The sequence below is a fragment of the Pseudomonas sp. H1_G08 genome (assembly GCF_054681355.1).
The window spans coordinates 5665172-5895857 of sequence record NZ_CP162822.1; the positions used below are offsets into that span (position 1 = coordinate 5665172).

Annotated in this window: 197 protein-coding genes, 3 tRNA genes and 4 pseudogenes (2 of these 204 cut by a window edge); 114 read left to right on the top strand and 90 right to left on the bottom strand. The window is 60.1% G+C overall.

The window, feature by feature from the left end; all coding sequences use genetic code 11:
* The 7 genes from dnaK to AB4N85_RS25565 all read left to right on the top strand — a co-directional run.
* A protein-coding gene (gene dnaK / locus AB4N85_RS25535) for a molecular chaperone DnaK (RefSeq protein ID WP_024011565.1) crosses the window boundary here: on the top strand, positions 1–782 show its 3' end. The gene continues 1135 nt to the left of window position 1, outside the view; the window shows 782 of its 1917 coding nt (coding positions 1136–1917); the start codon falls outside the window, past its left edge; its stop codon occupies positions 780–782.
* 297 nt (positions 783–1079) lie between these two features.
* Entirely contained in the window at positions 1080–2204 is a 1125-nt protein-coding gene (gene dnaJ / locus AB4N85_RS25540) for a molecular chaperone DnaJ (protein ID WP_016771767.1), read from the top strand.
* 9 nt (positions 2205–2213) lie between these two features.
* Complete coding sequence (dapB, locus tag AB4N85_RS25545; protein WP_041477928.1) at positions 2214–3017, top strand: 4-hydroxy-tetrahydrodipicolinate reductase; 804 nt, start codon at positions 2214–2216, stop codon at positions 3015–3017.
* A 258-nt stretch (positions 3018–3275) separates the two neighbouring features.
* Complete coding sequence (carA, locus tag AB4N85_RS25550) at positions 3276–4412, top strand: glutamine-hydrolyzing carbamoyl-phosphate synthase small subunit (protein WP_016771765.1); 1137 nt, start codon at positions 3276–3278, stop codon at positions 4410–4412.
* Positions 4413–4536: 124 nt separating this feature from the next.
* Positions 4537–7758: a carbamoyl-phosphate synthase large subunit gene (carB, locus tag AB4N85_RS25555; RefSeq protein ID WP_016771764.1), complete on the top strand. Its 3222-nt coding sequence runs from the start codon at positions 4537–4539 to the stop codon at positions 7756–7758.
* Positions 7759–7760: 2 nt separating this feature from the next.
* A complete protein-coding gene (greA, locus tag AB4N85_RS25560) occupies positions 7761–8237 on the top strand; it encodes a transcription elongation factor GreA (RefSeq protein ID WP_038861135.1) in 477 nt (158 codons plus the stop codon).
* 28 nt (positions 8238–8265) lie between these two features.
* A complete protein-coding gene (locus AB4N85_RS25565) occupies positions 8266–8670 on the top strand; it encodes an MFS transporter (protein WP_150636055.1) in 405 nt (134 codons plus the stop codon).
* A gap of 9 nt (positions 8671–8679) precedes the next feature.
* Here AB4N85_RS25565 and AB4N85_RS25570 read toward each other — a convergent pair whose 3' ends face one another.
* On the bottom strand, positions 8680–8988 hold the full coding sequence (locus AB4N85_RS25570) for a YhbY family RNA-binding protein (protein ID WP_003221534.1): 309 nt from the start codon (positions 8986–8988) through the stop codon (positions 8680–8682).
* A 101-nt stretch (positions 8989–9089) separates the two neighbouring features.
* Here AB4N85_RS25570 and rlmE point away from each other — a divergent pair, with 101 nt between their 5' ends.
* The 16 genes from rlmE to AB4N85_RS25650 all read left to right on the top strand — a co-directional run bounded on the left by rlmE (position 9090) and on the right by AB4N85_RS25650 (position 24682).
* Positions 9090–9719: a 23S rRNA (uridine(2552)-2'-O)-methyltransferase RlmE gene (gene rlmE, locus AB4N85_RS25575; RefSeq protein WP_056782866.1), complete on the top strand. Its 630-nt coding sequence runs from the start codon at positions 9090–9092 to the stop codon at positions 9717–9719.
* 202 nt (positions 9720–9921) lie between these two features.
* Positions 9922–11829: an ATP-dependent zinc metalloprotease FtsH gene (gene ftsH, locus AB4N85_RS25580; protein WP_016771759.1), complete on the top strand. Its 1908-nt coding sequence runs from the start codon at positions 9922–9924 to the stop codon at positions 11827–11829.
* A gap of 8 nt (positions 11830–11837) precedes the next feature.
* Positions 11838–12689, top strand: a complete 852-nt coding sequence (folP, locus tag AB4N85_RS25585; protein ID WP_056782869.1) for a dihydropteroate synthase — start codon at positions 11838–11840, stop codon at positions 12687–12689.
* Positions 12690–12705: 16 nt separating this feature from the next.
* Positions 12706–14043 carry a phosphoglucosamine mutase gene (gene glmM, locus AB4N85_RS25590; protein ID WP_041477931.1) on the top strand — a complete coding sequence of 446 codons (1338 nt, stop codon included), beginning with the start codon at positions 12706–12708 and terminating at the stop codon, positions 14041–14043.
* Positions 14044–14108: 65 nt separating this feature from the next.
* Positions 14109–14864, top strand: a complete 756-nt coding sequence (tpiA, locus tag AB4N85_RS25595; protein WP_056782873.1) for a triose-phosphate isomerase — start codon at positions 14109–14111, stop codon at positions 14862–14864.
* A 4-nt stretch (positions 14865–14868) separates the two neighbouring features.
* Entirely contained in the window at positions 14869–15252 is a 384-nt protein-coding gene (secG, locus tag AB4N85_RS25600; protein WP_016771756.1) for a preprotein translocase subunit SecG, read from the top strand.
* A 22-nt stretch (positions 15253–15274) separates the two neighbouring features.
* Positions 15275–15360, top strand: a tRNA-Leu gene (locus AB4N85_RS25605).
* A gap of 97 nt (positions 15361–15457) precedes the next feature.
* A tRNA-Met gene (locus AB4N85_RS25610) sits at positions 15458–15534 on the top strand.
* A 139-nt stretch (positions 15535–15673) separates the two neighbouring features.
* Entirely contained in the window at positions 15674–16132 is a 459-nt protein-coding gene (gene rimP, locus AB4N85_RS25615; RefSeq protein ID WP_007973115.1) for a ribosome maturation factor RimP, read from the top strand.
* A gap of 47 nt (positions 16133–16179) precedes the next feature.
* On the top strand, positions 16180–17661 hold the full coding sequence (gene nusA / locus AB4N85_RS25620; protein ID WP_024011569.1) for a transcription termination factor NusA: 1482 nt from the start codon (positions 16180–16182) through the stop codon (positions 17659–17661).
* Positions 17662–17688: 27 nt separating this feature from the next.
* Positions 17689–20214: a translation initiation factor IF-2 gene (gene infB, locus AB4N85_RS25625; RefSeq protein WP_041477933.1), complete on the top strand. Its 2526-nt coding sequence runs from the start codon at positions 17689–17691 to the stop codon at positions 20212–20214.
* Positions 20215–20373: 159 nt separating this feature from the next.
* Positions 20374–20775, top strand: a complete 402-nt coding sequence (gene rbfA, locus AB4N85_RS25630; RefSeq protein WP_016771753.1) for a 30S ribosome-binding factor RbfA — start codon at positions 20374–20376, stop codon at positions 20773–20775.
* Positions 20776–20779: 4 nt separating this feature from the next.
* Positions 20780–21697 (top strand): tRNA pseudouridine(55) synthase TruB, encoded by a 918-nt coding sequence (truB, locus tag AB4N85_RS25635; RefSeq protein WP_150636060.1) that lies wholly within the window; start codon positions 20780–20782, stop codon positions 21695–21697.
* A gap of 143 nt (positions 21698–21840) precedes the next feature.
* Positions 21841–22110, top strand: coding sequence for a 30S ribosomal protein S15 (gene rpsO / locus AB4N85_RS25640; RefSeq protein ID WP_016771751.1), 270 nt, complete (start codon positions 21841–21843; stop codon positions 22108–22110).
* A gap of 204 nt (positions 22111–22314) precedes the next feature.
* Complete coding sequence (pnp, locus tag AB4N85_RS25645) at positions 22315–24420, top strand: polyribonucleotide nucleotidyltransferase (RefSeq protein WP_024011572.1); 2106 nt, start codon at positions 22315–22317, stop codon at positions 24418–24420.
* A gap of 189 nt (positions 24421–24609) precedes the next feature.
* A tRNA-Thr gene (locus AB4N85_RS25650) sits at positions 24610–24682 on the top strand.
* Positions 24683–24702: 20 nt separating this feature from the next.
* Here the strand turns inward: AB4N85_RS25650 and AB4N85_RS25655 are convergent.
* Positions 24703–25044 (bottom strand): type II toxin-antitoxin system HicB family antitoxin, encoded by a 342-nt coding sequence (locus AB4N85_RS25655; protein ID WP_056782875.1) that lies wholly within the window; start codon positions 25042–25044, stop codon positions 24703–24705.
* Positions 25041–25292, bottom strand: coding sequence for a type II toxin-antitoxin system HicA family toxin (locus tag AB4N85_RS25660; RefSeq protein ID WP_252868787.1), 252 nt, complete (start codon positions 25290–25292; stop codon positions 25041–25043). The genes AB4N85_RS25655 and AB4N85_RS25660 overlap by 4 nt, the downstream gene beginning before the upstream one ends.
* Positions 25293–25646: 354 nt before the next feature.
* On the opposite strand from AB4N85_RS25660, the gene AB4N85_RS25665 reads away from it, so the two are divergent.
* Positions 25647–25946 (top strand): DUF6388 family protein, encoded by a 300-nt coding sequence (locus AB4N85_RS25665; RefSeq protein ID WP_041477935.1) that lies wholly within the window; start codon positions 25647–25649, stop codon positions 25944–25946.
* Positions 25947–26035: 89 nt separating this feature from the next.
* On the opposite strand, the gene nadC is transcribed toward AB4N85_RS25665, so the two are convergent.
* Positions 26036–26884, bottom strand: a complete 849-nt coding sequence (gene nadC, locus AB4N85_RS25670) for a carboxylating nicotinate-nucleotide diphosphorylase (RefSeq protein WP_016771747.1) — start codon at positions 26882–26884, stop codon at positions 26036–26038.
* Positions 26885–27148: 264 nt separating this feature from the next.
* On the opposite strand from nadC, the gene AB4N85_RS25675 reads away from it, so the two are divergent.
* The 3 genes from AB4N85_RS25675 to ampE all read left to right on the top strand — a co-directional run bounded on the left by AB4N85_RS25675 (position 27149) and on the right by ampE (position 30787).
* On the top strand, positions 27149–29326 hold the full coding sequence (locus tag AB4N85_RS25675) for a DUF1631 domain-containing protein (RefSeq protein WP_236169290.1): 2178 nt from the start codon (positions 27149–27151) through the stop codon (positions 29324–29326).
* A 64-nt stretch (positions 29327–29390) separates the two neighbouring features.
* Positions 29391–29951, top strand: coding sequence for a 1,6-anhydro-N-acetylmuramyl-L-alanine amidase AmpD (gene ampD / locus AB4N85_RS25680; protein WP_122747368.1), 561 nt, complete (start codon positions 29391–29393; stop codon positions 29949–29951).
* Positions 29948–30787: a regulatory signaling modulator protein AmpE gene (gene ampE, locus AB4N85_RS25685; RefSeq protein ID WP_150636065.1), complete on the top strand. Its 840-nt coding sequence runs from the start codon at positions 29948–29950 to the stop codon at positions 30785–30787. The genes ampD and ampE overlap by 4 nt, the downstream gene beginning before the upstream one ends.
* Positions 30788–30875: 88 nt before the next feature.
* On the opposite strand, the gene AB4N85_RS25690 is transcribed toward ampE, so the two are convergent.
* Positions 30876–31847 (bottom strand): IS110 family RNA-guided transposase, encoded by a 972-nt coding sequence (locus AB4N85_RS25690; protein ID WP_056786210.1) that lies wholly within the window; start codon positions 31845–31847, stop codon positions 30876–30878.
* A 1774-nt stretch (positions 31848–33621) separates the two neighbouring features.
* On the opposite strand from AB4N85_RS25690, the gene AB4N85_RS25695 reads away from it, so the two are divergent.
* Positions 33622–34311: a methyl-accepting chemotaxis protein gene (locus AB4N85_RS25695; protein WP_370695133.1), complete on the top strand. Its 690-nt coding sequence runs from the start codon at positions 33622–33624 to the stop codon at positions 34309–34311.
* A gap of 45 nt (positions 34312–34356) precedes the next feature.
* Here AB4N85_RS25695 and AB4N85_RS25700 read toward each other — a convergent pair whose 3' ends face one another.
* Together AB4N85_RS25700 and cra are read right to left on the bottom strand one after the other, a co-directional pair.
* A complete protein-coding gene (locus AB4N85_RS25700) occupies positions 34357–35133 on the bottom strand; it encodes a TatD family hydrolase (RefSeq protein WP_252868789.1) in 777 nt (258 codons plus the stop codon).
* A 3-nt stretch (positions 35134–35136) separates the two neighbouring features.
* Positions 35137–36132, bottom strand: coding sequence for a catabolite repressor/activator (gene cra, locus AB4N85_RS25705; RefSeq protein ID WP_110646628.1), 996 nt, complete (start codon positions 36130–36132; stop codon positions 35137–35139).
* Between the two features lie 305 nt (positions 36133–36437).
* Here cra and ptsP point away from each other — a divergent pair, with 305 nt between their 5' ends.
* The 4 genes from ptsP to AB4N85_RS25725 all read left to right on the top strand — a co-directional run bounded on the left by ptsP (position 36438) and on the right by AB4N85_RS25725 (position 43617).
* The gene (gene ptsP / locus AB4N85_RS25710) at positions 36438–39299 is read left to right on the top strand and encodes a phosphoenolpyruvate--protein phosphotransferase (RefSeq protein WP_460066393.1); all 2862 of its coding nucleotides are present in this window, start codon (positions 36438–36440) and stop codon (positions 39297–39299) included.
* Positions 39299–40240, top strand: coding sequence for a 1-phosphofructokinase (pfkB, locus tag AB4N85_RS25715; RefSeq protein WP_252868790.1), 942 nt, complete (start codon positions 39299–39301; stop codon positions 40238–40240). The genes ptsP and pfkB overlap by 1 nt, the downstream gene beginning before the upstream one ends.
* Positions 40241–40251: 11 nt before the next feature.
* Positions 40252–41985, top strand: a complete 1734-nt coding sequence (locus AB4N85_RS25720) for a PTS fructose-like transporter subunit IIB (RefSeq protein WP_095180358.1) — start codon at positions 40252–40254, stop codon at positions 41983–41985.
* Between the two features lie 90 nt (positions 41986–42075).
* Positions 42076–43617 carry an alkaline phosphatase D family protein gene (locus tag AB4N85_RS25725; protein ID WP_460066395.1) on the top strand — a complete coding sequence of 514 codons (1542 nt, stop codon included), beginning with the start codon at positions 42076–42078 and terminating at the stop codon, positions 43615–43617.
* Between the two features lie 466 nt (positions 43618–44083).
* Here the strand turns inward: AB4N85_RS25725 and AB4N85_RS25730 are convergent, their stop codons facing one another.
* The 3 genes from AB4N85_RS25730 to AB4N85_RS25740 form a co-directional block, all read right to left on the bottom strand.
* Complete coding sequence (locus AB4N85_RS25730; RefSeq protein WP_056782898.1) at positions 44084–44452, bottom strand: endonuclease domain-containing protein; 369 nt, start codon at positions 44450–44452, stop codon at positions 44084–44086.
* A gap of 225 nt (positions 44453–44677) precedes the next feature.
* Positions 44678–47206 carry a PepSY domain-containing protein gene (locus tag AB4N85_RS25735; protein ID WP_460068394.1) on the bottom strand — a complete coding sequence of 843 codons (2529 nt, stop codon included), beginning with the start codon at positions 47204–47206 and terminating at the stop codon, positions 44678–44680.
* Positions 47207–47441: 235 nt separating this feature from the next.
* Positions 47442–49757, bottom strand: coding sequence for a TonB-dependent receptor (locus tag AB4N85_RS25740; protein WP_252868792.1), 2316 nt, complete (start codon positions 49755–49757; stop codon positions 47442–47444).
* Between the two features lie 207 nt (positions 49758–49964).
* Between AB4N85_RS25740 and AB4N85_RS25745 the strand changes: the two genes are divergently transcribed.
* Positions 49965–50645 carry a Fe2+-dependent dioxygenase gene (locus AB4N85_RS25745; protein ID WP_252868793.1) on the top strand — a complete coding sequence of 227 codons (681 nt, stop codon included), beginning with the start codon at positions 49965–49967 and terminating at the stop codon, positions 50643–50645.
* Entirely contained in the window at positions 50642–51397 is a 756-nt protein-coding gene (locus tag AB4N85_RS25750; RefSeq protein ID WP_252868794.1) for a tetratricopeptide repeat protein, read from the top strand. The genes AB4N85_RS25745 and AB4N85_RS25750 overlap by 4 nt, the downstream gene beginning before the upstream one ends.
* A 294-nt stretch (positions 51398–51691) precedes the next feature.
* Here the strand turns inward: AB4N85_RS25750 and AB4N85_RS25755 are convergent, their stop codons facing one another.
* The 5 genes from AB4N85_RS25755 to AB4N85_RS25775 all read right to left on the bottom strand — a co-directional run bounded on the left by AB4N85_RS25755 (position 51692) and on the right by AB4N85_RS25775 (position 56934).
* Positions 51692–52855, bottom strand: a complete 1164-nt coding sequence (locus tag AB4N85_RS25755; protein WP_016771733.1) for a type III PLP-dependent enzyme — start codon at positions 52853–52855, stop codon at positions 51692–51694.
* Between the two features lie 654 nt (positions 52856–53509).
* Positions 53510–54667, bottom strand: coding sequence for an osmoprotectant ABC transporter ATP-binding protein OsmV (locus AB4N85_RS25760; RefSeq protein ID WP_016771732.1), 1158 nt, complete (start codon positions 54665–54667; stop codon positions 53510–53512).
* The gene (locus tag AB4N85_RS25765) at positions 54664–55317 is read right to left on the bottom strand and encodes an ABC transporter permease (RefSeq protein ID WP_039759484.1); all 654 of its coding nucleotides are present in this window, start codon (positions 55315–55317) and stop codon (positions 54664–54666) included. The genes AB4N85_RS25760 and AB4N85_RS25765 overlap by 4 nt, the downstream gene beginning before the upstream one ends.
* 13 nt (positions 55318–55330) lie before the next feature.
* Complete coding sequence (locus AB4N85_RS25770; protein ID WP_095180363.1) at positions 55331–56224, bottom strand: glycine betaine ABC transporter substrate-binding protein; 894 nt, start codon at positions 56222–56224, stop codon at positions 55331–55333.
* A 20-nt stretch (positions 56225–56244) separates the two neighbouring features.
* A complete protein-coding gene (locus AB4N85_RS25775) occupies positions 56245–56934 on the bottom strand; it encodes an ABC transporter permease (protein ID WP_172667905.1) in 690 nt (229 codons plus the stop codon).
* Between the two features lie 450 nt (positions 56935–57384).
* Here AB4N85_RS25775 and AB4N85_RS25780 point away from each other — a divergent pair, with 450 nt between their 5' ends.
* The 5 genes and pseudogenes from AB4N85_RS25780 to AB4N85_RS25800 all read left to right on the top strand — a co-directional run bounded on the left by AB4N85_RS25780 (position 57385) and on the right by AB4N85_RS25800 (position 63156).
* Complete coding sequence (locus tag AB4N85_RS25780) at positions 57385–58968, top strand: peptide chain release factor 3 (RefSeq protein ID WP_016771727.1); 1584 nt, start codon at positions 57385–57387, stop codon at positions 58966–58968.
* A gap of 322 nt (positions 58969–59290) precedes the next feature.
* Positions 59291–60415 carry a protein adenylyltransferase Fic gene (gene fic, locus AB4N85_RS25785; RefSeq protein WP_252868795.1) on the top strand — a complete coding sequence of 375 codons (1125 nt, stop codon included), beginning with the start codon at positions 59291–59293 and terminating at the stop codon, positions 60413–60415.
* Positions 60416–60427: 12 nt separating this feature from the next.
* Positions 60428–60616 (top strand): annotated as a pseudogene (gene prfC, locus AB4N85_RS25790) (peptide chain release factor 3); the annotation flags it as partial.
* Positions 60617–61602: 986 nt separating this feature from the next.
* Complete coding sequence (locus tag AB4N85_RS25795) at positions 61603–62733, top strand: MFS transporter (RefSeq protein WP_252868796.1); 1131 nt, start codon at positions 61603–61605, stop codon at positions 62731–62733.
* Positions 62734–62892: 159 nt separating this feature from the next.
* Complete coding sequence (locus tag AB4N85_RS25800) at positions 62893–63156, top strand: hypothetical protein (protein WP_236169301.1); 264 nt, start codon at positions 62893–62895, stop codon at positions 63154–63156.
* A gap of 207 nt (positions 63157–63363) precedes the next feature.
* On the opposite strand, the gene AB4N85_RS25805 is transcribed toward AB4N85_RS25800, so the two are convergent.
* From AB4N85_RS25805 to AB4N85_RS25840, 8 genes are all read right to left on the bottom strand, one after another.
* Positions 63364–64344 (bottom strand): peptide ABC transporter ATP-binding protein, encoded by a 981-nt coding sequence (locus tag AB4N85_RS25805; protein ID WP_041477953.1) that lies wholly within the window; start codon positions 64342–64344, stop codon positions 63364–63366.
* Positions 64344–65312, bottom strand: a complete 969-nt coding sequence (locus AB4N85_RS25810; protein ID WP_016771722.1) for an ABC transporter ATP-binding protein — start codon at positions 65310–65312, stop codon at positions 64344–64346. Before AB4N85_RS25810 ends, AB4N85_RS25805 begins: the two co-directional genes overlap by 1 nt.
* A gap of 10 nt (positions 65313–65322) precedes the next feature.
* Positions 65323–66249 carry an ABC transporter permease subunit gene (locus AB4N85_RS25815; RefSeq protein WP_016771721.1) on the bottom strand — a complete coding sequence of 309 codons (927 nt, stop codon included), beginning with the start codon at positions 66247–66249 and terminating at the stop codon, positions 65323–65325.
* A gap of 11 nt (positions 66250–66260) precedes the next feature.
* Complete coding sequence (locus AB4N85_RS25820) at positions 66261–67271, bottom strand: ABC transporter permease subunit (protein ID WP_016771720.1); 1011 nt, start codon at positions 67269–67271, stop codon at positions 66261–66263.
* Positions 67272–67344: 73 nt separating this feature from the next.
* Positions 67345–68940, bottom strand: coding sequence for an ABC transporter substrate-binding protein (locus AB4N85_RS25825; protein WP_024011590.1), 1596 nt, complete (start codon positions 68938–68940; stop codon positions 67345–67347).
* Positions 68941–69017: 77 nt separating this feature from the next.
* Entirely contained in the window at positions 69018–70454 is a 1437-nt protein-coding gene (locus AB4N85_RS25830; protein ID WP_056782911.1) for an OprD family porin, read from the bottom strand.
* 176 nt (positions 70455–70630) lie between these two features.
* Positions 70631–72229, bottom strand: coding sequence for an ABC transporter substrate-binding protein (locus AB4N85_RS25835; protein WP_041477956.1), 1599 nt, complete (start codon positions 72227–72229; stop codon positions 70631–70633).
* A 303-nt stretch (positions 72230–72532) separates the two neighbouring features.
* Positions 72533–74158 (bottom strand): ABC transporter substrate-binding protein, encoded by a 1626-nt coding sequence (locus AB4N85_RS25840; protein ID WP_252868797.1) that lies wholly within the window; start codon positions 74156–74158, stop codon positions 72533–72535.
* 1265 nt (positions 74159–75423) lie between these two features.
* Here AB4N85_RS25840 and AB4N85_RS25845 point away from each other — a divergent pair.
* Positions 75424–75785, top strand: a pseudogene (locus tag AB4N85_RS25845) (DUF6124 family protein).
* A 169-nt stretch (positions 75786–75954) separates the two neighbouring features.
* Here AB4N85_RS25845 and AB4N85_RS25850 read toward each other — a convergent pair.
* Positions 75955–76671: an SIMPL domain-containing protein gene (locus tag AB4N85_RS25850; RefSeq protein WP_076565834.1), complete on the bottom strand. Its 717-nt coding sequence runs from the start codon at positions 76669–76671 to the stop codon at positions 75955–75957.
* A 409-nt stretch (positions 76672–77080) separates the two neighbouring features.
* Between AB4N85_RS25850 and AB4N85_RS25855 the strand changes: the two genes are divergently transcribed.
* The 4 genes from AB4N85_RS25855 (at position 77081) to AB4N85_RS25870 (ending at position 81656) form a co-directional block, all read left to right on the top strand.
* On the top strand, positions 77081–78343 hold the full coding sequence (locus AB4N85_RS25855; protein WP_016771713.1) for an ATP-binding protein: 1263 nt from the start codon (positions 77081–77083) through the stop codon (positions 78341–78343).
* On the top strand, positions 78336–78896 hold the full coding sequence (locus tag AB4N85_RS25860) for a response regulator transcription factor (protein ID WP_003221630.1): 561 nt from the start codon (positions 78336–78338) through the stop codon (positions 78894–78896). The genes AB4N85_RS25855 and AB4N85_RS25860 overlap by 8 nt, the downstream gene beginning before the upstream one ends.
* 96 nt (positions 78897–78992) lie before the next feature.
* Positions 78993–80720 (top strand): ABC transporter ATP-binding protein/permease, encoded by a 1728-nt coding sequence (locus AB4N85_RS25865; RefSeq protein ID WP_056782917.1) that lies wholly within the window; start codon positions 78993–78995, stop codon positions 80718–80720.
* 186 nt (positions 80721–80906) lie between these two features.
* Positions 80907–81656: a FadR/GntR family transcriptional regulator gene (locus AB4N85_RS25870; protein ID WP_177327011.1), complete on the top strand. Its 750-nt coding sequence runs from the start codon at positions 80907–80909 to the stop codon at positions 81654–81656.
* Between the two features lie 3 nt (positions 81657–81659).
* Here AB4N85_RS25870 and AB4N85_RS25875 read toward each other — a convergent pair whose 3' ends face one another.
* Positions 81660–82040 carry a hypothetical protein gene (locus tag AB4N85_RS25875; protein ID WP_150636096.1) on the bottom strand — a complete coding sequence of 127 codons (381 nt, stop codon included), beginning with the start codon at positions 82038–82040 and terminating at the stop codon, positions 81660–81662.
* 298 nt (positions 82041–82338) lie between these two features.
* On the opposite strand from AB4N85_RS25875, the gene kdgD reads away from it, so the two are divergent.
* From kdgD to AB4N85_RS25900, 5 genes are all read left to right on the top strand, one after another.
* Positions 82339–83250, top strand: a complete 912-nt coding sequence (gene kdgD / locus AB4N85_RS25880; protein WP_039759443.1) for a 5-dehydro-4-deoxyglucarate dehydratase — start codon at positions 82339–82341, stop codon at positions 83248–83250.
* 71 nt (positions 83251–83321) lie between these two features.
* The gene (locus AB4N85_RS25885) at positions 83322–84767 is read left to right on the top strand and encodes an aldehyde dehydrogenase family protein (RefSeq protein ID WP_016771707.1); all 1446 of its coding nucleotides are present in this window, start codon (positions 83322–83324) and stop codon (positions 84765–84767) included.
* 100 nt (positions 84768–84867) lie between these two features.
* A complete protein-coding gene (locus AB4N85_RS25890) occupies positions 84868–86229 on the top strand; it encodes an MFS transporter (protein WP_041477964.1) in 1362 nt (453 codons plus the stop codon).
* 11 nt (positions 86230–86240) lie between these two features.
* Complete coding sequence (gene garD / locus AB4N85_RS25895) at positions 86241–87794, top strand: galactarate dehydratase (protein WP_016771706.1); 1554 nt, start codon at positions 86241–86243, stop codon at positions 87792–87794.
* Positions 87795–88045: 251 nt separating this feature from the next.
* Positions 88046–88987, top strand: coding sequence for an AEC family transporter (locus AB4N85_RS25900; protein ID WP_460066411.1), 942 nt, complete (start codon positions 88046–88048; stop codon positions 88985–88987).
* 100 nt (positions 88988–89087) lie between these two features.
* On the opposite strand, the gene AB4N85_RS25905 is transcribed toward AB4N85_RS25900, so the two are convergent.
* From AB4N85_RS25905 to gatC, 6 genes are all read right to left on the bottom strand, one after another.
* A complete protein-coding gene (locus AB4N85_RS25905; RefSeq protein WP_123443389.1) occupies positions 89088–89468 on the bottom strand; it encodes a carboxymuconolactone decarboxylase family protein in 381 nt (126 codons plus the stop codon).
* Positions 89465–90475 (bottom strand): calcium/sodium antiporter, encoded by a 1011-nt coding sequence (locus tag AB4N85_RS25910; protein ID WP_460068396.1) that lies wholly within the window; start codon positions 90473–90475, stop codon positions 89465–89467. The genes AB4N85_RS25905 and AB4N85_RS25910 overlap by 4 nt, the downstream gene beginning before the upstream one ends.
* A gap of 97 nt (positions 90476–90572) precedes the next feature.
* Entirely contained in the window at positions 90573–90944 is a 372-nt protein-coding gene (locus AB4N85_RS25915; RefSeq protein ID WP_056782925.1) for a septal ring lytic transglycosylase RlpA family protein, read from the bottom strand.
* A gap of 218 nt (positions 90945–91162) precedes the next feature.
* Positions 91163–92608: an Asp-tRNA(Asn)/Glu-tRNA(Gln) amidotransferase subunit GatB gene (gatB, locus tag AB4N85_RS25920; protein WP_016771702.1), complete on the bottom strand. Its 1446-nt coding sequence runs from the start codon at positions 92606–92608 to the stop codon at positions 91163–91165.
* 10 nt (positions 92609–92618) lie between these two features.
* Entirely contained in the window at positions 92619–94070 is a 1452-nt protein-coding gene (gatA, locus tag AB4N85_RS25925) for an Asp-tRNA(Asn)/Glu-tRNA(Gln) amidotransferase subunit GatA (protein WP_252868802.1), read from the bottom strand.
* Positions 94071–94086: 16 nt separating this feature from the next.
* Positions 94087–94374 carry an Asp-tRNA(Asn)/Glu-tRNA(Gln) amidotransferase subunit GatC gene (gene gatC / locus AB4N85_RS25930; protein ID WP_024011606.1) on the bottom strand — a complete coding sequence of 96 codons (288 nt, stop codon included), beginning with the start codon at positions 94372–94374 and terminating at the stop codon, positions 94087–94089.
* Between the two features lie 211 nt (positions 94375–94585).
* Between gatC and mreB the strand changes: the two genes are divergently transcribed.
* The 8 genes from mreB to tldD all read left to right on the top strand — a co-directional run bounded on the left by mreB (position 94586) and on the right by tldD (position 105823).
* Positions 94586–95623 carry a rod shape-determining protein MreB gene (gene mreB / locus AB4N85_RS25935; RefSeq protein ID WP_002555108.1) on the top strand — a complete coding sequence of 346 codons (1038 nt, stop codon included), beginning with the start codon at positions 94586–94588 and terminating at the stop codon, positions 95621–95623.
* A gap of 140 nt (positions 95624–95763) precedes the next feature.
* Complete coding sequence (gene mreC, locus AB4N85_RS25940) at positions 95764–96867, top strand: rod shape-determining protein MreC (protein ID WP_076565845.1); 1104 nt, start codon at positions 95764–95766, stop codon at positions 96865–96867.
* On the top strand, positions 96867–97358 hold the full coding sequence (gene mreD, locus AB4N85_RS25945) for a rod shape-determining protein MreD (RefSeq protein WP_056782930.1): 492 nt from the start codon (positions 96867–96869) through the stop codon (positions 97356–97358). The genes mreC and mreD overlap by 1 nt, the downstream gene beginning before the upstream one ends.
* A gap of 37 nt (positions 97359–97395) precedes the next feature.
* Positions 97396–97992 carry a Maf family protein gene (locus AB4N85_RS25950; protein ID WP_150636098.1) on the top strand — a complete coding sequence of 199 codons (597 nt, stop codon included), beginning with the start codon at positions 97396–97398 and terminating at the stop codon, positions 97990–97992.
* A gap of 58 nt (positions 97993–98050) precedes the next feature.
* Positions 98051–99508: a ribonuclease G gene (gene rng, locus AB4N85_RS25955; protein ID WP_016771696.1), complete on the top strand. Its 1458-nt coding sequence runs from the start codon at positions 98051–98053 to the stop codon at positions 99506–99508.
* Between the two features lie 75 nt (positions 99509–99583).
* Positions 99584–103387 (top strand): YhdP family protein, encoded by a 3804-nt coding sequence (locus tag AB4N85_RS25960; RefSeq protein WP_252868804.1) that lies wholly within the window; start codon positions 99584–99586, stop codon positions 103385–103387.
* Between the two features lie 128 nt (positions 103388–103515).
* Positions 103516–104376 carry a carbon-nitrogen hydrolase family protein gene (locus tag AB4N85_RS25965; protein WP_056782936.1) on the top strand — a complete coding sequence of 287 codons (861 nt, stop codon included), beginning with the start codon at positions 103516–103518 and terminating at the stop codon, positions 104374–104376.
* A 4-nt stretch (positions 104377–104380) separates the two neighbouring features.
* On the top strand, positions 104381–105823 hold the full coding sequence (gene tldD / locus AB4N85_RS25970) for a metalloprotease TldD (RefSeq protein WP_016771693.1): 1443 nt from the start codon (positions 104381–104383) through the stop codon (positions 105821–105823).
* Between the two features lie 51 nt (positions 105824–105874).
* On the opposite strand, the gene yjgA is transcribed toward tldD, so the two are convergent.
* Positions 105875–106399, bottom strand: a complete 525-nt coding sequence (yjgA, locus tag AB4N85_RS25975; protein WP_016771692.1) for a ribosome biogenesis factor YjgA — start codon at positions 106397–106399, stop codon at positions 105875–105877.
* 108 nt (positions 106400–106507) lie between these two features.
* Here yjgA and pmbA point away from each other — a divergent pair, with 108 nt between their 5' ends.
* The 5 genes and pseudogenes from pmbA to AB4N85_RS26000 all read left to right on the top strand — a co-directional run bounded on the left by pmbA (position 106508) and on the right by AB4N85_RS26000 (position 110301).
* Entirely contained in the window at positions 106508–107854 is a 1347-nt protein-coding gene (gene pmbA / locus AB4N85_RS25980) for a metalloprotease PmbA (protein WP_024011613.1), read from the top strand.
* A 252-nt stretch (positions 107855–108106) separates the two neighbouring features.
* A pseudogene (locus AB4N85_RS25985) lies at positions 108107–108187 on the top strand (FagA protein); the annotation flags it as partial.
* Positions 108188–108324: 137 nt separating this feature from the next.
* Complete coding sequence (locus tag AB4N85_RS25990; protein ID WP_042608764.1) at positions 108325–108765, top strand: hypothetical protein; 441 nt, start codon at positions 108325–108327, stop codon at positions 108763–108765.
* Position 108766: 1 nt separating this feature from the next.
* Positions 108767–109378, top strand: coding sequence for a superoxide dismutase (locus AB4N85_RS25995; RefSeq protein ID WP_095180375.1), 612 nt, complete (start codon positions 108767–108769; stop codon positions 109376–109378).
* Positions 109379–109407: 29 nt separating this feature from the next.
* Positions 109408–110301, top strand: coding sequence for a ZIP family metal transporter (locus AB4N85_RS26000; RefSeq protein ID WP_252868805.1), 894 nt, complete (start codon positions 109408–109410; stop codon positions 110299–110301).
* Positions 110302–110335: 34 nt separating this feature from the next.
* Here AB4N85_RS26000 and AB4N85_RS26005 read toward each other — a convergent pair whose 3' ends face one another.
* The 10 genes from AB4N85_RS26005 to AB4N85_RS26050 all read right to left on the bottom strand — a co-directional run bounded on the left by AB4N85_RS26005 (position 110336) and on the right by AB4N85_RS26050 (position 117338).
* Positions 110336–110611 (bottom strand): HPr family phosphocarrier protein, encoded by a 276-nt coding sequence (locus tag AB4N85_RS26005; protein ID WP_016771685.1) that lies wholly within the window; start codon positions 110609–110611, stop codon positions 110336–110338.
* A gap of 15 nt (positions 110612–110626) precedes the next feature.
* The gene (gene rapZ, locus AB4N85_RS26010) at positions 110627–111484 is read right to left on the bottom strand and encodes an RNase adapter RapZ (RefSeq protein WP_041477977.1); all 858 of its coding nucleotides are present in this window, start codon (positions 111482–111484) and stop codon (positions 110627–110629) included.
* A gap of 2 nt (positions 111485–111486) precedes the next feature.
* Positions 111487–111951, bottom strand: a complete 465-nt coding sequence (gene ptsN / locus AB4N85_RS26015; RefSeq protein ID WP_041477978.1) for a PTS IIA-like nitrogen regulatory protein PtsN — start codon at positions 111949–111951, stop codon at positions 111487–111489.
* 11 nt (positions 111952–111962) lie between these two features.
* Positions 111963–112271 carry a ribosome hibernation-promoting factor, HPF/YfiA family gene (gene hpf, locus AB4N85_RS26020; protein WP_007912419.1) on the bottom strand — a complete coding sequence of 103 codons (309 nt, stop codon included), beginning with the start codon at positions 112269–112271 and terminating at the stop codon, positions 111963–111965.
* Positions 112272–112344: 73 nt separating this feature from the next.
* Complete coding sequence (locus AB4N85_RS26025; protein ID WP_041477979.1) at positions 112345–113835, bottom strand: RNA polymerase factor sigma-54; 1491 nt, start codon at positions 113833–113835, stop codon at positions 112345–112347.
* 166 nt (positions 113836–114001) lie between these two features.
* Entirely contained in the window at positions 114002–114727 is a 726-nt protein-coding gene (gene lptB / locus AB4N85_RS26030) for an LPS export ABC transporter ATP-binding protein (RefSeq protein ID WP_024011621.1), read from the bottom strand.
* The gene (lptA, locus tag AB4N85_RS26035; RefSeq protein WP_016771679.1) at positions 114727–115272 is read right to left on the bottom strand and encodes a lipopolysaccharide transport periplasmic protein LptA; all 546 of its coding nucleotides are present in this window, start codon (positions 115270–115272) and stop codon (positions 114727–114729) included. Before lptA ends, lptB begins: the two co-directional genes overlap by 1 nt.
* Positions 115259–115831 (bottom strand): LPS export ABC transporter periplasmic protein LptC, encoded by a 573-nt coding sequence (gene lptC, locus AB4N85_RS26040; RefSeq protein WP_460066424.1) that lies wholly within the window; start codon positions 115829–115831, stop codon positions 115259–115261. The genes lptA and lptC overlap by 14 nt, the downstream gene beginning before the upstream one ends.
* Positions 115832–115839: 8 nt before the next feature.
* Positions 115840–116364, bottom strand: a complete 525-nt coding sequence (locus tag AB4N85_RS26045) for a KdsC family phosphatase (RefSeq protein WP_016771677.1) — start codon at positions 116362–116364, stop codon at positions 115840–115842.
* Positions 116364–117338, bottom strand: coding sequence for a KpsF/GutQ family sugar-phosphate isomerase (locus AB4N85_RS26050; RefSeq protein ID WP_039759372.1), 975 nt, complete (start codon positions 117336–117338; stop codon positions 116364–116366). The genes AB4N85_RS26045 and AB4N85_RS26050 overlap by 1 nt, the downstream gene beginning before the upstream one ends.
* A gap of 272 nt (positions 117339–117610) precedes the next feature.
* Between AB4N85_RS26050 and AB4N85_RS26055 the strand changes: the two genes are divergently transcribed.
* The 10 genes from AB4N85_RS26055 to hisC all read left to right on the top strand — a co-directional run bounded on the left by AB4N85_RS26055 (position 117611) and on the right by hisC (position 125578).
* Positions 117611–118420 (top strand): ATP-binding cassette domain-containing protein, encoded by an 810-nt coding sequence (locus AB4N85_RS26055; protein WP_110646355.1) that lies wholly within the window; start codon positions 117611–117613, stop codon positions 118418–118420.
* Positions 118420–119217, top strand: a complete 798-nt coding sequence (mlaE, locus tag AB4N85_RS26060) for a lipid asymmetry maintenance ABC transporter permease subunit MlaE (protein WP_016771674.1) — start codon at positions 118420–118422, stop codon at positions 119215–119217. The genes AB4N85_RS26055 and mlaE overlap by 1 nt, the downstream gene beginning before the upstream one ends.
* Positions 119217–119684, top strand: coding sequence for an outer membrane lipid asymmetry maintenance protein MlaD (gene mlaD, locus AB4N85_RS26065; RefSeq protein WP_016771673.1), 468 nt, complete (start codon positions 119217–119219; stop codon positions 119682–119684). The genes mlaE and mlaD overlap by 1 nt, the downstream gene beginning before the upstream one ends.
* A gap of 11 nt (positions 119685–119695) precedes the next feature.
* Positions 119696–120349 carry an MlaC/ttg2D family ABC transporter substrate-binding protein gene (locus tag AB4N85_RS26070; RefSeq protein WP_056782946.1) on the top strand — a complete coding sequence of 218 codons (654 nt, stop codon included), beginning with the start codon at positions 119696–119698 and terminating at the stop codon, positions 120347–120349.
* Positions 120346–120651: an STAS domain-containing protein gene (locus tag AB4N85_RS26075; RefSeq protein WP_252868806.1), complete on the top strand. Its 306-nt coding sequence runs from the start codon at positions 120346–120348 to the stop codon at positions 120649–120651. Before AB4N85_RS26070 ends, AB4N85_RS26075 begins: the two co-directional genes overlap by 4 nt.
* A gap of 115 nt (positions 120652–120766) precedes the next feature.
* Positions 120767–121006, top strand: a complete 240-nt coding sequence (locus tag AB4N85_RS26080; RefSeq protein ID WP_016771670.1) for a BolA family protein — start codon at positions 120767–120769, stop codon at positions 121004–121006.
* A 22-nt stretch (positions 121007–121028) separates the two neighbouring features.
* Positions 121029–122294 (top strand): UDP-N-acetylglucosamine 1-carboxyvinyltransferase, encoded by a 1266-nt coding sequence (gene murA, locus AB4N85_RS26085; RefSeq protein WP_016771669.1) that lies wholly within the window; start codon positions 121029–121031, stop codon positions 122292–122294.
* A 128-nt stretch (positions 122295–122422) separates the two neighbouring features.
* Positions 122423–123058 carry an ATP phosphoribosyltransferase gene (gene hisG, locus AB4N85_RS26090; protein ID WP_095180378.1) on the top strand — a complete coding sequence of 212 codons (636 nt, stop codon included), beginning with the start codon at positions 122423–122425 and terminating at the stop codon, positions 123056–123058.
* A 126-nt stretch (positions 123059–123184) separates the two neighbouring features.
* Positions 123185–124522, top strand: coding sequence for a histidinol dehydrogenase (hisD, locus tag AB4N85_RS26095; protein WP_041477986.1), 1338 nt, complete (start codon positions 123185–123187; stop codon positions 124520–124522).
* Between the two features lie 3 nt (positions 124523–124525).
* Positions 124526–125578, top strand: coding sequence for a histidinol-phosphate transaminase (hisC, locus tag AB4N85_RS26100; RefSeq protein WP_252868807.1), 1053 nt, complete (start codon positions 124526–124528; stop codon positions 125576–125578).
* 844 nt (positions 125579–126422) lie between these two features.
* Here the strand turns inward: hisC and AB4N85_RS26105 are convergent.
* The 3 genes from AB4N85_RS26105 to algW form a co-directional block, all read right to left on the bottom strand.
* A complete protein-coding gene (locus AB4N85_RS26105) occupies positions 126423–127142 on the bottom strand; it encodes a DUF4198 domain-containing protein (RefSeq protein WP_252868808.1) in 720 nt (239 codons plus the stop codon).
* A gap of 12 nt (positions 127143–127154) precedes the next feature.
* On the bottom strand, positions 127155–129260 hold the full coding sequence (locus tag AB4N85_RS26110; RefSeq protein WP_252868809.1) for a TonB-dependent siderophore receptor: 2106 nt from the start codon (positions 129258–129260) through the stop codon (positions 127155–127157).
* Between the two features lie 88 nt (positions 129261–129348).
* The gene (algW, locus tag AB4N85_RS26115) at positions 129349–130506 is read right to left on the bottom strand and encodes a Do family serine endopeptidase AlgW (protein WP_252868810.1); all 1158 of its coding nucleotides are present in this window, start codon (positions 130504–130506) and stop codon (positions 129349–129351) included.
* 104 nt (positions 130507–130610) lie between these two features.
* Here algW and AB4N85_RS26120 point away from each other — a divergent pair, with 104 nt between their 5' ends.
* The 3 genes from AB4N85_RS26120 to cysN all read left to right on the top strand — a co-directional run bounded on the left by AB4N85_RS26120 (position 130611) and on the right by cysN (position 134444).
* Positions 130611–131369, top strand: a complete 759-nt coding sequence (locus AB4N85_RS26120) for a Nif3-like dinuclear metal center hexameric protein (RefSeq protein ID WP_024011629.1) — start codon at positions 130611–130613, stop codon at positions 131367–131369.
* 249 nt (positions 131370–131618) lie between these two features.
* Positions 131619–132536 (top strand): sulfate adenylyltransferase subunit CysD, encoded by a 918-nt coding sequence (gene cysD, locus AB4N85_RS26125; RefSeq protein ID WP_016771664.1) that lies wholly within the window; start codon positions 131619–131621, stop codon positions 132534–132536.
* Positions 132537–132545: 9 nt separating this feature from the next.
* Positions 132546–134444: a sulfate adenylyltransferase subunit CysN gene (gene cysN, locus AB4N85_RS26130; RefSeq protein WP_073473760.1), complete on the top strand. Its 1899-nt coding sequence runs from the start codon at positions 132546–132548 to the stop codon at positions 134442–134444.
* 216 nt (positions 134445–134660) lie between these two features.
* On the opposite strand, the gene AB4N85_RS26135 is transcribed toward cysN, so the two are convergent.
* Genes AB4N85_RS26135 through AB4N85_RS26145 form a run of 3 tightly spaced genes read right to left on the bottom strand, consistent with a single transcriptional unit; the run spans position 134661 to position 138044 of the window.
* Positions 134661–135566 carry an acyltransferase gene (locus AB4N85_RS26135; RefSeq protein ID WP_236169719.1) on the bottom strand — a complete coding sequence of 302 codons (906 nt, stop codon included), beginning with the start codon at positions 135564–135566 and terminating at the stop codon, positions 134661–134663.
* The gene (gene pta, locus AB4N85_RS26140; RefSeq protein ID WP_024011632.1) at positions 135567–137666 is read right to left on the bottom strand and encodes a phosphate acetyltransferase; all 2100 of its coding nucleotides are present in this window, start codon (positions 137664–137666) and stop codon (positions 135567–135569) included.
* A gap of 51 nt (positions 137667–137717) precedes the next feature.
* The gene (locus AB4N85_RS26145; protein ID WP_082530248.1) at positions 137718–138044 is read right to left on the bottom strand and encodes a DUF3565 domain-containing protein; all 327 of its coding nucleotides are present in this window, start codon (positions 138042–138044) and stop codon (positions 137718–137720) included.
* Here AB4N85_RS26145 and AB4N85_RS26150 point away from each other — a divergent pair.
* The 3 genes from AB4N85_RS26150 (at position 138013) to AB4N85_RS26160 (ending at position 140420) form a co-directional block, all read left to right on the top strand.
* Positions 138013–138498 (top strand): FKBP-type peptidyl-prolyl cis-trans isomerase, encoded by a 486-nt coding sequence (locus tag AB4N85_RS26150; protein WP_056782966.1) that lies wholly within the window; start codon positions 138013–138015, stop codon positions 138496–138498. The two genes, AB4N85_RS26145 and AB4N85_RS26150, sit on opposite strands and share 32 nt — an antisense overlap.
* A 123-nt stretch (positions 138499–138621) precedes the next feature.
* Positions 138622–139104 carry a glutathione peroxidase gene (locus AB4N85_RS26155; protein ID WP_252868811.1) on the top strand — a complete coding sequence of 161 codons (483 nt, stop codon included), beginning with the start codon at positions 138622–138624 and terminating at the stop codon, positions 139102–139104.
* 212 nt (positions 139105–139316) lie between these two features.
* Positions 139317–140420, top strand: a complete 1104-nt coding sequence (locus AB4N85_RS26160; RefSeq protein WP_252868812.1) for an NADH:flavin oxidoreductase — start codon at positions 139317–139319, stop codon at positions 140418–140420.
* Between the two features lie 127 nt (positions 140421–140547).
* Here AB4N85_RS26160 and AB4N85_RS26165 read toward each other — a convergent pair whose 3' ends face one another.
* Both AB4N85_RS26165 and cysZ read right to left on the bottom strand, forming a co-directional pair.
* Positions 140548–141747: a glycosyltransferase family 4 protein gene (locus AB4N85_RS26165; protein WP_252868813.1), complete on the bottom strand. Its 1200-nt coding sequence runs from the start codon at positions 141745–141747 to the stop codon at positions 140548–140550.
* A 40-nt stretch (positions 141748–141787) separates the two neighbouring features.
* Positions 141788–142540, bottom strand: a complete 753-nt coding sequence (gene cysZ / locus AB4N85_RS26170) for a sulfate transporter CysZ (RefSeq protein ID WP_038861129.1) — start codon at positions 142538–142540, stop codon at positions 141788–141790.
* A 313-nt stretch (positions 142541–142853) separates the two neighbouring features.
* On the opposite strand from cysZ, the gene trxB reads away from it, so the two are divergent.
* Positions 142854–143816: a thioredoxin-disulfide reductase gene (trxB, locus tag AB4N85_RS26175; RefSeq protein WP_016771656.1), complete on the top strand. Its 963-nt coding sequence runs from the start codon at positions 142854–142856 to the stop codon at positions 143814–143816.
* A 189-nt stretch (positions 143817–144005) separates the two neighbouring features.
* On the opposite strand, the gene AB4N85_RS26180 is transcribed toward trxB, so the two are convergent.
* The 5 genes from AB4N85_RS26180 to AB4N85_RS26200 all read right to left on the bottom strand — a co-directional run bounded on the left by AB4N85_RS26180 (position 144006) and on the right by AB4N85_RS26200 (position 146512).
* Positions 144006–144344, bottom strand: coding sequence for a HopJ type III effector protein (locus AB4N85_RS26180; RefSeq protein ID WP_039759326.1), 339 nt, complete (start codon positions 144342–144344; stop codon positions 144006–144008).
* Positions 144337–144633 carry a DUF1244 domain-containing protein gene (locus AB4N85_RS26185; protein ID WP_056782977.1) on the bottom strand — a complete coding sequence of 99 codons (297 nt, stop codon included), beginning with the start codon at positions 144631–144633 and terminating at the stop codon, positions 144337–144339. Before AB4N85_RS26185 ends, AB4N85_RS26180 begins: the two co-directional genes overlap by 8 nt.
* A gap of 96 nt (positions 144634–144729) precedes the next feature.
* On the bottom strand, positions 144730–145101 hold the full coding sequence (gene folX, locus AB4N85_RS26190; protein ID WP_016771653.1) for a dihydroneopterin triphosphate 2'-epimerase: 372 nt from the start codon (positions 145099–145101) through the stop codon (positions 144730–144732).
* 72 nt (positions 145102–145173) lie between these two features.
* On the bottom strand, positions 145174–145884 hold the full coding sequence (gene folM, locus AB4N85_RS26195) for a dihydromonapterin reductase (RefSeq protein WP_252868814.1): 711 nt from the start codon (positions 145882–145884) through the stop codon (positions 145174–145176).
* A 58-nt stretch (positions 145885–145942) separates the two neighbouring features.
* Positions 145943–146512: an antibiotic biosynthesis monooxygenase gene (locus tag AB4N85_RS26200; protein WP_041477999.1), complete on the bottom strand. Its 570-nt coding sequence runs from the start codon at positions 146510–146512 to the stop codon at positions 145943–145945.
* 211 nt (positions 146513–146723) lie between these two features.
* Here AB4N85_RS26200 and AB4N85_RS26205 point away from each other — a divergent pair, with 211 nt between their 5' ends.
* Positions 146724–147683 carry a MerR family transcriptional regulator gene (locus tag AB4N85_RS26205; RefSeq protein ID WP_252869532.1) on the top strand — a complete coding sequence of 320 codons (960 nt, stop codon included), beginning with the start codon at positions 146724–146726 and terminating at the stop codon, positions 147681–147683.
* 3 nt (positions 147684–147686) lie between these two features.
* Here AB4N85_RS26205 and AB4N85_RS26210 read toward each other — a convergent pair whose 3' ends face one another.
* Positions 147687–148292, bottom strand: a complete 606-nt coding sequence (locus tag AB4N85_RS26210) for a hypothetical protein (RefSeq protein ID WP_024011639.1) — start codon at positions 148290–148292, stop codon at positions 147687–147689.
* 54 nt (positions 148293–148346) lie between these two features.
* Positions 148347–148823 (bottom strand): PAS domain-containing protein, encoded by a 477-nt coding sequence (locus AB4N85_RS26215; protein WP_236169714.1) that lies wholly within the window; start codon positions 148821–148823, stop codon positions 148347–148349.
* Positions 148824–148977: 154 nt separating this feature from the next.
* On the opposite strand from AB4N85_RS26215, the gene AB4N85_RS26220 reads away from it, so the two are divergent.
* The 4 genes from AB4N85_RS26220 to AB4N85_RS26235 all read left to right on the top strand — a co-directional run bounded on the left by AB4N85_RS26220 (position 148978) and on the right by AB4N85_RS26235 (position 152357).
* The gene (locus AB4N85_RS26220) at positions 148978–149433 is read left to right on the top strand and encodes a flavodoxin (protein ID WP_236169713.1); all 456 of its coding nucleotides are present in this window, start codon (positions 148978–148980) and stop codon (positions 149431–149433) included.
* Between the two features lie 175 nt (positions 149434–149608).
* Positions 149609–150391, top strand: a complete 783-nt coding sequence (locus AB4N85_RS26225) for a class II aldolase/adducin family protein (RefSeq protein ID WP_041478002.1) — start codon at positions 149609–149611, stop codon at positions 150389–150391.
* Positions 150391–151293, top strand: a complete 903-nt coding sequence (locus AB4N85_RS26230; RefSeq protein ID WP_236169712.1) for an alpha/beta fold hydrolase — start codon at positions 150391–150393, stop codon at positions 151291–151293. The genes AB4N85_RS26225 and AB4N85_RS26230 overlap by 1 nt, the downstream gene beginning before the upstream one ends.
* Before the next feature lie 152 nt (positions 151294–151445).
* Positions 151446–152357 carry an SDR family oxidoreductase gene (locus AB4N85_RS26235; RefSeq protein ID WP_041478004.1) on the top strand — a complete coding sequence of 304 codons (912 nt, stop codon included), beginning with the start codon at positions 151446–151448 and terminating at the stop codon, positions 152355–152357.
* Positions 152358–152612: 255 nt separating this feature from the next.
* Here AB4N85_RS26235 and AB4N85_RS26240 read toward each other — a convergent pair whose 3' ends face one another.
* Positions 152613–153749, bottom strand: coding sequence for an S-type pyocin domain-containing protein (locus tag AB4N85_RS26240; RefSeq protein ID WP_460066440.1), 1137 nt, complete (start codon positions 153747–153749; stop codon positions 152613–152615).
* Between the two features lie 646 nt (positions 153750–154395).
* Between AB4N85_RS26240 and AB4N85_RS26245 the strand changes: the two genes are divergently transcribed.
* The 4 genes from AB4N85_RS26245 to AB4N85_RS26260 all read left to right on the top strand — a co-directional run bounded on the left by AB4N85_RS26245 (position 154396) and on the right by AB4N85_RS26260 (position 163892).
* A complete protein-coding gene (locus AB4N85_RS26245; RefSeq protein WP_252868816.1) occupies positions 154396–156189 on the top strand; it encodes a DUF1302 domain-containing protein in 1794 nt (597 codons plus the stop codon).
* Positions 156190–156212: 23 nt separating this feature from the next.
* The gene (locus tag AB4N85_RS26250) at positions 156213–157580 is read left to right on the top strand and encodes a DUF1329 domain-containing protein (protein ID WP_016771641.1); all 1368 of its coding nucleotides are present in this window, start codon (positions 156213–156215) and stop codon (positions 157578–157580) included.
* A gap of 138 nt (positions 157581–157718) precedes the next feature.
* A complete protein-coding gene (locus AB4N85_RS26255) occupies positions 157719–160274 on the top strand; it encodes a LuxR C-terminal-related transcriptional regulator (protein ID WP_252868817.1) in 2556 nt (851 codons plus the stop codon).
* Between the two features lie 153 nt (positions 160275–160427).
* A complete protein-coding gene (locus tag AB4N85_RS26260) occupies positions 160428–163892 on the top strand; it encodes a dermonecrotic toxin domain-containing protein (protein WP_252868818.1) in 3465 nt (1154 codons plus the stop codon).
* Between the two features lie 26 nt (positions 163893–163918).
* Here AB4N85_RS26260 and AB4N85_RS26265 read toward each other — a convergent pair whose 3' ends face one another.
* On the bottom strand, positions 163919–164698 hold the full coding sequence (locus AB4N85_RS26265; RefSeq protein ID WP_056782991.1) for an IclR family transcriptional regulator: 780 nt from the start codon (positions 164696–164698) through the stop codon (positions 163919–163921).
* Between the two features lie 163 nt (positions 164699–164861).
* Here AB4N85_RS26265 and hmgA point away from each other — a divergent pair, with 163 nt between their 5' ends.
* The 3 genes from hmgA to maiA are packed head-to-tail and all read left to right on the top strand — an operon-like array spanning position 164862 to position 168122.
* Complete coding sequence (gene hmgA, locus AB4N85_RS26270) at positions 164862–166166, top strand: homogentisate 1,2-dioxygenase (protein ID WP_150636140.1); 1305 nt, start codon at positions 164862–164864, stop codon at positions 166164–166166.
* A 3-nt stretch (positions 166167–166169) separates the two neighbouring features.
* Positions 166170–167474: a fumarylacetoacetase gene (gene fahA, locus AB4N85_RS26275; protein ID WP_252868819.1), complete on the top strand. Its 1305-nt coding sequence runs from the start codon at positions 166170–166172 to the stop codon at positions 167472–167474.
* Between the two features lie 12 nt (positions 167475–167486).
* Positions 167487–168122, top strand: coding sequence for a maleylacetoacetate isomerase (maiA, locus tag AB4N85_RS26280; protein WP_252868820.1), 636 nt, complete (start codon positions 167487–167489; stop codon positions 168120–168122).
* 139 nt (positions 168123–168261) lie between these two features.
* On the opposite strand, the gene AB4N85_RS26285 is transcribed toward maiA, so the two are convergent.
* Positions 168262–169065, bottom strand: a complete 804-nt coding sequence (locus tag AB4N85_RS26285) for a SirB1 family protein (protein ID WP_056782998.1) — start codon at positions 169063–169065, stop codon at positions 168262–168264.
* Between the two features lie 184 nt (positions 169066–169249).
* Here AB4N85_RS26285 and AB4N85_RS26290 point away from each other — a divergent pair, with 184 nt between their 5' ends.
* The gene (locus AB4N85_RS26290; RefSeq protein WP_041479665.1) at positions 169250–170269 is read left to right on the top strand and encodes a Glu/Leu/Phe/Val dehydrogenase family protein; all 1020 of its coding nucleotides are present in this window, start codon (positions 169250–169252) and stop codon (positions 170267–170269) included.
* A gap of 155 nt (positions 170270–170424) precedes the next feature.
* On the opposite strand, the pseudogene AB4N85_RS26295 reads toward AB4N85_RS26290, so the two are convergent.
* Positions 170425–170679 (bottom strand): annotated as a pseudogene (locus tag AB4N85_RS26295) (YebG family protein); the annotation flags it as partial.
* 347 nt (positions 170680–171026) lie between these two features.
* Between AB4N85_RS26295 and AB4N85_RS26300 the strand changes: the two are divergent.
* Positions 171027–171527, top strand: coding sequence for a phosphate-starvation-inducible protein PsiE (locus AB4N85_RS26300; protein ID WP_039759287.1), 501 nt, complete (start codon positions 171027–171029; stop codon positions 171525–171527).
* Here AB4N85_RS26300 and AB4N85_RS26305 read toward each other — a convergent pair.
* Together AB4N85_RS26305 and AB4N85_RS26310 are read right to left on the bottom strand one after the other, a co-directional pair.
* The gene (locus AB4N85_RS26305; protein WP_016771632.1) at positions 171524–171841 is read right to left on the bottom strand and encodes a DUF3509 domain-containing protein; all 318 of its coding nucleotides are present in this window, start codon (positions 171839–171841) and stop codon (positions 171524–171526) included. The genes AB4N85_RS26300 and AB4N85_RS26305 overlap by 4 nt on opposite strands.
* A 263-nt stretch (positions 171842–172104) precedes the next feature.
* Positions 172105–173481 (bottom strand): L-serine ammonia-lyase, encoded by a 1377-nt coding sequence (locus AB4N85_RS26310; RefSeq protein WP_252868821.1) that lies wholly within the window; start codon positions 173479–173481, stop codon positions 172105–172107.
* Between the two features lie 135 nt (positions 173482–173616).
* Between AB4N85_RS26310 and AB4N85_RS26315 the strand changes: the two genes are divergently transcribed.
* The gene (locus tag AB4N85_RS26315) at positions 173617–174564 is read left to right on the top strand and encodes a LysR substrate-binding domain-containing protein (RefSeq protein ID WP_016771630.1); all 948 of its coding nucleotides are present in this window, start codon (positions 173617–173619) and stop codon (positions 174562–174564) included.
* A gap of 200 nt (positions 174565–174764) precedes the next feature.
* On the top strand, positions 174765–175172 hold the full coding sequence (locus tag AB4N85_RS26320; RefSeq protein WP_016771629.1) for an HPF/RaiA family ribosome-associated protein: 408 nt from the start codon (positions 174765–174767) through the stop codon (positions 175170–175172).
* 1089 nt (positions 175173–176261) lie between these two features.
* Here the strand turns inward: AB4N85_RS26320 and fecA are convergent.
* The 3 genes from fecA to AB4N85_RS26335 all read right to left on the bottom strand — a co-directional run bounded on the left by fecA (position 176262) and on the right by AB4N85_RS26335 (position 180233).
* The gene (gene fecA / locus AB4N85_RS26325) at positions 176262–178595 is read right to left on the bottom strand and encodes a TonB-dependent Fe(3+) dicitrate receptor FecA (protein ID WP_460066450.1); all 2334 of its coding nucleotides are present in this window, start codon (positions 178593–178595) and stop codon (positions 176262–176264) included.
* 178 nt (positions 178596–178773) lie between these two features.
* Positions 178774–179706, bottom strand: a complete 933-nt coding sequence (locus AB4N85_RS26330; RefSeq protein WP_460066452.1) for a DUF4880 domain-containing protein — start codon at positions 179704–179706, stop codon at positions 178774–178776.
* Positions 179703–180233, bottom strand: coding sequence for a sigma-70 family RNA polymerase sigma factor (locus AB4N85_RS26335; RefSeq protein ID WP_460066454.1), 531 nt, complete (start codon positions 180231–180233; stop codon positions 179703–179705). Before AB4N85_RS26335 ends, AB4N85_RS26330 begins: the two co-directional genes overlap by 4 nt.
* 146 nt (positions 180234–180379) lie before the next feature.
* Between AB4N85_RS26335 and AB4N85_RS26340 the strand changes: the two genes are divergently transcribed.
* The 6 genes from AB4N85_RS26340 (at position 180380) to AB4N85_RS26365 (ending at position 186787) form a co-directional block, all read left to right on the top strand.
* Complete coding sequence (locus AB4N85_RS26340; RefSeq protein WP_095180406.1) at positions 180380–180685, top strand: DUF3649 domain-containing protein; 306 nt, start codon at positions 180380–180382, stop codon at positions 180683–180685.
* Positions 180682–182265 (top strand): PepSY-associated TM helix domain-containing protein, encoded by a 1584-nt coding sequence (locus AB4N85_RS26345; RefSeq protein ID WP_095180407.1) that lies wholly within the window; start codon positions 180682–180684, stop codon positions 182263–182265. Before AB4N85_RS26340 ends, AB4N85_RS26345 begins: the two co-directional genes overlap by 4 nt.
* The gene (locus AB4N85_RS26350) at positions 182265–182591 is read left to right on the top strand and encodes a DUF3325 domain-containing protein (protein WP_095180408.1); all 327 of its coding nucleotides are present in this window, start codon (positions 182265–182267) and stop codon (positions 182589–182591) included. Before AB4N85_RS26345 ends, AB4N85_RS26350 begins: the two co-directional genes overlap by 1 nt.
* A gap of 1 nt (position 182592) precedes the next feature.
* A complete protein-coding gene (locus AB4N85_RS26355; RefSeq protein ID WP_071174434.1) occupies positions 182593–183159 on the top strand; it encodes an RNA polymerase sigma factor in 567 nt (188 codons plus the stop codon).
* On the top strand, positions 183156–184145 hold the full coding sequence (locus AB4N85_RS26360) for a FecR family protein (protein WP_460066457.1): 990 nt from the start codon (positions 183156–183158) through the stop codon (positions 184143–184145). Before AB4N85_RS26355 ends, AB4N85_RS26360 begins: the two co-directional genes overlap by 4 nt.
* A 212-nt stretch (positions 184146–184357) precedes the next feature.
* Positions 184358–186787, top strand: coding sequence for a TonB-dependent siderophore receptor (locus AB4N85_RS26365; protein WP_460066460.1), 2430 nt, complete (start codon positions 184358–184360; stop codon positions 186785–186787).
* A gap of 462 nt (positions 186788–187249) precedes the next feature.
* On the opposite strand, the gene AB4N85_RS26370 is transcribed toward AB4N85_RS26365, so the two are convergent.
* Positions 187250–188125 (bottom strand): helix-turn-helix domain-containing protein, encoded by an 876-nt coding sequence (locus AB4N85_RS26370; RefSeq protein WP_071174437.1) that lies wholly within the window; start codon positions 188123–188125, stop codon positions 187250–187252.
* A gap of 140 nt (positions 188126–188265) precedes the next feature.
* Here AB4N85_RS26370 and AB4N85_RS26375 point away from each other — a divergent pair, with 140 nt between their 5' ends.
* Entirely contained in the window at positions 188266–189168 is a 903-nt protein-coding gene (locus AB4N85_RS26375; protein WP_236169893.1) for a DMT family transporter, read from the top strand.
* 18 nt (positions 189169–189186) lie between these two features.
* On the opposite strand, the gene AB4N85_RS26380 is transcribed toward AB4N85_RS26375, so the two are convergent.
* The 4 genes from AB4N85_RS26380 to AB4N85_RS26395 form a co-directional block, all read right to left on the bottom strand.
* Positions 189187–189696 (bottom strand): DUF2165 domain-containing protein, encoded by a 510-nt coding sequence (locus AB4N85_RS26380; RefSeq protein WP_073473697.1) that lies wholly within the window; start codon positions 189694–189696, stop codon positions 189187–189189.
* 139 nt (positions 189697–189835) lie between these two features.
* Positions 189836–190810, bottom strand: coding sequence for a 2-hydroxyacid dehydrogenase (locus AB4N85_RS26385; protein ID WP_150636175.1), 975 nt, complete (start codon positions 190808–190810; stop codon positions 189836–189838).
* Between the two features lie 697 nt (positions 190811–191507).
* Positions 191508–191882: a DUF6124 family protein gene (locus AB4N85_RS26390; protein WP_150636177.1), complete on the bottom strand. Its 375-nt coding sequence runs from the start codon at positions 191880–191882 to the stop codon at positions 191508–191510.
* 389 nt (positions 191883–192271) lie between these two features.
* A complete protein-coding gene (locus tag AB4N85_RS26395; protein WP_024011667.1) occupies positions 192272–193240 on the bottom strand; it encodes a LysR family transcriptional regulator in 969 nt (322 codons plus the stop codon).
* Between the two features lie 276 nt (positions 193241–193516).
* Here AB4N85_RS26395 and AB4N85_RS26400 point away from each other — a divergent pair, with 276 nt between their 5' ends.
* From AB4N85_RS26400 to AB4N85_RS26415, 4 genes are all read left to right on the top strand, one after another.
* Positions 193517–195016: an efflux transporter outer membrane subunit gene (locus AB4N85_RS26400; protein ID WP_460066466.1), complete on the top strand. Its 1500-nt coding sequence runs from the start codon at positions 193517–193519 to the stop codon at positions 195014–195016.
* 139 nt (positions 195017–195155) lie between these two features.
* Positions 195156–197348, top strand: a complete 2193-nt coding sequence (locus tag AB4N85_RS26405; RefSeq protein ID WP_460066469.1) for an FUSC family protein — start codon at positions 195156–195158, stop codon at positions 197346–197348.
* Entirely contained in the window at positions 197338–197538 is a 201-nt protein-coding gene (locus tag AB4N85_RS26410; protein ID WP_016771611.1) for a DUF1656 domain-containing protein, read from the top strand. Before AB4N85_RS26405 ends, AB4N85_RS26410 begins: the two co-directional genes overlap by 11 nt.
* Positions 197539–197548: 10 nt before the next feature.
* Positions 197549–198415, top strand: coding sequence for an efflux RND transporter periplasmic adaptor subunit (locus AB4N85_RS26415; RefSeq protein WP_150636181.1), 867 nt, complete (start codon positions 197549–197551; stop codon positions 198413–198415).
* A 45-nt stretch (positions 198416–198460) separates the two neighbouring features.
* Here AB4N85_RS26415 and AB4N85_RS26420 read toward each other — a convergent pair whose 3' ends face one another.
* The 3 genes from AB4N85_RS26420 to AB4N85_RS26430 all read right to left on the bottom strand — a co-directional run bounded on the left by AB4N85_RS26420 (position 198461) and on the right by AB4N85_RS26430 (position 201242).
* Positions 198461–199756 carry a hypothetical protein gene (locus tag AB4N85_RS26420; RefSeq protein WP_252887357.1) on the bottom strand — a complete coding sequence of 432 codons (1296 nt, stop codon included), beginning with the start codon at positions 199754–199756 and terminating at the stop codon, positions 198461–198463.
* A 161-nt stretch (positions 199757–199917) separates the two neighbouring features.
* Positions 199918–200742 carry an SDR family oxidoreductase gene (locus tag AB4N85_RS26425; protein ID WP_460066475.1) on the bottom strand — a complete coding sequence of 275 codons (825 nt, stop codon included), beginning with the start codon at positions 200740–200742 and terminating at the stop codon, positions 199918–199920.
* Between the two features lie 35 nt (positions 200743–200777).
* Complete coding sequence (locus AB4N85_RS26430) at positions 200778–201242, bottom strand: hypothetical protein (protein WP_056783040.1); 465 nt, start codon at positions 201240–201242, stop codon at positions 200778–200780.
* A gap of 170 nt (positions 201243–201412) precedes the next feature.
* Between AB4N85_RS26430 and AB4N85_RS26435 the strand changes: the two genes are divergently transcribed.
* On the top strand, positions 201413–202633 hold the full coding sequence (locus AB4N85_RS26435; RefSeq protein WP_460066478.1) for an RHS repeat domain-containing protein: 1221 nt from the start codon (positions 201413–201415) through the stop codon (positions 202631–202633).
* A 10-nt stretch (positions 202634–202643) separates the two neighbouring features.
* On the top strand, positions 202644–204158 hold the full coding sequence (locus AB4N85_RS26440) for an RHS repeat-associated core domain-containing protein (protein ID WP_460066479.1): 1515 nt from the start codon (positions 202644–202646) through the stop codon (positions 204156–204158).
* 79 nt (positions 204159–204237) lie between these two features.
* Here AB4N85_RS26440 and AB4N85_RS26445 read toward each other — a convergent pair whose 3' ends face one another.
* The 13 genes from AB4N85_RS26445 to yaaA form a co-directional block, all read right to left on the bottom strand.
* Positions 204238–205689 (bottom strand): mannose-1-phosphate guanylyltransferase/mannose-6-phosphate isomerase, encoded by a 1452-nt coding sequence (locus AB4N85_RS26445; RefSeq protein WP_024011673.1) that lies wholly within the window; start codon positions 205687–205689, stop codon positions 204238–204240.
* Positions 205690–205843: 154 nt separating this feature from the next.
* A complete protein-coding gene (locus tag AB4N85_RS26450) occupies positions 205844–206500 on the bottom strand; it encodes an alginate O-acetyltransferase AlgF (protein WP_095180418.1) in 657 nt (218 codons plus the stop codon).
* Between the two features lie 14 nt (positions 206501–206514).
* The gene (locus AB4N85_RS26455) at positions 206515–207687 is read right to left on the bottom strand and encodes an alginate O-acetyltransferase (RefSeq protein WP_110646400.1); all 1173 of its coding nucleotides are present in this window, start codon (positions 207685–207687) and stop codon (positions 206515–206517) included.
* A gap of 10 nt (positions 207688–207697) precedes the next feature.
* Positions 207698–209263: an MBOAT family O-acyltransferase gene (locus AB4N85_RS26460; RefSeq protein ID WP_041479485.1), complete on the bottom strand. Its 1566-nt coding sequence runs from the start codon at positions 209261–209263 to the stop codon at positions 207698–207700.
* Between the two features lie 277 nt (positions 209264–209540).
* A complete protein-coding gene (locus AB4N85_RS26465) occupies positions 209541–210653 on the bottom strand; it encodes a mannuronate-specific alginate lyase (protein WP_056783046.1) in 1113 nt (370 codons plus the stop codon).
* Positions 210654–210661: 8 nt separating this feature from the next.
* A complete protein-coding gene (locus AB4N85_RS26470) occupies positions 210662–212128 on the bottom strand; it encodes an alginate O-acetyltransferase (protein WP_252877484.1) in 1467 nt (488 codons plus the stop codon).
* 11 nt (positions 212129–212139) lie between these two features.
* On the bottom strand, positions 212140–213711 hold the full coding sequence (algG, locus tag AB4N85_RS26475) for a mannuronan 5-epimerase AlgG (RefSeq protein WP_460066484.1): 1572 nt from the start codon (positions 213709–213711) through the stop codon (positions 212140–212142).
* Between the two features lie 26 nt (positions 213712–213737).
* The gene (locus AB4N85_RS26480; protein WP_041479487.1) at positions 213738–215219 is read right to left on the bottom strand and encodes an alginate export family protein; all 1482 of its coding nucleotides are present in this window, start codon (positions 215217–215219) and stop codon (positions 213738–213740) included.
* A complete protein-coding gene (algK, locus tag AB4N85_RS26485; RefSeq protein ID WP_177342702.1) occupies positions 215216–216724 on the bottom strand; it encodes an alginate biosynthesis TPR repeat lipoprotein AlgK in 1509 nt (502 codons plus the stop codon). Before algK ends, AB4N85_RS26480 begins: the two co-directional genes overlap by 4 nt.
* Before the next feature lie 9 nt (positions 216725–216733).
* On the bottom strand, positions 216734–217903 hold the full coding sequence (locus tag AB4N85_RS26490; protein ID WP_024011680.1) for an alginate biosynthesis protein Alg44: 1170 nt from the start codon (positions 217901–217903) through the stop codon (positions 216734–216736).
* 35 nt (positions 217904–217938) lie between these two features.
* The gene (gene alg8 / locus AB4N85_RS26495) at positions 217939–219420 is read right to left on the bottom strand and encodes a mannuronan synthase (protein ID WP_162098720.1); all 1482 of its coding nucleotides are present in this window, start codon (positions 219418–219420) and stop codon (positions 217939–217941) included.
* Positions 219421–219499: 79 nt separating this feature from the next.
* On the bottom strand, positions 219500–220816 hold the full coding sequence (locus AB4N85_RS26500) for a nucleotide sugar dehydrogenase (RefSeq protein WP_016771595.1): 1317 nt from the start codon (positions 220814–220816) through the stop codon (positions 219500–219502).
* 809 nt (positions 220817–221625) lie between these two features.
* Positions 221626–222405 carry a peroxide stress protein YaaA gene (gene yaaA, locus AB4N85_RS26505; RefSeq protein ID WP_095180422.1) on the bottom strand — a complete coding sequence of 260 codons (780 nt, stop codon included), beginning with the start codon at positions 222403–222405 and terminating at the stop codon, positions 221626–221628.
* A gap of 374 nt (positions 222406–222779) precedes the next feature.
* On the opposite strand from yaaA, the gene AB4N85_RS26510 reads away from it, so the two are divergent.
* From AB4N85_RS26510 to AB4N85_RS26535, 6 genes are all read left to right on the top strand, one after another.
* Positions 222780–223856 (top strand): polysaccharide deacetylase family protein, encoded by a 1077-nt coding sequence (locus AB4N85_RS26510; protein ID WP_370695134.1) that lies wholly within the window; start codon positions 222780–222782, stop codon positions 223854–223856.
* Between the two features lie 338 nt (positions 223857–224194).
* The gene (locus tag AB4N85_RS26515) at positions 224195–225589 is read left to right on the top strand and encodes a PhoH family protein (protein ID WP_460066490.1); all 1395 of its coding nucleotides are present in this window, start codon (positions 224195–224197) and stop codon (positions 225587–225589) included.
* A 240-nt stretch (positions 225590–225829) separates the two neighbouring features.
* Entirely contained in the window at positions 225830–226303 is a 474-nt protein-coding gene (gene moaC, locus AB4N85_RS26520; protein ID WP_252868832.1) for a cyclic pyranopterin monophosphate synthase MoaC, read from the top strand.
* On the top strand, positions 226300–226554 hold the full coding sequence (locus tag AB4N85_RS26525) for a MoaD/ThiS family protein (RefSeq protein ID WP_041479493.1): 255 nt from the start codon (positions 226300–226302) through the stop codon (positions 226552–226554). Before moaC ends, AB4N85_RS26525 begins: the two co-directional genes overlap by 4 nt.
* 2 nt (positions 226555–226556) lie before the next feature.
* Positions 226557–227009 (top strand): molybdopterin synthase catalytic subunit MoaE, encoded by a 453-nt coding sequence (gene moaE / locus AB4N85_RS26530; protein ID WP_095180425.1) that lies wholly within the window; start codon positions 226557–226559, stop codon positions 227007–227009.
* 262 nt (positions 227010–227271) lie between these two features.
* Positions 227272–228048 carry an ABC transporter substrate-binding protein gene (locus tag AB4N85_RS26535; protein WP_252868833.1) on the top strand — a complete coding sequence of 259 codons (777 nt, stop codon included), beginning with the start codon at positions 227272–227274 and terminating at the stop codon, positions 228046–228048.
* 101 nt (positions 228049–228149) lie between these two features.
* On the opposite strand, the gene AB4N85_RS26540 is transcribed toward AB4N85_RS26535, so the two are convergent.
* From AB4N85_RS26540 to AB4N85_RS26550, 3 genes are all read right to left on the bottom strand, one after another.
* Positions 228150–228776 (bottom strand): helix-turn-helix transcriptional regulator, encoded by a 627-nt coding sequence (locus AB4N85_RS26540; protein WP_016771588.1) that lies wholly within the window; start codon positions 228774–228776, stop codon positions 228150–228152.
* A gap of 84 nt (positions 228777–228860) precedes the next feature.
* Positions 228861–229988: an FAD-binding oxidoreductase gene (locus tag AB4N85_RS26545; protein ID WP_315435695.1), complete on the bottom strand. Its 1128-nt coding sequence runs from the start codon at positions 229986–229988 to the stop codon at positions 228861–228863.
* Between the two features lie 149 nt (positions 229989–230137).
* Positions 230138–230686, bottom strand: partial view of an ornithine cyclodeaminase family protein gene (locus tag AB4N85_RS26550; protein ID WP_423663170.1) — the 3' portion only. 396 nt of this gene lie beyond the right edge of the window; the window shows 549 of its 945 coding nt (coding positions 397–945); the start codon falls outside the window, past its right edge — the gene reads right to left on this strand; its stop codon occupies positions 230138–230140.

A 230686-nucleotide genomic window follows, 5' to 3' on the forward strand; every position in this document is an offset into this window, starting at 1 on the left:
GCGCTGTTCTGGCCGGTGACGTTAAAGACGTGCTGCTGCTCGACGTCAGCCCGCTGACCCTGGGTATCGAAACCATGGGTGGCGTGATGACCGCGCTGATCGAGAAAAACACCACGATTCCTACCAAGAAATCGCAAGTGTTCTCGACTGCCGACGACAACCAGGGTGCTGTGACCATTCACGTTCTGCAGGGCGAGCGCAAGCAAGCTGCACAGAACAAATCGCTGGGCAAGTTCGACCTGGCCGACATTCCACCAGCTCCACGTGGCGTGCCGCAGATCGAAGTGACCTTCGACATCGACGCCAACGGCATCCTGCACGTCGGCGCGAAAGACAAGGCTACCGGCAAGACCCAGTCGATCGTGATCAAGGCCAACTCCGGTCTGTCCGACGAAGAAATCGAGCGCATGGTGCGTGACGCCGAGGCGAATGCCGAGGAAGACCGCAAGTTCGAAGAACTGGCTGCTGCCCGTAACCAGGGTGACGCACTGGTGCACTCGACTCGCAAGATGGTCGCTGACGCGGGCGACAAGGTCACCGCCGAAGAGAAGACTGCAATCGAAGCTGCAGTGGTTGCGCTGGAAGCCGCCGTCAAAGGCGACGACAAGGCTGCCATCGAAGCCAAGGTTGAAGAGCTGTCGAAAGTCTCCGCTCCGGTTGCTCAGAAGATGTACGCCGAACAGGCTCAGCCAGCTGATGGCGCGGCCCCGCAAGGCGAATCGGCTGAGAAGGCTGACGACGTTGTCGACGCCGAGTTCGAAGAAGTCAAAGACCACAAGTAAGTTGTTGGTCGCCCGGTTGACTGCCTTGCGGCGGTGACTGGTAGGATGTCGCCGCGCGGGAGCTTGCCTCCCGCGTTGGCGTATCTGGAATACGCGAATTTTTACAGCATGCGACACCGTTCGGATGCTGGCGGTATGGCCGGGAATGCTCCTGCTTTTCGCGCCGCAGATACCGCATCAATCAAGACCAGGATCGTTGAATTGACGTGAGTTGGGTCCGGGCCTTAATGGGGGCTCAACGAGTTTGGCGAGGCTCAGGAGGGGTTTGCCGAACGTCCTTAAGAGTGCAAAGAACTTATGGCAAAGCGTGACTATTACGAAGTATTGGGTGTCGAGCGGGGCACGAGCGAAGCGGACCTGAAGAAGGCCTATCGCCGCCTGGCCATGAAGCACCACCCCGACCGTAATCCCGGCGACAAAGCTTCGGAAGAAGCATTCAAAGAGGCCAACGAGGCCTATGAAGTGTTGTCCGACGCCAGCAAGCGCGCGGCATACGACCAGTATGGTCATGCCGGCGTCGATCCGAGCATGGGTGGCGGCGGTGCCGGTTTCGGTGGCCAGAACTTCTCGGACATCTTCGGCGATGTCTTCAGTGATTTCTTCGGTGGCGGTCGCGGCGGTGCCCGTGGCGGCGCTCAGCGTGGCAGCGATCTGCGCTACACCCTGGAACTGAATCTGGAAGAAGCGGTGCGCGGCACGTCGGTGAATATCCGCGTTCCGACACTGGTCAACTGCAAGCCGTGCGATGGTTCCGGCGCCAAGAAAGGCTCTTCGCCGACGACGTGCCCGACCTGCGGCGGCATCGGTCAGGTGCGCATGCAGCAGGGCTTTTTCTCGGTGCAGCAGACCTGCCCGCGCTGCCATGGCCAGGGCAAGATCATTTCCGATCCGTGCGACTCCTGCCACGGCGACGGTCGTGTCGAAGAGTACAAAACCCTGTCGGTCAAAGTGCCTGCCGGTGTTGATACTGGCGACCGCATTCGTCTGTCCGGCGAAGGCGAGGCGGGTACCCAGGGCGGGCCGACTGGCGACCTGTACGTTGTGATCAATGTGCGCGAACACGACATCTTCCAGCGTGACGGCAAGCATCTGTTCTGCGAAGTGCCGATCAGCTTCGTCGACGCTGCACTGGGCGGCGAGTTGGAGATTCCGACCCTCGACGGTCGCGTCAAACTGAAAATCCCCGAAGGCACGCAGACCGGCAAGCAGTTCCGCGTACGCGGCAAGGGCGTTGCGCCAGTGCGTGGCGGCGGTGCCGGCGACCTGATGTGCCGTGTCGCTGTGGAAACGCCGGTCAACCTCAACCGTCGTCAGCGTGAACTGCTGGAAGAATTCCGCAGCTCCCTGGCCGACGACAACAGCCACTCGCCGAAAACCACCGGTTGGTTCGACGGTGTGAAGCGTTTCTTCGGCGATTTGTAAGGAGTCGGCATGCGACGTATTGCAGTGATGGGCGCCGCCGGGCGCATGGGCAAGACCCTGATTGAAGCGGTGCAGCAGACGCCGGGCGCCGGTCTGACGGCGGCGGTCGATCGTCCCGACAGCACGCTGGTCGGCGCGGATGCCGGTGAGCTGGCAGCGCTGGGCCGTATAGGCGTGCCGCTGTCCGGTGATCTGGATCGTGTGGTTGAAGAGTTCGATGTGTTGATCGACTTCACTCACCCGACCGTGACCCTGAAGAATCTCGCGTTCTGCCGCAAGCACGGCAAAGCGATGATCATCGGCACCACCGGTTTCAGTGTTGAAGAGAAGCAATTGCTGGCCGATGCGGGCAAGGACATTCCGATCGTCTTCGCCGCCAACTTCAGCGTCGGCGTCAACCTGTGCCTGAAGTTGCTCGACACCGCTGCGCGCGTGCTGGGCGACGATGTCGATATCGAGATCATGGAGGCCCATCACCGCCACAAGGTCGATGCTCCCTCCGGTACCGCGGTGCGCATGGGTGAAGTGATTGCCGATGCCTTGGGGCGTGATCTGAAGAAGGTCGCGGTCTACGGTCGCGAGGGCCAGACTGGTGCGCGGGAGCGTGAAACCATTGGTTTCGCCACCGTGCGCGCTGGCGATATCGTCGGTGATCACACCGTGCTGTTCGCTGCCGATGGCGAGCGCGTCGAGATTACCCACAAGGCATCGAGCCGCATGACCTTCGCCAAGGGCGCGGTGCGTGCGGCGCTGTGGCTGGATGGTCGCGAGCCGGGCCTGTACGACATGCAAGACGTGCTCGACCTGCGTTGAGTCGTTGCTGAACCCGGCGCAAACGTCCCGTTTTGCGCCGGTTTTTACCGCTTGGCGACGACCTGTCGCATTCTCCGGCCTTTAAGGCTCTTTAGCGGTGGACCAAAAACGCCCTTTTCTGTAAGCTACAGCTTTAGTGTGTCCACTAAAAGCGCGCAGAATAATTTCAGTGAAGAAGCGGGGTGACGTGTCCATACGTCACTCCGCTTTTTTACAACCTGCGATTGCCCTTTCATGCGTTATTTACGGGAGGTCTTCTTGACTAAGCCAGCCATACTCGCCCTTGCTGATGGCAGCATTTTTCGCGGCGAAGCCATTGGAGCCGACGGTCAGACCGTTGGTGAGGTGGTGTTCAACACCGCAATGACCGGCTATCAGGAAATCCTTACCGATCCTTCCTACGCCCAGCAGATCGTTACCCTGACTTACCCGCACATCGGCAACACCGGCACCACGCCGGAAGACGCCGAGTCCGACCGCGTCTGGTCCGCTGGCCTGGTCATCCGTGACCTGCCGCTGGTAGCGAGCAACTGGCGTAACACTATGTCCCTGTCCGATTACCTGAAAGCCAACAACGTGGTGGCAATCGCCGGTATCGACACCCGTCGCCTGACCCGCATTCTGCGAGAAAAAGGCGCTCAGAACGGCTGCATCATGGCCGGCGACAACATCTCCGAAGAAGCAGCCATCGCCGCTGCGCAGGGCTTCCCGGGCCTGAAGGGCATGGACCTGGCGAAAGTCGTCAGCACCAAGACCCAATACGAATGGCGCTCGACTGTCTGGGATCTGAAAACCGACAGCCACGCGACCATCGAAGCCTCCGAGTTGCCATATCACGTGGTCGCCTACGACTACGGCGTCAAGGTCAACATCCTGCGCATGCTGGTCGAGCGCGGCTGCCGCGTGACCGTTGTGCCTGCGCAGACTCCAGCCGCCGATGTGCTGGCGCTGAAGCCGGACGGCGTGTTCCTGTCCAACGGCCCGGGTGACCCGGAGCCATGCGACTACGCGATCCAGGCGATCAAGGAAGTCCTGGAAACCGAGACGCCGGTGTTCGGCATCTGCCTCGGCCACCAGTTGCTGGCTCTGGCCTCCGGCGCCAAGACCCTGAAAATGGGCCACGGCCACCACGGTGCCAACCACCCGGTGCAGGATCTGGATACAGGCGTGGTGATGATCACCAGCCAGAACCACGGTTTTGCGGTAGACGAAGCCACCCTGCCAGCCAACGTGCGCGCAATCCACAAATCGCTGTTCGACGGCACCCTGCAAGGCATCGAGCGCACCGACAAGAGCGCGTTCAGCTTCCAGGGTCACCCTGAAGCGAGCCCGGGCCCGAACGATGTCGCGCCACTGTTCGACCGCTTCATCAACGAGATGGCCAAGCGACGCTAAGCGTTCGCCTTGAGACTGTAGAGAGAAGGCCTCGAGGGCGGCCCCGGTACCGGCGGCCCCTTCGGGACTTCAGAAATCGATCAAGACGGCTTGCCGACTGACCTGCGGATTTGAGTGACAAACCATGCCAAAACGTACAGACATTAAAAGCATCCTGATTCTCGGCGCTGGCCCGATCGTGATCGGCCAGGCCTGCGAATTCGACTACTCCGGCGCCCAGGCCTGCAAGGCCCTGCGCGAAGAGGGTTACCGCGTCATCCTGGTGAACTCCAACCCGGCCACCATCATGACCGACCCGGACATGGCCGACGCCACCTACATCGAACCGATCAAGTGGCAGACCGTGGCCAAGATCATCGAAAAAGAGCGTCCGGACGCCGTGCTGCCAACCATGGGCGGCCAGACCGCCCTGAACTGCGCCCTGGACCTGGAGCGCGAAGGCGTTCTCGAGAAGTTCGGCGTAGAGATGATCGGTGCCAACGCCGACACCATCGACAAGGCTGAAGACCGTTCGCGTTTCGACAAGGCGATGAAGTCCATCGGCTTGGCCTGCCCGCGTTCCGGCATTGCCCACAGCATGGAAGAGGCCAACGCGGTCCTCGAAACCCTCGGCTTCCCGTGCATCATCCGTCCGTCCTTCACCATGGGCGGCACTGGTGGCGGTATCGCTTACAACCGTGAAGAGTTCGAAGAAATCTGCGCCCGTGGTCTGGACCTTTCGCCGACCAAAGAGCTGCTGATCGACGAATCGCTGATCGGCTGGAAAGAATATGAGATGGAAGTTGTCCGCGACAAAAAGGACAACTGCATCATCGTCTGCTCGATCGAAAACTTCGACCCGATGGGCGTGCACACCGGTGACTCGATCACCGTTGCTCCAGCACAAACCCTGACCGACAAGGAATACCAGATCCTGCGTAACGCCTCGCTGGCGGTACTGCGCGAGATCGGCGTCGAGACCGGTGGTTCCAACGTTCAATTCGGTATCTGCCCGAACACTGGCCGTATGGTCGTGATCGAAATGAACCCGCGTGTATCGCGTTCCTCGGCACTGGCTTCGAAAGCCACCGGTTTCCCGATCGCCAAGGTCGCGGCCAAACTGGCTGTGGGTTACACCCTTGATGAGCTGTCGAACGACATCACCGGCGGCAAGACCCCGGCGTCCTTCGAACCGTCGATCGACTACGTCGTCACCAAGCTGCCACGCTTCGCCTTCGAGAAATTCGCCAAGGCTGACGCACGCCTGACCACGCAAATGAAGTCGGTCGGTGAAGTCATGGCCATCGGCCGGACCTTCCAGGAATCCCTGCAGAAAGCCCTGCGCGGTCTGGAAGTCGGCGTTTGCGGTCTGGACGAGAAGCTCGATCTGAGCAACCCGGACAGCATGAGCGTGCTCAAGCGCGAACTGACCGTGCCGGGCGCCGAGCGTATCTGGTACGTGGCTGACGCCTTCCGCGCCGGTCTGTCGGTCGAAGACATCTTCGGCATGAACATGATCGACCCGTGGTTCCTGGTGCAGATCGAAGACCTGATCAAGGACGAAGAGAAGGTCAAGACCCTCGGTCTGTCCTCGATCGACCGCGACCTGATGTTCAAGCTCAAGCGCAAAGGCTTCTCTGATCAGCGTCTGGCGAAACTGCTGGGCGTCACCGAGAAAAACCTGCGTACGCATCGTCAGAAGCTGGAAGTGTTCCCGGTCTACAAGCGCGTTGACACCTGCGCCGCCGAGTTCGCTACCGACACCGCTTACCTGTACTCGACCTACGAGGAAGAGTGCGAGGCAGCACCGTCGGGTCGCGACAAGATCATGATTCTGGGTGGCGGTCCGAACCGTATCGGCCAGGGCATCGAGTTCGACTACTGCTGCGTTCACGCTGCGCTCGCCCTGCGCGAAGACGGCTACGAAACCATCATGGTCAACTGCAACCCGGAAACCGTTTCCACCGACTACGACACTTCCGACCGTCTGTACTTCGAGCCGGTAACCCTGGAAGACGTACTGGAAATCTGCCGCGTCGAGAAGCCGAAAGGCGTGATCGTCCAGTACGGCGGCCAGACTCCGCTGAAACTGGCTCGTGCTCTGGAAGCTGCTGGCGTGCCGATCATCGGCACTAGCCCTGACGCGATCGACCGCGCCGAAGATCGCGAGCGCTTCCAGCAAATGGTCGAGCGCCTGAACCTGCGTCAGCCGCCAAACGCCACTGTGCGCAGCGAAGATGAAGCCGTTCGTGCTGCGGCGAAGATCGGTTATCCGCTGGTGGTGCGCCCGTCCTACGTGTTGGGCGGCCGTGCGATGGAAATCGTATACAAGGAAGACGAACTCAAGCGCTATCTGCGTGACGCGGTGCAAGTGTCCAACGACAGCCCGGTGCTGCTCGACCACTTCCTCAACTGCGCCATCGAAATGGACGTGGATGCGGTCTGCGACGGCAAAGATGTAGTGATCGGTGCGATCATGCAGCACATCGAACAGGCGGGCGTTCACTCCGGTGACTCCGCGTGCTCGCTGCCGCCGTACTCGCTGCCAGCGCACATCCAGGACGAGATGCGCGAACAGGTCAAGAAAATGGCCCTGGAGCTGGGTGTTGTCGGCCTGATGAACGTGCAATTGGCCTTGCAGGGCGAAGACATCTACGTCATCGAAGTCAACCCGCGCGCCTCGCGTACCGTGCCGTTCGTTTCCAAGTGCATCGGTGTTTCCCTGGCCATGATCGCTGCGCGCGTGATGGCCGGTAAGACCCTGAAGGAAATCGGCTTCACCAAAGAAATCATCCCGAACTTCTACAGCGTTAAAGAAGCGGTGTTCCCGTTCGCCAAGTTCCCTGGCGTTGACCCGATCCTCGGCCCAGAGATGAAGTCGACCGGTGAAGTGATGGGTGTCGGCGATACCTTCGGCGAAGCATTCGCCAAGGCGCAGATGGGTGCCAGCGAAGTTCTGCCGACCGGCGGTACCGCGTTCATCAGCGTGCGCGATGACGACAAGCCACTGGTTGCAGGCGTGGCCCGTGATCTGATCAACTTGGGCTTCGAAGTGGTCGCCACTGCCGGCACTGCCAAGCTGATCGAAGCCGCAGGCCTGAAAGTGCGCCGCGTGAACAAGGTGACCGAGGGTCGTCCGCACGTGGTCGACATGATCAAGAATGACGAAGTCACGCTGATCATCAACACCACCGAGGGTCGTCAGTCGATCGCCGATTCGTACTCCATTCGTCGCAACGCCCTGCAGCACAAGATCTACTGCACCACCACTATTGCTGCGGGCGAAGCGATCTGCGAAGCGCTGAAGTTCGGTCCGGAAAAGACCGTGCGCCGCTTGCAGGATCTACACGCAGGATTGAAGGCATGAGCATAACCAAGTACCCAATGACTGTTCAGGGCGCTCGCGCCCTGGAAGAGGAGCATGCTCACCTGACCAAGGTCGTCCGTCCGAAGCTCAGCCAGGACATCGGTACGGCCCGCGAGTTGGGTGACTTGAAGGAAAACGCTGAATACCATGCTGCCCGCGAACAGCAAGGCATGGTCGAAGCGCGTATTCGTGATATCGAGGGCCGGATTCAGAATCAGGTCATCATCGACGTCACGACCATTCCTCACACCGGTAAAGTGATTTTCGGTACCACCGTCGAGATCGCCAACGTCGAGACTGATGAAAGCGTCACTTACCACATCGTGGGTGAGGATGAGGCTGACTTCAAACTCGGCAAGATCTCCGTCGGTTCGCCGCTGGCCCGCGCCTTGATTGGCAAGGAAGAGGGTGACGTTGTCGCCGTCAAAACGCCAAGCGGCGTGATCGAGTACGAGATTGTCGAAGTTCGTCACATCTGAAAGAAGGCGCCCGCTGCATGCGGGCGCCATGCTTTGGCAACTGACCCAGATGCTTTGGGTCGGTGGGCTATGGTTGATTCATGTCGGTTTGCAGCCGGCGCTGGGCCGGATCGGTCTGGCGCCGCTGTTGATCGACGAAGTGGCCAGTGCTTTCGAAGTGCTGGTGGTGGGATTCGCCGCTCTGTGCGTGATCTTTCAGGCTTTGGTGCTGGTACAGGCCGAGGGCCTTGCCAGTCTATGGCGGGATTTTCGCGGGCAGGTGCTGTTGATGGCGTTGTACGCGTGCGCGATGTATGTCGCCGTGCGTGTCGGCTGGCCGGATGCGCAGCGCTGGCAGGTATTCAGTTATCTGGTGCTGGGTTTTTCCGGGCTGGTGCTGGTCATGCAGCCGGTGCCGGGATGGGGTGGCAGGGTGCGCGAAGCACACCCTTGACCCTGCGCATCACTTGAAGCGATGAACGTTCGACAGCTGCTTGTTGACGCTGAAGTTCTTGCGGTAGACCAGAGCCATCTTGCCGATGACCTGAACCAGGTCCGCTTTGCCGACCTTGCACAGCTCGGCGATGTGCGCGAGGCGCGACTCGCGATCAAGGATATTGAGCTTGATCTTGATCAGCTCGTGATCGGCCAAGGCGCGTTCAAGTTCGGCTAAAACACCTTCAGTCAAACCGTTGTCCGCCACCGTCAACACTGGTTTGAGGTGGTGGCCGATGGATTTGTACTGTTTCTTCTGCTCTGGAGTGAGCGGCATAATCTGACCCTTTCGTCTGGATTCTGTAAAATGGCGGCCATTTTACCCGAGGGTTCGTGGATCCGCCCAACTAATCACGACCCTAATCATCGAGGTGCCCAATGGCGCGTTCCAAGACAAGCCTTGGTTGGCTGAAAAGACATGTCAACGATCCTTATGTGAAGCAGGCGCAGAAGGATGGCTACCGCTCGCGTGCAAGTTACAAGCTTCTGGAGATCCAGGAAAAATACAAACTCATCCGTCCGGGCATGAGCGTGGTCGACCTCGGCGCGGCGCCGGGTGGCTGGTCGCAAGTCACCAGTCGGCTGATCGGTGGTCAGGGGCGTCTGATCGCTTCGGACATTCTTGAAATGGACGGCATTCCGGACGTGACCTTCATTCAAGGTGACTTCACTGAGGACTCGGTGCTGGCTCAAATCCTTGAGGCTGTGGGTAATTCGCAGGTGGACCTTGTGATTTCCGATATGGCCCCCAATATGAGTGGTACGCCCGAAGTGGATATGCCCAAGGCCATGTTCCTGTGCGAGCTGGCGCTGGACCTGGCGGAACGGATCCTCAAGCCCGGTGGCAACTTCGTCATCAAGATTTTCCAGGGCGAAGGGTTCGACGTTTATCTGAAGGATGCTCGGAAGAAATTCGACAAGATCCAGATGATCAAGCCAGACTCTTCCCGTGGCAGCTCCCGAGAGCAGTACATGCTGGCCTGGGGTTATCGCGGTGGTGATGCCTGAAACGAGGTTTTTCGGCGGGGCGATAGGTTTTTCATATTTCGCTCTGCAGGCATAAGCGAATATTGTGTAGAAAGTGTTTCACAAAGGGTTACAGACGGCGCCTGCCAGAGTTGTAGGTAATGTAGTAAGTTAGGCCGGTGAATATCATGCGAAGCGCGCGCCAGTAGCGGAGCTTGCTTCAGAGGGTAGTTAATTGAACGATATGGCAAAGAATCTGATCCTGTGGTTGATCATCGCGGCAGTCCTGGTGACGGTGATGAACAACTTCTCCAGCCCTAACGAGCCGCAGACCCTCAACTATTCCGACTTCATCCAGCAGGTCAAGGATGGCAAGGTCGAGCGCGTAGCCGTTGACGGCTATGTGATTACCGGCAAGCGCACCGATGGCGACAGCTTCAAGACCATTCGTCCGGCAATTCAGGACAATGGCCTGATCGGCGATCTGGTCGACAATCACGTTGTGGTTGAAGGCAAGCAGCCTGAACAGCAAAGCATCTGGACTCAGCTTCTGGTAGCCAGCTTCCCGATCCTGGTGATCATCGCGGTGTTCATGTTCTTCATGCGCCAGATGCAGGGTGGTGCCGGTGGCAAGGGCGGGCCGATGAGCTTCGGCAAGAGCAAGGCGCGCCTGCTCTCTGAAGATCAGGTGAAAACCACTTTGGCTGACGTTGCCGGTTGCGACGAAGCCAAGGAAGAAGTCGGCGAGCTGGTTGAGTTCCTGCGCGATCCGGGCAAATTCCAGCGTCTGGGCGGTCGTATTCCGCGCGGCGTATTGATGGTCGGCCCACCGGGTACCGGTAAAACCTTGCTGGCCAAGGCAATTGCCGGCGAAGCGAAAGTGCCGTTCTTCACCATTTCCGGTTCTGACTTCGTTGAAATGTTCGTCGGTGTCGGCGCGAGCCGCGTCCGTGACATGTTCGAGCAGGCCAAGAAACATGCCCCTTGCATCATCTTCATCGACGAAATCGATGCCGTAGGTCGCCATCGTGGCGCCGGCATGGGTGGCGGTCACGACGAACGTGAGCAGACTCTCAACCAGTTGCTGGTAGAGATGGACGGCTTCGAAATGAATGACGGCATCATCGTGATTGCTGCGACCAACCGTCCGGACGTACTCGACCCTGCGCTGCTGCGTCCGGGCCGTTTCGACCGTCAGGTGGTGGTTGGCTTGCCAGACATTCGCGGTCGCGAGCAGATTCTCAAAGTCCACATGCGCAAAGTGCCAATGGGCGACGACGTTGCTCCGGCAGTGATCGCGCGTGGTACTCCGGGCTTCTCCGGTGCTGACCTGGCCAACCTGGTCAACGAAGCGTCGCTGTTCGCTGCCCGTAGCGGCAAGCGTATCGTCGAGATGAAAGAGTTCGAACTGGCGAAAGACAAGATCATGATGGGCGCCGAGCGCAAATCCATGGTCATGTCCGAGAAAGAAAAGCAGAACACGGCCTACCACGAAGCTGGCCATGCCATTGTCGGTCGCGTTGTTCCTGAGCATGATCCGGTCTACAAGGTATCGATCATCCCGCGCGGTCGTGCGCTGGGTGTGACCATGTTCCTGCCGGAAGAAGATCGCTACAGCCTGTCCAAACGTGCGCTGATCAGCCAGATCTGCTCGTTGTACGGTGGCCGTATCGCTGAAGAAATGACCCTGGGCTTCGATGGTGTGACTACCGGGGCCTCCAACGACATCATGCGTGCAAGTCAGATTGCCCGGAACATGGTGACGAAATGGGGTCTGTCGGAAAAACTCGGTCCGCTGATGTACGCCGAAGAAGAAGGCGAAGTGTTCCTCGGTCGCGGTGGTGGTGGTCAGGCTGCCAGCTTCTCCGGTGAGACAGCCAAACTGATCGACTCCGAAGTGCGCAGCATCATTGATCAGTGCTACGGCACCGCCAAGCAGATCCTCACGGATAACCGTGACAAGCTGGATGCCATGGCTGATGCGCTGATGAAGTACGAAACCATCGATGCCGAGCAGATTGACGACATCATGGCCGGCCGCACACCTCGCGAACCTCGCGACTGGTCGGGTGGCACCGGTACGCCTCCGCCGCCTGTCGTGCAGGATGAGCGTCCGGAAAAACCGATTGGCGGTCCGGCTGCTGACGTTTAAGGCTTGAAATGACTTCTGTACAGTCCCTGACCCGGTTGCCTTGTGGCAACCGGGTTCTTGATTTGGCCCAGACGCATGTCATGGGCATTCTCAATGTCACTCCTGATTCCTTTTCCGACGGCGGCCGCTATAGCCAGCTCGATGCGGCTTTGCGCCATGCCGAAGCGATGGTGCTGGCTGGCGCGACGTTGATTGATGTCGGCGGCGAATCGACCCGGCCAGGCGCGCGAGCGGTTTCTCCTCTGGAGGAGCTCGAGCGCGTCGCGCCGATTGTCGAGCTGATCAATCGCGAGCTGGATGTGATCATCTCGGTCGATACTTCCACCCCGGCAGTCATGCGCGAAACCGCACGGCTCGGTGCCGGCCTGATCAACGATGTGCGTTCGTTGCGTCGCGATGGTGCGCTGGATGCGGCGGCGGCTACCGGATTGCCGGTCTGCCTCATGCACATGCTCGGCGAACCGGGCGATATGCAGGATAATCCGCAGTATCAGGATGTCACCCGCGAGGTCGGCGAGTTTCTCGCCGAGCGCATGGATCAGTGCGCCCAGGCGGGCATTCCTGCCGAGCGGATCATTCTTGATCCCGGCTTCGGCTTCGCCAAGACCCTGCAGCACAATCTAAGCTTGTTCAAACACATGGAGGCCCTGCATGCGCTGGGGCGGCCATTGCTGGTAGGTGTTTCGCGCAAGAGTATGATTGGCCACGCGTTGAACCGTCCCGTGGGCGAGCGCCTGCACGGCGGACTGGCGCTGGCGGCGCTGGCGTCAGTTAAAGGCGCACGTATATTGCGCGTCCACGATGTGGCGGAAACCGTCGATGTTGTGCGAATGATTGCGGCCGTTGAATCAGCCGAATAAGAATGATGGAGCACTTATGAGCAAGAAATATTTTGGTACCGACGGCATTCGCGGTCGTGTTGGTGAATACCCGATCACGCCTGACTTCATGCTCAAGCTCGGCTGGGCGGCTGGTATGGCTTTCCGCAAGATGGGGGCCTGCAAGGTGCTGGTCGGCAAGGACACGCGGATCTCCGGTTATATGTTCGAATCGGCACTCGAGGCCGGGCTGACCTCGGCGGGCGCCGATGTGATGCTGCTCGGCCCGATGCCGACGCCTGCCATCGCTTATCTGTCGCGTACGTTCCAGGCTGAAGCCGGTATCGTGATAAGTGCCTCGCACAACCCGCATGATGACAACGGCATCAAGTTCTTCTCCGGTAAAGGCACCAAGCTGCCGGATGAGTTGGAGTTGATGATCGAAGAATTGCTCGACACGCCGATGACCGTTGTCGAGTCGAGCAAGATCGGCAAGGTGTCGCGAATCAATGACGCATCGGGTCGCTACATCGAGTTCTGCAAAAGCAGCGTTCCTACTGGCTCCAATTTCGCCGGCCTGAAGATCGTCATCGACTGCGCGCATGGTGCGACTTACAAGGTTGCACCGAGCGTCTTCCGTGAGCTGGGTGCCGAAGTTGTCGTGCTATCTGCCCAGCCGAATGGGTTGAACATCAACGATAACTGCGGTTCCACGCATATGGGCCCATTGCAGGCCGCCGTTCTGGCTGAGCATGCGGACCTGGGTATCGCCTTCGACGGTGATGGTGATCGGGTATTGATGGTCGATCACACCGGCGCCATTGTTGATGGTGACGACCTGCTGTTTATCATTGCCCGCGATCTGCATGAGCGTGGCAAGTTGCAGGGTGGCGTCGTCGGTACGTTGATGAGCAATCTTGGTCTCGAACTGGCCCTTGCGGATCTGTCGATCCCGTTCGTTCGCGCCAATGTCGGTGACCGCTACGTGATTGCCGAACTGCAAGAGCGCAACTGGCTCGTTGGTGGGGAAAACTCCGGGCATGTGGTCTGCTTCAATCACACCACCACGGGCGACGCGATCATCGCGGCCTTGCAAGTGTTGATGGCTCTGAAATCCCGCAACGAAGGCTTGGCACAAACCCGGCAGGCGTTGCGCAAGTGCCCTCAGGTGCTGATCAACGTTCGCTTTGGCGGCGGTGAAAGCCCGCTGGAGCATCCGGCTGTCAAGGAAGCCAGTGCCCGTGTAACTCAGGCGATGGCGGGGCGCGGTCGCGTGCTTCTGCGCAAGTCCGGCACAGAGCCTCTGGTGCGCGTAATGGTCGAAGGCGAGGACGAAAACCAGGTTCGCGGCTATGCCGAAGAGCTGGCAAAACTGGTAACCGAAGTTTCTGCCTGATACGGCTTGCAAGCCATGATTGTGTTGGGTAACATCTGCGCCCACTTTGACCGACGAGGTACAGCATGCGTCGCCCTATGGTAGCTGGTAACTGGAAGATGCACGGTACCCGCGCCAGCGTCGCTGAGCTGATCAACGGCCTTCGTCATCTGGCCTTGCCTAGCGGTGTTGATGTCGCGGTGTTCCCGCCTTGCTTGTATATCAATCAAGTGATTGATGGCTTGAAAGGCAAGTCGATTTCGGTCGGCGCGCAGAATTCTGCGGTGGAAGCCATGCAAGGTGCGTTGACTGGTGAGATTGCTCCCAGCCAACTGGTGGATGCAGGTTGTTCCCTGGTGCTTGTCGGGCACTCCGAACGCCGCCAGATTATGGGCGAGCGAGACGGGATGCTGAATCGCAAGTTCGCAGCGGCACAGGCATGTGGCTTGACTCCGGTGTTGTGTGTAGGGGAAACCCTCGAGCAGCGCGAAGCCGGAAAAACTCTTGAAGTTGTCGGGCGTCAGCTGGGCAGCATCATCGAGGAGCTGGGTGTCGGTGCCTTTGCCAAGGCAGTGATTGCATACGAGCCGGTCTGGGCCATTGGTACCGGGCTGACTGCAACGCCGCAACAGGCTCAGGATGTGCATAAGGCCATTCGCGAGCAGTTGGCGGCAGAGAATTCTGAAGTCGCACGAGGTGTGCGGCTTCTATACGGCGGCAGCGTGAAGGCGGCCAATGCGGTCGAACTGTTCGGCATGCCGGATATCGATGGGGGGCTCATTGGTGGAGCTTCCCTGAATGCAGATGAGTTCGGTGCGATTTGTCGCGCCGCGGGAAACTGAAAAAATGCTGGAAACAGTCGTAGTCGTTTTTCATCTGCTGGGTGCATTGGGCGTAGTTGCTCTGGTTTTGCTGCAGCAGGGTAAGGGTGCGGACGCTGGCGCGTCTTTCGGAGCAGGTGCTTCAAATACTGTGTTCGGAAGCCAAGGTTCCTCTACCTTTCTTAGTAAGTTTACTGCTATACTTGCCGCCGGTTTCTTCATAACCAGCTTGGGGTTAGGTTACTTTGCTAAAGAGAAAGCTCATCAGCTGACTCAAGCAGGTCTTCCAGATCCAGCAGTGTTGGAAGTACCTAAGCAACAACCGGCTTCTGATGATGTCCCGGTGCTTCAAGAGCAAAAGTCGGCTACTCCAGCGACTGACGTGCCTCCAGCTCAAGAGCAGAAGTAAGAAGGGTTTCAAACGTAGTATTGCCGAGGTGGTGGAATTGGTAGACACGCAACCTTGAGGTGGTTGTGCCCATAGGGTGTAGGGGTTCGAGTCCCCTTCTCGGTACCAATTAGTCAGGAGAGCCCGCTGTTGCGGGCTTTCTTGCAGGTGGAAGGTTACATTGACCCTATAAGGGATCGGTCGTATACTTCCGCCCCAGCTTTGTCGCGGGGTGGAGCAGTCTGGTAGCTCGTCGGGCTCATAACCCGAAGGTCGTCGGTTCAAATCCGGCCCCCGCAACCAGTTTAAGGAGCCCCTTTTAAGGGGCTTTTTGTTAGCTGGATACTTTCAACGCCGCTGTTCGACGGCGTTTCAAGGATGGGCGTTATGCCCATTTTTTTATTTTGCAAAGCATGCACATATCATGCACTAGGGGGTTCAGGTGTCGAGCAAGCTAGAAGAGTTGCAGGCCTTGCTGGCCCCGGTGGTCGTGGCCCTGGGCTATGAATGCTGGGGTATCGAGTTTTCGGCTCAGGGTCGGCACTCGATGTTGCGCGTTTATATCGATAAAGAGGGTGGCGTGCTGGTGGACGACTGCGCCATTGTCAGCCGTCAGATCAGCGGTGTCCTGGATGTTGAAGATCCAATCTCCGTTGAATACACCCTTGAAGTTTCCTCGCCTGGCATGGAGCGCCCGCTGTTCACTCTTGAGCAGTTTGCCAAATTTGCCGGTGAACAAGTGAAGATCAAGCTGCGCTCGCCTTTCGAAGGTCGACGCAACTTTCAGGGCCTTCTGCGCGGTGTAGAAGAGCAGGACGTCGTGGTGCAGGTAGAAGACCACGAGTTCCTGTTGCCGATCGATATGATCGACAAGGCCAACATTATTCCCAGTTTTGACTGAGACGCGGATCCCGCGGATCCAATGGCTTGCGAAAGGCGAGGCGTACGATGAGCAAAGAAGTACTGCTGGTTGTTGAGTCGGTATCCAATGAAAAGGGTGTACCGGCAAGCGTAATTTTTGAAGCGCTGGAGCTGGCTCTGGCCACTGCTACCAAAAAGCGTTTTGAAGACGAAGTGGACCTGCGTGTGGAAATCAACCGCCACACCGGTTCTTACGAAACCTTCCGTCGCTGGACGGTCGTCGAAGAGAATGATCTCGACGATCCGGCCATCGAGACCTGGCCAAGCAAGGTTGCCGAAACGCATCCTGGTGCCAAGGTCGGTGACGTCGTCGAAGAGAAAATCGAATCCATCGAGTTCGGCCGCATCGCTGCACAGACTGCCAAGCAGGTCATCGTGCAGAAAGTTCGCGAAGCCGAGCGCGCTCAAGTGGTCGACGCCTATCGCGAGCGCCTGGGAGAAATCATCTCCGGCACCGTGAAAAAAGTTACCCGCGACAACGTGATCGTCGATCTGGGCAACAATGCTGAAGCATTGCTGGCCCGTGAAGACATCATTTCTCGCGAAACCTTCCGTGTCGGCGTGCGTCTGCGTGCGCTGCTCAAGGAAATCCGCACCGAGAACCGCGGCCCGCAGCTGATCCTGTCGCGTACCGCGCCGGAAATGCTGATCGAGCTGTTCCGTATCGAAGTGCCGGAAATCGCCGAAGGCCTCATCGAGGTCATGGCCGCCTCCCGTGATCCGGGTTCGCGTGCCAAGATCGCTGTCCGCTCCAAGGACAAGCGCATCGACCCGCAAGGTGCCTGCATCGGTATGCGCGGTTCGCGCGTCCAGGCGGTATCGGGTGAGTTGGGCGGTGAGCGTGTTGATATCGTGCTGTGGGACGACAACCCGGCCCAGTTCGTTATCAACGCCATGTCCCCGGCCGAGGTTGCGGCAATTATCGTTGACGAAGATGCCCATGCCATGGACATCGCCGTTGGCGCAGACAATCTGGCTCAGGCCATCGGTCGCGGTGGTCAGAACGTGCGTCTGGCGAGCCAGTTGACTGGCTGGACCCTGAACGTGATGACCGAATCGGACATCCAGGCTAAGCAGCAAGCAGAAACCGGCGACATCCTGCGCAACTTCATCGACGAGCTGGAAGTCGACGAAGAACTGGCTCAGGTGCTGGTAGATGAAGGCTTCACCAGCCTGGAAGAGATTGCCTACGTACCGGTGGAGGAAATGCTCAACATCGACGGCTTTGACGAGGACATCGTCAACGAGCTTCGTGCTCGCGCCAAGGATCGCTTGTTGACCAAAGCCATCGCTACTGAGGAAAAGCTGGCAGACGCCCATCCGGCCGAAGACCTGCTCTCGCTTGAGGGTATGGACAAGGATTTGGCGATGGAACTGGCGGTGCGCGGCGTAATTACCCGCGAAGACCTGGCCGAGCAGTCTATTGACGACCTGCTCGACATCGACGGCATTGACGATGATCGTGCCGGCAAGTTGATCATGGCCGCCCGAGCCCACTGGTTCGAGTAATTAGGCGCGGCCTGAGGAGAGAAGTGCATGACGCAAGTCACGGTGAAACAACTGGCCGATGAGGTCAAAACACCGGTAGAGCGCCTGTTGCAGCAGATGCGTGAGGCAGGTCTGCCGCACACCGCCGCCGACGAAAATGTGACTGACAGTGAGAAGCAATCCCTGCTGACTCACTTGAAGAGCAGTCACAAGGCGAAAGTGGAAGAACCACGCAAGATCACGCTGCAGCGTAAAACCACCAGCACCCTGCGTGTGGCTGGTAGCAAGAGCATCAGCGTTGAAGTTCGCAAGAAGAAAGTTTTCGTACAGCGCAGCCCGGAAGAAATCGAAGCCGAGCGCAAGCGTGAACTGGATGAGCGTCGCGCAGTAGAAAATGCTGCCCGTCAGAAGGCTGAAGAAGAAGCCAAGCAGCGCGCCGAAGAAGAAGCGCGTCGCCAGCCTGCTGCTGCGCAAACCGCTGCCAGCGACGCCGTTGCTGCACCGGCTGCTGCCGAACCTGTTCGCGAAAGCGCACCGGTGGCTGCTGCTCCTGCTCCATCGGCTGACGTTCGCAACAAGCAGAACGAACAGCGCCGTCCGGACAAGCCACGTGCCGACGATAACAATCGTCGCAGCGGTGGCGGTGATGGCGAGCGCAAAAACGCTCCGCATCGCGCATCGGTCAAAGAAAAAGCCCCGGCACCACGTGTGGCGCCACGCACTACCGACGAAGAAAGCGATGGCTTCCGTCGTGGTGGTCGCGGCAAGGCCAAGCTGAAGAAGCGCAACGCCCACGGTTTCCAGAGCCCGACCGGCCCTGTCGTGCGTGATGTGCAGATCGGCGAGACCATCACGGTTGGCGATCTGGCCAATCAGATGTCGGTCAAAGCGGCTGAAATCATCAAGTTCATGTTCAAACTGGGTACCCCAGCGACCATCAACCAGGTGCTTGATCAGGAAACTGCTCAACTGGTAGCCGAAGAACTGGGCCACAAAGTGACCCTGGTCAGCGACACCGCTCTGGAAGATTCCCTGGCCGAGTCCCTGAAGTTTGAGGGTGAGTCGTTCTCCCGTGCACCAGTCGTGACCGTAATGGGCCACGTTGACCACGGTAAGACTTCCCTGCTCGACTACATCCGTCGTGCCAAGGTAGCTGCTGGCGAAGCCGGCGGTATCACCCAGCACATCGGTGCATACCACGTTGAGACTGATCGCGGCATGGTCACTTTCCTCGACACCCCGGGTCACGCTGCGTTTACCGCAATGCGTGCCCGTGGTGCCAAGGCGACCGACATCGTGATCCTCGTGGTTGCAGCGGACGACGGCGTGATGCCGCAAACCATCGAAGCGGTTCAGCATGCTCAGGCAGCTGGCGTGCCGCTGGTGGTAGCAGTGAACAAGATCGACAAGCCGGGCGCTGATCTCGATCGCATCCGCAGCGAACTGTCGGTTCACGGCGTGACTTCCGAAGACTGGGGTGGCGACACACCATTCGTTCCGGTTTCGGCGAAGATGGGTACTGGCGTGGACGAGCTGCTTGAAGCCGTTCTGCTGCAGGCCGAAGTTCTCGAACTGAAAGCTACACCGTCGGCTCCTGGCCGTGGTGTGGTGGTTGAATCGCGTCTCGACAAGGGTCGTGGCCCGGTGGCAACCGTGCTGGTTCAGGACGGTACGCTGCGTCAAGGCGACATGGTCCTGGTCGGTTCGAACTACGGCCGTGTACGTGCCATGCTCGACGAGAACGGCAAGCCGATCAAGGAAGCCGGTCCATCCATCCCTGTCGAGATCCTCGGCCTGGACGGTACCCCGGACGCTGGCGACGAGATGAGCGTGGTTGCCGACGAGAAGAAAGCCCGTGAAGTGGCTCTGTTCCGTCAAGGCAAGTTCCGCGAAGTCAAACTGGCTCGCGCTCACGCCGGCAAGCTGGAAAACATCTTCGAAAACATGGGTCAGGCCGAGAAGAAGACGCTCAACATCGTCCTCAAATCCGACGTCCGTGGTTCGCTGGAAGCGTTGAACGGTGCCTTGAATGGCCTGGGCAACGACGAAGTACAAGTGCGCGTCGTGGGTGGCGGTGTCGGTGGTATCACCGAATCCGACGCCAACCTGGCACTGGCTTCCAACGCTGTACTGTTCGGCTTCAACGTGCGTGCCGATGCCGGCGCTCGCAAGATCGTCGAGCAGGAAGGTCTGGATATGCGTTACTACAACGTGATCTACGACATCATCGAAGACGTCAAGAAAGCCCTGACCGGCATGCTCGGCAGCGATGTTCGCGAGAACATCCTGGGTGTCGCCGAAGTGCGTGACGTGTTCCGTTCGCCGAAGTTTGGCGCGATCGCCGGTTGCATGGTGATCGAAGGTGTCGTGCACCGTAACCGTCCGATCCGTGTACTGCGTGAAGACATCGTTATCTTCGAAGGCGAGCTGGAATCCCTGCGCCGCTTCAAGGATGACGCTTCCGAAGTACGTGCCGGCATGGAATGCGGTATCGGCGTGAAGAGCTACAACGACGTCAAAGTCGGCGACAAGATCGAAGTCTTCGAGAAGGTTCAGGTTGCTCGCAGCCTCTGACTCGCGCACTTCAAGGGCCACGATGGGCCGTAGCATGCAAATGCACGGCACAGCGTCCGGACTCTAAACGCAACGCCCGGTCTGGCTTTTGTCAGGCCGGGCGTTTGCCGCTTTCAGACCTTGCGGGTTTCACCGCTGGGCAGTAACAGGTAACAAATCATGGCAAAAGAATACAGCCGTACCCAACGTATCGGCGATCAGATGCAGCGCGAGCTGGCGCAACTGATCCGTCGCGAAGTCAAAGACCCGCGCGTCGGCCTGGTCACCATCACCGCTGTGGAAGTGTCCCGTGACGTCGGTCACGCGAAGATTTTCATTACCGTGATGGGTCAGGACAACGCTGAAGACATCGCGCAAAGCATCAAGGTGCTCAATGCCGCCGCAGGCTTCCTGCGCATGCAATTGGCCCGCGAAATGAAGCTGCGCAGCGTGCCGCAACTGCACTTCCACTACGACGAATCCGTCGTGCGTGGCGCGCACCTGTCGGCGCTGATCGAGCGCGCCGTCGCTGAAGACAATCAGCACGTTGCCGCTCCTGCACCTGAAGACACCAAGGAGTAATTCGGTGGCTCAGGTCAAACGTATCCGTCGTAACGTCAGCGGCATCATTCTGCTAGACAAGCCGTTGGGGTTCACCTCCAACGCGGCATTGCAGAAGGTACGCTGGCTGCTCAATGCCGAGAAGGCCGGGCACACCGGCAGCCTCGACCCGTTGGCCACCGGCGTGTTGCCGCTGTGCTTCGGCGAGGCGACCAAGTTCTCGCAATACCTGCTCGATTCCGACAAGGGCTACGAGACTCTGGCGCAACTGGGCAAGACCACCACCACGGCCGATGCCGAAGGCGAGGTTTTGCAGGAGCGTCCGGTGACCGTTGGTCGCGCCGATGTCGAAGCGGTTCTGCCGAAATTTCGTGGGCAAATCAGTCAGATACCGCCGATGTACTCGGCACTCAAGCGTGATGGCCAGCCGCTGTACAAACTGGCACGTGCAGGCGAAGTAGTGGAGCGCGAACCGCGTTCTGTTACTATTGCGCGCTTGGAATTGCTGGCCTTCGAAGGCGATACTGCGCGGCTTGCGGTGGACTGCAGCAAGGGCACCTATATTCGGACCCTGGTGGAGGATATCGGTGAGCAACTCGGTTGTGGTGCGTACGTCGCAGAATTGCGTCGGACCCAGGCCGGGCCTTTCACCCTGGCGCAGACTGTTACTCTCGAAGAGCTGGAAGCGGTACATGCCGAAGGCGGCAACGAAGCGATCGATCGCTTCCTGATGCCATCGGACAGCGGCCTGCAGGATTGGCCGTTGCTGCACTTCTCGGAAGCGAGCGCGTTCTACTGGCTCAACGGCCAGCCGGTACGTGCCCCGGATGCACCGAAGTTCGGCATGGTACGAGTACAGGATCACAATGGTCGCTTCATCGGTATCGGTGAAGTGAGCGAAGACGGGCGCATCGCGCCGCGTCGCTTGATTCGGTCAGAATGACCGGAACCGGTCTGCGTTAAGCGGGCCGGCGAGTGTGGCTGTTAACAGGCATGGTCACTACTCATTTATTGATACAGGGATTTGTCCCTGGCCTGTTGAAGCTGTTTCCCTGAAACAGTTTCCTGATAAGGAAGGATTGCCTCATGGCTCTCGACGTTCAAGAAAAAGCTCAAATCGTTGCTGACTACCAGCAAGCTGTTGGTGACACTGGTTCGCCAGAAGTGCAGGTTGCACTGCTGACCGCCAACATCAACAAACTGCAAGGTCACTTCAAGGCCAACGGTAAAGATCACCACTCCCGTCGTGGTCTGATCCGCATGGTTAACCAGCGTCGCAAGCTGCTGGACTACCTGAAAGGCAAGGACGTAAGCCGGTACGCCGCGCTGATCGCTCGCCTGGGTCTGCGTCGCTAATCAGCGATTGCGCTATGAGGTTGGTGGTCTGTCGGGCGTCAGCGGTTTTCCGCTGGCGTCTTGCAGGCTCCCAGCCTCAAGTTTTATCTGCAGCATGGCTTTACCTGTAGCACCCGGACAATTGCCATCGGGCCGATTCCCGAGATTGCCCAAGAATTCGCAAGAAACCGTTTCCCCCAAGAGCCACAAAGAAGGTAGGACACCGTGAACCCGGTAATCAAAAAATTCCAGTTCGGTCAATCGACCGTTACCCTCGAGACAGGCCGTATCGCCCGTCAGGCCTCCGGCGCAGTATTGGTCACCGTTGACGACGACGTCAGCGTGTTGGTGACTGTTGTCGGTGCAAAGCAAGCCGATCCGGGCAAGGGCTTCTTCCCTCTGTCCGTTCATTACCAGGAGAAGACTTACGCTGCCGGTAAGATCCCTGGCGGTTTCTTCAAGCGTGAAGGCCGTCCTTCCGAGAAAGAAACCCTGACTTCCCGACTGATCGACCGTCCGATCCGTCCGCTGTTCCCAGAAGGCTTCATGAACGAAGTGCAGGTTGTCTGCACCGTCGTTTCCACCAGCAAGAAGACCGATCCGGACATCGCTGCGATGATCGGTACCTCGGCAGCCCTGGCCATTTCCGGCATTCCGTTCGACGGCCCGATCGGCGCCGCTCGCGTGGCTTTCCACGAAAGCACCGGCTACCTGCTGAACCCGACTTACGAGCAGCAGGCCGCTTCGAGCCTGGACATGGTCGTTGCCGGTACTTCCGACGCCGTGCTGATGGTTGAATCGGAAGCCAAAGAGCTGACCGAAGACCAGATGCTGGGTGCGGTACTGTTCGCTCACGACGAATTCCAGGTTGTGATCAACGCTGTTAAAGAACTGGCTGCCGAAGCCGCCAAGCCAACCTGGAACTGGGCTCCTGCGCCAGAAGCCACCGAACTGCTGGGCGCTATCCGTGCCGAGTTCGGCGAAGCGATCTCCCAGGCTTACACCATCACCATCAAGGCCGACCGTTACGCTCGCCTGGGTGAGCTGAAGGACCAAGTGGTCGCCAAGCTGTCCGGTGAAGAAGGCCAGCCAAGCGCTGCTGAAGTCAAAGCAGCCTTCGGCGAAATCGAATACCGCACCGTTCGCGAAAACATCGTCAACGGCAAGCCACGTATCGACGGTCGCGACACCAAGACTGTACGTCCGCTGAACATCGAAGTCGGCGTTCTGCCGAAGACTCACGGTTCGGCTCTGTTCACCCGTGGCGAGACCCAGGCACTGGTTGTTGCAACACTGGGCACCGCCCGTGACGCGCAACTGCTGGACACCCTGGAAGGCGAAAAGAAAGACCCGTTCATGCTGCACTACAACTTCCCGCCGTTCTCGGTAGGCGAGTGTGGTCGCATGGGTGGCGCCGGTCGTCGCGAAATCGGTCACGGCCGTCTGGCCCGTCGTTCGGTTTCGGCCATGCTGCCAGCCGCTGACGTGTTCCCGTACACCATCCGCGTGGTGTCGGAAATCACCGAATCCAACGGTTCGAGCTCGATGGCTTCCGTGTGCGGTGCTTCCCTGGCACTGATGGACGCTGGTGTACCGATGAAGGCACCGGTGGCCGGTATCGCCATGGGTCTGGTTAAAGAAGGCGAGAAGTTCGCCGTCCTGACCGACATCCTCGGCGACGAAGATCACCTGGGCGACATGGACTTCAAGGTAGCCGGTACCGCCAAAGGCGTTACTGCGCTGCAGATGGACATCAAGATCAAGGGCATCACCGAAGAGATCATGGAAATCGCTCTGGGCCAGGCCCTTGAAGCGCGCCTGAACATCCTCGGCCAGATGAACCAGATCATTGGCCAGTCGCGTACCGAACTGTCGGCCAACGCTCCGACCATGATCGCGATGAAGATCGACACCGACAAGATCCGTGACGTTATCGGTAAAGGTGGCGCGACCATCCGTGCGATCTGCGAAGAAACCAAGGCTTCGATCGACATCGAAGACGACGGTTCGATCAAGATCTTCGGCGAAACCAAGGATGCCGCAGAAGCAGCGCGTCAGCGCGTTCTGAGCATCACGGCAGAAGCCGAGATCGGCAAGATCTACGTCGGCAAGGTTGAGCGCATCGTCGACTTCGGCGCATTCGTCAACATCCTGCCGGGCAAGGACGGTCTGGTGCACATCTCGATGCTGAGCGACGCTCGCGTTGAGAAAGTGACCGACATCCTGAAAGAAGGCCAGGAAGTGGAAGTGCTGGTACTGGACGTGGACAACCGCGGCCGTATCAAGCTGTCCATCAAAGACGTGGCAGCTGCCAAGGCTTCGGGCGTTTAATCGCCCCAACGCTTTAGCGCAATGAAGATGCCCCCGCCGTGCAAACGGCGGGGGCATTTTTTTATCTGAAATAAAGAAATTGTGGCGAGGGGATTTATCCCCTCGCCACAAATGTGGTTCTCAAAAGAAAACCATCAGACAACCCACAAATTTGCCGGAGCTCGAGACCGGTGCTAGGTTTAGCCCACCGCCCGTGTAGCTCAGCCGGTAGAGCAGCGCACTCGTAACGCGAAGGTCGCAGGTTCGATTCCTGTCTCGGGCAAAAAATTTTCGCCTTCGGTTTTATGCGTGGTGTTGGAGGTATTCGTTCAGTGCTTGACGTGTCAGATCATTCAACGACACATTTTGACGGGTTGCCGCCAGAGCCGCTGCTAAATGCAGATCGTGACCTATGCGAACATTGAACGATCCTTTGCATGGGATTTCAGGCTTCTGCCCGAGCTGCTGACAGGTTTGTAAATAGTCATCTACCGCCTCGCGAAAGGCTGCTTCCAGTTCAGCCACCGTTTGTCCTTCATAATTAACCAGCGCCCTGATGAAAAGGAGTTTTCCGAACAGGCACTTATCTTCCGTGCTCGCCTCGATAGAGCCAACATAGCCTTTGTAGTGCAGCTGGGAACTCATGGAATCAGGCCTCCTGTTTTCAGTTGCTCGATAATCTGGCGTCTTGCGTATGTTTTGATTTCATTTCCGGGATGTGGCTTGTGCAGGTTGATCATTGCGCTCGGATTCCCGTTGTCGAATTTGATCCTGCTACCGGATCCTTCCAGCTGAGAGTAACCAAGACGCGCCAACAGAGTGACAAGCTCGGACCATGTGAATGCGCTTTGGCCGTTGGCAAGTTTGGCGAGAAGTTTTTCAGTCTTTGACATGCTGGCCTATGATTGCAACTGAATATAGTTGCCTGTTTTTGGGCGGTCAATGTGAAGGTTTCGTTCGCCTTGACCTCAAAGGCGATGGCGAGGATTTATACGCAGTGAATTTCGCGCATGGAAACCGGAAACTGTAACCAAGCGCATACCACCCTTCATTTCATTCCCCCGGTTGCACTGGCTTGCGTCTCTGTTAGGATTCCTTCGTACCAGACAAGCAAGCACCGTTGTTTTCATATGATCCACGAATGGTCCTGAAGGCCAGGAAAAACCGAGCTTCCAATGGCTTCCTGCGTCAGAGAGATCCTTGATGATCCAGATCCATCCTCCATTCCTAAGATCAGCGAGAACCCCATGACTGAATTGACCCAAGAGCAACGCCACGAACAAGCGCTGGAAAAATACCTTCTGGATGTGCCGGACCTGAAGGATGAGATCAAGGACCTGAGTCCCGATGATCAAAAAGACCAGATCCAGTGGGCCTTCGAAGACGAAGCCGAAGCGCAGGGCTTGCAGCCGTGGGAGCTGACGCTCAAGTACACGAGCTCGCCGGAAGAGTTCGAGGCGCAGCGCCTCGTGCTGCACAAGGAAGCGGCGGAAGTCTTGGGTGTCGAGTGGGAAGAGTACTGCGAGATGAACAATCTCGTCGTATGACGAGAGCTTCAAGTTTCAAGCTGCAAGCTACAAGTCGAAGCAGAATCGCTCAGCTTGTAGCTTGTAGCTTGTAGCTTGCAGCTTGTAGCTCAGAGACTCAGTCGCATCGACAGATCCACCGCTTTGACATCCTTGGTCATCGCGCCGATCGAGATGTAATCCACGCCCGTTTCGGCGATCGGCAGCAGCGTGCTTTCGTTGATGCCGCCGCTGGCTTCCAGTTTTGCTTTGCCGGCCGTCAGGCGTACGGCTTCGCGCATGTCATCCAGGCTCAGTTCGTCGAGCATGATGATGTCGGCGCCGGCTTCCAGCGCTTGCTTCAATTCCTCAAGACTTTCCACTTCGATTTCCACCGGTTTGCCCGGGGCGATCTTGTGTGCGGCGGCCACGGCTTCGGCGATGCCTCCGCTGGCGGCAATGTGGTTTTCCTTGATCAGGAAGGCGTCGTACAGACCGATCCGGTGGTTGTGACAGCCGCCGCAGGTCACCGCATATTTCTGAGCCAAGCGCAGGCCGGGCAGGGTTTTACGGGTGTCGAGCAACTTGACCTGCGTTTCACCGACGAAGTCCGCCAGGTACTGCGCGCGCGTCGCCACGCCAGACAGCAACTGCAGGAAGTTCAACGCGCTGCGTTCACCGGTCAGCAGTGAGCGAGCCGGGCCTTCCAGGTGAAACAGCGGCTGATTGGCTTTGACCCGCTGGCCGTCGACCACTTGCCAATGCACCGCCACGCGCGGATCGAGCTGGCGAAACACCGCATCGACCCACGCGGTGCCGCAGATGACCGCGTCGTCACGGGTGATGATGGTGGCTTTGGCCAGGCGTTCGGCCGGGATCAGTTGCGCGGTGATGTCGCCGCTGCCGACGTCTTCGAGCAACGCACGGCGCACGTTGTTTTCGATTTCGGCGGTCAGATCGGCGAGACGTAGATTCGGCATAACGGACTCCACAAACAAAGTGGTTCGATTATAGGGGCAGGGCGCGAGCCAACCCAAGGCGAGAACGTTCGTGCCTGACGCATCTGGTCGATTTTCCTGCGCTGAGTGCGAGGTGTGGCGTATAGGGGAAACCCTGAGGCCTATAGCATCGCCGGCCTGTTTTGCCAGATAATCCGCCTTGTATTTGACGTCATGGCTTTGACGAACGAGTCCAGTTGGGCAGTGTCAAAGCGACGAACCGAATCACCGTTCCAGGAGGCTTGGATGCGCAACGACGGGAAAGTGGTGCCTTTGCACCGGGCGACTGCCGATTTGGCGGACCACTCGCCGCTTGCCCGCTTGCCGGTGATTCTGCTGCAGGTTCGCGACAAGGCTGCGCAGCAACTGCGCCACGATTTGCAGGAATTGTTCGATAACGCTGACGACACGCTGTTCGAAATGGCCGACCGGGCGCGCAACGACGTCGATCAGAACATTTTTTTCGAAGCCATGCGCGACCTGCGCCTCAAACGCAAAAACATCGAGCGCGGCTTTCTGGAACTGTTCTTTGAAGCCTTCGCCGGCCTTACCCAATACGACCCCGCCGCCAACACACTGCCACGCACGCCGGTGGTCGAAGAGTCGGCGCCGCGCACCGATGCCATGGAGCGTACCGTCGCCGTGCAGACCATGGTCAGCCGTGTGCTCAAGCGCGACGGCTTCGCTCTCGATCAACTCACCGCACGCTTCAGCTCGATGCTCGGCAAGCGTCTGGACGATCAGCACAATCCGCTGAGTCCGGCCATGCTCTGCGAATATTTCCTGCAGGCCGGACGTAACCTCGGCGTCGAGATCAAGGTCAAGCTGATCCTGCTCAAGCTGTTCGAACGCTATGTGCTGGCTGACACCGAACAGTTGTATGGCGAGGCCAATCAGTTGTTGCTCGCCACCGGCGTGTTGCCACATCTGAAACCCGCCGTGGCTCGTCGCATGGTCGAGCCTGCGGACAGCGACACATTGATTGAAGATCTCGACGAGCCGCCAGCGGACGAAGGCATCGAGGAAGTGTTCGCAGCGATGCAGCAATTGCTCGCCCAGGTCCGCGGCCGCGTCACACCGACCCTGGAGCCCGGCGCCCCGGCGCATCCGATCAACACCCGCGACCTGCTGCGGTTGTTGTCGCACTTGCAGCAATACGTACCGGCGCTGGAGGCTCAGGAAGATTTCGATCTGCGTCATCAGCTCGAACAGTTGCTGACCCGAGTCAGCGTCCGAAGTGGCCGCTCACGCATTGTCGCGACTGCCGACGAAGATGTGATCAACCTGATCGCCATGGTCTTCGACTGCATCCTCGACGATCGCAATGTGCCCGATGCGCTCAAGGCGCTGATCGGCCGATTGCAGATTCCGATGCTCAAGGTTGCGGTGTTGGACAAGAGTTTCTTCAGCCGCAGCACGCACCCGGCGCGGCGCCTGCTCAACGAAATCGCCGAGGCCGCAATGGGCTGGAGCGATTGCGACGGCGCTGAGCGCGACAACCTATACGTGCGCATCGAACAAGTGGTGCAGCGCTTGCTGAGTGATTTTGTGGATGACCCGGCGATCTTCTCCGAACTGCTCGCCGACTTCCTCGCCTTCACTCAGGAAGAGCGCCGCCGCACCGAACTGCTGGAACAACGCTTGCGGGACGCCGAGGAAGGCCGGGCGAAGGCCGAGCTGGCTCAGCGGCGTGTCGCGCAGGCGTTGCAACAGGCGCTACTGGGCAAAGTGCTGCCGGCGACGGTGGTGAGTTTCGTCCAGCAGGCCTGGAGCAAAGTGCTGTTGCTGACCTGCCTCAAGCACGGCGATCAGTCCGCCGAATGGCATGCCGATGTGCAGACCATGGAACAGTTGGTCTGGAGCGTGCAGCGCCATGACGACGGCGAATCCAGCCTGCGCCTGCTGGCACTGGTGCCGGGTTTGCTCAAGTCGCTGCGCGATGGCCTGAGCAGCACCGCGTTCGACCCGTTTGCCACCAGCGAATTTTTCAGCGAACTGGAGGCTCTGCACGTACGCGTGCTGGAACGTTCCGACGATGCCGAGCACAGCGCCATGCCGCTGATCGAAGTCACGCCCGAGGTCTTGCAGCACAGTGCCGACCAGGCAGCAGCGACCCCGGCGCCGCGCCTGGCGCAAGACGATGCCGGTCTGTCTCAGGTCGAGCAGTTGCGTGTGGGCAACTGGGTGGTGTTCGACGCAGACGAGGAACAGACCTTGCGTTGCAAACTCGCCGCGATCATCGAAGAGACCGGCAAATATGTCTTCGTCGACCGCACCGGGACGAAAGTGCTGGAGCACAGCCGCACCGACCTCGCCTTGGCTTTCAGCCGTGGCGCCGCGCGCGCACTGGATGACACCTTGCTGTTCGACCGCGCACTGGAATCGGTGCTGGGCGACCTGCGGCGACTCAATCGCGGCAAGTGATCGCGCGGTGAGGGCGGATCGCGGCATACTGGGCGCCCACATGGTTGGCGTTGAAGGAATCGGTATGCAGTTGGATCCCGCGAGCGGGTGGTGTCATGGCGTGCAGATCTGCCCGTCGCCCAACTTCAATGAGCGCCCGGCGGGCGAAGTGTCCCTGTTGGTCATCCACAACATCAGCCTGCCGCCGGCGCAATTCGCCACGGGCAAGGTGCAGGAATTTTTCCAGAATCGTCTGGATGTCACTGAACACCCGTACTTTGCAGGCATCGCTGACCTGCGTGTCTCGGCGCATTTTCTGATCGAACGTGACGGCAAGGTCACCCAGTTTGTCTCCTGTCTGGAACGGGCGTGGCATGCCGGCGTTTCGATGTTCGAAGGTCGTGAAACCTGTAACGATTTTTCCGTGGGCATCGAGCTGGAAGGCACCGATGATCTGCCGTTCACCGACGAGCAATATCGCGCGTTGACTGCGCTGACCCGGCAGTTGCAGAAACGCTTTCCAGCGATCACCGATCAGCGCATCTGCGGCCACAGCGATATCGCGCCGGGGCGCAAGACCGATCCGGGACCGGCATTCGACTGGGCACGCTACCGCGCCGCCCTGGCAAAAGAGGAAGGACAATGAGTTTTCTGGTGTTACTGCTGGCGCTGTGGATCGAGAAGTTTTCGGCCCTGCGCCATCGGCTTCAACGCGACGGCGGATGGATCCGCGAACTGCACAAACTCGAAAAAAGCAAACGGCTGGCCAGGCAACCGTGGCTGGTGCTGACGATTCTGGTGCTGTTCCCGGTGGCGTTGCTGGCGCTGTTGCTGCTGGTGCTGGAACCTGTGGCTTACGGTTTGCTGGCGCTGCCGGTGCATTTGCTGGTGGTGATCTACAGCCTCGGACGCGGCGATCTGCTCGGCGGCCTCGGCCCGTTCCGCGATGCCTGGCGCCGTGAGGATCTGCAAGCGGCGGCCCACGTGGCCAAGCGCGACCTGGACATCTGCGCCGATAACGGCGAGCAGTTGCTCGAGCGGGTGCAAGGGCATCTGCTGTGGCAGGCCTATCAGAGTTTCTTCGCGGTGATCTTCTGGTACTTCCTTCTCGGCCCCGTGGCGGCATTGGCCTATCGTTTGCTGGCGCTGGCCGAAGAGCACGGCTGCAATCCGGCGCTGGTCGAGCGTGCTGCGCAATTGCGTCACGCTTTCGATTGGGTGCCGGTTCGTTTGCTGGCGGCAAGTCTTGCGTTGGTCGGCAACTTCGTCGCGGTCAGCCGAGTGATGCTGCATGAGCTGCTGAACTGGAACATCAGCGCTGCGCAGTTGATCAACAAGGTCGGCCTGGCCGCCGGGGAAGTTCCACCGCCAGTGGTCGGCCCGGACGGCATAAACACCCTCGATTGCCTGTGGGAACTGCTGCTGCGCGCGGCGGTGCTGTGGTATGCCGGGTTTGCCTTGTGGACGGTTCTGGTTCACTGATTCGCTGATTTACAGAAAGATCAAAAGATCGCAGCCTTCGGCAGCTCCTACCTTGGAACGCATTTCCCTGTAGATACCGTCTTGAGCCTCACCGGGCAAGCGCAAGTTTCGGGTCATATGGCAGTCCTGACTTGAGCACTCCGTAAACGAAGTGCAGCAGCTTGCGCATTGCTGCGCAGATGATCTGCTTGGGGGCCTTGCCATTGGCTTCCAGGCGTTCTTTCATCGCCTTGATCGCCTTATTGTGTTTCAGCGCCACCATGCCAGGCATGTAAAGGCCTGCACGCAGCCGTGCTGACCCTACTCTTGAGATCAGGGTGTGACCTTTGAGCTTTCCTGATTCCTGCAGCTTTGGATTGAGCCCTGCAGCAGCGACCAGTTGGCGAGGATCACTGTATTTGCGCAAGTCACCCAGTTCGGCGAGCAATCGTTCAAGCGTTTTTTGTCCGATGCCGTCGATGGTTACGATGAGATCCCGCATCTGACGCATATCCGGGTCGTCATCGATGTGTTTTTTGATCGCCTTATGCGTTTCTACGATCTCTTTTTCGATATGGCGCAGAACGGAGTTGATCGAGTCTTTGACCTTTTCGTCGGAAACGTCCAGACGATTGAGCTCCATTTGTTCCATTTCCTGAAGGTCATCCAGGCGGCGCACCATTGCTTTTAACTGGCGGTATTTCAGCGGCTCAGGCGCCCATGGGTGAAGTTTTTGATCCTTTTCCCGGGCAAAGTCGGCGATCAGTTTGGCATCGCTTTTATCAGTCTTGATGCGGCGCAGTTCGCTGTCAGCGTACGCTTTGGTCGTAGCCGGGTTCACGACGCAGACCCGGAAGCCTTTGTTGTAAACGAATTCCGCGAGCTCCAAATGGTAGACGCTGGTGGCTTCCATCACGATCAGGGCCGAACGCTCGGCATTTTTTTCTAGCCACGCCTCAAACTCTTTAAAGCCCTTTGGATCGTTGGCCAGCTTGGCCTTGGTTTTGTGCTTGCCGTTGGGCTGGTGTGTAGCGATATCAAAGGTGTTCTTTGCGATGTCGACGCCAACGAAACCGGACATGATTGATTCTCCACTTGTTCCCTGTTGCGATCATCACGTCACTCTGTCCAACCTTGCGAATGCGGGCTCTCGCCGCAGGCGGGCCCAAGATACCGTGCGAACTGTACGAGTGAGTGTGGAGGGCTGGAGCACGATCTACGTCACAGGCAAAAAGCCTAAGGAGCTGCGCGGCTTCCAAGTCCCTCCCTCGATGATCAGTCGAGAACTATCGCTCCTGACGGAGCGTTAGTCGAGATACAAGGAGCTGCCGAAGGCTCGGGCCGCGATCGGACGATCTTTTTGCTTTTGATTTGGCGATCACTGCATTGCCATTAACCTTAAGTTACAAAACCTCCCGCCGATTTACGCTATACAGAGATAGCGCCCGATAGTGGCTATCTGCTGTCGTCCCGCGCCTGCCAATAAAAACAAGAAAAACCAAGGGAGACTTCCAGTGAAGAGCTTGCTCTATCCCGCCGTCTCGCTGATGAACCGTCTGAGCTTCGGCATGAAGTTCAGCTTGATCAGCGTGCTGTTCCTGGTGCCGATGCTGGTGACCAATTTCTATCTGGTACGCGATTCCTATCGCGAATTTCAGGGCACACGCGTCGAACTGCAAAGCCTCGACCTGTTGGGCAGCAGCCTGACCCTGCGCCGGGATCTGGAGACCTTGAACAATCTGGTGCAGATCGACGTCACCCTCGGCCAGTCCGGCAAGGCCGGCAATGTCGAGGCGCAGATCCAGGCGCTGGAGCAAGCCGTGCTCGCGCGGCTCGAAGGGCTGACGGCGATGACCGAAGACCCCGAGCAGATCAAGCAATTCGAGGCCAAGCGCGATGAAATGATCGCCGCGTTCAAGGCCCAGCAAGCAGAGAGCTCGCTGCAAAGCAAAAGCGCGTTGATCGGCAAGTTGCTGGCCAGTGCGCAGATTTTCAGCCAGATCATCACCAGTCAGGCCGGGTTGAGCCGCGACAACCAGAGCGACATTCGTCAGCTCAGCGAACTGGTTACGCTGATCACCCCCAGCGTCACGCAAACCCTCGGCGAAGGCCGGGCGATGGGTTCGTATTCGTTGGGCCAGGGCTTTCTCAACAGTTCCTCGAGTACGCGTTTCGACGAGTTGCTGGTGCAGATCGAAAAACTCCAGGCCGAGTACGCCCTGAAACTGCAAGACGCCCTCGGTTCCAGCAGTGCTGCGCGCGAATCCCTCAGTGCCCAGGCCGACACCAGCAAGGCTTCGCTCAAGCAGGCCAGCGAGCTGTTCGAAGAACAAGTGGTGATGGCCGATACCCTCGATGCGCCGTGGCAGGCATTTTACGATCAGGTCACCGGGCTGATGGAACACACCTACCAGCTCAATCAGGCCACGCTGAAATTTCTCGACAGCCAGTTGCAGCAGCGTCTGGCGCAGAACCGCACGCACATGATTCTGCAAGCCTCTGCGCTGTCGGTGGTGTTTGTGCTGATTTTCTATCTTTATGGCGGTTTCTACGCCTCGACCCGGACCACCCTGAAAAGCCTGGGCGCGATGATGGACAAGGTCGCGGCCGGTGACATGACCGTCAACTTCAAGGCCAGCAGCCGTGATGAACTGGGCGAGTTGGGCGAGGTGTTCAACGGTACGGTGAAGAAGATTCACGACTTGATCGAACGCGTGGGCCACACCGTGGGTGAGGTCGAGCGCCAGGCCGGGCAGGTGGAGAGCGTGTCGGCGCAGAGCAATCAGGCCGTGGCCGGGCAGCGCTCGCAGATTGAACAAGTGGCGACGGCGATGAACCAGATGTCGGCGACCTCAATGGAAGTCGCCCGCAGTGCTGCGGCCGCGGTGAGCAGCGCCCACAGCGTCAACGACGAAACCCTCAGCGGACGCGGGCTGGTGGAATCGCAGCAGGGCAGCATTGCCGCGCTGGCCAGCGAAATCGATCAGTCGGTGCTGGTGATCAATCAACTGGCCAGCGACAGCCAGTCGATCAGCCGTGTGCTTGAGGTGATCAAGAGCATCGCCGAACAGACCAACCTGCTAGCACTCAATGCGGCGATCGAAGCCGCGCGAGCCGGCGAGCAGGGGCGCGGTTTTGCCGTGGTCGCAGATGAAGTGCGCACGTTGGCCAAGCGTACCCAGCAATCGACCGAAGAAATCGAGCAGATGATCGCCAAGCTGCACGGTGGCGTCGGCGCGGCGGTGAAGGCCATGGGCGTCAGCCATCAGATGGCCAACGGCACGGTGGGCCAGTCGGAGAAGGTCCAGCAGGCGCTGGAAAACATCCTTGGCGCGGTGGGCATGATCGTCGATCAGAATCAGCAGATCGCCGCCGCCGTCGAACAGCAGACCGCCGTGGCCCACGACATCGACCAGAACATCGTCGAAATCAACCGTGCCGGCGAACGCACAGCGCAAGGCGCGCACCAGACCGAAGATGCCAGCCGCGCGCTGTCGGCGCAGGTGGTTGAGCTCAAACAACTGATCAGCGCGTTTCGCGTCTGAGCCCCAAACAATCCTTGCACTCGTCAGCTCCTACCCGGGTACGTGTTACCAGCCGAAGACTTCGCAGCAGTTGGCGGTGCTGGCGTTGGCCAGTTGTTCAGGCGTTATATTCATCAGCTCGGCCAGCGCCGCGCAAATCGCCGGCAGATGCGCCGGGCTGTTGCGCTGGCCGGGGAACATGGCGGGGGCCATGTCCGGTGAGTCGGTTTCCAGCACCACCGATTGCAGCGGCAGTTCCGGCAGGACCCGATGCATGCGCAACGCCTGCGGCCAGGTCGGAGCACCGCCGAGACCCAGTTTGAACCCGAGCTTGAGGTATTCCCGCGCTTCCTCACGGCTGCCGGCGAAGGCGTGGATGATGCCGGCGCGTTTGAGCTTGAAGCGCTTGAGCGTGGCGATCACCGCCGCGTGGCTGCGGCGTACGTGGATCAGCGCCGGCAGCTCGAAGTCCGCCGCCAGTTGCAGCTGCGCTTCGAACAACGACTGTTGCCGCTCGCGATCGAGGTCTTCGATGAAATAATCCAGACCGATCTCGCCCACCGCACACAACTGCCGATGCCCGCGCAGGCGTGTCAGCCAGTCACCCAGTGCGAGCAAATCCTCGGAGCGATGCTGATCGAGGAACACCGGATGCAGACCGAACGCGGCGTACAGGTCGGCATCGCTCTGCACCAGGTCCCACACCCGTTGCCAGTTGCCCTGATGCACGCCCAGCACGACCATGCGCCGCACCCCGAGGGCGCGGCTTTCGGCCAGCAACTCTGCGCGATCGGCGTCGAAGTCGGGGAAGTCGAGGTGGGTGTGGCTGTCGATCAGCTCCACGCTTCAGTCCCGATGAATACGCTGCTTGAAGGTCCGCGCAATGGCTTGCACGCCCGGTTGGTAGTCGTCCTGCTCGACGGCGGCCAGGGCCAGTTCCAGGGCCTTGTCGGCGATCAACTGGTGTTGCTGGGACATGGCGTTGACCGGCAGTGGCAGGAAATCCAGCAACTGCGTGTCGCCGAACGTGCCCAGGCGCAGCGGCCGCGATTTCAGCGGGAAATCATGCAGCGCATCGAACACGCCCTGCAGCAGCACGTAGGAAGTGGTCACCAGCGCGTCAGGCAAATGCCCCAGACGCTGCAGGAGTTCTTCCATCAATTGCTTGCCGCACTCACGGCTGAACGACTCGGCGTGCTCGACCAGCACCTCACCTTTGAAATCTTTGAGAGCCTCGCGGAAACCGGCGGCACGCTCCTGGCTGATGCTCAGCTCCGGCCGTGCGCCGAGCAGCACGATCTGCTTTGGCTGCGGATCGAGCAGGCTCTGGGTCAGATGCAGGCTGGCCTCGCGGTCGTCGCTGATCACCGAGCAGAAATGCTCCGGCTCCATGACCCGGTCGATGGCGATGATCGGCAGACCCTTGGCCTGCAACTGGCGATAGCTGTCATCACCGGCCGGCAGGCAACTGGCGACGATCAGCGCATCGCATCGGCGCGCGCGGAACAGTTGCAGCAACTGGCGCTCGCTGTCCGGCGCATCGTCGGAACTGGCAATCAGCAATTGATAGCCGCGAGCCCGCGCGCCTTGTTCGAGCAACTTGGCGATCCGCGCGTAACTGGGGTTTTCCAGATCCGGCAGGATAAAGCCCAAGGTGCGCGTGTGCCGACTGCGCAGGCCGGCCGCTTGCGGATTGGGCGTGAAGCCGTGCAGATCGACCACCGCGCGCACGCGCTCGACGGTCGCGTTGCTGATGCGTTGCTGTTCGGCCTTGCCGTTGATGACGTAGCTGGCGGTGGTGACGGAGACGCCGGCCAACCGCGCAATATCACTGAGTTTCAACCCGGTATTTCCTTGTTTTTTCGAGCATGCCGCGACATTTTCGCCAATCCTACCCGATAAGGGCAGTCGACTTATTGCCTGGGCAGATCCGACCAGTTGGACTTCAAGGATGAGACATTATCGAGTAACGTGCCGATCAATCTAGATTAAACGTTTCAGCAAGCGTATTTTCTACGTTTTAGACGCCTTTGGCCGGTCCTGCCGTGAAACCGCCAAAACTGCCGCTGAAAAGCGCGGCAGAGCGCCTAAGCTGTGAACCATTCAAAACAATACCTGGCGTTGAACTGCGCCAAAAAGGAGATCGCATGCTCGAGCTCACTATAGAGCAGATATCCATGGGCCAGTCGGCCGTGGATAAACCCGCTGCCCTGCAATTGCTGGCCAGTCATCTGGTCGCCGATGGTCTGGTTGCCGACGGCTACCTCGCCGGCCTGCAGGCCCGGGAAGCCCAGGGCTCGACCTTTCTCGGTCAAGGCATCGCCATTCCCCACGGTACGCCGGAAACCCGCGATCAGGTATTCGCCACCGGCGTGCGCCTGATGCAGTTCCCCGACGGCGTTGATTGGGGCGATGGCCAGATCGTTTATCTGGCGATCGGCATCGCGGCGAAATCCGATGAACACCTGCGCCTGCTGCAACTGCTGACCCGCGCCCTCGGCGAGACCGATCTGGGCCAGGCCCTGCGTCGCGCCAGCTCGCCCGAAGCGCTGCTGAAGCTGCTGCAAGGCGCGCCGCAGGAACTGGCGCTGGACGCGCAGATGATCGGCCTCGGCGTGTCGGCCGACGATTTCGAAGAACTGGTCTGGCGCGGCGCACGTCTGCTGCGTCAGGCCGAATGTGTGAGCAATGGCTTTGCCGGCGTGTTGCAGCAAGTCGAAGCGCTGCCATTGGGTGATGGCCTGTGGTGGTTGCACAGCGAGCAGACCGTGAAGCGTCCGGGGCTGGCGTTCGTCACTCCCGACAAGCCAATGCGTTATCTCGGCCAGCCGCTTAGCGGTCTCTTCTGCCTGGCGAGTCTGGGCGAAGCGCATCAGGCGCTGCTCGAGCGTTTGTGCGCGTTGCTGATCGAAGGTCGTGGCCACGAACTGGGCCGCGCCACCAGCAGCCGCAAAGTCCTCGAAGTGCTCGGCGGTGAGCTGCCGGCCGATTGGCCGAGTGCGCGTATTGCCCTGGCCAACGCCCATGGTCTGCACGCACGACCAGCGAAGATTCTTGCGCAACTGGCGAAGAGTTTTGACGGCGAAATTCGCGTGCGCATCGTCGACAGCCAGGACAGCGCCGTATCGGTGAAGAGCCTGAGCAAACTGCTCAGCCTCGGCGCCCGCCGCGGTCAGGTGCTGGAGCTGATTGCCGAACCGAGCATCGCCGCCGATGCCTTGCCGGCTCTGCTCGCGGCGATTGAAGAAGGCCTCGGTGAGGAAGTCGAGCCGCTGCCGGCCGTGAGTCAGCAGCGCGAAGTGATCGCCGACATCGCCGAAGTGCTGATCGCCCCGGCCTCCGGCAGCCTGTTGCAGGCGATTCCTGCCGCACCGGGCATCGCCATCGGCCCGGCGCACATTCAGGTCCTGCAAGCCATCGATTACCCGTTGCGCGGCGAATCTGCCGCGATCGAGCGCGAGCGCCTCAAGCAAGCGCTGAGCGACGTGCGCCGCGACATTCAGGGCTTGATCGAACGCAGCAAGGCCAAGGCAATTCGCGAGATTTTCATCACTCACCAGGAAATGCTCGACGACCCGGATCTGACCGACGAAGTCGACACCCGCCTCAAGCAAGGCGAAAGCGCCGAAGCGGCGTGGATGGCGGTGATCGAAGGCGCCGCCAAACAGCAGGAATCGCTGCAGGACGCGTTGCTCGCCGAGCGTGCCGCGGATCTGCGTGACATCGGCCGTCGAGTGCTGGCGCAATTGTGTGGCGTGCAGACCGCGAACGAACCTGAGCAACCGTACATTCTGGTGATGGACGAAGTTGGCCCGTCCGATGTCGCGCGGCTTGATCCTGCGCGAGTGGCGGGGATTCTCACCGCGCGCGGCGGCGCTACCGCGCACAGCGCCATCGTTGCCCGTGCCCTCGGGATTCCAGCGTTGGTCGGTGCGGGGGCGGCAGTGCTGTTGCTCGAACCGGGCACGCCGCTGTTGCTCGATGGTCAGCGTGGCCGTCTGCATGTCGACGCCGATGCCGCGACCCTCAAGCGTGCCGCCGAAGAACGCGACACCCGCGAGCAACGCCTGAAGATCGCCGCCGAACAGCGCCATCAACCGGCGCACACCACCGACGGCCACGCCGTTGAAGTGTTCGCCAACATCGGCGAAAGCGCAGGCGTGACCAGCGCGGTGGAGCAGGGCGCCGAAGGCATTGGTCTGCTGCGCACCGAACTGATTTTCATGGCCCACCCACAGGCACCGGACGAGGCAACCCAGGAAGCCGAATACCGTCGCGTCCTCGATGGTCTGGCCGGACGGCCGCTGGTGGTGCGCACGCTCGACGTCGGCGGCGACAAACCGCTGCCGTATTGGCCGATCGCCAAGGAAGAAAACCCGTTCCTCGGCGTGCGCGGCATTCGCCTGACCCTGCAGCGGCCGCAGATCATGGAAGCGCAACTGCGCGCCTTGCTGCGTTCGGCCGACAACCGTCCGCTGCGGATCATGTTCCCGATGGTCGGCAGCGTCGAAGAGTGGCGCCAGGCCCGCGACATGACCGAACGCTTGCGTTTGGAAATTCCAGTCGCCGACCTGCAACTGGGGATCATGATCGAGGTGCCGTCCGCCGCATTGCTTGCGCCAGTGCTGGCCAAGGAAGTCGACTTCTTCAGCGTCGGCACCAACGACCTGACCCAATACACCCTGGCCATCGACCGTGGTCATCCGACGCTGTCTGCACAAGCGGACGGCTTGCACCCGGCGGTCCTGCAACTGATCGACATCACCGTGCGCGCCGCCCATGCCCATGGCAAATGGGTGGGCGTCTGCGGCGAGCTGGCGGCGGACCCGCTGGCGGTGCCGGTGCTGGTTGGCCTCGGTGTCGACGAGCTCAGCGTGTCCGGGCGCAGCATTGCCGAAGTCAAGGCGCGCATCCGTGAACTCAGCCTGCCCCAGGCGCAAACCCTCGCTCAACAGGCCCTGGCCGTGGGCAGCGCGAATGAAGTGCGCGCATTAGTGGAGGCCCTGTAATGGCCAAGATTCTCACCCTGACCCTCAACCCGGCACTCGACCTCACCGTCGAGCTGTCACGGCTGGATGCCGGTCAGGTCAATCGCAGCGAGGAGATGCACACCCACGCTGCGGGCAAAGGCGTCAACGTCGCCCAGGTGCTGGCGGACCTCGGCCATCAGGTCACCGTCAGCGGCTTTCTCGGCGAAGACAATCTGCAAGCGTTCGAAACCCTGTTCGCCAAGCGTGGTTTTATCGACGCGTTCATCCGCGTGCCGGGCGAGACGCGCAGCAACATCAAGGTCGCCGAACAGGACGGGCGCATTACCGACATCAACGGTCCGGGGCCAATGGTCGATGCAATGGCGCAGCAAGCTTTGCTTGATCGCTTGCTGCAGATCGCACCGGGGCACGATGCGGTGGTGGTCGCCGGCAGTCTGCCGCGTGGCGTCACTGCGCAATGGTTGCGCGAGCTGATTGAAAGCTTGAACGCGCTCGGCTTGAAAGTCGCCCTCGATTCCAGTGGTGAAGCCTTGCGCGTCGCGTTGCAGGCCAGCCCCTGGCTGATCAAACCGAACACCGAAGAATTGGCCCACGCCCTCGGCTGCGAAGTGGTGTCGCCGATCGCCGAAGCACAAGCCGCCGCACGTTTGCATGCGCAAGGCATCGAGCACGTGGTGATCTCCCACGGCGCTGACGGGGTCAACTGGTTCAGTGTCGGCTCGGCCCTGCACGCCACGCCGCCGAAGGTCAGCGTGGCCAGCACGGTCGGTGCCGGCGATTCATTGCTGGCTGGCATGCTCCACGGTCTGCTCAGTGCTGATACGCCGGAGCAAACCCTGCGCACCGCCACCGCGATTGCGGCAATGGCGGTGACCCAGATCGGTTTTGGCATCAACGACGCTGCGCAACTGGCGCAGCTCGAACAGGGCGTGCGCGTGCGCCCCCTGACAGAACAATAAGAGGGTTTGTGATGAAGTTAGCCATTGTTACGGCTTGCCCGAACGGCATGGTCACCAGTGTGCTGTGCGCGCGCCTGCTCGATGCAGCGGCGCAGCGCCAGGGCTGGAGCACCAGCGTTGAAGTGGTCGATCCGGCACACCCGGAACGCGAATTGTCGGCGGCGACCATCGAAGCCGCCGAGTGGGTCTTGCTGGTCACCACTGGCGCGGTGGACATGAGTCGCTTCGTCGGCAAGCGCGTGTTCCAGATCGCTCCGGCGCAGGCGCTGCAGGATGTCGAAGCGGTACTGCGTCGCGGTGCTGAAGAAGCCGAAGTCTACGTGGCCAGCGCAGTCGAACCGGCGATTGACGCGCCACGTGCGCCGCGCATCGTCGCCATCACGGCCTGCCCGACCGGCGTCGCCCACACCTTCATGGCCGCCGAAGCGTTGCAGCAGACCGCCAAGCGTCTGGGCTATGAATTGCAGGTCGAAACCCAAGGCTCGGTCGGCGCGAAAACCCCGCTCAGCGCAACGGCCATCGCCGAGGCTGACGTGGTACTGCTGGCGGCGGATATCGACGTCGCTACCGAGCGTTTCGCTGGCAAGAAAATCTATCGCTGCGGCACGGGCGTTGCGCTGAAGCAGTCTGAAGCGACTTTGAAAAAAGCCTTGGCCGAAGGCGCTGTCGAAAGTGCGGCAAGCGACGGCAAGGCCCCGGCCAAGTCCGAGAAAACCGGCGTCTACAAGCACCTGCTCACGGGTGTGTCGTACATGCTGCCAATGGTGGTGGCGGGTGGTTTGCTGATCGCGTTGTCCTTCGTGTTCGGCATCACCGCGTACAAGGAAGAAGGCACGCTGGCGGCGGCGCTGATGCAGATCGGCGGCGACACCGCGTTCAAGCTGATGGTGCCGTTACTCGCCGGTTACATCGCCTACTCGATCGCCGATCGCCCGGGCCTTGCGCCGGGGATGATCGGCGGTTTGCTCGCAGGCACTCTGGGCGCCGGATTCATCGGCGGGATCATTGCCGGTTTCATTGCCGGTTACGCCGCCAAAGCCATCGCCCGCTATGTGAAATTGCCGCAGAGCCTGGAAGCGCTGAAGCCGATTCTGATCATCCCGTTGCTGGCCAGTCTGGTGACCGGCCTGGTGATGATTTACGTGGTCGGCAAACCGGTCGCCGGCATGCTCGCCGCGCTCACCCAGTTCCTCGACAGCATGGGCACCACCAACGCAATTCTGCTCGGCGTGCTGCTCGGCGGCATGATGTGCGTCGACCTCGGCGGGCCGATCAACAAGGCCGCCTATGCGTTTTCGGTGGGGCTGCTGGCCTCGCAGAGTTACGCACCGATGGCCGCGACCATGGCCGCCGGCATGGTGCCGCCGATCGGTCTGGGCATCGCCACCTTCATTGCCCGGCGCAAGTTTGCCCAGACTGAACGCGAGGCCGGCAAAGCGGCTTTCGTGCTGGGCCTGTGCTTTATCTCCGAAGGGGCGATTCCGTTTGCCGCGAAAGACCCGCTGCGGGTGATCCCGGCGAGCATCGCTGGCGGCGCGCTGACCGGTGCCTTGTCGATGTACTTCGGCTGCAAACTGATGGCGCCGCACGGTGGCTTGTTCGTGCTGGCGATCCCCAATGCGATCAACCATGCGCTGCTGTATCTGCTGGCGATTGTTGCGGGGAGCCTGGTCACGGCGGTGGTGTATGCGCTGCTCAAACGGCCTGAGGCTGTCGAGCTACCGCTGGAGCCCGCCAAGGCCTGACCGACAACACCAAATCCCTGTGGGAGTCTGCATTGTCATAGCGGATTCATACACCCGTGCTTAAGTTTTCCCTTTTGCAGGGAGAACACCATGAGCGATTTCAATCTCGGCCGGCGTCGCGTCATGCAAGCGGTCGGCGCCGGGCTGTTGCTGCCGGGGCTGGCGCCGGCGGTGATTGCCTCGGTCAAGGATCGTCCGCAGCTCACCGACGGCGTGCAGTCCGGCGACCTGCTCGGCGACCGCGCGATGATCTGGAGCCGCAGCGATCGGCCGGCGCGCATGGTGGTCGAGTGGGACACCGGCAGCCTGTTCGGCAACCCGCGCAAATTCGTCTCGCCACTGGCCGATGCGCGCAGCGATTTCACCGCCCGCGTCGAACTCACCGGCCTGCCGGCCAACCAGGCAATTTTCTATCGCGTGCACTTCGAAGACGCCCAGAGCGGCGTCGCCAGCGAACCGTGGTTCGGCCATCTGCGCAGCGTGCCAACGACAAAACGCGACATCCGTTTTGTCTGGAGCGGTGACACCGTAGGCCAAGGCTTCGGGATCAACCCGGACATCGGCGGCATGCGCATCTACGAAGCCATGCGCCTGCGCCTGCCGGACTTCTTTATTCACAGCGGCGACACCATCTACGCCGACGGCCCAGTGCCCGCGCAACTGACCACGGAAAGCGGGCGCATCTGGCGCAATGTCACCACTGAAGCCAAAAGCAAAGTCGCGCAGACCCTCGACGATTATCGCGGCAACTATCGCTACAACCTGATGGACGAAAACATCCGCCGCTTCAACGCCGAAGTGCCGCAGATCTGGCAGTGGGACGATCACGAAGTGGTCAACAACTGGTCACCGGGCAAGCAGCTGGATGAGCGTTATCAGGAGAAAGATATCCACAAGCTGGTCGGCCGCGCGCGGCAGGCGTGGCTGGAATATGCGCCGATGCGTTTGCAAGCGGCGGACGGCGGCGGGCGCATTTATCGCAAGCTCAGTTACGGGCCGATGCTCGACGTATTCGTGCTGGATATGCGCAGCTATCGCGAAGCCAACGACGACAACCTGGGCGCGGCAAAACCGTTTCTCGGCCGCGAGCAGCTGGACTGGCTCAAGCGTGAATTGCAGGCATCGAAGGCACAGTGGAAAGTCATCGCCGCCGATATGCCCATCGGCCTTGGCGTGCCGGACGGCGAGGTCAGTCCGGGCGTTGCGCGTTGGGAAGCCGTGGCCAACGGCGACCCCGGCCCGGCGCAGGGGCGAGAGCTGGAAATCGCCGAGCTGCTCGGATTCCTGCGCGCGCAGCAGGTGCGCAATTTCGTGTTTCTGACGGCGGACGTGCACTACTGCGCGGCGCATCACTATCATCCGGACCGCGCGGCGTTTCAGGATTTCGAACCGTTCTGGGAATTTGTTGCCGGACCGTTGAACGCCGGCAGTTTCGGGCCGAATCCGTTGGACAAGACGTTTGGCCCAGAGGTGGTGTTCGAGAAAGCACCGCCCGCACAGAACACTTCGCCGTTTGCCGGGTTTCAGTTTTTTGGTGAGGTGAATATCGAAGGGCAGAGCGGCGAGATGAGCGTGGTGTTGCGGGATCTGGATGGTGTAGCAGTGTTTGAGCAGAAGTTGCAGCCTGTTTAATCACGCTGGATCAAAAGCCCCTCACCCCAGCCCTCTCCCGGAGGGAGAGGGAGCCGACCGAGGTGTCTCGCGTTAAGCATCGACCTCGAAGACCGAGGTGATTGTGGCTTTGGATTCAGTGAAGAACGCTCAGGTCGGCGTCGATTTCAAGCATCACCCAATCAGTCACCTCGCCCTCTGGGAGGGAGAGGGCCGACCGAAGTGTCTTGCGTCATGCATCGACCTGGAAGACCGAGGTGATTGTGGCTTTGGATTCAGTGAAGAATGCTCAGGTCGGCGTCGATCTCAAGCATCACCCAATCAGTCACCTCGCCCTCTGGGAGGGAGAGGGCCGACCGAAGTGTCTTGCGTCATGCATCGACCTGGAAGACCGAGGTGATTGTGGCTTTGGATTCAGTGAAGAACGCTCAGGTCGGCGTCGATCTCGAGCATCCCCCAATCAGTCCCCTCTCCCTCTGGGAGAGGGCTAGGGTGAGGGCATTTTCCGCTCTGCCGCAATTCTGATGATCTGCTCCAACACGTCATCCATCTGCTGAAGCACCTCAAGATTGCTGAATCGCACGACGTCGATGCCTTGTTGAGACAGGAAGTTCGACCGGCGCCGATCGTGAACCACCCCGGCCGTCTCATAATGCTGGCCACCATCCAGCTCAATCGCCAATCTCAACTCCACACAATAGAAATCCAGCACAAACGGCGGACATGGAAACTGTCGGCGAAATTTCAGGTTGGCTATCTGCCGGGAACGCAGGCGCTGCCAGAGCAGGTGTTCGCAATCTGTCTGGTTGGTGCGCAAGTGGCGGGCGAATTGGGCGAGGGTAGGGCGGCTTGGCATGGCTTCACGGTCCTTGTGAAGTTGAGTGGAGATTTAACAGTAGCCCATTTCCCTCATCGGAACGCCGCCCGCCCAGCCCTCTCCCAGAGGGAGAGGGAGCCGACCGAGGTGATTATGGCTATGGATTCAGTGAAGAACGCTCAGGTCGGCGTCGATCTCGAGCATCCCCCAATCGGTCCCCTCTCCCATTGGGAGAGGGCTAGGGTGAGGGGCTTTTCGCAGGCGTTAGTAAACATCCCGGCGATAGCGGCCCTGTTCGATCAGGCGTTCGACTTCGGCGCTGCCGAGGATATCGTTGAGCGCCTGGTCTACGCCTGAGGCCATCCCTTGAAGGCTGCCGCAGATATAAATGACGGCACCATCAGCCAACCACTTCTTCAGTTCATCCGCCGACTCACGCAAGCGATCCTGCACATAAACCTTCTCAGCCTGATCCCGCGAAAACGCCAGATCCAGCCGCGCCAGATCACCATTGACCAACCACTCCTCGAGCTCGGCGCGGCAGAGGAAGTCGTGCTCGCGGTTGCGCTCGCCGAACAGCAGCCACTGCCGTTGCTGACCATCGGCAATGCGTGCCTTGAGCAAACTGCGCAGGCCGGCGAGGCCTGTGCCGTTGCCCAGCAGGATCATCGGCACGGGCTCGTTCGGCAGGTGGAAACCGCTGTTGCGCCGCACGCGCAGGCTGATGCTGCCGCCCACAGGCGCATGCTCGGTGAGCCAGCCGGAGCCGATGCCGAGGCTGCCGTCGTTGTGCTGTTCCTGACGCACGATCAGCTCCAGCACGCCGTCAGCGGCAATCGAGGCGATGGAGTATTCGCGCATGGCCAGCGGCACCATCGCGTCGACCAGCGACTGCGCATGCAGGCCGACCAGATGCGCGCGGTGTTCGGGCAGTTGGCGTGAGGCGAGGGCCACTTCCAGCGGCTCGTCGATGCCGTTGACCTTCACCGGTGTTTCGCCACGGATGCCGAGGCCGTCGAGGAAATGTTCGATCGCCCACGGGCAATTGCGTGGCAGCACTTCGACCAGGTCACCGGCCAGCCAGCTGCGGGTGTCCGGGGCTTTGAGGCCGAGCAGATAGACCGGCGCGCCGCTGCTGTCGGGGTTCATCAGTTCGCGCCGCACCAGCGTCCAGTTGTCGTAGCTGGGTGCTTGCCAGGTTTCGCTCGGCGCCTGTCCGGTGAGCTGGCCGAGTTGCGTTTGCCAGTGACGCAGCGCGTAGGGATCGGCGCTATCGACCTCCACCGGGGCGAACAGCGTCTTGCCGCCGTGCTCGCCGAGCCATTGATGCAAGCGTTTGGCGAAGCCACAGAAGTGCGCGTACTGCCGATCGCCGAGGCCGAGCACGGCGTAGTTGAGGCTGTCGAGTGTCGAGGCTTTGGCCAGCACTTTGCGCTCGAAACCACGGGCGCTGTCCGGCGCTTCGCCGTCGCCGAAGGTGCTGACCACGAACAACGCGTTATTGGAATCCCGCAGATCCTGTTCGCTGAGATTGGCCAGCGGCTGCACGTTGACCGGCAGCCCGGCGGCCTGCAATTGCCCGGCGGTCTGCCACGCCAATTGTTCGGCGAAACCGCTCTGGCTGGCGAAACCGATCAGCCAGGCCGAAGCCTCGGCGGACGGTTGCGCGAGGCCTTGGCGGGCATCCTTGATCTGCTTTTTCTTGCGCCGACGGTCCAGATACAGCAGCCAGCCAGTGATGAAAAACAGCGGCATGCACACCGCCGCGATCGTGACGATGATGCGCCCGACAAGGCCGAAATAGCTGCCGACGTGCAGCGCATAAATGCTGGTCAGCAGTTGAGCCTTGAAGCTTTTGTCGGCATAGCGGTCGACGCGTTTGACTACGCCGGTGGCCGGATCGAGGGTGATCTGGTTCAGCGCGCGGTCATGGGGCGAGCTGTCGAGCAGGTAGAACACCGTCGCCGGCTGGCCGGCCACCGCCGGCATGCGAATGTTGTACGCGGCCAGACCCGGGCCGGCAGCGCTGTAGATGCTGCTCCACATCGCTGCGTAGTCGGCGGTCGGTGCCGGGCCTTCCGGCGCCGGGCCGCGACCGCCGCGCACGCGTTCGTTTTGCGGCGCGTCGGAAAGCAGGCGGGTCAGGCCTTTGTTGTACCACTCGTACGACCATGACAAGCCGGTCAACGCCAGCAGCAGATAGACCAAAAGGCACCAGGTGCCGGCCACCGAGTGCAGATCCCAATTGAACGCGCGGCCCTTCTTTTTCCAGTCCAGGGTTAACCACACGCGCCAGCTGTTCCACTGGCGTGGCCAGCGCAGATAAAGGCCGGAGAGGCAGAAGAACGGCAGCATCAAGGTGCAGGCGCCGGTGATGTTGCGCCCGGTGTCGCCCATGGCGAGAAAACGGTGCAGTTGCAACATCAGGCCGAAGAAGTCCTGGCCGGTGGCATCGCCCTTGAACTCGGCGGTGTACGGGTCGAAGTAGCGCATTTCGCCACGTCGTTCGCCCTTGGGCGGGGTGAAGAACACCCGTGCGGCGTGACCGCTGTCGGTCTCGACCCAGAGCATCGCGACTTTCTTGCCGGACGCGGCTTCGATGCGTTCCACCAGTTCCACTGGCGGCAGCACGCCGGCGACCTGTTTTTCCACCTGCAGAACGGACGGATTGAGCGCGCGCAGGATCTCTTCCTGAAACGAATAGGCCGCGCCGGTGATGCCCATCAGGGCCAGCACCAGCCCTGCGGTGATGCCAAAAAACCAGTGCAACTGGAACAGGGTTTTCTTCAACACGTCACTCGCCGTCCGTTCGGAAATTGTCATCACGGCGCGCATTATGCCGTGGGTTATCAAGAAGCGTTTTGCGTAACACACGAAAGCCCCGTTCAACTGAATGAACGGGGCCGAGCCTCGCGGCGCATTCCCTGTGGGAGCGAGCCTGCTCGCGAAAGCGGTGTGTCAGTCAGCATCGATGTTGCTGAAAGATTGCCTTCGCGAGCAGGCTCGCTCCTACAGGTATTCACATTGGTCAGAAGTGGAAATTGGTGCTCAACAGCGCCGTGCGTCCCGCCGCCTGATTGGCGAAGTGGGTCGAGAAGGCTTTGTCGTAATAGGTTTCGTCGGTCAGGTTCTGCACGTTGAGTTGCAGGTCGACGTTCTTGGTCAGCTTGTAGGCCGCCATCGCGTCGTAACGCACGTACGAATCGACCATCGTCGTGTTGGCGACACTGCCGTAGACGTCGTCGACGTAGAACGCGCCACCACCGATCGTCAGCTTCGGCGTGACCTGATACGTGGTCCACAGGCTGGCGCTGTTTTTCGGTGTGTTCGGCAGATCGTTGCCGTCGTTGGCGCGACCCAGCGGGCCACCATCAACCTGTTCGCTGTCCATGAAGGCGTAACCGGCGAACACCTGCCACTTGTCGGTGATCTTGCCGCTGGCCGACAGTTCGAAGCCTTGTACGCGGGTCTTGCCGGCGTTCTCGTAGGAACTGGTATCGACTTGCACGCGAGCGTTTTCCTTCTCGGTGCGGAAGATGTCGGCGGTCAGCGACAGGCGGTCATTGAGCAGATCCCACTTGGTGCCTATCTCGTAGTTCTTGGTGGTTTCCGGCTCCATGTCGCTGCTCAGCAGGTTGCCGCTGCGATCCGGTGTGCCGCCCAGCGGGTTGCCTTCCTGCCCTTCGCCCAGGGTGTTGCCCGGCGGTGTCGCCGAGGTCGCATAAGAGGCGTAGATGCTGCCGTTTTCCGCCGGCTTGTAGACCACGCCGAACTGACCGGTGACGAATTCGCTGGTGTCATCACCCTTGGAGGTGGTGGTCCCTGCGGCGTTGTAGGTCTTGTAGTCGGTGTCGAAGTGGTCATAGCGCAGGCCCATGTTCACCAGCCACTGCTCGGACAACTCCAGCGTGTCGAACACGTACAGCGCGTAGGTGTCGGCCTGGGTGTCGGTGCCGGCGTAGTTGCGCGAGATTGCGCCGTTCCACGGATCATTCGGATTCGGGTTCGACAGCGAGGTGCAGTTGTAACCGCTGGCGGCGCCGATCAGGCCCGGGTTGCAGTTGGTGGTGACGACGCTGGTGCGCGGCGTAGTGTCGGTGTTGACGTTGTACGAGGATTTCTCGCTCTGCTCACGGGTGTATTCGACGCCGGTGGAGAAGCTGTTCTTGAAACCGCCCACGTAGAAGGTGCCGAACAGGTCGGTCTGGTTGGTGGTGGTTTCGGTGTTGCTCACCCGCGTGTTGGCCCGACGCCAGACGCTGCCGTTGTTGACGTTGCCCTTGCTGTCGTCCGGCTGGGTGAGGATGTAATCCTGCATGCTGCTGCCGTGGCGCAGGGTGTTCTTGATGGTCAGCGCGTCGTTGAGGTCGTGCTCGATGGCGAAGGTCGCGGTGTCGGTGCGGCCCTTGCGGAAGTCACGATCCAGACCATAGAAGTTGTCGTGATCGCCACCGGCGTACGGCTTGTCCGGATTGGACTTGGTGCGTGCGGCCGAACCACCGGTTGGGATGGTGTACGGGATGCCCGAGTCCGGGGTGTCGTTGCTTTCCAGATGGTAGTAGTCGAGGTTTACACGGGTATCGGTGCCCAGGCCGAAGGCCAGCGACGGCGCGATGCCCCAACGGTCGTAATCGACCTTGTCGCGACCGGCGACGTTGCTCTCGTGGCTCATCAGGTTGAGACGGCCGGCAGCGCTGTCGCTGAACTGATAGTTGCCGTCGAGGGTGTAGCGCTGGGTCTGGTCGGAGCCGTAGGTGAAGCCGCCGTCGAACGAGTTGCCCAGATGGGCTTTCTTGCTCACCAGGTTGATGCTGCCGCCGGCCGCGCCACGACCGCCAATCGCCGAGTTCGGACCTTTGCTGACTTCGATGTTTTCCACGGCGAAGATTTCGCGGCTCTGCGAACCGGTATCGCGCACGCCGTCCAGGTAAGTGTCACCCTGAGCATCGAAGCCGCGAATGAATGGACGGTCGCCCTGCGGGTTGCCGCCTTCACCGGCGCCGAAGGTAATGCCCGGCACGGTACGCAAGGCGTCCTGCATATTCAGCGCGCCGGTGTCCTTGAGCACTTGTTGCGGGATGACGGTGACCGAGCGCGGGGTGTCGACCAGCGGCGCGGTGTACTTGGGCGAGGAGGCTTTTTCGACCTGATAGGAGGTCGAGTCCTGGGCTTCACCGGTGATGGCGGTGGCGTCCAGGGCAATGGCGTTGCCGGAAGTTTTGCTCTCGGTTTTTTCCGCCGCGAAGACCATCTGCCCAGCGGAGCCGGCGGTGATTGCGACACCGATTGCCGAGGCGAGCAGACGTGGTGAACTGACCGGTAATTGTGCGTGTTGACGTGCCATTTTTATTCCCCTCCCCAAGGATTTGAGGCGGCGGAATATAGGGTAAACAGGTATTCGTATCAATTGCGAAACATTGTTATTCGCATTGAATTTACATTCTTTACAATTTGCTCTTACGGTCTCTGCCTGTTCGTTCGTCTCGGGGGTTTTACACAGTCAATAAGAATCAATACCATTGCCGCCTTCTTGCCATCAGGTGACATCGCCATGCTGTTGCACATACCCGGGCTGTTCGCAAAAGACGAAGTGCAGCGCATCCGCCAGGCCCTGGAGCAAGCGGATTGGGCCGACGGCAAGATCACCGCCGGCTTCCAGTCGGCCAAGGCCAAGCACAATCTGCAACTGCCCGAAGGCCACCCGCTGGCCAAGGAAATCGGCGCGGCGATGCTGGAGCGGTTGTGGAAAAATCCGCTGTTCATGTCTGCCGCACTGCCGTACAAGGTCTTCCCGCCGCTGGTCAATTGCTACACGGCCGGCGGCAGTTTTGATTTCCACATCGACAACGCCGTGCGCCAGCCCAAGGGCAGCATCGAGCGGGTGCGCACCGATTTGTCGGCTACGCTGTTTTTCAGCGAGCCGGAAGATTACGACGGCGGCGAACTGGAGATTCAGGACACCTACGGCACCCAGCGCGTGAAGCTGCCGGCCGGCGACATGGTGTTGTATCCGGGCACCAGTTTGCACAAGGTCAATGCGGTCACACGTGGTGCGCGTTATGCCTCGTTTTTCTGGACGCAAAGCCTGGTGCGCGAAGACAGCCAGCGCGCGTTGCTGTTCGAAATGGACGGGGCGATTCAGCAGTTGACCCAGGACGTTCCCGATCACCCTTCGCTGATCCGCCTCACTGGCACTTATCACAACTTGCTGCGGCGCTGGGTCGAGGTATGAGTTTCCAGTTGCGCCGCGAGGAAGTTCTCGATGCAGCCGGGTTGGCGGCAATGCTTGAAGAAAGCCCGGCCCGCGCTGCGCAGGCGATTTTGCTGGCGGCAGGCGAGGGAGAGGTTGAAGCGCAGGCGCTGCTTGGGCAGATCCTGCTGGACGGTCAGGGCATCGCGCAGGATCAACCGCTTGCATTGCGCTGGTTCGGTATCGCCGCCGGGCGCGGGCATCTGATGGCGCGCAACATGCTCGGGCGTTGTCATGAGCATGGTTGGGGTTGTGCGGCGGATGCCTCGGTCGCGGCGCAGCATTATCGGATCGCTGCCGAGGCGGGGCTGGACTGGGCGATGTACAACCTGGCCAATCTACTGGCCACCGGGCGCGGGGTGACGGTTGATCATCAGCAGGCGCTGGCGTTGTACCGGCGTGCAGCTGAGTTGGGCCATGCGAAATCGATGAACCTGCTGGGGCGCTATCTGGAGGAAGGGCAGGTGTGTCCGGCGGATCCGCTGGCGGCGCGTGACTGGTATCGGCGTTCGGCTGAGGGAGGGGATTTTCGTGGGCAGTTCAGTTTCGCTGCAGTTTTAGCGGCTGAGGGACGGGTTGATGAAGCAGTTGTTTGGCTTGAGAAAGCCTTGGCTGGGGGCAATCTTAATTTTCTGCGGGTGGCGAGCCAGACGCTGGCTGATGCGACAGGCTTGCGAATTCAGGCGATGGCTAGTCGGTATGCCGCTCGGTATGCAGAGTTGCAGCGCGGCTGAAACCGCCGAGCCCTCACCCTAGCCCTCTCCCAGGGGGAGAGGGAACCGACCGAGGGATGCTTGGGAGGTACGCCGACCTGCAATGGTTTTGCCGAATCCATAATCGCCAAGGTGGTTCAGGTCGATGTCGGACGGAAGACCACTCGGTCGGCTCCCTCTCCCTCGGGAGAGGGCTGGGGTGAGGGGCTATGGTATCTAGTACAAAAAACCTCCCCAGCCGAACACCCACAAAAAAGCCCACAAATTCGTGGGCTTTTCACTTGCAGCTTGCAGCTCAAAACTTGCAGCTGCTCCTTAAACGTAAAACGACTTCAGCGGCGGGAAGCCATTGAACTCGACCGCGCTGTAACTGGTGGTGTACGCACCGGTCGACAGCCAGTACAGACGATCACCAATCGCCAGGTTCAGCGGCAGGCCATACTTGTAGTTCTCATACATGATGTCGGCGCTGTCGCAGGTCGGGCCGGCGATGACGACTTCTTCCATCTCGCCTTTCTTCTCGGTCCAGATCGGGAACTTGATCGCTTCGTCCATGGTTTCGATCAGGCCGGAGAACTTGCCCACATCCGTGTAAACCCAACGCTCGACAGCAGTGCGCGACTTGCGCGCAACCAACACCACTTCGCTGACCAGAATACCGGCGTTGGCAATCAGCGAACGGCCCGGCTCGAGGATGATTTCCGGCAGGTCGTCACCGAAATCTTCCTTGAGGAAGCGAATAATCTCTTCGGCGTAGGTTTCCAGGCTGTTGGTGCGGGTGATGTAGTTGGCCGGGAAGCCGCCGCCCATGTTGATCAGCTTCAGGTGAATGCCGTCTTCTTCTTTCAGACGCTCGAAGATTACTTTGACCTTGGCGATCGCCGCGTCCCAGACGCTGATGTCGCGCTGTTGCGAGCCGACGTGGAACGAGATGCCGTACGGCACCAGACCGAGGTCGCGAGCGAGGATCAGCAGGTCCATGGCCATGTCGGTCTGGCAGCCGAACTTGCGCGACAGCGGCCAGTCAGCAGTGGTCGAGCCTTCAGTGAGGATGCGCACATAGACTTTCGAACCCGGTGCAGCCTTGGCGATGTTGCGCAGGTCGGCTTCGGAGTCGGTGGAGAACAGACGCACGCCTTTCTCGTAGAAGTAGCGGATGTCCTTGGATTTCTTGATGGTGTTGCCGTAGCTGATACGGTCCGGGCTGACGCCGCGATCCATGACTTTGTCCAGCTCGTAGATCGAGGCGATGTCGAAGCTCGAACCCTTGTCTTTGAGCAGGTCGATGATCTCGACGGCCGGGTTGGCCTTGACCGCGTAGTAGACCTTGGCGAATTCGAAACCGGCGCGCAGGTCATCGTAGGCCTGGGCGATCATCGCGGTGTCGATCACCACGAACGGGGTTTCCTGTTTGTCGGCGAACGCCTTCATTTTGTCGAATGTAGCGCGCGCGAAATAGTCTTCGACCTGGATCGACATGCTGGGTGCTCCTATGGGCAAACTCGTAAAAACAATGGGTGCATGAACGCCCTCCGTATCCCCACTTTGGTTCGCCTACTTCCCAAGGCATTGCCGCCGAAAGCAAAAAGGCCCAGAGATGTGCAGCTATCCCTTGGCCTTGCTGTCTCGTCGTCAGTACTTGAGCCGGATGGATCGTTTCCAGCATGGACGTTCGGCGCGAACTTTAGGGCGTGAGGGGCGCGAGATCAACTAAAAATGTCGCGTTTTTGCACGCTTCTGACGTGCGTCGCGTTCATCACTCCTTCTACCCGACCGAGATGACGGGCAGATGTTCCCGGCGAATTTTCGAGTGTTAAAAATACCTGCACGTTCGTGGCTTTTGTCGGCTAGATCGTTGGTAAGTGTGATGGCGGCAACATCGGCGACGTTGGCAGCGAGAGAGTCTTTTGAAGGGGGATTTGAACCTTGAAGAAGCTGAATTGACGACGCTCTTGCAGGAGAGGCTGTTGAGATTCTTTGTCACCCAGTGAAGATCAACAAAATTACGTAGATCCTGTGGGAGCGAGCCTGCTCGCGAAGGCATTTTCACAGCCGCCATCAGCGTCGACTGATATTGCGCTTTCGCGAGCAGGCTCGCTCCCACAGGGATCGGGTTTCAACCGCGTAGATGGTTTACGCGACCACGGTCTCAGCCGGCGAGACGATACTGGTCTTCATCCCCCGTGAACGTCCCGAACTCAGGTATGCCGCAATCGACTCCTGCGTCACTTCACCGAGGAATACCCGTTCGGCATCCATCACCGGCAGCCAGGCGCGGTTGAACTCGTACATGCGCGACAACAGGATGCGCAGGTGCTCGTCGTACGCTGCGGTGGCGTTGAACTCACGCAGGAACTGCGCGCAGGTGCCGGTCTGACGATGCAGGTCGCGACGGCGCACGTACCCCAGCGCCTTGTTCTCGGCGCAGGTGACCACCACGTAGCGACGGTCGTGCTCGTCCATCAATTCCAGCGCATCGGCCACTGGCGTTTCCGGGCTGACCGACGGCGCGTTGTCCGCCGCGTCTTCGGCTTTCACCAACAGCAGGCGTTTGAGCGTGCTGTCCTGACCGACGAAATTGCTGACGAAATCATCCGCCGGATGCGCGAGCAGGGTGTCCGGGTGGTCGATCTGCAGCAGTTTGCCGGCGCGGAAAATGGCGATCTTGTCGCCCAGCTTGATCGCTTCGTCGATGTCGTGGCTGACCATGATCACGGTCTTGTTCAGCGCGCGTTGCATCTCGAAGAATTCGTTCTGGATCATCTCGCGGTTGATCGGGTCGACCGCGCCAAACGGCTCGTCCATCAACAGCAGCGGCGCATCAGCGGCCAAGGCGCGGATCACGCCGATACGCTGTTGCTGACCACCGGACAGTTCACGCGGGTAGCGATGCAGATACTGCTTGGGCTCGAGCTTGATCATGCTCATCAGTTCGCGGGCGCGGTCGTGGCATTTCTGTTTGTCCCAGCCGAGCAGTTTTGGCACCACGACGATGTTTTCTTCGATGGTCATGTTCGGGAACAGACCGATCTGCTGGATCACGTAGCCGATGTTGCGGCGCAGGGTCACCTCGTCGAGATCGGTGGTGTCTTCACCGTTGATGAGGATCTTGCCCGAAGTCGGTTTGATCAGGCGGTTGATCATTTTCAGCGTGGTGCTTTTGCCGCAACCCGATGGCCCGAGGAACACGCAGATCTCGCCTTCATTGACGGTCAGGCTTACCGAATCCACGGCTTTGACATCTTTGCCGTTGCTTTGGAAAGTTTTGCTGAGGTTTTGAAGTTCGATCATTTCAGGAGTCCTTTTGGAGTCAACGAGCGTTGCAGCCATTGGAGAAACAGGTCGGCGAAGATCGCCAGAAGACTGACCAGCAGCGCGCCGACGATAAGCATCGACATGTCACTGCGGCTGATGGAGGCGAGGATCAACACACCGAGGCCGCCGGCGCCGATGGTGGCGGCGATGGTCATCACGCCGATGTTCATCACCACGGCGGTGCGCACGCCAGCGAGGATCACTGGCACCGCAATCGGCAGTTCGACCATGCGCAGGCGCTGGCCGAAGGTCATGCCGATGCCGCGCGCGGCTTCGCGGATGCCCGGTTCAACGCCGGTCAGGGCGAGGTAGGTGTTGCGCATGATCGGCAGCAGCGAATAAAGGAACACGGCGGTGATCGCCGGCAGCGGCCCCAGGCCCTGGCCGAACTTGGAATAGAACGGCAGCAGCAGACCGAACAGGGCGATCGACGGCACGGTCAGCAGCACCGTGGCACTGGCCTGCAACGGGCCGGCGAGGGTGGGAAAGCGTGTCATCAGGATGCCCAGCGGCACGCCGATGACGATCGCCAGGGTCACGGCGATGCCGACCAGAGTGATGTGCTGCCAGGTCAGGTGCATTACCTGCTGCCAGTCGAGATGGGAAAAGGCGTTCAGAAATTCCATGACTTCTCCTCTCTTAATTCAGTGGATGCTGGCGCAGGAAATCGGCGGCAACGGACGAAGGGCTCTCGTGGTCGACGTCGACTCGCGCGTTGAGCTGGCGCATGGTTTCGTCGTCGAACAGTTCGGCCAGCGGCTTGAGTTGTTCGGCCAGTTTCGGATTGGCGTCCAGCGTGGCCTGACGCACCACGGGAGCTGCGGTGTAGTCGGGGAAGTAATGCTTGTCGTCCTCCAGCAATTTCAGGCCGAAGGCGTTGAGGCGGCCATCGGTGGTGTAGACCAGACCGGCAAACACCTGACCGTTACGCAGCGCGGTGTAGACCAGGCCGGCGTCCATCTGCCGGATGTTCTTGCGGGTCAGGTTCATGTCGTAGAGCTTGACCATGCCGTCGAGACCGTCGGAGCGGTTGGCGAACTCGGTGTCCAGCGCCACCAAGTGGTTGGTCTTGGCCTCGGCGCGCAGCACTTCGTTGAGCTGGCTGATGTTGCCGATCTGCGGATATTGCTCGGCGATTTTTTTCGGCAGAGCGAGGGCGTAGGTGTTGCTGAATTTCGACGGCGTCAGCCAGATCAGGCCTTTCTTCGCGTCGAGCTCTCTGACCCGGGCGTAGGACTGCGCGCTGTCGAGTTTTTCAGTGACGTGGTTATAGGCCACCAGCGACACGCCGGTGTATTCCCAGAGCAGGTCCAATTGGCCACTTTCGTGGGCGCTGCGGGCGAGGTTGCTGCCCAGACCGCCGGTGATCTGCGCGTCATAGCCTTTGCTGCGCAGGTATTGCGCGGTGATTTCGGCGAGCAGGGTCTGCTCGGTGAAGACCCGGGCGCCAAGGCGGATGACCGGTTTTTCAGCGGCTTGCGCGATTCCTGCGAACAGCAGGACGCAGCCTAAGATCAAGCTAAGTCGTTTCATAAATATTCCTTCGCAAAGCCTTAAGACGGGCGCAAACCGCGTTCCAGCCAGAGACGGCTGGCGAGGGTGACCACGCCATCGAGCAACAGCGCCAACAGCGCGGTGCACGCGGCGCCGAGCAGCAGTTGCGGCTGGTTGTTCAGGGCGATGCCAGGGAAGATCAGGCTGCCGAGGCTGTTGGCGCCGATCAGGAACGCCAGCGGCGCAGTGCCGACGTTGATCGCCAGTGCGACACGCACGCCACCGACGATGATCGGCACGGCGTTGGGCAATTCGACTTTCCACAGCACTTGGCGCGGCGTCATGCCGATGCCGACAGCGGCTTCTTTCAGCGAGCCCTGCACATTTTTCAGGCCTTCATAGGTGTTGCGCACAATCGGCAACAGCGAGGCGAGGAACAGCGCGAAGATTGCCGGGCCACTGCCGATGCCGAGGATGCCCAGCGCAATCGCGAGCACGGCCAGCGGTGGCACGGTATTGCCGATATTGAAGATTTGCATGAAGCGTTCGGCGCGGCCGACCATGGTCGGGCGGCTGAGGAAGATACCGGCGGGAATGCCCACGACAAGGGCGGCCAGCATGGAAGCGAGGACGAGAATCAGATGAGCTTGCAGGTAAAACAACAAATCGTCGCGGTAGTGTTCGATCGTGTTGATGCCGATCCAGTGGACCAGCAGGGCCAGGAGCGCGATCACCACCGCACCTCCCATCAGCCCTTTGCCATAGCGGATAGCCACAGGCGGACTCCTTTTTTTGTAGTCGGCGAGCGCAGTCCCGTGTGGCATGCCAAGCCTTGGCTGCCGGGAGCGTCGTTCGCGAAAAGTAGCCGTTTTTCAGAGCCGGCAAAGCGGTCTGAAAGCGAGCCATGAGCGCAGCCTCGTCAGGCTAACTTGCTGATTTTTCAGCCCCTGACGAAAGTTCGTAACAGGGGATGGACGTCTCCGTGCTTTAAAAGGTTCCCACGTTAGACACTATTTGGCCACCCTGTTGGAGCTGCCGAAGGCTGCGATCTTTTGACTTTGCTGCTGAAAACAAGATCAAAAGATCGCAGCCTTCGGCAGCTCCTACGGGGTTTTGCGCGGCCGAGGGACGGTGGTTTGGCGATCACTTTTTAAGCTATACTCGCCGCCCTTTTTTGAATCACCGCCAGGCGATTTCCCATGACCCAACAGGCCGCCGAAGTCGCGAAACGCCGCACTTTCGCCATTATTTCCCACCCCGATGCCGGTAAAACCACAATCACCGAAAAGCTCCTGTTGATGGGCAAGGCGATTGCAGTGGCCGGTACGGTGAAATCCCGCAAATCCGATCGCCATGCGACATCCGACTGGATGGAGATGGAGAAGCAGCGGGGTATTTCTATTACCACGTCGGTCATGCAGTTCCCCTATCGCGAACACATGATCAACCTGCTCGACACCCCGGGCCACGAAGACTTCTCCGAAGACACCTACCGCACCCTGACAGCGGTGGACTCGGCCTTGATGGTGCTCGACGGCGGTAAGGGTGTAGAGCCACGGACCATTGCGCTGATGGACGTCTGCCGTCTGCGTGACACGCCGATCGTCAGCTTCATCAACAAACTCGACCGTGACATCCGCGACCCGATCGAACTGCTCGACGAGATCGAAGCCGTTCTGAAGATCAAGGCTGCGCCGATCACCTGGCCGATCGGTTGCTACCGCGATTTCAAGGGCGTGTATCACCTGGCCGACGACTACATCATTGTCTACACCGCCGGTCACGGTCACGAGCGCACCGAAACCAAGATCATCGAGAAACTCGACTCCGACGAGGCGCGCGCGCACTTGGGCGATGAGTACGAGCGCTTCATCGAACAGCTGGAACTGGTGCAGGGCGCCTGTCACGAATTCAACCAGCAGGAATTCCTCGACGGCCAACTGACCCCGGTGTTCTTCGGTACGGCGCTGGGCAACTTCGGTGTCGACCACGTGCTCGATGCTGTCGTCGATTGGGCGCCGCGTCCGCTGGCCCGTGTGGCCAACGAGCGTACTGTCGAGCCAGTGGAAGAGAAGTTCTCGGGCTTCATCTTCAAGATCCAGGCGAACATGGACCCGAAACACCGCGACCGCATCGCCTTCATGCGTATCTGCTCCGGCAAGTACGAAAAAGGCATGAAGATGCGCCACGTGCGCACCGGCAAGGACGTGCGCATCGGCGACGCCCTGACGTTCTTCTCCTCCGAGCGTGAGCAACTGGAAGAGGCGTACGCTGGAGACATCATCGGTCTGCACAACCACGGCACGATCCAGATTGGCGACACCTTCAGCGAAGGCGAAGTCCTCGGTTTCACCGGTATTCCGCACTTCGCCCCGGAACTGTTCCGTCGCGTGCGTCTGCGTGATCCGCTGAAGTCCAAGCAATTGCGTCAGGGCCTGCAGCAGTTGGCGGAAGAGGGCGCGACGCAGGTGTTCTTCCCCGAGCGCAGCAACGACATCATTCTCGGCGCCGTCGGTGTGCTGCAGTTCGATGTGGTCGCCAGCCGTTTGAAAGAGGAATACAAGGTCGAGTGCTCGTATGAGCCGATCACTGTGTATTCGGCGCGCTGGATCGAGTGCGACGACAAGAAGAAGCTTGAGGAGTTTTCCAACAAGGCGGTGGAGAACCTCGCGCTCGATGGCGGTGGTCACCTGACTTACCTGGCGCCGACGCGGGTGAATCTGGCGTTGATGGAAGAGCGGTGGCCGGATGTGAAATTCCGCGCGACGCGGGAGCATCATTAAGGTTTGAGGTGTTTTTCTGAAAGCCCCTGAGGTGTAGGCCTTGGGGGCTTTTTTATGGGCTGCCGGTTTTGGTCTTGGCTTTTGGGCCGAGCATGGTCTGTCTTCATAACGTGCGCTGGGTTGGAGAACAATACGTCGCTTGAAATCCATTTTGAAGACACGACATGCGCACATGTCGTCGTCAGCGACATGAGATCATGACGTGTCGTCAAAATCTCAAAAAAGCGACACGTAGAGCGCACATGTTTACACTGACGCCATAAGGGGGCGCATACAGGTGTCCTTACCTTAATGTTTATCCCAAGGATCAGGCCCTTCATCCATGACCATACACGCACTTCCTTGGACGGCGGACAAGCCGTATAACCAGCTTCCGACCTTACCACCCAAAGCAGAGCTGGAGACTCGAGCAGTGCTCAAGCGCTGCATCGAGGCCCGCACAGCGCTTGCGGAGTTGAAGCAGGCAGCCGAGCTCATTCCGAACCAAACGGTGTTAATCAACACCATCCCATTGCTGGAAGCGAAGGACAGCTCCGAAATCGAAAGCATAGTCACCACCACGGATTTGCTCTTTCAGCACGCCCATGATGGCGAAAATCACGCCGACCCCGCTACTAAAGAAGCTCTGCGCTATCGCAAGGCTCTCCATCATGGCTTCCAGTCTTTGGCCGAACGCCCACTTTCCACTGGTACGGCAGTCGAGATTTGTCGCACTCTCAAAGGTGTGGATATGGACATACGCCGTGTGCCCGGTACTCAGTTAGCCAACGACCGTACAGGTGAGATCATCTACACACCTCCCGAAGGTGAGGATCACCTGCGTGATCTGCTCGCTAATTGGGAACGCTTTCTGCACAACGAGACGGATCTGGATCCACTGGTGCGTATGGCCGTTGGGCATTACCAGTTCGAGGCGATTCACCCGTTTACCGATGGCAACGGCCGTACCGGACGAGTGCTCAATACTCTGTACCTCATTCAAGAAGGTTTGCTGAACCTGCCGATCCTTTACCTCAGCCGTTACATCATCGCGCACCGCGCCGAGTACTATCGATTGCTGCTCGATGTCACTCGCGAGCAAGCATGGGAACCCTGGCTGCTTTACATGCTCAGCGCTGTGGAGGAAACCGCCCGCTGGACCAGCGCCAAAATCGCCGCCATCCGCAGCCTGTCCGAGCACACCACCCAGTTTGTTCGAGAGCAACTACCAAAAACATATTCCCGCGAGCTGGTGGACGTCATTTTCGAGCAACCCTACTGCCGCATCAGCAACGTCGTTGATAAACAGATTGCCCAGCGTCAAGCCGCCTCCCGCTACCTCAAAGAGCTGGTCGCCATTGGCGTTCTGCAAGAAGTGCAGGTCGGTAAGGAAAAGCTGTTCATCCATCCCAGGCTGATGCAATTACTGATTCGCGACAGCAACGACTTCAGGGCCTATGCCTTATAACATCGTTGCGTCTCCAGGCAGTTGCGTCAGGGTCTGCAGCAGTTGGCGGAAGACGGCGCGACGCAGGGGTTCTTCCCGGAGCGCAGCAACGACATCATGCTCAGCGTCGCGTCTGTGCTGCAGTTCAATGTGGTCGCCAGCCGTTTGAAAGAGGAATACAAGGTCGAGTGCTCATATGAGCCGATCACTTTATTCCGCGCGACGCGTGAGCATCATTGAAAGCCCCTGAGGTGTAGGCCTTGGGGGCTTTTTTATGGGCTGCCGGTTTTGGTCTTGGCGGCCTTTGGGCCGACCAGGCTGTTGGGGTTTTGGGTGAATATCCGTTGCTGCGGGGGCTGCGGCTGGCGGTTTCGCCCTTACGGCGAGTCACCTTTTCCAAACGCCGAAAAGGTAACCGAAAAGGCTTGCTCCTGCGTTCGGCCCTCGCAGGCTCGGGTTCCTTCGCTCCGGGACTGATCCGGGCGCAGCGGCTACGGTTTGCTTCGCTGCACCTCCTTCCGCTGTGTTCGACTTCGTCGAACGGTCGCTGCGCTCCCTCGCCCGGATCAATCCCTCCACTCAGCCTTCCGACGTCGCCCGTGGATCAAAAGCAAGATCAAAGGCACTCGAGCTTGCGCTCATTGTTTTGAGTGGGGCGGCTTTGCCGCGTGCAGCTGCGCTGCTTTGCTTTTTTGTGGGAGCGAGCGTGCTTGCGAAAGCGGCCTGACAGCCGGCCTGTTTCTTGAGGTCGTCCCCAATCCAATTGTGGGAGCGAGCCTGCTCGCGAAAGCGGCCTGACAGCCGGCCTGTTTCTGAGGAGGTACGCGGTCAAATTGTAGGAGTGAGCCTGCTCGCGATGGCGGCCTGACAGCCGGCCTGTTTCTTGAGGTCGTCCCCACTCCAATTGTGGGAGTGAGCCTGCTCGCGAAGGCGATCTGCGAGCCGACGATTTTCTGTTTGATGCAATCAATCCAGCTCGGCTGTTGGAGAGTGCGAGCTTGAAAAGCAAGGTCAAAAGTTCTCAGCCTGCGGCATGTCCTACAGCAGGTTGTAGGGCGAATCCTTTTTTTCCTGGTTTTGGTGTGCAGGTGTGCGACAACCGCCGTGTTGATCGTTAGTGTTTCAATCCCTGCAAGTCGTTCGAAGAGGTCAATGGAGTGACAAGTCGGCTGAATCCCCTGTTGCTTCTTAAAGGCTATTTCACCCCCATGGCCTGGGTCCTCGCGGCTCTGTTGTTCATCAACCGCCTCAGCGCCATGGTCAAGTTGTTCATGGCGCTGTACCTGCGTCAGGAACTGGGGCTGGCGATTGAAACCGTCGGCTGGTTGCTGTCGGCCTATGGCGCTGGGTTGTTGGTCGGTTCGATGCTCGGTGGCTGGCTCAGTGATCACGTGCGCACGGCGCGGCTGACGGCGGCGCTGTTTTTCGTTTCGGTGTGGGTGCTGATGCTGTTGGGGCTGGTGACGCAGGTGCCTTGGCTCGCCGGTTTGCTATTGCTTAGCGGTGTCATCGATGGGGCGATTCGGACGTTGCATCAGCGGCTGATCATGGAGTATTGCGAAGTCGCGCAACGCTCGCGTGCGCAGGCCCTGAGTCGGGTCGCGCGTAATCTGGGCATGGCCGCTGCCGGGGTGGCGGGTGGGATGTTGGCGCAAGCGGATTTTCGTTGGGTGTTTTTTGCCAGTGCAGCGATGACGATGCTGGCGTTGCTGTGGTTCGTGCGCACAACGTGGCGGCGGCCGGTGCTGGTGGTTGGAGACGAATCCGCCGATGGCTCGAGCGTGCCGCTTCGCGACAAGCCGTTCCTCTGGTTGCTGGCGGCGACGGCCGTGCTCGGCATCGCGTTCGACACGGTCTACAGCACGCTGGGCAATTATCTGCGTGATTACTACCACCTGAGCACAGAGGCGATCGGCTGGCAGTTCGGGCTCAATGCGCTGTTGGTGATCGCTTTACAAATCCCGCTATCGCACGCGGTCGAGCGTTGGGGCTCGCGTTGGCAGATGCTCGTTGGCAGTGTCCTGTTGGCCTGTGGGCTGGGCATGTTGCCGTTCGGTTCCGGCTTGGCTTTTGTCTGTCTGTCGACGCTGATCTGGACGCTGGGCGAGGCGCTGTTCATGCCTCCACTGAATGTGCTGGCGATGCACTTTGCGCAGAGCGGCAAGAGCGGTCAGTACTTCGGGCTGTTCTTCATGAGCTGGAGTGCCAGCGCGTTGTTGTCGCCGGTGCTCAGCGGTCAGCTGTATGGCCAGTTTGGCGGGCACAGCGTCTGGCTGATGAGTGCGCTGCTGGTGCTGATGTCCATTCCACTGACCTGGCAGGCCACACGCGGCGCTTAGCAGTATCGGTTATCGGGGTTATTCGAAAGCAATCTGTGCATCGAGGGCATTTCTCCCCGCACCGCCGCGTCCTAAGTGGTGAGCCGGTCGGATCGCGACTAGATTTCACACGGAGCCAGTCCGGCAAGCATGTCTTAGCGCAACAGGATGGAGTCGGCCATGAAAAGCAGATTGCTACGGGTTTTGATGTTGTTGAAAGTGATGGTGATGCTGTCCCTCGGCACGGCAACGGCCTGGGCCGAGTGCGAGGATCACGAATCTCAGGCGTTCAATGGGCAGGTCGGGCATAGCGGGCTGATGCTGGCCAAATCCGAGTCGGAGCCGGGGGATATGAATCAGGGTGGCAGCGCCGAAGATGATGACTCGACGACCGACGAGCCGGACACCGATGATCCGGATGACGAAGGCGATAGCCAGACATAGATCGCCGGCCAAAGAAAAACCCCTTCTGCCTCGACTGATGCGCAATTGAGGTGGAAGGGGTTTTGTTATCGCGTGAACTCTTGAATCAACACGAATTCCCTGTGGGAGCGAGCCTGCTCGCGAAAGCGGTTAATCAGTCACCGATGATGTTGACCGAAATGACGCCTTCGCGAGCAGGCTCGCTCCCACATGAGATATTTCGTGGGCCTACGCCGCGCCGTCGAGAAACTGCTCGGCGTAGTGGCAAGCCACCTGCCGATTATCCAGCTCACGCAACAGCGGTTCTTCCGTGCTGCAGCGTTCGGTCGCGTACGGGCAGCGCTTGTGGAAAGCGCAGCCCGGTGGCGGGTTCAGCGGGTTGGGCAGTTCGCCGACGATTTTGATTTTCGGCTTGTTCGGGTCCGGGTGGATGGTCGGGGTCGCCGACAGCAGCGCCTGGGTGTACGGGTGCAGCGGGCGTTCGTAGATGTCGTTTTTCGGACCCAATTCCACCGGGCGGCCGAGGTACATCACCATCACGTCATCGGCCACGTGCTGCACCACCGCGAGGTTGTGCGAGATGAACACGTAGGCGGTGTTGAACTCCTGCTGCAAATCCATGAACAGGTTCAGCACCTGGGCCTGAATCGATACGTCCAGTGCCGAAGTCGGTTCGTCCGCGACCAGCACTTTCGGTTGCAGCATCATTGCCCGCGCCAGAGCGATACGCTGGCGCTGACCGCCGGAGAACATGTGCGGATAGCGCTGGTAATGCTCGGGCCGCAAGCCGACCTGCTTCATCATCGCCTGGACTTTCTCGCGACGTTCGCTGGCCGACAGCTTGGTGTTGATCAGCAACGGCTCGGCCAATTGATCACCGATTTTCTGCCGTGGGTTCAACGACGCATACGGGCTCTGAAACACCATCTGCACGTCTTTGCGCAGTTGCTTGCGCTCGGCCTTGTCGGCGCCGGCGACTTCCTGGCCGGCGATCTGCAGCGAACCCGACGACGGCTCTTCGATCAGCGTCAGGGCGCGGGCGAGAGTGGATTTGCCGCAGCCCGACTCACCCACTACGGCGAGGGTCTTGCCGGCTTCCAGTTCGAACGACACGCCGTTAAGCGCGCGCACGGTGGCGTGGCCCTTGAACAGGCCACGGGAGACTTCGTAGTGACGGGTCAGGTCGCGGGCGGTAAGTACGACGGCCATTACGCCACCTCCTGGTTCAGCGGGTAGAAGCAGCGGGCGAGGCTGTTGGCTTTCGGATCAAGGCCCGGACGCTGGGTGCGGCAGTTGTCCTGCACATACGGGCAGCGCGGCGACAGCAGGCAACCCTGCGGTCGGTCGTAACGGCCCGGGACGATGCCCGGCAAGGTCGACAGGCGTGAGGCGCCGAGGCTGTGCTCGGGAATCGCCTTGAGCAGCGCTTCGCTGTACGGGTGCGCCGGTATGTCGAACAGTTGCGGCACCTGACCGACTTCCACGGCTTGACCGGCGTACATCACGCAGACGCGCTGGGCAGTTTCCGCCACGACCGCGAGGTCGTGAGTGATCAGCACCAGGCCCATGTTCTGCTCTTTCTGCAACGCCAGCAGCAGATCCATGATCTGCGCCTGAATCGTCACGTCCAGCGCGGTGGTCGGTTCGTCGGCGATCAACAGTTTCGGCTCGCCGGCAATCGCCATGGCGATCGCGACGCGCTGGCTCATACCGCCAGACAGTTGATGCGGATAGGCGTCCATGCGGCTGGCGGCGCCCGGGATCTCGACCTTTTCCAGCAGTTCGATGGCACGCTTGCGCGCTTGCTTGCCGGACATTTTCAGGTGCAGGCGCAGCACCTCCTCGATCTGGAAACCGACGGTGTAGCTGGGGTTCAGCGCGGTCATCGGGTCCTGGAAGACCATCGACAGGTCTTTGCCGACGATCTGCCGACGCTGACGATTGCTCAGTTTGAGCATGTCCTTGCCGTCGAAGCTGAGCGAGTCAGCGGTGACGATGCCGGGATGCTCGATCAGGCCCATCAGCGCCATCATGGTCACGGATTTACCCGAACCCGACTCGCCAACGATGGCCAGTACTTCGCCCTTGTCGACCTTGAGGTCTAGGCCGTCGACCACCGGGGTCGCGGTCTTGTCGCCGAAGCGGACGTTGAGATTCTTGATTTCTAGCAGTGACATTTGAATCTCCTCAGGCGGCGTTCTTGAGTTTCGGGTCCAGCGCATCGCGCAGGCCGTCGCCCATCAAGTTGATTGCCAGCACGCTGAGCAAAATGGTCAGACCAGGCAGACTTACCACCCACCAGGCGCGTTCGATGTAGTCGCGGGCCGAGGCCAGCATGGTGCCCCACTCAGGGGTTGGCGGTTGGACGCCGAGGCCGAGGAAGCCCAGTGCAGCGGCATCGAGAATCGCCGAGGAGAAGCTCAGGGTTGCCTGCACGATCAGCGGCGCCATGCAGTTGGGCAGCACGGTGATGAACATCAGGCGCGGCAGACCGGCACCGGCCAGACGCGCGGCGGTGACGTAGTCGCGGTTGAGTTCGCCCATCACGGCAGCACGGGTCAGACGCACGTAGGACGGCAGGGAAACCACAGCAATCGCGATCACGGTGTTGATCAGGCCAGGGCCGAGGATGGCGACGATCGCCACGGCCAGCAGCAGCGACGGCAGGGCCAGCATGATGTCCATCAGACGCATGATGGTCGGGCCGACCACTTTCGGGAAGAAACCGGCGAACAGACCCAGCAGGATCCCCGGAATCAGCGACATCACCACCGACGACAAGCCGATCAGCAGCGACAGGCGCGAACCCTGGATCAGACGCGACAGCAGGTCACGGCCGAGTTCATCGGTGCCGAGGAGGAACTGCATCTGCCCGCCTTCGAGCCACGCCGGCGGCGTCAGCAGGAAGTCACGGTATTGCTCGCTCGGATTATGCGGCGCGACCCACGGCGCGAAGATCGCGCAGAAGATGATCAGCAGCATGAACAGCAGGCCGGCAACGGCGCCCTTGTTCTTCGAGAACGCTTGCCAGAATTCTTTGTACGGCGACGGGTACAGCAGGCTTTGATCCACGGCGGACGTGGCGGTGGCTACTGAGGATGTTGGAGTGCTCATGGGTATTGACCTCAGCGCTGATGACGGATGCGTGGGTTGGCAAAGCCGTAGAGGATGTCCACCACGAAGTTGACCAGAATCACCAGGCAGGCGATTAACAGGATGCCGTTTTGCACCACCGGATAGTCCCGGGCGCCGATGGCTTCGATCAGCCATTTACCGATGCCGGGCCAGGAGAAGATGGTTTCGGTCAGGACCGCACCGGCCAGCAGCGTGCCGACCTGCAGGCCGACCACGGTCAGCACCGGAATCAGCGCATTGCGCAGACCGTGCACGAACACCACGCGCGACGGCGACAGGCCTTTGGCCTTGGCGGTGCGGATGTAGTCTTCGCGCAGCACTTCGAGCATCGACGAACGGGTCATCCGCGCGATTACCGCCAGCGGAATGGTGCCGAGCACGATGGCCGGCAGGATCAGGTGATGGAGGGCGTCGAAGAACGCGCCGACGTCATCGGCCAGCAGCGTGTCGATCAGCATGAAGCCGGTTTTCGGCTCGATGTCATACAGCAGGTCGATGCGCCCGGACACCGGGGTCCAGCCCAGGCTCACCGAGAAGAACATGATCAGGATCAGGCCCCACCAGAAGATCGGCATCGAATAGCCCGCGAGGGAGATGCCCATCACCCCGTGGTCGAACAGCGATCCTCGTTTGAGTGCCGCGATCACCCCGGCCAGAAGCCCGAGGATGCCAGCGAACAGCAGGGCGGCCATGGACAGTTCCAGGGTCGCCGGGAAAAGAGAGGTGAACTCGGTCCACACGCTTTCACGGGTACGCAACGACTCACCGAGATCGCCCTGGGCCAGTTTGCCGATGTAGTCCAGATACTGGGCATACAGCGGCTTGTTCAGCCCCAGGCGTTCCATTGCCTGAGCGTGCATTTCGGGGTCGACCCGACGTTCGCCCATCATCACTTCCACGGGGTCGCCCGGAATCATGCGAATCAACGCGAAAGTCAGCAAGGTGATGCCGAAAAACGTGGGGATCAACAACCCCAGTCGGCGGGCAATAAAACTAAACATCTTGTGTGGTACCTCATCAGCCGGTTAGGCGTGTCCGGCGTCCCTCAGGTAAGGGACGCCGGGCGTTTCTTATCTACTTCACCTGGGTGGTGGCGAAGTTATTAGTGGTGAGAGGGCTGATGTGGTAGCCCTCTACATTGTTGCGCATTGCAGTGAACATCCGAGTATGGGCCATGCTGATCCATGGCTGGTCCTGATTGAACAGCACTTGGGCCTGTTCGTAGAGCGCGGCGCGTTCGGCCGGATCTACTTTAGCCCGCGCTTCATCCAGCAGTGCCTGGAATTTCTCGTTGCACCAGCGTGCGTAGTTTTCGCCGTTCTTGGCGGCCTCGCAACTGAGCATAGGCGTCAGGAAGTTATCCGGGTCGCCGTTATCGCCCGCCCATCCGGCCGAGACCATGTCGTGCTCGCCGGCCTTGGCGCGCTTGAGCATTTCGCCCCATTCCATCACGCGGATGTCGATCTTGATCCCGACTTTCGCCAGGTCAGCCTGCATCATTTGCGCGCCAAGCATCGGGTTGGGGTTGGTCGGACCGCCGCCGTTACGGGTGAACAGGGTGAAGGTAGTGCCTTCCGGAACCCCGGCTTCCTTGAGCAGCGCGCGCGCCTTGTCGAGGTCGCGTGGCGGGTTTTTCAGATCATGGTTGTAGCCGAGCAGGGTCGGCGGGTACGGGTTGACCGCCACCGACGCGTTGCCCTTGCCGAACAGCGCGTTGACGTAGGCTTCCTTGTCGAACGCGATGTCGATGGCTTTGCGCACGCGTACGTCGCTCATGTACTTGTGCTGGGTGTTCATGGCGATGTACGAAACGGTCATCGCGTCCAGCTCGTCGACTTTCAGCTTGCTGTCTTTCTTGATGCTCGGGATGTCATCCGGTTTCGGATACAGCGCGACCTGGCACTCGTTGGCCTTGAGCTTTTGCAGGCGCACGTTGTTGTCGGTGGCGATCGCCAGGATCAACGCGTCGGCCGGTGGCTTGCCACGGAAATAATCCGGGTTGGCCTTGAAGCGCACCTGCGCATCCTTGGCGTAGCGCTGGAAGATAAACGGGCCGGTGCCGATCGGCTTGTTGTTAAGATCGCCGGTCTTGTTGGCCTTGAGCAACTGGTCGGCGTACTCGGCCGGGTAGATCGACGAGAAGGCCATGGCGATGTCGGCCAGGAACGGCGCTTCGCGACGGGTCAGGGTGAACTTGACCGTGTTGTCGTCGACTTTTTCTACGCTTTTGAGCAGTTCCTTGAAGCCCATGCTTTCAAAGTACGGGAAGCCTACGCTCGACAGTTTGTGCCACGGGTGATTCGGGTCCAGCTGACGCTGGAAGCTCCAGACCACGTCGTCGGCATTCATGTCGCGGGTCGGCTTGAAATATTCGGTGGTGTGAAACTTGACGCCTTTGCGCAGGTGGAAGGTGTAGGTCAGGCCATCTTCGCTGATGTCCCAGGACTCGGCGAGCGCCGGGATCACTTCGGTGGTGCCGGGCTTGAAATCGGCCAGGCGATTGAAGATGGTTTCGGCCACAGCGTCCGCCGTGACTGCAGTTGTGTACTGGACCATATCGAAGCCTTCCGGGCTGGCTTCGGTGCAGACCACCAAGGGTTTGGCCGAGGCGCCGACAGCGACACTCAGCAACGCAGCCGCGATGGCCGCACGTAGGGGAAGCATTTTCATCGATAACCCTCTGCAATCGGTTGAAGACAGAAAACCGAACGGCCGACTCATCATGAGTCAGCCGTCGGTTGGCGTTTTTACAGAATGTTGAACGGGATGGTGGTTACGAGACGGAACTCGTTGATGCTGCCGTCCGATTGGAACTCGCTCGCACGGTGGGCTGTGTAGGTGCCGCGAATCGTGGTGGCTTTCAGAGGACCGCTTTGTACCGCATAGGTCGCACCGATGCCGTATTCATAGTGGTGCTCGCCATCCTGTTCCTGGATGCCGTCGTAGCCTTTGCCTTCAACGCCTTTGTTGCCGTTGTAGTGCGTGCCATCGATTCCCCAGCCGCGAGCTTGATAGATGTTGAATTTCAGGCCCGGCACACCGTACTCGGCCATATTGATGGCGTATGAAACCTGGAAGGATTTCTCGTTCGGGCCGTTGAAGTCCGACAGCAGGGAGTTGGCTAGGTAGATACCGTTAGTCTCGTGCAGGTAATCGAAGTACTCGTTACCGTTTACTTGCTGGTAGGAGAAGGTCAGGTTATGCGCTTGGTGGGTCAGTCCGAACGACAGCGAGTAGGTGTCGTTGTCGATGTCGCCCAGCAGCTTCTTACCTTCGTCGACGGTTTTGTAGTAGTTGAAACCGGTAGTCAGGGCGAGGACGCTGCTGTCACCCAGTTCATGGGTGGCGCCGAAGTAGTACTGGTTCCACAGATCTTCAACTTGCGTGCCCCATAGACTGGTTTTCAGACTTTCGAGCGGCTGATAGCTGATACCGGCGGTGTTGACCTTGTCGGATTCGACACGGCCGTTGGCATACTCGGCGCGGAATTTCTGCAGGCTTTGTTCCGATCGTGGCGAGACGCGATCAAAAGTGGCCAAGTCGAAGGACAGATTGTTCAACTCTTCACTGTGCAGGGAGACACCCTCGAAGCTCGAAGGCAGTGCACGGTTGCCGATCACGTCGACCTGCGGGCTGCTGAAGCTCATACGACCGGCAGTCAGAGTGGTGTTGGAAACGCGCGCCTTGATGTTGGCAAGGCCTACCTTGCTCCACTGATCTACGGCTTCACCGTTATTCTTGTGCGTCAGGGTGCGGTTGTTACCCGATCCCACGCCCGTCTTTGGGGCGCCGCCATTTCCGGAAGCCAGATTTTCACGATCACGTTCAAGCGCAATTGCGTTATATGCCGCAACTTCGGTGCTGATACCTACAGTGCCCTCGGTGAAACCCGAGTTGTACTTGACGATGGTCCCTTGCACCCAGTTGATCCGACGGTCAGTTTCGGCCGGAGAACCATTTTTTTTATAGGAGAATTTGCCGCCGCGCTTCAGTTGCTCGTTGGCGTACCAGTTACGTGTCGTACCGGTGATCGACTGTCCTTCGACGAACCCAGTGGCCTCAGCCTGGGCGCTCTTGGTGTTGACGGTCACCGGGGTGAACGCCTGGCTCTGGGTTTCCGCATAAGCCGTGGCGGTGATGCTGCTGATGGCCAGGGCCAGTATCGCGGTGCTGCTCAGTTTCATGGGTGAAGCTCCTTTACTTTCTTTTTATCCCGGCTTTTTTTGGTATGCCGGTTATTGGTTTAGAACTCGTTCACACATCGCAAACGTTTGCAAAAAGCCGGATTGGCGAATTTAGGCAAAGCGCTTGCGTGAGGGGAGTAGACGGCTCCCCTCAGCATTGCGGCTAATCGGTTGGTTTAATCGATACTGACACCCGAGAACACGTTGCGGCCGAACGGGCTGACTTTGAATCCTTCAACCCGGGTGCTTAACGGCTGGTTGACCGTCGAGTGGGCGACAGGCGTGATCGGCACTTGCTGTTTAAGCAATTGCTGGGCCTGTTTATAAAGCACGGTGCGCTGGTCGCGGTCGGTGACGACCTTGGCCTGTTTGATCAGCTTGTCGTAAGCCGGATCGCACCACATGGAGTAGTTGTTGCCGCCGATGGCGTCACAGCTGTACAGCGTGCCCAGCCAGTTGTCCGGATCCCCGTTGTCACCGGTCCAGCCAATCAGGCTGACGTCGTGCTCGCCGTTCTTGGTGCGCTTGATGTACTCGCCCCATTCGTAGCTGACGATCTTCACTTTCAGACCGATCTTGGCCCAGTCGGACTGGAGCATTTCGGCCATCAGTTTGGCGTTCGGGTTGTATGGACGCTGCACCGGCATCGCCCACAGGGTGATCTCGGTGCCTTCTTTCACGCCGGCGGCCTTGAGCAGTTCCTTGGCTTTTTCCGGGTTGTAGGCGGCGTCCTTGATGGTGTCGTCGTAGGACCACTGGGTCGGTGGCATGGCGTTGACGGCCAGTTGGCCGGCGCCTTGATAAACAGCGTTGAGAATTCCCTGTTTATTCACCGCCATGTCCAGCGCCTGACGCACTTCCAGTTGATCGAACGGCTTGTGGCGCACGTTGTAGGCGATGTAGCCGAGGTTGAAGCCTGGCTTGGAAATCAGTTGCAGTTTCGGGTCGGCCTTCAGCGCTTCAACATCGGCAGGACGCGGGTGCAGGGTGATCTGGCACTCGTTGGCCTTGAGCTTCTGCACACGTACCGACGCGTCGGTGTTGATCGCGAAAATCAGGTTCTTCAGCTTGACCCGGCTCGGATCCCAGTACTGCGGGTTACCGGTGTAACGGATGTTCGAGTCTTTCTGGTAGCTCTTGAACACGAACGGTCCGGTGCCGATCGGCTTCTGATTGATGTCGCTCGGCTTGCCGTCGGCCAGCAGCTTGTCGGCGTATTCGGCAGACAGAATGGCGGCGAAGCTCATGGCGATGTTCTGGATGAACGCGGCGTCAACACTGTTGAGCGTGAACTCCACGGTCAGCGGCCCGGTCTTCTCGACCTTGGCGATGTTCTTGTTCAGGCTCATCCCGTTGAAGTACGGAAACTCGGTGGGATAGGCCTTGCGGAACGGCTGTTGCGCATCGAGCATGCGATTGAACGTGAACAGCACGTCGTCGGCGTTAAAATCGCGGCTCGGCTTGAAGTAAGGGGTTGTGTGAAATTTCACGCCTTCACGCAGGTGAAAGGTGTATTTCAGGCCATCTTCGGAAATGTCCCACTTGGTTGCCAGACCGGGTACGACATTGGTCGCGCCTTTTTCGAACTCCACCAGGCGGTTGTACAGCGGCTCGGCGGCGTCGTTGTCGGTGGCCGTCGTGTATTGCGCGGTATCGAAACCCGCCGGGCTGCCTTCCGAGCAGAACACCAGGCTGTCGCTGGCGGCGTAGCTTGCAGACGTGGCGGCCAACAGGCCGGCGCCCAACAGTGCGGAAAAAACCAAGGTATGGCGCATGACGCTCCCTCTTTTTTTAGTGTTATGCAATGCACCTGGATCCCGATCCCGGGACTTTCTGGTCGCATTGAGCTCAATCCAAATACGTACGGCAAAACCGGTGGCCCACGCAGACACTGGTCAGTACGCGACGGTAGGCACCGTGCCTCTGGCAGTAAATACGTAATTGCCTTAATGCTCGTAGGAAAAGTCGACGCGCCTATACCGAAGCAATCATCTGCGGCGGATTTGGGTGTAGGCCTTTTCCTTTTTTCCCGGTAGATAAAGCAACGGCGACGTCAGAAACGCCGCCGTTGCAATGTCTTACTTGCTGACGCTGACGCCGTAGAAGGAATTCAGGCCAAATGGGCTGATCTTGAAATCCTGCACGTTGGCGCGCATGGGTTGATACACCGTCGAGTGAGCGATAGGTGTCATTGGAACTGCATCTTTGAGGACGTGTTGCGCCTGTTTGTACAGCTCGGTGCGCTTGCCCTGGTCGGTAGTGCGTTTGGCTTCTTTCACCAGGCCGTCGAACTTCTTGTCGCACCACTTGGAGAAGTTGTTGCCGCTCAGCGAGTCGCAGCCAAACAGAACGTTGAGCCAGTTGTCCGGATCACCATTGTCACCGCTCCAGCCAATGATCATGGCCTGGTTCTCGCCACCTTTGGAACGCTTGATGTACTCGCCCCACTCGTAGCTGGTGATCTTCACTTTCAAGCCGATCTTGGCCCAGTCGGACTGGAGCATTTCAGCCATCAGTTTGGCGTTCGGGTTGTACGGACGCTGCACCGGCATCGCCCACAGGACGATCTCGGTACCTTCCTTGACGCCGGCTTCCTTGAGCAGCTGTTTGGCTTTCTCAGGGTCGTACTTGGCATCCTTGATCGTGGTGTCGTAGGACCACTGGGTCGGTGGCATGGCGTTGACCGCCAGTTGGCCGGCGCCCTGGTAAACCGAATCGATGATCTGCGGCTTGTTCACGGCCATGTCCAGCGCCTGGCGCACACGCAGGTCAGCCAGTGGGTTGGCCTCGTTGCTGCCCTTGACCTTGTCCATCACGTTGTAAGCGATGTAGCCCAGGTTGAAGCCAGCCTGATCCGGCATCTTCAGGGACTTGTCTTCTTTCAGCGCTTTCAGATCGGCCGGACGCGGGAACAGGGTGACCTGGCACTCGTTCTTTTTCAGCTTCTGGATACGCACCGACGGGTCGGTGGTGATGGCGAAGATCAGGTTGTCGATCTTCACGTCTTCAGGTTTCCAGTAATCCTTGTTGCCGGTGTAACGGATGTTCGAGTCTTTCTGGTAGCTCTTGAATACGAACGGGCCAGTGCCGACCGGCTTCTGGTTGATGTCGGCAGGCTTGCCTTCTTTCAACAGTTGCGCTGCGTATTCGGCGGACTGCACCGAGGCGAAGCTCATGGCCATGTTCTGGATGAACGCAGCGTCGACTTCTTTCAGAGTGAACTTGACGGTGTGGTCGTCGACTTTATCGATCTTGGTGATGTTGGTGTCCATCCCCATGTCGGTGAAGTACGGGAATTCGGTCGGGTACGCCTTACGGAACGGGTCGTCCTTGTTGATCATGCGGTTGAAGGTAAACAGCACGTCGTCGGCGTTGAATTCACGAGTCGGCTTGAAATACGGGGTGGTGTGGAACTTGACGCCTTCACGCAGGTGGAAGGTGTAAGTCAGGCCATCATCGGAAATGTCCCACTTGGTCGCCAGGCCAGGAATCACGGCGGTGCCGCCGCGCTCGAACTGGGTCAGGCGGTTGAACATGGTTTCGGCTGAGGCGTCGAAGTCGGTTCCGGTGGTGTACTGGCCTGGATCAAAACCGGCCGGGCTCCCTTCGGAGCAGAACACCAGGTTAGTCGCAGCGGTGGCGAAAGGTGCGGAGGCTAACAAGCCTGCGCCGACTAGAAACGGAATGACCGCGTGTTTAAGCATGTTGGCCTCATGATTTGTTGTCATTTTTTAGTTGTGAGGTACGACCTCGTGAGTCGTGCCTGCGGATACTTATGCAGGCCCCATACCCAATGCAAGATCCAGAGCGGTCGGCGGCGTTAAACGGTGGCACGAACGTACCTTAATGTCGCATCCGTATAACTTTTGACGCATTTGACCGTTTGCGGGTGGTTTTTGCGGTGCATTCGGGGCACTGAAATGGTGCGCTGAAGGTGTCGGGTGCGCTTGGGTGGGGCTTGGTGTTACTTATTTATACCCTTGGGGATGGGCGGGGTTGAGGGGTTTTCGCGGTGGGCTTTGGTGGGGTGGATTGGGGCAGGGATTGGGGAGTTTTACTTGGTGCAACTGGGTGTTTCGATTGGTGGCACCTTGGCGGCCTTTGGGCCGACCAGGCTCTTGGGTTTTGGGTGTATATCCGTTTCTGCGGGTGTTGCGGATTGCGGTTCCGCCCTTACGGCGAGTCACCTTTTTCAAACGCCAAAAAGGTAACCCAAAACGCTAGCTCCTGCGTTCGGCCCTCGCAGGCTCGGGTTCCTTCGCTCCGGGACTGATCCGGGCGCAGCGGCTCCGGTTTGCTTCGCTGCACCTCCTTCCGCTGTGTCTGGCTGCGCCAGACGGTCGCTGCGCTCCCACGCCCGGATCAATCCCTCCACTCAGCCTTCGGACGTCGCCGGTGGATCAAGATCAAGAGCAGGCGAGCTGACACTCGGCCTATTGAGTGGTGAAGAGCGGGTGTTCGGCGTTATTTTTGTTGTGGATTTGCCCCTCACCCCAGCCCTCTCCCCGAGGAGAAGGGGCTGATTTGTGTGCTTTTCAAATCCTGAGTTCAACTCGGAGTTTCACGTTGGCGTATCTCCCCCAAACACCTCGGTCAGTCCCCTCTCCCTCTGGGAGAGGGTTAGGGTGAGGGTTTGCTTTTTGGCTGTTTAAATCCGCTGCGAAACAGCCAGAACCTTCCCACAAGGTTTTCAGGTTGTCCGTCGGACGTCCGCTCTCTAGGCTTGGGTCGTCGCTGGTTGTTCAGCGATCGGGTGTGAGAACCCGACATTCATAGTCATTCAGTGCCCAGATCCGCATAATTGCCGCCAGCAAGTTTGCTGCCTGCAAGTGTGTTATGGCGGCTCTGTGCGGGCGGGCTTATGTCCGGCCGGGTGCCTATGACCGGTTTTCTCACCCCGCACAAAGCTGCCACCTCTTCGTCGTGTGAGAAACGGCATCGAGATGGCTCAACCTCATAGGTGAAGCGCATGAGCAAACCAGTCCCCGACCCACCCGAAGAAACCTCAACCCCCTTGAAGCCGCGCTGCGTGCCGACGATCTCGCGAAGAACCGCGAAGCCATCAAGCGTGCCCTCGATTTCTATCTCTGCCCGCCACCCGGCAAACCCCATCCACCCAGCACGATGTTTCTGATCCAGCCCGACATCGACACCGAAAGCCTGCTGGCTCACGCCTGTGAGTCCCTTGCTTCAGCCAACACCCTGGCCGGCGATTTCGCCGATCAGCTTGGTAGGCCGCAGCGTAATACGGCGCTGGCAATTCAGCAGATCATCATGCTGGCGGAGCTGGCGGTGAATCGGGCGCTGGATCGGGTTGATCCGCACGCTTGAGATCGCGTCATCGTTCTTCGCGAGCAGGCTCGCTCCCACATGGAAATGCGTTCAACCTGTGGGAGCGAGCCTGCTCGCGATAGCGGTGGATCCTTCACTACAAAACCCGGACACAAAAAAACCGGCAACCATTTGCTGATTGCCGGTCCTTCATTCAGCCAAGCTCAAATCACTGCATCAACACTTCAATCGAGCCATCGGCGGTCATGCTGACCTGGCTGGTGCCGGCTTCGACTTCCGGCGTGACTGGCGCGGAATCCATGGCCGCGGCTTTCATCATCATCGGCGCGCGCAGGTACGGTTGTGGGTAACCGTTGCTGTTGAGGTTCAGGTTGACGATTTTGTAGCCCTTGCCGCCCAGGGCGTCGGTGGCCAGTTGGGCGCGGGTCTTGAAGGCGGTGACGGCTTCTTTGAGCAACTGGTCTTCGCTGGCCTTGCGGGTCGGGTCGGCGATGGCGAAGTCCATGCCGCCCATTTTCAGGTCGGTCAGCAACTCGCCGGTGAGTTTGGACAGGGCGGCGAAGTCGGTGCTTTCCAGGCGCAGTTCGGCGCGTTCGCGCCAGCCGGTGATCTTCTGGCCTTTGGTGTCGTAGATCGGGTAGCTGTTGCGGCTGCCCGTACGCAGGGTGATGTCTTTGACTTGCTTGGCCTGGGTGGTGGCCTTGTTCATGGTGGTGCTGATGGCGGCGGCGAGTTTGGCCGGGTCGGTGTTCTGCTCTTCGGTGTAGAGCGTCACGATCATCTGGTCGCGGGCCACTTCCTGGCTGACTTCGGCGCGCAGGGAAATCTGGTTGTAGTGCAGCTCATCGGCGGCCAGCGCCGGGAGGCTGGCGACGCTGCCGACGGTCAGGGCGAGGAGGGCGGCGCTGCGGCGAAATGTGTGCATGAAGGCTCCTTGAATGAGGCGCAGGTGATGGGTCGCGGCCTGCGTGAACCATCAGACTCTAACTTCTGTGATCCGGTTCGCCCAGTTACAACTTCTATACAGATACCTGCGCGCAGTGGGGAGTGCTTCTGTGGCGAGGGGATTTATCCCCGTTCGGCTGCGCAGCAGTCGCAAATCCGGCTGATGCGGTATGTCTGGTTAAATGAGGTCGCATGATTTGGGGCGGCTCCGCCACCCAGCGGGGATAAATCCCCTCGCCACAATGATCTCCAATAGCCCTCGGAATTTTCTTCAACTCAGATGAATTCTTCATCGTCGCCATGTGGTCGTTTGCCGCACTTTCGCCTCTGAACCCCGCGCGTTGGTTATACTCCGTGCGATCCGCCTGGAGCGCTCATCAGGAGAGCTCATGCTCGCCCCCGTACAACTGACTTCCGCCACTCGCCAGAACCTCTGGCGGCTGACTTTCATCCGCACCCTGGTGCTCGCCGCGCAGGCCGGTTCCGTGGGCCTTGCCTACTGGCTGCAATTGTTGCCATTGCCGTGGGTGCAATTGGCGATGACCCTGGGCTGTTCGATTCTGCTCTGCGTGTTCACTGCCGTGCGCCTGCGCACATCGTGGCCGGTGACCGAGCTCGAATACGCGCTGCAACTGGCCTGCGATCTGGTGATTCACAGTGCGCTGCTGTATTTCTCCGGCGGTTCGACCAACCCCTTCGTTTCCTATTACTTGGTGCCGCTGACCATCGCTGCGGTGACCTTGCCGTGGCGTTATTCGGTCATTCTGTCGGGCATCGCGCTGGCGCTTTACACGCTGATGCTGACGCGTTTCTATCCGCTGGAAACCCTGCCGGTCGCCCGTGAGAATCTGCAGATCTACGGCATGTGGCTGAGCTTTGCCCTGGCCGCTGCGGTGATCACCTTCTTCGCCGCGCGCATGGCTGAAGAACTGCGTCGGCAGGAAGAGCTGCGGGCGATTCGTCGGGAGGAAGGGCTGCGTGATCAGCAGCTGCTCGCCGTTGCGACCCAGGCCGCCGGGGCTGCGCATGAGTTGGGTACGCCGCTGGCGACCATGAGCGTGTTGCTCAAGGAAATGCAGCAGGACCACCCCGATGCGTTGCTGCAGGACGATCTGAAAGTGCTGCAGGATCAGGTCAAGCTGTGCAAGGAAACCTTGCAGCAACTGGTCCGTGCCGCCGAGGCCAACCGGCGTCTGGCGGTGGAGATGCAGGACGTTACCGACTGGCTCGACGAAGCGCTGAACCGCTGGCACCTGATGCGCCCGGAAGCCAGTTACCGCTTCCAGCGTCTCGGTCAGGGGGCGGTGCCGCGCATGGCGCCGCCGCCGGATCTGACCCAGGCCTTGCTGAATCTGCTCAACAATGCAGCCGACGCCTGCCCGGAAAATCTCCAGGTGACCCTCGACTGGGACGCAGAGACTTTGACCATCAGCATTCGCGACCACGGCGCCGGTGTGCCGCTGGCCATCGCCGAGCAGATCGGCAAGCCGTTTTTTACCACCAAGGGCAAAGGTTTCGGCCTGGGCCTGTTTTTGAGCAAGGCCAGCGTGACACGCGCCGGCGGCTCAGTGAAACTCTATAGTCATGAGGAAGGCGGCACGCTCACCGAGCTGCGCCTGCCCCACGGCGCCCGAGGAGACCAACATGAGTGACGAAATCCAAGTCGAAGGCGAAGAACTGCCGCATCTGCTGCTGGTCGACGACGACGCGACCTTCACCCGCGTCATGGCCCGCGCCATGGCCCGTCGCGGCTTTCGCGTCAGCACTGCCGGTTCCGCTGAAGAAGGCCTGACCATCGCCCAGGCCGATCTGCCTGATTACGCCGCGCTGGACCTGAAAATGGACGGCGACTCCGGTCTGGTCCTGCTGCCCAAGCTGCTGGAACTCGATCCGGAAATGCGCGTGGTGATCCTCACCGGTTATTCGAGCATTGCCACGGCAGTCGAGGCGATCAAGCGTGGCGCCTGCAACTACCTGTGCAAACCCGCCGATGCCGACGACGTGCTGGCCGCGCTGCTGTCTGAGCACGCCGATCTCGACAGTCTGGTGCCGGAAAACCCGATGTCGGTCGATCGTCTGCAATGGGAGCACATCCAGCGCGTGCTCACCGAGCACGAAGGCAATATTTCCGCCACGGCCCGCGCGCTGGGCATGCACCGCCGCACCTTGCAGCGCAAACTGCAGAAGCGCCCGGTGCGTCGCTGAACCTGCGCTGAACGACTATCGCCAGCCCTCGCGATGAATCGCGCCGATCATCTATGATCGGCGCGTGTCCGTTCTTTTTACTATCGAGCCTTATCCATGAATCAGAACGCTGAATATTCCGCGGTCAACGATGCTGTGCGCGGGCAGTTTTTTCGCAAGGTCTGGGCGATGACCACGCCTTACTGGCGCAGCGAAGAGAAGGGCAAGGCCTGGACGTTGCTGATTGCCGTAATTGCGCTGACGCTGTTCAGCGTAGCGATCTCGGTGTGGATCAACAGTTGGTACAAGGATTTCTACAACGCTTTGCAGAGAAAGGATGAAGCCGCGTTCTGGCAGTTGATCCTGTATTTCTGCGGCATCGCGACGGTGGCGATTCTCGGTGCGGTGTATCGGTTGTATCTGACGCAGATGCTGACGATCCGCTGGCGGGCGTGGCTGACCGAAAAGCACTTCAAGCGCTGGCTGGACCACAAGAATTACTACCAGCTGGAGCAGGGCGGTTATACCGATAACCCCGATCAGCGGATTTCCGAAGACCTCAACACTTACACCGCCAACACCCTGAGCCTGGGCCTCGGGCTGCTGCGCACGATTGTCAGTCTGGTGTCGTTCTCGATCATTTTGTGGGGCGTGTCGGGCAGTATTGAAGTGTTCGGCATCGAGATTCCCGGCTACATGTTCTGGTGCGCACTGTTGTACGCGGCGGTCGGCAGTTGGCTGACGCATTTGATCGGTCGCCGTCTGATCGGTCTGAACAACAAGCAACAACGCTTCGAAGCAGACCTGCGTTTTTCCATGGTGCGCGTGCGTGAGAATGCGGAAAGCATCGCCTTGTACAACGGCGAACCCAATGAAAACCGCCGCTTGAGCAATCGCTTCGGACTGGTCTGGCACAATTTCTGGGACATCATGCGCGTGTCCAAGCGCCTGACGTTCTTCACCTCCGGCTACGGGCAGATCGCAATCATTTTCCCGTTTGTCGTCGCCGCACCGCGCTATCTGTCCGGCAAGATCGAACTGGGCGAGCTGATGCAAATCAACTCGGCGTTCGGCAACGTGCAGGAGAATTTCAGCTGGTTCATCACCGCCTACTCGGATCTCGCCGCGTGGCGCGCCACCTGTGATCGTTTGCTGAGTTTCCGTCAGGCCATGAGCGACAACGAACAACGCACCCCGGCCATCGACGTGCAGAACCAGGGCAGTGAGTTGCAGGTGCACAACCTCGGCCTCGATCTGGCCGATGGTCGTCACCTGCTGACCGACGCTGACATGACCGTTGAACCGGGTGAGCGCGTGATGCTCAGCGGGCGGTCCGGCAGCGGCAAGTCGACACTGCTGCGAGCGATGGGGCATTTGTGGCCGGCGGGGCACGGCAATATTCGTTTGCCGGCGGCGCGTTATCTGTTCCTGCCGCAGAAGCCTTATCTGCCGATCGGCACATTGCGTGAAGCGTTGAGTTATCCACAACCGGGCGACACCTACGCGCCGGAACGTTATGCACAGGTGCTGGAAACCTGCCGTCTGCCACACCTGGTCGGGCGGCTGGATGAAGCCAATCACTGGCAGCGCATGCTTTCACCGGGCGAGCAACAACGCCTGGCCTTCGCCCGCGCGCTTCTCTACGCACCGCAATGGCTGTACATGGACGAGGCTACTTCGGCGATGGATGAAGAAGACGAGGCGACCTTGTATCAGGCGTTGATCGATGAGATTCCGGGGCTGAGCATTGTCAGCGTCGGTCACCGAAGCAGTTTGAAACGATTCCATCCACGGCATGTGCGGATCGACAGCGGTCGTCTGGTCGAACAGGCCATAACTGTCTGAACACCCACCTGTGGGAGCGAGCCTGCTCGCGAAGGGGTCATATCGGTCGACGAATCTGTCGTCTGAACCACCGCTTTCGCGAGCAGGCTCGCTCCCACAGTGGGGCAATGTGATCTGCCCGGTGATCGTACAACCCGCTTGAGCTATGATGGCGCCAAGCCGAACTTTCGAGACAAGATGCAGACCATGGAAAAGCTGATCGACACCCCGCGCCTCCCCCGCAAGCGCCGCAGCCTCGCCCAGGAATTGGTGACGGTGTTGAGCGAGCAGATCCGCGATGGCCTGCTCAAGCGTGGCGACAAGTTGCCCACCGAGTCGGCGATCATGGAAGCCCATGGCGTCAGCCGCACCGTGGTCCGCGAGGCAATTTCCCGTCTGCAGGCCGCCGGCCAGGTAGAAACCCGCCACGGCATCGGCACCTTTGTTCTCGATACGCCGAGCCCGAGCGGTTTCCGCATTGATCCGGCCACCGTTGTCACCCTGCGTGACGTGCTGGCGATTCTCGAATTGCGCATCAGCCTCGAAGTCGAATCCGCCGGCCTTGCCGCGCAACGCCGCAGCCCCGAACAACTGGCAACCATGCGCGCCGCCCTCGACGCCTTGAACGAAAGCGCCTCCCATGCCAGCGATGCGGTGTCGTCGGACTTCGCTTTCCACCTGGAAATTGCCCTGTCCACCGGCAACCGCTACTTCACCGACATCATGACGCACCTGGGCACCAGCATCATTCCACGTACGCGGCTGAACTCGGCGCGGCTGGCCCACGATGATCAACAGCACTACATGAGCCGCCTGAGCCGCGAGCACGAAGAAATCTACGACGCGATTGCCCGTCAGGATTCCGATGCAGCGCGTGCGGCGATGCGTCTGCATTTGACCAACAGCCGTGAAAGACTGCGCCAGGCCCATGAAGAGGCGCAGGCGCAGCGAAGCTGAGTCTTACGCCTCTATGCGCAATCGCAGCGGCAGCGAATACGGCTCCATGCTCGACTCGTCACGAAATTTGTAGCGCAACTCCACCTCGCGGTTCAGGTAAGGTTGCAGCGCCTCTTTGGGCAGCTGCACCTCGATGTCGAGCAACTTTTCCATTTCATCCTCGGCGTCGTCCCAAGCGCCAGTGTCCACCTCATCACCTTCCCATTCAGGTTCCTCGGCATCGCTGCCGAGGACCGCGTAGACGCTCCAGTTTGCTGCGAAATCGCTGGAATCCGGGACCTGCACGGTGAGGATGTCCGGCAATTGCGAGAGCTGAAGCGTCACGCAATCGTCTTGCGCAGGGGCGACGTGGGTGAGGGTGGGGGCGGCAAAATGCATCGACATAGCGGCTTCCTTTGTGTGGTCCGCCACGATCCTTCGTGGCAGTCGACGTACTTTACGAGCCGCAGGTCGCCTCAGAATTAAACGAATCCAGACCAGATATTTCAGCCCTCGAACGCGTCAAGCGCGAGCCTTGTAGCCATTTCATAAAGCGCAAAAGCCAATCTTGTCCGACAAAAAAGCCCTGCCAACGATGAAATGCAGTTGACGGTTATTTTTTAAGTTGTACGATGACCTACAACTTCGGCGAAGGCTGAACGGTCCACTCACAATAAAACGTTGCTACCAGGGTGTTCGAATAATGAATCCACAAGAACTGAAGTCCATCCTCTCTGCCGGCCTGCTGTCTTTCCCGGTGACCGATTTCAACGCGCAGGGCGATTTCAACCGCGCGGGCTACATCAAACGCCTGGAATGGCTGGCTCCGTATGGCGCTTCGGCTCTGTTCGCCGCCGGTGGCACCGGTGAGTTCTTCTCCCTGGCCGCCAGCGAATACTCGGAAATCATCAAGACTGCCGTCGATACCTGCGCGACCAGCGTGCCAATCCTCGCCGGCGTCGGTGGTTCGACCCGCCAGGCCATCGAATACGCTCAGGAGGCCGAGCGTCTGGGCGCCAAAGGTCTGCTGCTGCTGCCGCACTACCTGACCGAAGCGAGCCAGGACGGTGTTGCCGCCCACGTTGAAGCCGTGTGCAAATCGGTGAAGATCGGCGTGGTCGTCTACAACCGCAACGTTTGCCGTCTCACCGCGCCGCTGCTGGAACGTCTGGCCGAGCGCTGCCCGAACCTGATCGGCTACAAGGATGGCCTGGGCGATATCGAGTTGATGGTGTCGATCCGTCGCCGCCTCGGTGATCGCTTCAGCTACCTGGGTGGTCTGCCGACCGCCGAAGTCTACGCCGCTGCCTACAAGGCGTTGGGCGTGCCGGTGTACTCCTCGGCGGTGTTCAACTTCATCCCGAAAACCGCGATGGACTTCTACCACGCGATCGCTCGCGAAGATCACGCCACCGTCGGCAAGATCATCGACGACTTCTTCCTGCCGTACCTGGACATCCGCAACCGCAAGGCCGGTTACGCGGTGAGTATCGTCAAGGCAGGTGCAAAAATCGCCGGCTATGACGCAGGTCCGGTGCGTGCGCCGCTGACCGACCTGACCGGCGAAGAGTACGAAATGCTCGCCGCGCTGATCGACAAGCAAGGCGCGCAATAAGCGAGAGAAGCGAGGCCGCTGAGCAATCAGCGGCTTTTTGCGTGAAGGCTTTTAGAGTTGAGGGCTGCCCTGTGACAACTGCAAAACGCTACGACAACTACATCAATGGCGAATGGGTCGCCGGTGCCGATTACTCGGCCAACATCAACCCGTCCGAACTCAGTGACACCATCGGCGATTACGCCAAGGCTGACCTGACCCAGGTCAACGCCGCCATCGACGCTGCTCGCGCTGCGTTCCCGGCGTACTCCACGTCGGGCATCCAGGCTCGTCACGATTCGCTGGATAAAGTCGGCACGGAAATTCTCGCCCGTCGCGAAGAGCTTGGCACCCTGCTGGCCCGTGAAGAAGGCAAGACCCTGCCGGAGGCGATCGGTGAAGTGACCCGCGCCGGCAACATTTTCAAGTTCTTCGCCGGTGAATGCCTGCGTCTGTCCGGTGACTACGTGCCGTCGGTACGCCCGGGCGTCAACGTCGAGGTCACTCGCGAAGCCCTGGGCGTGGTCGGTCTGATCACGCCGTGGAACTTCCCGATCGCCATCCCGGCGTGGAAAATCGCTCCGGCCCTGGCCTACGGCAACTGCGTCGTGCTCAAGCCTGCCGATCTGGTGCCGGGCTGCGCCTGGGCGCTGGCCGAAATCATCTCCCGCGCGGGCTTCCCGGCCGGTGTGTTCAACCTGGTAATGGGCAGCGGTCGCGTGGTTGGCGAGGCGTTGGTCAACAGCCCGAAAGTCGACGGCATCAGCTTCACCGGTTCGGTGGGCGTTGGCCGCCAGATCGCCGTCAACTGCGTTTCGCGCCAGGCCAAGGTGCAGCTGGAAATGGGCGGCAAGAACCCGCAGATCATTCTCGACGACGCCGACCTCAAGCAAGCGGTCGAGCTGTCGGTGCAGAGCGCGTTCTACTCCACCGGCCAGCGCTGCACAGCATCGAGCCGTCTGATCGTCACCGCCGGCATTCACGACAAGTTCGTTGAAGCGATGGCCGAGCGCATGAAGTCGATCAAGGTCGGCCACGCGCTGAAGGCCGGCACCGACATCGGTCCGGTGGTCTCCCAGGCGCAGCTGGAACAGGACATGAAGTACATCGACATCGGCCAGTCCGAAGGTGCACGTCTGGTCAGCGGCGGCGGTGTGGTGACATGCGACACCGAGGGCTACTTCCTCGCGCCAACGCTGTTCGCCGACAGCGAAGCGTCGATGCGCATCAGCCGCGAAGAGATCTTCGGCCCGGTGGCCAACATTGTCCGCGTGGCCGATTACGAAGCTGCGCTGGCAATGGCCAACGACACCGAATTCGGCTTGTCGGCCGGCATCGCCACCACCTCGCTGAAGTACGCCAACCACTTCAAGCGCCACTCCCAGGCCGGGATGGTGATGGTCAACCTGCCGACCGCCGGTGTGGATTACCACGTACCGTTCGGCGGGCGTAAAGGTTCGTCCTACGGCTCCCGTGAGCAGGGCCGCTATGCACAAGAGTTCTACACGGTCGTGAAGACCAGTTACATCGGATCGTAACCCCGCTGCATCCGCGCCGGGCCATCGCCTGAGGCCCTGCGCGGCACAAGACCAAAGAATGTTTTACCCGCATAAAAATAATCAGTGGGAGTACATCTGCATGCAATCCTCCAAGCCGACTCACGTCCGCTATTTGATCCTGCTCATGCTGTTTCTGGTGACCACGATCAACTACGCCGACCGTGCCACGATCGCCATTGCCGGCTCCAGCCTGCAAAAGGACCTTGGCATTGACGCCGTCACCCTCGGCTACATCTTCTCCGCATTCGGTTGGGCCTACGTCGCCGGGCAAATTCCCGGTGGCTGGCTGCTCGATCGTTTCGGCTCGAAAAAAGTCTATGCCCTGAGCATTTTCACCTGGTCGCTGTTCACCGTGCTGCAAGGCTTTGTCGGTGAATTCGGCATGTCCACGGCAGTGGTTGCGCTGTTCATGCTGCGCTTCCTCGTGGGCTTGGCCGAAGCGCCATCGTTCCCTGGCAACGCGCGCATCGTGGCGGCGTGGTTCCCGACCGCTGAACGCGGTACCGCTTCGGCGATCTTCAACTCGGCGCAATACTTTGCCACCGTGCTGTTCGCGCCGTTGATGGGCTGGATCGTCTACAGCTTCGGCTGGGAGCACGTGTTCATCGTCATGGGTATCCTCGGTATCGTGTTCTCGCTGGTGTGGCTGAAAGTCATCTACAGCCCGCGCGAACACCCACGCGTCAACGAGGCCGAGTTCAAGCACATCGCTGACAACGGCGGCATGGTCGACATGGATCAGAAGGGCAAGAAGTCCGACGGTCCGAAGTGGGATTACATCCGTCAGTTGCTGACCAACCGCATGATGCTTGGCGTGTATCTGGGCCAGTACTGCATCAACGGCATCACCTACTTCTTCCTGACCTGGTTCCCGGTGTATCTGGTGCAAGAGCGTGGCATGACCATTCTCAAGGCCGGTTTCATCGCTTCGTTGCCGGCCATTTGCGGCTTTATCGGCGGCGTGCTCGGCGGGGTGATTTCCGATTACCTGCTGCGCAAGGGCCATTCGCTGACCTTCGCCCGCAAGGCGCCGATCATCGCCGGCCTGCTGGTGTCGAGCAGCATCGTCGCGTGCAACTATGTTGATGTGGAATGGATGGTGGTGGGCTTCATGGCTCTGGCATTCTTCGGCAAAGGCGTTGGCGCACTGGGCTGGGCGGTGGTTTCCGACACTTCGCCGAAACAGATCGCCGGTCTGAGCGGGGGCCTGTTCAACACCTTCGGCAACATCGCTTCGATCACCACGCCGATCGTCATCGGCTACATCATCAGCTCCACCGGTTCGTTCAAGTGGGCGCTGGTGTTTGTCGGTGCCAACGCACTGGTCGCAGTGTTCAGCTATCTGGTGATCGTCGGCCCGATCAAGCGTGTGGTCTTGAAAGAGCCGCCAGCCAAGGGCGGCAATGAAGCCACCGGCAATTTGTCTCAAGCGCATTCCTGAGGAGCGGCGTCATGCAGTTGATTGAACATTCCGACTCGCCGCGCTACATCCGCCTGCACGAGCGGGACAACGTTGTAGTGGTGGTCAACGATCAGGGCGTACCGGCCGGTACCGAGTTTGCCGATGGCCTGGTCACCTTGGATTTCGTACCGCAGAGCCACAAGGTCACTCTGGAGGATATTCCTGAGGGCGGCCCGGTGATTCGTTACGGGCAGATTATCGGCTATGCGTTGCAGCCGATCCGTCGCGGCAGTTGGGTCAAGGAAGATCAACTGCGCATGCCGACCGCGCCGCCGCTGGACAGCTTGCCGCTGTCCACCGATGTGCCGGATGCGCAGGCACCGCTGGAAGGCTTCACGTTCGAGGGTTATCGCAACGCCGACGGCACCGTCGGCACGCGCAACATTCTCGGCATCACCACCACCGTGCAGTGCGTCACCGGCGTGCTCGATCATGCGGTCAAGCGCATCAAGGAAGAGTTGTTGCCGAAGTACCCGCACGTCGATGACGTGGTGGCGCTGACCCACAGTTATGGCTGCGGTGTGGCGATTACCGCGACCGACGCCTACATCCCGATTCGTACCGTGCGCAATCTGGCGCGCAACCCGAACCTGGGCGGCGAGGCGCTGGTGATCGGTCTGGGCTGCGAGAAATTGCAGGCCGGGCAGGTGATGCACGAGGACGATGCCTCGGTGGATCTCAGCGATCCGTGGCTGTACCGCTTGCAGGATTCCAGTCACGGCTTCACCGAAATGATCGAGCAGATCATGGAACTGGCTGAAGTGCGTTTGAAGAAACTCGACCAGCGCCGCCGCGAAACCGTGCCGGCCTCCGAGCTGATTCTCGGTATGCAGTGCGGCGGCAGCGATGCGTTTTCCGGCATCACCGCCAACCCGGCGCTGGGTTATGCCTCGGATTTGCTGCTGCGTGCCGGGGCGACGGTGATGTTTTCCGAAGTCACCGAAGTGCGCGATGCGATCTACCTGCTGACCTCACGGGCGCAAACGCAAACCGTCGCCGAAGAGCTGGTGCGCGAGATGGACTGGTACGACCGTTACTTGGCCAAGGGCGAGGCCGATCGCAGCGCCAACACCACGCCGGGCAACAAGAAGGGCGGGTTGTCGAACATTGTCGAGAAGTCGCTGGGCTCGATCGTCAAGTCCGGCAGCAGCGCGATCAATGGCGTGCTCGGCCCGGGCGAGCGTTTCAAGCACAAGGGCCTGATTTTCTGCGCGACGCCGGCCAGCGATTTTGTCTGCGGGACGTTGCAACTGGCAGCAGGGATGAACCTGCACGTGTTCACCACCGGTCGCGGCACGCCTTACGGGCTGGCCATGGCGCCGGTGGTCAAGGTTTCGACGCGGACTGAACTGGCGCAGCGCTGGCCGGACCTGATCGACATTGATGCCGGACGCATTGCCACCGGGCGCGCGACCATCGAAGAACTCGGCTGGGAGTTGTTTCACTATTACCTGGATGTTGCCAGTGGCAAGCAACAGACCTGGGCGGAGAAACACAAGCTGCACAACGACATCACCTTGTTCAACCCGGCGCCGATTACCTGATCGTTTCATGGAAGATCAAAAGCCCCTCACCCCAGCCCTCTCCCGGAGGGAGAGGGGGCCGACCGAGTTGTTTGGCGCTATACATCGACCTGACAAATCGGGTCGATTATGGATTCGACGATGTCATTTCAGGTCGGTGGATTGTTTAAATATCCCCCGATCGGTTCCCTCTCCCTTTGGGAGAGGGCTAGGGTGAGGGGCTTTTGCTTTATCATTGCCCCCCTGACTAAGCTCACCCAAGGCTCTCCGGCATGCTGGCAATCTTTCTTGAAACCCTGAACATCACCGCGCCGGTGTTTGCCATGCTGTTTCTCGGCGTGCTGCTCAAGCGCATCGACTGGATCAACGACAACTTCATCCACACCGCCTCGTCGCTGGTGTTCTACGTGACCATGCCGGCGCTGCTGTTTCTCGGCATTCTCCACGCTGACCTGCACGCCGCACTGCAACCTTCGCTACTCATCTACTTTTCCCTCGCCACCCTGGTGAGTTTCGCCGTGGCCTGGGGCTGGGCGATTTTCAAGTGTCCGCGGGAAGATCGCGGCATCTACACCCAGGGTGCGTTTCGCGGCAACAACGGCGTGATAGGCCTGGCGCTCGCCGCGAGCATGTACGGCGATTACGGCATTTCCCTCGGGGCAATTCTCGCGGCGCTGGTGATCCTGTTCTACAACACCCTGTCGACCATCGTGCTGGCGGTGTACAGCCCGGTGATCAAGTCCGATCCTTGGAGCATCTGCAAAAGCGTGTTCAGCAACCCGCTGATCATCAGCGTGATTTCGGCGGCGCCGTTTGCCTATTTCAAGATCGGACTGCCGGGCTGGCTGGAGACCTCCGGCCAGTATCTGGCGCAGACCACTTTGCCACTGGCGCTGATCTGTATCGGCGGCACGCTGTCACTGGCGGCGCTGCGCAAGAGCGGCAACATGGCGCTCAGTTCCAGCCTGGTGAAGATGATCGGTCTGCCGGTGCTGGCGACACTGGGGGCATGGCTGTGGGGCTTTCGCGGGGCGGAATTGGGGATTCTGTTTCTCTACTTTGGCAGCCCGACGGCGGCGGCGAGTTTCGTCATGGCCCGGGCGGCGCAGGGCAATCATGAGCTGGCAGCGGCGATCATCGTGATGACCACGTTGATGGCGGCTATTACCACCAATGTCGGGATCTTTGTGTTGCAGTGGGGTGGGTGGATCTGACCAAGGATTTGCAGTGTCTGTCAGGGCCTCTTCGCGAGCAGGCTCGCTCCCACAGGGAAACGCATTCCAACTGTGGGAGCGAGCCTGCTCGCGAAGGCGGTCATTGCGGTTTCTGATAACTGTCGATCACTTCCTGCGCCGCGCGAAACGCATCGATCGCCGCCGGTACGCCGGCATACACCGCGCAATGCAGCAGAGCTTCGCGAATCTCTTCCACCGTGCAGCCGTTGTTCAGCGCACCGCGCACGTGGCCCTTCAACTCCTGCGGACACTTCAACGCGGTCAGCGCGGCGAGGGTAATCAGGCTGCGGGTTTTCAGCGACAAACCTTCGCGATTCCACACGCCACCCCAGGCGTGTTCATTGACGAAATCCTGCAACGGCTGGGTGAACTCGGTGGCGTTGCCCAAGGCGCGATCAACGAACGCATCGCCCATGACCTGACGACGGATTTCAACCCCGGACTGCTTCGACTCGCTCATGGCACATCTCTCTTGTGGTGTTGGCGACGCCAGGCGCGGATCGACGTGAACAGCAGAAACGTCAGCAGCGCCGGCAGGACATAAAACAGCATCAAGCGCTCGAGTTTGCCGGCCAGCGGCATACCAGTGGTGAACGACACCACGTGCAGCCCGTAGACCAGATACAAACCGAGCAGCAGCAAGCCTTCGGCCCGGGTCACGCGGTAGCCCGAGTAAAACACCGGAAGGCACAGCGCAGCGACGCCGAGCATCACCGGCAAGTCAAAATCTAGCGCGTTGGGGGAGACGGAAAGCGGCGTCGGTGCGAGCAGCGCGGTCAGCCCGAGTACCCCGAGCAGGTTGAACAGATTGGCGCCGATCACGTTGCCCACGGCAATGTCGCGCTGCCCGCGCAACGCAGCGATCAGCGACGTCGCCAGTTCCGGCAACGAAGTGCCGACCGCAACCACGGTCAGGCCGATGACCCGTTCCGACAGGCCCAGGTCGGTGGCCACGACCACGGCGGCGCCGAGCAGCAGACGGCCGGCGAACACCAGCATGGCCAGGCCAGCGAAAGTCATCAGCACACTGATCAACCAGGATTGCTGCGTATCCTGTGGTCGTGCGCCATGGGGCCGGGTCGAGTGTCGCGACTGACGCAACAGCAAACCGAGGTACAGCGCCAAAGCGCCGAGCAGCAGGACGCCGTCGAAACGCCCGAGGTCCTTATTCCAGGCGAGGATGAATACCAGCAGGCTGGCGCCGATCATCAGCGGGATATCGAGGCGCACCAACTGCCGCGACACGCGCAGCGGGATGATCAGTGCCGACAGGCCAAGGGTTACGAGGATATTGAATATGCCGCTGCCGACCACGCTGCCGACGGCGATGTCGGGGTTGTCGGTCAACGCCGCTTGCAGGCTCACGGTCATCTGCGGCGCGCTGCTGCCGAGGGCGACGATGGTCAGGCCGATGATCAACGGACGCACATGCAGGCGCTCGGCCAGACGCACGGCGGCGCGCACCATCAGCTCGGCGCCGATGAGCAAAAGACACAGGCCGCTGAGCAGTTCGATGACGTTGATCAGCGGCAGATCGGCTAGTCCGAAAATGGTCGGCGCTCCATCAGTCCAGGGCCTGCACGCGAACCCGTGCGGTGCCGCTGCGCAGCATGCCGATCTCATCGGCGGCCTCGCGTGACAGATCGATCAGTCGGCCACGGGTGTGCGGGCCACGGTCATTGATGCGGACCACGACTGATTCATCGTTTTTCAGATTGGTGACCTTCACCCGCGTGCCGAACGGCAACTGGCGGTGGGCGGCAGTCAGGGAATGCTGGTTGAACGCTTCGCCGCTGGCGGTGCGTTTACCGTGATGCCTGGCTCCGTAATAGGAGGCGACGCCGGTCTGGTCATAACCGTGCGGGTCGATGGTGTCGGTACTGGCGCAACCGGCCAGCAGAGAGAGCAGGGCGCTGCTCAGCAACAGACGCTTCATTCAAAGGTATCCCGGATCAAATGTAGGAGTGACCTGTGGCGAGGGGATTTATCCCCGTTGGACTGCGCAGCAGTCCCAAAACTGAGAACTCGGTTTATCTGGTGCAAATCAAGCTCAGCAATTGGGGCCGCTTCGCGGCCCAACGGGGATAAATCCCCTCGCCACAGGTCCCTTCCACAGGGGATGGAGCCAGGCTTTGGATCTGGCTCCATTGGTGGTCAGCCTTCGAGCTTGCTTTTCAGCAGTTCGTTCACCTGCTGCGGGTTGGCCTTGCCTTTCGAGGCTTTCATGGCCTGGCCGACGAAGAAGCCGAACATCTTGCCGCGTTTGGCTTCGTCTGCCGCGCGGTACTGTTCGACCTGTTCGGCGTTGGCCGCGAGCATTTCGTCGAGCACGGCCGAGATCGCGCCGGTGTCGGTGACTTGCTTGAGGCCGCGCTTCTCGATGATCTCGTCAGCACTGCCTTCACCATTGGCCATCGCTTCGAACACCACCTTGGCGATCTTGCCGGAGATGGTGTTGTCCTTGATGCGCTGCAGCATGCCGCCCAGTTGCTCGGCGGAGACTGGCGAGTCTTCGATGTCCAGGCCCTGCTTGTTGAGCAGGCTGCCCAACTCGACCATCACCCAGTTCGCCGCCAGTTTCGCGTCGCCACCGATGGCTGCGACTTTCTCGAAGTAATCCGCCTGTTCACGGCTGGTGGCCAGCACGTTGGCGTCGTAAGCCGACAGACCGAACTGGCTCTGGAAGCGCTCGCGCTTTTGCGGTGGCAGTTCCGGCAGGGTGGCACGCACTTCACCGAGGAACGACTCTTCGATGACCACCGGCAGCAGGTCCGGATCGGGGAAGTAACGGTAGTCGTTGGCTTCCTCTTTCGAACGCATCGGACGGGTCTCGTCCTTGTTCGGATCGTACAGGCGGGTCTGCTGGATCACTTTGCCGCCGTCTTCGATCAGCTCGATCTGGCGCTGGATCTCGGAGTTGATCGCCTTCTCGATGAAACGGAACGAGTTGACGTTCTTGATCTCGCAGCGAGTGCCGAACTCGACCTGGCCTTTCGGTCGTACCGAGACGTTGCAGTCGCAACGCAGCGAGCCTTCGGCCATGTTGCCGTCGCAGATGCCCAGGTAACGCACCAGCGCGTGGATCGCCTTGACGTAAGCCACGGCTTCCTTGGCGCTGCGCATGTCCGGTTCGGAAACGATTTCCAGCAGCGGCGTGCCGGCACGGTTCAGGTCGATGCCGGTGGCACCGTTGAATTCTTCGTGCAGGCTCTTGCCGGCATCTTCTTCCAGGTGCGCGCGGGTGATGCCGACTCGTTTGACCGTACCGTCTTCCAGGGCGATGTCCAGGTGCCCTTTGCCAACGATCGGCAATTCCATCTGGCTGATCTGGTAGCCCTTGGGCAGATCCGGGTAGAAATAGTTTTTCCGGGCGAACACGTTGTGCTGGCCGATCTCGGCGTCAATCGCCAGACCGAACATCACCGCCATGCGCACCGCTTCCTGGTTGAGCACCGGCAGCACGCCGGGCATGCCCAGGTCGATCAGGCTGGCCTGGGTGTTCGGCTCGGAACCGAATGTGGTGGAACTACCGGAAAAGATTTTCGACCGGGTGGTGAGCTGAGTGTGAATCTCCAGCCCGATCACGACTTCCCATTGCATGTGTGTCTCCTCAGAAGCCGGTTGGGGTGCGGGTGTGCCAGTCAGTGTTGAGCTGATACTGGTGGGCAACGTTCAACAGGCGGCCTTCCTGGAAGTACGGCGCGAGCAACTGCACGCCCACCGGCAGACCGTCGACAAAACCGGCCGGCATCGACAGGCCCGGCAGGCCGGCGAGGTTGGCGGTGATGGTGTAGACGTCTTCCAGATAGGCAGCGACCGGGTCGCTGTTCTTCGCGCCAAGCTTCCAGGCCGGGTTCGGCGTTGTCGGGCCGAGGATGATGTCGACTTCATTGAACGCAGCCATGAAATCGTTCTTCACCAGACGACGGATCTTCTGCGCTTTCAGGTAGTAGGCGTCGTAGTAACCGGCGGACAGCGCGTAGGCACCGACCATGATCCGGCGCTGTACTTCCGCGCCGAAGCCTTCGCCACGGGAGCGCTTGTACAGGTCGATAAGGTTTTCCGGGTTTTCGCAGCGATGGCCGAAACGCACGCCGTCGAAACGCGACAGGTTGGAAGACGCTTCTGCCGGGGCGATCACGTAGTACGCAGGAATGGCGTGCTGCATGTTCGGCAGGCTGATTTCCTTGATCACCGCACCGAGCTTCTGCAACTGCTGGATGCTGTTCTGGATCAGCTCGGCAATGCGCGGGTCTAGACCGGCGCTGAAGTATTCCTTCGGCACGCCGATGCGCAGGCCTTGCAGCGAATCGCCGAGGCTGGCGGAGTAATCCGGAACCGGCTCATCGATGCTGGTGGAGTCGTTCGGGTCGAAGCCGGCCATGCCTTGCAGCAGAATCGCGCAGTCTTCGGCCGTGCGTGCCAACGGGCCGCCCTGATCGAGGCTGGAAGCGTAGGCAATCATGCCCCAGCGCGAAACGCGACCGTAGGTCGGCTTCAGGCCGGTGAGGTTGGTGAACGCCGCCGGCTGACGGATCGAGCCGCCGGTGTCGGTTGCGGTGGCGGCAGGCAGCAGGCGAGCGGCCACGGCGGCGGCGGAACCACCGGACGAACCGCCCGGCACGTGTTCCAGGTTCCACGGGTTTTTCACTGCGCCGTACCAGCTCGACTCGTTGGCCGAACCCATGGCGAATTCGTCCATGTTGGTCTTGCCCAGGGTCACGGCGCCGGCAGCTGCCAGTTTCGCAACGACAGTGGCGTCATACGGAGCTTTGAAGTTGTCGAGCATCTTCGAGCCGCAGCTGGTGCGGATGCCCAGGGTGCAGAACAGGTCTTTGTGGGCGATCGGCGCGCCGAGCAGGGCGCCGCTCTCACCATTGGCCCGGCGTGCATCGGCGGCTTTCGCCTGCTCGATGGCCAGATCCTCGGTGAGGCTGATGAAACTGTTGAGCTGCGGGTCGAGCTGGGTAATACGCGCCAGCAGGACTTTGGTCAGCTCTTCGGAGGAAAACTTTTTATCGGCGAGATCGCGGGCGATCTCGGCCAGAGTCATTTGATGCATTGCAGGCTCTTTCCCTTTAGTCGATGACTTTCGGAACCAGATACAGGCCGTTTTCGACCGCTGGTGCGATGGACTGGTAGGCCTCGCGATTATTCGTCTCGGTCACCACGTCGGCGCGCAGGCGCTGACTGGCTTCCAGGGGGTGGGCCAGCGGCTCGATACCGTCGGTATCAACGGCCTGCATTTCGTCGACCAGCCCGAGAATGCTGTTGAGGGCGGAAGTAATGTGCGGAAGATCGGCATCGTTGAGGCCAAGGCAGGCCAGATGCGCGATTTTTTCCACGTCGGAGCGTTCTAGCGCCATCGGGATTCTCCAGTGGAAAACAGAACGGACGGCGTCCGTGTGTTAGATTGTCGGAACACTACCGCACTTCTACGGTCATAAGGCCGCGATTGTGGGGCTTGGTGCACAGAAAAGCGGCCAATTTAACATATTGGCGCCTTGCCCAAAATCCCTGTCGTTGTTAGAGTTTGCCGCACTTTTTTACCCACGCGTTGCCTAGGGTCCCTTTCCCATGTTCAAGAAACTGCGTGGCATGTTTTCCAGCGATCTTTCCATTGACCTGGGCACTGCCAACACCCTTATTTACGTGCGCGAGCGCGGTATCGTCCTGAATGAGCCATCGGTTGTGGCCATTCGGACACACGGTAACCAGAAAAGTGTCGTTGCTGTCGGCACCGAGGCCAAGCGCATGCTCGGCCGTACGCCGGGCAACATTGCTGCCATTCGTCCGATGAAGGATGGCGTGATCGCCGACTTCAGCGTCTGCGAAAAGATGCTGCAGTACTTTATCAACAAGGTTCACGAAAACAGTTTCCTGCAGCCCAGCCCTCGTGTGCTGATCTGCGTTCCATGCAAGTCCACCCAGGTTGAGCGTCGCGCCATCCGTGAATCGGCCCTTGGCGCCGGTGCCCGTGAAGTGTTCCTGATCGAAGAGCCGATGGCTGCTGCGATCGGTGCCGGTCTGCCGGTTGAAGAAGCGCGCGGTTCGATGGTCGTGGATATCGGTGGTGGTACCACCGAGATCGCCCTGATCTCCCTGAACGGTGTGGTTTACGCCGAATCCGTACGTGTCGGCGGCGACCGTTTCGACGAAGCGATCATCACCTACGTGCGCCGCAACTACGGCAGCCTGATCGGTGAATCCACCGCCGAGCGCATCAAGCAGGAAATCGGTACGGCCTACCCGGGCGGCGAAGTGCGCGAAGTCGATGTTCGCGGTCGCAACCTGGCCGAAGGCGTTCCACGCGCATTCACCCTGAACTCGAACGAAGTGCTCGAGGCTCTGCAAGAGTCGCTGGCAACCATCGTTCAGGCGGTGAAAAGCGCGCTGGAGCAATCGCCGCCGGAACTGGCTTCCGACATCGCCGAGCGTGGCCTGGTGCTGACCGGTGGTGGCGCGCTGCTGCGTGACCTCGACAAGTTGCTGGCCCAGGAAACCGGTCTGCCGGTGATCGTTGCCGAAGATCCGCTGACTTGCGTTGCTCGCGGCGGTGGCCGTGCGCTGGAAATGATGGATAAGCACACCATGGATCTGCTTTCGAGCGAATAAGCTTCGAATGCAATACGTGGGTGAGCGCACAGGCAGCACTTTGCAGTGCTGCCTGTTGGCGTTTATCTTCTGTCAGTCTTCATCCAGGCCGGTTTGATGCCGTATGAATAAACAGAACATTTGCCTGGGAGGAGCGGCTTATTAAACCGCTTTTCACCAAAGGCCCTTCGTTGGGCGTGCGCCTGTTGGTGCTGGCCGTGCTCGCGGTCGCGCTGATGGTGGTCGATGCACGTTTCGACCTGCTCAAGCCCGCGCGCAAGCAAGCGTCGCTGGTGCTCATGGATGCCTACTGGATCACTGACCTGCCCGGCCGCTTATGGGAAGGGGTCGCCAGTCAGTTCGGCAGCCGCACCGAGCTCGTCGCCGAAAACGAAAAACTCAAGACCGAAAACCTGCTGTTGCAGGGACGCATGCAAAAGCTCGCGGCCCTGACCGAGCAGAACGTTCGGCTGCGCGAGTTGCTCAACTCCTCCGCACTGGTCAATGAAAAGGTCGAAGTGGCCGAGTTGATCGGCATGGACCCCAACCCCTTCACCCATCGCATCATCATCAACAAAGGTGAGCGCGACGGCGTGGTGCTCGGCCAACCGGTGCTCGATGCACGCGGGCTGATGGGCCAGGTGGTCGAATTGATGCCGTACACCTCGCGCGTTCTGCTGCTGACCGACACCACCCATAGCATTCCGGTGCAGGTGAATCGTAACGGTCTGCGCGCGATTGCAAGTGGCACCGGCAACCCTGAGCGCCTGGAATTGCGTCATGTCGCCGACACGGCGGACATCAAAGAGGGCGACCTGCTGGTCAGCTCCGGCCTCGGCCAGCGATTCCCCGCTGGTTATCCGGTGGCCACGGTCAAGGAAGTCATCCACGATTCCGGCCAACCGTTTGCCATTGTCCGTGCGGTACCTACCGCCGCCCTGAACCGCAGCCGCTACCTGCTGCTGGTGTTCAGCGACAGCCGCACCGCCGAGGAACGCGCCAATGACGCCGCCCAGGCGCAGGAACAGCTCGATGCCCACGGCGGCGGCCCGATGTTGCCGGCCAGCGTGCCGAAACCGTTGATCATGCCTGCCACGCCGTCGACCGCTACCGCAGCGCCGGCCGCTGAAGCAGCGGCGCCTGCCACCACGCCTGCCAAGCCTGCCGCGAGCAAACCGCCCGCTGCCGCTCCGGCCGCTGCCAAACCGCCGGCCGCGAGCAAACCACCGGCAAAACCGCCAGCGACTACCGGGGGACGAGAATAATGGTCGGCGCGAAAAAATCCGGAAACAGCTGGATGATCTGGCTGACGTTCTTCGTCGGCATCCTGCTCAGCGTTTCACCGTTGCCGATCTTCATGGAAATCCTTCGCCCGCTGTGGCTGGCCTTGCTCGTGACCTTCTGGGCGCTGTACATGCCGCACACCGTCGGCATGGTCACCGCCTTCTGTCTGGGACTGGCCGAAGATGTCCTGCAGGGCGACCTGCTCGGGCAGAACGCGCTGATCCTGACCCTGATTACTTTCCTCGTGTTGTCGTTGCAGCAGCGTCTGCGCATGTTCCCGATGTGGCAGCAGTGCCTGGTGATCCTGGTGATCTTCGGCCTCGCACAGTTGGCGCAACTGTGGCTGAGCGCTCTGACCGGCAACCGTCAGCCAACCCTGGCGCTGGTCTTGCCGGCGCTGGTCAGTGCCTTGCTCTGGCCGTGGGTCAGCTTCGCCCTTCGCGGGATGTGCCGACGCTACAGAATCTATTGAGCCGGTGAAGCAGGGCACTGAACAGGGAGATGTTTTGATGAAACTGCTTTACCTCGCCTCCGGCTCACCGCGTCGCCGTGAATTGCTCACGCAGATCGGCGTGCAGTTCTCCGCCATCAGCGCGGACATCGACGAAACCCCGCTTCCTGAAGAGTCCCCTTCGGCCTATGTCGAACGCCTTGCGCGTGGCAAGGCTGAGGCCGGTCGCTGTTCGGTCGTCTCTGATCAGCCGTTCTGCGTGCTTGGCGCCGACACCGCAGTGGTGCTCGACGGCAAAATACTTGGCAAACCGGTGGACGAAGCCGATGCATGCGCCATGCTGATGATGTTGTCCGGCAACGAACACGAAGTGCTGACCGCCATCGCCGTGCTTGAAGGCGAGCGCTGCGAGTCGCGGGTGGTGCGCAGTCGCGTGCGTTTCCGCACCATCAGCCGCGATGAGGCCGCTGCCTACTGGGCCAGTGGCGAACCGCGCGACAAGGCCGGCGGCTATGGCATTCAGGGCCTGGGTGCGGTGTTTGTCGCCGGGCTCGAAGGCAGCTACTCGGCGGTGGTCGGCTTGCCGTTGTGCGAAACCTGCGAGGTGTTGGGCCATTTCGGCATACCCTGTTGGCAAAACCTGAACACGCCCTGAGCGTCGTACGAATCCAGATGCGGCCACTATCGTGAACATGCCTGAACGAGATCCTGCCATGAGTGAAGAGATTCTGATCAACATCACGCCGATGGAATCGCGCGTGGCGGTGGTCGAAAACGGTGTGCTGCAAGAAGTCCACGTCGAGCGCACGCAGAAACGCGGGATCGTCGGCAACATCTATAAAGGCAAGATCGTTCGCGTCCTGCCGGGCATGCAGGCGGCATTTGTTGACATCGGCCTCGATCGTGCGGCTTTCATTCACGCCGCCGAAATCTCCCTGCGTGAAGGCCCGGCGGTGGAAAGCATCAGTTCGCTGGTGCACGAAGGCCAAAGTCTGGTGGTGCAAGTCACCAAAGACCCGATCGGCTCCAAAGGCGCACGCCTGACCACACAACTGTCGATCCCTTCGCGTTATCTGGTGTACATGCCGCGCACCGCTCATGTCGGCATTTCCCTGAAGATCGAAGACGAAGCCGAGCGCGAGCGCCTCAAGCAGGTGGTCAGTGATTGCGTGGCCAAAGAAGGCATCAAGGAGGCCGGCGGTTTCATTCTGCGCACGGCCGCGGAAGGCGCGGGCGCTGATGAAATCCTCATGGACATCCGTTACCTGCGGCGCCTCTGGGACCAGATCAACGAGCAGATCAAGACCATCGCCGCGCCGAGCGTGATCTACGAAGACCTCGGCCTGGCCCTGCGCACCCTGCGTGACCTGGTCAATCCGAAGATCGAGAAAATTCGCATCGACTCGCGGGAAACCTTCCAGAAAACCACGCAATTCGTCGCCGAACTGATGCCGGAAATCGCTGATCGTCTGGAACACTACCCGGGTGAACGACCGATCTTCGATCTGTACGGTGTCGAAGACGAAATCCAGCGCGCGCTGGAGCGCAAGGTGCCGCTGAAGTCTGGCGGCTATCTGGTGATCGATCCGGCGGAAGCCATGACCACCATCGACGTCAACACCGGGGCGTTCGTCGGTCATCGCAACCTCGAAGAAACCATTTTCAAGACCAATCTCGAAGCGGCCACGGCGATCGCCCGGCAGATGCGCCTGCGCAATCTCGGCGGGATCATCATCATCGACTTCATCGACATGGAAGATGAAGAGCACCAGCGTCAGGTCCTGCGCACTCTGGAGAAACAGCTGGAGCGCGACCACGCCAAGACCAACATCATCGGCATCACCGAGTTGGGCCTGGTGCAGATGACCCGCAAGCGCACCCGCGAAAGCCTTGAGCAGGTACTGTGCGAACCGTGCAGCAGTTGCCAGGGACGGGGCAAACTGAAAACCGCCGAAACCATCTGTTACGAGATCTTCCGCGAGATTCTCCGCGAGGCGCGGGCCTATCAGGCCGAGGGTTACCGGGTGCTGGCCAACCAGAAGGTGGTCGATCGTCTGCTCGATGAAGAGTCCGGTAACGTCGCCGAGCTTGAAGGCTTCATCGGTCGCACCATACGCTTCCAGGTGGAAACCATGTATTCCCAGGAACAATATGACGTGGTGCTGCTCTGAAACCCTGCATCACCCTTCATTCAACGCGGCTGGCCTCAGCTTTTCGCAGTTTTTTTGCCATGGGAGCCAACTGACATGGAGCGTCTGACACGCATTCTGGCCGCACTCACCCGCTGGGGGCTGGGCCTGTGCGCGTTGGTTCTGGTGTTGATGGCGTTGTACGTCAGCCTCGGCCGCGAGCTGACCCCTCTGGTGGCGGAATACCGCGCCGACATCGAAGACAAGGCCAGCGCCGCCCTCGGCATGCCCTTGCAGATCGGTGAGCTGGAAGGCAACTGGAGCGGTTTCGCGCCGATCCTGATGGCCCATGACGTGATGGTCGGCGACGGCGCCAACGCGCTGCGCCTCGACCGCGTACGGGTAGTGCCGGATATGTGGGGCAGCTTGCTCGCCCGCGAAGTACGCCTCGCGCATATCGAACTCAACGGTTTGAAGATCAGCCTCAAGGAAGCCGAAGACGGTACCTGGGCGCTGGAAGGGCTGCCGGTGCAGAAGGATCAGCCGTTCGATGCGGCGCAACTGTTCCAGCGCTCGCAGATGATCAGACAATTGTCGGTGCTCGACAGCCAGGTGACCCTGCAACCGCTCGATCACCCGCCCATGACGCTCACCTATGTCGGCCTCAATCTGCGTACCGGCGCCAGCCGCCAGCGTCTCGACGCGCGTCTGACCTTGCCCGATGGCCAGCCTGTCGCGCTGAGCCTGCGCAGCCAGCTGCGTCCTGATCAGTGGCAGAACAGCGCCATCGAGGGCTATGCCAGTCTGCCGCAGAGCGACTGGGCGAAATGGCTGCCAGAGCGCCTGACCCAGCAATGGAATTTTTCCGAGATCAAGGCCGGCGGCGAACTCTGGGTCGATTGGGCCGAAGGCGCGTTGCAAAGCGCCGCGTTGCGCCTGAATGCGCCGCAAGTGACCGGTGCCTACGCCGAGCGCAAGCCGATCCAGATCAGCAATCTGGCGCTCAACGCCTATTACCGCAACACAGCCGAAGGGGTGAAAGTCACTCTTGATTCACTGGCGATGAGCTTCGGCGACACCCGCTGGGAATCCCATGTGCAGGTGCAGCAGACTCGCGCCAGCGCCAAGGCTGAAGAGCTCTGGCATTTGCAGGCCGATCGCCTCGATCTGACCCCGATCACGCCGCTGCTCAATGCGCTGGGGCCGTTGCCACAAAGCTTCGCCACAGTGGTCGAGCGTTTGAAGGTAACCGGCGGCCTGCGTAACGTGTTGCTGGACTTCCGCCCGACCGCCACCGATGGCAACAAATTCGGCTTTGCCGCCAACCTCGACAACGTCGGTTTCGATGCCTACCACGGCGCTCCGGCGGCGCGCAATGTCAGTGGCAGCCTGAGTGGCAACCTCGACGGCGGCGAGTTGCGCCTCGACAGCAAGGACTTCGTCCTGCACCTCGATCCGATTTTCGCCAAGCCATGGCAATACCTGCAGGCCAATGCGCGGCTGACCTGGAAGCTCGACAAGGATGGCTTCACCCTGATTGCGCCATACCTCAAGGTATTGGGCGAGGAGGGAAAGATTGCCGGCGATTTCCTCATTCGCCTGCACTTTGACCATAGCCAGGAAGACTACATGGACCTGCGCGTCGGCCTGGTTGATGGCGACGGTCGCTACACCGCGAAATACCTGCCGGCGGTGTTGAGCCCGGCGCTTGATGAGTGGCTGCGCACAGCGATCCTCAAAGGCGCAGTGGACCAGGGCTTCTTCCAGTATCAGGGCTCGCTGAGCAAGAACGCTGGCGAGGCTGATCGCAGCATCAGCCTGTTCTTCAAAGTGCACGACGCCGAGCTGGCGTTTCAGCCGGGCTGGCCGCATGTGAGCAAAGTCAGCGGCGATGTGTTCATCGAAGACAGCGGCGTGCGCATCTGGGCCAGCAAAGGCCAGTTGCTCGACACCCAAGTCAGCGATGTCTTCGTCAATATTCCTCATGTACCGGCCGGGCAGAACTCGCATTTGTTCCTGGATGGCGCATTTGCCGGTGGCCTGGGCGACGGCTTGAAGATTCTTCAGGATGCGCCGATCGGCACTGGTGAGACCTTTGCCGGTTGGGAGGGCGCGGGTGATCTGAATGGCAAGCTCAAGCTGGATATTCCGCTGGCCAAGGGCGAGCAGCCGAAAATCCTCGTCGATTTCAAAACGGCCAACGCGCGGCTGAAACTGGCCGAACCGAAGCTCGAACTGAGCCAGCTCAAGGGCGATTTCCGCTTCGACAGCAATAAAGGCCTCAGCGGCCAGAACATCTCTGCACGGGCCTTCGACAAAGCGGTCACTGCGCAGATCTTCGCTGATGGCAGCCCCAACCAGATCAAGACCCGGGTTGCGGCGTCGGGGCAGGTTGAAGTGAAAAAGCTCACCGATTGGCTGGGCGTGACCCAGCCGTTGCCGGTGTCCGGGACGATTCCGTATCAGTTGCAGCTGAATCTTTCCGGGGCCGACAGCCAGTTGCTGGTCAGCTCCAGCCTCAAAGGCGTGGCGGTGGATCTGCCGGCGCCGTTCGGCATGACCGCCGATGTCGGGCGCGACACAGTGTTTCGCATGACCCTGCAAGGGCAGGAGCGGCGTTACTGGTTCAATTACGATCAACTGGCCAATTTCACTTTTGCTGCGCCGCCGAGCAATTTCGCCGACGGCCGTGGCGAACTGTTTCTCGGCGCTGGCGAAGCGGTGTTGCCGGGCGCCAAGGGCCTGCGCATTCGCGGGGTGCTGTCGGAACTGGACGTCGCGCCGTGGCAGGATCTGGCCAGCAAGTACGCTGGCGGGGATCCGGGCGGCAGCGCCAAACAACTGCTGAGCAGTGCTGACATCAAGGTCGGCAAATTGACCGCGTTCGGCACCACGCTGGATCAGGCTTCGGTGCAGATCAATCGCAAGCCAGGCGCGTGGAACCTGGCGCTGGATAGCCAACAGGCCAAGGGCAGCGCCAGCCTGCCGGATGCCAAGGGCGTACCGATTGCGGTGAATCTGCAATACGTGAAACTGCCGGCGCCGGACCCGGCGGTGCAGGCTGACGAGAATGCGCCGGATCCATTGGCGTCGGTCGACCCGACGAAAATCCCGGCGCTGGATATCACCCTCAATCAGTTGTTCCTCGGCCCCGATCTGGTCGGTGGCTGGTCGCTGAAAGTGCGGCCGACCGCCAAGGGCATCGCGCTGAACAACCTCGACATGGGCCTCAAGGGTATCCTGCTGCAAGGCAACGGCGGCTGGGAAGGCGCGCCGGGGGCGACCAGCAGTTGGTACAAGGGCCGCATTGGCGGCAAGAATCTGGCCGACGTGCTCAAAGGCTGGGGCTTCGCGCCGAGCGTGACCAGCGAAGAATTCCATATGGATGTCGACGGCCGTTGGCCGGGCTCGCCGGCGTGGCTGGCGACCAAGCGCTTCTCCGGCACCCTCGATGCCTCGCTGAACAAAGGCCAGTTCGTTGAAGTGGAAGGCGGTGCTCAGGCGCTGCGGGTGTTCGGCCTGCTCAACTTCAACTCGATCGGCCGGCGCCTGCGTCTGGACTTCTCCGACCTGTTCGGCAAAGGCCTGAGCTACGACCGGGTCAAAGGTTTGCTGGTGGCGAACAATGGTGTCTACGTGACACGTGAGCCGATTCGCCTGACCGGGCCTTCGAGCAACCTTGAGCTGGACGGCACGCTGGATCTGGTTGGTGACAAGGTCGATGCGAAATTGCTGGTGACCTTGCCGGTGACCAACAACCTGCCGATCGCCGCGTTGCTCGTCGGCGCACCGGCGGTCGGCGGCGCGCTGTTCCTCATCGACAAGCTGATCGGCGACCGCGTCGCGCGCTTCGCCAGCGTCAAGTACACCGTCAAAGGCCCATGGAAAGAGCCGAAAATCACCTTCGACAAGCCTTTTTAACTAGCAGACACTACCCGTGTAGGAGCTGCCGAAGGCTGCGATCTTTTGATCTGGCTCTTAAAAAAAATCAACAGATCGCAGCCTTCGGCAGCTCCTACACAGTCATATGCAAATCCCGGGGAGCGGCCATGTCTTTAGCGGTGATTCAAATGGTCAGCCAGAGCGACGTGCCGGCCAATCTGGCCCAGGCCCGGCGCCTGCTTGAACAGGCCGCCGCCGGCGGGGCGAAACTCGCGGTGCTGCCGGAAAACTTCGCCGCCATGGGCCGTCGCGACGTCGCCGATATCGGCCGCGCCGAGGCCTTGGGCGAAGGGCCGATCCTGCCATGGTTGAAACAGACCGCCCGCGACCTCACCTTATGGATAGTCGCCGGCACGTTGCCGTTGCCACCGTTGGGTCAACCCACGGCCAAAGCCAATGCCTGCTCATTGCTGATCAACGAGCACGGCGAGGTGGTCGCGCGCTATGACAAGCTGCATCTGTTCGATGTCGATGTCGCCGACAATCGCGGCCGGTACCGTGAATCCGATGACTATGCTTATGGCGGTAATGTAGTGGTGGCGGATACGCCGGTGGGGCGAGTCGGTCTGAGCGTGTGTTACGACTTGCGTTTCCCGGAGCTGTACAGTGAATTGCGTGCCGCCGGTGCCGAATTGATTACTGCACCGTCGGCGTTTACGGCCGTGACCGGCGCCGCGCACTGGGATGTACTGATCCGCGCGCGGGCCATCGAAACACAGTGTTATATCCTGGCGGCCGCGCAGGGCGGCAGCCATCCCGGACCGCGTGAAACCTTCGGGCATGCGGCGATTGTCGACCCGTGGGGGCGCGTACTGGCCCAACAGGATCAAGGCGAGGCGGTGTTGCTGGCCGCCCGCGACAGCGATGAACAAGCGTCCATCCGGGCGCGCATGCCGGTGACGCGTCATCGGCGGTTTTTCTCGCAGGGCGCCCAGCGGCCTGCTTCAGAACACGAATTTAAGGCGTAAACCTATGAGCGAGTTGTTGTCCTCAGTCAGTGATCACCTGTTGGCACCCGGCGGTGTCACGATCGAGAGCCTGCAAGGCGTGCTCGGCGATCTGGCCGGACCGGGCATCGATGCCGCCGACCTGTATTTCCAGGGCCAGATTTCCGAGTCATGGGCGTTGGAAGACGGCATCGTCAAGGAAGGCAGCTTCAACCTCGATCAGGGTGTCGGCGTGCGTGCACAGTCCGGTGAGAAGACCGGTTTTGCCTACAGCAACGCGATCACCCTCGAGGCCCTCGGCGCAGCGGCCCGCGCCGCGCGTTCGATCTCCCGTGCCGGACAGAACGGCACCGTGCAGGCATTCACCAGCCAGGACGTCGCGCAGCTGTACGCGCCGGATAACCCGCTGGAAGTGCTCAGCCGCGCGGAAAAAGTCGAGTTGCTCAAACGCATCGACGTCGCCACCCGCGCACTCGATCCACGGATTCAGCAGGTCAGCGTGAGCATGGCCGGGGTCTGGGAGCGGATTCTGGTGGCCTCCACCGACGGTGGCCTGGCCGCCGACGTGCGACCGCTGGTGCGCTTCAATGTCAGCGTCATCGTTGAGCAGAACGGCCGGCGCGAACGCGGCGGGCATGGCGGCGGCGGGCGTACCGATTACCGCTACTTCCTCGCCGAAGACCGCGCCATGGGTTATGCCCGCGAAGCGCTGCGCCAGGCACTGGTCAACCTTGAAGCAATTCCAGCGCCGGCCGGTACCTTGCCGGTGGTGCTGGGTTCCGGCTGGTCCGGGGTGCTGCTGCACGAAGCGGTCGGTCACGGTCTGGAAGGCGATTTCAACCGCAAGGGCAGCTCGGCCTATAGCGGGCGCATGGGCGAAATGGTTGCCTCCAAGCTTTGCACCATCGTCGATGACGGCACCTTGAGCGGTCGTCGCGGTTCGCTGAGCGTCGATGACGAAGGCACACCAACCGAGTGCACCACGCTGATCGAAAACGGCGTGCTCAAGGGCTACATGCAAGACAAGCTCAATGCGCGGCTGATGGGCGTGGCGCGCACCGGTAACGGTCGTCGCGAATCCTATGCGCATCTGCCGATGCCACGCATGACCAACACCTACATGCTCGGTGGCGAAAGTGATCCGGCGGAAATCATCGCTTCGGTGAAGAAGGGCATCTACTGCGCCAACCTCGGCGGCGGTCAGGTCGATATCACCAGCGGCAAGTTCGTGTTCTCGACGAGCGAGGCTTATCTGATCGAGGACGGCAAGATCACCGCACCGGTCAAAGGCGCGACATTGATCGGCAACGGCCCCGAGGCGATGAGCCGGGTGTCGATGGTTGGTAACGATCTGGCGCTGGATAGCGGTGTGGGTACGTGCGGTAAGGATGGGCAGTCGGTGCCGGTGGGTGTCGGCCAGCCAACGCTGAAAATCGATGCGATTACCGTGGGTGGCACGGGCGCATAAGAACGGTGGGGCTTTCGGGTGGCGCGCAGGACGGCCACCCGGTGGCGATTTTCAACGCAGGCCGCGTTGAGTCTCGTCCAGCTCCCGAATGTATTTGAAGATCTTGCGGCTCGAAGCAGGTGGTTTGTTTTGCGCAACCTCATGCTGGGCCTGACGGATCAGGGAACGCAATTGCTGGCGATCGGCGTCCGGGTACTCGATGACGAATTTCTCCAGCACGGCGTCATCGCCCGCGATCAGGCGGTCACGCCAGCGTTCCAGATTATGGAAACGCTCGTTGTACTGGCGAGTGGAGGCATCGAGTTGATCGAGCAGAGTCAGAATCGCGTCAGTGTCCTGGTCGCGCATCAGTTTGCCGATGAACTGCAAATGCCGTTTACGCGCGATGTTCGCGGTGTGCTTGGGCGCATCGGCCAATGCCCGGCGCAAAGCGTCGGTCAACGGCAGTTTGGCGACCAGATCAGGCTTGAGTGTGGTCAGGCGCTCGCCGAGGTCAACCAGCGCATGCAACTCGCGTTTGACCTGAGATTTGCTTTTTTCTCCCGTATCGAGGGAGTCGTCGTAAGAATCAACCATGGTGGCAGTCCGCAAAGAAACGCCGCCATGATAACCAGTCGGGGGCCGCTTGTCCGGCCCGGTCGCTCGATGACCCCAGCCGAAAGCAGAATTTGAGTGGAGATGAGCATGAGTGCAGTTCAAAGCGTCGGCCCGCAGGCATTGCCGGCACTGCAAGAACAGGTCGAGCAGATCATCGCCGAAGCCAAGCGCCAAGGCGCCAGCGCCTGTGAAGTCGCGGTGTCGCTGGAGCAGGGGCTGTCGACCTCGGTGCGTCAGCGCGAGGTCGAAACCGTTGAATTCAATCGTGATCAGGGTTTTGGCATCACCCTGTACGTCGGCCAGCGCAAAGGCTCGGCCAGCACCTCGGCCACCGGGCCGGAGGCGATTCGTGAAACCGTCGCTGCAGCACTCGCGATAGCCAAACACACCTCCGAGGACGAAGCCTCGGGTCTGGCCGACGCCGCACTGATGGCCAGGGATGTGCAGGATTTCGACCTGTTCCACGAATGGGACATCACCCCGGAACAGGCCATTGAGAAGGCTTTGCTCTGCGAGGCAGCCGCGTTCGATGCCGATGCGCGGATCAAGAACGCCGACGGCACCACCCTCAGCACCCATCAGGGCTGCCGGGTTTATGGCAACAGCCACGGTTTCATCGGCGGTTACGCGTCGACCCGGCACAGCCTGAGTTGCGTGATGATCGCCGAAGCTGACGGACAGATGCAGCGCGATTACTGGTATGACGTCAATCGCCAGGGCAGTCTGCTCGCCGATCCGGTGAGCATCGGCCAGCGTGCCGCGCAACGGGCGGCGAGCCGTCTGGGCGCGCGGCCGGTGCCGACCTGCGAAGTGCCGGTGCTGTTTTCCGCCGAACTGGCGGGCGGTCTGTTCGGCAGCTTCCTCTCGGCAGTATCCGGCGGCAGCCTGTATCGCAAATCGTCGTTTCTGGAAGGCACACTGGGGCAGAAGCTGTTCCCGGAATGGCTGACCATTGATGAGCGTCCGCATCTGATGCGTGCCATGGGCAGTGCTTCCTACGACGGTGATGGCCTGGCGACTTACGCGAAACCGTTCGTCGAAAAGGGCGAGTTGGTCTCCTACATCCTCGGCACCTATTCCGGACGGAAACTGGGCATGCCGAGCACCGCCAACGCGGGCGGGGTGCACAACCTGTTCGTCACCCATGGCGACGAGGATCAGGCAGCACTGCTCAAGCGTATGGGCCGGGGATTGCTGGTCACCGAGTTGATGGGCCATGGCCTGAACATGGTCACCGGTGACTATTCGCGCGGCGCTGCGGGCTTCTGGGTGGAAAACGGCGAGATCCAGTTCGCCGTGCAGGAAGTGACCATCGCCGGCAACATGCGTGACATGTTCAAGCAGATTGTCGCAGTGGGTAATGATCTGGAACTGCGCAGCAACATTCGCACCGGGTCTGTGTTGATCGAGCGGATGACTGTCGCCGGCAGCTAAGCCGCGAATCCGCCAACAAAAAAAGGCGCGCCATCCGTTGTGGATGGCGCGCCTTTTTTATTCGCTTCGCACAAATCCCCTGTGGGAGCGAGCCTGCTCGCGAAAGCGGTGGATCAGTTGCAAATGTGCTGGCTGACACGGCGCATTCGCGAGCAGGCTCGCTCCCACAAATGAACAGCGCAAACTCGAACGCTTGTTTTGGTTCTCATTATCATCTAATAATAAATCTCATTTCCGGACGAGTCACGGATCATGAGTTCTGCCTTGCACGAGCAGCCCTACCTCGAAAGCCGGCGCTGGATGAGTCGCCAGATCCGTTGCGCGCTAACGCCTGCAAGGAAGGCTGTGCGGTGATCGACGTCGCCCTGGAACACACCCGCCTGTCGCGCAGCCAGCTGAAAGAGTTGCTCAACCCCGAGAAACTCACCGCCGGCGGCGTGTAAACCCCGCAACCGCTTTGGAGGCTCATCATGGAGCACTGGAAACGCACGATCGAACGGGCCAATCGCTGCTTCATGCTGGGCGAACTGATCGACGCCCGCGAGGCTTACCTGCAAGCCCTGGCCCTGGCGCAAGTGTTGTTCGAACGCTGGGCGGATGCCGACGAAGCGGTGGCGGCCTGCGTCGTCTCACATCACAACCTGGCTGACCTGCATCTGCGCCTGAACCAACCGGAGGAGAGCGCCGAATATCTCTGTGCCATCCATCAACGTTTGTTGCAGACCATGCAGGACGAGCGCTTGCGTCCGGCCCTGCGTGAGGCGGCGCTGCGCCAGAGCAGCAAGACCTATGTCGAACTGTTGAACTTCATCAGCGAGCACGGCGAATACCCACGCACCCAGCGCCTGCTGCATCCGGACACCGGCAATGCCCGCCGCGCCTCAACTTCTCATCAGTATGGAGTCCATTGAAATGGCTTTTACCTTGCCTGCCTTGCCTTACGCCTACGATGCCCTCGAGCCGCACATCGATGCGCAGACCATGGAAATCCATTACACCAAGCATCACCAGACCTACATCAACAACCTCAACGCCGCCGTGGAAGGCACCGAGTTCGCCGAGTGGCCGGTAGAAAAACTCGTCGCCAGCGTGCAGCAACTGCCGGAAAAACTTCGCGCGGCGGTGATCAATCAGGGCGGCGGCCACGCCAACCATTCGCTGTTCTGGGAAGTGATGGTGCCCAACGGTGGCGGCAAGCCCAGCGGCGCGCTGGCCAAGGCCATCGACGAGCAACTGGGCGGACTCGACAGTTTCAAGGAAGCGTTCACCAAAGCCGCGCTGACCCGTTTTGGCAGCGGCTGGGCGTGGCTGAGCGTGACACCGGATAAAAAACTGGTCGTGGAAAGCAGCGGCAACCAGGACAGCCCGTTGATGAACGGCAACACCCCGATCCTTGGCCTCGATGTCTGGGAGCACGCTTACTACCTGCGTTACCAGAACCGTCGCCCGGAATACATCAACGCGTTCTACAACGTGATCAACTGGCCGGAAGTTGCTGCGCGCTATCAGGCCGCACTGGTTTAAGCCTTCAATAAAAACAATCAGGGCTGACTATGGGCACGGAAACACTGGCGATTGGCAGTGGGCGCATGTTTCGTTACGCGGTGGGTTCGCTGTTGCTGTTGGCGGGTATGACTTTACTGGTCGCCCACGCTTTGCAATGGCTGAATCTGGAACCGAGGCTGTTACGAGCCTTGCAGGGCGGTGCCATCTGCGCCTTGGGCACGGCGCTTGGCGCGGTGCCGGTGCTGGTGATACGGCGCATGCCGCAGGCACTCAGCGACACCTTGCTGGGATTTGGTGCCGGGGTGATGCTGGCGGCGACGGCGTTTTCGTTGATCGTGCCGGGCATAGCTGCGGCTGAGAGCCTTGGCCTGACGCCGTGGGCCGCCAGTGGCCTGATCTGCTTTGGCATCCTGCTCGGTGCGTTCGGTCTGTATCTGGTGGATCGGCGCATTTGCGGTGCCTCGCCGGAGATGCTCGTCGGCACGTTGGAGCATCCGGTGATTCCACCGCGAATCTGGCTGTTCGTGTTCGCCATCATCGCGCACAACATTCCGGAAGGCATGGCGGTTGGCGTATCTGCCGGAGGCGGGGTGGCGGACGCCGACAGTCTGGCGATGGGCATTGCGTTGCAGGATGTGCCGGAAGGACTGGTGATTGCTCTGGTGCTGGCCGGGGCGGGAATGTCGCGGGTCAGAGCGTTTCTGATCGGCGCGGCGTCGGGGCTGGTCGAACCGATATTTGCGCTGCTGTGTGCGTGGCTCGTGAGTCTGGCTCAGGTGCTGTTGCCGTTGGGGCTGGCACTGGCGGCGGGGGCGATGTTGCTGGTGGTGACCCACGAAGTGATCCCGGAATCGCGCCGTCATGGGCATGACAAGCTGGCCAGTCTGGGCCTTCTGATCGGGTTTTGTCTGATGATGGTGATGGATACGGCGTTGGGGTGAATGGAGGCGAGGAACAGTGTCCCCGCCTCGAGGATTATTCACCTTCGTCGAAATACCTTTCGATCAGATCGACCAATGCGTCCATGGCTTCCTGAGCCTGTTCGCCTTCGGTGCTCAAATGGATCTTGGTGCCTTTACCCGCCGCGAGCATCATCATTGCCATGATGCTCTTGCCGTCGACAGTCGTTTCAGGTGTGCGTCCCACTCGGATCGTGCAGTCTGGATACTGACCCGCCACGCCGACAAATTTGGCCGATGCCCGGGCATGCAGGCCCAGCTTATTGATGATTTCGATTTCACGAGCAGGCATCGCGGTGTGGATCCTTTAGGTGAGGTCGCGGTGGCGAACCTGGACGTTCTTCAGGGTTTTCTGCAGGGCCTGACCCAGTCGTTCGGTCAGGTAGACGGAGCGGTGATGCCCGCCGGTGCAGCCAATGGCAATGGTGACGTAGGCGCGGTTGCTGGCGGCGAAGCGTGGCAGCCACTTGTTCAGGTAGGCGTAGATGTCCTGATACATTTCTTCGACATCCGGCTGCTGCGCCAGGTACTCGGCCACAGGGGCATCGAGGCCGGATTGCGCGCGCAGCTCCGGTTTCCAGTACGGATTGGGCAGGCAGCGCACGTCGAACACGAGGTCGGCGTCGACCGGCATGCCGCGCTTGAAGCCGAACGACTCGACCAGAAACGCCGTACCGGGCTCCGGTTGATTCAACAGGCGCAACTTGATGGTGTCGCGCAGTTGATACAGATTCAGGCTGGTGGTGTTGATTTTCAGGTCGGCCAGATCGGCGATCGGACCAAGCAGGGCGGTTTCATCGTGAATCGCCTCGGCCAGTGAGCGATTTGCGTTGCTCAGCGGGTGACGACGACGGGTCTCGGAAAAACGCTTGAGCAGGGTTTCTTCATCGGCGTCCAGGTACAGCACATCGCACTTGATATGCTTGGCACGCACGTCTTCGAGCAACTCAGGGAAACGTGACAGATGGCTGGGCAGGTTGCGCGCATCGATCGACACGGCGACCAGCGGCTGCGCCAGTTCTGTGTGAATCAGCGCCCGCTCGGCCAGTTCCGGCAGCAAACCGGCCGGCAGATTGTCGATGCAGTAGTAGCCGTTGTCCTCAAGGACATTCAGGGCGGTACTTTTACCCGAGCCCGAACGGCCACTGACAATGATCAAACGCATGATTAGTGCCCGTTCTGCTCGTCCAGTACAACCTGGTACAAGGCTTCATTGCTCGGAGCGCTGCGTAGCTTGTCGCGCACTTCCTTGCGGTCGAGCATGCTGGCGATCTGGCGCAACAACTCCAGATGCGCGTCGGTTGCGGCTTCCGGGACCAGCAGTACGAACAACAGGTCCACCGGAGCGCCGTCGATGGCGTCGAAATCGATCGGGGCTTCGAGGTGCAGCAGGGCGCTCACTGGCCCCGCGCAGCCCTTGAGGCGGCAGTGGGGAATGGCGATGCCGTTGCCAAAACCGGTGGAGCCGAGTTTTTCACGGGCGATCAGCGCCTCGAAGACATCCTGCATCGCCAGATCCGGCACTTCGCGGTGGATCAGGTTGGCAATCTGTTCGAGGGCTTTTTTCTTGCTGCCGCCCGGCGCGTTCACTTGGGAACGGCCGGGGGTCAGGATGGTTTCAAGTCGGATCATGGATAGGGGTGTTAACGACCGGTCGCGCCCTGGAGGAGGCTCTGGGTCTTTTCCTTATGCTTTTTGAGTTGGCGATCCAGCTTGTCGGTAAGTGAGTCGATCGCAGCGTACATGTCGGTATCTTCTGCGTTTGCGACCACTTCACTGCCGGGAATATGCAAGGTGGCTTCGATCTTCTGTTTCAGCTTTTCGACGCACATCGTGACCTGCACGTTGGTGATCTTGTCGAAATGTCGCTCCAGTCGCTGGAGTTTTTCCTCGATGTAGGAACGCAGAGGTTGGGTCACTTCCAGTTGGTGTCCACTGATGTTGACTTGCATACAGCTTCTCCTTCGTTGCCAGTGCATAAAGCGGCAGGCCGAAAAGCCTGCCACTGGAACGCTGTAACGTGGCTTACATCAACCGCTTGCGTTCGCTCGAAGGCGCGATTCCGAGGGATTCGCGGTACTTGGCGACGGTGCGGCGAGCCACCTGAATGCCTTGTGCCTCCAGTAAACCAGCGATCTTGCTGTCACTCAACGGCTTTTTCTGATTTTCCGCAGCGACCAGTTTCTTGATGATCGCGCGGATCGCCGTGGACGAGCATTCGCCGCCTTCGGAGGTGCTGACGTGGCTGGAGAAAAAGTATTTCAGCTCATAAATACCGCGCGGGGTATGCATGAATTTTTGTGTGGTCACCCGGGAAATCGTCGATTCGTGCATGCCGACCGCTTCGGCGATGTCATGCAATACCAACGGCTTCATTGCTTCGTCGCCGTACTCGAGGAAGCCGCGCTGATGTTCGACGATCTGCGTGGCCACTTTCATCAGGGTTTCGTTGCGGCTCTGCAGGCTCTTGATGAACCAGCGGGCCTCCTGCAACTGGTTGCGCATGAAAGTGTTGTCGGCGCTGGTGTCGGCACGCTTCACAAAACCGGCGTACTGGGCGTTGACGCGCAGGCGAGGCACCGATTCCTGGTTCAGCTCGACCAGCCAGCGCTCGTTGTCCTTGCGCACGATCACGTCGGGAATGACGTATTCGGCTTCGGTCGACTCGATCTGTGAGCCGGGACGCGGATTGAGGCTCTGCACCAGTTCGATGACCTGACGCAGCTCGTCTTCCTTGAGCTTCATGCGCCGCATCAACTGGCTGTAATCGCGGCTGCCGAGCAGGTCGATGTAATCGGCGACCAGACGCTTGGCCTCGGTCAGCCACGGCGTCTTCGCGGGCAGCTGGCGCAATTGCAGCAGCAGGCATTCGCTGAGGTTGCGTGCGCCGATACCGGCGGGCTCGAATTGCTGGATGCGATGCAGGACGGCTTCGATTTCGTCGAGCTCGATGTCCAGTTCCGGGTCGAACGCTTCAAGAATTTCTTCGAGTGTTTCGTCCAGATAGCCCTGATTGTTGATGCAGTCGATCAGGGTCACGGCGATCAGGCGATCGGTGTCGGACATCGGCGCCAGGTTCAGTTGCCAGAGCAGATGACTCTGCAGGCTCTCGCCGGCCGACGTGCGGGTGGTGAAATCCCACTCATCGTCATCGCTGCTGGGCAGGCTGCTGGCGCTGGTCTGGTAAACGTCTTCCCAGGCAGTATCCACTGGCAGTTCGTTGGGGATGCGCTCGTTCCAATCGCCATCCTCGAGGTTATCCACCGTCGGGGCGGTTTCCTGGTAGGAGGGTTCCTGGATTTCGGCGGGCTTCTGTTCGGCGTTGTCGGCCAGCGGATCGGCATTGTCGAAGTCGTCGCCTTCTTCCTGGCGCTCGAGCATCGGATTGGATTCCAGAGCCTCCTGGATCTCCTGTTGCAGGTCCAGGGTCGACAATTGGAGCAGGCGGATGGCCTGTTGCAGCTGCGGTGTCATCGTCAGCTGCTGGCCCATTCTCAAGACTAGCGATGGTTTCATGGCAGGGGCTTAACACCTTATTCGCCGGCGCTTTGCGCCATCCACTACAGGGCGCCGAAGCGCCAAACTTAAGCAAATTATATGCCTGAAACTGAAGTGTTTGCCTAGAGCGCTGTAACAATTAAAGCGGATAAATGCGCCTTGAATCGATACAGCGCTGTCGCGCTTACAGGCGGAACTCGTGACCCAGATACACTTCCTTGACCAGATCGTTGGCCAGGATGGTCTCGGCATCGCCTTCAGCGATCAGTTGACCGTCGTTGACGATGTAAGCGGTTTCGCAGATATCCAGCGTCTCACGCACGTTGTGGTCGGTGATCAGCACGCCGATGCCCTTGGCCTTGAGGTGATGGATGATCTGCTTGATGTCGCCGACCGAGATCGGGTCGACACCGGCGAACGGTTCGTCGAGCAGGATGAACTTGGGTGCAGTGGCCAGGGCGCGAGCGATTTCCACCCGGCGACGCTCACCGCCGGACAGGCTCATGCCGAGGTTGTCGCGGATGTGGCTGATGTGGAATTCCTGCAGCAGGCTTTCCAGCTCCTTGCGACGACCGGCCTTGTCCAGCTCCGGGCGGGTCTCGAGGATCGCCATGATGTTGTCGGCGACCGACAGTTTACGGAAGATCGACGCTTCTTGCGGCAGATAGCCGATACCGGCCTTGGCGCGGCCGTGCATCGGCTGGTGGCTGACGTCCAGATCATCGATCAGCACACGGCCCTGATCTGCCTGCACCAGGCCAACGATCATGTAGAAGCACGTAGTCTTGCCGGCGCCGTTCGGGCCGAGCAAGCCGACGATCTGCCCGCTGTCGATCGACAGGCTGACGTCACGCACGACCTGGCGGCTTTTATAGGCCTTGGCCAGGTGCTGAGCTTTCAGAGTTGCCATTACTGGGATTTCTCTTCGGTTTTCTTCTTCGGCTGGATCACCATGTCGATGCGCGGACGCGATTCGGTGACCTTGCTGCCCGTGGCGCGACCGGCGCTGGCCAGCTTCTTCACGGTGTCGTAGACGATTTTTTCGCCCTGGGTGACGTTGTTATCCTTGTCGATAACCTTGGCCTTGTCGATCAGCACCACCCGGTTCTGCTGGGCGTGGTATTGAATCGTCACGCCGTAGCCCTTGACCGGGTTGGCGTCGCCCTGGGTCTGCAACTGCTCGAAGTAAGCCAGGTTGCCTACCGAGGTCACCACGTCGATGTCGCCATTGGGCGCGCGCGTCATGGTCACGGTGTTGCCTTTAACGATCATCGAGCCTTGGGTAATGATCACGTCACCTTTATAGGTGGCGATGCCATTCTTGTCGTCCAGTTGGGCGTCGTCGGCCTGAATGCGGATAGGCTGCTGCTGATCGTTCGGCAGGGACCAGGCGCTCGCGCTTCCCAGTGCTGCGCCCAGACTGAGCAAAATAGGGAGGGTTTTAACGAGCCTCATACTGTCCTCTTACGTTCGATTGCAGGTGTATCCTGCTGTCCTTCAGGTACGCTTTCATTCCGACGCCAGTCGATACGCCGCCAGCGCCCTCGATTCTAACGGGTTGCGCGGTCTGCGCATATTCTTGCTGCGGGAACACGGTCATGCGGGCGCTGGTGATCAGGGTGCCGCGCTGTTTCTCGTCGGTGCGCTGTACGCGTACCGAATCGATCAATTCAACTTCGGTGCCGCCCGAATTCACTTCGCCGCGCTCGCTGGTCACGTGCCACGGGAAGTCGGTGCCGCGGTACATGTTCAAATCAGGCTTGGTTACCAGAGTGACATCGGTGGCCTTGACGTGCTCGGCCTTGTCGGAGGTCATCTCGTACTGCACCTTGCCGTCGGGCAGGTATTGAATGGTGTGCGTGTTGGTCGCGTACCAGTCGATCGGATTCTCGGCGGCCGAGACCGGCGGCTTGTCGAGGAAGCGCTCAGGGCTGATGTTCCAGTAGCCCACCGCAGCGAAAATCGCCGCGATGCAGCCGAACAGCAGGAAATTGCGAAACTTTTTGCTAAACATGGTCAGGCTCACAGGTACGCGGCGTTGGCCGCTTCGAGGCGGCCCTGGGCGCGCAGGATCAATTCGCAGAATTCGCGGGCGGCACCTTCGCCGCCACGGGCGCGGGTAACGCCGTGGGCGTGTTCGCGGACGAAATCGGCAGCGTTGGCCACCGCCATGCCCAGCCCTACACGGCGGATCACCGGCAAGTCTGGCAGATCGTCACCGAGATAGGCGACTTCTTCATAGCTTAGGCCCAGTTGCGCGAGCAGACCGTCGAGTACCACCAGTTTGTCCTCGCGCCCCTGAAACAGATGCGGGATGCCGAGGTTTTTCGCGCGGCGCTCGACCACCGGGGTCTTGCGACCACTGATGATCGCCGTCTGCACGCCGGCATTCATCAACATCTTGATGCCCTGGCCGTCGAGCGTGTTGAAGGTCTTGAACTCGCTGCCGTCTTCGAGGAAGTACAGGCGCCCGTCGGTGAGCACCCCGTCGACGTCGAACACTGCCAGTTTGATCGCTTTGCCGCGTTGCAGCAGATCGTTGCTCATTACATGACTCCTGCGCGCAGCAGATCGGAGAGGTTGAAGGCGCCGATCGGGCGATCCTCCTCGTCGACGACTACCAGGGCGTTGATTCGATGGTCTTCCATGATTTTCAGGGCTTCGGCGGCGAGCATGTCGGGCCGGGCGGTCTTGCCGTGTGCAGTCATCACCTGGTCGATGGTGGCGCTGCGGATGTCGATGGCGCGATCCAGCGTGCGGCGCAAATCACCGTCGGTGAAGATCCCGGCGAGCTTGCCGTCAGCTTCAAGGATAGCGGTCATGCCCAGACCTTTACGAGTCATCTCCATCAGCGCGTCTTTGAGCAGGGTGCCGCGTTGTACTTGCGGCAGCTCCTGCCCGGCGTGCATGACGTTTTCGACTTTCAGCAGCAGGCGACGGCCAAGGGCGCCGCCCGGATGCGAAAAGGCAAAATCTTCAGCGGTGAAACCACGCGCTTCCAGCAAGGCCACGGCCAGAGCGTCGCCCATGACCAGCGCGGCCGTGGTCGAAGAGGTCGGTGCCAGATTCAACGGACAGGCTTCGTGCTCGACATGCACATTGAGATTGACCTCCGCAGCCTTCGCCAATGGCGACTGCGGATTACCGGTGACGCTGATCAGCTGGATGCCGAGGCGTTTGATCAATGGCAGCAGCGTCACGATTTCGTTGGTCGAGCCAGAGTTCGACAGGGCCAGAATCACATCGTCGCGGGTGATCATGCCCATGTCGCCGTGGCTGGCTTCGGCCGGATGCACAAAAAACGCCGGAGTGCCGGTGCTGGCCAGGGTGGCGGCGATCTTGTTGCCGATATGCCCGGATTTACCCATGCCGACCACGACCACGCGGCCCTTGCTGGCCAGAATCATCTCGCAAGCGCGTACGAAATCGGCGTCGATATGGGCCATCAAGCCTTGGACGGCTTCCACTTCGAGGCGGATGGTGCGTTGTGCCGATTGAATCAGGTCGCGGGTTTTGCTCATGTCAGAATCGTATGGGCCGATGAAAAGGCGGCGATTATAGCGGTTATGTGGCAAAGCCTCACGCAAGTTCGACGTGCTTTGTCATTACTGGTTACCAAAACCCTCTGAAACTCGCTCGGGCCCTCTTCAGTCGGCGATCTTGGCCGGGTTCTCGCTTGGGCGCTCAGCCTTTGCAGTGATATAGTTCGCCGCCAGTTCGGCCTGCCCGGGATGCAGGTGTTTCCGAGGAAAGTCTGGCATCCCAGTGAGAGGCTGCATCGCAAGGAGTTTAGATGAGTGCCGATAACGCCTACGCGGTCGAGCTGAAGGGAGTCTCCTTCAAGCGCGGTGCGCGGAGCATTTTCAATAACGTCGATATCCGCATCCCGCGCGGCAAGGTCACCGGCATCATGGGGCCTTCCGGCTGCGGCAAGACCACGCTGCTGCGCCTGATGGGCGCACAGTTGCGGCCGTCCGCTGGCGAGGTCTGGGTCAACGGGCAGAACCTGCCGACGCTGTCGCGCAGTGATCTGTTCGATGCGCGCAAGCACATGGGCGTGCTGTTTCAGAGCGGTGCGCTGTTCACCGACCTCGATGTGTTCGAGAACGTGGCCTTTCCGCTGCGGGTCCACACCCAGTTGCCGGAAGACATGATCCGCGACATCGTCCTGCTCAAATTGCAGGCGGTGGGCCTGCGTGGTGCCATCGAGCTGATGCCGGACGAACTGTCCGGCGGCATGAAGCGCCGCGTGGCGCTGGCCCGGGCGATTGCCCTCGATCCGCAGATTCTCATGTACGACGAGCCCTTCGTGGGCCAGGACCCGATCGCCATGGGCGTGCTGGTGCGCCTGATCCGCCTGCTCAACGATGCTCTGGGCATCACCAGCATCGTGGTTTCGCACGATCTGGCGGAAACCGCGAGCATTGCCGACTACATCTATGTAGTGGGCGATGGTCAGGTGCTGGGCCAAGGCACACCGGATGAGCTGATGAATTCCGATGATCCGCGTATCCGCCAGTTCATGACCGGTGATCCCGATGGCCCGGTGCCGTATCACTTTCCAGCGACGGATTACCGCGCAGATCTTCTGGGGAAGCGTTGATGCGCAGAATTTCATTGATGGAACGCGTGCGTCGGTTCGGCGAATCGGCGATCGACGCGGTCGCGGTGTTTGGTCGGGCGACCCTGTTCCTGTTTCACGCCCTGCTGGGCCGTGGCGGTATCAGCGGTGGTTTCGGCCTGCTGGTCAAGCAGCTGCATTCGGTCGGCGTCATGTCGCTGGTGATCATCGTGGTCTCCGGCATTTTCATCGGCATGGTCCTGGCGTTGCAGGGCTTCAGCATTCTTTCCAGCTATGGTTCAGAGCAGGCGGTGGGGCAGATGGTCGCCCTGACGCTGCTGCGTGAACTGGGGCCGGTGGTCACCGCCTTGCTGTTTGCCGGGCGCGCCGGTTCGGCGTTGACCGCCGAGATCGGCAACATGAAATCCACCGAGCAGTTGTCCAGCCTGGAAATGATCGGTGTCGATCCGCTCAAGTACATCATTGCCCCTCGCCTGTGGGCCGGCTTCATTTCCCTGCCGGTGCTGGCGATGATCTTCAGCGTCGTCGGCATCTGGGGCGGTTCGTGGGTGGCAGTCGACTGGCTGGGCGTCTACGAAGGCTCGTACTGGGCGAACATGCAGAACAGCGTGAACTTCACCAGTGATGTGCTCAATGGCGTGATCAAGAGTGTCGTTTTCGCCTTTGTCGTGACCTGGATCGCCGTATTCCAAGGCTATGACTGTGAGCCCACTTCCGAGGGGATCAGTCGTGCCACCACCAAGACCGTGGTGTTTGCCTCGCTGGCAGTGCTCGGCCTGGACTTTATTCTGACCGCTTTGATGTTTGGAGATTTCTGATGCAAAACCGCACCCTGGAAATCGGTGTCGGCCTGTTCCTGCTGGCAGGGATCCTGGCTTTGCTGCTGCTCGCCTTGCGCGTCAGCGGCCTGTCTCCGACTTCGTCCACCGACACTTACAAGTTGTATGCATATTTCGACAATATCGCCGGTCTGACGGTCAGAGCCAAAGTGACCATGGCCGGGGTGACCATCGGCAAGGTCACCGCAATCGATCTGGATCGCGACAGCTTCACCGGTCGGGTCACGCTGCAAGTGGATAAAAAGGTCGACAACCTGCCGGTCGATTCCACAGCGTCTATCCTCACCGCGGGTCTGCTGGGCGAGAAATACATCGGTATCAGCGTCGGCGGCGAAGACACCCAGTTGAAAGACGGTGGAACCATCCACGACACGCAGTCGTCACTGGTACTGGAAGACCTGATCGGTAAATTCCTGCTCAATACCGTTAGCAAAGACGCCAAATGAGGAGCTTTTGAATGATCTCTATCTTGCGACGTGGCCTGTTGGTGTTGCTCGCGGCCCTGCCGTTGATGGCTAACGCTGCACCGGGGCAATCGGCTCATGACCTGATTCAGGACACCACGAACCGGATGCTTGCCGACTTGCAGGCAAACAAAGAGAAGTACAAGCAGGATCCGCAGGATTTCTATGCGGCGCTCAACAACATTGTGGGGCCAGTGGTGGATGCCGAGGGCATCTCCAAAAGCATCATGACCGTGAAGTATTCGCGCAAGGCCACGCCTGAGCAGATGCAGCGCTTTCAGGAAAACTTCAAGCGCGGTCTGTTCCAGTTCTATGGCAACGCTCTGCTGGAATACAACAACCAGGGCATCACGGTTGACCCGGCCAAAGACGAATCGGGCGACCGCACCAGCGTCAACATGACCGTCAAGGGCAGCAATGGCGCGATCTATCCGGTGCAGTACACGCTTGAGAAGATCAGCGGCGAGTGGAAACTGCGCAACGTGATCATCAACGGCATCAACATCGGCAAGCTGTTCCGTGACCAGTTCGCCGACGCCATGCAACGCAATGGCAACGATCTGGACAAGACCATCGATGGCTGGGCCGGTGAAGTGGCCAAGGCCAAGCAGGAAACCGACAAAGCCGCCGCGAAGCCAGCGCAATGAGTGAGGCGGCAGTTCGCATGAGTGATGTCGACGAGCTGGTGCTCAGCGGCGTGCTGGATTACCGCACCGGGCCTGAGCTGCGCAAGGAAGGGCAGGCGCTGATCAAGTCGAGCAAGGCGTCGGCGCTGGTCATCGATTGTTCGGCGGTGCAGAAGTCCAGCAGCGTCGGCCTGTCGTTGCTGCTGTGCTTCACGCGCGATGCCCAGGCGGCCGGCAAGGCCGTCAGCATCCGTGCGATGCCTGAAGACATGCGCGAAATCGCTCAGGTCAGTGAACTGACCGAGCTGTTGGCGCAACCCTGAACCATCATCTACAAAGAAGCCCCCCGTCAGAGTCCTGCGTTGCGGGGTTCGCAGGCGCGGGGCTTTTTTGTATGATGTCCGACCCGTGCGCACAGGGCGCCGATTGAGGTTGAGCATGCAGGCCGTAGAAGTGAAGAGCTTCCTTGAAGGAAAGCTGCCAGGAACGCTGGTAGAAGTTGAGGGCGAAGGCTGCAACTTCCAGCTGAACGTGATTAGCGATGAACTGGCGGCGTTGAGCCCGGTGAAGCGTCAGCAGCAGGTCTATGCCCATTTGAACCCATGGATCACCGATGGCAGCATCCATGCGGTCACTATGAAATTTTTCAGCCGCGCGGCCTGGGCCGAGCGCACCTGAGCCCTAGGGCGTCGAGATACTAATGGATAAATTGATTATTACCGGTGGCGCTCGTCTTGATGGCGAGATCCGCATTTCCGGCGCGAAGAACTCCGCCCTGCCGATTCTGGCCGCGACCTTGCTGTGCGATGGCCCGGTCACCGTTGGCAACCTGCCGCACCTGCACGACATCACCACCATGATCGAGCTGTTCGGGCGCATGGGCATTGAGCCGGTAATCGACGAGAAGCTCAGCGTCGAAATCGACCCGCGCACCATCAAGACCCTGATCGCGCCGTACGAACTGGTGAAAACCATGCGTGCGTCGATCCTTGTGCTCGGCCCGATGGTCGCGCGTTTCGGTGAAGCCGAAGTCGCACTGCCTGGCGGTTGCGCCATCGGTTCGCGTCCGGTCGACCTGCACATCCGCGGCCTGGAAGCCATGGGCGCGGTCATCGACGTCGAAGGCGGCTACATCAAGGCCAAGGCACCTGAAGGTGGCTTGCGCGGCGCGCACTTCTTCTTCGACACCGTCAGCGTGACCGGTACCGAGAACATCATGATGGCCGCTGCACTGGCCAAAGGCCGCAGCGTGTTGCAGAACGCCGCGCGCGAACCTGAAGTGGTCGACCTGGCGAACTTCCTCAATGCCATGGGCGCCAAGGTTTCCGGCGCCGGCACAGACACCATCACCATCGATGGCGTCGAGCGTCTGGGTTCGGCTTTCTACAAAGTCATGCCTGACCGTATCGAAACCGGCACCTATCTGGTCGCTGCTGCCGTGACCGGTGGCCGCGTCAAGGTCAAGGACACCGATCCGACCATTCTCGAAGCGGTACTGGAAAAGCTGCGTGAAGCCGGTGCGGAAATCACCTGCGGTGAAGACTGGATCGAGCTGAACATGCACGGCAAGCGCCCGAAGGCGGTCAACGTGCGCACCGCGCCGTACCCGGCGTTCCCGACCGACATGCAGGCCCAGTTCATCTCGCTCAACGCCATTGCCGAAGGTACTGGTGCGGTGATCGAGACAATCTTCGAAAACCGCTTCATGCACGTGTACGAGCTGCACCGCATGGGCGCGCATATCCAGGTTGAAGGCAACACTGCCATCGTCACCGGTATCGAGAAGCTCAAGGGCGCGCCAGTCATGGCCACCGACCTGCGCGCATCGGCCAGTCTGGTGATCTCGGCGCTGGTTGCCGAAGGCGACACGCTGATCGACCGCATCTACCACATAGACCGTGGTTACGAGTGCATCGAAGAAAAACTGCAAATGCTGGGTGCCAAGATCCGTCGCGTTCCGGGCTGATCGCTGCATCGGGACACAGGGACGTGTCCGCTGAATTCGTTTCGAGTCGAGGGTGTACGCACCCTCGATGTGTGTCCGGCGCCGATTGCGACCGGGCATGAGTACCTTGATAAGGACTGACGTTTCCCATGTTGACCATCGCACTGTCCAAGGGCCGCATCCTTGACGACACTCTGCCGCTTCTCGCTGAAGCGGGCATCGTGCCGACCGAGAATCCGGACAAGAGCCGCAAGCTGATCATTCCCACGACCCAGGACGACGTGCGTCTGCTGATCGTGCGTGCCACCGACGTGCCGACCTATGTCGAGCATGGCGCGGCCGACCTCGGCGTCGCCGGTAAGGACGTGCTGATGGAATACAGCGGCCAGGGCCTGTACGAGCCGCTGGACCTGCAGATCGCCCAGTGCAAGCTGATGACCGCCGGCAAGATCGGCGCGGTCGAGCCCAAGGGCCGTCTGCGCGTGGCGACCAAGTTCGTCAACGTTGCCAAGCGTTATTACGCCGAGCAGGGCCGTCAGGTCGACATCATCAAGCTGTACGGCTCGATGGAACTGGCGCCGCTGATCGGGCTGGCCGACAAGATCATCGACGTGGTCGACACCGGCAACACCCTGCGCGCCAACGGCCTGGAGCCACAGGAACTGATCGCCACGATCAGCTCGCGTCTGGTGGTCAACAAGGCTTCAATGAAAATGCAGCACGCCCGAATCCAGGCGTTGATCGACACCCTGCGCAACGCAGTGGAATCGCGACACCGCGGCTGATCTACCAGCGCGGCCCGAGGCCGCGCCGTCTATCCGCCTCATAGCCAGAATTCTCAGGTGCCCAAGCGGATCGAATGCTAGTTTCGGGCGCCTGAGTTTTTTGCCAATTCCTATGAGGCTCTCGCTATGACCGCACCGACTGCAATTCGCCGACTCAACGCTGCTGACCCGGATTTCGCGCATCATCTGGATCATCTGCTGAGCTGGGAAAGTGTGTCTGACGACTCGGTCAATCAGCGCGTGCTCGACATCATCAAGGCTGTGCGCGAGCGCGGTGACGCGGCGCTGGTCGAGTTCACCCAGAAGTTCGACGGTCTTGAAGTCGCCTCGATGGCCGATCTGATCCTGCCGCGCGAGCGTCTCGAACTGGCCCTGACCCGCATCACGGTGCCGCAACGCGAGGCCTTGGAAAAAGCCGCCGCCCGCGTGCGCAGCTATCACGAAAAACAGAAGCAGGATTCCTGGAGCTACACCGAGGCTGACGGCACGGTGCTCGGCCAGAAAGTCACGCCACTGGATCGTGCCGGCCTGTACGTGCCAGGTGGCAAGGCTTCGTATCCGTCGTCGGTATTGATGAACGCGATTCCGGCGAAGGTGGCCGGCGTGACCGAAGTGGTCATGGTCGTGCCGACCCCGCGCGGTGAAATCAACGAGCTGGTGCTGGCCGCTGCCTGCATCGCCGGTGTCGACCGCGTGTTCACCATCGGCGGCGCGCAAGCGGTTGCCGCACTGGCGTACGGCACCGAAAGCGTGCCGCGTGTCGACAAGGTTGTCGGCCCGGGCAACATCTACGTCGCCACGGCCAAGCGTCATGTGTTCGGCCAGGTCGGCATCGACATGATCGCCGGCCCTTCGGAAATTCTTGTGGTCTGCGACGGCCAGACCGATCCGGACTGGATCGCCATGGACCTTTTCTCCCAGGCCGAGCACGACGAAGACGCGCAAGCGATTCTGGTCAGCCCCGATGCCGAGTTCCTCGACAAGGTAGCCGCGAGCATCGACAAACTGCTGCCGACCATGGACCGCGCGACCATCATCGAAACTTCGATCAATGGCCGTGGTGCGCTGATCCAGGTCACTGACATGGCCCAGGCCATCGAAGTCGCCAATCGTATCGCCCCGGAACACCTGGAGTTGTCGGTCGCCGATCCACAAGCCTGGTTGCCGCAGATTCGTCACGCCGGTGCGATCTTCATGGGCCGCCACACTTCCGAAGCGTTGGGCGATTACTGCGCCGGTCCGAACCACGTGTTGCCGACTTCCGGCACCGCGCGGTTCTCCTCGCCGCTTGGCGTCTACGACTTCCAGAAGCGCTCGTCGATCATCTTCTGCTCCGAGGCCGGCGCTTCCGAACTGGGCAAAACTGCATCGGTACTGGCCCGTGGTGAATCGCTGAGCGCCCACGCGCGCAGCGCCGAATACCGCATCAAAGACCAAGACTTTCTGAAAGGGCAGGGGAACTGAGCGATGAGTAAATTCTGGAGCCCGTTCGTCAAGGATCTGGTGCCCTACGTGCCGGGCGAACAGCCGAAGCTGACCAAACTGGTCAAGCTCAATACCAACGAAAATCCGTATGGCCCGTCGCCAAAAGCGCTGGCGGCGATGCAAGCCGAACTCAACGACAACTTGCGCCTGTATCCGGACCCGAACAGTGATCTGCTGAAAAACGCCGTGGCCGAATATTACGGCGTGCAAACCAGTCAGGTGTTCCTTGGCAACGGTTCGGACGAGGTGCTCGCGCACATCTTCCACGGTCTGCTGCAACACGATCAGCCGCTGCTGTTCCCGGACATCAGCTACAGCTTCTATCCGGTCTACTGCGGTCTGTACGGCATTGAGTTCGATGCGGTGCCACTGGATGCACAATTCCAGATCAGCCCGGCCGATTACGCCAAACCGAATGGCGGGATCATTTTTCCCAACCCGAACGCCCCGACCGGATGCCTGCTGGCGCTGGACGCCGTCGAGAAAATCCTCAAGGCCAGTCCTGATTCGGTCGTGGTCGTCGACGAGGCGTACATCGACTTCGGCGGCGAGACGGCGATCAGTCTGGTGGACCGCTATCCGAACCTGCTGGTGACGCAGACGCTGTCCAAGTCACGCTCGCTGGCCGGCCTGCGTGTCGGTCTGGCGGTAGGGCATCCGGACCTGATCGAAGCGCTGGAGCGGATCAAGAACAGCTTCAACTCCTATCCACTGGATCGTCTGGCGATTGTCGGCGCGGCGGCGGCTTTTGCCGATCGCGAGTATTTCGACAAGACCTGTCGTCAGGTGATAGAGAGCCGCGAATGGGTGGTGGCGCAGTTGCAGGCTAAAGGCTTTGAAGTGCTGCCGTCGGCGGCCAACTTCATCTTCGCTCGCCACCCGCAGCATGATGCGGCGGGCCTGGCGGCCAAGCTACGCGAGCAGGGCGTGATCGTGCGGCACTTCAAGCAGGAACGGATTGCGCAGTTCTTGCGGATATCGGTGGGTACGCCGGAGCAGAATCAGGCGTTGATCGAGGGCCTTGGCGACCTCTAAAAGCAAAAGCCCCTCACCCTAGCCCTCTCCCAGAGGGAGAGGGGACTGAATGGGGAATATTGCAGAGGTTCACCGACTTGAACGATTTGTATTGAATCCATAATCAACTCGGTCTTTCAGGTCGATGTATCCCGCAAGACAACTCGGTCGGCCCCCTCTCCCAGAGGGAGAGGGGACTGAATGGGAATATTGCAGAGGTTCACCGACTTGAACGATTTGTATTGAATCCATAATCAGCTCGGTCTTTCAGGTCGATGTATCCCGCAAGACAACTCGGTCGGCCCCCTCTCCCAGAGGGAGAGGGGACTGAACGGGGAATATTGCAGAGGTTCACCGACTTGAACGATTTGTATTGAATCCATAATCAACTCGGTCTTTCAGGTCGATGTATCCCGCAAGACAACTCGGTCGGCCCCCTCTCCCAGAGGGAGAGGGGACTGAATGGGAATATTGCAGAGGTTCACCGACTTGAACGATTTGTATTGAATCCATAATCAACTCGGTCTTTCAGGTCGATGTATCCCGCAAGACAACTCGGTCGGTCCCCTCTCCCAGAGGGAGAGGGGACTGAATGGGAATATTGCAGAGGTTCACCGACTTGAACGATTTGTATTGAATCCATAATCAACTCGGTCTTTCAGGTCAATGTATCCCGCAAGACAACTCGGTCGGCCCCCTCTCCCAGAGGGAGAGGGGGCTGAATGGGAATATTGCAGAGGTTCACCGACTTGAACGATTTGTATTGAATCCATAATCAACTCGGTCTTTCAGGTCGATGTATCCCGCAAGACAACTCGGTCGGCTCCCTCTCCCGCCGGGAGAGGGCTGGGGTGAGGGTGTGCTTTTATTCGTGATGCGGCTCGCCAACGAATGTCAGCGAACTGAACAACCCACGACTGTCCACATCCACACTGTCCTTCACCGGCACTTCAACCTGCGCCGCAATCACATTCAACCCTTCATTACGCACCAGCACCTGCGCACGCCCGTCCTTGTCGGTCTCGGTGCTCAGGGTGTTTGGCGCGCTGCGATAGTCGCCATATAACTTCACCCCTGCCGCCGGTTTGCCATCGAGCAGCACCCGCACCGGTAACGATTTGCCCGGCCCGACCGTCAGCGGATCGACCTCCGGCAGGATCAGCAGTTTGATCTGGTCCAGTTTCGGCAATTTCGCCCCCGGCTGATAGATCGCCAGGCTGTACTTGAAGGTCTGCGTGGCCTCGGTGGCGCCGGGCACTTTGCTGCGTCCTTCGTTGATCCACTTCTTGTCCGCCGTCTGCGACCACATGCCATTATTCAGCGCCACGGCCATCAGCGCCGGCGGCTTCAATGGTTTCAAACGGGCATGATCGGCCAGGCGCTCGACGCTGACCGGGATCATTTTGCCGCTTGCGTCATAAGCCCAGGCACCGCTGACTTTTTGTGCCTTGAAGGCGTTGTCTTCGGCGCCGTGACCGTAGACCACTTCGATGTTGCCGCGTCGTTCCTCTGTCCACAGGCCGTGGGCCGACACTTGCCCGGTGAAGAGCGCAGCGATGAGCAGAAGGGATTTGCCGTAGTGCATGGTGACGTCCTTTTACAGGTTGAGTGTCAGGCTGACGGTGAAATTGCGTGGCTCGCCGGGGTTGACCCAGTAGTTGCTGTAGGAGCGCTCGTAATATTTCTCGTCGAAGACGTTGTTCAGGTTGAGGCCGACCGTTACGTTGTCGCTGGCCTTGTAGTGCGCGAGCAAGTCGACGGTCTGGTAGGCCGGCAATTCGAAGTCGCTGCCGGATTCGCCCGAGCGATCGCCAACGTAGGTGAACGCTGCGCCGACGTCTGAACCGCGCAGACGGCCATCCTGAAATTCATAAACACCCAGCAGACTGCCGCTGCGTTTGGCCACGCCGAGGATGCGGCTGCCTGTGGCAATGGTCGCGTCGCCCTTGGTCACCTCGGCGTCGATGTAGGCGAAGGCGCCGATGACCCGCACCGCGTCGGTCACCTGGCCGCTCACTTGCCAATCGAAACCCTGACTGCGCGCCTTGCCCATGGCGCGGCTGGTGTCGGTGCCCGGATCGAGGGCGAGGACGTTTTCCTTGTCGATGTGGAAGAAGGCGAGGGTGCTGCTCACCCGCTCATCGAAGAGTTCGTTTTTGATCCCCACTTCGTAACCGACACCTTCTTCCGGGTCGAAGGATTTGCCCGATGCATCCAGGCCGTTGTTCGGTTTGAACGAAGTCGAGGCGTTGGCGAACAGGCCGGTATTAGGCGTGAGCTGATAGAGCAGGCCGGCGCGTTGAGTCAGCGCGTCGTGGCGTTGCTGACTTTTGGCGTTGCGGCTGTGATCGTCGATGCGCTGATCGAAGTGCTCGAAGCGCGCGCCGACCATGCCGCGCAGCTTGTCGGTGAAGATGATCTGGTCCTGCAGATTCAGCGCATGACTTTCAACGTGCTCGAAGAAGTCGGTGCCCGAGCGTGCGCCGTTGGGTTTCGGCTGGCCGTAAACCGGCTTATAGATGTCGATGGCGTAGGGGCCGCCAGCAATGGTGGTGACGCGTTCGTCCTTGCGGTAGTTCTCGTACTCGGTGCCGATCAGCAATTCATGCTGCCACGGCCCGAGATCGAACAGACCGCGCAGTTCCAGTTGGGTGATGCTGTCGTGCCAATTCGTATCGCGTTCGCGCAAGCGGCGGTTGACCGTGTGGCCGTCGGCGTTCAGCGCGCGTTGTTCCGTGGCGTCGCCCCAGAGCTTGCCTTCCTTGTAGTGGCTGGCCAGACGCAGTTTCCAGCTGTCGTTCAGATGGTGTTCAAGAGTGGCCTGGAGCAGGTTGTTATGGTTGTCGATGTTGCCGTCGTTGGGCTCGCCCAAGAACGTCGAGCGCGATACGCCGCTCCATTTGTTGTTCGGCGCCACAACGCCACGATCGAACGTCGAGTTGTGACGGACGATTTCGCTCTCCACCAGCAGCGATGTGTCCGGGCTCAACTGCCAACTGATCGAGGGCGCAACGAAGACCCGCTGGCTGTCGACGTGGTCGCGAAAGCTGTTGTTGTCTTCTACGGCGAGGTTGATGCGCGAGAGCACATCGCCCTGATCATCGAGGGGTGTGTTGACGTCCAGCGCGGTGCGGTAGCGGTCCCAACTTCCGGCGCTGGTTTGCAGGGTGGTGAACGCTTCTGGCTGCGGTTTCTTGGTGACGATGTTTACCGTGCCGCCAGGATCGCCCCGACCGTAAAGGCTGGCGGCCGGGCCTTTGAGCACTTCGATGCGCTCGATATTGGTCGCATCCGGCGTGCTCGGGTAACCGCGATTGGCGCTGAAACCGTCTTTGTAGAACTCGGACGTGGTGAAGCCGCGCACGCTGTATTCGTAAAGGGTCAGGCCGCCGAAGTTGTTCTGCTTCGATACGCCGCCAGCAAAATCCAGTGCACGTTCGACGCTGCTGCTGCCCAGATCCGAGAGCACACTGGCCGGGACCACGCTGATGGCTTGCGGAATATCGCGAATCGCCGTGTCGGTTTTGGTCGCACTGGCGGAGCGAGTCGCGCGATAACCGCTGACCGGGCCGGTGGGTGATTCGTAGTCGGAAGTGACGCTGATGGCTTCCAGCTCAACGGGCTGCGGCTCATCGGCGAAGGCGGGATCGCAGAGCAAACCCAGAGTCAGGCCCAACAGCGAGGCCTTTTTGCGAGACGACATGTTATGTTGTTCCAATTGCCAGAATTGAAACAATATAACATGCCTGTTGAGAATGTCTGTTATTCGCGCCACTGGCGCGAAAACATTTTTACTCTTCTTTTTCTTTCATCGGTGCCGGCGGTGGACGCAGGCCGATTTCGGCCGTCAGCTTCAGTTCCTTGCCGTTGCGCATGACCTGAATTGTCACCTTGTCGGTCGGTTTGATCCGCGCCACCTGGTTCATCGAGCGGCGACCATCGCCGGCCGGCTCGCCATCGATGCTCAGAATCACATCGCCCAGTTGCAGGCCGGCTTTCTGCGCCGGGCCGTCACGGAAGATCCCCGCGACGACAATCCCCGGACGCCCGGACAAGCCAAACGACTCCGCCAGTTCCTGAGTCAGCGGTTGTACTTCGATGCCCAGCCAGCCACGAATCACCTGGCCGTGCTCGATGATCGACTTCATCACTTCCATCGCCAGTTTCACCGGAATGGCAAATCCGATGCCTTGCGAGCCGCCGGACTTGGAAAAGATCGCCGTGTTGATTCCGGTGAGGTTGCCGTTGGCATCGACCAGCGCACCGCCGGAGTTGCCCGGGTTGATCGCCGCATCGGTCTGGATGAAGTCTTCGTAGTTGTTCAGGCCCAACTGATTGCGGCCGGTGGCGCTGATGATGCCCATGGTCACGGTCTGACCGACGCCGAACGGGTTGCCGATGGCCAGCGCAACGTCGCCGATGCGAATGCTGTCGGAGCGGCCGACGGTGATTGCCGGGAGGTTTTTCAGGTCGATCTTCAGGACAGCCAGGTCAGTCTCCGGATCGCTGCCAATCACCCGTGCGAGTGTTTCGCGACCATCCTTCAACGCGACGACTATCTGATCGGCGCCGCTGGTGACGTGGTTGTTGGTGAGAATGTAGCCTTCCGGGCTCATGATCACCCCGGAACCGAGGCTCGATTCCATGCGCTTCTGTTTCGGCGAATTGTCACCGAAGAAGCGGCGGAACTGCGGATCCTCGAACAAGGGATGCGCCGGTTTGTTGATGACCTTGGTGGTGTACAGGTTGACCACCGACGGCGCGGCGATGCCCACCGCATCCGCATAGGACACCGGCCCCTGTTGCACGATCGTGGTCTGTGGCGCCTGTTGCAGATTGACGTCGAGGCTCGGCAGCCCGACCCACTCGGGGTAACGCTGAATAATCAACAGAGCGATAAGCACACCGGCCAACAGCGGCCAGCCAAAAAAACGCAGCGCCTTGAGCATTAAGCACGTTCCTGGAAAGGTTGCAGGCGAGGTCAGACCGCCCATAATGTCGCGCATTATACGAGGCCGCGCGCGCCTCTGAACGGGATATTTAGGAGTCTTTCATGGCCGTTGCCCTCAGCACCCTCGTCGAAGAAGCCGACCGTTACCTGGGCAGTGCGAAAATTGCCGATTATTGCCCCAACGGATTACAGGTCGAAGGCCGCCCGCAAGTGATGCGCATCGTCAGTGGCGTCACCGCCAGCCAGGCTTTATTGGACGCCGCCGTCGAAGCCGAGGCCGACCTGATCCTGGTCCATCACGGGTATTTCTGGAAAGGCGAAAACCCCTGCGTCACCGGCATGAAACAGCGCCGCTTGAAAACCTTGCTCAAGCACGACATCAGTCTGCTCGCTTATCACCTGCCGCTGGATCTGCACCCGGACGTTGGCAACAACGTGCAACTGGCGCGTCAGCTCGACATCACTGTTGAAGGGCCGTTGGACCCGAGCAACCCGAAAGTCGTCGGGCTGGTCGGTTCGCTGAATGAGCCGATGACCGCACGGGATTTCGCGCGCAAGGTTCAGGAAGTCATGGGCCGCGAGCCGCTGCTGATCGAAGGCAGCGGCATGATCCGCCGCGTCGGTTGGTGCACCGGCGGCGGCCAGGGTTATATCGATCAGGGCGTGGCGGCGGGGGTCGATCTGTTCATCAGCGGCGAGGCCTCCGAGCAGACTTTCCACAGTGCGCGGGAAAACGACATCAGCTTCATCGCCGCCGGCCATCACGCCACCGAACGCTATGGCGTGCAGGCGCTGGGCGAGTATCTGGCGAAGCGCTTTGCCCTTGAGCACATCTTCATCGATTGCCCCAACCCGATCTGAGCTCACCGCAAACTCCTGTGGGAGCGAGCCTGCTCGCGAAGGCGTCAGACCTTCAATACAAAGGTGCCTGACACTCCGCCTTCGCGAGCAGGCTCGCTCCCACGTTCGGCCCTGACGGCCGAACTGGTGGGCATATTCATATACCCTTTCGATCTAGTTGACGTCCTGATTAGAAGAGGTCGCTGTGCTAGGATTCCTCGCTCGAACACGGCCCGCTGGCCGTTCATAAGAAAGCTTTCGTGAGTAGCCATGGTCGACAAACTGACGCATCTGAAACAGCTGGAGGCGGAAAGCATCCACATCATCCGCGAGGTGGCCGCCGAGTTCGATAACCCGGTGATGCTGTACTCCATCGGTAAAGACTCCGCCGTGATGCTGCACCTGGCACGCAAGGCGTTCTTCCCGGGCAAACTGCCGTTTCCGGTGATGCACGTCGACACCCGCTGGAAATTCCAGGAAATGTACAAGTTCCGCGACAAGATGGTCGAAGACTTGGGCCTGGACCTGATTACCCACATCAACCCCGATGGCGTGGCGCAGAACATCAACCCGTTCACCCACGGCAGCGCCAAGCACACTGACATCATGAAAACCGAAGGCCTGAAACAGGCACTCGACAAGCATGGTTTCGACGCAGCGTTCGGCGGCGCCCGTCGCGATGAAGAGAAATCCCGCGCCAAAGAGCGCGTGTACTCGTTCCGTGACAGCAAGCACCGCTGGGACCCGAAAAACCAGCGTCCCGAGCTGTGGAACGTCTACAACGGCAAGGTCAACAAGGGCGAATCCATTCGTGTGTTCCCGTTGTCGAACTGGACCGAGCTGGACATCTGGCAGTACATCTATCTCGAAGGCATTCCGATTGTGCCCCTGTACTTCGCCGCCGAACGCGAAGTGATCGAGAAGAACGGCACGCTGATCATGATCGACGACGAGCGCATCCTCGAGCACCTGTCCGATGAAGACAAAGCGCGCATCGTGAAAAAGAAAGTGCGGTTCCGCACCCTTGGCTGCTACCCGTTGACGGGCGCGGTGGAGTCCGAGGCCGAAAGCCTGACGGACATCATTCAGGAAATGCTCCTGACGCGAACTTCCGAGCGCCAGGGCCGGGTCATCGACCACGATGGCGCAGGCTCGATGGAAGACAAAAAACGTCAAGGCTATTTCTAAGGGGCTGTCATGTCGCATGTTTCTGATTTGATCAGCGAGGACATCCTCGCCTACCTGGGCCAGCACGAACGTAAAGAGCTGCTGCGCTTTTTGACCTGCGGTAACGTCGACGACGGCAAGAGCACCCTGATCGGGCGCCTGCTGCACGACTCGAAGATGATCTACGAAGATCACCTCGAAGCGATCACCCGCGATTCGAAGAAAGTCGGCACCACCGGTGACGACATCGACCTGGCATTGCTGGTCGACGGGCTGCAGGCCGAGCGTGAGCAGGGCATCACCATTGATGTCGCTTACCGCTATTTCTCCACCGCCAAGCGCAAATTCATCATCGCCGACACCCCCGGCCATGAGCAGTACACCCGCAACATGGCCACCGGTGCGTCCACCTGTGACCTGGCGATCATTCTGGTCGACGCCCGTTACGGCGTGCAGACCCAGACCCGTCGTCACAGCTTCATTGCTTCGTTGCTGGGTATCAAACACATCGTCGTCGCCATCAACAAGATGGACTTGAAGGACTTTGACGAAGGCGTGTTCGAGTCGATCAAGGCCGACTATCTGAAGTTCGCCGAAGGCTTGAAGATGAAGCCGACCAGCATGCACTTCGTGCCGATGTCTGCCCTTAAAGGCGACAACGTGGTGAACAAGTCCGAGCGCTCGCCGTGGTACACCGGCCAGTCGCTGATGGAAATCCTCGAGACTGTGGAAGTGGCGGGCGATCGCAACTTCACCGATCTGCGTTTCCCGGTGCAGTACGTCAACCGTCCGAACCTGAATTTCCGTGGTTTCGCCGGCACCCTGGCCAGCGGCATCGTGCACAAGGGCGATGAAGTCGTGGTGCTGCCGTCGGGCAAGAGCAGCCGGGTGAAATCCATCGTCACCTTCGAAGGTGAACTGGAGCACGCCGGCCCAGGTCAGGCGGTAACCCTGACCATGGAAGACGAAATCGATATCTCCCGTGGCGACCTGTTGGTGCATGCCGACAACGTGCCACCGGTCACCGACAGCTTCGAAGCGATGCTGGTGTGGATGGCTGAAGAGCCGATGCTGCCGGGCAAGAAATACGACATCAAACGCGCCACCAGTTACGTGCCGGGCTCGATCGCCAGCATCGTCAACAAGGTCGACGTGAACACATTGGAAGAAGGCCCGGCGAGCGCGTTGCAGCTCAACGAAATCGGCAAGGTGAAGATCGCGCTCGACGCGCCGATCGCCCTCGACGGTTACGAAAGCAACCGCACCACCGGCGCATTCATCGTCATCGATCGCCTGACCAACGGCACCGTTGGCGCCGGCATGATCGTCGCTCAGCCAGTGGCCCATGGCACTGCAACCCACCACGGCAAATTGGCCCACGTGGCGACTGAAGAGCGTGCCCAGCGCTTCGGCCAGCAACCGGCCACCGTGCTGTTCAGCGGCCTGTCCGGCGCGGGTAAAAGCACCCTGGCGTATGCGGTCGAGCGCAAGCTGTTCGACATGGGCCGCGCGGTGTTTGTACTCGATGGCCAGAACCTGCGTCATGACTTGAACAAAGGTCTGCCACAGGATCGCGCCGGGCGTACCGAGAACTGGCGTCGAGCCGCCCACGTGGCGCGTCAGTTCAACGAAGCGGGGCTGCTGACCCTGGCCGCGTTCGTCGCGCCAAGTGCCGAAGGTCGCGAGCAGGCCAAGGAACTGATCGGCAAGGATCGCTTGCTGACGGTCTACGTGCAGGCCTCGCCGACCGTGTGCGCCGAGCGTGATCCGCAAGGGCTGTACGCTGCTGGCGGCGACAATATCCCGGGCGAATCCTTCCCGTACGACGTGCCGCTCAATGCCGATCTGGTGATCGACACGCAGTCGCTGAGTCTGGAAGAAAGCGTCAAGCAAGTGCTGGAGCTGTTGCGTCAGCGTGGCGCGATCTAAGGCAGAAGCAGCTACAAGCTTCTAGCTGCAAGCGGCAAGAAAAAGCCCGTCGATGAGTGATCATCGGCGGGCTTTTTTGTGCCGGGTGATCGTTCCCACGCGGAGCGTGGGAACGATCAACTGTGGGAGCGAGCCTGCTCGCGAATGCTTTATCTCATTCAACATCTTTGTATGCTGATCCACCGCTTTCGCGAGCAGGCTCGCTCCCACAGGGGTTTATTGGTGACCTGGATATTCGCGGTGCATCTGCTCCAGCAACGCATCCTTGTCCAGCCACAGCTGATTGATCCAGCCCTGAAACTGCAATCGATACTCGCCGTCCTGGTCGTAGTTCTTGCCGATGAAGGCCGGCGGGATTTTGATTTCTTCAAAATGCACCACCACATCGCGCACATTGCCGCAGAGCAAATCCCAGAACCCTGGACGCCCCGCTGGATAATGAATCGTCACGTTGACGATCGACTCCAGCTGTTCGCCCATCGCATCCAGCACAAAGGCGATCCCGCCGGCCTTGGGCTTGAGCAGGTATTTGAACGGTGACTGCTGCTGCGCATGCTTGCCTTCGGTGAAGCGTGTGCCTTCGACGAAGTTGAAAATCCCCACCGGGTTATGGCGGAATTTCGCGCAGGTCTTGCGCGTGGTTTCCAGGTCCTTGCCTTTCTTTTCCGGGTGTTTTTCCAGGTACGCCTTGGAGTAGCGCTTCATGAACGGAAAGCCCAGCGCCCACCAGGCCAGGCCAATCACCGGCACCCAGATCAGCTCCTGCTTGAGGAAAAACTTCAGCGGTTGAATCTTGCGGTTGAGCACGTATTGCAGCACCAGAATATCCACCCAGCTCTGGTGGTTGCTGGTGATCAGGTACGAGTGCTGATAGTCGAGGCCTTGCAGGCCGCTGACGTGCCAGCGGGTGCGCCGTACCAGATTCATCCAGCCCTTGTTGTTGCTGATCCACGCCTCGTGGGTGTGGCTCATCAGCCAACCGGCAATGCGCTGGGTAAAGGCAAACGGCAGGGCCTTGACCAGCGCCACACAGAACAGGAACGAGCACAGCAGAATCGTGTTGAGCGCCAACAGCAGCGAGGCGATCACGCCGCGCACGGGTGCGGGTAGAAAATCCAGCATTTATACATCCATAGGTCGGTTGGCGGCTTGAATCGCGGTGAGCGCGATGGTGTAGACGATGTCATCGACTTGCGCGCCGCGCGGCAGGTCGTTCACCGGTTTGCGCAGGCCTTGCAGCATCGGCCCGAGGCTGACGCAATCGGCGCTGCGCTGCACGGCTTTGTGCGTAGTGTTGCCGGTGTTCAGATCGGGGAACACAAACACCGTGGCGCGCCCGGCGACCTGACTGTTCGGCGCCAGTTGCCGCGCGACGTCGGCGTTGGCGGCGGCGTCGTACTGCAACGGGCCGTCGATCAGCAGCGAGTTTTGTTGCTCATGAGCCAGCAGGGTCGCCTCGCGGACTTTCTCGACTTCTTCACCGCGAGCCGATTCGCCGCTGGAGTAGCTGATCATCGCCACCCGTGGAGTGATACCGAATGCGGCTGCCGAGTCGGCGCTTTGCAGGGCGATCTCGGCCAGTTCCGCGGCGCTCGGGTGTGGATTCATCACGCAGTCGCCGTAGACCAGCACTTCTTCGGGGAACAGCATGAAGAATACCGACGACACCAGCGTGCAGCCCGGTGCGGTCTTGATCAATTGCAAGGCCGGGCGGATGGTGTTGGCGGTGGTGTTGATCACACCCGAAACCAGGCCGTCGACCTCATCCAGCGCAAGCATCATGGTGCCGATCACCACGGTGTCTTCCAGTTGCTGCTCGGCCATCGGTGCGTTGAGGCTTTTGCTTTTGCGCAGAGCGACCATCGGCTCGACGTAACGCTCGCGGATGTGGTCCGGGTCGAGAATTTCCAGACCCGGCGGCAGCACGATACCTTGCGCGCGGGCGACCGCTTCGACGTCTTCGGGCTTGGCCAACAGCACGCAGCGGGCGATCCCGCGTTCCTGACAGATCGCCGCCGCTTGCACGGTGAACGGCTCGCTGCCTTCGGGCAAGACGATGCGCTTGTTCGCCGCTTGCGCGCGCTGGATCAATTGATAGCGGAACACTGCCGGCGACAGGCGCATCTCCCGAGGCGTACCGCAGCGCTGATGCAGCCAGTTGGCGTCGAGGTGGCTGGCGACGAAATCGGTGATGATCTCCGCGCGCTCGCGGTCATCGATCGGGATTTCCTTGTTCAGGCCATTGAGCAGATTGGCGGTGTCGTACGAGCCGGTGCTCACCGACAACACCGGCAGACCGGCCTGCAACGCGCCCCGGCACAGATCCATGATGCGCGGGTCGGGCAGGGTGTCGCTGGTCAGCAGCAGGCCGGCCAGCGGCACGCCGTTGATCGCTGCGAGGCTGACGGCGAGGATGATGTCGTCGCGATCGCCCGGCGTCACCACCAGCACGCCGGGCTTGAGCAGCTCGACGGTGTTGCGCATGGTTCGTGCGCAAATGATGATTTTGCTCATGCGCCGGGTTTCGTAGTCGCCCGCGTTGAGCACTTGCGCGCCCATCAGGTCGGCGACGTCGCGGGTGCGTGGCGCATTGAGTTCCGGCTGAAACGGGATGCAGCCGAGCAAGCGGAAATCACCGCTGCGCAGCAACGGCGAATGCTCCTTCAGACGCGTGGCGAAGGCGTCCATGCTCTCGTCGGTCTTGACCTTGTTGAGGATCACCCCGAGGACTTTCGGATCTTTCGGGCCACCGAACAATTGAGCCTGAAGCTCGACACGGCCAGAAAGCTCGGCGAGCACTTCGTTTTCCGGCGCCGAGACCAGAATCACCTCGGCATCCAGACTTTTGGCCAGGTGCAGATTGACCCGTGCGGCGTAACTGGCGCTGCGGGTCGGCACCATACCTTCGACCACCAGCACGTCTTTGCCGACCGCCGCTTGCTGATACAGGGCGATGATTTCTTCGAGCAGTTCGTCGAGCTGACCGTCGCCGAGCATGCGTTCAACGTGCGCCAGGCCTAACGGCTGCGGCGGTTTCAGACCGTGGGTGCGCGCCACCAGTTCGGTGGATCGCTCAGGGCCGGTGTCGCCGGGGTGCGGCTGGGCGATCGGTTTGAAGAAGCCGACTTTCAGCCCGGCGCGTTCAAGCGTGCGCACCAGCCCGAGGCTGATGGAGGTCAGACCCACGCCAAAATCGGTGGGGGCGATAAAAAAAGTTTGCATGGGAATTCTCTATGCAAGGGTGTCAGCCTATGTCTGGCCGACTACCGAAATTCAGTCGCCAAGGTTATCGCTAACCGAGCCTTGTGCACACCAACCGCAGGCAAAGGGTTGACCTGTTTTTTCAATACGTTGCGCCGGATCCAGGACCCAGGCGCGGGTTTGCCACGGCGGCTGGTGGCGCAGGTGCTGGGTGTGGCCACAGGAAAGCTCGACCACCCAATGGCCATCTTCGTCCTGATGAAAGCCGGTGATGGTCGAAACCCGTTTGTCCGGGTTGTGGTCGCTTTCACGCGATTGCTTCGCTAAACTTGGCCTTTCTATATTCTTATGCAAAAGGTCTCGCCCCATGCTGATCGCCGCCAATAAGGCTGTCTCCATCGACTATACCCTGACCAACGACGCTGGTGAGGTCATCGACAGCTCCGCCGGCGGCGCTCCGCTGGTTTACCTGCAAGGTGCAGGCAACATCATCCCGGGCCTGGAAAAAGCCCTGGAAGGCAAAGCTGTCGGCGACGAGCTGGAAGTGGCCGTTGAGCCGGAAGATGCTTACGGCGAATACGCCGCCGAGCTGGTCAGCACCCTGAGCCGCAGCATGTTCGAAGGCGTTGACGAGCTGGAAGTCGGCATGCAGTTCCACGCTTCGGCGCCGGACGGCCAGATGCAGATCGTCACCATTCGTGACCTGGACGGCGACGACGTCACCGTTGATGGCAACCACCCTCTGGCCGGTCAGCGCCTGAACTTCAAGGTTAAGATCGTTGATATCCGTGACGCCAGCCAGGAAGAAATCGCTCATGGTCACGTCCATGGCGAAGGTGGCCATCACCACTGATTTTCTGCGCTAAGCTTCGAGTACTGGAGAGGCGCCTGTGGGCGCCTTTTTAGTCCGCGGCTGTCCTTGGTGGCCTCGCCAAGTGGCTGTTTCGAGTAGAACACGAGAATCCTGGAGTTCGGCATGAGTGCTTTTCACGACCTTAAGTTGACCGCCCTGGATGGTCAGGAGCTACCGCTGGCGCCGTTCAAGGGCCAAGTCGTGCTGGTGGTCAACGTGGCCTCCAAATGCGGCTTGACCCCCCAGTACGCGGCACTGGAAAACCTCTACCAGCAATACAAGGCCAAAGGCTTCACTGTGCTGGGCCTGCCGTGCAACCAGTTTGCCGGTCAAGAGCCAGGCTCGGAAAAGGAAATCCAGGAATTCTGCAGCCTCAACTATGGCGTGACGTTCCCGTTGGCGAGCAAACTCGAAGTCAACGGCCACGAACGGCATCAGTTGTATCGCCTGCTGGCGGGCGAGGGCGCCGAGTTTCCCGGCGACATCACCTGGAATTTCGAGAAGTTTCTGCTCGGCAAGGACGGCCGGGTGCTGGCGCGGTTTTCGCCGCGCACGGCGCCGGATGATCCGACGATCGTGCATGCGATTGAAAAAGCGCTGAGCTGAAAAGTAGCATCAAAAGATCGCAGCCTTCGGCAGCTCCTACAGGGAGAACACCAATCTCGTGTAAGAGCTGCCGAAGGCTGCGATCTTTTGCTTTTCAATCTTTTGATCCTTAATCACCAAAATCAATAATGCTGTTCAGAGCTCTCGACTCTCAATATTATCGGCGTCATATCGATTCATGCCTGTCGCCAATGTTTTCGTGGAGCCTCTCGATGCCCGTTAAAGCCCTGTTCAAACCGTTCCACCTCGGCGCCCTCGAACTGCCGACCCGCGTCGTCATGGCGCCAATGACCCGCTCGTTCTCCCCGGGCGGCGTGCCGAATTCCAAAGTCATCGAGTACTACCGTCGTCGTGCGGCCGCCGGGGTTGGTCTGATCATCACTGAAGGCACCACGGTCGGCCACATCGCGTCCAATGGCTATCCAAACGTGCCGCAGTTTTTCGGTGAAGCGCCGCTGGCCGGCTGGAAAAAAGTTGTCGACGCCGTGCACGCCGAGGGCGGCAAGATCGTCCCGCAACTGTGGCATGTCGGCAGCGTACGCCGCCTCGGCACCGAGCCGGACGCCAGCGTGCCGGGCTACGGTCCGTCGGAAAAACTCAAGGACGGTCAGGTCGTGGTTCACGGCATGACCAAGCAGGACATCCAGGACGTGATCGCTGCGTTTGCCCAGGCTGCCAAAGATGCGCAAAGCATCGGCATGGACGGTGTGGAAATCCATGGCGCCCACGGCTATCTGATCGACCAGTTCTTCTGGGAAGGCAGCAATCAGCGCAGCGATGAATACGGTGGCAGCCTGGCCAACCGTTCGCGTTTTGCCATCGATTTGATTCAAGCAGTGCGCGCAGCTGTCGGTGAGGGTTTCCCGATCATCTTCCGCTTCTCGCAGTGGAAGCAGCAGGATTACACCGCGCGTCTGGTACAAACCCCCGAAGCGCTGGGCGAATTTCTCAAGCCGCTGTCCGACGCTGGCGTGGACATTTTCCACTGCTCGACCCGACGCTTCTGGGAGCCGGAGTTCGACGGTTCGGATCTGAACCTTGCTGGCTGGACCCGCAAGCTGACCGGCAAACCGACCATCACCGTGGGCAGCGTCGGCCTGGACGGCGAGTTCCTGCAGTTCATGGTCAACACCGACAAGGTCGCGCAACCGGCCAGCCTGGAAAATCTGCTGGAGCGTCTGGACAAAGAAGAGTTCGACCTGGTAGCAGTGGGCCGCGCGCTGCTGGTCGATCCGGACTGGGCGCAGAAAGTCCGTGAAGGACGTGAGCAGGATATTCTGCCGTTCAGTCGTGAGGCGTTGATGACCCTGGTTTAAGCGGCGCCAGTTCGACCTTTTCGCGAGCAGGCTCGCTCCCACCCTCTACTGCATTTCATATGAAGGAATGCGGTGCCCATGTGGGAGCGAGCCTGCTCGCGAACGCTGTTTCTATGTCGACGCAAATCTATGGTTGTGTCTGAGCCCCAGGCACCACCAACTCCCCCACACAAGCCCCCCGCAAATACCCCTCGAATTGCTCGATAATCGCCGCCCAGCCCTGGCGACTGCCATGCTGCCGCGCATTCAGCCGCACACAACGCAACCGTTCATCTTCCTCCAGCAACCACGCCGCCGCTTCGCAAAACGCCTGCTCATCGCCGGGCATTGCCGAAACGCCGTTGTAGCCATGGCGAATATGCTGCGCCGCCGCTGCCTGGTCATAAGCAATAACGCCAAGTCCCGAAGCCAGGGCTTCCAGCACCACATTGCCGAAAGTTTCGGTGAGGCTGGGAAATACAAACAGATCCCCTGAGGCATAGTGCGCCGCCAGTACTTCACCCCGCTGCGCGCCGCAGAAGATCGCTTCCGGCAATTCTTTTTCCAGCGCCGAACGCTGCGGGCCGTCACCGACCACGATCAGCTTCAGATGGCGCTGTGGATAAGTCTCACACAGGGTTTCAAAGCAGCGTTTGAGCAGGCCCAGATTTTTCTCCGGGGCGAGCCTTCCTACGTGGATGACCGCGATATCCGTGTCAGAGAGCCCCCATTGCTCACGCAACGCGCTCTGACGTTTGCTCGGATGAAACAACTGGCTGTCCACACCCCGCGACAACAACGCCAGCCGCTCGAAATGCCGCCGCTCCAACTCCAGGCGCTGACTGGCGCTCGGCACTAAAGTCATTGCCGAACGATTGTGAAACCAGCGCAGGTAGTGGGTAAGCATCCGCGTCAGCAGACCGAGGCCGTACTGGCTGGTGTATTGCTGGAAGTTGGTGTGAAAGCCGCTCACCACCGCAATCCCCAGGCGCCGTGCGGCACGCAGTGCCGACAATCCCAGCGGGCCTTCCGTGGCGATGTACAGCACATCGGGGCGCTGGCGTTTCCAGCGCCGCAGCAGTTTATGCATCGACGACTGGCCCCATTGCAGCCCCGGATAGCCCGGCAGCGGCCATCCGCGACACAGCAACAGTGCATCGTCTTCGCTGCGTTGTGGATCACCGGCCTGGCGCGGGCGCACCAGCTCCACCTGATGCCCTCGTGCGCGCAAACCCTCGCACAAGCGGCCAAGGGTATTGGCCACGCCGTTGATTTCCGGTGGGAAGGTTTCGCTGATGAGGGTGATATGTAGAGCTGTCGTCATGACCTCAGTGTCGGCTGAGGCCATGTCGAGCTTGTTACGATCGGATGATGGATTTGTGACGCGGTCAGTGCTGTATCACCAGGTTTTCGGCGCCACGTTCGCGCACCCAGAACAATGTCGCTCCGGCCACCGCCGCTGGCATCATCAGGATGTTCACCACGGGAATCAGCAACACCAGATAAACGATCCCGCCAAAACTCATGCTCTGCCAGCGCTTCTGCCGCAGCCAGGCCAGCATCTCGTTCCAGCCGAGTTTGTGGTTGTCCGCCGGGTAGTCGATGTACTGGATGGCCATCATCCACACGCCGAACAGCAGCCATAACGGCGCGGCGACGATATTTACCACCGGGATGAACGAAAGGATGAACAGGCCAATGGCGCGCGGCAGGAAGTAGCCGAGCTTGCGCATTTCCCGGGAGAGGGTGCGCGGGATCATCGCGATCAGTTCGCCCCAGCTGAACGCCGGGAAATCATCGGTGCCGCGCACCACCACTTCAACTTTTTCCGCGAGGAAACCGTTGAACGGTGCGGCAATGATGTTGGCGAGCATGGTGAAGGTGAAAAACACCATCAAGGCCACGAGGACCACGAACAGCGGCCAGAGGATATAGCTGAGGAAACTCAGCCATTCAGGCAACGAGGGCATCAGCGTGTCGACCCACAGGCTGAACTGGTGGCCGGCCAGATAGATCAATCCGACGAACAGCACCAGGTTGATAGCCAGCGGCAACAACACGAACAGGCGCAGGCCAGGGCTCAGGACCAGTTTGAGGCCTTCGCGCAGGTATTGCGGGCCTGACAGAACAGGGGCGGGCATAAGGTGCTCCGAAGCAAGGGAAAACGCGCCGACGTTACCGGCTTTGCCACAGCGGCGAAAGCGCGGCAGAGCAATCGACATTCACTGTAACAAAGAGGTCTATCTCGTCAGCGTCTCGGCATAGAGACCACCTATGAGCTGGATTGTTAAACCGTATTTCCTTAATCTTGCCCCCCTCGATACGCTGCACCCAACTTTTTACAGGACTGTCGAGTTCAAGCCTTCCCCAAGGTGTCCACGGTCCTTTTTTATTCCGCCGGCCGTCCGGCGTCCGCGCCAGATTTTTTCATGGCCGGCCAACAGGAGCAGATTCATGTCTGAAGTCCGTCATTCGCGAGTGATCATTCTCGGTTCCGGCCCCGCCGGCTACAGCGCTGCGGTCTACGCGGCCCGCGCCAACCTCAAGCCACTGCTGATCACCGGCATGCAGGCTGGCGGTCAACTGACTACCACCACCGAAGTCGACAACTGGCCGGGCGATGTCCACGGCCTGACCGGTCCGGTGCTGATGGAGCGCATGCGTGAGCACGCCGAGCGTTTTGAAACCGAGATCGTGTTCGATCACATCAACGCCGTGGACTTCGCAGCCAAGCCTTACACCCTGACCGGCGACAGCGCCGTCTATACCTGCGATGCACTGATCATCGCCACCGGCGCCAGTGCGCGTTACCTGGGCCTGCCGTCGGAAGAAGCGTTCATGGGCAAAGGCGTGTCGGCCTGCGCGACCTGCGACGGTTTCTTCTACCGCAACAAGCCGGTCGCCGTGGTTGGCGGTGGCAACACCGCTGTCGAAGAAGCGCTGTACCTGGCCAACATCGCCAGCACAGTGACCCTGATCCACCGTCGCGAAACCTTCCGCGCCGAGAAGATCCTGATCGACAAGCTCAACGCTCGTGTGGCTGAAGGCAAGATCATTCTCAAGTTGAACGCCAACCTGGACGAAGTCCTCGGCGACAACATGGGCGTGACCGGTGCGCGCCTGCGCAACAACGATGGCAGCTTCGACGAGATCAAAGTCGACGGCGTGTTCATCGCCATCGGCCACACCCCGAACACTTCGCTGTTCGAAGGTCAGTTGACGCTCAAAGACGGTTACCTGGTTGTGCAGGGCGGCCGTGAAGGCAATGCGACGGCCACCAGCGTCGAAGGCATCTTCGCTGCCGGTGACGTGGCTGACCACGTTTACCGTCAGGCCATCACCTCGGCCGGCGCCGGTTGCATGGCGGCACTGGACACCGAGCGTTACCTGGACGGCTTGCAGAACGCCACGTTCTAAGACCGCAGGGCATAAAAAAAACCGGCCAGATTGGCCGGTTTTTTTGTGCCCGAGATTCGCAGTCGCCACGCATCCAGTGTGGGAGCGAGCCTGCTCGCGAAGCGGTGTATCAGTCGACATCTTCGATGAATGTCAGTCCGTCTTCGCGAGCAGGCTCGCTCCCACAGGGGGTATGTGTGGCTGTTGGGATCAGCGGCGGTTCAGGGGTTGGGCGCTGAATTTCACCCCGGCCAGGCCGTGCTTGATCAACGCGCGGATATTGCCGTGATCGCTGCCCTCGGGCGTCGCCAGCACCGAACGGTAATGCTCGCCGAACGCCAGCAGCGCTTCTTCATCGCTCAAGCCTTCCAGCAGTGCCAGACCCAGGGTCTTGCACGAGCCTTCATTCTGGCCGGCAGCGTTTTCCACGCCGCCGTTGTTGAACGCTTGAGGCTGGTAGTCGTAACCGGCGGCGATGAACGCCAGGGTGTCGGCGAAAGCATGCTCGCCACTCTTGAGGCTGGCGCGCAGGGTATTCAGATCAGTCATTGGGTTTTCCTTTGGCAAACGCTGCTTGCTGCTCGGCGCTGGCTTCTTGCTGGTATTGGGCTTTCCACTCGGCGTAGGGCATGCCGTACACCACTTCGCGGGCGTCATCGAGGCTGACCTCGATCTGACGTTGGTCGGCTTCGGCCTTGTACCATTTCGACAAGCAGTTGCGGCAGAACCCGGCGAGGTTCATCAGGTCGATGTTCTGCACGTCCTTGCGGCTGTCGAGGTGAGCGACCAGTCGGCGAAAGGCGGCGGCTTCGAGTTCCAGGCGTTGTTGATCAGTCATGGGGGGTCTCTTCGAGACAGCTTCAAGCGGCAAGCTTCAAGCTGCAAGATGGGTGTCTGTGAGCAAAGTTTACAGCTTGCGGCTTGAGGCTTGAAGCTAGCGGCTCGCTGCGAGCGTAATCGATACCGATTCGGCGAAGCGCAGCGCGTGGGGCTTGTCGACTTCGACTTCGGCGTACAGCACCGATGCATTGGTCATCACCAGGTCGAGCAATTCCTGAGTCAGGCGTTCGAGCAGCGCGAAGCGGTTGCCTTCGACGTGGGCGATGATTGCCTTGGTGATGGTGCGGTAATTCAGCGCGTGGTCGATGTCGTTGTCACGCACCGCTTCCTGAGCCGCGTACAGAATGGTCAGGTTGATCAGCACATCCTGCTTGTTGAGGATTTCGTCCTCGTTGATGCCGATAAAGGTGCGCAGGCGCAGATCCTTGACCCGGATGCGCGCCATTCCCGGTTGAAGTTGTGGCATTGATTTGCTCCGTCCAGTCTATTGCAGGCGTTCTGGTGGATCTTACTCGACTCGCGGCCGAAGCGGGACGGCCTATTTGACGTGCCGGCCGCCGTTGACGGTCAGGGTCGTGCCGGTGACATAGGGATTGTCGAGCAGATAGCGCAGGCTCTGATAGATCACCTCGCTGCCCGGCTCGATACCCAGCGCGGACTTGGCCAGCGCCTTGCTGCGGTAGGCGGCGTCATCGTCGGGGTTGAACAATAGCAGCGCCGGAGCGATGCCGTTGACCTTGATGGCGGGCGCAAAGCGCGCGGCAAACGACAGGGTCAGACTGTCGAGCCCGGCCTTGCTGGCGCAATAACCGATGTGCTTGCTGCTGCCCTTGCGGGTGACGTCGTCGCTGATGTGAATGATGTCGGCAGGTGTCGAGCGTTGCAGCAACCCGGCGCAGTGCAGGTTGATCAGGTAAGGCGCGAGCATGTGAATGTTGAACATGCGATTGAAGGCTTGTGCTTCGCTGCCCTGGGTTTCCGCCAGCCATTCGGAGGCGTTGTGCACAATCGCGCGCAAACTGTCGGTGTGCGCTTTCAGTGAATCAATGAAGGCCAGTATTCCTGCCTCACTGGAAAAATCCGCGAACAGCGCTGTCGCGCCGAGATCGCGAAGGGCCTGTACGCCCGGTCGCTCGGTGCGGTAAGTGAAAATCAGCGGGTGGCCATCCTCGATCAAGCGCTGCGCGCAGTGCAAACCGACACGCTGGCCGGCGCCGGTGATGAGGATCGGGGCTGCGGAATCTGGCATGGGCGGCTCGCATCGCGGTTGAAGCGAAAACTATAACAGGCTCGCCGCCCGCTGCGGATCAGCGATTCTGCGCCGACGGTGCGCCAGCCAATGGCCTCGTCGGCGTGCTGTTCAACCAGTTCGCCAGCAGACGCGTCGACAACGGGATGAAGAAATACACCATCAGCGGCGTCAGGCACGCCGTGCCGATCAAGATGCGCGGCAACAGGCTCAGCTCAGCGAGCAGCGGGCCGAGGGCAAAGTTGAATATCAGCGACACCGGAAAAAACGCCAGCCAGATCGCCACGGCCTGTTTCCAGCGCGGCGGGCGTTGGCCGGCAGCACCAAACCAGCCTTCAATGCCGCTGACCCGGTGCTCTTTGGGATGTTCGAAAAGATCGCTGCCACGATTCAGCCAGGCGGTACGCGACGCCGAGTATTCCCACGCGTGCAGGGTCTGCTCATCGACAAAGCGGAAGATAATCTGGAATTCGTTGTCACCGGGCGGTGGCGCGAGGACGCCGGAGCCGAGGTAGCCGGGGAAGTCGGTGGCCAGTTGCTCGCCTTCGCGCAACCAGGCGATAAGATCGTGATAACGGCCATCGGCGACGCGACGCGCTACCATTAGCGTGACGGGGGAAGTAGACATTTTGTATCTCCGTATTTCGAGTGCGTCGTTCCGGGTAAGAACTTCGCCTGACGCAGGCCGGGGTAGAGGCTTGCGCTTTACAACAAGCAAGGATTATTCCTGATTTTGTCGATTAAACCAGCCACATTCGTCGTAGATCACTACTTGAAGGTTTCCAGTCCATCATGTTTAAAATGGGATCCAATGAACCGACATGGAAGTTGACCGCCAGATGCCTGTAAACACGGACACTCGCCCGGCTTCAACAGCACTCGGCACGATCGAGCGCGAAGAGCTTTTTCCCATCCGCGAAGTGGCGCGCCTGACTGGCGTCAACCCGGTGACCCTGCGTGCCTGGGAGCGCCGTTACGGACTCATCCAGCCGACGCGCACCGAAAGCGGGCATCGTTTGTATTCAATGAACGATATCGAGCGCGTGCGCAGCATTGTCGACTGGATCGATCGCGGCGTGGCCGTGAGCAAAGTCGGCAAGATCCTGGCGAAAACAGAGCCTCTGAAGGTGCTGGCAAACTTCATCCCCGATGACCATGTGCAGGCCGATTACAAGCAATGGCAGGAGCAGGTTCAGCAGGCGGTCAGTGCGTTCGACGATCAGCAGCTGGATCGCGTCTACGGGCAGATTTTCTCGTCGTACGCGCTGCCGGTGGTGTTCGAAGCCATTCTGATGCCGTTGTGGCGTCAACTGCTGCAGCGCCAGGACGCTTTCGGGCAAACCAGCGAATGGTTGTTTCTCGACGGATTTCTCAGGGTGCGTGTACTGCAGCGCATTGTCATGTTGCGGGGTGCGCAACCGCGTCGGGTGATTGTCAGCGCGCTCGCGGGGCAGTGCAGAGAGCTGGAGTTGCTGGTCGCGGCGTTGTTTCTCAGCGGCAACGACTCTGGCGTGCGGGTGCTGACCACGGGCCAGCCGTTCGATGAATTGACGCTGGTCTGCGAAAAGGTCAAGCCTGACGCACTTGTGTTGTTTTCCAATCATGCCCCCGCCCCAGAGCTGCCCCGGCGCCTGAATCGTCTGGCACTGAGCCTCGATTGCCAATTGATGCTGGCCGGCGATGCCTCGGAACTGGCCGAAGACAGTCTGGCCGGCTCATCCGTTGCATGTCTGGGTAACGAGGGCGCAACAATGCGTCAACGCATGAAGCAATTCATGGCAGGCAAGCTGGATACCTGAGACTCAGGCGTGCAGGGCGGGGTGGGTCAGGCGATGCTGTTGCAGGATGAACTGGCGCAAGCGCTCGGTTTCGTCGGCATCGGTCTGGCTCAGTTCGTAAGCGAAGAAACCTTGCTCGGTTTCACGCTCGAAATGGCCGCGCAACGAGATGCGCTCATAACCGGAAGGGCTGAACCATAGGGCGAAATGTTTCGGTGGTTTGGTCTTGTTGCGCACTTCCAGCAACACACCTTTGTGCGACACCTCGTGCACCCACAGCGTGCCGGGCTGGCCTTTGGCGTTTTCCAATGCCACCGGCTCTTCCAATACCAGGCGCCACGGCCGCACCATCGGGCCGTCTTCATAGATGCTCGGCACCCCGAGACGCAGATGCAGCGCGTGGAACTCGTCTTCCACCAGATGCAGCGGGAAGGTCATCTGCTGATTTTCGAAGTTGGCCTGGATCGTCACCTGCTCGTGAGCAGCCAGACGTGTCAGCAGGTCACGGATCTGCGAACCACCATTAACCAGCAGACTCGACGTTGCATCCCGCACGTTCAGTTGCGGGTTGTGCTGCATTGTCTGGATGAAATCCAGCTCGTCCTGGGTGAGGAGGGCGTCGCGCTGCATGGCTAACTCGAAGTGAATAGTTACAAAGTCATTGGTGATTGTAGTTAATGACCGTCAGTTCGCGGTTTTGTTTGCGCCGTTCGTCGCTTTGAGTGCCGCCAGCTCGCTTTGCAGCGCCGCCACTTGTGCTTCCAGCTGTGCAACGCGCTGCTGCGCCTTGACCTGAAGCGTTACATCCTTCTGCACGCCGATGAAATAAGTCTGCCCGTCCTCGGCATTCTTTACCGTCGACAATGACAATTCGTTCCAGAACGGCGTGCCATCCTTGCGGTAGTTGCGCAGAACCTCACGACACGAGCCGCCTTCGCGCAATGTGTCGCGAATCGGTTGCAGACTGAGTTGATCACGGTCCCCAGCCTGGAGGAAACGACAGTCCTGATAAAGGATCTCTTCGCTGCTATAACCGGTCATGCGCTCAAAGGCGGGGTTGACGTAGATAAGAATGTTATCTCGATCACCTTCCTTTTCGGCGACGACGATTCCTTCGTTTGAAGCATTGATCACCATTTGCAGCAGACGGGCGTTGATCATCCGAGAATCCCTTCCGTTATGTCAGTGGCAGGCATTCTAGAAGAAAGCCGCGGACTGTCTATAGGCCATCAGCTTCCATTGAGAGCCAATCGCAACTTCGCAGCATGGGCTGTTACTATCGCGGCTCTTTTTTTTCAGTTCCAGGATCAGATTGATGAAAGTCGCCATCCTCTCAGGTTCAGTCTACGGCACCGCCGAAGAAGTCGCCCGCCACGCTCAGGACCTGCTGAAAGCCGCCGGCTTTGAAACCTTCTACAACTCGCGGGCCGCGCTGGCCGATATTCAGGCGTTCGCTCCTGAGGCTCTTTTGGCCGTCACTTCGACCACTGGCATGGGCGAGCTGCCGGACAACCTGCAACCGTTGTATTCGATGCTGCGCGATCAGTTGCCTGCTTCGTTGCGGGGCCTGCCCGGCGCGGTGATTGCCCTCGGTGATGCCAGCTATGGCGACACCTTCTGCGGCGGTGGCGAGCAGATGCGCGAACTGTTTGCCGAACTGGGCGTAAACGAGGTTCAGGAAATGTTGCGCATCGACGCCAGCGAAAGCGTCACGCCGGAAACCGATGCCGAGCCGTGGCTGGCGCAGTTGATCGAAGCGCTCAAGGGCTGATTGCGGGCAATAATCGCTGCACCTTATAAGCGTTGTTGCATTGCAACGGATCCAGGCTGTTTGCCCGGCTGACTCGTTCAGTCATCAAGCTGGCTGCCAATGCAACTACGCGATGCCCTGCGCCTGACTAGACTGCTGACACGAGCAGAACAAGAAGAACGCAGAGGTGCATACAGTGAGCGTAGCCCCCGTCCAATCGTCGCCGAACGTCAAAGATCAGGTCAGCGCTGCCGAGTGGCAGACCCGCGTTGATCTTGCCGCCTGTTACCGTCTGGTCGCGCTGCACGGCTGGGACGATCTGATCTTCACGCATATCTCGGCCAAGGTGCCCGGCACTGAAGATTTCCTGATCAATCCGTTTGGCCTGATGTTCCACGAGATTACCGCCTCAAGCCTGGTGAAAGTCGATCAGGCCGGCAACAAACTCATGGACAGCCCCTACGAAATCAACCCCGCCGGCTACACCATTCACAGCGCCGTCCACGAAGTGCGCCACGATGTGGTTTGCGTGCTGCATACGCACACTGCGTCAGGCGTTGCAGTGTCGGCGCAAAGGCAGGGGGTGTTGCCGATCAGTCAACAGTCGTTGTTCGTGTTGTCGAGCCTGGCCTATCACGCCTACGAGGGCGTGGCCCTGAATCATGAAGAAAAGGCGCGCCTGCAAGCCGATCTTGGCGACAACAGTTTCCTCATGCTGCACAACCACGGTCTGCTCACCTGCGGCGGGACTATCGCCGACACTTTTCTGATGATGTTCACTTTCCAGCGGGCCTGCGACATTCAGGTCATGGCGCAGACTGGAGGGACCGAACTGATCGCCATCGAACCGCAGATTCTCGCCGGCGCCAAAGCGATGATTGCCGGCGTCACCAAGAGCGCGCAGGGCATGGGCGGCGCGCTGGCGTGGCCGGCGCTGCTGCGCAAACTCGACCTGCAGGATCCGGGGTATAAATTCTAATGCCACTTGCCGAGATTCCTTTGTGTGTCTGGCGCAAGCGCAGCCGGACTTTTGTCTTTCGTGGCCAGTCGATCCGCTACTGGACAGTCGGGCAGGGTGAACCGTTGCTGTTGATTCACGGTTTCCCCACCGCCAGTTGGGATTGGCATTACCTGTGGCAGCCACTGGCCCAGCGTTATCAGGTGATCGCCTGCGATATGCTCGGTTTCGGCGATTCGGCAAAACCGCGCAATCACACCTATAGCCTGCTGGAACAGGCCGATCTGCAACAGGCACTGCTCGCCCATCTGCAGGTTGAACAAGCGGTGCATATTCTTGCCCACGACTATGGCGACAGCGTCGCTCAGGAACTGCTCGCGCGGCACTACGAAAAGCGCATCGAAGTCGCCAGTTGCGTGTTCCTCAACGGCGGGCTGTTTCCGGAAACCCATCGTCCGCTGCTGATGCAGAAACTGCTGCTCAGCCCGATTGGCTGGCTGCTTGGTCGCGCATTCAGTCGTGAGGCGTTGGTCAAAGGTTTCCGGCAGATCTTCGGCCCGCAGACCCAGCCAAGTGAAAGCGAGCTGGATGATTACTGGAGTCTGGTCGACAGCAACCACGGCCCGCGCATCCTGCATAAATTGATCACTTACATTCCCGAGCGCCGGGTGCAACGTGAGCGCTGGGTGACGGCCATGCAGCAGGGTGACATTCCCTTGCGGGTGATCGATGGCGCATTTGACCCGATCTCCGGCGTGCACATGGTCGAGCGATATCGCGAACTGATCCCTGATGCAGACACCGTGCTCTTACCCGGCATTGGCCACTATCCGCAAACCGAGGCGCCGGTGCTGGTACTCAAGCACTATCTGGCGTTCCGCGATCGTCTGGTATTGCCTCCGCGCAAAGTGGCGTACTCCTGATTCTCGCCGAGAGCACGGGCTCTCGGCGTCCTGACACTCGATCATCCCTCAGCCTTATCGCGCACCATTCAGCCGCAGCCGTGTTCGTTGTGACCCAAAGCGCCGTGCCTGACACTCGGGGCAATATCCCTTGGCCTGCTGGAGTTGCCGCGATGAATGAACCTGTGCGTTTCGAAGATAAAGTCGTGATAGTGACCGGCGCCGGTGGCGGCCTCGGTCGTGCGCATGCGCTGCTGTTCGCCAGACAGGGCGCCAAAGTGCTGGTCAACGATCTCGGTGGCTCGACGCAGGGCGAGGGCGCCAACGCTTCGGCTGCCGACCGCGTAGTGGCGCAAATCCGCGAGGCCGGCGGTATTGCCGAAGCCAACCACGACTCGGTGACTGACGGCGACAAACTGGTACAGAACGCCCTTGATGCCTTCGGCCGCGTCGACGTCGTAGTCAACAACGCCGGGATCCTGCGCGACAAGTCGTTTCACAAGATGGACGACGCCGACTGGGATCTGGTCTATCGCGTCCACGTCGAAGGCGCCTACAAGGTTACCCGTGCCGCCTGGCCGCATCTGCGCGAGCAAAACTACGGTCGCGTGATTTTCACTGCGTCGACTTCAGGCATCTATGGCAATTTCGGTCAGTCCAACTACGGCATGGCCAAACTCGGGCTTTACGGGTTGACCCGAACGCTGGCGATCGAAGGGCGCAAGAACAACATTCTGGTCAACGCCATCGCCCCGACCGGCGGCACGCGCATGACCGAGGGCCTGATCCCGCCGCAAGTATTCGAGCAACTGAAGCCGGAACTGGTCAGCCCGCTGGTGGTGTATCTGGCCAGCGAGCAATGCCAGGAAACGTCCGGCCTGTTCGAAGTCGGCGGCGGCTGGATGGGCAAGGTGCGCTGGGAACGCAGCCTCGGTGCCGGCTTCGATCCGCGCGAAGGGTTCTCGCCAGAAGACGTCGCGGCGCACTGGCAGCAGATTTGTGATTTCGAAGGGGCGGCGCATCCGAAGGACAATATTGAAGCATTGAAGGAAATGATGGCGAATTTGCAGAAGTATTCGATTTGAAGTTAACGGAGCCACCAACCCTCGCGGCGGGTGGCTCCAGTTTTCAAATGTATCTTTTTTCTGTCATGAACTTGGGCGGCTTCCAGTTAGGTCCTTTGATAGCGAGGCCCTTTTCCCCCTCCAGCAAAATCCCGGCAGCGAAGAGCCGAGAGTACGACGCTTCCAGGGTCCCATACTCGTTGATCAGGTCTCGATTGTGGCGTCTGATCATCATGTCCAGATGTGGCGTGGCCTGAAGTAACGCGAACACAGTGACTATGTCATTTCATCTCCAGTCTCGTCTGGGTTGAAACCACGCCCGCTGTGCTTTCCCTTTTCGGTTGCTCCCTCATAAGGACTGCTGAACACCACATAAAGCGGCTCTATCCCCGAATCGGCTGGAAAAACGATGATGAATCGATCCCAGCGTTCGACCAGGATCGGGTTCAGATCCAGCCGCCCTTCAATCGGAACAACGGAAGCGCCGGAATAGGCGGGCGAACCGGTATCCGCTATTGGCAAGGCGGTCGATTGGTCACCCGGTGTGTTAGCGGGTGTCCAGGTCAGCAAGTCGGTGGGCGAGTCCGATAGCGCGATCTTGTATAAGTCGTTGACCAGATCGTATGCGGCATTGAGAACCAGCACACTTGAGCGAATATGGAAGTCATCGCTCATAGCGACGAACACTTGCGTGCCAGCCCCGAGTCGCCTGACCCCTAGCCCGACCTGCATCTCCAAAGTGCCCTGCCGGTCTGCGATTTCACGCAGCGACTCGGCCGGCTCGGACGACAACTCGGCCAGTGGAACGCTCATGGCGAAGCGTTCGCCGTTGCCCAGAGGTGACGGCATCAACAGCGCTGCGAATCCCATCAGTACCGGACTGCCGAGCAGCGCCGTGCCCGTCGCTGTCAGGGTCGCTTTTGCCGTACGTAACGCATTGAGTATTCCCGCCGAGGTGGCCGGGCTGAGCGGGACGGCTGTCGAAGCGAAAGAAACGGCCGGGCCGTTGCGGGCCACTGCTCCATAAGCCGGAAAGACATGCTTGCGTTCCTCCTGTAACCGAGCCTGTTCTGCCGCATTGGCCAGCGCCGCTGCTTCAGCTTTGGCTCGTGCCTCGGCCTGGGCGATTTTCAACGCAGCCAGCCGCTCTTTCTCCCGAGCTTCAGCCTCAGCATTCAGGCGCGCGGTCTCAGCCGCCAGTCGAGCCTGTTCGGCATCCCGACGCTGTTTCTCCGCCAACGCGGCCAGACGCGCCTGTTCGCGTACGCGGATTTCTTCCTGCTCCCGGCGCACCGCTTCGGCAATGTCACGCTGGCGCGGATCCAGTTCTAACGGTGGAGGCTTTGGCATATTCATATCCTTGTGAATGTGCGTTTTCACTCGCTCGAAAGTGCGCACGGGTGGCGATGACATCCGTGTCACCAGCGAATGGTTGAGGTGTTTCAAGTTACATCAGAGTGGCGGTAATCAAATCCGAGAAGCCCGTCGGTAACAGGGCGTTATGTCGAAAGGGTTTTCGCGGGTTTTCATCGATGCAGAGGGAATTCGTCCGAGCTTCGAAGAAATGTCTGACGCGCTGATCGGAAGCGCTCCCGAACCGCTAACCAGCCTTTTTAAACGCCCATAAAAAAGGCCGCTGCAAACGCAGCGGCCAAGGTAAGACGTTGGATCAAGGAGCTACAAATCAACGTCAGTGAACACCGGGGCGGTAAACCGAAAACATCGATTTATCCAGAATCTGTAGCCAGTCGCTCGCGATTCAGCGTGGCGAGCTTGGCGCTTTGCGGCGTGTGCCGGGGAAGCGCGCTCAGAATAAGGTCTCAAGCCTGTAGGAAAAATACCGATTCCAGACATGCACTGTTACGGGGCGCGCAACAGTGGCGTGCGCATGGATGGCGCTGATGACGCGCTATCCAGCCAGTCCATGAACCGCCCCAGGCCCCGCCGTACATGGCCATTCATCCTTTCGAGCGACAACGCAAATACCTCCTTGGTGCGCTTATCGACCGCTTCACCCGGCAGTAGGGTGGGGCCTTCTGTCACTCACCGGGGAAGACGCATGACAAAAACAACAATGCGCGCCATCTTCACACCGCAGGCGCTGGCCGCTGCGGTGGCTCTGGGTTGCTGCGCCCAGGCGCACGCGGTCGCCTTCAACATCGGCGAAATCGAAGGCACCTTCGACTCGTCACTTTCGGTCGGCGCGAGCTGGGGCCTGCGCGATGCCGACAGTTCGCTGGTCGGCACGGTCAATGGCGGCAGCGGACAATCGTCCACCGGTGATGACGGGCGCCTGAATTTCAAGAAGGGCGAAACCTTCTCGAAGATCTTCAAGGGCATCCATGACCTCGAACTGAAGTACGGTGATACCGGCGTGTTCGTGCGGGGCAAATACTGGTACGACTTCGAACTCAAGGACGAAGACCGCGAGTTCAAACAGATCAGCGACAGCGGCCGCAAGGAAGGCGCCAAGTCTTCCGGCGCGCAGATCCTCGATGCCTTCGTCTATCACAACTACGCCATCGCCGATTTGCCCGGCACCGTGCGGGCCGGCAAGCAGGTGGTGAGCTGGGGTGAAAGTACCTTCATCGGCAACTCGATCAACAGCATCAACCCGGTCGACGTCTCGGCATTCCGCCGTCCCGGTGCCGAGATCAAGGAAGGCCTGATTCCGGTGAACATGCTGTTTGGCTCGCAGAGCCTGACCGACAAACTCTCGGTCGAAGGCTTCTACCAACTGGAGTGGGACCAGACCGTTCTCGACAACTGCGGCACGTTCTTCGGCGTTGACGTGGCGGCGGACGGTTGCAACAACGGCTACACCGTCGGCAGCCCAGCGGTGGCGCCACTGGTGCCGCTGACCACTGCGTTCGGCCAAGGCATCCAGGTCACCCGGGAGGGCGTGGTGATCCCCCGTGGCGGTGATCGCGATGCGCGCGATTCCGGGCAGTGGGGTACGGCGCTGCGCTGGCTCGGCGACGACACCGAGTACGGCCTCTACTTCATGAACTACCACAGCCGTACGCCGACGGTCGGCACCACCACGGCGGGGCTGTCGACACTGGCGGCGTTGCCAGGCATGGTCGGCATTGCCAACGGCCTCGCGCCCGGCAGTGGTGCAGGGCTGGCGCAAAGCGTGATGCTCGGGCGCGGTCAGTATTACCTCGAATATCCGGAAGACATTCGTCTGTACGGCGCGAGTTTCTCCACCACGCTGCCCACCGGCACCGCGTGGACCGGCGAGGTCAGCTACCGGCCGAACGCGCCGGTGCAGGTCAACACCAACGACCTGACCCTGGCGCTGGTCAACCCGATTGCCGGCGGCACCGCATCGCCACTCGCTACTTCGCCGGGTGCGGACAACAAAGGCTACCGGCGCAAGGAAGTCACGCAGATCCAGAGCACCCTCACACACTTCTTCGATCAGGTGCTCGGCGCCGAACGTTTGACTGTGGTCGGCGAAGCGGCGGTGGTGCATGTCGGTGGTCTGGAGTCCCGCAGTGAGCTGCGTTACGGCCGTGATTCGGTCTACGGTCAGTACGGATTCGGCGGCGATACCGACGGCTTCGTCACCTCGACTTCGTGGGGCTATCGCGCCCGGGCGATTCTCGATTACGCCAACGTCATCGGCGGGATCAACCTCAAGCCCAACCTGTCGTGGTCCCATGACGTCGCCGGTTACGGCCCCAACGGTCTGTTCAACGAAGGTGCGAAAGCCATCAGCTTCGGCGTCGATGCCGACTACCGCAACACCTACACCGCAAGCCTGAGTTACACCGACTTTTTCGGTGGCGACTACAACGTCCTCGAAGACCGTGACTTCGTGGCCCTGAGCTTCGGCGTGAACTTCTGATCTGCCCGAGAAGGATGACTGCAATGCGCAAAACGATTCTGCAATGTGGCGTGCTGGCCTTGAGTCTGCTGGCCGCCAACGTGATGGCGGCGGTGTCGCCGGACGAAGCGAACAAACTCGGCACCAGCCTGACCCCGCTCGGCGCCGAGAAGGCCGGCAATGCGGACGGTTCGATTCCGGCCTGGACCGGCGGCATCCCGAAAAACGCCGGTGCGGTGGACAGCAAGGGCTTTCTCGCCGACCCGTTTGCCAACGAAAAACCGTTGTTCACCATCACCGCCGCGAACGTCGAGCAGTACAAAAGCAAGCTCTCCGATGGCCAGGTGGCGATGTTCAAACGCTACCCGGAAACCTACAAGATCCCGGTCTACCCGACCCACCGCACCGTGGGTGCGCCAGCGGAAATCTACGAGTCGGCCAAGCGCAGCGCGCTGAACGTCAACGCGATCAACGATGGCAACGGCCTGGCCAATTTCACTGGCAATCGCTACTACGCTTTCCCGATTCCGAAGAACGGCGTCGAGGTGCTGTGGAACCACATCACCCGCTACCACGGTGGCAATCTGCGGCGGATCATCACCCAAGTCACGCCGCAGACCAACGGCAGTTACACGCCGATCCGCTTCGAAGAAGAGATCGCCGTGCCGCAATTGATGAAAGACATCGACCCGGATAAAGCCGCCAACGTGCTGACCTTCTTCAAGCAATCGGTGACCGCCCCGGCGCGGCTGGCCGGTAATGTGCTGCTGGTGCACGAAACCCTCGATCAGGTGAAGGAACCGCGTCTGGCGTGGATCTATAACGCCGGTCAACGCCGGGTCCGGCGCGCACCGCAAGTGGCCTATGACGGCCCGGGTACAGCGGCCGATGGCCTGAGGACTTCCGACAACTTCGACATGTTCTCCGGCGCGCCGGATCGCTACGACTGGAAACTGGTCGGCAAGAAGGAAATGTACATTCCCTACAACAGCTACAAGCTCGACTCGCCGAAGCTCAAGTACGACGACATCGTCAAGGCCGGGCACATCAATCAGGACCTGACCCGTTACGAACTGCACCGCGTCTGGGAAGTGATCGGCACGGTGAAACCGAACGAGCGGCACATCTACGCCAAGCGCCACATGTACATCGACGAGGACAGCTGGCAAGTGGCACTGGCCGATCACTACGACGGTCGCGGGCAACTGTGGCGCGTCGCCGAAGGTCACGCCCAGTACTACTACGATCATCAGGCCCAGGCTTACACGCTGGAAGCGCTCTACGACATCATTGCCGGCCGCTACATTGCGTTGGGCATGAAGAACGAAGAGAAGCACAGCTTCGAATTCGGCTTCGAAGCCAAGGCTGCCGATTACACTCCGTCGGCCCTGCGCGCCGAGGGCGTGCGGTAACGGGTCTGCTGCACCGCTGGACAAAAGGCGACCGCACGGTCGCCTTTTTTATGGCCATCAATCAGCGTGCTGAATACTCGTCAACAAGGGCGCGGGAGAGGGCTAGGGTGAGCGCACAACGATAAGAAGGCTCACCCGATGACCGCCATGACCCCGTGCTTGGATCGACCCGGATTTTTGCCCAGGCTTTCTTCGCATCATCAACCTCGCAGCCGTTTGAGCGCACCTTTGCTGACATCGAACGCACGGGTCAGGCTGTTGTGCGCGCCCGCAGGCAGTGGCAAAACCGCACTGCTCACCGAATGTCTTCTTCAGGTGCGCGCGGAGTGCGAGGCAATCTGGCTGCCGCTGGCGGGAGCGACGCTCAGCAGCGAAGAATTTTGCCTGCGTCTGACGCGGGCGCTCGGGCTGGTCGAAGGCCTTGATGATACGCAGCTGATGGCGGAACTGGCCCATTGGTCGAGGCCGACGTCGCTGTTTATCGACGATTACAGTCGGCTGCCGGATCCGGCTGTGGATGCTCTGCTGGATCGCTTGCTGGCGGTCAGCAGCCCGGCGCTCACCTGGTGGATCAGCACTCGCCGCCGGCCGCAGTGCAACTGGCCGCGCCTGTTGCTCGATGACGAACTCTACGAATTCGAGAGCGCCAGCCTGGCGCTGACTCACGATGAAGTTGTATCGGTGTTGCACCATTTGCCGCCTGACCAGGCGGACCGCGTCGCCACCCGTATCATCCAGCGTACTGGCGGTTGGTGCGCGGGGGCGCGCATGGCGCTCCTGCAGAAATGCGACTGGTCGCAAAACCTGCAACCGCAGCAGCGTGTCGACACTCTGCTCGATTATCTGCAGCATGAACTGTTCAGCAACCTGACGCCGGAGCAGGACGAGGCATGGCGTGTGCTGGCTCACCTGCCACGGTTCAATGCGCCGCTATGCGAGCATTTGTTCGGCCCCGGCGAAGGCGCGCGGCTGCTGCACGATCTGCAGGTGTTGGGCTGCTTTATCGAGCCATGGCAGCAATCCGCTGACTGGCTCCAGGTGTTCCGCCCGCTGTCGCGAATCATCCAGGCGTCGCACTGGCCGTGTGCGCGTTCCTGGCACCGGCGCGCCTGTCAGTGGTTCAGCGCGACGCAGGATTGGCGAGCGGCGTTCGAGCAAGCGTTGTTGGCCGAGGAATACGAAACTGCCGTCAGCCTGTTGCAGCATTTCGGCTTCGAAGACTTGTTCGAAGACCAGACCGTCGTCCTGCTGTTGCGTTTGCACGAGCAGCAAAGCCAGCAGCTGACCCTGATGACACCACAGCTGATCGTGCTGGTCACGGGCGCCTTATTGTTTGCCGGCCGGTTCGAACAGGCCGGGCAATGCCTGGCTCATCTCGGCCGCTTCATGCCGCAGCCGACAGCGCAACTGGAGCAGCAACTGCTGGCCCGCTGGCAGGCGCAACAGGGATGGCTGTTTCACCTGCAAGGGCAAATGGAGCCGGCACGCGCCTGCTTTCACGAGGCTTTGTCTGCACTGGCTGACGATGCCTGGCAGGCGCGTCTGATGTGCCTGTCGGGACTGACCCAGCAGGCGTTACTGTGCGGCGAGCTGGATCAGGCACATGCCCTCAACCGCGAGGCGCTCTGCCTGGCGCGGGCTCATGGCTCCTTGCTGTTCGAAGGCTTGCTTGAGCTTGACCATGCGCAATGGCTCGAGCAGCGGGGCGCGCCTTTGCGTGCCGAAAGCCTGCTGGTGGAGATCGAGCACTTGCTGCGCCAGCGCGCCACGCTGCCCTTGCCACTGCTCGGCCGGATTGCCCTGCGGCGCGGACGACTGGCGCTGTGCATGGGCCTTGAAGAGCAGGCTGCGCAGTTGTTCAGCGAAGGCCTTGAAGATTGCTTGCGCAGCCACGACAAGCGGGTCTTGTATGGTTATCTGGGGCAGGCGCAACTGGCCGGCAATCGCGGCGATTATGCCTGCGCTTTCGAACGCCTGCGCGAGGCCGAAAGGGTCATGCAGCAGCGGCAGATTCCCGATACGGTCTATCGCGGTGTTGTGTTGCAGGTGAGCAGCCAGTTCTGGTTGCAGCAGGGCCGACCGCATCTTGCGCAAGAAGCGTTGAGCCGACTGTTACGGCATTACCGGGGACCTTCGGCGTTGCAGGCGCCACCCGCGACGTTCGAACTGATTATTCGCATCGAATACCTGCTGGCCTGCGCGAATGCGCAATCGGTCCCGGACGAAAGCGCTCTGCCAACCATTGAGCGATTGTTGAAGCGCGCTCAGGCCAAAGGCATGTTGGCGGCGGAAACGGAATTGTTGCTGGCCTTCGCCCAGTTGGCCGAAGCGCACGGTGACACGGTGGCGGCGCAGCAAGCGTTTCAGCGAGCCGCAACGCTGGCGCAGCGTTGCCGATTGCAGCAAGCCGTGCGCGAGTGGGAATTACGCCGAGGTAGCCTCGGCACTGGGTCTGGCAAGGAGGTCTCTGCCTGGCCACGGGATAACGATGAACAGGCGCCTGGCCTCAGTCGACGCGAACGCGAAGTGCTGATGTTGATTGCTCAAGGGGCTTCTAATCAGCAAGTTGCCGAGCAACTGTTTATTTCATTACATACAGTAAAAACCCATGCGAGGAGGATTAACGGTAAGTTGGGTGTAGAACGCAGAACTCAGGCTGTGGCGAAAGCCAAGTTGATGGGGATACTGGTTTAGTTTTGTAAATTTCAGTAGCACAACATGGTGTTCGTTGTTGGGTGGCATGTTTTGTAATTTGTTCGAGCTTCATGTCGGCTGAAAAAGAAACTACCTTGCAATTATCGGCGGTGGCTGCACTTGCAGCTCTGGATAATCAAGTAAGGAAAGTTTGTGGCCAAGTTATATAAAAGTTTGATGCGTGGTTCTTTCGGTGAGCAGGTTACCTGGCCGGAAGAGTGGGAAAAGGCAACACAGGCTAAAACAGATCTGTTCAAGATCATCGACGCCATGCCGAGCGTGCTGGATACTCTGCGCAGCATGCTTGAGGGTGAATTGAAGCGTCTGGGCAAAACAGTTGATATCGACAAGGTCTATATCAATACGGATCCTGCTTTCCCTGCCGATGAAAATCGGCCATCAGGCACTCTTTGGGAGGTAACGGTTCATTGTCTGAATAACCATATAAGTCCTGCCTATATTATGGGTGGCGATGGGGTTTTTGTTCTGCCGGATACGTTCAGTGAGCAATTCAAAGTCAAGGTGCTCAATACCATTGTTGTTGAAGATCTGATCGCTGCTGTAACTGCCGGACTGGAAAAAACATTGCGAGCCGAGATCGCAAAGTTCTGGGCTGCGCCAGCGAAACCCGTCCATGCCGACAATGCACCGCTGTCGAACAAACAGGCTTTCATCAAGGCCTATGCCGTGGTCACCGGTGCAGAGCTGTCGCTGTCGGTCATGGCCAACAATTTCGATGCCCGATTGGGCGAGCGATTCGCTCATCTGCTGGAAGCAGATGCCGGTCGCGCAGCGTTTGAAGTCAACCTGCAACCGGCACAGGATTATCTTCTGGTGCGCCAGCCCTGTTTCGTTCTGGACAACGCCGAGCGTGCGGTCGCAGAGATGCAACTGGTCAACGAGTCGACTTCCTATCTGCTGCACACGCCGGAAAACGGCTTCGAGTTCTTTGAAAGAAATACCGATTTGCACAGCAAACTTCAGCAGAGACTTTCCCTGCGTAGCGAGCAGATCAGTTATCCGAAAGCCACGCAAAGTCCTCATGCGTTTTGTGCAGAGGCTCACCTCAAAGGTCAGCTTGAAAGCGTGGCAACCTTGATCAGTGGCCGGGTACAACTGGAAAAACCGCTGACCTCCATGCTTCAGGAGAATCAACGCCTGCATGTGCTGCGTTACGGCATCGACACCCGTTTCTATCTGCTCTGGGCGGCACTGAAGCGCACCGACTGGCCGCTTTGGCTGCATGCCGCTGGTAGCGATGTTCAACAACGTTATAGCGAGCTTGAAGAATCCAAAGACCAGTATGAGGCTGCATATTCGAGCGCGTTCGATACGTGTTTTTCTTTCAAGGACTATGTGCTGCGCACGTTCTCCGCATGGGCGCAGAGGGCCTTTGACGAACGTCTGGATCCAGAAGCGATCAGTGTCCATAGCTCGTACACTTTGCAGATTGCCGGACGGACCATCGAGCAGGAAGAAACCCGGACGCTGACAGAGTTTCTTGTTTTCGGTCTGCACGACAATGGTTACAAAGCGACTCTGACCATCATCGGCGCTCCCGACGGAAGTCGGCTGACGGCAGTAGCGCTTGAACAGTGGCTGGAAAATCGTAACCTGCGCCTGGAGTTTACCGGCAGTCTTGCATACTCGCCGTCGGTTGCTTGGCAGGAGGCCTATCGCAACTATCTCTTCAGCCAGATGGAGTTTGCAGTTTTTGTAGCTCGCCAGTCCGGGAAGCTGGATTCCACCGATGCGAACATCATCGCGCGAGCCATGGCCAACGACCCTGCGGTGACTATTCAGGGCTTGAAAATCAGGCTGCAAGTCCCAGCATTGAAAGATGTTCTGATGATTTCGGCCAAAGAATACGCACCGTCGCTGATGTTGGTCAAAACAGCTGACGGGCAATTCGAACTGCAGAAATTTTCCGATATCTACGCGGCGAACCGCTGGCTGGAGTCGGCATTGTCGGCGGATCGTGAATACGCCGCATTGATGATTCATCCCGACTACCTGCACGAGGCGGGTGAGTTGCTTGGCAGCGCTGGTACTCAACTGAGCTACCGCTACACGCTTGATAGCCGGCCGGTCGATCTTTATCTGAACGCCAAGGCACCTTTGGCGGACTACGTAAATGTCGCCTACCGAGCCGAAGTTGCGCTGCACAAGGCCATTGCACCGGCAGCTTATCGGGCGCTTGGCATTGAGGGGCGCAAGCGCTATTCGCGTCTGACAACCGAACTCAAGGCGCTGTCCACGGTTGATGCACGAGACAATGGTTTTCCGACATTCGAGCAGTTCACCTATGACGCGGTGAAAGCCCAGATAGAAGACCTATTGCGTTCGCGCGGCAGCAACATTTCGGTCAATCCCGACCAGATCATTATTCAGACCGAAGAGTTTCGTAAGAGCGTTACCGACGTCTTGCTTGAGGGACTCGCTTTCGAAGCGGATCATCCGGCCTATGAAACCAAGTACAGCCCCAAATATTACTTGGTGAATGGACATCCCCTCGTTGAAAAACTGGATATCCGGGATTTGTCTTCGCTATCGAAAACCTTCCGCCCTGGTGACCGATACAGCGCGATGCTGGAAGAGCAATATCTGAACAAGGCTCATCCTGATCACGCTTTCAAGCGCGCGGTACACGCCCGGAAAATCCGCTGTGAGATGTATCGCAATGCGTTTGCCGATTTCACCAACGGCAGATTATCGACAGAGTCTTTCTCTGCTGTCCAAGGGGTCATCGATAACCTGAAAGAGAGTGGCGGTTATCAGTCGGTAGGGACCAGCACCGCCGAAGGTGATATCGGGCTGTACAAATTCAATATTGGCGCGCTGGGTCTGACGACTCCTGGGGACCGCGCGGTTGGCGGCGTTTATATTTTTCGACTGAAGTTGTCGTCAGGTTTCTTCGACTTGCTCTATACGCCTGACGCACCGGATCAAGTCAACTTCCGACCGATCGCTGAGTTCATTCCTTCGATTCGTTTTCGAAAAGGCCCATTCAGGAGCTATTACAGCGAGCGGATACTGCTGGTTGACCAGAAAGTGACCAATGACTACTTCGATAATCTGGTCGCAACGGTTGATACCCGACCGGTCATTCGCACACAGCAGCGTTCGTTACTGCCCGATCTGTTCACTTTCCATGACGAGCGAGTGCGCCGTGTATTGAGTGACATCGACGAACGGACCACCAGTCTCAACGAAATAATCGCCAGTGTGGTTTATGAAAATCTGTTGAAGGCCGCAAACATTGTCAGCCTGCTGGTGCCACCCGTAGGCACTGTGGTGGTGGCTGTGCAGGTGATGAAAAGCATCTACGACGCGTCGCAGTCGCACCGACGCGGTGATTATTCCGCCGCGCTGGGGCATGTGCAGGATGTATTGAGCGGACTGCTGACATTGGGTCAGGCTGCAGCGGCGGGGGCGCCGGCTAAAGAACTTACCCGTGCGCAACGCTCGTTTCTCAGTCTGTTTGAAGACGCCCGCACGGTCGCGGAGCTGGTTACGTATTACACCGGCCATGAAGACCCCGCCGATGAACTGATCGGGTTCTTCAAGTCACTGATGCAAGAGGCTGAGTCTGCATTCAGCAAGACCACGGTTCGCTGAGCCGTTTCGAGGGCTCATAGTCTGATTTATCTTTCGTAACCCATGCGCCAGCTCACGGCCCGCGTCGCAGCCAACAACCGCTGCGCCGCCGGGCCGTTTTCATCGGCGTGGAACAGCGAGGTCGGGCCGACGATGGTCAGCACCGCAGCGATCTGGCCGACCGCGTTGAACACTGGCGCAGAAAGCGCATCCACACCCGGCATCAACAAACCATGCACGTGATGCAGACCGCGTTCGCGGATCTGTTCACACAGCGCTGCATAGGCTTTTTCGTCCTTGAGGGGATGCTTCTCGACAGCGATCTCCTGCTCGCGCAATTCATCGGTTTCCCGGTGCGGCAGGTAAGCGCTGAACACCAGCCCGGTGGACGAGCTGAGCAGTGGCAGCACCGAACCCAACTGCGTCACCACCGTCACCGCGCGCACCGCCGGTTCAATGTGCACGACGGTTGCGCCCTGATTGCCCCACACCGCGAGAAAGCAGGTTTCGTTGAGTTCATCGCGCAGCTCGGACAGCGGCAGGGCGGCAACTTTCAGCACGTCCATGCTGTTGAGCGCGGCCAGGCCCACGCGCAGTGCTTCGCGACCGAGGCCGTAATGGTTGGTGGCGGTGTTCTGTTCGGCAAATCCGGAGGCTATCAACGCCTGCAAATAGCGATGCACCTTGCTTGCCGGCATCTGCACATGTTCGGCCAGACGCGACAGCGAAGTCGACGGTGACAACTCGGCCAAAGCCTTGAGGATGTCGGTGCCGACTTCGGCGGAGCGGACTTTCTGTTTGCCGTTGCTGTCGCTGGTTTTTTCCATGGGGCTGGCGGTTCCGGTTCGAATGGGCGTCTTTATAGCTTGACGCTGGATAGCGAGCAAATTACGTTATGCGTAATCAGATTACGATAATAACAACCCCGGCGTGCCGAGACCTCTGAGCCAGAGCGATGGGCCACTGCCGACTCCCTGTTCAGGAGGCTCCATGAACCCCGATTCAACCGCGCAGGACCTGGTTTACCAGTCCGGCTTCGGCAACGAATTCAGCACTGAAGCGTTGCCCGGCGCGCTGCCCGTTGGCCAGAATTCCCCGCAGAAAGCCCCGTACGGCCTGTATACCGAGCTGTTCTCCGGCACCGCGTTCACCATGCCGCGCAGCGAAGCGCGGCGTACCTGGATGTACCGGATTCAGCCGTCGGCCAACCACCCGGCGTTCGTCAAACTGGAACGGCAACTGGCCGGCGGACCGTTGGGTGAAGTAACCCCCAATCGTCTGCGCTGGAATCCACTGGAGCTGCCGACCGAACCGACGGATTTCATCGATGGCCTGGTCAGCATGGCGGCCAACGCCGGTGCCGAGAAACCGTCTGGCATCAGCATTTATAACTACGCCGCCAATCGTTCGATGGAGCGGGTGTTCTTCAACGCCGATGGGGAAATGCTGCTGGTGCCGCAACTCGGTCGCCTGCGTATCGCCACCGAACTGGGCGTACTCGAAGTGGCGCCGCTGGAAATCGTCGTTCTGCCGCGTGGCCTGAAATTTCGCGTCGAACTGCTCGATCCACAGGCACGCGGCTACCTCGCCGAGAACCATGGCGCGCCGCTGCGCCTGCCGGATCTGGGGCCGATCGGCAGCAACGGTCTGGCCAATCCACGGGATTTCCTCACCCCGGTCGCTGCCTACGAAAACCTGCAGCAACCGACTACTCTGGTACAGAAATTCCTTGGCCAGTTGTGGGCCACCGAACTCAATCACTCACCGCTCAATGTGGTCGCCTGGCATGGCAACAACGTGCCGTACAAATACGACCTGCGCCGTTTCAACACCATCGGCACGGTGAGTTTCGATCATCCCGATCCTTCGATCTTCACCGTATTGACCTCGCCGACCAGCGTGCACGGTCTGGCCAACCTCGATTTCGTGATCTTCCCGCCGCGCTGGATGGTCGCCGAAAAGACCTTCCGGCCACCGTGGTTCCACCGCAACCTGATGAACGAATTCATGGGCCTGATCCAGGGCGAATACGACGCCAAGGCCGAAGGCTTCGTGCCCGGTGGCGCTTCGCTGCACAGCTGCATGAGCGCCCACGGCCCGGACGGCGAAACCTGCACCAGGGCGATCAACGCCGAGCTTGCACCTGCAAAAATCGATAACACCATGGCCTTCATGTTCGAGACCAGCCAAGTGCTTCGTCCAAGTCGTTTCGCCCTCGAATGCCCACAGTTGCAACCCAGTTACGACGCTTGCTGGGCGACGCTGCCCGCCACGTTCGACCCGACCCGGAGATAACCCATGACACAGAATTCCATCCCCCGCAGCTGGGTCGCTTCGGCCAACGGTCACAGCGATTTCCCCTTGCAGAATCTGCCGCTGGGCGTGTTCAGCCTGCACGGTTCGGCGCCTCGCGCGGGCGTGGCGATCGGCGAGCACATCTTCGATTTGCAGGTGGCGCTTGAGGCCGGTCTGTTCGACGGCGTCGCACGCAGTGCGGTGGAAGCCATGCACGGCGGGCAGTTGAATGCGTTCTTTGAACTTGGCCGTGAGGCGCGGGTGGCCCTGCGCGAACGCCTGATCGAACTGTTCAGTGAAGGCAGCACCCTGCGCGGCAACATCGAAGCGCAAGGCGCGAAACTCTTGCCGCTGGCTGCCGATTGCCAGATGCACCTGCCGGCGCGAATCAGCGATTACACCGACTTCTACGTCGGCATCGAGCACGCGCAGAACGTCGGCAAACTGTTCCGTCCGGATAACCCGCTGCTGCCGAACTACAAGCACGTGCCGATCGGTTACCACGGTCGCGCTTCCACGGTGCGAGCGTCCGGCACCGACGTGCGCCGGCCGAAAGGCCAGACGCTGCCGGCCGGCCAGACCGAACCGGTATTCGGTCCATGCGCGCGTCTGGATTACGAACTGGAACTGGGTATCTGGATCGGCCAGGGCAATGAGATGGGCGAGCCGATTGCCATCGGTGACGCTGCCGAGCACATAGCCGGTTTCTGCCTGCTCAACGACTGGTCGGCGCGGGATATCCAGGCTTGGGAATACCAGCCACTCGGCCCATTCCTGTCGAAGAGTTTCATCACCAGCGTCTCGCCGTGGGTGGTGACGGCTGAAGCACTGGAACCATTCCGCACGGCGCAACCGGCCCGCCCTGAAGGTGATCCGCAGCCGCTGCCGTATCTGCTCGACAAGCGCGATCAGGATGGCGGCGCCTTCGACATCGAGCTGGAAGTGCTGTTGCGTACCGAAACCATGCGCGAGCAGAACCTGCCCGCCCATCGCCTGACCCTGAGCAACACCCGCTACATGTACTGGACCGTCGCGCAAATGGTTGCGCATCACAGCGTCAACGGTTGCCAGTTGCAGGCCGGCGATCTGTTCGGTTCGGGCACTTTGTCCGGCCCGGAAAACGGCCAGTTTGGCAGCCTGCTGGAGATTACCGAGGGCGGTAAGAAACCGATCGAACTGGCTTCCGGCGAAGTGCGCAAATTCCTTGAGGACGGTGACGAAATCATCCTGCGTGCCCGCTGCGCCCGCGACGGTTTTGCCTCGATCGGCTTCGGCGAATGTCGCGGCACCGTGATCGCTGCGCGCTGACAGGAGCGGCTTATGGATCTCTATGGCTATTACCGTTCCACTTCGTCGTATCGGGTGCGCATTGCGCTGGCGTTGAAGGGCCTCGATTACCAGGCGTTGCCGGTCAACCTGATCGCACCGTCGGGCGGTGAACATCGGCAACCGGCGTATCTGGCGCTCAATCCGCAGGGCCGGGTGCCGACCTTGCGCACCGATGACGGCGTGCTGCTGATTCAATCGCCGGCGATCATCGAGTATCTGGAAGAGCGTTACCCGCAGGTGCCGTTGCTGCCGGATGATCTGCTGGCGCGCGCGCAGGTGCGCGGTGTCGCGGCGGTGATCGGCTGCGACGTGCACCCGCTGCACAACGTCAGCGTGCTCAATCGCCTGCGCCAGGCGGGGCAGAATGAGGCGCAAGTGGTGGAGTGGATCAGCCATTGGATCAGCCAAGGGCTGGCAACGGTGGAGCAGTTGATCGGCGACAGCGGTTTCTGTTTTGGCGAATGGCCGTGCGTGGCAGATGTGTATCTGATTCCGCAGTTGTATGCGGCTGAGCGGTTCAACGTCAGCCTGGAGGCGTATCCGAAAATTTGCCGTGTGGCTGCGTTGGCGGCTGAACATCCGGCGTTTATCAAGGCGCATCCTGCCAATCAACCAGACACCCCGTAATTCCTGTGGGAGCGAGCCTGCTCGCGAAGACGGAGTGTCAGTGGCCTTTCATTCAGCTGACACACCGCTTTCGCGAGCAGGCTCGCTCCCACACAGGTTTGTGTGGGCCTCAAGGATGGTGGCAGCCTGCGGAAGGTAGTTAATGCACGACGGAGTTGGGCGGCAGATGGCCGAGGCGTTCGGTCAGGCGCAGGCGCTGGATCGGGTCTTCGCTGAGCAATAATGCATGCTCCAGATCGAAGCGTTCAGCGTTCGGGCAATCCAGCCGTTGATACAGACTGGCCCGGGCCATGTAATCGGAGGCCTTCGCATCGCCCAGTTCGAGCACTCGTTCTGCGTCGATCAGCGCGGCGATGTGATCGTCGTGGGTCAGGTGCAATTGGCGCAGGTTGCGCGACAGACGTTGCAGCATCTGCACCGGCGTTGCGCTCAGCAAATGTTCGGCGCTGAGCTGCATGTTCGGCCCGTATTGGCGTTGCAACAGTTCTCGGCAGTCATTGGGATACAGTCGCCGCCCGCCGCAAGGATCGAGCAAGTGGTCGGCGCCGGGTACCCGCAGCAGAAAATGTCCGGGGAAGTTGACCCCGACCAGAGGAATCTCCAACCCACGCGCCAATTCCAGTGCGATCAACGCCAATGCCAACGGCTGACCGCGTTGGGTGTGCAACACGCGATGCAGCAGCGCCGCCTGCGGGCGCAGCGGCAGGAAATCATCCTGCGCGAAACCGAGATCGACCATGCGTCGCAACAGCGGTTGCGCCAGTTCGCTGACCGGCAGCATCGGCAGCCCATAGCTGACGCGTAGTTGCAGATCCTTGAAGGTGCGCAACCATGCCTCGGGCTCGAGGGTTTTGTCGTGCTCGGCACTTATCCACAGCGCAGCTTCCAGCAGGGCCGGCGGTGAACGATGCAGGCATTCGAAAAAGCGTTGGCGCGCACTCATCTGAATCTCCCTCCAATGCCTCGTTTTAGCCCCGTCCGGGTTGTTCGTCCAGTGCCGGGCGCGTTGAGCGCGAGTTATAGCGGCGCAGCATTGTCCGCTCGGCGGCTCATGCCGGTGTGCGCCAGCAATTTTCAGGGGCAAGCCTATACTGGCGTTCTACAAGAAGTGATTCGGGAGCCTGTCGATGTTCGCTCTCATGCAAAGCACTCGCCTGGAATCGCTGCACCTGAGCGTGGACCCGGCCACCGGGTTGAAGGCGGTCATTGCCATTCATAACAGCCATCTGGGGCCAGCCCTGGGTGGGTGCCGTTACCTTGCCTATCCCAACGACGAATCTGCGGTCGAGGACGCCATTCGCCTGGCGCAAAACATGAGCTACAAAGCGGCGCTCGCCGGCCTCGCGCAAGGTGGCGGGGTGGCGGTGATCGTGCGCCCGGCCCATGTCGAGAATCGCGCCGCGTTGTTCGAGGCTTTCGGACGTTGCATCGAGCAACTCGACGGCCGCTATATCACCGCCATCGACAGCGGTACGTCAGTGGCGGACATGGACTGCATTGCCCAGCAGACCCGCCACGTTACCAGCACCACTTCGGCAGGCGACCCGGCGCCGCATGCGGCCATGGGCGTGTTCGCCGGCATACGCGCCACGGCGATGGCGCGCCTGGGCAGCGACAACCTCGAAGGTCTGCGCGTTGCCATCCAGGGGCTTGGCAATGTCGGTTTTGCGCTGGCCGAGCAACTGCACGCGGCAGGCGCCGAGTTGCTCGTCAGTGACATCGACCACGGCAAGGTGCAACTGGCGATGGAGCAGCTCAATGCTCACCCGATCGCCAACGACGCATTGCTCAGCACGCCGTGCGACATTCTCGCGCCGTGCGGGTTGGGCGGTGTGCTCAACAGTCACAGCGTTTCACAGCTGCGCTGCTCGGCGGTGGCCGGTTCGGCGAACAATCAACTTTCCCATCTGGATGTGGCGGATCAACTGGAACGGCGCGGGATTCTTTATGCGCCGGATTATGTGATCAATGCCGGCGGGCTGATTTACGTATCGCTTAAACATCGCGGTGAGGAGTTGCCGACGATTACGGCGCATCTGTCGAAAATCAGTTCGCGGCTGACCGAAGTCTTCGCCCATGCTCAGGCGGAAAAACGTTCGCCGGCGCGGGTGGCGGATGAGTTGGCCGAAAAGGTTTTGTATCGCTGAAAGCAAAAGATCGCAGCCTTCGGCAGCTCCTACATTCCGAGTGCAGGAGCTGCCGAAGGCTGCGATCTTTCTAATTACTTCGGCGCTTTCGCTGGTTTGGCTGGCTTCGCCGGCGCCTCATCAGGTTCTGCCGCTTCAGCTTTTTCGACAGGCTCGGCCGGCGCATTGATCAGCTCCGAAAGCGCATCGGGCTGGCTCTTGAACGCTCTGGCGAACACATCGCGATTCTTCGCCATGTAGATCCCGGCTTCTTCCACTTGCTGTTCGGTCAGGGACGGAACGGCTTTTTGCAGCACATCGGCCAGATATTCGGCCAGTTCGAGCATTTTGTCATGACGATCAGCTTCGGCTTTATCCATGAACAAGCGCTCCAGATCTCGGCTGCTGCGGTATACCACTTCGACGGCCATTCACCACCTCACATGCCTTCACATTAAGTTGTCTTGACGACTACTGTATCCATATACAGCGAAAAGGATAAGCGAATCCCTGCGCCATGGGTAGTGGCTTTTCAATGTAGACCGGATTTGGGGTTTGTCAGGGGTACGGTGTGGCTGCTATTCGCGAGCAGGCTCGCTCCCACGGGGATTGTGCAAAGCCGCGAGCCTGCGACCAAACGCCACGGCGCGGGATTTGCGGCGGATCGCCATGATGCGTGGCCCTGAACCTGCATGAAAACCGTTGCTACAAGGCGCGCGCGCAAAACCGTCACGTGCGATACGCATCATCCGCCCGAAACGGGCTAAGGAAACTCATCGTGAAAATAAATTGGGCCGAGAAACTGCGGCGTAACGTGCATCAACTGGCCGAGTCCCTGGGCAACCTGTTCGTCGAAACCTTTCACTATCTGGCGCTGTTCGCCATCGGTGCGGTGACAGCGTGGGCGGCGGTGATGGAGTTTCTCGGGATGCTCGAAGTCGGGCACATCAAGATCGATGACATTCTGTTGCTGTTCATCTATCTGGAACTGGGCGCGATGGTCGGGATTTATTTCAAGACCAACCACATGCCGGTGCGCTTCCTGATCTACGTGGCGATCACCGCGCTGACGCGCCTGCTGATCTCCAACGTCTCGCACCACAACCCGCCGGACATGGGCATTATCTACCTGTGCGGCGGCATTCTGCTGCTGGCGTTTGCGATCCTGGTGGTGCGTTACGCTTCGTCGCAATTCCCCTCAGTGAAGATCGAGAACCCGCAGCGCAAGCTCGGCACGGGCTCCAGCGAACATCCTGAAGTGGAGAAGGGCGAGCTTTAAAGGCCCGCCGCCTGGCCCGGCTGGCCCTTGACGCGTGGCGGTGGCGGGGTCAGCCCGGCGCCGCTGGTCATGGCTTCGAGAATCGACATGGCGCTGTGGCCCTGTTCGATGGCGATGCCGAACTGGATGCTTTGCACCAGCCTCTTCAAACGCTCGGGATCGTTGCGCTGTTCGGCGCTGATCATGCGCTTGGCCACGATGCGCCCCGCGTTGGACAGCGTCAGCATGATGCTGCCGTCCAGGCCCTGAATGCTCAGATTGATCTGATAGTCCGGCGCGAAAGCATCGGTAATGATCTGAAATGGGTTGTCCATGATGCGTCACCGCCTGATTGAACGTGCAGTTGTTGACCGGCCATGATCTGATTTGGTTCGCAACACCAGACCACTGGCATCTCGTTCGCTGAGGTTTGCAATGTCCGTTTGCCTCAAGGGTGATGTAGCAAGGCGCATGCCGGAAAAATTGTCGAACAATAAACACGGCGAAAAAAACGGCGAGCCTCGGGGCTCGCCGTTTTTTGTGGCGCGTTTTCAGGGCAGGAATGAGCGGATGATCGCTGACAGTGCAGTCAGGCCGATCAGCACTCCACCCAGTTCACCGCCAGCCCGCCCCGCGAGGTTTCCTTGTACTTGTCGTGCATGTCGGCGCCGGTGTCGCGCATGGTGCGTATCACCCGGTCGAGGGAAATAAAGTGATTACCGTCGCCGCGCAGGGCCATTTGCGTGGCGTTGATCGCCTTCACCGCCGCGATGGCATTGCGCTCGATGCACGGCACTTGCACCAGGCCACCGACCGGATCGCAGGTCAGGCCGAGGTTGTGTTCCAGGCCGATTTCGGCAGCGTTCTCCAGTTGCTCCGGTGTCGCGCCGAGGACGTCGGCCAGGCCGGCGGCGGCCATTGCGCATGCCGAACCGACTTCGCCCTGACAGCCGACCTCGGCACCGGAGATGGAGGCGTTTTTCTTGCACAAAATGCCGACGGCGGCTGCACCGAGAAAGAACGCGACGACGTCATCGTCAGACGCATCCGGATTGAATTTCATGTAGTAGTGCAGAACGGCCGGAATGATCCCGGCGGCGCCATTGGTCGGCGCGGTGACCATGCGCCCGCCGGCGGCATTTTCTTCGTTGACGGCAAGGGCGAACAGGTTGACCCATTCCATCGCCGACAGGGTCGAACTGATCACATTCGGTTTGCCGATTTCCAACAGGCTGCGATGCAGTTTCGCCGCGCGGCGCGGTACTTTCAGACCGCCGGGCAGGATGCCTTCGTGGCGCAAACCTTGTTCGACGCACTCGCGCATCACTGACCAGATGTGCAGCAGGCCTTGGCGAATCTCGGCATCGCTGCGCCAGGCGCGTTCGTTGGCCATCATCAGTTCGGACACGCGCAGATTGTGCTTTTTGCACAAAGCGAGCAGTTCGGCGGCGCTGGAAAAATCGTAGGGCAACACCACGTCGCTGGCTGGCGCCACGCCAGACTCGGCTTCAGCCGCTTCGACGATGAAACCGCCGCCCACCGAGTAATAGGTTTGCGTGAGCAGCTCGGCGCTTTCGCCAAATGCGCTCAGCGACATGGCGTTGGGGTGGTAGGGCAAGCTCTCGTCGAGCAGCAGCAGATCGCTCTGCCAGTCAAACGCAATCGAGCGTTGACCGGCGAGGGACAATTGCCCGGTTTCGCGCAGTTGCTGAATGCGTGGATCGATGGTCGAAGGATCGATGCTGTCCGGCCACTCGCCCATCAGGCCCATGACCGTCGCGCGATCGGTGGCATGGCCAACGCCGGTCGCAGACAGTGAGCCGTACAGACGAATTTCCACCCGTCGCACGTCATAGAGCAGATGTTGGTCGATCAGGGCCTGGGCAAACGTCGCCGCTGCACGCATCGGGCCGACGGTATGGGAACTGGACGGGCCGATGCCCACTTTGAATAGATCGAAAACACTGATAGCCATGCTAAACCCTTACAAGCAATGGAGTAGGAATCGCTGCCATTTTTTGTCGGACAAGCGCAATGTCGGCGATACTGCCTGCCTCGGTTCGAGGTGACCAACGAAACCTCCTAAGACAGCCTTTAGCAGGACTAAACAATGAGTCGTCAATTGCATGCCCAGACCTACGTCTGGCTGCAGGTATTTGCCTGTGCCGCGCGGCACCTGTCGTTCACCCGTTGTGCCGAAGAGCTGCACATCACCCCGGGCGCGGTCAGCCAGCAGATCCGCCAATTGGAAGAGCGCCTGGGCTTTCGCCTGTTTCATCGGCGAGCGCGGGGCGTTGAGTTGAGCGCGCAGGGGCAGCGGCTGGCGATTACTGTCAATGAAGCCTATGGCAGCATCGATGCGGAGCTGCGCCGGCTGGACGCGGGGATGATCAGCGGAACTCTGCGGTTGCGGTCGATCCCGTCGTTTCTCGGCAAGTGGCTGACTCCGCGCCTGCCGCGCTTGCAGCAACGCTTTCCGGACATCCAGTTGCGCCTGGTGGCCGAGGACAGCAGCGTGCCGTTGCACGAAGGCGATTTCGATCTGGCCATCGACCTCAACGATGGCAGTTACCCCGGATTGTTATCCACAGCCTTGCTCGACGAGCAGATTTTCCCGGTGTGCGCGCCGAGCCTGTTACGTGGGCGACCGCCGTTGCACGGGCCGGCGGATCTGGTGCATTTCCCGTTGCTGCACGACATCACCGCTTGGCGTGGCAGTTACGAATACGCGGAATGGGAGTTCTATTTGAATGCGATCGGCTTCGAAGGCGCCGATGTGCGGCGCGGGCACACGTTCAATCGCAATCACTTGACCATCGAAGCGGCGATTGCCGGTATGGGCGTGGCGATTGCCCGGCGCACGTTGCTCAACGATGAGCTGGAGCGCGGCACTTTGATCGTGCCGTTCGGGTTGTCGGTGCCCAACCATAAACGCTACGTGCTGCTATATGCGCCGGGGGCGTTGAGCCATCCGGGCGTGCGCGCTGTGCATGACTGGCTGGTGGAAGAGGCGGGGATTTTTCGCAGCCTGCACCCGCTGAATGAGCAACAGATGTGAGCAGATTTTTCTGCGGAGCGGGTCGACCCAACTCCCGACATTAACAGCGCCCAGCTCGGTTGTCCGGCTTTTTTTGCGAATGAATATTTTTCTTTTTTCAGGGGTTGAAATGTTCGTCGCTCGGGCCGATTGTTGTAACCAGGAGGTCAGGAAATTCAACTCAAGGCCTCCAGCGAGCTAGCTGAAATAAGGGATGAACTATGCAAATCCAAGTCAACAGCGATAACCATATTCAAAGCAGTAAGCGACTGGAGGAGTGGGTACGTACAACTATTGAGAGCACGCTCGACCGTTATGAAGAAGACCTGACCCGTGTCGAAGTCCACCTGAGCGACGAGAACGGCGAGAAACCAGGTCCCCATGACTTGCGCTGCCAACTGGAAGCGCGGCCAAAAGGCCACCAACCGATTTCCGTGACCCATAAAGCCGATTCGCTGGAACAGGCGATCGACGGTGCTGCCGAGAAACTCGAGCACAAACTGGATCATCTGTTCGGCAAACTGCGAGGTAAACCACGCGCCGCTGTAGTGCCATTTACCGGCAAAGCCAACGACAAGCTGTTGGCGGAAGAATTTGACGAGAACGAACAGGCAGCGATCAACAGTTGATGCGCTGATTTCACAAGTAACCAAAGGAGAACGGGCCTGCTGATGCAGGCCCGTTTTTTGTTTGTGGTGTTGGTGATTGCTCGCAGGGTTTAAGACCGTAGCCCCTCACCCCAGCCCTCTCCCGAGGGAGAGGGAGCCGATCCCGGTTGTTTTCAAGTCCAGCGTTCGGCTCGATATTGCAGGCGAGCGTAAATCGTAAATACACCTCGGTCAGTCCCTCACCCTCTGGGAGAGGGGGCCGATCCCGGTTGTTTTCAAGTCCAGCGTTCGGCTCGATATTGCAGGCGAGCGTAAATCGTAAATACACCTCGGTCAGTCCCTCACCCTCTGGGAGAGGGAGCCGATCCCGGTTGTTTTCAAGTCCAGCGTTCGGCTCGATATTGCAGGCGAGCGTAAATCGTAAATACACCTCGGTCAGTCCCTCACCCTCTGGGAGAGGGAGCCGATTCCGGTTGTTTTCAGGTCCAGCGTTCGGCTCGATATTGCAGGCGAGCGTAAATCGTAAATACACCTCGGTCAGTCCCTCACCCTCTGGGGGAAGGGGCCGATTCCGGTTGTTTTCAAGTCCAGCGTTCGGCTCGATATTGCAGGCGAGCGTAAGCGTAAATACACCTCGGTCAGTCCCTCACCCTCTGGGAGAGGGGGCCGATCCCGGTTGTTTTCAAGTCCAGCGTTCGGCTCGATATTGCAGGCGAGCGTAAATCGTAAATACACCTCGGTCAGTCCCTCACCCTCTGGGGGAAGGGGCCGATTCCGGTTGTTTTCAAGTCCAGCGTTCGGCTCGATATTGCAGGTGAGCGTAAATCGTAAATACACCTCGGTCAGTCCCTCACCCTCTGGGAGAGGGGGCCGATTCCGGTTGTTTTCAAGTCCAGCGTTCGGCTCGATATTGCAGGTGAGCGTAAATCGTAAATACACCTCGGTCAGTCCCTCACCCTCTGGGAGAGGGGGCCGATTCCGGTTGTTTTCAGGTCCAGCGTTCGGCTCGATATTGCAGGCGAGCGTAAATCGTAAATACACCTCGGTCAGTTCCCTCTCCCTTTGGGAGAGGGTTAGGGTGAGGGGCTTTTGATCTTCGATGGGGTGGGGTCAGAACGCCACCGACGTCTGTACATAAACCGTCCGCGGCTCACCTACGTACTTGCCCTTGTTGTTGTCATCGAACGAGCGTGTGAAGTACTGCGTGTTGAAGATGTTCTTCACGCCCACCGCCACATTCAAATCCGACAGTTGCGGTCCGAAGTCATACCCGGCGCGGCTGCTGAACAGCATGTAACCGGGGATCTTGCCGGTGCTGCCATCGGCACTTTCCTTCGAGGTGTTGGCGTTGTCGGCAAACTGGTCGCTCTGGAAGCTGCTGTCCAGATTCAGCTTCCATGGCCCTTCGGTATAACCGACGCCAATCGTGCCTTTGTGCTTGGAGGAAAAAGGCACGCGGTTGCCTTTGTTCGGCCCGTCTTCGCGAATGGTCGCATCGACATAGGCATAACTGGCGTAGACATCGAAACCGGCCAGCGCCGGACTCAAGTCATCGAGCGCGTAATTGACGCTGGTCTCGATGCCCTGATGGCGGGTTTCGCCGCGAGCGATCACCGAGTCGTTGGTCTGGTTGCTTTCGTACTGGTTGTCGAAGTTGATCAGGAAGGCACCGATTTCAGCGCGCAGGGCACCGTTGTCATAGCGTGTGCCGAGTTCCCAGGTGCGGGCCTTTTCCGGCTTCACTTCGCCGCTGCTGACCCGGTTGGGCATCTGGCTGTACTGCACGCTGCCGAACGAGCCTTCGGTGTTGGCATACAGGTTCCAGCTGTCGGTGAGGTGATAGAGCACGTTCAGCGCCGGCAGCGCGGTGTTGTAGTCGCCCTTGTATTTGACGTTGGTCAGGTTGTTGGTCTGCTGCGACTCGATCATCTCGTAGCGCACGCCCGGGGTGATGGTCCATTTGCCGATGTCGATGCGGTCATCGACGAAGAACGCATTGGCTTCGGTACCACCGCGAGTGTCGCGGTCGTTGCGGCTGCTGGTGGTCGGGTATTCGTTGGCGCTGATCGGCGTGCGATAGCGCAGTTCGTGGCCGGCCTCATTGATGTAGCGGTAGCCGACGCCGACTTCGTGGCTGCTCGGACCGAGGTCGAAGCCTTGGGCGAAACGGGTTTCCAGACCACGCACCCAATACTCGCGAGGCGACAGCGAAAGAAACGTGCCCTGATCCAGATAACCGCTGCGCAGGGTTTTGGTGAAGAAGGTGTTGGCGGTGAACTCGCGGCGATCTTGCTGATAGCGATAGCCGAAGTTGAACATCGTGCGGCGCCCCCAGAACTGGTCTTTCGGTCGCGTCGACTGATACGGATCGGCATCGTAATCGGCGACATTGAGACCGCCGGGCATGTCGGCCTTGCCCTCGTAATACTGGGCCATGGCGTTGAAGCTGTTGGCGTCGTCGAGCTGGTACTTGCCCTTGAGGATCAGGTCGTCGATCTCGGTATCGCTGTGTTCACGCCAGTCACCACCACGGGTGCCGGAGTACAGCAAGGCGCCACCGAGGCCGTTGGCGTTGGTGCCGCCGGCCAGCAGATTGGCGCTGGTCTTGAAACCGTCGTGGCTCGACGATGGGCTGGTTTCAGTCTGCAAACCTCCCTTGACCGTTGGCTCGTCGGGAATCGCCCGGGTGACGAAGTTGACCACGCCGCCGACGTTCTGCGGGCCGTAACGTACCGCACCGCCGCCACGCACCACGTCCACGGCATCCATGTTGCCCATGCTGATCGGCGCGAACGAAAGCTGCGGCTGACCATACGGCGCGAACGGCACCGGGATGCCATCCATCAATACTGTCGAGCGTGCGGCCAGGCGTGGATTCAAACCACGAATGCCGAAGTTCAGCGCCATGTCGTGGCTGCCGGTGCCGTTGTTCTCCGGCGCGTTCACACCGGGGATGCGGTTGAGCACATCGCGGGCCTGGGTCGCGCCTTGGCGTTCGAATTCTTCGCGGCGGATCACATCACGCGCGCCGGGGTGTTCGAAGACGTTGATCTGCGCCGCATCGCCGAGCCAGTCGCCGACTACGGTCGAGGTGCCCAGCTCCAGCGCCGCGTCAGCCAGCGGTTGCAGGCTGAAGGCGTTGTTACCCTCGGCGCGGGCTTGCAGGCCGGTGCCTTCGAGCAAGGCATCGAGGCCTTGTTGCGCGGTGTAATTGCCTTCCAGACCCCCGCTTTGTACGCCGCTGGTGACTTGCGAACCGAAGGAAATCAGCACGCCTGCTTCACGGCCAAACTGGTTCAGCGCGGTTTCCAGCGACGCCGGGGCGATGTGATAAACCTTGGCTTCGGCGGCCAGCGCAGCGGGCAGGGCGGTGAAACTCAGGCTGGCGCCGAGCAGAAGATTGCGCAGGCTGCGGGCCAGTGGCGTAAGGCGGGTGGGCTGCATGTGGATGATCCTGAGAAGGTGGAATCAAGGGGGCTTTCCTTCTCTGTCACGCCAGATCTGAAAAACGGCTCATTTATTTTTTCAGAATCAAAAGATCGCAGCCTTCGGCAGCTCCTACAGAAAAAATGCATTCCAAATGTAGGAGCCGCCGAAGGCTGCGATCTTTTGATCTTGCTTTCTAAACCCGAGCTTCGACGCTCACCCAATAACGGGTAAAGCGCTTCACTTGCACCGGCAGACTGATCTGCAGCAGGTCGAGAATCCGCTCGCTGTCATCCAGCGGATACGTCCCGGAAATCAGCAGATCGGCAACCTGACTGTCGCACCGCAGCTGCCCGCGCCGGTAGCGGCCAAGCTCTTCGAGGAAATCGCCGAGGCGCATATGGGCGGCGACCAGCATGCCGTCGCTCCAGGCGCCGCTGTTGGCGTCCAGCGGTTTGGGGGCGCTGACCGAGCTGGCAGTAAAACTCAACTGCCGCGCGATCGGCAGCAGCAGGGGCGCGCGCTGGCTGGCGATGAGTTCGACTCGTCCTTCAAACAGCGCGATATGCGTGTGATCAACAAACTGCCGCACATTGAGGCGCGCACCTTGGCTTTTCAGCACGCCGTGTGCCGTACGTATCTCGAACGGATTCGCAGCGCTCAACAGCATTTCGCCCTCGAGCAGACGAATCAACCGCTGCGCACCATCAACATCAACCGAGCTGGCGGTATTGAGCTGCAACGAATCGGCACCGCCCAAGGCAATCTTGCGTCGCTGGCCGACCGGCGTGCGGTAATCGGCGAGCAGCGACGGCAACGGAGTGTGCTCGCGCATGCCCCAGGTCGCCGCTGAGCCTGCACCGAGAATCAGCAGCATTTTCAGCGCCTGACGACGGCTGCCAGACTTCGGTCCGTTCAACGCGGCGTGGGCCAACGGCGACGACACGCCGCGCAAGCGCTGGTTGACCCGTTGCATGTGTTCCCACGCCCGGCGGTGTTCGCTGTGTGCATCCAGCCATTGTTGCCAGGCCTGTTGCTGGCGCGAGGTCAGCGTGCCCTGCTGCATTTCCAGCAACCAGTGCACCGCCTGTTCGGCGACTTGTGCGGAGAAATCCGGCGTGCGATTCACAGGGCGAAATAGCAGCGCATGGCCGCTTTGTTCAAATGGCGTTTGACCGTGGCCACCGAGATTCCCAGTTCTGCGGCGATCTGTGGATAAGTCAGACCATCGACCTGAGCGAGCAGGAACGCGCGTTTGATCTGGCGCGGCAAACCGTCGAGCAGCTCATCGAGTTCGACCAGTGTCTGCAGGATGATCGCTTTGTGCTCTTCCGACGGCGCGACCATTTCCGGCATCTGCGCCAGTGTCTCGAGGTAGGCGCGTTCCAGATCCTGCCGCCGGTAATGGTTGAACAGTACGCGCTTGGCCAGCGTAGTGAGAAAGGCGCGCGGTTCGATGATCACCGGTGGCTCGCGGGCGGTGAGCACCTTGATGAACGTGTCCTGGGCCAGATCCGCTGCGCTGTCCGGGCAGCCGAGCTTGCGCCGCAACCAGCCGGTGAGCCAGCTGTGATGAGCGTGGTAGAGCGATTCGACGGGATGGGCGGGCGGCAACGAAATGACTCCGGACGCAAAACTTGCGTAGAGAACGTGCATTAGAGAACAAGAACGGTTCGCATTGTAGAGGCTGGCGACAGTGTCCGGCAATCAGATGCTTTTGCGTATGAGAATATTTATCATTAATATTGCTCGCCTGTAGATTCGGCTTGTCGGCCGGACGTTTTTCGTTTCAGGGTCGAAACATGAAAGGCAAACACGCCACCCTTCCCATGTCCTATCGTCTGGCCGTCACTTCGCGAGTGCTGGCGGCGGTTTTCGGCGGCTATCTGGTCGCGGCGCTGGCCAGTGTCACCCTGACGTTGTGGCTGCCGCTGAACCGCGCCGAAGCGGTGGTCACTGGCATGACCGTGTCCTTTCTGGTCTATCTGGTTGCCGTGCTCTGGTGTTTTGCCTGCCGCAGCGCGTGGTCGGCGTGGGTCGGCCTGTTGGTGCCGAGCGTGATTCTCGCCACCGTTTCCGGTGCCGCGCGCGGTCTGGGGCTGGCATGAAGGAAGGGTTCCGGCAGGCGATGGCCTGGCTGCACACCTGGGCCGGGCTGGTGTTCGGCTGGTTGCTGTTCGCGATTTTCCTCACGGGAACGCTGGCTTACTTCAAAGACGAAATCAGCCACTGGATGCAGCCGGAAATCGCTGCGCATTCGCTTGATAGCGAAGCGAGCCTGGCGCTGGCGCAAGATTATCTACAACAACACGCCGCCGGTGCCTCGCGCTGGCTGATCGATCTGCCCGATGCCCGCGACCCCGGTCTGACCGTGCGCTGGCAGCAGGCGCCGGGCAAACCCGGCGAGCGCGGCCGCTTCGAATCCCGAACCCTCGATGCTCAAACCGGGGCCGAGGTACAGGGCCGCGAAAGCATGGGCGGCGAGTTCTTTTACCGTTTCCACTTCCAGTTGCAGATGCCTTATCCGTGGGGGCGCTGGCTGGCGACTCTCGCTGCGATGGTGATGTTCGTCGCGTTGATCAGCGGCATCATCACCCACAAGAAAATCTTCAAGGACTTCTTCACCTTCCGCCCGCGCAAGGGCCAGCGTTCCTGGCTCGACGGGCATAACGCCGTGGGTGTGCTGGTGCTGCCGTTTCACTTGATGATCACTTACAGCAGCCTGGTGATTTTCATGTCGATGGTGATGCCGGCGAGCATCGTCGCCTCTTACGGCAGCGACGTGCGCAAGTTCTACGACGAAGTCTTTCCCGCCTCGAAGACGCCCGAGCGCGCCGATATCGCCGCGCCGCTGACCGCCATGGCGCCGCTACTGGCCAAGGCCAGCGAGCAGTGGTCGGGCGGCCATACCGCGCGCCTGTCGGTAAGCAACCCGGGCGATGCCAGCGCCACGGTGGTGCTGTCCCGCGCGGGCGATCGGGTGGTGCATGATTTCGGCCGGGCGGTGACGTTCAATGGCGTCACCGGGCAGCTTCTGAGCAGCACCCCTGATCAACCCATGGCGATGGTGGTGGGTGGCGCGTTCTACGGTTTGCACATGGGCCATTTCGCCGGGCCGCTGTTGCGCTGGCTGTATTTCATTTGCGGGCTGGCCGGCACGGCAATGATCGGCACCGGGCTGGTGATCTGGCTCGGCAAGCGGCAGCTCAAACACATGAAAAGCGCGGCGCTGCCGTTCGAACTGCGCTTGGTCGAGGTGCTGAATATCGCCAGCATGGCCGGCCTGGTGTCGGCGGTGGCGGTGTTCTTTTTGGCCAATCGACTGCTGCCGGTGAGTCTGGCGGGGCGGGCCGATTGGGAAGTAAATGCGTTTTTTATTGCGTGGGGGCTTAGCCTGTTGCACGCGGTGTTGCGTCCGGGACGCAAGGCCTGGATCGAACAGCTGACGCTCGGCGCTGCGCTGTTTATCGCGGTGCCGCTGATCAATGCGCTGACCACACCGTGGAATCTTGGCGCGACCCTGATGCAGCGCGACTGGGCACTGGCCGGATTTGATCTGACTTGTCTGGCGACGGGGCTTTTCCTCGGCTGGGCTGCGCGCAAGATGCAGCGTACGGGCGACCGCGTCAGCGTTCGCAAAGCAAGTTCTTCGCCTCGCTCGATCACTGTCGAACAGGGTGCCAACTGATGCTGCTGGCCCTGTTGCTTACTTACGCCGGCTTCACCGCGTTGTGCCTGTCGATGCCACGCCATCATGCCGAATTGCTCGGCGCCAAACCGTCGACGCGCCGCCGTCAGGGTCTGGCGGTGGCGGGATGGCTGTTGCTGGCGCTTTCGCTGTGGGCGGCGGTGGCGGCCAATGGCTGGAGTTTCGGTCTGGTCGACTGGTTCGCGGTGCTGATGCTCAGTGCTTTGGCATTGGTGCTGTTGCTGCCGTATCGCCCGCGTCAGGCCATGGCACTGGCCGGGTTGAGCCTGCTGGCGAGCCCGGTCGCCGCCTGGGCGCAGTGCTGAAGTGCTGATCGGTCTGCCGCCAGAATCGCGTGACGATGAAGCGCGTGGCGCGCGTGCGCATTTTCTTCAGGTGTTTCTGTCCCAGCGTGCGCAAATGGAGGCGCTGGTGAACCGCCGCGTCGGTTGTCGGGCGACGGCGGCGGATCTGGTCCAGGATCTGTTTTTGCGCTTCTGGCGTCGGCCGCTGGTCCAGGTCGAAGAACTCAGCACCTATCTGCTGCGCTGCGCCGGCAACATCGCCATCGATCATTTGCGCAGCGAAGGCACGCGCACGCGGGTCAACGAAGGCTGGCAGCCGGACGAACCCGACAGCCACGGCAGTGAGCCTCAGGCCGCGCTGGAAGCGGGCAACGATCTGCGCCATGTCGAAGCCGCGTTGCGCGCCTTGCCCGAGCGTACCCGGCAGATCTTTCTGCTCAATCGCATTCACGGGCGCAAGTACGCCGACATCGCCAAGGCCATGGGCCTGTCCCAAAGTGCCGTGGAAAAACATATGATGCGCGCCCTCGAGGCCTGCAAGGCCAGCCTGCGCGACCCCGCGCCACGCCTGCCAGGGAAAGCACCGTGAAGCCATCCGATCCGATCACACCGACGCCGGCCCAGGAGCAGGCCGCGCTGGCCTGGCTGAGCCTGTTGCACGACCGCCCGAGCACTGGCGATCAACTGACCTTCAGCCAATGGCTGCGCGCCGATCCGGCCCATGCCGAAGCGTATGCGCAGGCGCAGGTGATCTGGGAACTCAGCGAAAGCCCCGCGCGCACGCTGGCCGATGAAGATGCGTTCGCGCTGCAAGGTTATCTGCAGGCGATGGACGCCCCGCGTCGTTCCCCGATGTTGCGTTGGTCTGGAGCGCTGGCGCTGGCCGCGTGTCTGCTGCTGATGGTCAGCCTCGGCACCGGGTGGCAGGCGCAGCGCTGGCTCGACGATCTGCGCGCTGATCATGTCTCGGCACCGGGGGAAATTCGCACGGTGACACTGGCCGATCAGTCGCAAGTGACACTGGATGCCGACAGTGCGATTGCTGTGGATTTCAGCCACGGTCAGCGCCGCGTGCAGTTGATTCGCGGCGCTGCTTTCTTCAGCGTCACTCACACTGGCGATCCGTTTGTGGTGGCGGCGGAGCAGGGCGAGGCGCGGGTGCTGGGCACCCAGTTCGAAGTACGTCGGCAACCTCACGGCGCACAAGTGACGGTATTGTCCGGGCGTGTCGCGGTGACGGCAGACGAGCATGCCCAACAGCAGATTCTCACGGCCGGCCAGCAAGTTGCCTACGCCGACGGCACTGCGGAAAAACTGCATCCCGTGGACAGTGAAGCGCAACTGGCCTGGCGTCAGGGTTGGCTGACCTACTACAAGACCACGCTGGCCGATGTCGTCGAGGATCTGCGCCGCTATTACCCGGGGCGGATTGTGCTGCTCAACGATGAGCTGGCGGCGCGCAAGGTCAGCGGCAGCTTTCCGAGCAAGGATCCGCAAGCGGTGCTCAATGCGCTGCAAGGGGTACTGGGATTTGAGCAGCATCGGGTGATGGGACAGTTGATTATTTTGCGCTGAGGCTGCCGGCCTCTTCGCGAGCAGGCTCGCTCCCACAGGGTACGCATTTCAAAGGTGGGAGCGAGCCTGCTCGCGAAGGCGTCAGCCCAGGCAACAAATCCCCCGCAAAATATTTTCAAATTAAAGGTGAGGTAACCCCGAGCCCCATCCGTGTAGTGACTGAAACTGCGAGCCATTCGCATCCGTTGCGGTTCTACACAGGTCATTGAGCAATGAAGTCCAGGGCAAAATCCGGTTCGGTCAAACAGTGGTTGGGCATGTCGGCGTTGAGTTTTTCCGCGTTGGCATTGCTGCCGATGAGTATCGCGCTGGCGGCAGAAGCGGTGAGCAATCAGGCGCAACAGAAATTCAATTTTGCCCTCGCCGCGAAACCGTTGCCGCAAGCCCTGAGCGACTTCAGCCGCGTGACCGGGCAGAGCGTGGTCTACACCGACGAAGCGCCGTACGGCCTCAATGCTCCGGCAGTCAATGGCCAGATGAGCGCCGAACAGGCGCTGCAACGCCTGCTCGGCAATTCCGGCCTGAGTTTTCGCCGCACCGACAGTCATACCCTGGCGCTGGAGCCGATGCCGACCGAAGGCGCGCTTAATCTCGGCGCCACCACCATCACGTCCACGCGCGACGAATCGATGAGCTATCAGCCGCCGGAAACCAGTTCGGTGATGCGCTCATCGGCGTCGCTGCAAGAAATTCCACAGACGGTCAATGTCATCCCGGCGCAGGTCATTCGCGATCAGGCGCCGCGCAATCTCGATGACGCGCTGGCCAATGTCAGCGGCATCACCCAGGGCAACACCTTGGGCAGTACGCAGGACTCGGTGATGACTCGCGGTTTCGGTGACAATCGCAACGGCTCAATTATGCGCGACGGCATGCCGCTGGTGCAGGGCCGTGGCATGAACGCGACCGTGGATCGCGTCGAAGTGCTCAAAGGCCCGGCCTCGTTGCTCTATGGGATTCAGGACCCGGGTGGCGTGGTCAATCTGGTCAGCAAGAAGCCGGAACTGACCCAGTACAACGCCGTGACCATGCGCGGTTCGAGCTACGGTGACGGCAAGAACGGCAGCGGTGGCGCCTTTGACAGCACCGGTGCGCTGGGCGATTCCGGCTTCGCCTATCGCATGGTCGTCGATCACGAAGACGAAGATTACTGGCGCAACTTCGGCACCCACCGCGAGACGCTGATCGCACCGTCGCTGGCCTGGTACGGCGAGCGCACCAAGCTGTTGTTCGCCTACGAGCACCGCGAGTTTCTCACCCCCTTCGACCGTGGCACGCTGATCGATCCGCGCACCAACCATCCGCTGGATATCTCGCGCAAGCAGCGTCTCGATGAGCCGTTCAACGACATGGAAGGGCGCTCGGATCTGTACCATTTCGAAGCCGACCACGAACTCAACGACGACTGGAAAGCCCACTTCGGCTACAGCTGGAACCGCGAAACCTACGATGCCAGCCAAGTGCGCGTGACTGCGATCGACACCAACAAAGGCACACTGACCCGCAGCATGGACGGCACCCAGAATGCGATCAGCACCGATCGTTTCACCACCGCCAGCCTCGAAGGCAAGGTGAATGTACTGGGCATGCAGCATGATCTGGTGTTCGGCGTCGACGACGAATATCGCAAGATCTACCGCGAGGATCTGATCCGGCAGAAAAGCCTGACCACGTTCAGCTATCTCAACCCGGTGTATGGCCGCGAAGTGATGGGCACTACGGTGAGTGCGCCCGACAGTGCGCAGACCGATAAGCTGCGCAGCGATTCGCTGTTCCTGCAGGATTCGATTCACCTCAACGAGCAGTGGACTCTGGTCGCCGGCGGCCGTTTTCAGGAGTACGACCAGTACGCCGGCAAAGGCGTGCCGTTCAAGGCCAATACCGACAGCAATGGTCAGAAATGGGTGCCGCGCGCCGGCCTTGTGTATCGCTACACCGACGCGCTGTCGTTCTACGGCAGCTACACCGAATCGTTCAAACCCAACTCGACCATCGCCCCGCTGAGCGGCAGCAGCACCGTGCTCGACGGCAGCATCGCGCCGGAAGAAGCCAAGTCGTGGGAGCTGGGTGCGCGGCTGGATATGCCGGGCAGCATCACCGGCAATATCGCGTTGTTCGACATCAAGAAACGCAACGTGCTGGTGGCCAATTCCGAGGGGCCGACGACGATCTACAGCGCCGCTGGCGAGGTGCGTTCCCGTGGGCTGGAAGTCGACCTGAGCGGGCAACTCAGCGAGCGCTGGAACCTGATCGGCAGCTATGCCTATACCGATGCCGAAGTCACCGAAGACCCGGAATACAAAGGCAAGCGCCTGCAAAACGTAGCGAAGAATTCCGGCTCGCTGTCGGCGGTGTATGACTTCGGCAATGTGTTTGGCGGCGATCAGTTGCGTGTCGGGGCGGGCGCGCGGTACGTCGGCGAGCGTGCCGGCAACGCGGTGAATGATTTTGACCTGCCGAGCTATACCGTGGCGGATGCGTTTGCCACTTACGACACCACGGTTGAGGGGCAGAAGGTCAAGTTTCAGTTGAACGTGAAGAACCTGTTCGACCGCACTTATTACACCTCTTCGGCGAGCCGCTTCTTTGTGTCGATGGGGGATTCGCGGCAGGTTTCGCTTTCCAGCACGCTGGAGTTTTGAGGCAAGATCAAAAGCCCCTCACCCTAGCCCTCTCCCGGAGGGAGAGGGGACTGACCGTGGGATATTCCAGAGGTACACCGACTTGAACGTGTTGCTTTGAATCCATAATCGATTCGGTGTTTCAGGTCGACGTACAGTGCAAGACAACTCGGTCAGCCCCCTCTCCCTCTGGGAGAGGGGGCTGACCGTGGGATATTCCAGAGGTACACCGACTTGAATGTGTTGCTTTGAATCCATAATCGATTCGGTGTTTCAGGTCGACGTACAGTGCAAGACAACTCGGTCGGCCCCCTCTCCCTCTGGGAGAGGGGGCTGACCGTGGGATATTCCAGAGGTACACCGACTTGAATGTGTTGCTTTGAATCCATAATCGATTCGGTGTTTCAGGTCGACGTACAGTGCAAGACAACTCGGTCGGCCCCCTCTCCCTCTGGGAGAGGGCTGGGGTGAGGGGAAAAGGGCTCAACGCAAAAACGCCTGCCGATACTCGCCCGGCGTCCCACCTAAAACCTGCCTGAACCGATTGGTAAAATGGCTCGCACTGGCAAACCCGCACGCCAGCGCAATCTCCCCCAAGGGCAGCGCCGTGCCGCGCAACAATTCCCGCGCCCGGCTCAAGCGCCGTGCCAGCACATATTGATGCGGCGGCAGGCCGAAGCTCAGGCGAAACATCCGCGCGAAGTGATATTCCGATAGCGCACACAACCCGGCCAGTTGCCCGAGGCTGATCGGCTCAGCCAATTGGTTGTCGATGAACTCCACCAGTTGTCGGCGCTGATGCGGTGCCAGCCCGCCCTTCAAGCGCAAGCCCTGTCGCGCACCCACCTGGCTGAGCAGCGTGTGGCTGATCAATTCATGGGCGAGGCTGCTGGTCAGCAAGCGCTCGGCCGGCTCTTGCCAGTTCAGGTTCAGCAACTGCCGAAAGCGCTGCGCCTGCTGCGGATCTTCAAGAAAAGTCTGTTCGCGTAACTGCATCTCGCGCGGCTCCCGATCGAGCAAAGTCACGCAACCGAGGGCGAATTGTTCGGCGCTGAAATACAGGTGCGCCAAGCGGATGTCGCCATTGATCACCCAGCCCGATTCGTGATCGGCCGGCAGGATGCACAGCTTGTCCGGCCCGCCCTTGCGGCCCGGCTGGCCACGACGGAATGTGCCGGTGCCGCCGGCGACGTAGCACGAAAGCGTGTGATGACTTGGCGCTTCGTATTCCTGGGCATCGTGGTGGTTGGTCCACAAAGCCGCAGACATGCCGTCACCGAGCTCGGCGCTGTGCACCAGACGTGCATTCGGCGAGCGGTTGAGGGCTTGAAAGACTTGCAGGGTATCGATAGCAGCCATGTTCTGTTCTCTCCAACGCCTTGCATCCTACTCCGTAGACGCCGCGCTGCCAGCCTGCCGCCAGACAAAAGCGCAAGATTGTGCAAGCGCCGAATGATGGCCGAGGCAGACACTCAAGGCCTGTTTAAGGAGTGTTGGCCATGAACCTGTCGTTGTACCTGCTGACCGTACTGATCTGGGGCACCACTTGGATTGCTTTGAAATGGCAATTGGGCGTGGTCGAAATTCCGGTGTCGATTGTCTATCGCTTCGGCCTGGCTGCGTTGGTGTTGTTTGCGTTGTTGCTGCTCAGCCGGCGCCTGCAACCGATGAACCGCCGAGGCCATTTGATCTGCGTGGCCCAAGGGCTCTGTCTGTTCTGTGTGAACTTCATGTGCTTTCTGACGGCCAGCCAGTGGATACCCAGTGGTCTGGTGGCGGTGGTGTTTTCTACGGCAACGTTGTGGAACGCGCTGAATGCGCGGGTGTTCTTCGGCCAGCGCATTGCCCGCAATGTGTTGATGGGCGGTGCGCTGGGGCTGTTCGGTCTGGGGCTGTTGTTCTGGCCGGAACTGGCCGGGCATCAGGCCAGTCCGCAAACCCTGCTGGGGCTGGGTCTGGCGTTGTGTGGCACCTTGTGTTTTTCAGCGGGGAATATGCTTTCGAGCCTGCAACAGAAGGCCGGCCTCAGACCGCTGACCACCAACGCCTGGGGCATGGCCTACGGCGCGGCGATGCTGACGGTGTGGTGTCTGATCAAGGGCATACCCTTCGACATGGATTGGTCGCCGCGTTATGTCGGGGCACTGTTGTATCTGGTGATTCCCGGCTCGGTGATCGGCTTCACCGCGTACCTGACGCTGGTCGGGCGCATGGGCCCGGAGCGGGCGGCTTACTGCACGGTGCTGTTCCCGGTGGTGGCCCTGAACGTGTCGGCGTTTGCCGAAGGTTATCAATGGACCGCACCGGCGCTGGTCGGGCTGGTGTTGGTGATGTTGGGCAACGTGCTGGTGTTTCGTAAACCGAAAGTGCTGTTGTCTGCGGCTCAAGGGAAGTTGGCTTGATAAAACGAGCGCTGATACTCAGCGCTCAACTTTCAAAGTGATGTAGATCATCACCGGGAAGATGAAGTCGACAATATGCCTTGCCCAGTCCTTGGCATTCCAGGATTGCGAAGTGTCCATGTCGAACCATTCGACACCTACAGTTTGCAGGCACACGTAATAAATGAAGATGGCGACCAATATGCCCATGATTGAAAACTTCTTGGCTTCATGGAATGCCGCTGGCGAGGCATCAATGTAGCGATACAACTGGTAAGTACCGATCAGGCAAAGTACGGTATAGGTGACTTCCATGGTGATTATGAACCAGTAGATCCGGTGATGGATCATCGGCGAATCGATCGCGCGGTACATGATGTTTTCACTGGCGTTGGTGGTGTCCATGCTCAGGATATGTGCAACGTAAGTGTAGTTGGACTCATAGTCAGTGAAGTTATGGATCATCACCAGCAGGCCAAAGAAACTTATATAAGCCATCAAGATGACTTTGCTGTAACGAATGAGTTTGTCGGTGGTCAGGGTGTTCACGAGGTTGGCTCTCCATGGCAATTAATCAATAAGTTTATAAGTTGCGAGAGCTTATATTGCTGTTACTTGGTCTGGCGTTTTTGTTCGGTTGCAAGTTATGTAAGGTGAAGGCCGGCGTAATGTTGCGCCGGCCCTTTTTTCAGCCGCGCCAGACTTGCGGGTTGACCAGATCCTGCGGCCGTTCACCGAGCAGGGCGCTGCGCAGATTGGCCAGGGCGCGGTTGGCCATGGCTTCGCGGGTCTCGGTGGTGGCCGAGCCGATGTGCGGCAGGGTCACGGCGTTTTTCAACTGGAACAGCGGCGATTCGGCCAGCGGTTCTTTTTCGTAGACGTCCAGGCCGGCGCCGCGGATGCGGTTGTTTTGCAGGGCTTCGATCAGTGCCGGTTCGTCGACGACCGGGCCGCGCGAGATGTTGACCAGGATAGCGCTCGGCTTCATCAGCGCCAGTTCGCGATGGCTGATCAGGTGGCGGGTCTTGTCGCTCAACGGCACTACCAGGCAGACGAAATCGGCTTCGGCCAGCAGCTCATCCAAGCTGCGGAACTGCGCGCCGAGTTCCTCTTCCAGTTCGGTCTTGCGGCTGTTACCGCTGTAGATGATCGGCATGTTGAAGCCGAAGCGCCCGCGCCGGGCGACAGCGGCGCCGATGTTGCCCATGCCGACGATGCCGAGGGTCTTGCCGTGCACATCACTACCAAACAGCGGGGCGCCGACGCTGGCCTGCCATAGCCCGGCCTTGGTCCAGGCGTCGAGTTCGGCGACGCGGCGGGCGCTGCTCATGATCAGGGCGAAGGCGAGGTCGGCGGTGCTTTCGGTGAGCACGTCGGGCGTGTTGGTGAGCATGATCCCGCGTTCGTTGAAGTAGTCGAGGTCGTAGTTGTCGTAGCCGACCGAGACGCTCGAGACCACTTCGAGTTTTGTTGCGCTTTGCAGTTGTGCGCGGCCGAGTTTGCGGCCGACGCCGATGAGGCCGTGGGCGTGGGGCAGGGCTTCGTTGAACTGGGCGTTGATGTCACCGGTCTTGGGGTTGGGGACGATGACGTCGAATTCTTCTTGCAGGCGTTCGATCATGGGCGGGGTGATGCGGCTGAAGGCCAGGACTGTTTTTTTCATTGGGCTTGGGCTCGTCGGGGCTTGATTGCAAGCACGCTAACATTTTCTCGCTCGGGTTGTCTTGGCGGCCTCTGGGCCGGCCATGCCTTGGGTTTGTCTGGTGTGAATATCCGAAGGTTTCGGGGCGGCGGCTGGCGGTTTCGCCTGACGGCGACTTACTTTTTTACAAGCGCCTAAAAAAGTAAGCAAAAAACGCTAGCTCCTGCGTTCGGCCCTCGCAGGCTCGGGTTCCTTCGCTGCGGGATCGATCCGGGCGCAGCGGCTCCGGTTTGCTTCGCTGCACCTACACTCGCTGTGTACGACTGCGTCGTACGGTCGCTGCGCTCCCACGCCCGGATTAATCCCTCCACTCAGCCTTCCGACGTCGCCGGTGGATCAAGATCAAAAGCACTCGAGCTTGCGCTCATTGTTGAGTGGGGCGGCTGCGCCGCGGGCAGCTGCGCTGCTTTGCCTTTGCTTTTGTGGGAGCGAGCCTGCTCGCGAAGGCGGCCTGACAGTCGACCTGTTTCTCGCTGATGTACTCGATTCAAACTGTGGGAGCTGGCTTGCCAGCGAAGGCGGCCTGACAGCCGACCTGTTTCTCGCTGATGTACTCGATTCAAACTGTGGGAGCGAGCCTGCTCGCGAAAGCGGTTTATCTGACACCTCGAATGTTGAATGTGCCGAAGCCCTCGCGGTCGGGCTCGCTCCCCGGAGGTCAGCTGCGTGACGGGGGCTGATGGATTTCGTAGTTATCCAGCACGCGGTTCACCGCCAGTTCCGCCAGCATGATCACCTGCTGGATGGCCAATATCGTGTGCCGTTGTGGGCTGTCGACGTGGGCGGCGATGTCGCTGCTCATGATGCTGGCCGAGGCGAGGGATTCGCAGGCGTGGGCCAGCAGGCTTTCGTTGTCCTGGTCCGGGGCGACCTGGAACATGGTGCTGGGTTTGTGGTTTTGCTGCGCGCTGGCGGACGGTTTGAGGGAGTGATCCAGCGCACGCTCGGCGGCGTCGTGGAGTTTCGTTGAGTCGGGGGATTGGTAGGGGGAGGTGCTTGCGGATTCGGGGGGATTGGGTGTGGGTTTGAACATGGTGAAACTCCATTCTGGAAGTGGAGTTCGCCACTGACTGCGACCAAGCAATCGGGTGGCGAACCGTACGCGGGTTGGTCGACCAGGGAATGGAAACCCGGCAGGGACGAGGCCCTCCCACGCACAGCTCGCCATTAAGCATGCTTGAAAATGTGCGCCATTCTAAACCCGGACGACCAAGTCCGGTCGCTGATTCGTCAGCAACCGCCAAATCCTAGCCAGCGCTCTTCCGACGGACAACCTGCAAAACCTGTCGGAAACTTCCCCGTAAACACCGCGATGTAGGAGCTGCCGTAGGCTGCGATCCGTTGATTTTTAAACAGCAAGATCAAAAGATCGCAGCCTCGTTGCACTCGTCAGCTCCTGCACGAAGTCAGCGGTGTTTAAAGTCAGGTGGCGACGCGCGCGCCAGCCAGACTCCCGCTCAACTCATACGCGACCAATTCCGCCTGATGCGCCGCCAATATCTCCGGCAACGATCCGCGCAAATATTCCACCCAGGTTTTGATCTTGGCATCCAGGTACTGCCGCGACGGGTAGATCGCGTAGAGGTTGAGTTCCTGCGAGCGGTAGTTCGGCATCACGCGCACCAGAGTGCCGTTGCGCAGGCCTTCGATGGCGGCGTAGACCGGCAGCACGCCGACGCCCATGCCGCTGGTGATGGCGGTTTTCATGGCGTCGGCGGAGTTCACCAGGAATGGTGAGCTGTTGATGGTGACCGTTTCCTGGCCGTCCGGGCCGTCGAAGGCCCATTTCTCCAGGGGGATCACCGGGCTGACCAGGCGCAGGCAGGCGTGGTTGAGCAGGTCGCTGGGTTTCTGTGCGGCGCCGTTGGCTTTTACGTAGGCCGGCGAGGCGCAGACGATGCTGTAGGTGATGCCCAGGCGTTGCGAGACGAAGCCCGAGTCGGGCAGTTCGCTGGCCAGCACGATGGACACGTCGTAGCCCTCGTCGAGCAGGTCCGGCACGCGGTTGGCCAGGGTCAGGTCGAAGGTCACGTCGGGGTGGGTCTTGCGGTAGCGGGCGATGGCGTCGATGACGAAGTGCTGACCGATGCCGGTCATGGTGTGCACTTTCAGCTGGCCGGCGGGGCGCGCGTGGGCGTCGCTGGCTTCCGCTTCGGCTTCTTCGACGTAGGCGAGGATCTGTTCGCAGCGCAGCAGGTAGCGCTTGCCGGCTTCGGTCAGGGCGATGCGCCGGGTTGTGCGATTGAGCAGACGGGTTTGCAGATGGGCTTCGAGGTTGGAGACCGCGCGCGAGACGTTGGCGGTGGTGGTGTCCAGTTGCACGGCGGCGGCGGTGAAGCTGCCCGCTTCGGCAACACAACTGAAGGCGCGCATGTTTTGCAAAGTGTCCATGGGGTGCTCTCAAGGGAGATGGCAAATTGTGACACGAAGTTTCAGGGGCTGAGACCCCCGACCAAGGGATTATCTCGTTAACCGTAACAAAGATTCACAGAAATCCCAGCTTATCGCCGCAGAGGCAGCTCCATAGAATTGCGCCGATCCTGTGCAGGCACTGCCGAAGGCTGCGGTCTTTTGATTTTGTTTTAAGGGAAGCAAGATCAAAAAATCGCAGCCTGCGGCAGCTCCTGCACGGTCCTCGATCTATCCCTCTCTCAGGAATTCGCAGCTGTGCCGCGTCGCATCAACAGAGCGCTTTTGCCGCTCAGTGTTCTGGCTTTAACCCTGGCTCTCGGCGGCTGCATCTCTACCCAAGGCATTGCCCCTCACGGCGAGGCTCTCGCGGCCGATTCACTGGCCACCGACGCGGCCATTGCCGAGGCCGCCAAAGACGCCCACTGGCCCAGCGCCCAATGGTGGCAGGCGTTTGGTGATGCGCAACTTAATCGCTGGATCGACCTCGCCGTGCAAGGCAGCCCGAGCATGGCCATGGCAGCTGCGCGGGTGCGTCAGGCCAAGGCCATGGCCGGTGTTGCCGAAGCGGCCGAGGCGTTGCAGATCAATGGCGAGTCGACCCTCAAGCGACACAACTGGCCGACCGATCAGTTCTACGGCCCCGGCGAACTGGCCAACACCACCACATGGGACAACAACGCCGCGCTCGGCTTCAGCTACGCCCTCGACATCTGGGGCCGCGAGCGCAATGCCAGTGAACGCGCGGTGGATCTGGCCCATGTGAGCGTGGCCGAGGCGCGACTGGCGCAGCTGGAACTGCAGAGCAATCTGGTCCGCGCCTACATCGAGTTGTCGCTGCATTACGCCCAGCGCGACATCGTCGCCGCAATGCTCAGGCAGCAACAGCAGATTCTCGATCTGGCGCAGAAGCGTTTGAGCGGTGGCATCGGCACGCATTTCGAAGTCAGCCAGGCCGAAACGCCGCTGCCCGAAACCCATCGCCAACTCGATGCGCTGGACGAGGAAATCGCCCTTTGCCGCAACCAGATTGCAGCGCTGGCCGGTAAAGGCCCGGGCGCTGCGGCGCAACTGCAACGGCCGACGCTGTCCCTCGCGGCGCCGTTGAAGTTGCCCTCGGCATTGCCCGCCGAACTGCTCGGGCAGCGTCCGGACGTGGTCGCCAGTCGTTGGCAAGTGGCGGCGCAGGCGCGCGGTATCGATGTCGCTCACGCCGGGTTTTACCCCAATGTCGATCTGGTCGGCAGCCTCGGCTACATGGCCACGGGCGGCGGCGCGCTGGAGTTTTTGACCGGCAAGAAACTCAACTACAACGTCGGCCCGGCGATCTCGTTGCCGATCTTCGACGGCGGCCGACTGCGTGGTGAATTGGGCGAAGCGGCGGCCGGTTATGACATCGCCGTGGCGCACTACAACCAGACCCTGATCAACGCGCTGAAGAACATTTCCGATCAGTTGATCCGCCGCGAGTCGATGGACAAGCAGCAGGACTTCGCTGCCGAATCCGTGGCCGCCGCACAGAAGACTTACGACATCGCGATGATCGCCTATCAACGCGGCCTCACCGATTACCTCAATGTGCTCAATGCGCAGACCTTACTGTTCAAGCAGCAGCAGGTTCAGCAGCAAGTGCAGGCCGCGCGATTGAGTGCGCATGCCGAGCTGGTGACTGCCTTGGGGGGCGGCCTCGGTGCGGGTAATGACGTGCCGACAGCCGAGCAGACCCAGGCCCCGAAAACCCCGGCGCTCCTGCGTTGAACACAGCATCCATTGTGGGAGCGAGCCTGCTCGCGAAGGGGGCGTATCAGTCAATGAACATGTTGCCTGAGACTGCGCTTTCGCGTGCAGGCTCGCTCCCACAGGTTTCGAGTCCGCATTGCATGCCTGAGTATTTTCAATGACCTCCTTGCCCGCCCCCCTGCGCTGGCTCCATTCCCTGGAATGGCGTCGCGGTTTTTTCGACTGGGCACGCAGCGATGGCGTGACCTGGGTGTATATCTTCAAGGTGTTGCTCGCCGCGTTTCTCACGCTATGGCTGGCGATGCGTCTGGAACTACCGCAACCGCGTACGGCGATGATCACGGTGTTTATCGTCATGCAGCCGCAGAGCGGCCAGGTGTTCGCCAAGAGTTTCTATCGCTTGCTCGGCACGCTGGCCGGGTCGGCGATGATGGTCACGCTGATCGCTTTGTTCGCGCAGAACACGGAGCTGTTTCTCGGCTCGCTGGCGATCTGGGTCGGCATCTGCTCGGCCGGTGCCGCGCGTTGCCGCAATTTTCGCGCGTATGGATTTGTGCTCGCCGGTTACACCGCAGCGATGGTCGGTCTGCCGGCGCTGGCGCACCCGGACGGCGCCTTTATGGCGGCGGTGTGGCGGGTGCTGGAGATCTCGCTGGGCATTCTCTGTTCGACGCTGATCAGCGCGGCGATCCTGCCGCAGACCGCCAGTGCGGCGATGCGCAACGCCTTGTATCAGCGCTTCGGTGTGTTCGCGCTCTTCGTCACCGACGGCTTGCGCGGGCGCAGCAAAGCAGAGGCGTTCGAAGCCAGCAACGTGCGCTTCATTGCTGAAGCCGTCGGCCTGGAAGGGCTGCGCAGCGTGACCGTGTTCGAAGACCCGCACATGCGCCGGCGCAACGGTCGTCTGAGTCGTTTGAACAGTGAGTTCATGGGCATCACCACGCGCTTCAACGCCTTGCATCAATTGCTCGAACGCCTGCACGGCAATGGCGAAGAGCACGTCGTGGCAGCGATCAAACCGGGCTTGCAGGACCTCGCCGAAGTGCTCGACGGCTTCAGCGGTCGCGCGCTGACCAGCCCGGATGCGGCACGTTTGGCGACCGCGTTGGCCACCTACAAGGAAGGTCTGCCGGCACGTGTCCGAACCCTGCGCGGGATCTTTCAGGACACTGCTCCGAGCGAAGCCGAACAACTGGATTTTCACACCGCCTATGAATTGCTCTACCGCTTCGTCGATGACCTGCACAGCTATGCGCAGACCCACGCGTCGCTGGGCGAGCATCGTCACGAACGCGAACGCTGGGACGAGCCGTTCACCCCGCAAACCAACTGGTGGGCGGCGGCCGCTTCGGGGATCCGCGCCTCGTTCATTCTGATTGTGCTGGGCAGTTACTGGGTCGCCACCGCGTGGCCGAGCGGGGCGACCATGACCCTGATCGCCGCCGCCACCGTCGGTCTTTCCGCCGCCACACCGAACCCCAAACGCATGGCTTTTCAAATGGCCTGCGGGACTTTTCTCGGCGCGCTGATCGGCTTCGTCGAGATGTTTTTCATCTTCCCGTGGATCGACGGTTTCCCCTTGCTCTGCGTGATGCTCGCGCCGGTGATCGTGCTCGGTTCGTTCCTCGCCTCGCGGCCGCAATACGCCGGGGTCGGACTGGGCCTGCTGATTTTTTTCAGCACCGGTTCAGTGCCGGACAATCTCACGATCTACAACCCCTACACCTTCATCAACGACTACATCGCCATGGTCATGGGCATGCTCGTGTGTGCTGCGGCGGGGGCGATTATTCTGCCGCCGAACAGTCGCTGGCTGTGGCAGCGCCTGGAGCAGGATCTGCGCGGGCAAGTGGTCTATGCGATCAGTGGAAAACTCAAAGGCCTGGCCTCGAGTTTCGAGAGCCGCACCCGCGATCTGCTGCATCAGGCCTATGGCCTCGCGACGGGGCAACCGAAGGTACAAAAGAGTCTGCTGCGCTGGATGTTCGTGGTGCTGGAAGTCGGCCACGCGATCATCGAATTGCGCAAGGAGCAGGCGATCCTGCCGGTGCACCCGGCGTATGCCGAATCGCAGCCGTGGCGTCAGGCAATCCGCGTGATGGGGCGTGCGTTGGTGCGGCTGTTCTTGCAGCCGAACGCAAGCAATCTCGAACGCGCACTGGTCGCGGTCGATCACGCCATCAGCCGCGTCGCCGCCACCGATGAGCCGTTCGCGCCGCACTTCGATACCTCCGCGTTGCGCCGGGTGAAAAGCTATCTGCACTTTATTCGCACCTCGTTGCTCGACCCGCAATCACCCCTGGCCGAATTCGCTCCCGCCAGGCCCGAAGGACTTGCCCATGCCTCGTGAAATCGCCTTCCACGGCGTGTACATGCCGACCATGACCCTGATGTTTTTCATTGCTGCGGGATTGGCCTGGGCAGTTGACCGCTTCCTCTCGGGGTTCGACCTGTACCGCTTTTTCTGGCACCCGGCGCTGCTGCGCCTGAGCCTGTTTACCTGTCTGTTCGGTGCCATGGCGCTGACTGTCTACCGTTGAGAACATCTTGATGAAAAAGTTTTTCAGCCTGCTCGCGACCCTGCTGGTGCTGGCCCTGGCGCTGTGGATTGGCCGCACGTTGTGGGAGCACTACATGAACACGCCGTGGACCCGCGATGGCCGCGTTCGCGCCGACATCATCAACGTTGCCGCCGACGTCACCGGTGAAGTAGTCGAAGTGCCTGTGCGTGACAACCAACTGGTGAAAAAGGGCGATCTGCTGATGCGCATCGACCCCGAGCACTACCGCATTGCGGTCAAGCAGGCGCAGTCACTGGTCGCTTCGCGCAAGTCGACCTGGGAAATGCGCAAGGTCAACGCCCATCGCCGCGCCGACCTCGACAATCTGGTGATCTCCAAGGAAAACCGCGACGACGCCAGCAACATCGCCGACGCCGCGCTGGCCGATTACCAACACGCCCAGGCGCAACTGGAAGCCGCCGAACTCAACCTCAAACGCACCGAAGTGCGTGCGGCGGTGGACGGTTACGTGACCAACCTCAATGTGCATCGCGGCGACTACGCGCGCATCGGCGAGGCGAAGATGGCCGTGGTCGACATGAATTCATTTTGGGTTTACGGCTTTTTCGAAGAAACCAAGTTGCCGCACGTCAAAGTCGGTGACCAAGCCGACATGCAATTGATGAGCGGCGAAGTGCTCAAGGGCCATGTCGAGAGCATTTCGCGCGGGATCTACGACCGCGACAACCCGGAAAGCCGCGAACTGATTGCCGACGTGAACCCGACGTTCAACTGGGTGCGGCTGGCGCAGCGCGTGCCGGTGCGGATTCATATTGATGAGGTGCCAGAGGGCGTGTTACTGGCGGCGGGGATTACTTGCACGGTAGTGGTGAAGCAGGACCTGGCAGGCAATTGATCGACCGCGTCGCCCCTGACCAGGGCGACGCGGTGATGCTTCCAGCTACTGGGAAATATTGTAGCGATACAGACAACCCAGAGGGTTTTCTGGATTGATGTTGAGGGCAACAATCAATTTGCCTGGGGCCTGCTGATAATGAAGCCTGGAGAGCGAGTCGGTGGTCTCCTCGCGATGGATGACGCCACCCGCGTCTGAAAAAGCGGAGTTGTAGCCACCGCTACGGGTTTTCACACAGGCAATATAATTGCCCTTCTCGTCTCCACCAGAAACTACGATGTTATCAGCGAAAGGAACATGGTCCGCCCAGTTGACTCGCCTGTCGCTGCCGAGAGCTGGTGGGAGTGGCATGACATTCGGATTGCCGAAAACGTCAAAATCGGGCTTACCTTTTTCATCGAAGGCGAACAACATGCCGTATCGCTCACTGACACCGCTGCCCATGTTGGTGTAGCCAGATGCCGTAAATCTATCAGGGGCTCGCTGTCTCACAGTATTGAGTTCGGCACCCATGAAGTTGTACCGGACTACCACAACCCCGGGTCTTTCCGGGAGGCCGAAACTCTCATGGAGCGCGCCACTGTCTGAATTCAACATCACGAGGAGACCGTCCGTGTTCACGTCGGGCTCGTATTTTTCGTAGCCTGCAAATAACAAGAGTCCATTGTCGAGCACGCAACCGTCGCTGAGTGAAGTCGATGCATGCGGCATCCCGTGATTAATTTCAACTCGGCCATCTGTGCCGAATGCCTTCACGGGTGCGCCTTGCGCATCGAATTTGTAAAGGTGCGCCCTGAGCACGTCAGGCGTGTGGTAATCAACGCCGACAATAACGCTGCCATCGGGTAGCGCGAAGACGAATGCCGGGCCTTTTTTCGTAAGCCGTTGTGTGTTTGGGGGATCGATGATGACTTGGCCATTCTCGCCAAAGCTGCTCACTCGATTGCCTTTGCTGTCAAGGCAGAGAATCGCAGCGCTAACCTCGTTCGATTGCTCATTGGCTGTGCTGCCTGCCATGAACAGCCGCCCATCGGCACCTTCTGCAATCGGCCCGCCAGAGGCCTGCTCATTGGCCAGGAACGAACCCGTGACACGCCCTGCGACCCCAAACGCCAGGTCTACGGCACCCAAGTGGTTCAGCTTGGAAATGAAGAAGACGCCTTTGTCGAAGGTACTGGTGACCAGCAACGATTTATCGCGCAGCAGCGTTGACCCCGTGAGGGGCCGGGACTTCGTCGGGTCGTCCTGGAATATATCGTCAAGTTGAAGTTTGCCTTGGCCGCGTCCCCATGTAGCGTCGATTGTCGCCCTGATGTTCGCGGCCTTCTCTGCGATTGCCATATACGTCCCTGCGCGGTTGTCGGGAGGTCGGTTTACTCGCCGGGCGCTAACGCTGTCTTAACACTATTCACCTGGCTTGAACTCACGATAGGCCTTCGCTTAGAGGGCGCCTACTGTCAACTCTGACAGGTCTGGCTACCGCTGGTCGCAACGACTGGGGATCAGAGCTTGGCGCGCAACCCGAACCGCTTCATCAACGTCGATTCGAGTAACCCTTGCGGCAACAACGCCGCCAACAACGGCAACGCCCGGCTGCCGTTGCCGATGCGAACCAGCCGTGGCGGCTTGCTCTGCCGCACCGCTTTCAACAGCTCAGCCGCAAACTCACTGGCCGGTGTTGGCTTGTCCTGCGATGCCTTGGCCCGTGCCCGAATGCCTTCACGCAGGGGAAACCACGGCGATTGCTCGTTGATCAACTGCTCGGCTTCATGTCCGGCATTCTTCGCAAAACTCGATTCGATCGCACCGGGCTGGACTTCCATCACACGGATGCCAAACGGTGCCAGCTCCATGCGCAACGCGTCGCTAAGCGCATGCACCGCCGCTTTCGACGCGCAGTAGGCGCCGGCAAATGGTGTGACCAGCACACCCGACACACTGCCGATATTCACTACCAGCCCCTTGGCCGGACGCAGCAGCGGAAATAACGCGCGGGTGACGCCAACAATCGAAAACACGTTGGTTTCGAACTGGCGCTCCATCGCTTGTACGCCGCCGTCGAGCAGCGGCCCCATCGCGCCGTAACCGGCGTTGTTGATCAGTACATCAAGACTGCCGTGTTGCTGGCGGAGGCGCTCGGCGAGTTGTTCCAGCGCGGCGCCATCGTTGACGTCCAGCTCGACAGCGGTGAAACCGGCAGCGCTCAGCGCGCTGACATCTTCAGCCTTGCGCGCACTGGCCCAGACTTCGTAGCCGGCGGCTTTGAACGCGTCGGCAAGGGCGCGGCCGATGCCGCTGGAACAACCGGTAATCAACGCAACGGGCATGGCGCATTCCTTGTGCAAACAGTCGGGGGAGGGGATCAGTCGGAGAAACTACCTTGCAAATGCTCGGCGCGAAACTCCAGGGTTTGCGGGCGATAGCCGGGGCGCAGCGGCGGCAGTGGCAAGCAGTCTTCCCAGGTCGCGCCGGCCTGCAATTCGCCGGGGCCGCGATAGCGTGGGGCAGTGTATTGATTGTCGGCCAGGTTGACCGTATCACCCGGCGCATAAGCGGCGATGCGCCAGCGCAGCTCGGTCAGCGGCACATTGTTGCCATTGTTCATTTTCAATTGCAGCGGACGGTCGGCCGGGCATTGCTCGGGAGCGTAGGCAATGCGCAGTTCCAGACGCGCCAGTTGCTTGATCTCGCGGTTGTCCAGCCACACCACCCACATGGCCACGAAACCCAGGCCAATCGCAGCGGCTACCGAAACCGGCAAGGCCTTGGCCGGGTAGCGCAGCAGCAGGATCAACCAGGTAATGACCAGCAGGATGCCGATGAACATGCGTGAGCGCTCCGTGGGTGAGTGAGCCCCATCCTACCGAAGGCTTGGCGCAATGGGTATTCGGGACGAGTTTGTGCGCACCGTTGGTCGGGACTGTAATTTCTGACAGTAGGAATGCGATTCCGCGCTTGCTCTCATGAGCCAAGGGCACACTGGGACGTTGACGCACTATGGGCATCCACAGCAATACGCCAACGCTTGCCGTGAACGATCCGCGCGGGTTGGCCATCCTCAGCGTCAACTACTGGCGCGCCGATGCGGCGCTGGCAAGCGAGCCCCGGATCGAGCGGACGTTGCGCGACAACGCCGGCCGTGCAGTCAAACAATGGGATGCGCGATTGTGGGCGTTGCAGGCGAATGATCCACAAGCGCCCGCCAGCCTCACCACTGTCCATGCCTTGAACGATATCGCGCTGCGCTCGGACAGTACCGATGCGGGAGTCCAGGTCCAGTTGCCCGGTTTGGCCGGCCAGACGTTGTGCAACTGGGACAGCCGTGGCACATGCCGCGAAATTGCATACGATGACTTGTTGCGACCTGTCGCGGTGTTCGAGGAAGGCACCGGCGTACCTCGCCGTTGTTCCGAGCGCCTTGCCTATGGCCGCCCCGGCGCGGGCGATCCGCTGCGCAATCAGCTCGGTCAAGTGATTCGTCATGACGATCCCGGTGGCAGTGTTCTGTTCTCGCAGTTTGCGATCACCGGGCAGTGCAGTGAAAACATCCGTCACTTCACGCTTGAGCCGGTTGCCGCGGATTGGCCAGAGGCTATCGCCGATCGACAGAAGTTGCTCGAACCTCAAGGGGCAACCACACAATGGCGCTATGCCCCGCTGGGACCTGTGCTCGAACAGTTCGATGCCGGTGGCAATCGGCAGGCCTTCGCACTGACTCTCCACGGCCAGTTACGCGCAGTTGAAATACGGCTCAAACTTCAGACTCAGAACCATTCGGTCGTCAGTGATATTCGCTACGACGCTTACGGACAAGTCACTCATGAACTGGCAGGCAACGGCGTGCTGACTACGCTGAGCTACCGTCCCGAAGACGGCCGCCTGCTCACGCGCCATGCTCAGGACAATCTAGGCAATGTGCTGCAGCATCTGATCTACGCCTACGACCCGATGGGCAATGTAACGAGTATCGAAGACCAGGCATTGCCCGTGCGCTGGTTCGCCAACCAGCGTATCGAGCCGGTCAGTCGTTACCGCTATGACAGTCTTTATCAGTTGTCCCATGCCACTGGCTGGGAGGCCGGCGTTGGCGGTGGCGGGCCGACCGCTGTCGCCAACTACAGCCAGCGTTATCATTACGACGTCGGCGGCAATTTGCGCGGGCTGACTCACGTCGGCCAACAAAGTCCAGGTCATCAACTGCAGGGCCGCACGCTTTAGCAATCGGTGTTTGCCGTGGCATGACGGTAAGCCGCCCTCTGAAGCAGAGATCGCTGCAGCTTTCGATTCGCGGGGTAATTTGCTGTTGCTGGATCAGGGGCGCCGGTTGCAGTGGAATCTGCGTTGCCAGCTGGACTCGGTCGTGGTCGTCTCACGCCGATCAGATGCCGATGATCGTGAAAGCTATCTCTATGACGGCGCCGGTCAGCGGGTATGCAAGACGCGTTCGTCACGGGCCTCTGCACGCAGTCTTCTTGCACAGGTGCGTTATCTGCCAGCGCTGGAATTACGCACCGATACCGGCACCGGTGAGAGCCTGCAGGTGATCATCGTGCGGACCGGACTCAATATCGTACGCGTCCTGCATTGGCAAAGCGCACCGCCGACCGGCCTCAATAATCTCTACCGATACAGTTTCAATGATCATCTGGGCTCAATCAGTCTTGAGCTGGACGCGGATGCGCAACTGATCAGCCGCGAGCATTTTTATCCATTCGGTGCAACGGCGTGGGCCGAAGAACCCGACGTCAGCTACAAGACCGCGCGGTATTCGGCAAAGGAACGTGACGCCACGGGACTTTACTATTACGGGTTTCGCTATTACGTGCCGTGGCTGCAACGCTGGCTGAACAGCGATCCTGGTGGAGCGATCGACGGCCATAATCGCTATCGCGCGCTGCGCAACAACCCAATGACTTACAGGGACAGCGACGGGCGCAAGCCCGACAAGCCCGACAAGCGTGCTGGCGACCGGGTGTATCACGATCTTGCCGACAAGAAACTGGTCAATCCCGTGCAAGCCGCCGGCATGCAGCCAGTGCGCCGTTACTTCGAGAATGATCCAAATCCCGACGTCCAGGCCTACCGCCGCGAAATACCGGTAGCGCTGGCAGAGCTGGGAGCCCGGGACAACTCCGTGCTCAACACACATCAGGCACATGTCATTGCCGCCGTCCGGACGCACACCGCGCCACCTTCGGGGGCCGTGCTGTACCACTCCGGTGAATTCGTTTCTTCGACAATGAATCGGGTGTTGGGGGAGGAGACCACCAGCCGGATCATGGGACCCATGTCCGTTGCGTTCAACAGCCCTGTCGAAGAACCGCAAGTGCTTGCAGCCAGGCGCGGTGCCGTGGCCAAAGGCTTCCAGATCGGCGGAAATCTGCTGATGCACGCCGCTAACCCCGCAGCTCAGTTGGTGGGCTCACTGAGTGTGGCAATGGGCAATGCCATGCAGGTTTCCGAGGCTCAGACGCGGATTCAGTACAAACTGCTCAGCACACCTGTTGCCGTGCCTCTTGCCATCTCCTCGAACAGTCCGGCGGTCGACTTGCAGTCCTTCAATCGATCGACCCGGCGGCAGCCGTTGTTCGCAGAACCGGAATCAACGCCCACACCGTTGGCGCAGCAACTGTTTGCAGCCGCGTTTACACAAGGTCCAGCGGGGCTGGCGCAGGCGACGGAAGGCGAGTCGGTCGATGAAGATTCACCACTGGCGAGACGCCGCAATTCAGTCTTCGGCTAGACAAAAAAAGCCCCCGCCCAGCCCGCTGCGGATAGGGAACGCAACGGGCTGGACGAGGGCTTCTTGTTTCAGCAGGCGATTACTGCGCGATGGTTTTCACCGACACGCCGCGTTCGATCGGGGTGGAGCGGCCGTAGATATCTTCGAAACGCTCGATATCGTCTTCACCCAGGTACGAACCCGACTGCACTTCGATGATTTCCAGCGGGATCTTGCCCGGGTTGCGCAGGCGGTGCACCGAGGCGATCGGGATGTAGGTCGACTGGTTTTCGGTGAGCAGGAACACGTTTTCGTCGCAGGTCACTTCGGCGGTGCCGCTGACCACGATCCAGTGTTCGGCGCGGTGGTGGTGCATCTGCAGCGACAGGCACGCGCCCGGCTTGACCGAGATGTGCTTGACCTGGAAACGCCCGCCCATGTCCACCGAATCGTACGAGCCCCACGGACGATAGACTTCGCAGTGGTTCTGGGTTTCGCTGCGGCCCTGGGCGTTGAGGGTGTTGACCATCTGCTTGACGCCCTGGACCTTGTCCTTGTGGGCAATCATCATCGCGTCCTTGGTTTCGACCACGACGATGTTTTCCAGACCGATCACCGAGACCAGTTTGCCGTTGCCGTGGATCATGCAGTTCTTGCTGTCCTGGATGACCACATCGCCTTTGCTGACGTTGCCGTTGGCGTCTTTCTCGTTGACTTCCCACAGCGACGACCAGCAGCCGACATCGCTCCAGCCGGCGGTCAGCGGCACCACGCAGGCGCGCTGGGTTTTTTCCATCACCGAGTAGTCGATGGAGTTGTCCGGGCAGCAGGCGAAGGTGGCTTCGTCGAAGGTGATGGTGTCGGCGTCCTGCTGGCTGCGCTCAAGGGTCAGCAGGCAGGTGTCGTAGATGTCCGGATCGTGCTTTTTCAGTTCTTCGAGGAAGCGGCTGGCGCGGAACAGGAACATGCCGCTGTTCCAGTAGTAACCGCCGGATTCGACGTACTCGGTGGCGCGCTTCACATCCGGTTTTTCGACGAAGTGCGAGACGCGGCTGACGCCTTCGGGCAGCAGCGAATCAGCAGTGGATTTGATGTAGCCGTAGCCGGTTTCCGGTTTGGTTGCCGGCACGCCGAACAGCACCATTTCGCCGTTTTCCGCAGCGACGGTGGCCAGGGCCAGCGCACGTTGCAGGGCTTTCTGGTCTTCCAGCACGTGGTCGGCCGGCAGCACCAGCATCAGTTCGTCACGGCCTTCATTGACCAGCATCATCGCGGTCAATGCTACGGCCGGCGAAGTGTTGCGGCCGAACGGTTCCATCAGGATGCGCTGGCATTCCAGATTGCGCGCGGCCAGTTGCTCGTTGACGATGAAACGGTGCTCTTTGTTGCAGACCACGATTGGCGTGTCCATGCCTTCGAACACCAGACGCTCGAGGGTTTGCTGGAACAGTGTGTGTTCGCCGGTCAGGGCGAGGAATTGCTTGGGGAATTGCTTGCGCGAAAGAGGCCACAGACGCGAACCGCTACCACCTGACAAGATCACCGGAATCATAGTGTTTACTCCATAAAATCAATTTGGTTAGAGCCCTGTGGGAGCGAGCCTGCTCGCGATGGCGATGGCTCAGTCGACATTGATGTTGCATGTCAGACCGTATTCGCGAGCAGGCTCGCTCCCACAAGGGGTACTGCGTCAGTTCACAAAAGGATTAGCGAGTCGACACCGGGCGTTTCACCCAGACTGGCGACAGGTTGCTGCCGTTGCCGGTGACGTACAGCACCGCTGCCTCACCGCGCTCCAGGGCGACCGGTTTCACGTCGCCGACTTTCTTGTCGCCTTCGTACAGTGCCAGGCTGACTTTCACCGGGTTGATTTCACGTTCGCCACGGCCCTTGGCTGCCACGTTCGGCACCACTTCGGTCTTGCCGTCGGCGGTTTTCAGGGTCAGCGATTTGTCGCTGAGGTTCTGTACACGCACCAGGGATTTCTGCTTGTTCTTGAACGGCGGCTCTTCGATCAGTTGTGGCGCGCCGGAAGCGTTGTTGACCAGGGTGTAGTAGTGGTCGCCGGCGAGTTTGACCGGCAGGGTCTGGCTACCGACCTTGGCGCTGTAATCGCCGCCCGGCATGAAGCTGAAGTCGCTGCTGGCCAGTGGCGCGATGTCGCTCAGGTTGGTGCTGCCGACAGTCGCGCTGACTTCGGCGTTGCTGGCGTTGTAGACACGCACGAAGGTCGAGCCTTTCGGAGCGGTCGGGCCGTACAGCGCGGCGTCGCCACCGGCGAAGGCTGGGACGGAGAGTACGCTGAGGCCAGCAACCAGTGCGAAGCTTTTAGCGAGACGACGAGGAGTAGTAGTGAAAGTCATGGTGTACCTCTCTTTCAGTTTTGCGCCCGATCGGGCGTCTCGGATTTAGTGTTGATGGCTACGTTTTGTTGGCGGGCGCCGGCTTGTTTGAGCTCTGCGACCCACTGTGGGTCGGCGTCGCCGATTTCGTTGTTCACAGGCAGATATCGTTCAGGAAACTCCCAGATCAGCACTTGTGGCGGGCTGTTCTTGAAGTCATCGCTTTTCAGGTAGCTGAGCATCGGCAGAATCGGGCCATGGCCGTCTTCGGCGTAGTTGACGACGTCGCTGTGCAGCGCTTGTTTGAGCGCACCGACGAAGTTCCAGTTGGGGTTGGCGCTGTAGCTGGTGCCGATCAGCGCGACCGGTACTTCGCTGTTGGCGAACAGGGCGTCGTCACCGGCAGGCTGTTCGGCGGCAACGGTGTTGCGTTTGAGCAGTGGCTCAGGCGCCGGCATCATGTTTTCGAACAGCGGATCGAGCGGCAGGAACAGACGCAGATCGCCCTTGTGCGTGACCTTCTCCGCTGGCGTGGTGACGAAGCGCTGTGGCTCGCCGCTCAGCGGGAATTTCTCGGCAATGGTTTTCGCCAGCGTGTTGGCGGCGATCTCGGCGCCTTCCGGCGTCCAGTGGGTGTCGGTGCGCAGGAACACTTGCTGACCGTTCTGCTTGGCCTGTTGCAGCGGGCCGAGCAGGTCAGGGGCGAGGATCTTGTCGGCCGCGACACGGGCGTGGAAATCCTGATACAGGTTCTGGTGAATGCTCGAAGGCTTCACTTCATCCAGATGCTCCGGATACAGACGCACCTTGGCCGGCACGATCGCCATCACCAGTTTCACGCCTTTCTCTTTCAGGGTCTGACGCACGCCTTCGACCAGCGCGTAGTTGCCTTGCAGGTTCTGCTGTTCGTTGACGATCGGGTTGAATTCCTCATCGCTGTACAACCACTGGTCGCGGCCGAGCACGACGCCCGGACGACCTTCGTTGAACAGTTTGAAATCCAGCGCGGCCCAGAGGTTGGTGCCCAGGCGCTTGATCGGGAATTCATCGTCGTAGTGGGTTTCCACCGCCTTCGTCCAGCGGCCGTTGAGCACCGTCGCATCGGCGTTGGTGCTGAAGCCGAAGAAGCTGCGAACCGACCACAGACCCAGGACCAACAGCGTCACCAGGAACAGGGCGATGTAGAAGATGCGTAATGAGCGGGTCATGTCAGATCCCTCAGAACTGGAAGTAAAGGAACGGCGAGAAGCTTTGCGCCGAGAGTTTGAGAATCGAGGCGATGAACAGCAGCAGGATCAGCCCGCGCATCACGTAGCGCGACCAGTCAGCGGTCCAGTAAGCCGGTTGCACCTGGGCTTCGACGCCAACGGTGTAGCCAGGTTCGTGGATGCTCGCCGGATTTTCCCCAGGCGCTGCCTTGATCATTCCCGGGGTCGCCGTGGCAGGGCCATTGGCCTCGACGTTGACTTCCGGTTTGGTCTTGGCTGGCGGCTGATTGGTGTACAGATCACGCAGGCCGAAGAACGCCAGGGTCACGTAAGCCACCACCAGGGTTGCCACTTGCAGACCGGTGAGGCTGGCCTGATTGAGTTCCGACAGCGACCAGTCGCCGAAGCTGAACATTGCACCGTACATGCGCCCGGCAACGTGCAGGTTCTCGGCACGGAAGATCACCCAGCCCATTACTACCAGCAGGAAAGTCAGTGCCCAGCGGATCGGGTTGAGGCTGCGCGGCGAAGTATTGAGGCCGAGCATTTTTTCGATCGCCAGCCACATGCCGTGCCAGGCGCCCCAGATGATGTAAGTGATATTCGCGCCGTGCCACAGACCACCCAGAAGCATGGTCAGGAACAGGTTGCGATAGGTCATCAGCGTGCCTTTACGGTTACCGCCGAGGGTGATGTACAGGTAGTCACGCAGCCAGGTGGAGAGGCTGATGTGCCAGCGGCGCCAGAACTCGGTGATCGACTGGCTGATGTACGGCTGCTTGAAGTTTTCCATGAAGCGGAAACCCATCATCAAGCCCAGACCGATGGCCATGTCGCTGTAACCGGAGAAATCGAAATACAGCTGCGCGGTGTACGCCAGCGCACCGAGCCAGGCATCACCCGTGGTCGGGTTCTGCAAGGCGAAGCAATGGTCGGCGACCACGGCGAGGGTGTCGGCAATAAATACTTTCTTGATGAAACCCTGCATGAACCGCGTGCAGCCCTCGGAGAATTTGTCGAGGGTGTGCGTGCGGTTGTTGAACTGGTCGGCGAGGTCGCGGAAACGCAGAACCGGGCCGGCAATCAGGTGCGGGAAGATCGCCACGAATGCTGCGAAGTCGATCAGGTTGCGCGTGGCCGGAGTGTCGCCACGGTACACGTCGATGATGTAGCTGATCGATTCGAAGATGTAGAACGAAATACCGATCGGCAGCAGCACGTGGGTCAGGATGAACGGTTCGAGACCGAACGAAGTCATGATTTCGTTGATGCTGTCGACCCCGAAGTTGGCGTACTTGAAGTAGCCAAGGATGCACAGGTCGACGGCCACACCGAGCAGCAGCCAGCGCTGCGCCGGTTTGGTTCTGACGCCGGCGGCACCGACCTTGAGGCCGATCCAGTAGTTCCACAGCGTGACCGCTGCGAACAGCGCGAGGAAGTCCACCCGCCACCAGGCGTAGAACACATAGCTGGCGATCAGCAGCAGCAGGTTGCGATAGCGTTGCCCGCTCAGGTAGTACAAGCCGAGAAAGATCGGCAAGAACAGAAACAGGAACACGTTGGATGAAAATACCATCCCGATCTCTCCATGTTTGAACCAACAGTCAAGGGCCAAAGCCCCCCCAAACCCCCCGTGGTAGTGGAGGGGTGACATAGTGTTTGCTTGAGGTCTGGGCTGGCCGTCAAACCGCGCCCCTCACCCCCCGCCCTCTCCCCGAGGGAGAGGGAGCCTGATCTCCATGGTTTTCAAAAATGGAGATCGACTCGGTATTTCATTTCGGCGTAACTCGCACAGCCACCTCGGTCAGTCCCCTCTCCCTCCGGGAGAGGGTCAGGGTCAGGGTGAGGGGCTTTTAGCCCTTTTCATGCGACGGGTCGTAGACCTTGGTCAGGTCGCCGCCAAGACGGAAAGTCTTGAACGGTTGCATGTCGCGCTTCTTCTCGATCACATCCGGCGCGCAGGTGTAGAGCGTGCAGAACGGTTCGAGCCAGGCGAATTTCATGTCCTCTTTCAGGTCGGTCATGTCCTGCTTTTTGCCGTTCTTTTCTTCGAACTCGTCAGGGTCCTTCACGCCGGCCAACACGCGGTCACCCAGACGCTTCAGTGCGCCGTTGTTCTCCTGACGCAAATCCACCCCGTTGACCTGGGCGAAACTGGCGATCATTGCCAGCGGCGGCAGGGCGTAATTGTGATAGGCGAGGGCGCGTTGCTGGCGCTTGAGTTCGTTGGGCAGGAAGCCGTCGGCGTCGACCTGGTTGACGCCAACCTTGTATTCCTTCACCGCCCAATCAAACAGGTCGCGGCGGTTGGTGGCGACGGCGGTGGCCATCACCGACCAGGCGGCCCAGTACGAGTGGTTGTTGGTTTTTTCCAGCGGCAGGTTGTCCCAGTCGCTGACCACCTGATCAGCCATTTTGCTGAACCAGGCTTCGATCAACTGCGCTTCCTGCTGGTGCTGGGCCAGCGGATGCGAGTCGGAGAATTTCAGGCGAATGTACGACGAGGCCATGCTGCCCAGTGCCCATTTGCGCATCGACTTGCCGGTGTGGTTGAAGTCTTTGGACATCAACGCGTCAGCCTTGGCCCATGCGGTCAGCCAGTTGAGCGTGCATTCGAGCTGCTCCGGGCGACCGTCGCGCATGAACTGCATGACGCGCTTGGCGGTGCCGCGCTCCAGCGTGGTGATGTCTTTGGTGGTGTCGCGAAAGGCTTTTTCCGACTGCACGTTCAGCGTCGCGCGGGCCTTGTCCGAACCTTCGTATTTGCTGCGAAATTGCAGCGGACCGGTGTATGGCGCCGGCATCGCGTCGCAGCCATCGCTCTTGTCGCCGGTCTTGAATTTATCCACCGGGGCGAAGTAGCCCTGCGGTGGACGCAATGGCGCGGCGGCCTGAGTTGCCCCGGCGAACATCGCCAGGCTCAGGAGGGTCGGTGCCAACAGGTTTTTCAGTTTCGGATTTCGCATAGCAGACCTCATTGCCCGAGCTGCGCGGTCTGTTGACCGACGCCCGGGAATACGTTGCGTTTGCAGATTTTCGCTTCGACTTTTTGTGGCGCGGCGCCAGGTCCGGCTTCAGGACCCTGGACTTCGACTGCCAGCAGGTTTTGCGAGGCCCAGTCTTCGTCCGTGCGCAGCTCAAAGGCGAAACGACCGTCGGTGTCGGAGGTTTCCGGTTTCTCGATCTTGATGTCCTCGTGGCGACCGTTCATGTACCAGAGGGTGGCTTGCAGGGTTTTCACCGAGGTGTCGGCGAAGCGGATATCAACCTGATGGTTGGAGTTCTGCAGGTTCAGGTTCTTGCTGTTGACCAGCAGTTCTTGCTTGCTGCCCGGCTTCAGCGTGGCGCTGGCGGACATCTGCGCGTCCTTGCCTTCGCAACCGTTGTCGAGCAGCGCCATCATCTGGCGATAGATGGTTTCCTGGTCGAGGCGATACAGCGGCGAGAATTCCCAGATGAGAATCTTCGGCGGGGTCTTCTGGAATTCTTCGCTGCCCAGGTACTGCAGCATCGAACCTTCGAAACCGCCGCCGGGGAAGGCCACGTTGAGGATGTCGGCGCCGATGGCTTCTTCGAGGAAACCGGCGAAGTTGTAGTTCTTGCCGCTGTGCGACGTACCGACCAGGGTGATCTGCGGATTGCCGGAATCGCCGAACAGATCGCCGTCGCCTGCCTCGCCTTTCGGCTCGGTGGTGAACTGGTCCATGTACTGGATCGCATAGCTGGTGCCGCACAGTTGCCCGGCCATGTTGTGCAGAGTGCCGGTCTTGCCCATGCGCCCGGAGCGCTTGGTCTCGAATTCACGCTTGGGAATGTCGGCGAAGGCCGGGATCTGCTTGACCTTTTCGGCGACGATTTTTGCCGTGCGCTGGGCACCGTAAGGTGTCCAGTGCTGGTCGCCACGGAAGTAGAAGTCGTGGGCGGGCAGGGTGTCCGGCAGCGATTCGTTGGTCAGTGGCGACAGGTCAGGCACCACGTAGCCCATCTTGGCGAAACGGCCGAGCATGGTCTTGTAGTTGCCCAGCGCTTTCTCGTAATCGAACGCGGCTTTTTCCTGCGGGTTGAGCTTGTTGCGGTTCACCAGGCCACGGGTCGGCTGGTAAACGATCACCAGCTCGACGCCTTTGCTCTTGAACGCATCGTGCAGTTGTTGCAGGCGCTTGTAGCCGGCCGGCGTGGTGTTGAACTCGGTACGCAGATCTTCCTGGGTACGGAACAGCCAGTCGCCCTGAGCCTGTACCAGGGTGGTGAAGTTCTGCTGATAACGCGTGGTGTAGTTCTTCGCGTCATGGGCAGCCGGGCACAGGTTGCAGCACGGCTCGGCGGTGAACTTCGGTGGCGTGACGCTTGCGCCGTCAGCGTCGGCGCGGGCGTTGCCGGCAGCGAGAATGCCGAGAGTCAGGGCCGAGAGGCTGAGCAGTTTGATCATGTGTGGGTGCATAAAAATTATCCTCAGTCCTGCAATTCGGTCTGGCGTTCGACAGGGTCGATCAGCACGGCTTTCTGCTGGCGCACCAACAGATCGAGAATTTCATCCTGGCGCTCGCCGAGAATGCCGTTGAAGCTGATCCCGCTGGACTTGGTCGGCGCCAGCATCGACACGCGATACAGCTCGACACTCAGCGGCGAGTCGATCGACAGCGGGCCGCTGCCATTGGCCGCCAGCTCGCCGCCGACGACGATCAGCGAGACCTGCGCGTCGAACGGGTCGAGCTTGATGTCACGGTCGGTGTCGGTCAGGTCCTTGATGTGGCCGTAGATACCGGTCAGGCCGTTGGTCATGGCGACGTTTTCGTAGAGGCGGATGTTCACGCTGTTACGAATACGAATGCCGTGACGGGTATTGCTGATGACCTTGTTTCCCCACAGCAGGTTGTCGGCGGACTCGTAGAGCGTGATGCCGTCGGTGTGGTTCTTGTAGATCTCGTTGTAGGCAATGATGTTGTTGACGCTGTTACGGTCGATCACCAGGCCCGACAACTTGTTGTCGAAACTCTTGTTGTTGAAGATGAAGCTGTCGTTGACCTCACGGGAAATGATGATCCCGTGCTTCTTCTTCGTGCCATGAACGGTGTTCTCGGCAATGATCAGACGGTGCGAGCGGTCATGCGGGTCGATGCCGTAGACGATGTTGTCTTTGTAGGTGTTGCCCTTGACCACAAAGTCGCTGGTTTCGTAGCAGTAGAAGCCGTACCACATGTCCGAGAACTCGGAGCCGACGATCCAGCCGGTCGGTTCCGGGCGCTTGAGGACTTTGGCCATGTTCGGCGTGTACTGGGAAATACTTACCCCGTACGACTTACTGTTGGCGTAACCGAAACTGGCCATCTTGCTGTTGACGATGTAGGTCTCGGTGCCGCCCCAGGAGAGCAGGAACGGACGGAATTCCTTCGGCGAACGGAAGGTCGCCGGGCCGTTGTCCTTCTCGCGCCAGCCGGTGACTTTGGTGTCACGCACGAACAGTTTGCCGTCGTTGACCAGGAACGAACCGGCCTCTTGGGACAGGCGCAGTTCCTGGGTCTGACCGTCGATTTCGAGGATGCCTTTCTCGCCGACCACGATCGGCAATTTGGCCAGGTACACGCCCGGAGCGGTCTCGCTGAAATACTGCTTGGGCAGTTTTTTCGCCAGATCCTTGAGGTTCATGTAGCCGTCGTCGATGAAGATCGCCTGCGGGATGCCGTGCTGACGCACCACCCATTCGGCCATCTTGTTATCGCCGCCGATGAAGTCCTTCAGGGCGTTTTCCTGCATCATCCGGCGCACGCTGATCTTGCCCGGCTTGCTGCGCACGATCTTCGCGGCAGCGGCTTCGGCGGTGAAGCCGGACAGATCGGGCAGTGTCGGCTTGGCCAGTTTCAGTGCGTCGGTCGGCGCGCTGCTGACGGTGTAGGTCTTGGCCTGTTGCAGTTCTTTGGCCACGGTCGCAGGTTTCGCCGGTTCAACATTGGCGAAGGCGCTGGCGCTGGCCAGCAGCATCGCGCCGGCCAGCAGGCTGAGTGAGCCTGTTCTGGTGCTGATCATGTCGGGCACTCCCTTGGCGGTTTGCATCAGAAGCGCCAGATCACGTCAATGAATGCGCGGTGCATGTAGGAATCAACCTGGCTGCCGTAGGCATCGCCCGGTTTGAACACACCGCCACGGAAACGCACCAGTGCCGAAGGCTCGTCGATCGACTGGCTCAACGCCGCCGGCAACAGGCCTTGCTTGAAGTACTTGGTGACGACCAGGTCCATTTCCTGACCCAGGTCCTTGTTGCCATCTTCAAGCGGCAAGGATGTGCTGGAGAGGATCGCGCCGGTGACGTCGTCGGTGTTGTTTTCCACCGCATTGATGCCGTTGCTGCCGACCGGCTTGTTGCCGTCGACACGCCAGAACTTGTGGTAGATCAGGCTGGCGTCGTACTCGTCGTTGACCATCCACGAACCGAACAGGGTGGCGGTCTGCATGTTGTTCATTTCGCCACGGAACGCTTCGCCGAAACGGTGCACGCGCGAGCGGGTACCGGTGTAGTTGGAGCGGTTGCTCTCCAGACCGTTCTGTTCGTAATCGGCACTGGCGCGGGCGTAGGCACCGCCGACTTGCCACTGCGGATCGAGGCGCAGACGCACGCCGACATCGGCTGCCCAGCCGCTGATGTCATCGCTGCGCTTGGCTTGTGTCGGGCGCGTGCCGTCGGCGTTCAGCGCGTTGACCGTGTCGCGGTCGCCGCTCATGCCGGTGATGCTGCCCCAGTAGTTGACGGTGTTGGTGTTGCGCCAGTTGTAGGCGTCGCTGTCAGCGGTCAGGCCGATCCAGCTGATGTCGCCGTTCTCGGTCTTGTCCAGCGAGTCGCGCGGGACGCCCGGCTCGGCGTAATCGAGTTTGCCGTCATCGTGAGTGTGGTGGCCGCGAATGCCGACCCACTGGCCCGGTGTCCACTGGTAAGCAGCGTCGGCGTAGGCGTGCAGGCGATCCTTGTCTTTCGGCGCCAGCTCTTTCAAGTCGGTGCGGTATTCGCTGAAACGCTCGGCAACACCGGCATTGGCCCGCAGCAGGGTGGTGTCGAAGGTCCAGTTCAGCGCTTCGATGTTGGTGTCACGCCATTGGCCGTCGTCATTGCGCAGACGCTGGCGACCGAACTTGAGCATCTCGCCCGGGTACGGGGTGAGGCCGCTGTAGCCGACCCAGAACTCGCGCATCGCCAGGTAGTTCTTCTTGGTTTTGCGATCACTGTTGTCGGTGGCTTGTTCGCCGTCGGATTGTTGCAGGGTGTCGGTCTCGATGATGTCGGTCGAGGTCACCGCCTGACCCATCGCGTAGGCGCTCCACGCGCCGCTTTCGCCGTAGATCCACGGACGCAGGTCGAGGCCCACGCCATTGACGTCACCGCCGCCGGCAGTGCCGAGGTCACGGTCGTCTTCGGACTGGCCGGTGAGTTTCACTTCCAGGCCGAAGTTCTTGGTTTCAGTCATCGCAGCCAGTGTCGGGCAAGACCAGATCAGCGCGAAGGTGAGGCCAATACCGGCCTTCACGAATGGGTTCAGCTTCATAGTTTTTCCTCGCCGTCTTCTTCTTGCAGGGCGTGCAGTTGCAGCGTGTTCGAGTTCAGGGCGCCACGGCTGGCCTGTTCCTGTTGCAACAGGCGGCGGGCTTCGGGCAGGCGCTCGGGCGGCAGTTGCGCCTCGAGGGTCGCTGCCAGTTCATCGGCTTGCGGGGTGTTCTGGGCCTTGGCCAGTTGGCTGAATACGTAGGCGTTCAGCGGGTCGGGCTTGGTACCCTTGCCTTGGGAAAACAACTGGGCGATGGCGAAGTCGGCACTGTTCTGGCCGTTGCGCGCAGCGGTCAGCAGGTGGTCCAGAGCCTTCTGCGGATAGACCTTGCCCAGGTAGCCACGACGGTAGATCTGGCCGAGGTAGTAATCGGCGGCCACTTCGCGGCCAACGGCTTTCTGGAAGTGTTCCTCGGCGACTTTCGCGTCGGCCGGGACCATTTTGCCTTCGTAGTAGACCTTGCCCAGCAGCAGTTCGGCGCGCGGCTGGTCGGCAGCGCGACCGTTGTCCAGGTACTTCATCATCTGGTCGACGTCGCCCAGTTCGGGGAAGTCGTAAAGCAGTTGGGCGAGGGTGACCCACGATGCCGGGTAGCCCGGAGCGATCGGCTCGAGCAGCGCCTGCGCGGTTTTTTCGTCAGTCTTGCCCAGGGTCGAATCGGCCAGCACGCGGGCTACGGAGTCGACACGCTGCGCGGTGACGGTGCCACGGCTGTAACCGGCCTGCATCTGCTTGATCAGCTCGGCCTGTTGGTCCGCCTGGCCACGTTTCTGGTAGACGGTGGCCAGTTCGACGTAGCAGATGTCGGTGGTATTGAGCGCGGCCTTGCAGATCTTTTCCACGTCATCCAGATGCTGGTCGTAAGTGCCCTGGGTGCGATACAGCAGCACCTGCGCCAGACCCGCTTCCGGGTAGCCCGACTTGCGCCACTGATCGATCTGCTGCTGCGCGTTGATGTTGGGGAAGCTGTGCGGGTATTGCAGGTACAGCATCGCCAGCGGGATCAACGTGTTGCCTTCGCCATTGGCGGCGGCTTTTTTCAGCAGGGTTTCGGCTTCGTGGTGCTCGGCTTCGGTGGAGCCCGGCTTGGCCACCAGCAAACGACCGAGACGTGCCTGGGCACGCGGCGACACGCTGGCCGCTGCGCGGTAAGTCGCTTCGGCCTGTTTCATCTGCGCCGGGTCGCGGCTGTCGACCTGGATATCGGCCAGGCCGACTTGCGCCTCGCTGTAACCCAGATCGGCCAGTTGCTGGTAATTCTGCGCAGCGGTGGCGGTGTCGCCACGCTTGAGCGCTTCGTTGGCCAGACGCTGATCGGGCAGCCCGGCGCAACCGGCCAGAGAAACTGCCAGTGCCAGCGAGCACACCATCAATCCCATGTGGGAGCGAGCCTGCTCGCGAAGCAGTCGACTCGGTACTTCAGACAAACCGCGCTGGCCCTTTCGCGAGCAGGCTCGCTCCCACAGGGTCGGCGGTGTGTTCAAGTTATGCGTAGTCACAGGCATGTCCTCGACTTAAAGACCGGCAGCCATGGCTTTGTCGATCAGCCAGTTCAGGTTCGGGCCACGGTCGCTGTTCACTTCAACCGGGCGGCCGGCCAGGCTGCTGTCGAGCGGCTCGTCAGGCTGGATCTGCACGCGGATGTCGGAGGACAGGTCGGCGCTCTTCAGGCTCGTGCTGCTGACGATCTTGCCGGTGCGGGTCTTGTCTTCGCCGGCGATCTGGAAGCTCACCGGGGTGCCCGGGCGCACGTCGCCGAACTGGCGATAGGAGAAGCGTGCTTCAACATTGGCCTGGGTGTTGCGCGGCACCAACTGGAAGATCACGTCGCCCTTGCTCGCGTACTGCCCGTCAGCCACCAGTTGCTGGGCCACGGTGCAGTCGCACGGCGAAGTCAGGGTGCCGGTCATTTGCTTGCCGAACAGTTCTTCAACCTTGGCCGGGGCCAGTTGGTCTTCGGCCAGATGGCCCTTGAGCACGTCGAGCATGCTGGTGCTGAAGGTCGCCAGCGGTGCGCCTTTGGCGGCAACGCCGTCGGACTTGACCAGGCTCTGTACGGTGCCGTCACGCGGCATGGTGATGTTCATCCCCGGCACGCTGACCAGACCGGCCTGGGCGTGGCTGACGAAGTACATGCCGTACACCGACTTGAAGATGAAACCGGCAGCGACCAGACCAACAGCGAAAATACCGGCGCTGAAGGTCACGGCTTTCAGGCGGCCGAACGGGGTCATGCCGGTGTCGTTGGTCTTGTTCTTGCGCGCCTTGGTGAAGTTGTCGCGCTGCAGGGTCGCCAGCACTTCGCCGATGCTGACGATGTCGCCGGCCAGGTGCGAAGTGATCAGGTGGCGCAGGGTGGAAATGTCCTGCGGCTCGAGGTTCTGGAACTGGCAGCCGGCGCGGCCGGTGGCGCGGTCAAAGGAACGCACCTGCAGTTCAACGTCCATGGCCAGGCCGAGGTTGTCGATGACAAATTGCAGACGCGCCTTGTACACCTCGCCGATGGTCAGTGGCATCTGCCCGGCGTTGAACGCCAGACCGCCAGCCGACAGATCGAGGACCCGCGCTTCGAGCGGAGTCCGGTCAGGGCCGAAGAAACGCAGCTTGGCCGGGATTTTCACGCGAGCGTGCTGGCGCTGGGCTTCGGATTCATGCACTACGTTGACGTTGACGGCGGTATTCATAGGGGCGATTTCCTTGTTAATTCAATAGGAGCGGGTCAGACCATCATCAGCAGCACGGCGACAAAAATGCTGCCGGCGGAGAAGGTCATGGTCCGAGACGACCAGGTGTTGAACCAACGTTGAAAGCTGGCGAGATCACGGGTCAGGGATGTGGGCTGGCGAGTCCAGGATTGTTGGTCGAGGCGGAAGAACACGTAGATCTTCACCAGGGCGCCAACGATCTGGTTGTAATACAGAATCGCCGGGTAAGCAGGGCCGATGCGGTGACCGGAACACGACAGCAACAGCGTCAGGATCAGGCGGGTGATACCGATCCACAGCAGGTACACGAGGATGAACGCGGTGCCGTACTTGAAGCTGGCGATCAGTGCGACGGTCAGGCCGAGCAGCGAGGTCCACATCGATACGCGCTGGTCGAACAGCACCACCGAGGTGAACGCGCCGAGGCGGCGGATACCCAGGCCCAGTGCGCGCGAATTCTGGCGCAGGTTGTTGCCGTACCAGCGGAACATCAGCTTGCGGCTGGCCTTGATGAAGCTCTTTTCCGGCGGATGCTCAACGGTGTTGATCGCGGCGTCCGGCACGTAGAAGGTGTCGTAACCCAGGCGCATCAGGCTGAACCAGCTCGACTTGTCGTCACCGGTCAGGAACTTGAAGCGGCCCAGACGCCAGTGTTGCAGCGAGTCGCTTTCAACGTCGGCGATGAACTCCGGATTGGTCACCACGGAGGCTTTGAAAACCGACATCCGACCGGTCATGGTCAGTACGCGCTTGGACAGGGCCATCGAGCACATGTTGATGTGGCGCTGGGCGAAACGCAGCTTGTGCCATTCGCTCATGATGTAACCGCCGCGCACTTCGCAGAACTCGTTGGTGGTCAGGCCGCCGACATTGCCGAACAGCTGGAACCACGGCACGGTCTTGCGCACGACGCCTTCGCCGAGCACGGTGTCGCCGTCGATCACGGCCACCACGGCACGGTCGTCCGGCAGGTGACGGGAGATCGCACGGAAACCGAAGGCCAGACCATCGCGCTTGCCGGTGCCGGGAATGCGCACGAAGTCGAGCTTGACCCGCTCCGGCGGATTCATCCGTGCCCACAGCGCCTTGACCAGCAGCTCGTCGGACATTTCCACGATCGAGCAGACAATGGTGGTCGGCAGTTCGCAGTCGATGGCTTCGCGGATCACCGAGCTGTAGACCTGCGCGGTTGTCAGCGCGTCAATACGAAAGCTGGTGACCATCAGAAACACATGCGACGGATCGGCCGCTTTACCCAGCTTGCGTACTTTGCGACGCAGGTGCGGGTAAACGATGTAGAGAAAAATCATGCCGCGCACAAAGTGCGTTGCACCCATCGAGTAGCGCCAGATACCCACGGCGCCAATCAGGAAAATGAAGTCCTTCGACTCGGAGTCGAATGTGGACGTGGGCAGCATCAAGGCCAGGCCCATCAGCAGACTGAGATAAAAAAGCCAGCCGGCTGATTGCAGAAAAAAATGTTTGAGCTTGGTCATAACCGTCATCCGAAGGTGATGGAGGCTTCAAGCCGCAAGCGTGTTGCTTTTGCTTGCGGCTTGAAGCTTGAGGCTTGCCTTACCAGCAAATGCCTTCGGTGCGGCTACCGGCGCTGGTGGCCTTGGACATGAAGCCCACCAGGTCGATGACTTGCTTGCCCTGCGGCGCTTCCTGGGCCAGCGAACGGAATTTCTCGTCGCGGTTGCCGAGGATGATCACGTCGGAGTTATCGATCACCGAGTCGAAGTCGGAGTTGAGCAGGGACGATACGTGCGGAATCTTCGATTCGATGTAGTCCTTGTTCGCACCGTGGACACGGGCGTATTCGACGTTGCTGTCGTAGATGCTCAGGTCGTAACCCTTGCCGATCAGCATTTCCGCCAGTTCGACCAGCGGGCTTTCGCGCAGGTCGTCGGTGCCGGCCTTGAAGCTCAGACCGAGCAGGGCGACTTTGCGTTTTTCATGGCTTTCAACGATGTCGAAAGCGTTCTGCACTTGCGATTCGTTACTGCGCATCAGCGAGTTGAGCAGCGGTGCTTCGACGTCCAGGGAACCGGCGCGGTAGGTCAGCGCACGTACGTCTTTGGGCAGGCACGAACCGCCGAAGGCGAAGCCCGGGCGCATGTAGTACTGGGACAGGTTCAGGGTCTTGTCCTGGCAAACCACTTCCATCACTTCACGACCATCGACGCCGACCGCTTTGGCGATGTTGCCGATCTCGTTGGCGAAGGTCACTTTGGTCGCGTGCCAGACGTTGCAGGTGTACTTGATCATCTCGGCAACGGCGATGTCCTTGCGGATGATCGGGGCGTCGAGTTCTTCGTACAGCGATTGCAGAACGTCGCCCGAGGCGGTATCGAACTCGCCGATAACGGTCATCGGTGGCTGATCGTAGTCAGCGATGGCGGTGGATTCGCGGAGGAATTCCGGGTTGACCGCAACGCCGAAATCGACGCCGGCTTTCTTGCCGGAGCAGTCTTCCAGAATCGGGATGACCACGTTGGCCACGGTGCCTGGCAACACGGTGCTGCGCACGACGATGGTGTGGCGGGTGGTTTTTTCACGCAGGACAAAACCGATCTCGCGGCACACGGCCTCGATGTAGTTCAGTTCCAGGTCGCCGTTCTTTTTGCTTGGCGTGCCGACGCAGATCATCGACAGGTCGGTATCACGAATCGCCTCGGCGAAGTTGGTCGTGCCGCGAAGACGACCGGTCTGGATACCCTGCTGCAGCAGTTCGCCCAGGCCTGGTTCTACAATCGGCGATTTGCCGGCGTTAATCATGTCGATCTTGTCTTTGGCAACATCGACGCCAACTACGTCATGGCCCCGTGCAGACAGGCAACCGGCACATACTGCGCCAACGTAACCCAAACCAAATATGCTGATGCGCATCGCAATTACCTCTGTATATATCAGGCCTTAGAAGGCCGGAGTTAATGGTGTTCAGCGGTCACTAGTGCACTCGGAAGTGCGGCTTACAGGCGCCACAATGCCGTGTGCAGGCATACAAAGTTCCGAGTGTCTAATAAGTGCACTCAAGATGTGCGCAACTAGGCCTTGTTGTTATGACTTGCCCTGTTATGCAGCCGATCTTCCGTGCGGGAAGACTCTAGTGCAGTCGTGTAGCCTGCTCGACGTCCGGTAGGGGGCCGGTAAATCAAGCAGTTAGGTGCTCAGGCGAGCACGTTTATAGGGGCGCGGCCTTGGCCTTTGTAGGGGATATTAATGGTGCGTATCTCCTGTCCTTCGATTGTTTTGAGACTAGTTAGTCACTCAGGCAAGTTGCTGTGACAACTTGGTTACATGGCTATCAGCTCTGCGTAAGTTATCTCGTACAAACTCGGCGAGAATCGTTACCGGTGGTATGAGCAATGCATTTGGACATAGTTCCAGCCCGCTCATCGTGCCAGTCGAAATTTTTTGAAATATTGATGAAGATGGCACTGGGTGCAAATTGATAGCACTAACGATTTCGCCCTTTAGTTATCGGGGCGAAACCGGGGCCGATAGTTTTGTGCCACTACGGGTAAAAAATTTAGGTGCCACTACTGAAAAAAAACTTCAGTGTCGAGTGAAACTAAAATTAGAAAATAGAGTGTGGTTTTATTGGCGCCATGAATTTGGCGATATGCGGCGGGGGAATTTTGACTTCGGGCGGACTGCACGACTCTTGAGAAAAAGAGTCGTGCAAAGGGCATGCTTTATTCCGGGGCGTGGTCGCGCAAAAACACCAGATTGTCGGGTTTCGATTGTTCGGCGCTGTAGCGATAACCCTGGACATCGAATTGCTTGAGCTGAGCCGGGTCGTTGATCCGTTCCTGGATCACAAAACGGCTCATCAGGCCGCGCGCTTTTTTCGCGTAGAAACTGATGATCTTGTACTGGCCGTTCTTCTGATCCTTGAACTCGGTGTTGATGATCCGCGCATTCAGGGCGCTGCGCTTGACCGCAGAAAAGTATTCGTTGGATGCAAGGTTGAGCAGTACGTCATCGCCCTGATCGGCCAGCGCTTCATTCAGCCACTCGCTGATGCGCGTACCCCAGAACGCATACAGATCCTTGCCACGGCCGTTGGCCAGTTTGGTGCCCATTTCCAGGCGATAGGGTTGCATCAGGTCCAGCGGCCGCAGCAGGCCATAAAGGCCGGAGAGCATGCGCAAGTGCTTTTGCGCGTAATCGAATTGCGCCTCGCTGAAGGACTGAGCGTCGAGGCCGGTATACACGTCACCCTTGAAGGCGAGCAGGGCCTGCTTGGCGTTTTCCGGGGTGAAGGCGGGTGTCCAGCTGCCGAAACGCGCGGCGTTGAGGCCACCGATCTTGTCGGACACGTGCATCAACTCGCTGATCTGCGCCGGACTCAGCTCGCGCAACTGCTGGATCAATTCCTGGGAATGGTCGAGGTACTGCGGCTGGGTGAAGCGCTGGGTCGCCGGCGGTGTTTCGTAGTCGAGGGTCTTGGCGGGGGAAATCACCATCAGCATGAAGTCGTCTCCTTTAATCGTGGGGGCGATTCTAGGGGGTTGTCCGGGTTGACTCCAGCTATGGGGGTTATAGGTCGGTGCAAGTGCCGGGATTTGCGACGGTTGGTGGATTTTACCCTCACCCCAGCCCTCTCCCAGAGGGAGAGGGGGCCGATGTTCGCTGGCTTCAAATTTGAGTTCGACTCGATAGCTCAGGTAGACGGATATCGAAAGAACCGCTCGGTCAGCTCCCTCTCCCTCTGGGAGAGGGCTGGGGTGAGGGTGACGACCTTGAATCTTGCACATCAGCTATAGTGCCGCGCGGGTTTTGTTATGGAGACATCCCTTTGCGCATTGTTCTTTTATTCACCGCGTGGCTGCTGAGCTTCGGCGCCATGGCGGCGCCCGGCGATGCGGCGACGCTGGATCGCACGACCTGGCCGGAGCAGCTCAGCAACCCGACCCTGTTCGACGTCGCGTCGCGGGCGGAAATCCTCATGTTCGCTCGCGGCCTGCTCGGCACCGAGTCCATCGACGAGGCGGCACTGGCCCAGCGCCTGGGCCTGCGCACGGTCAATATCGATGCGGTCAATCAGCTGCGCCAGCGCCTCTGGCAGCGCTTGCTCGCCAACTACAACCACGCCCAGCAAAGCTGCGATCAGGACGCCTCGTTCTGCTTCCTCGTCGAAGACCTGCCGACCCTGCGCGAGCAGGCGGCCAAGTTCGTCGTCAGCGACGACAGCTATTACACCAAATGGGCCGAGCCGAGCCGGATCTTCCATTTGCAGTACCTCGACGAGCTGATGCGCAAGGCCGCGCTGTCACCGCAAACCAGTAACGAATTCGATCGTTTCGGCGACTACGAGCGCAACGGCGACGACATGCACGACCGGCTGTTTCTGCTGACCTTCGACAGCGCCGCCAACGTGCAACCGGACAACACCGACTGGCTGACCGAATACCTGCGAAAATCTAATCTGAGCGGGACATTCTTTGTACTGGGCAAGGATATTCAGGCGCGACTCGCTGGCCGTTCGGTCAGCAGCCTGCAGGCGAGTTTCTCCCGGCAGTGCGTTGGCGTGCAGGGCTGGGAGTTCCGCTCTCACAGCCATTGGCAGGACTGGCAGGATTCGGTGCGGCGCAGCGCCGATCTGGTGAAGAACAAACTGCCGGAAAACTACGTGCCGCTGTTCCGTCCGCCGGATGGCCAGCGCCGCAGTGACGCACAAGGTTTCTTCAATAGCCAGGGCCTGCAAGTGGCGCTGTGGGACATCGATGCCCAGGACGGTGCCGGCAAACTCAAAGGCCCTGCAAGCGCGCAGCGGGTGCTGACCCTGATGCTGCTGTGGCGGCACGGGGTGATCAATTTCAACATGAAACAGGATGCGGTGAAGACGTCCCTGCCGTGGCTGATCACCCAGACTGCGCAGAGCGGCATCGGCTGGGAAGACTGTCAGGACGCGTTTCGTTGAGAAACGACAAAAAGCCCGGAAACATTGGGCTTGGGGTGATTTTCAGGAGGAATTCGATGCAGGCGGACTTCCGACTTTAGCGGGGTACGGGGAGTCCGCCAAGGGCTTTTCGTCACTCTGCAAAATAAACTTAAAAAAACCGTCAAAGAGCTTTTTTATGTCATCGGTTTTGGAGTATTACGAAGACAGACCGCCGAAACCTGCAACACAGGTGGCGTCTTCCCAGACTCCTATTGTGTGCAGTTCATCCAAGCCCTCGTGGATGAATTCGGCAGTCACCTCGAGGCGCAGCACTGTCACGGTATTGCGTCGAATGGCTCCCACAAAGGTGACCGAGTATGGATGATCACGGACGCAGCCCTTCCTCCAACCAGCCAATCCTGTATGTACTCGATACCAACGTATTGATTCACGATCCAAATGCCCTGCTCAATTTCGAAGAACACCACGTCGCCATCCCGATGACCGTGCTGGAAGAGCTGGACAAGCTCAAGAGCGGCCATCACAGCGTGGCCGCCGAATGCCGCCAGGCGATCCGCCTGATCGACAAGACCCTGGGCGATGCGTCCCCTGAAGACGTTGAGCTGGGCGTGCCGATCCAGCGTGGCAAGGGCGGGCCGAAGGGCTTGCTGTCAATTCTGATGAGCAAGCAGGCCGAGTCAAACCTGATTCTGCCCGAGCATCTGAACGACAACAAAATCATCAACCAACTGATTGATCTGCATACCCGCGATCCGCAAAAACCGGTGGTGCTGGTCACCAAAGACATCAACATGCGCCTCAAGGCGCGCGCCTGTGGCATCGACGCCGAGGACTACAGCACCGACCAATTGGTCGATGACGTGTCCCTGCTGCCCAACGGCTACCACAACATGACCGGCTCCTTCTGGGACCGCGTGAGCAAGGTCGAAACCCGTCAGGACCACGGCCGCACCTGGCATCAGGTGCAACTGATCGACAATCTGCCGGCCCTGCACATCAACGAGTTCATCATCGACGAACAGGGCTTTGTCGGCTGGATCAAGGAAATCCAGGAAGACCGCCTGCTGATCCTCGACCTGCACCAGGAACCGCTGCTGCATCAGGAGGCGTGGGGCCTGAAACCGCGCGACATCTATCAGAGTCTGGCGCTGTACGCGTTGCTTGACCCGGACATTCATCTGGTCAACCTGTCCGGCGCCGCCGGGTCCGGTAAAACCATTCTGGCGCTGGCCGCTGCGATCGAGCAGACCATGGTCAGCAAACGTTATCGCCGCATCATCGCCACCCGCAGCGTGCAGGGTCTGGACCAGGAAATCGGCTTCCTGCCCGGCACCGAAGCGGAAAAAATGGAGCCTTGGCTGGGCGCCATCACCGACAACCTCGAAGCCTTGCACATGGATGACGAAAACACCCATGGCAGCGTCGACTACATCCTCAGCAAAGTGCCGTTGCAGTTCAAATCGCTCAACTATATTCGTGGTCGCAGCTTCCAGCAGAGCCTGATCCTGATCGACGAATGCCAGAACCTCACGCCGCATCAGATGAAAACCATCATCACCCGTGCCGGCGCCGGTTCCAAAGTGGTGTGCCTGGGCAACCTGGCGCAGATCGACACCCCATACCTGTCCGCGACCAGCTCCGGGCTGACCTACCTGACCGAACGCTTCAAGGATTTCCCCAACGGTGTGCACATCACCCTGCAAGGGGTGCCTCGCTCGATCCTGGCCGAATACGCCGAATCGCATTTGTAACCTTTCACCCAGAACCGGGTGGCCCTTAAAGCCGCCCGGTTTTTTTATGGATAAATGCATATCTCCTGTGGGAGCGAGCCTGCTCGCGAATGCGGTGTATCAGTCGACATCTATAGTGAATCTGAATCCGCTTTCGCGAGCAGGCTCGCTCCCACAGGGGGCAACGGTGATTTCATAATCAGTGATGCGGATATCTGACCCACAGGTTTACAATCCACGCTCCTGATCAGGAGTAATCCCGTGCTGACTCATCTCGATTCCCAAGGTCGCGCCAACATGGTCGACGTCACTAAAAAAGCCGTGACGTTCCGTGAAGCGACCGCTCAAGCGCTGGTGCGCATGCTCCCTGAAACCCTGCAGATGATCGTCAGCGGCGGTCATCCCAAGGGTGATGTGTTCGCCGTGGCGCGCATTGCCGGAATTCAGGCGGCGAAGAAAACCAGCGATCTGATTCCCCTGTGCCACCCGCTGATGCTGACTGGCGTCAAAGTCGAACTCAGCGCCGAAGGCGATGACAGCGTGCGCATTGTCGCCCGCTGCAAGTTGTCCGGGCAGACCGGTGTCGAGATGGAAGCGCTGACCGCCGCCAGCGTCGCCGCCCTGACCATTTACGACATGTGCAAAGCCGTCGACCGGGGCATGACCATCGAAAGCGTGCGTCTGCTGGAGAAAGTCGGCGGCAAGAGCGGCCACTTCCAGGCGGAGCAGCCATGAAACTGACCGTGAAGTTTTTTGCCCGTTACCGTGAAGCGTTGGGCGTGGATTCGGTTGCGGTTGAAGGCGATTTCGCCACCGTCGATGACGTTCGCGCGCATGTGCTTGAAATGCAGGCGCAACGTGATGGCGCCGAAGTATTGAGCGAGCAGAACCTGATGTGCGCACGCAACGAAGATCTCTGCCAGCTCGACGAGCCGGTGGTCGATGGCGACGAAGTGGCGTTTTTTCCCACCGTCACCGGAGGCTGAGCATGACGATTCGCGTGCAGGCCAAGCCGTTTGATCCGGGCGCTGAAGTCAATGCGATGCACGCGGCCAATGTCGGCGTTGGCGCAGTGGTGAGTTTTGTCGGTTATGTGCGCGACTTCAACGACGGGCTCGACGTGGCCGGGATGTTCCTCGAACACTATCCGGGCATGACCGAAAAGGCTCTGGGCAAGATCACTGTCGAAGCCGAGCAGCGCTGGCCGCTGTTGAAACTGGAAGTGCTGCACCGCATCGGCGCGCTGGAGCCGGGCGAACCGATCGTCTTCGTCGGCGCCGCCAGCGCCCACCGCCAGGCCGCGTTCGATGCCTGCGCCTTCGTCATGGACTACCTGAAAACCCGCGCGCCGTTCTGGAAAAAAGAAAACACCAGTGACGGCCCGCGTTGGGTCGAAGGGCGTGACAGTGATCATGCGGCTGCGGATCGCTGGAAGAAGTAGTTTCTGTAGCGCCCTCCGGTCAGTCTTCGCGAGCAGGCTCGCTCCCACAATTGGAAAGCGTTCCCCTGTGGGAGCGAGCCTGCTCGCGAAGGCGTCATCTGTGACACCGAAAATCCTTCCCTCTCTACCCGATTGACGATTTGTACCTGAGAGTCCAGTATGGATTTCCAAGTACAAAAAAGCTTCTGTCTTGCAGCTATCAGGTTGCCGCTTGTAGCTGCTCTTCTTCGCCAAACCAACAACAACCCGCGAGAGAACGAACATGAAGAAACTTCCCCTCATCACCGGTCTGGCTCTCAGTCTGCTGGCCTGCTCCAGCGTCTTCGCCGCCGAGAAAACCCTGCGTATCGGCATCGAAGCGGCCTATCCGCCGTTCGCTTCGAAAACCGATAAAGGTGAAATCGTCGGTTTCGACTACGACATCGGCAATGCCCTGTGTGCGCAGATGAAGGTCAAGTGCGTGTGGGTTGAAGGTGAGTTCGACGGGCTGATTCCTTCGCTGAAAGTGAAGAAGATCGACATGGCGCTGTCGTCGATGACCATCAACGAAGATCGCAAGAAGTCGGTGGATTTCAGCCACAAGTACTATTTCACTTCTTCGCGTCTGGTCATGAAGGAAGGCGCGACGGTGGATGATCAGTACGCCAGCCTCAAAGGCAAGAACGTCGGCGTGCAGCGCGCGACCACCACCGATCGTTATGCCACCGAGGTGTTCGAACCCAAGGGCATCAACGTCAAGCGCTACAGCAACAACGAAGAAATCTACATGGACCTGGCGGCGGGGCGCCTCGATGCGATTTTCGCCGACACCATCCCGCTCAATGACTTTCTGTCGATGCCGCGTGGCAAGGGTTATGAGTTTGTCGGGCCGGAGCTGAAGGATCCGAAGTACGTCGGCGAGGGTGCGGGGATTGCCGTGCGCAAGGGCAACGGTGAACTGGTCAGCCAGTTGAACCGCGCCATCGACGGGATTCGCGCGAATGGCGAGTATCAGAAGATTTCCGAGAAGTATTTCAAGACCGATATCTACGGCGATTGATCAAGCGCTTTCGCGAGCAGGCTCGCTCCCACAGGGGTAACGCATTCCAAATGTGGGAGCGAGCCTGCTCGCGAAGAGGCCAGCGCTAGCGATGCAAATCTTCAGCCCTTCAATTCCTTCAAATGTTTGTACACCGTCGCCCGCCCCATGTTCAGCACATTGGCCACGTAGTTCGAGGCGCTCTTGCCCTTGAACGCGCCCTCGGCGTGCAGCGCCAGCACCAGTTCGCGTTTGTGATCGCGGGTCAGCAGGTTCAGGCTCAACTGCCGCTCGCGCAACCAGGCGTGGAGGAAGGTGTTGATGCGTTCCTGCCAGTCATCACGGAACAGTGAGTCCGGCTGCGGAATCAGTTTGCTCGGCGAGAGAAACAGGTCCAGCGCCGCTTTGGCGTTCTCGAACAGGGAAATATTCAGATTGATGCACAGCACCGCCAGCGGCCGACTTTCGCTGTCACGCAGCACGGTGCTCAGGCTGCGAATTTTCTGACCGTCCCAGTTGAGCTTTTCGTACGGGCCGATGTTCCTGTCGCTGACATCCTCGCTGAGCATGTCTTCCAGTGACGAGTCGTCGCCGATCTCGCGCTTGGACAGGTTGTTGGCGATGTAGTCGACCTTCTGCGTGCGCAGGTCGTGCAGCACCACCTCGGCATGTGGAAAGAACAGCGTGGCGATGGCGTCGGCGATGGCGCGGAAGTTATCCAGCGCCGGGTCGAATTCAGGGGCAGTCATGACAGTGGAGCTCCAGGCAGCGTCAGCGCCCCTTGTGCCGGGGCGCTGCGAGTGTGCCGCAATCTTTTGGACGAGTCGATGCGATCAAGCCAGTCGGGCCGGGGAGAGCATGGCGCTGTCCAGGCCGAATTGATGCAGGTGCTCGGGGAATGGCTCGCCGCGCACCAGCGCCGCACTGGCCTGGCCCATCGCCGGCGACGTCTGAATGCCGTAACCGCCCTGCGCGGCGACCCAGAACAGCCCTGGCACCTGCGGATCAAAGCCGCTGAGCAAATCACCGTCGGCAACGAAACTGCGCAGACCGGCCCAGGTGCGGGTCGGACGGCGGATGGTCAGCGTGGTGGCCTCTTCGATCTGATAAATGCCCATGGCGATGTCGAGTTCTTCCGGCTGCACATCGTGCGGTTCGACCGGATCGGCGTTGGCGGGCGAGCCGAGGAACATGCCGGCGTCGGGCTTCATGTAGAAGGATTCGTCGAGGCTGACCAGCATTGGCCAATGATGAGTGTCCACGCCTTCCGGGCCGGCAAAGATAAATGCGGCGCGGCGTTTCGCTTGCAGACCCAGCGGCTGCGCACCGGCCAGGGCAGCGATCTTGTCGGCCCACGCACCGGCGGCGTTGATAAGCACCGGTGCGCTGAACGTCTCGCCATTGGTCTGCACGATCCACACGCCATCGGCATCGCGGCTCAAGCCGAGCACTTCGCAATCGGTGCGCACTTCGCCGTGGTTGCGCCGGATGCCGCGCAGGTAGCCTTGATGCAGCGCGTCGGTGTCGATGTCGCAGGCCGATGGGTCGTAGATCGCGCCGTGGACTTTTTCCCGGCGCAGGATCGGCAGACGCGCGCAGGCTTCGTCGGCGCTGAGCAGTTGCATCTGCGGCACGGTGGCTTTGGCGCTGAGGTATTGATTGTTCAGTTCGGCGGGATCACCGATGAAGTCGACGGTCATTTCGCCGCGCGGAGTCAGCAGCGGGTGCTCGCAAAAGCCGCTCGGAGGACTGTCGAAAAACGCGCGGCTCGCCTGAGTCAGTGCGCGGACCTGTGCGGTGCCGTAGGCGGCGGTGTACAGCGCGGCGGAGCGACCGGTGGAGTGATAGCCGGGATGGGTTTCACGCTCAAGCACGATCACTTTGCCGTGCGGCGCCAGCCAGAACCCGGTGGAAGCGCCGGCAATCCCGCCGCCGATGATGATGAAATCTGCGTGGTTCATGTAGGTCTCCAGTGGGTACGCAATATCAAGGCGTTCGCTAGTCCCTTGTGGGAGCGAGCCTGCTCGCGAAAGCGGTGTATTGTCGACATCTTCGCTGAATGTCAGACCGCATTCGCGAGCAGGCTCGCTCCCACAGGGGATTTTTGGCGTTAGTGGGTTAAGTGATAAACCGCATTGGCGAGGGCAATGTCTTCCAGGCCCAAGCCGATTGAACGGAAGAACACGTGACGGTCGTAACCCGGGCGCTGCACTTTTTCGCTGAGCAAGTCGGCGAGGTCGCCGACAATCGAATCCTTGTTCCAGCCATGCTGCTCGGCGGCAATCAGCATCTCACCTGCCGAACCCGGCGTGGTCAGACGATAGTCGCAGAACACCTGCATGTCGTTGAGGCTTTGCGGCGGTACTTCATGGGCGCGGGGGGCGTTGGTGCTGATCGAGGTGATCAGCGCCGGTTTGCTTAACCCGGCAGGATCGATTACCGGCCCGGCCGACGAGGTGCAGAGCATGATCACATCCGCATCGCCAATGGCGGTCTCGCGGCTGTCGGCAATCTTCAGTGACGGCGCGATGGACTTCAACACAGCCTGTGTTTGCGCATCTTCCAGCAGCGACGGCGAATACAGGCTGATGCTCTGCCAGTCGCGCAGCGCTTTGGCGTAATGCAGATGCGCTTGAGCAACCTTGCCGCTGCCGATGAT

Bases quoted from the DNA above. Each gene is read 5' to 3' on its own strand.
- AB4N85_RS25820 (WP_016771720.1), bottom strand. From the start codon at position 67,271: ATGTTTAGTTTTATTGCCCGCCGACTGGGGTTGTTGATCCCCACGTTT.
- AB4N85_RS26455 (WP_110646400.1), bottom strand. From the start codon at position 207,687: ATGACCCGCTCATTACGCATCTTCTACATCGCCCTGTTCCTGGTGACG.
- AB4N85_RS26350 (WP_095180408.1), top strand. From the start codon at position 182,265: ATGCTGCTGGCCCTGTTGCTTACTTACGCCGGCTTCACCGCGTTGTGC.
- AB4N85_RS26405 (WP_460066469.1), top strand. From the start codon at position 195,156: ATGACCTCCTTGCCCGCCCCCCTGCGCTGGCTCCATTCCCTGGAATGG.
- tldD (WP_016771693.1), top strand. From the start codon at position 104,381: ATGAGCGAGTTGTTGTCCTCAGTCAGTGATCACCTGTTGGCACCCGGC.
- AB4N85_RS25855 (WP_016771713.1), top strand. From the start codon at position 77,081: ATGCTCGCCCCCGTACAACTGACTTCCGCCACTCGCCAGAACCTCTGG.
- AB4N85_RS26415 (WP_150636181.1), top strand. From the start codon at position 197,549: ATGAAAAAGTTTTTCAGCCTGCTCGCGACCCTGCTGGTGCTGGCCCTG.
- hpf (WP_007912419.1), bottom strand. From the start codon at position 112,271: ATGCAAGTCAACATCAGTGGACACCAACTGGAAGTGACCCAACCTCTG.
- AB4N85_RS25900 (WP_460066411.1), top strand. From the start codon at position 88,046: ATGCTGGCAATCTTTCTTGAAACCCTGAACATCACCGCGCCGGTGTTT.
- AB4N85_RS26365 (WP_460066460.1), top strand. From the start codon at position 184,358: ATGAAGTCCAGGGCAAAATCCGGTTCGGTCAAACAGTGGTTGGGCATG.
- AB4N85_RS26245 (WP_252868816.1), top strand. From the start codon at position 154,396: ATGACAAAAACAACAATGCGCGCCATCTTCACACCGCAGGCGCTGGCC.
- mreB (WP_002555108.1), top strand. From the start codon at position 94,586: ATGTTCAAGAAACTGCGTGGCATGTTTTCCAGCGATCTTTCCATTGAC.
- infB (WP_041477933.1), top strand. From the start codon at position 17,689: ATGACGCAAGTCACGGTGAAACAACTGGCCGATGAGGTCAAAACACCG.
- AB4N85_RS25740 (WP_252868792.1), bottom strand. From the start codon at position 49,757: ATGGCACGTCAACACGCACAATTACCGGTCAGTTCACCACGTCTGCTC.
- AB4N85_RS26045 (WP_016771677.1), bottom strand. From the start codon at position 116,364: ATGAGCAACGATCTGCTGCAACGCGGCAAAGCGATCAAACTGGCAGTG.
- AB4N85_RS25720 (WP_095180358.1), top strand. From the start codon at position 40,252: ATGAAGTTAGCCATTGTTACGGCTTGCCCGAACGGCATGGTCACCAGT.
- gatB (WP_016771702.1), bottom strand. From the start codon at position 92,608: ATGCAATGGGAAGTCGTGATCGGGCTGGAGATTCACACTCAGCTCACC.
- mlaD (WP_016771673.1), top strand. From the start codon at position 119,217: ATGCAAAACCGCACCCTGGAAATCGGTGTCGGCCTGTTCCTGCTGGCA.
- lptB (WP_024011621.1), bottom strand. From the start codon at position 114,727: ATGGCAACTCTGAAAGCTCAGCACCTGGCCAAGGCCTATAAAAGCCGC.
- dnaJ (WP_016771767.1), top strand. From the start codon at position 1,080: ATGGCAAAGCGTGACTATTACGAAGTATTGGGTGTCGAGCGGGGCACG.
- AB4N85_RS26335 (WP_460066454.1), bottom strand. From the start codon at position 180,233: ATGCACGTTCTCTACGCAAGTTTTGCGTCCGGAGTCATTTCGTTGCCG.
- AB4N85_RS26155 (WP_252868811.1), top strand. From the start codon at position 138,622: ATGAGTGCTTTTCACGACCTTAAGTTGACCGCCCTGGATGGTCAGGAG.
- glmM (WP_041477931.1), top strand. From the start codon at position 12,706: ATGAGCAAGAAATATTTTGGTACCGACGGCATTCGCGGTCGTGTTGGT.
- AB4N85_RS25890 (WP_041477964.1), top strand. From the start codon at position 84,868: ATGCAATCCTCCAAGCCGACTCACGTCCGCTATTTGATCCTGCTCATG.
- AB4N85_RS25730 (WP_056782898.1), bottom strand. From the start codon at position 44,452: ATGCCAAGCCGCCCTACCCTCGCCCAATTCGCCCGCCACTTGCGCACC.
- AB4N85_RS26150 (WP_056782966.1), top strand. From the start codon at position 138,013: ATGCTGATCGCCGCCAATAAGGCTGTCTCCATCGACTATACCCTGACC.
- AB4N85_RS25800 (WP_236169301.1), top strand. From the start codon at position 62,893: ATGAAAAGCAGATTGCTACGGGTTTTGATGTTGTTGAAAGTGATGGTG.
- AB4N85_RS26110 (WP_252868809.1), bottom strand. From the start codon at position 129,260: ATGTCGTCTCGCAAAAAGGCCTCGCTGTTGGGCCTGACTCTGGGTTTG.
- AB4N85_RS26470 (WP_252877484.1), bottom strand. From the start codon at position 212,128: ATGCACCCACACATGATCAAACTGCTCAGCCTCTCGGCCCTGACTCTC.
- AB4N85_RS26425 (WP_460066475.1), bottom strand. From the start codon at position 200,742: ATGCCCGTTGCGTTGATTACCGGTTGTTCCAGCGGCATCGGCCGCGCC.
- AB4N85_RS25565 (WP_150636055.1), top strand. From the start codon at position 8,266: ATGCTTTGGCAACTGACCCAGATGCTTTGGGTCGGTGGGCTATGGTTG.
- AB4N85_RS25990 (WP_042608764.1), top strand. From the start codon at position 108,325: ATGGAGCACTGGAAACGCACGATCGAACGGGCCAATCGCTGCTTCATG.
- hisD (WP_041477986.1), top strand. From the start codon at position 123,185: ATGACCGCACCGACTGCAATTCGCCGACTCAACGCTGCTGACCCGGAT.
- AB4N85_RS25810 (WP_016771722.1), bottom strand. From the start codon at position 65,312: ATGTCACTGCTAGAAATCAAGAATCTCAACGTCCGCTTCGGCGACAAG.
- yaaA (WP_095180422.1), bottom strand. From the start codon at position 222,405: ATGCTGATGGTGATTTCCCCCGCCAAGACCCTCGACTACGAAACACCG.
- AB4N85_RS25960 (WP_252868804.1), top strand. From the start codon at position 99,584: ATGGAGCGTCTGACACGCATTCTGGCCGCACTCACCCGCTGGGGGCTG.
- AB4N85_RS26395 (WP_024011667.1), bottom strand. From the start codon at position 193,240: ATGGACACTTTGCAAAACATGCGCGCCTTCAGTTGTGTTGCCGAAGCG.
- AB4N85_RS25725 (WP_460066395.1), top strand. From the start codon at position 42,076: ATGAGCGATTTCAATCTCGGCCGGCGTCGCGTCATGCAAGCGGTCGGC.
- AB4N85_RS25860 (WP_003221630.1), top strand. From the start codon at position 78,336: ATGAGTGACGAAATCCAAGTCGAAGGCGAAGAACTGCCGCATCTGCTG.
- secG (WP_016771756.1), top strand. From the start codon at position 14,869: ATGCTGGAAACAGTCGTAGTCGTTTTTCATCTGCTGGGTGCATTGGGC.
- ampD (WP_122747368.1), top strand. From the start codon at position 29,391: ATGCAGTTGGATCCCGCGAGCGGGTGGTGTCATGGCGTGCAGATCTGC.
- AB4N85_RS25815 (WP_016771721.1), bottom strand. From the start codon at position 66,249: ATGAGCACTCCAACATCCTCAGTAGCCACCGCCACGTCCGCCGTGGAT.
- AB4N85_RS26285 (WP_056782998.1), bottom strand. From the start codon at position 169,065: ATGAGTGCGCGCCAACGCTTTTTCGAATGCCTGCATCGTTCACCGCCG.
- lptA (WP_016771679.1), bottom strand. From the start codon at position 115,272: ATGAGGCTCGTTAAAACCCTCCCTATTTTGCTCAGTCTGGGCGCAGCA.
- rbfA (WP_016771753.1), top strand. From the start codon at position 20,374: ATGGCAAAAGAATACAGCCGTACCCAACGTATCGGCGATCAGATGCAG.
- AB4N85_RS26345 (WP_095180407.1), top strand. From the start codon at position 180,682: ATGAAGGAAGGGTTCCGGCAGGCGATGGCCTGGCTGCACACCTGGGCC.
- hisG (WP_095180378.1), top strand. From the start codon at position 122,423: ATGTTGACCATCGCACTGTCCAAGGGCCGCATCCTTGACGACACTCTG.
- AB4N85_RS26535 (WP_252868833.1), top strand. From the start codon at position 227,272: ATGAAGAAACTTCCCCTCATCACCGGTCTGGCTCTCAGTCTGCTGGCC.
- AB4N85_RS26135 (WP_236169719.1), bottom strand. From the start codon at position 135,566: ATGCTGGATTTTCTACCCGCACCCGTGCGCGGCGTGATCGCCTCGCTG.
- AB4N85_RS25830 (WP_056782911.1), bottom strand. From the start codon at position 70,454: ATGAAACTGAGCAGCACCGCGATACTGGCCCTGGCCATCAGCAGCATC.
- AB4N85_RS26490 (WP_024011680.1), bottom strand. From the start codon at position 217,903: ATGAATACCGCCGTCAACGTCAACGTAGTGCATGAATCCGAAGCCCAG.
- AB4N85_RS26500 (WP_016771595.1), bottom strand. From the start codon at position 220,816: ATGCGCATCAGCATATTTGGTTTGGGTTACGTTGGCGCAGTATGTGCC.
- AB4N85_RS26340 (WP_095180406.1), top strand. From the start codon at position 180,380: ATGAAAGGCAAACACGCCACCCTTCCCATGTCCTATCGTCTGGCCGTC.
- AB4N85_RS26025 (WP_041477979.1), bottom strand. From the start codon at position 113,835: ATGAAACCATCGCTAGTCTTGAGAATGGGCCAGCAGCTGACGATGACA.
- AB4N85_RS26515 (WP_460066490.1), top strand. From the start codon at position 224,195: ATGGATGATCACGGACGCAGCCCTTCCTCCAACCAGCCAATCCTGTAT.
- AB4N85_RS25910 (WP_460068396.1), bottom strand. From the start codon at position 90,475: ATGGTGCGCGCCGCCGTGCGTCTGGCCGAGCGCCTGCATGTGCGTCCG.
- fecA (WP_460066450.1), bottom strand. From the start codon at position 178,595: ATGCAGCCCACCCGCCTTACGCCACTGGCCCGCAGCCTGCGCAATCTT.
- ptsN (WP_041477978.1), bottom strand. From the start codon at position 111,951: ATGATCCGACTTGAAACCATCCTGACCCCCGGCCGTTCCCAAGTGAAC.
- hisC (WP_252868807.1), top strand. From the start codon at position 124,526: ATGAGTAAATTCTGGAGCCCGTTCGTCAAGGATCTGGTGCCCTACGTG.
- AB4N85_RS25905 (WP_123443389.1), bottom strand. From the start codon at position 89,468: ATGAGCGAGTCGAAGCAGTCCGGGGTTGAAATCCGTCGTCAGGTCATG.
- AB4N85_RS26080 (WP_016771670.1), top strand. From the start codon at position 120,767: ATGCAGGCCGTAGAAGTGAAGAGCTTCCTTGAAGGAAAGCTGCCAGGA.
- AB4N85_RS26235 (WP_041478004.1), top strand. From the start codon at position 151,446: ATGAATGAACCTGTGCGTTTCGAAGATAAAGTCGTGATAGTGACCGGC.
- AB4N85_RS26525 (WP_041479493.1), top strand. From the start codon at position 226,300: ATGAAACTGACCGTGAAGTTTTTTGCCCGTTACCGTGAAGCGTTGGGC.
- AB4N85_RS26430 (WP_056783040.1), bottom strand. From the start codon at position 201,242: ATGTTCATCGGCATCCTGCTGGTCATTACCTGGTTGATCCTGCTGCTG.
- AB4N85_RS25745 (WP_252868793.1), top strand. From the start codon at position 49,965: ATGCTGTTGCACATACCCGGGCTGTTCGCAAAAGACGAAGTGCAGCGC.
- AB4N85_RS25875 (WP_150636096.1), bottom strand. From the start codon at position 82,040: ATGTCGATGCATTTTGCCGCCCCCACCCTCACCCACGTCGCCCCTGCG.
- AB4N85_RS25655 (WP_056782875.1), bottom strand. From the start codon at position 25,044: ATGAGTTCCCAGCTGCACTACAAAGGCTATGTTGGCTCTATCGAGGCG.
- AB4N85_RS26105 (WP_252868808.1), bottom strand. From the start codon at position 127,142: ATGCACTACGGCAAATCCCTTCTGCTCATCGCTGCGCTCTTCACCGGG.
- lptC (WP_460066424.1), bottom strand. From the start codon at position 115,831: ATGTTTAGCAAAAAGTTTCGCAATTTCCTGCTGTTCGGCTGCATCGCG.
- algK (WP_177342702.1), bottom strand. From the start codon at position 216,724: ATGCCTGTGACTACGCATAACTTGAACACACCGCCGACCCTGTGGGAG.
- AB4N85_RS25690 (WP_056786210.1), bottom strand. From the start codon at position 31,847: ATGTCCGGTTTCGTTGGCGTCGACATCGCAAAGAACACCTTTGATATC.
- murA (WP_016771669.1), top strand. From the start codon at position 121,029: ATGGATAAATTGATTATTACCGGTGGCGCTCGTCTTGATGGCGAGATC.
- AB4N85_RS26075 (WP_252868806.1), top strand. From the start codon at position 120,346: ATGAGTGAGGCGGCAGTTCGCATGAGTGATGTCGACGAGCTGGTGCTC.
- AB4N85_RS26310 (WP_252868821.1), bottom strand. From the start codon at position 173,481: ATGGCTATCAGTGTTTTCGATCTATTCAAAGTGGGCATCGGCCCGTCC.
- tpiA (WP_056782873.1), top strand. From the start codon at position 14,109: ATGCGTCGCCCTATGGTAGCTGGTAACTGGAAGATGCACGGTACCCGC.
- AB4N85_RS26220 (WP_236169713.1), top strand. From the start codon at position 148,978: ATGAAAGTCGCCATCCTCTCAGGTTCAGTCTACGGCACCGCCGAAGAA.
- AB4N85_RS26445 (WP_024011673.1), bottom strand. From the start codon at position 205,689: ATGATTCCGGTGATCTTGTCAGGTGGTAGCGGTTCGCGTCTGTGGCCT.
- ampE (WP_150636065.1), top strand. From the start codon at position 29,948: ATGAGTTTTCTGGTGTTACTGCTGGCGCTGTGGATCGAGAAGTTTTCG.
- AB4N85_RS25825 (WP_024011590.1), bottom strand. From the start codon at position 68,940: ATGAAAATGCTTCCCCTACGTGCGGCCATCGCGGCTGCGTTGCTGAGT.
- yjgA (WP_016771692.1), bottom strand. From the start codon at position 106,399: ATGGTTGATTCTTACGACGACTCCCTCGATACGGGAGAAAAAAGCAAA.
- kdgD (WP_039759443.1), top strand. From the start codon at position 82,339: ATGAATCCACAAGAACTGAAGTCCATCCTCTCTGCCGGCCTGCTGTCT.
- AB4N85_RS25850 (WP_076565834.1), bottom strand. From the start codon at position 76,671: ATGCACACATTTCGCCGCAGCGCCGCCCTCCTCGCCCTGACCGTCGGC.
- cysD (WP_016771664.1), top strand. From the start codon at position 131,619: ATGGTCGACAAACTGACGCATCTGAAACAGCTGGAGGCGGAAAGCATC.
- algG (WP_460066484.1), bottom strand. From the start codon at position 213,711: ATGATCAGCACCAGAACAGGCTCACTCAGCCTGCTGGCCGGCGCGATG.
- AB4N85_RS26230 (WP_236169712.1), top strand. From the start codon at position 150,391: ATGCCACTTGCCGAGATTCCTTTGTGTGTCTGGCGCAAGCGCAGCCGG.
- AB4N85_RS26205 (WP_252869532.1), top strand. From the start codon at position 146,724: ATGCCTGTAAACACGGACACTCGCCCGGCTTCAACAGCACTCGGCACG.
- cysN (WP_073473760.1), top strand. From the start codon at position 132,546: ATGTCGCATGTTTCTGATTTGATCAGCGAGGACATCCTCGCCTACCTG.
- moaE (WP_095180425.1), top strand. From the start codon at position 226,557: ATGACGATTCGCGTGCAGGCCAAGCCGTTTGATCCGGGCGCTGAAGTC.
- cysZ (WP_038861129.1), bottom strand. From the start codon at position 142,540: ATGCCCGCCCCTGTTCTGTCAGGCCCGCAATACCTGCGCGAAGGCCTC.
- AB4N85_RS25965 (WP_056782936.1), top strand. From the start codon at position 103,516: ATGTCTTTAGCGGTGATTCAAATGGTCAGCCAGAGCGACGTGCCGGCC.
- AB4N85_RS26050 (WP_039759372.1), bottom strand. From the start codon at position 117,338: ATGAGCAAAACCCGCGACCTGATTCAATCGGCACAACGCACCATCCGC.
- AB4N85_RS26070 (WP_056782946.1), top strand. From the start codon at position 119,696: ATGATCTCTATCTTGCGACGTGGCCTGTTGGTGTTGCTCGCGGCCCTG.
- AB4N85_RS26320 (WP_016771629.1), top strand. From the start codon at position 174,765: ATGCAAATCCAAGTCAACAGCGATAACCATATTCAAAGCAGTAAGCGA.
- AB4N85_RS25795 (WP_252868796.1), top strand. From the start codon at position 61,603: ATGGCCTGGGTCCTCGCGGCTCTGTTGTTCATCAACCGCCTCAGCGCC.
- rapZ (WP_041477977.1), bottom strand. From the start codon at position 111,484: ATGCGTTTGATCATTGTCAGTGGCCGTTCGGGCTCGGGTAAAAGTACC.
- AB4N85_RS26390 (WP_150636177.1), bottom strand. From the start codon at position 191,882: ATGTTCAAACCCACACCCAATCCCCCCGAATCCGCAAGCACCTCCCCC.
- AB4N85_RS26410 (WP_016771611.1), top strand. From the start codon at position 197,338: ATGCCTCGTGAAATCGCCTTCCACGGCGTGTACATGCCGACCATGACC.
- gatA (WP_252868802.1), bottom strand. From the start codon at position 94,070: ATGCATCAAATGACTCTGGCCGAGATCGCCCGCGATCTCGCCGATAAA.
- AB4N85_RS26420 (WP_252887357.1), bottom strand. From the start codon at position 199,756: ATGGCAATCGCAGAGAAGGCCGCGAACATCAGGGCGACAATCGACGCT.
- maiA (WP_252868820.1), top strand. From the start codon at position 167,487: ATGGATCTCTATGGCTATTACCGTTCCACTTCGTCGTATCGGGTGCGC.
- AB4N85_RS25915 (WP_056782925.1), bottom strand. From the start codon at position 90,944: ATGAAGCGTCTGTTGCTGAGCAGCGCCCTGCTCTCTCTGCTGGCCGGT.
- AB4N85_RS25775 (WP_172667905.1), bottom strand. From the start codon at position 56,934: ATGGGAGGTGCGGTGGTGATCGCGCTCCTGGCCCTGCTGGTCCACTGG.
- folM (WP_252868814.1), bottom strand. From the start codon at position 145,884: ATGCCAGATTCCGCAGCCCCGATCCTCATCACCGGCGCCGGCCAGCGT.
- AB4N85_RS25950 (WP_150636098.1), top strand. From the start codon at position 97,396: ATGAAACTGCTTTACCTCGCCTCCGGCTCACCGCGTCGCCGTGAATTG.
- dapB (WP_041477928.1), top strand. From the start codon at position 2,214: ATGCGACGTATTGCAGTGATGGGCGCCGCCGGGCGCATGGGCAAGACC.
- AB4N85_RS25770 (WP_095180363.1), bottom strand. From the start codon at position 56,224: ATGAAACGACTTAGCTTGATCTTAGGCTGCGTCCTGCTGTTCGCAGGA.
- AB4N85_RS25840 (WP_252868797.1), bottom strand. From the start codon at position 74,158: ATGCTTAAACACGCGGTCATTCCGTTTCTAGTCGGCGCAGGCTTGTTA.
- AB4N85_RS26160 (WP_252868812.1), top strand. From the start codon at position 139,317: ATGCCCGTTAAAGCCCTGTTCAAACCGTTCCACCTCGGCGCCCTCGAA.
- AB4N85_RS25665 (WP_041477935.1), top strand. From the start codon at position 25,647: ATGACTGAATTGACCCAAGAGCAACGCCACGAACAAGCGCTGGAAAAA.
- AB4N85_RS26120 (WP_024011629.1), top strand. From the start codon at position 130,611: ATGGCCGTTGCCCTCAGCACCCTCGTCGAAGAAGCCGACCGTTACCTG.
- trxB (WP_016771656.1), top strand. From the start codon at position 142,854: ATGTCTGAAGTCCGTCATTCGCGAGTGATCATTCTCGGTTCCGGCCCC.
- alg8 (WP_162098720.1), bottom strand. From the start codon at position 219,420: ATGACCAAGCTCAAACATTTTTTTCTGCAATCAGCCGGCTGGCTTTTT.
- AB4N85_RS25780 (WP_016771727.1), top strand. From the start codon at position 57,385: ATGACCCAACAGGCCGCCGAAGTCGCGAAACGCCGCACTTTCGCCATT.
- AB4N85_RS26000 (WP_252868805.1), top strand. From the start codon at position 109,408: ATGGGCACGGAAACACTGGCGATTGGCAGTGGGCGCATGTTTCGTTAC.
- rpsO (WP_016771751.1), top strand. From the start codon at position 21,841: ATGGCTCTCGACGTTCAAGAAAAAGCTCAAATCGTTGCTGACTACCAG.
- hmgA (WP_150636140.1), top strand. From the start codon at position 164,862: ATGAACCCCGATTCAACCGCGCAGGACCTGGTTTACCAGTCCGGCTTC.
- fahA (WP_252868819.1), top strand. From the start codon at position 166,170: ATGACACAGAATTCCATCCCCCGCAGCTGGGTCGCTTCGGCCAACGGT.
- AB4N85_RS25695 (WP_370695133.1), top strand. From the start codon at position 33,622: ATGGAAGTCGCCCGCAGTGCTGCGGCCGCGGTGAGCAGCGCCCACAGC.
- AB4N85_RS26465 (WP_056783046.1), bottom strand. From the start codon at position 210,653: ATGCGAAATCCGAAACTGAAAAACCTGTTGGCACCGACCCTCCTGAGC.
- AB4N85_RS26435 (WP_460066478.1), top strand. From the start codon at position 201,413: ATGGGCATCCACAGCAATACGCCAACGCTTGCCGTGAACGATCCGCGC.
- algW (WP_252868810.1), bottom strand. From the start codon at position 130,506: ATGCTCAAGGCGCTGCGTTTTTTTGGCTGGCCGCTGTTGGCCGGTGTG.
- AB4N85_RS26055 (WP_110646355.1), top strand. From the start codon at position 117,611: ATGAGTGCCGATAACGCCTACGCGGTCGAGCTGAAGGGAGTCTCCTTC.
- mreD (WP_056782930.1), top strand. From the start codon at position 96,867: ATGGTCGGCGCGAAAAAATCCGGAAACAGCTGGATGATCTGGCTGACG.
- AB4N85_RS26460 (WP_041479485.1), bottom strand. From the start codon at position 209,263: ATGGTATTTTCATCCAACGTGTTCCTGTTTCTGTTCTTGCCGATCTTT.
- AB4N85_RS26215 (WP_236169714.1), bottom strand. From the start codon at position 148,823: ATGATCAACGCCCGTCTGCTGCAAATGGTGATCAATGCTTCAAACGAA.
- AB4N85_RS26385 (WP_150636175.1), bottom strand. From the start codon at position 190,810: ATGAAAAAAACAGTCCTGGCCTTCAGCCGCATCACCCCGCCCATGATC.
- AB4N85_RS26510 (WP_370695134.1), top strand. From the start codon at position 222,780: ATGGCGGCGCCCGGCGATGCGGCGACGCTGGATCGCACGACCTGGCCG.
- AB4N85_RS25750 (WP_252868794.1), top strand. From the start codon at position 50,642: ATGAGTTTCCAGTTGCGCCGCGAGGAAGTTCTCGATGCAGCCGGGTTG.
- AB4N85_RS25675 (WP_236169290.1), top strand. From the start codon at position 27,149: ATGCGCAACGACGGGAAAGTGGTGCCTTTGCACCGGGCGACTGCCGAT.
- AB4N85_RS25865 (WP_056782917.1), top strand. From the start codon at position 78,993: ATGAATCAGAACGCTGAATATTCCGCGGTCAACGATGCTGTGCGCGGG.
- AB4N85_RS26250 (WP_016771641.1), top strand. From the start codon at position 156,213: ATGCGCAAAACGATTCTGCAATGTGGCGTGCTGGCCTTGAGTCTGCTG.
- AB4N85_RS26480 (WP_041479487.1), bottom strand. From the start codon at position 215,219: ATGAAGCTGAACCCATTCGTGAAGGCCGGTATTGGCCTCACCTTCGCG.
- AB4N85_RS26305 (WP_016771632.1), bottom strand. From the start codon at position 171,841: ATGGACAACCCATTTCAGATCATTACCGATGCTTTCGCGCCGGACTAT.
- fic (WP_252868795.1), top strand. From the start codon at position 59,291: ATGACCATACACGCACTTCCTTGGACGGCGGACAAGCCGTATAACCAG.
- folX (WP_016771653.1), bottom strand. From the start codon at position 145,101: ATGCCACAACTTCAACCGGGAATGGCGCGCATCCGGGTCAAGGATCTG.
- nusA (WP_024011569.1), top strand. From the start codon at position 16,180: ATGAGCAAAGAAGTACTGCTGGTTGTTGAGTCGGTATCCAATGAAAAG.
- AB4N85_RS25805 (WP_041477953.1), bottom strand. From the start codon at position 64,344: ATGGCCGTCGTACTTACCGCCCGCGACCTGACCCGTCACTACGAAGTC.
- AB4N85_RS26185 (WP_056782977.1), bottom strand. From the start codon at position 144,633: ATGACTGATCAACAACGCCTGGAACTCGAAGCCGCCGCCTTTCGCCGA.
- pta (WP_024011632.1), bottom strand. From the start codon at position 137,666: ATGCAAACTTTTTTTATCGCCCCCACCGATTTTGGCGTGGGTCTGACC.
- AB4N85_RS26145 (WP_082530248.1), bottom strand. From the start codon at position 138,044: ATGGAGACAGCCTTATTGGCGGCGATCAGCATGGGGCGAGACCTTTTG.
- nadC (WP_016771747.1), bottom strand. From the start codon at position 26,884: ATGCCGAATCTACGTCTCGCCGATCTGACCGCCGAAATCGAAAACAAC.
- folP (WP_056782869.1), top strand. From the start codon at position 11,838: ATGACTTCTGTACAGTCCCTGACCCGGTTGCCTTGTGGCAACCGGGTT.
- garD (WP_016771706.1), top strand. From the start codon at position 86,241: ATGCAGTTGATTGAACATTCCGACTCGCCGCGCTACATCCGCCTGCAC.
- AB4N85_RS26200 (WP_041477999.1), bottom strand. From the start codon at position 146,512: ATGTCTACTTCCCCCGTCACGCTAATGGTAGCGCGTCGCGTCGCCGAT.
- AB4N85_RS26450 (WP_095180418.1), bottom strand. From the start codon at position 206,500: ATGACTTTCACTACTACTCCTCGTCGTCTCGCTAAAAGCTTCGCACTG.
- AB4N85_RS26180 (WP_039759326.1), bottom strand. From the start codon at position 144,344: ATGACTGATCTGAATACCCTGCGCGCCAGCCTCAAGAGTGGCGAGCAT.
- ftsH (WP_016771759.1), top strand. From the start codon at position 9,922: ATGGCAAAGAATCTGATCCTGTGGTTGATCATCGCGGCAGTCCTGGTG.
- AB4N85_RS25660 (WP_252868787.1), bottom strand. From the start codon at position 25,292: ATGTCAAAGACTGAAAAACTTCTCGCCAAACTTGCCAACGGCCAAAGC.
- AB4N85_RS25835 (WP_041477956.1), bottom strand. From the start codon at position 72,229: ATGCGCCATACCTTGGTTTTTTCCGCACTGTTGGGCGCCGGCCTGTTG.
- ptsP (WP_460066393.1), top strand. From the start codon at position 36,438: ATGCTCGAGCTCACTATAGAGCAGATATCCATGGGCCAGTCGGCCGTG.
- AB4N85_RS26370 (WP_071174437.1), bottom strand. From the start codon at position 188,125: ATGGCTGCTATCGATACCCTGCAAGTCTTTCAAGCCCTCAACCGCTCG.
- AB4N85_RS26290 (WP_041479665.1), top strand. From the start codon at position 169,250: ATGTTCGCTCTCATGCAAAGCACTCGCCTGGAATCGCTGCACCTGAGC.
- rlmE (WP_056782866.1), top strand. From the start codon at position 9,090: ATGGCGCGTTCCAAGACAAGCCTTGGTTGGCTGAAAAGACATGTCAAC.
- AB4N85_RS25765 (WP_039759484.1), bottom strand. From the start codon at position 55,317: ATGGAATTTCTGAACGCCTTTTCCCATCTCGACTGGCAGCAGGTAATG.
- AB4N85_RS26165 (WP_252868813.1), bottom strand. From the start codon at position 141,747: ATGGCCTCAGCCGACACTGAGGTCATGACGACAGCTCTACATATCACC.
- AB4N85_RS26005 (WP_016771685.1), bottom strand. From the start codon at position 110,611: ATGCCTGCTCGTGAAATCGAAATCATCAATAAGCTGGGCCTGCATGCC.
- mlaE (WP_016771674.1), top strand. From the start codon at position 118,420: ATGCGCAGAATTTCATTGATGGAACGCGTGCGTCGGTTCGGCGAATCG.
- AB4N85_RS26545 (WP_315435695.1), bottom strand. From the start codon at position 229,988: ATGAACCACGCAGATTTCATCATCATCGGCGGCGGGATTGCCGGCGCT.
- rng (WP_016771696.1), top strand. From the start codon at position 98,051: ATGAGTGAAGAGATTCTGATCAACATCACGCCGATGGAATCGCGCGTG.
- AB4N85_RS26315 (WP_016771630.1), top strand. From the start codon at position 173,617: ATGAGTCGTCAATTGCATGCCCAGACCTACGTCTGGCTGCAGGTATTT.
- pmbA (WP_024011613.1), top strand. From the start codon at position 106,508: ATGAGTGCAGTTCAAAGCGTCGGCCCGCAGGCATTGCCGGCACTGCAA.
- AB4N85_RS25755 (WP_016771733.1), bottom strand. From the start codon at position 52,855: ATGTCGATCCAGGTCGAAGACTATTTCGCGCGCGCTACATTCGACAAA.
- AB4N85_RS26255 (WP_252868817.1), top strand. From the start codon at position 157,719: ATGACCGCCATGACCCCGTGCTTGGATCGACCCGGATTTTTGCCCAGG.
- AB4N85_RS26375 (WP_236169893.1), top strand. From the start codon at position 188,266: ATGAACCTGTCGTTGTACCTGCTGACCGTACTGATCTGGGGCACCACT.
- AB4N85_RS26240 (WP_460066440.1), bottom strand. From the start codon at position 153,749: ATGTCATCGCCACCCGTGCGCACTTTCGAGCGAGTGAAAACGCACATT.
- pfkB (WP_252868790.1), top strand. From the start codon at position 39,299: ATGGCCAAGATTCTCACCCTGACCCTCAACCCGGCACTCGACCTCACC.
- carB (WP_016771764.1), top strand. From the start codon at position 4,537: ATGCCAAAACGTACAGACATTAAAAGCATCCTGATTCTCGGCGCTGGC.
- AB4N85_RS26265 (WP_056782991.1), bottom strand. From the start codon at position 164,698: ATGGAAAAAACCAGCGACAGCAACGGCAAACAGAAAGTCCGCTCCGCC.
- AB4N85_RS25995 (WP_095180375.1), top strand. From the start codon at position 108,767: ATGGCTTTTACCTTGCCTGCCTTGCCTTACGCCTACGATGCCCTCGAG.
- AB4N85_RS25570 (WP_003221534.1), bottom strand. From the start codon at position 8,988: ATGCCGCTCACTCCAGAGCAGAAGAAACAGTACAAATCCATCGGCCAC.
- gatC (WP_024011606.1), bottom strand. From the start codon at position 94,374: ATGGCGCTAGAACGCTCCGACGTGGAAAAAATCGCGCATCTGGCCTGC.
- AB4N85_RS26210 (WP_024011639.1), bottom strand. From the start codon at position 148,292: ATGCAGCGCGACGCCCTCCTCACCCAGGACGAGCTGGATTTCATCCAG.
- AB4N85_RS26540 (WP_016771588.1), bottom strand. From the start codon at position 228,776: ATGACTGCCCCTGAATTCGACCCGGCGCTGGATAACTTCCGCGCCATC.
- AB4N85_RS25760 (WP_016771732.1), bottom strand. From the start codon at position 54,667: ATGATCGAACTTCAAAACCTCAGCAAAACTTTCCAAAGCAACGGCAAA.
- AB4N85_RS25870 (WP_177327011.1), top strand. From the start codon at position 80,907: ATGGAAAAGCTGATCGACACCCCGCGCCTCCCCCGCAAGCGCCGCAGC.